At 69.8% G+C, this 226183-nt stretch carries 202 protein-coding genes, 3 tRNA genes, 3 rRNA genes, 2 pseudogenes and 2 riboswitches (2 of these 212 only partly in view); of the genes and pseudogenes, 106 read left to right on the top strand and 104 right to left on the bottom strand.

Annotation, left to right across the window (positions count from 1 at the left end):
• Nucleotides 1-180 (bottom strand): annotated as a pseudogene (locus OHA61_RS20105) (metallophosphoesterase) (its annotated part extends 1350 nt beyond the left edge of the window); the annotation flags it as partial.
• Between the two features lie 74 nt (nucleotides 181-254).
• Between OHA61_RS20105 and OHA61_RS20110 the strand changes: the two are divergent.
• From OHA61_RS20110 to OHA61_RS20150, 9 genes are all read left to right on the top strand, one after another.
• Nucleotides 255-605, top strand: a complete 351-nt coding sequence (locus tag OHA61_RS20110) for a metallopeptidase family protein (RefSeq protein ID WP_406304176.1) — start codon at nucleotides 255-257, stop codon at nucleotides 603-605.
• Nucleotides 602-1138, top strand: a complete 537-nt coding sequence (locus tag OHA61_RS20115) for a fluoride efflux transporter FluC (RefSeq protein WP_406304177.1) — start codon at nucleotides 602-604, stop codon at nucleotides 1136-1138. The genes OHA61_RS20110 and OHA61_RS20115 overlap by 4 nt, the downstream gene beginning before the upstream one ends.
• Before the next feature lie 343 nt (nucleotides 1139-1481).
• Nucleotides 1482-1952 carry a hypothetical protein gene (locus OHA61_RS20120; RefSeq protein ID WP_406304178.1) on the top strand — a complete coding sequence of 157 codons (471 nt, stop codon included), beginning with the start codon at nucleotides 1482-1484 and terminating at the stop codon, nucleotides 1950-1952.
• A 229-nt stretch (nucleotides 1953-2181) separates the two neighbouring features.
• Nucleotides 2182-4410 (top strand): DEAD/DEAH box helicase, encoded by a 2229-nt coding sequence (locus OHA61_RS20125; protein ID WP_406304179.1) that lies wholly within the window; start codon nucleotides 2182-2184, stop codon nucleotides 4408-4410.
• Between the two features lie 240 nt (nucleotides 4411-4650).
• On the top strand, nucleotides 4651-6204 hold the full coding sequence (locus tag OHA61_RS20130; protein WP_406304181.1) for an FG-GAP repeat domain-containing protein: 1554 nt from the start codon (nucleotides 4651-4653) through the stop codon (nucleotides 6202-6204).
• A 71-nt stretch (nucleotides 6205-6275) separates the two neighbouring features.
• Nucleotides 6276-6530, top strand: a complete 255-nt coding sequence (locus tag OHA61_RS20135) for an FG-GAP repeat domain-containing protein (RefSeq protein WP_406304182.1) — start codon at nucleotides 6276-6278, stop codon at nucleotides 6528-6530.
• A 102-nt stretch (nucleotides 6531-6632) separates the two neighbouring features.
• Complete coding sequence (locus tag OHA61_RS20140; protein ID WP_406304183.1) at nucleotides 6633-8750, top strand: FG-GAP repeat domain-containing protein; 2118 nt, start codon at nucleotides 6633-6635, stop codon at nucleotides 8748-8750.
• Between the two features lie 48 nt (nucleotides 8751-8798).
• On the top strand, nucleotides 8799-10361 hold the full coding sequence (locus OHA61_RS20145) for an amino acid permease (RefSeq protein ID WP_406304184.1): 1563 nt from the start codon (nucleotides 8799-8801) through the stop codon (nucleotides 10359-10361).
• 88 nt (nucleotides 10362-10449) lie between these two features.
• Nucleotides 10450-10522 (top strand) — tRNA-Lys (locus OHA61_RS20150).
• 159 nt (nucleotides 10523-10681) lie between these two features.
• Here OHA61_RS20150 and OHA61_RS20155 read toward each other — a convergent pair.
• The 8 genes from OHA61_RS20155 to OHA61_RS20190 all read right to left on the bottom strand — a co-directional run bounded on the left by OHA61_RS20155 (nucleotide 10682) and on the right by OHA61_RS20190 (nucleotide 18620).
• Complete coding sequence (locus OHA61_RS20155) at nucleotides 10682-11521, bottom strand: DUF4394 domain-containing protein (RefSeq protein WP_406304185.1); 840 nt, start codon at nucleotides 11519-11521, stop codon at nucleotides 10682-10684.
• Between the two features lie 231 nt (nucleotides 11522-11752).
• On the bottom strand, nucleotides 11753-12166 hold the full coding sequence (locus OHA61_RS20160) for a hypothetical protein (protein ID WP_406304186.1): 414 nt from the start codon (nucleotides 12164-12166) through the stop codon (nucleotides 11753-11755).
• Between the two features lie 53 nt (nucleotides 12167-12219).
• On the bottom strand, nucleotides 12220-12639 hold the full coding sequence (locus tag OHA61_RS20165; protein WP_406304188.1) for an SHOCT domain-containing protein: 420 nt from the start codon (nucleotides 12637-12639) through the stop codon (nucleotides 12220-12222).
• A gap of 116 nt (nucleotides 12640-12755) precedes the next feature.
• Nucleotides 12756-14198, bottom strand: a complete 1443-nt coding sequence (locus tag OHA61_RS20170) for a DUF2252 domain-containing protein (protein WP_406304189.1) — start codon at nucleotides 14196-14198, stop codon at nucleotides 12756-12758.
• Nucleotides 14199-14229: 31 nt separating this feature from the next.
• Entirely contained in the window at nucleotides 14230-14427 is a 198-nt protein-coding gene (locus OHA61_RS20175; protein ID WP_328675365.1) for a hypothetical protein, read from the bottom strand.
• Nucleotides 14428-14530: 103 nt separating this feature from the next.
• Nucleotides 14531-16102, bottom strand: coding sequence for a LuxR C-terminal-related transcriptional regulator (locus tag OHA61_RS20180; protein ID WP_406304190.1), 1572 nt, complete (start codon nucleotides 16100-16102; stop codon nucleotides 14531-14533).
• A 121-nt stretch (nucleotides 16103-16223) separates the two neighbouring features.
• Complete coding sequence (locus OHA61_RS20185; protein ID WP_406304191.1) at nucleotides 16224-17555, bottom strand: hypothetical protein; 1332 nt, start codon at nucleotides 17553-17555, stop codon at nucleotides 16224-16226.
• Between the two features lie 129 nt (nucleotides 17556-17684).
• The gene (locus tag OHA61_RS20190) at nucleotides 17685-18620 is read right to left on the bottom strand and encodes an N-acetylmuramoyl-L-alanine amidase (RefSeq protein ID WP_406304192.1); all 936 of its coding nucleotides are present in this window, start codon (nucleotides 18618-18620) and stop codon (nucleotides 17685-17687) included.
• A 281-nt stretch (nucleotides 18621-18901) separates the two neighbouring features.
• Between OHA61_RS20190 and OHA61_RS20195 the strand changes: the two genes are divergently transcribed.
• From OHA61_RS20195 to OHA61_RS20225, 7 genes are all read left to right on the top strand, one after another.
• Nucleotides 18902-19360, top strand: a complete 459-nt coding sequence (locus tag OHA61_RS20195) for an endonuclease VII domain-containing protein (RefSeq protein WP_406304193.1) — start codon at nucleotides 18902-18904, stop codon at nucleotides 19358-19360.
• 656 nt (nucleotides 19361-20016) lie between these two features.
• Nucleotides 20017-20430 carry a YciI family protein gene (locus OHA61_RS20200; protein WP_406304194.1) on the top strand — a complete coding sequence of 138 codons (414 nt, stop codon included), beginning with the start codon at nucleotides 20017-20019 and terminating at the stop codon, nucleotides 20428-20430.
• Entirely contained in the window at nucleotides 20427-21665 is a 1239-nt protein-coding gene (locus OHA61_RS20205; RefSeq protein ID WP_406304195.1) for an RNA polymerase sigma factor, read from the top strand. Before OHA61_RS20200 ends, OHA61_RS20205 begins: the two co-directional genes overlap by 4 nt.
• Before the next feature lie 309 nt (nucleotides 21666-21974).
• Entirely contained in the window at nucleotides 21975-23210 is a 1236-nt protein-coding gene (locus OHA61_RS20210; RefSeq protein ID WP_406304196.1) for a hypothetical protein, read from the top strand.
• Between the two features lie 50 nt (nucleotides 23211-23260).
• Nucleotides 23261-23334, top strand: a tRNA-Met gene (locus OHA61_RS20215).
• Nucleotides 23335-23383: 49 nt separating this feature from the next.
• Entirely contained in the window at nucleotides 23384-24640 is a 1257-nt protein-coding gene (locus OHA61_RS20220) for a PP2C family protein-serine/threonine phosphatase (RefSeq protein ID WP_406304197.1), read from the top strand.
• Between the two features lie 304 nt (nucleotides 24641-24944).
• A riboswitch (cyclic di-AMP (ydaO/yuaA leader) is annotated at nucleotides 24945-25101 on the top strand.
• An 11-nt stretch (nucleotides 25102-25112) separates the two neighbouring features.
• Nucleotides 25113-26156 carry a M23 family metallopeptidase gene (locus OHA61_RS20225; RefSeq protein WP_406304198.1) on the top strand — a complete coding sequence of 348 codons (1044 nt, stop codon included), beginning with the start codon at nucleotides 25113-25115 and terminating at the stop codon, nucleotides 26154-26156.
• Nucleotides 26157-26343: 187 nt separating this feature from the next.
• Here OHA61_RS20225 and OHA61_RS20230 read toward each other — a convergent pair whose 3' ends face one another.
• The 4 genes from OHA61_RS20230 to OHA61_RS20245 all read right to left on the bottom strand — a co-directional run bounded on the left by OHA61_RS20230 (nucleotide 26344) and on the right by OHA61_RS20245 (nucleotide 31755).
• Nucleotides 26344-27678, bottom strand: a complete 1335-nt coding sequence (locus OHA61_RS20230) for a PrsW family intramembrane metalloprotease (protein ID WP_406304199.1) — start codon at nucleotides 27676-27678, stop codon at nucleotides 26344-26346.
• Between the two features lie 60 nt (nucleotides 27679-27738).
• Nucleotides 27739-28536 (bottom strand): tRNA (guanosine(46)-N7)-methyltransferase TrmB, encoded by a 798-nt coding sequence (gene trmB / locus OHA61_RS20235; RefSeq protein ID WP_406304200.1) that lies wholly within the window; start codon nucleotides 28534-28536, stop codon nucleotides 27739-27741.
• 296 nt (nucleotides 28537-28832) lie between these two features.
• Nucleotides 28833-30077 carry an L-2-hydroxyglutarate oxidase gene (lhgO, locus tag OHA61_RS20240; protein WP_406304201.1) on the bottom strand — a complete coding sequence of 415 codons (1245 nt, stop codon included), beginning with the start codon at nucleotides 30075-30077 and terminating at the stop codon, nucleotides 28833-28835.
• 259 nt (nucleotides 30078-30336) lie between these two features.
• A complete protein-coding gene (locus OHA61_RS20245; protein WP_406304202.1) occupies nucleotides 30337-31755 on the bottom strand; it encodes an MFS transporter in 1419 nt (472 codons plus the stop codon).
• Between the two features lie 773 nt (nucleotides 31756-32528).
• Here OHA61_RS20245 and OHA61_RS20250 point away from each other — a divergent pair.
• Nucleotides 32529-34634, top strand: a complete 2106-nt coding sequence (locus tag OHA61_RS20250; RefSeq protein WP_406304203.1) for an asparagine synthase-related protein — start codon at nucleotides 32529-32531, stop codon at nucleotides 34632-34634.
• Nucleotides 34635-35189: 555 nt separating this feature from the next.
• On the opposite strand, the gene OHA61_RS20255 is transcribed toward OHA61_RS20250, so the two are convergent.
• Together OHA61_RS20255 and OHA61_RS20260 are read right to left on the bottom strand one after the other, a co-directional pair.
• Complete coding sequence (locus tag OHA61_RS20255; protein ID WP_406304204.1) at nucleotides 35190-37250, bottom strand: sigma-70 family RNA polymerase sigma factor; 2061 nt, start codon at nucleotides 37248-37250, stop codon at nucleotides 35190-35192.
• 203 nt (nucleotides 37251-37453) lie between these two features.
• Complete coding sequence (locus OHA61_RS20260) at nucleotides 37454-38212, bottom strand: TetR/AcrR family transcriptional regulator (protein ID WP_406304205.1); 759 nt, start codon at nucleotides 38210-38212, stop codon at nucleotides 37454-37456.
• Between the two features lie 328 nt (nucleotides 38213-38540).
• Between OHA61_RS20260 and OHA61_RS20265 the strand changes: the two genes are divergently transcribed.
• A complete protein-coding gene (locus tag OHA61_RS20265) occupies nucleotides 38541-40016 on the top strand; it encodes an NAD(P)/FAD-dependent oxidoreductase (RefSeq protein ID WP_406304206.1) in 1476 nt (491 codons plus the stop codon).
• Nucleotides 40017-40123: 107 nt separating this feature from the next.
• The gene (locus tag OHA61_RS20270) at nucleotides 40124-41773 is read left to right on the top strand and encodes a SpoIIE family protein phosphatase (RefSeq protein ID WP_406304207.1); all 1650 of its coding nucleotides are present in this window, start codon (nucleotides 40124-40126) and stop codon (nucleotides 41771-41773) included.
• On the opposite strand, the gene OHA61_RS20275 is transcribed toward OHA61_RS20270, so the two are convergent.
• Nucleotides 41770-43056 carry an MFS transporter gene (locus OHA61_RS20275; RefSeq protein WP_406307404.1) on the bottom strand — a complete coding sequence of 429 codons (1287 nt, stop codon included), beginning with the start codon at nucleotides 43054-43056 and terminating at the stop codon, nucleotides 41770-41772. The genes OHA61_RS20270 and OHA61_RS20275 overlap by 4 nt on opposite strands.
• Nucleotides 43057-43212: 156 nt before the next feature.
• Here OHA61_RS20275 and OHA61_RS20280 point away from each other — a divergent pair, with 156 nt between their 5' ends.
• Nucleotides 43213-43794 carry a MarR family winged helix-turn-helix transcriptional regulator gene (locus OHA61_RS20280; RefSeq protein WP_406304208.1) on the top strand — a complete coding sequence of 194 codons (582 nt, stop codon included), beginning with the start codon at nucleotides 43213-43215 and terminating at the stop codon, nucleotides 43792-43794.
• A gap of 41 nt (nucleotides 43795-43835) precedes the next feature.
• Here OHA61_RS20280 and OHA61_RS20285 read toward each other — a convergent pair whose 3' ends face one another.
• A complete protein-coding gene (locus OHA61_RS20285; protein ID WP_406304209.1) occupies nucleotides 43836-43958 on the bottom strand; it encodes a hypothetical protein in 123 nt (40 codons plus the stop codon).
• Nucleotides 43959-44446: 488 nt separating this feature from the next.
• Here OHA61_RS20285 and OHA61_RS20290 point away from each other — a divergent pair.
• From OHA61_RS20290 to OHA61_RS20305, 4 genes are all read left to right on the top strand, one after another.
• Nucleotides 44447-45972: ribosomal RNA gene (locus tag OHA61_RS20290) — 16S ribosomal RNA — on the top strand.
• Nucleotides 45973-46284: 312 nt separating this feature from the next.
• Nucleotides 46285-49408 (top strand): 23S ribosomal RNA (locus tag OHA61_RS20295).
• A 93-nt stretch (nucleotides 49409-49501) separates the two neighbouring features.
• A 5S ribosomal RNA gene (gene rrf, locus OHA61_RS20300) occupies nucleotides 49502-49618 on the top strand.
• Together the 16S, 23S and 5S rRNA genes form the textbook arrangement of a ribosomal RNA operon.
• A gap of 136 nt (nucleotides 49619-49754) precedes the next feature.
• Complete coding sequence (locus OHA61_RS20305; protein ID WP_406304210.1) at nucleotides 49755-50303, top strand: GNAT family N-acetyltransferase; 549 nt, start codon at nucleotides 49755-49757, stop codon at nucleotides 50301-50303.
• Between the two features lie 17 nt (nucleotides 50304-50320).
• On the opposite strand, the gene OHA61_RS20310 is transcribed toward OHA61_RS20305, so the two are convergent.
• The 9 genes from OHA61_RS20310 to OHA61_RS20350 all read right to left on the bottom strand — a co-directional run bounded on the left by OHA61_RS20310 (nucleotide 50321) and on the right by OHA61_RS20350 (nucleotide 59319).
• On the bottom strand, nucleotides 50321-52099 hold the full coding sequence (locus OHA61_RS20310) for a type VI secretion protein (RefSeq protein WP_406304211.1): 1779 nt from the start codon (nucleotides 52097-52099) through the stop codon (nucleotides 50321-50323).
• 1 nt (nucleotide 52100) lies between these two features.
• Nucleotides 52101-53516: an ATP-binding protein gene (locus tag OHA61_RS20315; RefSeq protein ID WP_266480999.1), complete on the bottom strand. Its 1416-nt coding sequence runs from the start codon at nucleotides 53514-53516 to the stop codon at nucleotides 52101-52103.
• 18 nt (nucleotides 53517-53534) lie between these two features.
• A complete protein-coding gene (locus OHA61_RS20320; protein ID WP_324974115.1) occupies nucleotides 53535-55094 on the bottom strand; it encodes an SCO6880 family protein in 1560 nt (519 codons plus the stop codon).
• Complete coding sequence (locus tag OHA61_RS20325; RefSeq protein ID WP_406304212.1) at nucleotides 55091-56413, bottom strand: hypothetical protein; 1323 nt, start codon at nucleotides 56411-56413, stop codon at nucleotides 55091-55093. Before OHA61_RS20325 ends, OHA61_RS20320 begins: the two co-directional genes overlap by 4 nt.
• Nucleotides 56403-57263, bottom strand: a complete 861-nt coding sequence (locus OHA61_RS20330) for a hypothetical protein (protein ID WP_406304213.1) — start codon at nucleotides 57261-57263, stop codon at nucleotides 56403-56405. Before OHA61_RS20330 ends, OHA61_RS20325 begins: the two co-directional genes overlap by 11 nt.
• A gap of 186 nt (nucleotides 57264-57449) precedes the next feature.
• Nucleotides 57450-57758, bottom strand: a complete 309-nt coding sequence (locus OHA61_RS20335; RefSeq protein ID WP_142217964.1) for a hypothetical protein — start codon at nucleotides 57756-57758, stop codon at nucleotides 57450-57452.
• A 289-nt stretch (nucleotides 57759-58047) separates the two neighbouring features.
• Complete coding sequence (locus tag OHA61_RS20340; RefSeq protein ID WP_406304214.1) at nucleotides 58048-58278, bottom strand: DUF397 domain-containing protein; 231 nt, start codon at nucleotides 58276-58278, stop codon at nucleotides 58048-58050.
• On the bottom strand, nucleotides 58271-58456 hold the full coding sequence (locus OHA61_RS20345; RefSeq protein ID WP_324986855.1) for a DUF397 domain-containing protein: 186 nt from the start codon (nucleotides 58454-58456) through the stop codon (nucleotides 58271-58273). Before OHA61_RS20345 ends, OHA61_RS20340 begins: the two co-directional genes overlap by 8 nt.
• Before the next feature lie 11 nt (nucleotides 58457-58467).
• Complete coding sequence (locus tag OHA61_RS20350) at nucleotides 58468-59319, bottom strand: helix-turn-helix domain-containing protein (RefSeq protein WP_406304215.1); 852 nt, start codon at nucleotides 59317-59319, stop codon at nucleotides 58468-58470.
• Nucleotides 59320-59518: 199 nt separating this feature from the next.
• Here OHA61_RS20350 and OHA61_RS20355 point away from each other — a divergent pair, with 199 nt between their 5' ends.
• From OHA61_RS20355 to OHA61_RS20370, 4 genes are all read left to right on the top strand, one after another.
• Nucleotides 59519-59947, top strand: coding sequence for an ATP-binding protein (locus tag OHA61_RS20355; RefSeq protein ID WP_406304216.1), 429 nt, complete (start codon nucleotides 59519-59521; stop codon nucleotides 59945-59947).
• Between the two features lie 117 nt (nucleotides 59948-60064).
• Entirely contained in the window at nucleotides 60065-60871 is an 807-nt protein-coding gene (locus OHA61_RS20360) for an SAM-dependent methyltransferase (RefSeq protein ID WP_406304218.1), read from the top strand.
• A gap of 55 nt (nucleotides 60872-60926) precedes the next feature.
• Complete coding sequence (locus OHA61_RS20365) at nucleotides 60927-61940, top strand: NlpC/P60 family protein (RefSeq protein ID WP_406304219.1); 1014 nt, start codon at nucleotides 60927-60929, stop codon at nucleotides 61938-61940.
• A 248-nt stretch (nucleotides 61941-62188) separates the two neighbouring features.
• Nucleotides 62189-62935, top strand: a complete 747-nt coding sequence (locus OHA61_RS20370; RefSeq protein ID WP_406304220.1) for a phosphatase PAP2 family protein — start codon at nucleotides 62189-62191, stop codon at nucleotides 62933-62935.
• Between the two features lie 27 nt (nucleotides 62936-62962).
• On the opposite strand, the gene OHA61_RS20375 is transcribed toward OHA61_RS20370, so the two are convergent.
• Both OHA61_RS20375 and OHA61_RS20380 read right to left on the bottom strand, forming a co-directional pair.
• Nucleotides 62963-64531, bottom strand: a complete 1569-nt coding sequence (locus tag OHA61_RS20375; protein ID WP_406304221.1) for an FAD-binding oxidoreductase — start codon at nucleotides 64529-64531, stop codon at nucleotides 62963-62965.
• Nucleotides 64532-64607: 76 nt separating this feature from the next.
• Nucleotides 64608-64796 carry a hypothetical protein gene (locus tag OHA61_RS20380; protein ID WP_361907096.1) on the bottom strand — a complete coding sequence of 63 codons (189 nt, stop codon included), beginning with the start codon at nucleotides 64794-64796 and terminating at the stop codon, nucleotides 64608-64610.
• Between the two features lie 124 nt (nucleotides 64797-64920).
• Between OHA61_RS20380 and OHA61_RS20385 the strand changes: the two genes are divergently transcribed.
• Together OHA61_RS20385 and OHA61_RS20390 are read left to right on the top strand one after the other, a co-directional pair.
• Complete coding sequence (locus OHA61_RS20385) at nucleotides 64921-65751, top strand: hypothetical protein (protein WP_406304222.1); 831 nt, start codon at nucleotides 64921-64923, stop codon at nucleotides 65749-65751.
• Nucleotides 65752-65849: 98 nt separating this feature from the next.
• Nucleotides 65850-66032 carry a hypothetical protein gene (locus tag OHA61_RS20390; protein ID WP_324986893.1) on the top strand — a complete coding sequence of 61 codons (183 nt, stop codon included), beginning with the start codon at nucleotides 65850-65852 and terminating at the stop codon, nucleotides 66030-66032.
• Nucleotides 66033-66154: 122 nt separating this feature from the next.
• Here OHA61_RS20390 and OHA61_RS20395 read toward each other — a convergent pair whose 3' ends face one another.
• Nucleotides 66155-66487, bottom strand: coding sequence for a metal-sensitive transcriptional regulator (locus tag OHA61_RS20395; protein ID WP_324986896.1), 333 nt, complete (start codon nucleotides 66485-66487; stop codon nucleotides 66155-66157).
• A gap of 212 nt (nucleotides 66488-66699) precedes the next feature.
• Here OHA61_RS20395 and OHA61_RS20400 point away from each other — a divergent pair, with 212 nt between their 5' ends.
• Both OHA61_RS20400 and OHA61_RS20405 read left to right on the top strand, forming a co-directional pair.
• Nucleotides 66700-67320 carry a DUF47 domain-containing protein gene (locus OHA61_RS20400; RefSeq protein ID WP_266481017.1) on the top strand — a complete coding sequence of 207 codons (621 nt, stop codon included), beginning with the start codon at nucleotides 66700-66702 and terminating at the stop codon, nucleotides 67318-67320.
• Between the two features lie 5 nt (nucleotides 67321-67325).
• Nucleotides 67326-68324 (top strand): anion permease, encoded by a 999-nt coding sequence (locus OHA61_RS20405; RefSeq protein WP_406304223.1) that lies wholly within the window; start codon nucleotides 67326-67328, stop codon nucleotides 68322-68324.
• Nucleotides 68325-68513: 189 nt separating this feature from the next.
• Here the strand turns inward: OHA61_RS20405 and pstB are convergent, their stop codons facing one another.
• The 8 genes from pstB to mshD all read right to left on the bottom strand — a co-directional run bounded on the left by pstB (nucleotide 68514) and on the right by mshD (nucleotide 78140).
• Nucleotides 68514-69290 carry a phosphate ABC transporter ATP-binding protein PstB gene (pstB, locus tag OHA61_RS20410; RefSeq protein WP_406304224.1) on the bottom strand — a complete coding sequence of 259 codons (777 nt, stop codon included), beginning with the start codon at nucleotides 69288-69290 and terminating at the stop codon, nucleotides 68514-68516.
• Between the two features lie 30 nt (nucleotides 69291-69320).
• The gene (pstA, locus tag OHA61_RS20415) at nucleotides 69321-70400 is read right to left on the bottom strand and encodes a phosphate ABC transporter permease PstA (RefSeq protein WP_406304225.1); all 1080 of its coding nucleotides are present in this window, start codon (nucleotides 70398-70400) and stop codon (nucleotides 69321-69323) included.
• On the bottom strand, nucleotides 70397-71392 hold the full coding sequence (pstC, locus tag OHA61_RS20420; protein WP_406304226.1) for a phosphate ABC transporter permease subunit PstC: 996 nt from the start codon (nucleotides 71390-71392) through the stop codon (nucleotides 70397-70399). Before pstC ends, pstA begins: the two co-directional genes overlap by 4 nt.
• 104 nt (nucleotides 71393-71496) lie before the next feature.
• Nucleotides 71497-72633: a phosphate ABC transporter substrate-binding protein PstS gene (gene pstS / locus OHA61_RS20425; RefSeq protein WP_406304227.1), complete on the bottom strand. Its 1137-nt coding sequence runs from the start codon at nucleotides 72631-72633 to the stop codon at nucleotides 71497-71499.
• Nucleotides 72634-73020: 387 nt separating this feature from the next.
• A complete protein-coding gene (locus OHA61_RS20430) occupies nucleotides 73021-73449 on the bottom strand; it encodes an NUDIX hydrolase (protein WP_406304228.1) in 429 nt (142 codons plus the stop codon).
• A gap of 64 nt (nucleotides 73450-73513) precedes the next feature.
• On the bottom strand, nucleotides 73514-74611 hold the full coding sequence (locus OHA61_RS20435; protein ID WP_406304229.1) for a CHAD domain-containing protein: 1098 nt from the start codon (nucleotides 74609-74611) through the stop codon (nucleotides 73514-73516).
• Nucleotides 74598-76826 carry an RNA degradosome polyphosphate kinase gene (locus OHA61_RS20440; protein ID WP_406304230.1) on the bottom strand — a complete coding sequence of 743 codons (2229 nt, stop codon included), beginning with the start codon at nucleotides 76824-76826 and terminating at the stop codon, nucleotides 74598-74600. Before OHA61_RS20440 ends, OHA61_RS20435 begins: the two co-directional genes overlap by 14 nt.
• A 390-nt stretch (nucleotides 76827-77216) precedes the next feature.
• The gene (mshD, locus tag OHA61_RS20445) at nucleotides 77217-78140 is read right to left on the bottom strand and encodes a mycothiol synthase (RefSeq protein ID WP_406304231.1); all 924 of its coding nucleotides are present in this window, start codon (nucleotides 78138-78140) and stop codon (nucleotides 77217-77219) included.
• 196 nt (nucleotides 78141-78336) lie between these two features.
• Here mshD and OHA61_RS20450 point away from each other — a divergent pair, with 196 nt between their 5' ends.
• Complete coding sequence (locus tag OHA61_RS20450; RefSeq protein WP_406304232.1) at nucleotides 78337-80142, top strand: bifunctional metallophosphatase/5'-nucleotidase; 1806 nt, start codon at nucleotides 78337-78339, stop codon at nucleotides 80140-80142.
• Nucleotides 80143-80337: 195 nt separating this feature from the next.
• Nucleotides 80338-81207 (top strand): phosphatidylinositol-specific phospholipase C domain-containing protein, encoded by an 870-nt coding sequence (locus OHA61_RS20455; RefSeq protein ID WP_406304233.1) that lies wholly within the window; start codon nucleotides 80338-80340, stop codon nucleotides 81205-81207.
• Nucleotides 81208-81210: 3 nt separating this feature from the next.
• On the opposite strand, the gene OHA61_RS20460 is transcribed toward OHA61_RS20455, so the two are convergent.
• The 5 genes from OHA61_RS20460 to OHA61_RS20480 all read right to left on the bottom strand — a co-directional run bounded on the left by OHA61_RS20460 (nucleotide 81211) and on the right by OHA61_RS20480 (nucleotide 86544).
• The gene (locus tag OHA61_RS20460; protein WP_406304234.1) at nucleotides 81211-82644 is read right to left on the bottom strand and encodes a sensor histidine kinase; all 1434 of its coding nucleotides are present in this window, start codon (nucleotides 82642-82644) and stop codon (nucleotides 81211-81213) included.
• Nucleotides 82641-83363: a response regulator transcription factor gene (locus OHA61_RS20465; RefSeq protein WP_406304235.1), complete on the bottom strand. Its 723-nt coding sequence runs from the start codon at nucleotides 83361-83363 to the stop codon at nucleotides 82641-82643. The genes OHA61_RS20460 and OHA61_RS20465 overlap by 4 nt, the downstream gene beginning before the upstream one ends.
• Before the next feature lie 20 nt (nucleotides 83364-83383).
• Complete coding sequence (locus OHA61_RS20470) at nucleotides 83384-84367, bottom strand: S1C family serine protease (protein ID WP_406304236.1); 984 nt, start codon at nucleotides 84365-84367, stop codon at nucleotides 83384-83386.
• Nucleotides 84368-84693: 326 nt separating this feature from the next.
• The gene (locus OHA61_RS20475) at nucleotides 84694-85716 is read right to left on the bottom strand and encodes a LacI family DNA-binding transcriptional regulator (RefSeq protein ID WP_266481037.1); all 1023 of its coding nucleotides are present in this window, start codon (nucleotides 85714-85716) and stop codon (nucleotides 84694-84696) included.
• A gap of 24 nt (nucleotides 85717-85740) precedes the next feature.
• Nucleotides 85741-86544 carry a response regulator transcription factor gene (locus tag OHA61_RS20480; RefSeq protein ID WP_324974807.1) on the bottom strand — a complete coding sequence of 268 codons (804 nt, stop codon included), beginning with the start codon at nucleotides 86542-86544 and terminating at the stop codon, nucleotides 85741-85743.
• 219 nt (nucleotides 86545-86763) lie between these two features.
• Here OHA61_RS20480 and OHA61_RS20485 point away from each other — a divergent pair, with 219 nt between their 5' ends.
• From OHA61_RS20485 to OHA61_RS20520, 8 genes are all read left to right on the top strand, one after another.
• Nucleotides 86764-87570 carry an alpha/beta hydrolase family protein gene (locus tag OHA61_RS20485; protein WP_406304237.1) on the top strand — a complete coding sequence of 269 codons (807 nt, stop codon included), beginning with the start codon at nucleotides 86764-86766 and terminating at the stop codon, nucleotides 87568-87570.
• A 33-nt stretch (nucleotides 87571-87603) separates the two neighbouring features.
• Nucleotides 87604-87858: a MoaD/ThiS family protein gene (locus tag OHA61_RS20490; RefSeq protein WP_324974813.1), complete on the top strand. Its 255-nt coding sequence runs from the start codon at nucleotides 87604-87606 to the stop codon at nucleotides 87856-87858.
• On the top strand, nucleotides 87794-88981 hold the full coding sequence (locus OHA61_RS20495; protein WP_406304238.1) for a hypothetical protein: 1188 nt from the start codon (nucleotides 87794-87796) through the stop codon (nucleotides 88979-88981). The genes OHA61_RS20490 and OHA61_RS20495 overlap by 65 nt, the downstream gene beginning before the upstream one ends.
• A 152-nt stretch (nucleotides 88982-89133) precedes the next feature.
• Entirely contained in the window at nucleotides 89134-89883 is a 750-nt protein-coding gene (locus OHA61_RS20500) for a DUF2993 domain-containing protein (protein WP_406304239.1), read from the top strand.
• A 242-nt stretch (nucleotides 89884-90125) separates the two neighbouring features.
• Nucleotides 90126-90206 (top strand): putative leader peptide, encoded by an 81-nt coding sequence (locus OHA61_RS20505; protein WP_363051509.1) that lies wholly within the window; start codon nucleotides 90126-90128, stop codon nucleotides 90204-90206.
• Between the two features lie 141 nt (nucleotides 90207-90347).
• Nucleotides 90348-91193, top strand: a complete 846-nt coding sequence (locus tag OHA61_RS20510) for a sulfurtransferase (protein ID WP_361907132.1) — start codon at nucleotides 90348-90350, stop codon at nucleotides 91191-91193.
• Nucleotides 91194-91236: 43 nt separating this feature from the next.
• Nucleotides 91237-91524 carry a DUF1416 domain-containing protein gene (locus tag OHA61_RS20515; RefSeq protein WP_142217934.1) on the top strand — a complete coding sequence of 96 codons (288 nt, stop codon included), beginning with the start codon at nucleotides 91237-91239 and terminating at the stop codon, nucleotides 91522-91524.
• A 103-nt stretch (nucleotides 91525-91627) separates the two neighbouring features.
• Complete coding sequence (locus tag OHA61_RS20520; RefSeq protein WP_361907134.1) at nucleotides 91628-91885, top strand: DUF3099 domain-containing protein; 258 nt, start codon at nucleotides 91628-91630, stop codon at nucleotides 91883-91885.
• 38 nt (nucleotides 91886-91923) lie between these two features.
• On the opposite strand, the gene OHA61_RS20525 is transcribed toward OHA61_RS20520, so the two are convergent.
• Nucleotides 91924-92286 carry a DsrE family protein gene (locus tag OHA61_RS20525; protein WP_361907136.1) on the bottom strand — a complete coding sequence of 121 codons (363 nt, stop codon included), beginning with the start codon at nucleotides 92284-92286 and terminating at the stop codon, nucleotides 91924-91926.
• A 176-nt stretch (nucleotides 92287-92462) separates the two neighbouring features.
• Between OHA61_RS20525 and OHA61_RS20530 the strand changes: the two genes are divergently transcribed.
• The 6 genes from OHA61_RS20530 to OHA61_RS20555 all read left to right on the top strand — a co-directional run bounded on the left by OHA61_RS20530 (nucleotide 92463) and on the right by OHA61_RS20555 (nucleotide 97304).
• The gene (locus tag OHA61_RS20530; RefSeq protein ID WP_406304240.1) at nucleotides 92463-93161 is read left to right on the top strand and encodes a hypothetical protein; all 699 of its coding nucleotides are present in this window, start codon (nucleotides 92463-92465) and stop codon (nucleotides 93159-93161) included.
• Complete coding sequence (locus tag OHA61_RS20535) at nucleotides 93158-93964, top strand: hypothetical protein (protein WP_406304241.1); 807 nt, start codon at nucleotides 93158-93160, stop codon at nucleotides 93962-93964. Before OHA61_RS20530 ends, OHA61_RS20535 begins: the two co-directional genes overlap by 4 nt.
• Nucleotides 93961-94968: a hypothetical protein gene (locus OHA61_RS20540; protein ID WP_406304242.1), complete on the top strand. Its 1008-nt coding sequence runs from the start codon at nucleotides 93961-93963 to the stop codon at nucleotides 94966-94968. The genes OHA61_RS20535 and OHA61_RS20540 overlap by 4 nt, the downstream gene beginning before the upstream one ends.
• A gap of 257 nt (nucleotides 94969-95225) precedes the next feature.
• Nucleotides 95226-95798, top strand: a complete 573-nt coding sequence (locus OHA61_RS20545) for an FABP family protein (RefSeq protein ID WP_324989063.1) — start codon at nucleotides 95226-95228, stop codon at nucleotides 95796-95798.
• Nucleotides 95799-95891: 93 nt separating this feature from the next.
• A complete protein-coding gene (locus OHA61_RS20550) occupies nucleotides 95892-96329 on the top strand; it encodes a transcriptional repressor (protein WP_361907146.1) in 438 nt (145 codons plus the stop codon).
• A gap of 9 nt (nucleotides 96330-96338) precedes the next feature.
• The gene (locus tag OHA61_RS20555) at nucleotides 96339-97304 is read left to right on the top strand and encodes a YgfZ/GcvT domain-containing protein (protein ID WP_406304243.1); all 966 of its coding nucleotides are present in this window, start codon (nucleotides 96339-96341) and stop codon (nucleotides 97302-97304) included.
• A gap of 21 nt (nucleotides 97305-97325) precedes the next feature.
• On the opposite strand, the gene dtd is transcribed toward OHA61_RS20555, so the two are convergent.
• Nucleotides 97326-97751, bottom strand: coding sequence for a D-aminoacyl-tRNA deacylase (dtd, locus tag OHA61_RS20560; RefSeq protein ID WP_406304244.1), 426 nt, complete (start codon nucleotides 97749-97751; stop codon nucleotides 97326-97328).
• A gap of 148 nt (nucleotides 97752-97899) precedes the next feature.
• Between dtd and OHA61_RS20565 the strand changes: the two genes are divergently transcribed.
• The gene (locus OHA61_RS20565) at nucleotides 97900-98520 is read left to right on the top strand and encodes a hypothetical protein (protein ID WP_406304245.1); all 621 of its coding nucleotides are present in this window, start codon (nucleotides 97900-97902) and stop codon (nucleotides 98518-98520) included.
• Between the two features lie 171 nt (nucleotides 98521-98691).
• Entirely contained in the window at nucleotides 98692-99936 is a 1245-nt protein-coding gene (locus OHA61_RS20570) for a GNAT family N-acetyltransferase (RefSeq protein WP_406304246.1), read from the top strand.
• A 27-nt stretch (nucleotides 99937-99963) separates the two neighbouring features.
• On the opposite strand, the gene OHA61_RS20575 is transcribed toward OHA61_RS20570, so the two are convergent.
• Entirely contained in the window at nucleotides 99964-100131 is a 168-nt protein-coding gene (locus tag OHA61_RS20575; RefSeq protein ID WP_266481078.1) for a hypothetical protein, read from the bottom strand.
• A 221-nt stretch (nucleotides 100132-100352) separates the two neighbouring features.
• Between OHA61_RS20575 and OHA61_RS20580 the strand changes: the two genes are divergently transcribed.
• The 3 genes from OHA61_RS20580 to OHA61_RS20590 all read left to right on the top strand — a co-directional run bounded on the left by OHA61_RS20580 (nucleotide 100353) and on the right by OHA61_RS20590 (nucleotide 103500).
• A complete protein-coding gene (locus OHA61_RS20580; protein ID WP_406304247.1) occupies nucleotides 100353-101249 on the top strand; it encodes a GntR family transcriptional regulator in 897 nt (298 codons plus the stop codon).
• Nucleotides 101250-101375: 126 nt separating this feature from the next.
• The gene (locus tag OHA61_RS20585; RefSeq protein WP_406304248.1) at nucleotides 101376-102113 is read left to right on the top strand and encodes an HAD family hydrolase; all 738 of its coding nucleotides are present in this window, start codon (nucleotides 101376-101378) and stop codon (nucleotides 102111-102113) included.
• A gap of 268 nt (nucleotides 102114-102381) precedes the next feature.
• Nucleotides 102382-103500, top strand: coding sequence for a phosphotransferase (locus tag OHA61_RS20590; RefSeq protein WP_406304249.1), 1119 nt, complete (start codon nucleotides 102382-102384; stop codon nucleotides 103498-103500).
• Between the two features lie 112 nt (nucleotides 103501-103612).
• Here OHA61_RS20590 and OHA61_RS20595 read toward each other — a convergent pair whose 3' ends face one another.
• Entirely contained in the window at nucleotides 103613-104584 is a 972-nt protein-coding gene (locus tag OHA61_RS20595; RefSeq protein ID WP_406304250.1) for a zinc-binding dehydrogenase, read from the bottom strand.
• A 157-nt stretch (nucleotides 104585-104741) separates the two neighbouring features.
• Nucleotides 104742-105293, bottom strand: a complete 552-nt coding sequence (locus OHA61_RS20600) for a DinB family protein (RefSeq protein ID WP_406304251.1) — start codon at nucleotides 105291-105293, stop codon at nucleotides 104742-104744.
• Nucleotides 105294-105356: 63 nt separating this feature from the next.
• Between OHA61_RS20600 and OHA61_RS20605 the strand changes: the two genes are divergently transcribed.
• On the top strand, nucleotides 105357-106292 hold the full coding sequence (locus tag OHA61_RS20605) for an NAD-dependent epimerase/dehydratase family protein (RefSeq protein WP_406304252.1): 936 nt from the start codon (nucleotides 105357-105359) through the stop codon (nucleotides 106290-106292).
• Between the two features lie 54 nt (nucleotides 106293-106346).
• Here the strand turns inward: OHA61_RS20605 and OHA61_RS20610 are convergent, their stop codons facing one another.
• On the bottom strand, nucleotides 106347-107363 hold the full coding sequence (locus tag OHA61_RS20610; RefSeq protein ID WP_406304253.1) for a helix-turn-helix transcriptional regulator: 1017 nt from the start codon (nucleotides 107361-107363) through the stop codon (nucleotides 106347-106349).
• A 94-nt stretch (nucleotides 107364-107457) separates the two neighbouring features.
• Here OHA61_RS20610 and OHA61_RS20615 point away from each other — a divergent pair, with 94 nt between their 5' ends.
• Nucleotides 107458-108036: a DinB family protein gene (locus tag OHA61_RS20615; RefSeq protein ID WP_406307405.1), complete on the top strand. Its 579-nt coding sequence runs from the start codon at nucleotides 107458-107460 to the stop codon at nucleotides 108034-108036.
• Between the two features lie 41 nt (nucleotides 108037-108077).
• Here the strand turns inward: OHA61_RS20615 and OHA61_RS20620 are convergent, their stop codons facing one another.
• On the bottom strand, nucleotides 108078-110468 hold the full coding sequence (locus tag OHA61_RS20620; protein WP_406304254.1) for an ATP-binding cassette domain-containing protein: 2391 nt from the start codon (nucleotides 110466-110468) through the stop codon (nucleotides 108078-108080).
• A gap of 67 nt (nucleotides 110469-110535) precedes the next feature.
• On the bottom strand, nucleotides 110536-110892 hold the full coding sequence (locus OHA61_RS20625; protein WP_406304255.1) for a VOC family protein: 357 nt from the start codon (nucleotides 110890-110892) through the stop codon (nucleotides 110536-110538).
• A 286-nt stretch (nucleotides 110893-111178) separates the two neighbouring features.
• On the opposite strand from OHA61_RS20625, the gene OHA61_RS20630 reads away from it, so the two are divergent.
• From OHA61_RS20630 to OHA61_RS20640, 3 genes are all read left to right on the top strand, one after another.
• Nucleotides 111179-111586 (top strand): helix-turn-helix transcriptional regulator, encoded by a 408-nt coding sequence (locus OHA61_RS20630; RefSeq protein ID WP_324989027.1) that lies wholly within the window; start codon nucleotides 111179-111181, stop codon nucleotides 111584-111586.
• A 32-nt stretch (nucleotides 111587-111618) separates the two neighbouring features.
• The gene (locus OHA61_RS20635) at nucleotides 111619-112197 is read left to right on the top strand and encodes a hypothetical protein (RefSeq protein WP_389370441.1); all 579 of its coding nucleotides are present in this window, start codon (nucleotides 111619-111621) and stop codon (nucleotides 112195-112197) included.
• A 113-nt stretch (nucleotides 112198-112310) separates the two neighbouring features.
• Nucleotides 112311-112652 (top strand): DUF2516 family protein, encoded by a 342-nt coding sequence (locus OHA61_RS20640; RefSeq protein ID WP_406304256.1) that lies wholly within the window; start codon nucleotides 112311-112313, stop codon nucleotides 112650-112652.
• Between the two features lie 28 nt (nucleotides 112653-112680).
• Here OHA61_RS20640 and OHA61_RS20645 read toward each other — a convergent pair whose 3' ends face one another.
• The 3 genes from OHA61_RS20645 to OHA61_RS20655 form a co-directional block, all read right to left on the bottom strand.
• Entirely contained in the window at nucleotides 112681-113946 is a 1266-nt protein-coding gene (locus OHA61_RS20645) for a PP2C family protein-serine/threonine phosphatase (RefSeq protein ID WP_406304257.1), read from the bottom strand.
• A gap of 212 nt (nucleotides 113947-114158) precedes the next feature.
• On the bottom strand, nucleotides 114159-115220 hold the full coding sequence (locus tag OHA61_RS20650; protein ID WP_406304258.1) for an NlpC/P60 family protein: 1062 nt from the start codon (nucleotides 115218-115220) through the stop codon (nucleotides 114159-114161).
• A 222-nt stretch (nucleotides 115221-115442) separates the two neighbouring features.
• Complete coding sequence (locus OHA61_RS20655; protein WP_361905652.1) at nucleotides 115443-116225, bottom strand: class I SAM-dependent methyltransferase; 783 nt, start codon at nucleotides 116223-116225, stop codon at nucleotides 115443-115445.
• Nucleotides 116226-116386: 161 nt separating this feature from the next.
• On the opposite strand from OHA61_RS20655, the gene mshA reads away from it, so the two are divergent.
• The 3 genes from mshA (at nucleotide 116387) to OHA61_RS20670 (ending at nucleotide 120254) form a co-directional block, all read left to right on the top strand.
• The gene (mshA, locus tag OHA61_RS20660; protein WP_406304259.1) at nucleotides 116387-117727 is read left to right on the top strand and encodes a D-inositol-3-phosphate glycosyltransferase; all 1341 of its coding nucleotides are present in this window, start codon (nucleotides 116387-116389) and stop codon (nucleotides 117725-117727) included.
• The gene (locus OHA61_RS20665; RefSeq protein WP_406304260.1) at nucleotides 117720-118211 is read left to right on the top strand and encodes a YbjN domain-containing protein; all 492 of its coding nucleotides are present in this window, start codon (nucleotides 117720-117722) and stop codon (nucleotides 118209-118211) included. The genes mshA and OHA61_RS20665 overlap by 8 nt, the downstream gene beginning before the upstream one ends.
• Before the next feature lie 348 nt (nucleotides 118212-118559).
• Nucleotides 118560-120254 carry a glycosyl hydrolase family 28-related protein gene (locus OHA61_RS20670; RefSeq protein WP_406304261.1) on the top strand — a complete coding sequence of 565 codons (1695 nt, stop codon included), beginning with the start codon at nucleotides 118560-118562 and terminating at the stop codon, nucleotides 120252-120254.
• Here the strand turns inward: OHA61_RS20670 and OHA61_RS20675 are convergent.
• The gene (locus OHA61_RS20675; RefSeq protein WP_406304262.1) at nucleotides 120244-121512 is read right to left on the bottom strand and encodes an MDR family MFS transporter; all 1269 of its coding nucleotides are present in this window, start codon (nucleotides 121510-121512) and stop codon (nucleotides 120244-120246) included. The genes OHA61_RS20670 and OHA61_RS20675 overlap by 11 nt on opposite strands.
• A 140-nt stretch (nucleotides 121513-121652) precedes the next feature.
• On the opposite strand from OHA61_RS20675, the gene OHA61_RS20680 reads away from it, so the two are divergent.
• Nucleotides 121653-122411 (top strand): phosphoglyceromutase, encoded by a 759-nt coding sequence (locus tag OHA61_RS20680; protein ID WP_266481131.1) that lies wholly within the window; start codon nucleotides 121653-121655, stop codon nucleotides 122409-122411.
• Between the two features lie 169 nt (nucleotides 122412-122580).
• Here the strand turns inward: OHA61_RS20680 and OHA61_RS20685 are convergent, their stop codons facing one another.
• Complete coding sequence (locus OHA61_RS20685; protein WP_406304263.1) at nucleotides 122581-123870, bottom strand: hypothetical protein; 1290 nt, start codon at nucleotides 123868-123870, stop codon at nucleotides 122581-122583.
• A gap of 411 nt (nucleotides 123871-124281) precedes the next feature.
• Nucleotides 124282-124431 (bottom strand): annotated as a pseudogene (locus OHA61_RS20690) (site-specific integrase); the annotation flags it as partial.
• Here OHA61_RS20690 and OHA61_RS20695 point away from each other — a divergent pair.
• The gene (locus OHA61_RS20695; protein WP_406304264.1) at nucleotides 124421-124867 is read left to right on the top strand and encodes a GNAT family N-acetyltransferase; all 447 of its coding nucleotides are present in this window, start codon (nucleotides 124421-124423) and stop codon (nucleotides 124865-124867) included. The pseudogene OHA61_RS20690 and the gene OHA61_RS20695 sit on opposite strands and share 11 nt — an antisense overlap.
• Before the next feature lie 1079 nt (nucleotides 124868-125946).
• Here OHA61_RS20695 and OHA61_RS20700 read toward each other — a convergent pair.
• Both OHA61_RS20700 and phoU read right to left on the bottom strand, forming a co-directional pair.
• Nucleotides 125947-126096, bottom strand: coding sequence for a hypothetical protein (locus OHA61_RS20700; RefSeq protein WP_361905660.1), 150 nt, complete (start codon nucleotides 126094-126096; stop codon nucleotides 125947-125949).
• 105 nt (nucleotides 126097-126201) lie between these two features.
• Complete coding sequence (gene phoU / locus OHA61_RS20705; RefSeq protein WP_324989004.1) at nucleotides 126202-126879, bottom strand: phosphate signaling complex protein PhoU; 678 nt, start codon at nucleotides 126877-126879, stop codon at nucleotides 126202-126204.
• A gap of 210 nt (nucleotides 126880-127089) precedes the next feature.
• Here phoU and OHA61_RS20710 point away from each other — a divergent pair, with 210 nt between their 5' ends.
• Nucleotides 127090-128376 carry a sensor histidine kinase gene (locus OHA61_RS20710; RefSeq protein WP_406304265.1) on the top strand — a complete coding sequence of 429 codons (1287 nt, stop codon included), beginning with the start codon at nucleotides 127090-127092 and terminating at the stop codon, nucleotides 128374-128376.
• Nucleotides 128373-129053, top strand: a complete 681-nt coding sequence (locus OHA61_RS20715) for a response regulator transcription factor (RefSeq protein WP_142217884.1) — start codon at nucleotides 128373-128375, stop codon at nucleotides 129051-129053. The genes OHA61_RS20710 and OHA61_RS20715 overlap by 4 nt, the downstream gene beginning before the upstream one ends.
• Nucleotides 129054-129173: 120 nt before the next feature.
• On the opposite strand, the gene OHA61_RS20720 is transcribed toward OHA61_RS20715, so the two are convergent.
• Nucleotides 129174-129854: a DUF461 domain-containing protein gene (locus OHA61_RS20720; RefSeq protein WP_406304266.1), complete on the bottom strand. Its 681-nt coding sequence runs from the start codon at nucleotides 129852-129854 to the stop codon at nucleotides 129174-129176.
• 613 nt (nucleotides 129855-130467) lie between these two features.
• Between OHA61_RS20720 and OHA61_RS20725 the strand changes: the two genes are divergently transcribed.
• From OHA61_RS20725 to rlmB, 5 genes are all read left to right on the top strand, one after another.
• Nucleotides 130468-130950 (top strand): CarD family transcriptional regulator, encoded by a 483-nt coding sequence (locus tag OHA61_RS20725; RefSeq protein ID WP_003953493.1) that lies wholly within the window; start codon nucleotides 130468-130470, stop codon nucleotides 130948-130950.
• 319 nt (nucleotides 130951-131269) lie between these two features.
• Nucleotides 131270-132007, top strand: coding sequence for a 2-C-methyl-D-erythritol 4-phosphate cytidylyltransferase (gene ispD / locus OHA61_RS20730; protein ID WP_361905667.1), 738 nt, complete (start codon nucleotides 131270-131272; stop codon nucleotides 132005-132007).
• Nucleotides 131997-132485 (top strand): 2-C-methyl-D-erythritol 2,4-cyclodiphosphate synthase, encoded by a 489-nt coding sequence (gene ispF, locus OHA61_RS20735; RefSeq protein ID WP_406304267.1) that lies wholly within the window; start codon nucleotides 131997-131999, stop codon nucleotides 132483-132485. The genes ispD and ispF overlap by 11 nt, the downstream gene beginning before the upstream one ends.
• Nucleotides 132486-132644: 159 nt before the next feature.
• Nucleotides 132645-134045, top strand: coding sequence for a cysteine--tRNA ligase (gene cysS, locus OHA61_RS20740; RefSeq protein WP_406304268.1), 1401 nt, complete (start codon nucleotides 132645-132647; stop codon nucleotides 134043-134045).
• 85 nt (nucleotides 134046-134130) lie between these two features.
• The gene (gene rlmB, locus OHA61_RS20745) at nucleotides 134131-135084 is read left to right on the top strand and encodes a 23S rRNA (guanosine(2251)-2'-O)-methyltransferase RlmB (RefSeq protein ID WP_406304269.1); all 954 of its coding nucleotides are present in this window, start codon (nucleotides 134131-134133) and stop codon (nucleotides 135082-135084) included.
• Between the two features lie 43 nt (nucleotides 135085-135127).
• Here rlmB and OHA61_RS20750 read toward each other — a convergent pair whose 3' ends face one another.
• Nucleotides 135128-135745 (bottom strand): NUDIX hydrolase, encoded by a 618-nt coding sequence (locus tag OHA61_RS20750; protein WP_406304270.1) that lies wholly within the window; start codon nucleotides 135743-135745, stop codon nucleotides 135128-135130.
• Between the two features lie 10 nt (nucleotides 135746-135755).
• Nucleotides 135756-137258: a hypothetical protein gene (locus OHA61_RS20755; RefSeq protein WP_406304271.1), complete on the bottom strand. Its 1503-nt coding sequence runs from the start codon at nucleotides 137256-137258 to the stop codon at nucleotides 135756-135758.
• A gap of 187 nt (nucleotides 137259-137445) precedes the next feature.
• Between OHA61_RS20755 and OHA61_RS20760 the strand changes: the two genes are divergently transcribed.
• On the top strand, nucleotides 137446-139116 hold the full coding sequence (locus OHA61_RS20760) for a DoxX family membrane protein (protein WP_406304272.1): 1671 nt from the start codon (nucleotides 137446-137448) through the stop codon (nucleotides 139114-139116).
• Nucleotides 139117-139180: 64 nt separating this feature from the next.
• Here the strand turns inward: OHA61_RS20760 and OHA61_RS20765 are convergent, their stop codons facing one another.
• From OHA61_RS20765 to OHA61_RS20775, 3 genes are all read right to left on the bottom strand, one after another.
• Nucleotides 139181-139903: an NDP-sugar synthase gene (locus tag OHA61_RS20765; protein WP_406304273.1), complete on the bottom strand. Its 723-nt coding sequence runs from the start codon at nucleotides 139901-139903 to the stop codon at nucleotides 139181-139183.
• Nucleotides 139904-139959: 56 nt separating this feature from the next.
• The gene (locus OHA61_RS20770; protein ID WP_324971418.1) at nucleotides 139960-140382 is read right to left on the bottom strand and encodes a hypothetical protein; all 423 of its coding nucleotides are present in this window, start codon (nucleotides 140380-140382) and stop codon (nucleotides 139960-139962) included.
• Between the two features lie 237 nt (nucleotides 140383-140619).
• A complete protein-coding gene (locus tag OHA61_RS20775; RefSeq protein WP_406307406.1) occupies nucleotides 140620-141756 on the bottom strand; it encodes an ABC transporter ATP-binding protein in 1137 nt (378 codons plus the stop codon).
• 179 nt (nucleotides 141757-141935) lie between these two features.
• On the opposite strand from OHA61_RS20775, the gene OHA61_RS20780 reads away from it, so the two are divergent.
• Together OHA61_RS20780 and OHA61_RS20785 are read left to right on the top strand one after the other, a co-directional pair.
• Nucleotides 141936-142009 (top strand) — tRNA-Thr (locus tag OHA61_RS20780).
• A 66-nt stretch (nucleotides 142010-142075) separates the two neighbouring features.
• The gene (locus OHA61_RS20785; RefSeq protein WP_406304274.1) at nucleotides 142076-142669 is read left to right on the top strand and encodes a hypothetical protein; all 594 of its coding nucleotides are present in this window, start codon (nucleotides 142076-142078) and stop codon (nucleotides 142667-142669) included.
• On the opposite strand, the gene OHA61_RS20790 is transcribed toward OHA61_RS20785, so the two are convergent.
• Nucleotides 142666-144072 carry an NAD(P)/FAD-dependent oxidoreductase gene (locus OHA61_RS20790; RefSeq protein WP_406304275.1) on the bottom strand — a complete coding sequence of 469 codons (1407 nt, stop codon included), beginning with the start codon at nucleotides 144070-144072 and terminating at the stop codon, nucleotides 142666-142668. The two genes, OHA61_RS20785 and OHA61_RS20790, sit on opposite strands and share 4 nt — an antisense overlap.
• 187 nt (nucleotides 144073-144259) lie before the next feature.
• On the opposite strand from OHA61_RS20790, the gene OHA61_RS20795 reads away from it, so the two are divergent.
• The gene (locus OHA61_RS20795) at nucleotides 144260-144730 is read left to right on the top strand and encodes a GNAT family N-acetyltransferase (RefSeq protein WP_406304276.1); all 471 of its coding nucleotides are present in this window, start codon (nucleotides 144260-144262) and stop codon (nucleotides 144728-144730) included.
• 55 nt (nucleotides 144731-144785) lie between these two features.
• Here the strand turns inward: OHA61_RS20795 and OHA61_RS20800 are convergent, their stop codons facing one another.
• From OHA61_RS20800 to OHA61_RS20815, 4 genes are all read right to left on the bottom strand, one after another.
• On the bottom strand, nucleotides 144786-145283 hold the full coding sequence (locus OHA61_RS20800) for a hypothetical protein (RefSeq protein ID WP_389370460.1): 498 nt from the start codon (nucleotides 145281-145283) through the stop codon (nucleotides 144786-144788).
• Between the two features lie 57 nt (nucleotides 145284-145340).
• Nucleotides 145341-146963: a M4 family metallopeptidase gene (locus OHA61_RS20805; protein WP_406307407.1), complete on the bottom strand. Its 1623-nt coding sequence runs from the start codon at nucleotides 146961-146963 to the stop codon at nucleotides 145341-145343.
• A gap of 237 nt (nucleotides 146964-147200) precedes the next feature.
• Complete coding sequence (locus tag OHA61_RS20810) at nucleotides 147201-147824, bottom strand: response regulator (protein WP_406304277.1); 624 nt, start codon at nucleotides 147822-147824, stop codon at nucleotides 147201-147203.
• Nucleotides 147821-149212, bottom strand: coding sequence for a sensor histidine kinase (locus OHA61_RS20815; protein WP_406304278.1), 1392 nt, complete (start codon nucleotides 149210-149212; stop codon nucleotides 147821-147823). Before OHA61_RS20815 ends, OHA61_RS20810 begins: the two co-directional genes overlap by 4 nt.
• A gap of 272 nt (nucleotides 149213-149484) precedes the next feature.
• On the opposite strand from OHA61_RS20815, the gene OHA61_RS20820 reads away from it, so the two are divergent.
• Nucleotides 149485-150042, top strand: coding sequence for a heme-binding protein (locus tag OHA61_RS20820; protein ID WP_406304279.1), 558 nt, complete (start codon nucleotides 149485-149487; stop codon nucleotides 150040-150042).
• Nucleotides 150043-150101: 59 nt separating this feature from the next.
• Nucleotides 150102-151487, top strand: a complete 1386-nt coding sequence (locus OHA61_RS20825; protein ID WP_406307408.1) for a M1 family metallopeptidase — start codon at nucleotides 150102-150104, stop codon at nucleotides 151485-151487.
• A 27-nt stretch (nucleotides 151488-151514) separates the two neighbouring features.
• Here the strand turns inward: OHA61_RS20825 and OHA61_RS20830 are convergent, their stop codons facing one another.
• Nucleotides 151515-152828, bottom strand: a complete 1314-nt coding sequence (locus OHA61_RS20830) for an RICIN domain-containing protein (protein ID WP_406304280.1) — start codon at nucleotides 152826-152828, stop codon at nucleotides 151515-151517.
• 530 nt (nucleotides 152829-153358) lie between these two features.
• Here OHA61_RS20830 and OHA61_RS20835 point away from each other — a divergent pair.
• Complete coding sequence (locus OHA61_RS20835; protein WP_406304281.1) at nucleotides 153359-154603, top strand: RICIN domain-containing protein; 1245 nt, start codon at nucleotides 153359-153361, stop codon at nucleotides 154601-154603.
• 106 nt (nucleotides 154604-154709) lie between these two features.
• Here the strand turns inward: OHA61_RS20835 and OHA61_RS20840 are convergent, their stop codons facing one another.
• Complete coding sequence (locus OHA61_RS20840) at nucleotides 154710-157031, bottom strand: ATP-binding protein (RefSeq protein ID WP_406304282.1); 2322 nt, start codon at nucleotides 157029-157031, stop codon at nucleotides 154710-154712.
• 500 nt (nucleotides 157032-157531) lie between these two features.
• Complete coding sequence (locus OHA61_RS20845; RefSeq protein ID WP_324971389.1) at nucleotides 157532-158107, bottom strand: TerD family protein; 576 nt, start codon at nucleotides 158105-158107, stop codon at nucleotides 157532-157534.
• Nucleotides 158108-158300: 193 nt separating this feature from the next.
• Here OHA61_RS20845 and arfB point away from each other — a divergent pair, with 193 nt between their 5' ends.
• Nucleotides 158301-158726, top strand: coding sequence for an alternative ribosome rescue aminoacyl-tRNA hydrolase ArfB (gene arfB, locus OHA61_RS20850; protein WP_361905711.1), 426 nt, complete (start codon nucleotides 158301-158303; stop codon nucleotides 158724-158726).
• Nucleotides 158727-158753: 27 nt separating this feature from the next.
• On the opposite strand, the gene OHA61_RS20855 is transcribed toward arfB, so the two are convergent.
• Nucleotides 158754-159308 carry a flavin reductase family protein gene (locus OHA61_RS20855; RefSeq protein ID WP_406304283.1) on the bottom strand — a complete coding sequence of 185 codons (555 nt, stop codon included), beginning with the start codon at nucleotides 159306-159308 and terminating at the stop codon, nucleotides 158754-158756.
• A gap of 308 nt (nucleotides 159309-159616) precedes the next feature.
• Here OHA61_RS20855 and cdgB point away from each other — a divergent pair, with 308 nt between their 5' ends.
• Nucleotides 159617-161257 (top strand): diguanylate cyclase CdgB, encoded by a 1641-nt coding sequence (gene cdgB, locus OHA61_RS20860; protein WP_406304284.1) that lies wholly within the window; start codon nucleotides 159617-159619, stop codon nucleotides 161255-161257.
• 88 nt (nucleotides 161258-161345) lie between these two features.
• On the top strand, nucleotides 161346-162302 hold the full coding sequence (locus OHA61_RS20865) for a CBM35 domain-containing protein (RefSeq protein ID WP_406304285.1): 957 nt from the start codon (nucleotides 161346-161348) through the stop codon (nucleotides 162300-162302).
• On the opposite strand, the gene OHA61_RS20870 is transcribed toward OHA61_RS20865, so the two are convergent.
• From OHA61_RS20870 to OHA61_RS20890, 5 genes are all read right to left on the bottom strand, one after another.
• A complete protein-coding gene (locus OHA61_RS20870; protein WP_406304286.1) occupies nucleotides 162303-163157 on the bottom strand; it encodes a ketose-bisphosphate aldolase in 855 nt (284 codons plus the stop codon).
• Nucleotides 163158-163211: 54 nt separating this feature from the next.
• The gene (locus tag OHA61_RS20875; protein ID WP_406304287.1) at nucleotides 163212-164138 is read right to left on the bottom strand and encodes a 1-phosphofructokinase family hexose kinase; all 927 of its coding nucleotides are present in this window, start codon (nucleotides 164136-164138) and stop codon (nucleotides 163212-163214) included.
• A 113-nt stretch (nucleotides 164139-164251) separates the two neighbouring features.
• On the bottom strand, nucleotides 164252-165397 hold the full coding sequence (nagA, locus tag OHA61_RS20880) for an N-acetylglucosamine-6-phosphate deacetylase (RefSeq protein WP_406304288.1): 1146 nt from the start codon (nucleotides 165395-165397) through the stop codon (nucleotides 164252-164254).
• Complete coding sequence (locus OHA61_RS20885) at nucleotides 165397-166332, bottom strand: ROK family protein (protein WP_361905723.1); 936 nt, start codon at nucleotides 166330-166332, stop codon at nucleotides 165397-165399. Before OHA61_RS20885 ends, nagA begins: the two co-directional genes overlap by 1 nt.
• 674 nt (nucleotides 166333-167006) lie before the next feature.
• Nucleotides 167007-167900: an SIS domain-containing protein gene (locus OHA61_RS20890; RefSeq protein WP_406304289.1), complete on the bottom strand. Its 894-nt coding sequence runs from the start codon at nucleotides 167898-167900 to the stop codon at nucleotides 167007-167009.
• A gap of 256 nt (nucleotides 167901-168156) precedes the next feature.
• Between OHA61_RS20890 and OHA61_RS20895 the strand changes: the two genes are divergently transcribed.
• The 3 genes from OHA61_RS20895 to otsB are packed head-to-tail and all read left to right on the top strand — an operon-like array spanning nucleotide 168157 to nucleotide 170565.
• Complete coding sequence (locus tag OHA61_RS20895) at nucleotides 168157-169428, top strand: extracellular solute-binding protein (RefSeq protein WP_406304290.1); 1272 nt, start codon at nucleotides 168157-168159, stop codon at nucleotides 169426-169428.
• 41 nt (nucleotides 169429-169469) lie between these two features.
• Nucleotides 169470-169706, top strand: coding sequence for a DUF3263 domain-containing protein (locus tag OHA61_RS20900; protein ID WP_142217858.1), 237 nt, complete (start codon nucleotides 169470-169472; stop codon nucleotides 169704-169706).
• A gap of 10 nt (nucleotides 169707-169716) precedes the next feature.
• Nucleotides 169717-170565, top strand: a complete 849-nt coding sequence (gene otsB, locus OHA61_RS20905; RefSeq protein WP_406304291.1) for a trehalose-phosphatase — start codon at nucleotides 169717-169719, stop codon at nucleotides 170563-170565.
• Here the strand turns inward: otsB and OHA61_RS20910 are convergent.
• Nucleotides 170539-171939: a trehalose-6-phosphate synthase gene (locus OHA61_RS20910; protein WP_406304292.1), complete on the bottom strand. Its 1401-nt coding sequence runs from the start codon at nucleotides 171937-171939 to the stop codon at nucleotides 170539-170541. The two genes, otsB and OHA61_RS20910, sit on opposite strands and share 27 nt — an antisense overlap.
• A gap of 255 nt (nucleotides 171940-172194) precedes the next feature.
• The gene (locus OHA61_RS20915; protein ID WP_406307409.1) at nucleotides 172195-173133 is read right to left on the bottom strand and encodes a glucosyl-3-phosphoglycerate synthase; all 939 of its coding nucleotides are present in this window, start codon (nucleotides 173131-173133) and stop codon (nucleotides 172195-172197) included.
• A gap of 145 nt (nucleotides 173134-173278) precedes the next feature.
• Nucleotides 173279-173406, top strand: a riboswitch (SAM riboswitch).
• 17 nt (nucleotides 173407-173423) lie between these two features.
• On the opposite strand from OHA61_RS20915, the gene thrC reads away from it, so the two are divergent.
• The 5 genes from thrC to OHA61_RS20940 all read left to right on the top strand — a co-directional run bounded on the left by thrC (nucleotide 173424) and on the right by OHA61_RS20940 (nucleotide 179305).
• The gene (gene thrC, locus OHA61_RS20920; RefSeq protein WP_266481214.1) at nucleotides 173424-174707 is read left to right on the top strand and encodes a threonine synthase; all 1284 of its coding nucleotides are present in this window, start codon (nucleotides 173424-173426) and stop codon (nucleotides 174705-174707) included.
• Between the two features lie 23 nt (nucleotides 174708-174730).
• A complete protein-coding gene (locus OHA61_RS20925; protein WP_142217854.1) occupies nucleotides 174731-175006 on the top strand; it encodes a MoaD/ThiS family protein in 276 nt (91 codons plus the stop codon).
• 413 nt (nucleotides 175007-175419) lie between these two features.
• The gene (locus OHA61_RS20930; protein ID WP_005315736.1) at nucleotides 175420-175623 is read left to right on the top strand and encodes a cold-shock protein; all 204 of its coding nucleotides are present in this window, start codon (nucleotides 175420-175422) and stop codon (nucleotides 175621-175623) included.
• A gap of 361 nt (nucleotides 175624-175984) precedes the next feature.
• Nucleotides 175985-177607, top strand: a complete 1623-nt coding sequence (gene groL, locus OHA61_RS20935; RefSeq protein WP_266481227.1) for a chaperonin GroEL — start codon at nucleotides 175985-175987, stop codon at nucleotides 177605-177607.
• Between the two features lie 192 nt (nucleotides 177608-177799).
• Nucleotides 177800-179305, top strand: a complete 1506-nt coding sequence (locus tag OHA61_RS20940) for a sigma-70 family RNA polymerase sigma factor (RefSeq protein WP_406304293.1) — start codon at nucleotides 177800-177802, stop codon at nucleotides 179303-179305.
• A 42-nt stretch (nucleotides 179306-179347) separates the two neighbouring features.
• On the opposite strand, the gene OHA61_RS20945 is transcribed toward OHA61_RS20940, so the two are convergent.
• The gene (locus OHA61_RS20945; protein ID WP_406304294.1) at nucleotides 179348-180223 is read right to left on the bottom strand and encodes a CAP domain-containing protein; all 876 of its coding nucleotides are present in this window, start codon (nucleotides 180221-180223) and stop codon (nucleotides 179348-179350) included.
• 214 nt (nucleotides 180224-180437) lie between these two features.
• Here OHA61_RS20945 and OHA61_RS20950 point away from each other — a divergent pair, with 214 nt between their 5' ends.
• Together OHA61_RS20950 and OHA61_RS20955 are read left to right on the top strand one after the other, a co-directional pair.
• A complete protein-coding gene (locus OHA61_RS20950; RefSeq protein ID WP_406304295.1) occupies nucleotides 180438-181091 on the top strand; it encodes a DUF4232 domain-containing protein in 654 nt (217 codons plus the stop codon).
• A gap of 258 nt (nucleotides 181092-181349) precedes the next feature.
• A complete protein-coding gene (locus OHA61_RS20955) occupies nucleotides 181350-182516 on the top strand; it encodes a low temperature requirement protein A (protein ID WP_406304296.1) in 1167 nt (388 codons plus the stop codon).
• Nucleotides 182517-182553: 37 nt separating this feature from the next.
• Here the strand turns inward: OHA61_RS20955 and OHA61_RS20960 are convergent, their stop codons facing one another.
• From OHA61_RS20960 to OHA61_RS20970, 3 genes are all read right to left on the bottom strand, one after another.
• Nucleotides 182554-184026: a PTS transporter subunit EIIC gene (locus OHA61_RS20960; protein ID WP_406304297.1), complete on the bottom strand. Its 1473-nt coding sequence runs from the start codon at nucleotides 184024-184026 to the stop codon at nucleotides 182554-182556.
• A gap of 66 nt (nucleotides 184027-184092) precedes the next feature.
• Complete coding sequence (gene murQ, locus OHA61_RS20965; RefSeq protein ID WP_406304298.1) at nucleotides 184093-185088, bottom strand: N-acetylmuramic acid 6-phosphate etherase; 996 nt, start codon at nucleotides 185086-185088, stop codon at nucleotides 184093-184095.
• Nucleotides 185089-185141: 53 nt separating this feature from the next.
• The gene (locus tag OHA61_RS20970; protein WP_389370483.1) at nucleotides 185142-186059 is read right to left on the bottom strand and encodes a MurR/RpiR family transcriptional regulator; all 918 of its coding nucleotides are present in this window, start codon (nucleotides 186057-186059) and stop codon (nucleotides 185142-185144) included.
• Nucleotides 186060-186144: 85 nt separating this feature from the next.
• Here OHA61_RS20970 and OHA61_RS20975 point away from each other — a divergent pair, with 85 nt between their 5' ends.
• Nucleotides 186145-186501, top strand: a complete 357-nt coding sequence (locus OHA61_RS20975) for a hypothetical protein (RefSeq protein WP_324981299.1) — start codon at nucleotides 186145-186147, stop codon at nucleotides 186499-186501.
• Complete coding sequence (locus OHA61_RS20980; RefSeq protein ID WP_324981296.1) at nucleotides 186498-186764, top strand: DUF4031 domain-containing protein; 267 nt, start codon at nucleotides 186498-186500, stop codon at nucleotides 186762-186764. Before OHA61_RS20975 ends, OHA61_RS20980 begins: the two co-directional genes overlap by 4 nt.
• A 47-nt stretch (nucleotides 186765-186811) precedes the next feature.
• On the opposite strand, the gene OHA61_RS20985 is transcribed toward OHA61_RS20980, so the two are convergent.
• Nucleotides 186812-187456, bottom strand: coding sequence for a hypothetical protein (locus tag OHA61_RS20985; protein ID WP_406304299.1), 645 nt, complete (start codon nucleotides 187454-187456; stop codon nucleotides 186812-186814).
• Between the two features lie 192 nt (nucleotides 187457-187648).
• Between OHA61_RS20985 and OHA61_RS20990 the strand changes: the two genes are divergently transcribed.
• Nucleotides 187649-188026 carry a DUF6479 family protein gene (locus tag OHA61_RS20990; protein WP_406304300.1) on the top strand — a complete coding sequence of 126 codons (378 nt, stop codon included), beginning with the start codon at nucleotides 187649-187651 and terminating at the stop codon, nucleotides 188024-188026.
• Between the two features lie 26 nt (nucleotides 188027-188052).
• Here OHA61_RS20990 and OHA61_RS20995 read toward each other — a convergent pair whose 3' ends face one another.
• Complete coding sequence (locus OHA61_RS20995) at nucleotides 188053-190278, bottom strand: heavy metal translocating P-type ATPase (RefSeq protein WP_406304301.1); 2226 nt, start codon at nucleotides 190276-190278, stop codon at nucleotides 188053-188055.
• A 175-nt stretch (nucleotides 190279-190453) separates the two neighbouring features.
• Here OHA61_RS20995 and OHA61_RS21000 point away from each other — a divergent pair, with 175 nt between their 5' ends.
• Nucleotides 190454-191143 carry a copper homeostasis protein CutC gene (locus OHA61_RS21000; RefSeq protein WP_406304302.1) on the top strand — a complete coding sequence of 230 codons (690 nt, stop codon included), beginning with the start codon at nucleotides 190454-190456 and terminating at the stop codon, nucleotides 191141-191143.
• Nucleotides 191144-191384: 241 nt separating this feature from the next.
• Here the strand turns inward: OHA61_RS21000 and OHA61_RS21005 are convergent, their stop codons facing one another.
• Nucleotides 191385-193439, bottom strand: coding sequence for a HelD family protein (locus tag OHA61_RS21005; protein ID WP_406304303.1), 2055 nt, complete (start codon nucleotides 193437-193439; stop codon nucleotides 191385-191387).
• Between the two features lie 361 nt (nucleotides 193440-193800).
• Here OHA61_RS21005 and OHA61_RS21010 point away from each other — a divergent pair, with 361 nt between their 5' ends.
• A complete protein-coding gene (locus tag OHA61_RS21010; protein WP_266481270.1) occupies nucleotides 193801-193995 on the top strand; it encodes a hypothetical protein in 195 nt (64 codons plus the stop codon).
• 252 nt (nucleotides 193996-194247) lie between these two features.
• Here the strand turns inward: OHA61_RS21010 and OHA61_RS21015 are convergent, their stop codons facing one another.
• Nucleotides 194248-195885 carry a DNA repair helicase XPB gene (locus OHA61_RS21015; RefSeq protein WP_361917325.1) on the bottom strand — a complete coding sequence of 546 codons (1638 nt, stop codon included), beginning with the start codon at nucleotides 195883-195885 and terminating at the stop codon, nucleotides 194248-194250.
• 159 nt (nucleotides 195886-196044) lie between these two features.
• Here OHA61_RS21015 and OHA61_RS21020 point away from each other — a divergent pair, with 159 nt between their 5' ends.
• Nucleotides 196045-196425 carry a hypothetical protein gene (locus OHA61_RS21020; RefSeq protein WP_406304304.1) on the top strand — a complete coding sequence of 127 codons (381 nt, stop codon included), beginning with the start codon at nucleotides 196045-196047 and terminating at the stop codon, nucleotides 196423-196425.
• Nucleotides 196426-196449: 24 nt separating this feature from the next.
• On the opposite strand, the gene OHA61_RS21025 is transcribed toward OHA61_RS21020, so the two are convergent.
• Nucleotides 196450-199011, bottom strand: coding sequence for a helicase-associated domain-containing protein (locus OHA61_RS21025; protein ID WP_406304305.1), 2562 nt, complete (start codon nucleotides 199009-199011; stop codon nucleotides 196450-196452).
• A gap of 93 nt (nucleotides 199012-199104) precedes the next feature.
• On the opposite strand from OHA61_RS21025, the gene OHA61_RS21030 reads away from it, so the two are divergent.
• Both OHA61_RS21030 and OHA61_RS21035 read left to right on the top strand, forming a co-directional pair.
• Complete coding sequence (locus tag OHA61_RS21030) at nucleotides 199105-200118, top strand: hypothetical protein (RefSeq protein WP_406304306.1); 1014 nt, start codon at nucleotides 199105-199107, stop codon at nucleotides 200116-200118.
• 61 nt (nucleotides 200119-200179) lie between these two features.
• Nucleotides 200180-200830: an HAD family hydrolase gene (locus OHA61_RS21035; protein WP_406304307.1), complete on the top strand. Its 651-nt coding sequence runs from the start codon at nucleotides 200180-200182 to the stop codon at nucleotides 200828-200830.
• Here the strand turns inward: OHA61_RS21035 and OHA61_RS21040 are convergent.
• Nucleotides 200827-201063, bottom strand: a complete 237-nt coding sequence (locus tag OHA61_RS21040) for a hypothetical protein (protein WP_266481301.1) — start codon at nucleotides 201061-201063, stop codon at nucleotides 200827-200829. The two genes, OHA61_RS21035 and OHA61_RS21040, sit on opposite strands and share 4 nt — an antisense overlap.
• Nucleotides 201064-201254: 191 nt before the next feature.
• Here OHA61_RS21040 and OHA61_RS21045 point away from each other — a divergent pair, with 191 nt between their 5' ends.
• Entirely contained in the window at nucleotides 201255-201638 is a 384-nt protein-coding gene (locus OHA61_RS21045) for a cold-shock protein (RefSeq protein WP_323136066.1), read from the top strand.
• A 4-nt stretch (nucleotides 201639-201642) separates the two neighbouring features.
• Here the strand turns inward: OHA61_RS21045 and OHA61_RS21050 are convergent, their stop codons facing one another.
• The 4 genes from OHA61_RS21050 to OHA61_RS21065 form a co-directional block, all read right to left on the bottom strand.
• Nucleotides 201643-202482 (bottom strand): 1,4-dihydroxy-6-naphthoate synthase, encoded by an 840-nt coding sequence (locus tag OHA61_RS21050; protein ID WP_406304308.1) that lies wholly within the window; start codon nucleotides 202480-202482, stop codon nucleotides 201643-201645.
• Nucleotides 202479-203123 carry a futalosine hydrolase gene (locus OHA61_RS21055; protein WP_406304309.1) on the bottom strand — a complete coding sequence of 215 codons (645 nt, stop codon included), beginning with the start codon at nucleotides 203121-203123 and terminating at the stop codon, nucleotides 202479-202481. Before OHA61_RS21055 ends, OHA61_RS21050 begins: the two co-directional genes overlap by 4 nt.
• 28 nt (nucleotides 203124-203151) lie before the next feature.
• The gene (locus tag OHA61_RS21060) at nucleotides 203152-203631 is read right to left on the bottom strand and encodes a DUF2771 domain-containing protein (protein WP_361917307.1); all 480 of its coding nucleotides are present in this window, start codon (nucleotides 203629-203631) and stop codon (nucleotides 203152-203154) included.
• 78 nt (nucleotides 203632-203709) lie between these two features.
• On the bottom strand, nucleotides 203710-205059 hold the full coding sequence (locus tag OHA61_RS21065) for an MFS transporter (RefSeq protein WP_406304310.1): 1350 nt from the start codon (nucleotides 205057-205059) through the stop codon (nucleotides 203710-203712).
• A gap of 303 nt (nucleotides 205060-205362) precedes the next feature.
• Between OHA61_RS21065 and OHA61_RS21070 the strand changes: the two genes are divergently transcribed.
• The gene (locus tag OHA61_RS21070) at nucleotides 205363-206286 is read left to right on the top strand and encodes a DUF3027 domain-containing protein (protein WP_406304311.1); all 924 of its coding nucleotides are present in this window, start codon (nucleotides 205363-205365) and stop codon (nucleotides 206284-206286) included.
• A 367-nt stretch (nucleotides 206287-206653) separates the two neighbouring features.
• Nucleotides 206654-209788 (top strand): sacsin N-terminal ATP-binding-like domain-containing protein, encoded by a 3135-nt coding sequence (locus OHA61_RS21075; protein ID WP_406304312.1) that lies wholly within the window; start codon nucleotides 206654-206656, stop codon nucleotides 209786-209788.
• 65 nt (nucleotides 209789-209853) lie between these two features.
• Here OHA61_RS21075 and OHA61_RS21080 read toward each other — a convergent pair whose 3' ends face one another.
• From OHA61_RS21080 to OHA61_RS21095, 4 genes are all read right to left on the bottom strand, one after another.
• Nucleotides 209854-212352, bottom strand: coding sequence for a hypothetical protein (locus OHA61_RS21080; RefSeq protein ID WP_406304313.1), 2499 nt, complete (start codon nucleotides 212350-212352; stop codon nucleotides 209854-209856).
• 145 nt (nucleotides 212353-212497) lie between these two features.
• Nucleotides 212498-213199: a hypothetical protein gene (locus tag OHA61_RS21085; protein ID WP_406304314.1), complete on the bottom strand. Its 702-nt coding sequence runs from the start codon at nucleotides 213197-213199 to the stop codon at nucleotides 212498-212500.
• 274 nt (nucleotides 213200-213473) lie between these two features.
• Complete coding sequence (locus tag OHA61_RS21090; protein WP_406304315.1) at nucleotides 213474-213608, bottom strand: DUF397 domain-containing protein; 135 nt, start codon at nucleotides 213606-213608, stop codon at nucleotides 213474-213476.
• Nucleotides 213565-214479 carry a Scr1 family TA system antitoxin-like transcriptional regulator gene (locus OHA61_RS21095; protein WP_406307410.1) on the bottom strand — a complete coding sequence of 305 codons (915 nt, stop codon included), beginning with the start codon at nucleotides 214477-214479 and terminating at the stop codon, nucleotides 213565-213567. The genes OHA61_RS21090 and OHA61_RS21095 overlap by 44 nt, the downstream gene beginning before the upstream one ends.
• Nucleotides 214480-214666: 187 nt before the next feature.
• Between OHA61_RS21095 and OHA61_RS21100 the strand changes: the two genes are divergently transcribed.
• On the top strand, nucleotides 214667-215179 hold the full coding sequence (locus tag OHA61_RS21100) for an ATP-binding protein (RefSeq protein ID WP_406304316.1): 513 nt from the start codon (nucleotides 214667-214669) through the stop codon (nucleotides 215177-215179).
• Between the two features lie 18 nt (nucleotides 215180-215197).
• On the opposite strand, the gene OHA61_RS21105 is transcribed toward OHA61_RS21100, so the two are convergent.
• From OHA61_RS21105 to OHA61_RS21120, 4 genes are all read right to left on the bottom strand, one after another.
• Nucleotides 215198-217033 carry a trypsin-like serine peptidase gene (locus tag OHA61_RS21105; RefSeq protein WP_406304317.1) on the bottom strand — a complete coding sequence of 612 codons (1836 nt, stop codon included), beginning with the start codon at nucleotides 217031-217033 and terminating at the stop codon, nucleotides 215198-215200.
• Between the two features lie 127 nt (nucleotides 217034-217160).
• Nucleotides 217161-217991, bottom strand: a complete 831-nt coding sequence (locus OHA61_RS21110; protein ID WP_406304318.1) for a hypothetical protein — start codon at nucleotides 217989-217991, stop codon at nucleotides 217161-217163.
• Between the two features lie 186 nt (nucleotides 217992-218177).
• Nucleotides 218178-220637: an HAD-IC family P-type ATPase gene (locus tag OHA61_RS21115; protein WP_406304319.1), complete on the bottom strand. Its 2460-nt coding sequence runs from the start codon at nucleotides 220635-220637 to the stop codon at nucleotides 218178-218180.
• A 106-nt stretch (nucleotides 220638-220743) separates the two neighbouring features.
• Nucleotides 220744-221049 (bottom strand): DUF2530 domain-containing protein, encoded by a 306-nt coding sequence (locus OHA61_RS21120; RefSeq protein ID WP_406304320.1) that lies wholly within the window; start codon nucleotides 221047-221049, stop codon nucleotides 220744-220746.
• Between the two features lie 180 nt (nucleotides 221050-221229).
• On the opposite strand from OHA61_RS21120, the gene OHA61_RS21125 reads away from it, so the two are divergent.
• The gene (locus tag OHA61_RS21125) at nucleotides 221230-222684 is read left to right on the top strand and encodes an NCS2 family permease (protein ID WP_406304321.1); all 1455 of its coding nucleotides are present in this window, start codon (nucleotides 221230-221232) and stop codon (nucleotides 222682-222684) included.
• On the opposite strand, the gene OHA61_RS21130 is transcribed toward OHA61_RS21125, so the two are convergent.
• Nucleotides 222677-222859 carry a ribbon-helix-helix protein, CopG family gene (locus tag OHA61_RS21130; protein WP_361913230.1) on the bottom strand — a complete coding sequence of 61 codons (183 nt, stop codon included), beginning with the start codon at nucleotides 222857-222859 and terminating at the stop codon, nucleotides 222677-222679. The genes OHA61_RS21125 and OHA61_RS21130 overlap by 8 nt on opposite strands.
• 134 nt (nucleotides 222860-222993) lie before the next feature.
• Here OHA61_RS21130 and OHA61_RS21135 point away from each other — a divergent pair, with 134 nt between their 5' ends.
• From OHA61_RS21135 to thpR, 3 genes are all read left to right on the top strand, one after another.
• Nucleotides 222994-223437 carry a MarR family winged helix-turn-helix transcriptional regulator gene (locus OHA61_RS21135; RefSeq protein WP_406304322.1) on the top strand — a complete coding sequence of 148 codons (444 nt, stop codon included), beginning with the start codon at nucleotides 222994-222996 and terminating at the stop codon, nucleotides 223435-223437.
• Between the two features lie 27 nt (nucleotides 223438-223464).
• A complete protein-coding gene (locus OHA61_RS21140; protein WP_406304323.1) occupies nucleotides 223465-224781 on the top strand; it encodes an MFS transporter in 1317 nt (438 codons plus the stop codon).
• Nucleotides 224782-225062: 281 nt separating this feature from the next.
• A complete protein-coding gene (gene thpR, locus OHA61_RS21145) occupies nucleotides 225063-225632 on the top strand; it encodes an RNA 2',3'-cyclic phosphodiesterase (RefSeq protein ID WP_406304324.1) in 570 nt (189 codons plus the stop codon).
• Between the two features lie 139 nt (nucleotides 225633-225771).
• Here thpR and OHA61_RS21150 read toward each other — a convergent pair whose 3' ends face one another.
• Nucleotides 225772-226183 carry the final stretch of an aldo/keto reductase gene (locus tag OHA61_RS21150; protein WP_406304325.1) on the bottom strand. It continues 578 nt past the right edge of the window, so only the last 412 of its 990 coding nucleotides appear in the window; the start codon falls outside the window, past its right edge — the gene reads right to left on this strand; it ends in the stop codon at nucleotides 225772-225774.

The raw sequence follows: 226183 nt of genomic DNA on the forward strand, positions 1-226183 counted from the left end.
GAGAAGGACCACGGCGGTGAGGCCGAGGGCGCGCGTCCAGGGGTGCGGGCTGTGGACCAGGGTGCTGGTGGGGCCGGTGTTGCGTGAGCGGTAGAGGCGCTGGAGCCGGGTGTGCGGTGCGCGGATCGAGGTGAGCGCTGCGCGGATCGATCGGAGCGGTTCGGGGGCTTCGCGGGCCATTGGTCCCGTATGCCCAGTCCGGCGGGCGGCCATGCCGGGGCGACCGCCCGGTCGGCGTACGTGACAATGGCCACGTGCTGGAGATGACGCGCGAGGAGTTCGAGGAACTGGTCGCCGAGGCCCTGGACAGGATCCCACCGGAGCTGACGCGGCTGATGGACAACGTCGCGGTGTTCGTCGAGGACGAGCCCGCCCCCGACGACCCCGAGCTGCTCGGGCTCTACGAGGGGACTCCGCTCACCGACCGCGGCGAGTGGTACGCGGGCGTGCTGCCGGACCGGATCACCATCTACCGCGGGCCGACGCTGCGGATCTGCGAGTCCCGCGAGGAGGTGGTCGAGGAGACGGAGATCACCGTCGTGCACGAGATCGCCCATCACTTCGGGATCGACGACGAGCGGCTGCACGCACTGGGCTACGGATGAGCCACCCGGACCACCCGGACCACCCGCACCGCCCGGACCACCTGCACCGCCCGTCCTCCGAGGCCGTCGATCCGGATGTCGATCTCCATGTGCCCGCGCAGCGCGACGGGGCCGCGGGCAGGCGCACATGGCTCGTGCTCGCCGTCATCTCGGCGGGCGGCGTGGCGGGATCGCTGGCGCGGTATGGGGCAACGCTGCTGTGGCCGGCGGCGCCGGGCGCGTTCCCGTGGACCGTCTTCTGGGTGAATGTCGTCGGCTGCGCGCTGATCGGAGTGCTGATGGTCCTGATCGGGCGGGGTGGCCGGGGCGGCAGGCCCGCGCATCCGCTGGTGCGGCCGTTCCTCGGCGTGGGGGTACTCGGCGGCTTCACCACCTTCTCGGCGTACGCGCTGGACTTCTACAAGCTCCTCGAACGCGAGGAGGCGGGCACGGCGTTCGCGTGTGCGGCGGGGACGGTCGTGGGGGCCCTGGGCGCGGTGTGGCTGGGAGCCTCGGCGACGCGGACGGTCGTGACGCGGACGGTCGCCAAGTGAACTGGTGCTCCACATTTTCGTATGAGATTCCGTGGCGGGCCGAGGGAGGCCGGCCCTTTCCAGCGGCCGCGAATACGGGTGCGTCGCTGCTGGTGGGGCCCGGATCGGTGTGCCTGGGCGCGGAGTTGGCGCCCGGGCAGGTGGCCCAGGGGGGCGCCTCGGGGGTGCCGGCCTTGTAGCGCGGGGCGTGTCCCTTGTGGGGCACGGGGAGTTGGGCAGTGGGACCCGTCTCGATTCCCGTGCTCCGGAGGTGCTGCTCGTGCGCCAGTTGTCCGCCCCAGGCCGTTTGGCTGTGTGGATCGCCGCTTCGCTGGCGGTCGCAGCCTCGGCAGGCTGTATGAGCGTGAGCGACGACGAGGGCGGGAAGCCGGCGCCCCGTTCGACCGCGGACCGGAACGGGACGGTCGCCGATTCGGACGGCGGGCACGCCGCGCCGGGCGGGCGGCATGGCGGCGGAGGGCGCGACGGCTCGGACACTCCCGGAGGCAAGGGCGCGGACGGCAAGGGGGCATCGCCGAAGCCGAGCGCCTCGGTGGGGCCCGCGGCGAAGCCGACGCGGGGCGGGCCCGGGCCCAAGCCGCCGGGGCTGCCGCAGCCGACGCGCGGCGGGGTGTCCCCGTCCGAACCGCCGTCGCCCCCGCAGCCGTCGCCGTCCGAGCCGCCACCGGAGAGCCCCACGCCGCCGCCGAGCGAGCCCACCGACCCGCCCTCGGCGTCGTCGGCCCCGGAGGTGCGCGCGGGCGCGATGTGGGCGGCAAAGAGGTGGAGGATGCGGAGCGAACCGACGGCGTCTCCGCAGGTGGGACCCATGTAGGGGGCGTCCGGATGCCTGTGTAACCGGAGTCACTCGGACGTGGTTTGCCATTTGCGGGGGAGGGTGCGTATGGTTATAGATCGTTTGATCCCATTGCCCGGCGCCGACACAGAAGAGCGCCGCGTGGCGCGTACTCTCCCTTGCCGTGGCTGACCGCATTGAGGCGGTCGAATTTGCGATTCACGGAGTTTGGGCGCGTGCCGAGACTCCGGAAGGTTTCGCATTTCGCATGTCCACTTTCAGTACTGATCACGCCGTCATGCCCGAGAACGACCAGGCCGTGGCGGCTTCCGCTGCCGAAGCCGTAGACGCCCCCGACGCCGTAGAGGCTGTCGAGTCCGACGCGGTCGCCGACACCGAGACCGCCGAGCCGACCGTCACCTTCGCCGAGCTGGGCCTGCCCGAGGGCGTCGTCCGCAAGCTCGCGCAGAACGGTGTGACCGTCCCCTTCCCGATCCAGGCCGCGACCATCCCGGACGCCCTGGCCGGCAAGGACATCCTCGGCCGCGGCCGTACCGGCTCCGGCAAGACCCTCTCCTTCGGCCTGCCGACGCTGGCCACGCTGGCCGGCGGCCACACTGAGAAGAAGAAGCCCCGCGCGGTCATCCTCACCCCGACCCGTGAGCTCGCGATGCAGGTCGCGGACGCGCTGCAGCCGTACGGCGATGTACTCGGCCTGAAGATGAAGGTCGTCTGCGGCGGTACGTCCATGGGCAACCAGATCTACGCGCTCGAGCGCGGCGTCGACGTCCTCGTCGCCACCCCGGGCCGACTGCGCGACATCATCAACCGCGGCGCCTGCTCGCTCGAGAACGTCCAGGTCGCCGTCCTCGACGAGGCCGACCAGATGTCCGACCTGGGCTTCCTGCCCGAGGTCACCGAGCTGTTCGACCAGATCCCGGCCGGCGGCCAGCGGATGCTCTTCTCCGCCACCATGGAGAACGAGATCGGCACGCTGGTGCGCCGCTACCTCGTCGACCCGGTCAGCCACGAGGTCGACAGCGCCCAGGGCAACGTCACGACCATGACGCACCACGTGCTCGTCGTGAAGCCGAAGGACAAGGCGCCGGTCACCGCGGCGATCGCCGCCCGCAAGGGCCGCACCATCATCTTTGTCCGCACCCAGCTGGGCGCGGACCGTATCGCCGAGCAGCTGCAGGACTCGGGCGTCAAGGCCGACGCACTGCACGGCGGCATGACGCAGGGCGCCCGTACGCGCGTCCTCGACGACTTCAAGAAGGGCTACGTCAACGCGCTCGTCGCGACCGACGTCGCCGCCCGCGGTATCCACGTCGACGGCATCGACCTGGTCCTGAACGTGGACCCGGCCGGCGACCACAAGGACTACCTGCACCGCTCGGGCCGTACCGCCCGCGCCGGCAAGTCCGGCACGGTCGTGTCGCTGTCCCTGCCGCACCAGCGCCGCCAGATCTTCCGTCTGATGGAGGACGCGGGCGTCGACGCCTCGCGCCACATCGTCGCCGGTGCCGGCGCGTTCGACCCGGAGGTCGCCGAGATCACCGGCGCCCGTTCGCTGACCGAGGTCCAGGCCGACTCCGCGAACAACGCCGCCAAGCAGGCCGAGCGCGAGGTCGTCGACCTGACCAAGCAGCTGGAGCGCGTGCAGCGCCGCGCGGCCGAACTCCGTGAGGAGGCCGACCGCCTGGTGGCGCGCGCGGCGCGCGAGCGGGGCGACGACCCGGAGACCGCGGTCGCCGAGGTGCAGGCCGTCGCCGAGGCGGAGGTCGCTGCCGAGGTTGCGGCTTCGGTGCCGGAGCAGTCGGCGGAGCGCCGCGACGAGCGTCCGGCGTTCGAGCGCCGCGACGACCGGGGCAACTTCGAGCGCCGTGGCGGCGAGCGGGGCGGCGACCGTGGTGGCTTCCGTCGGGACAACGACCGTCCGTCGGGCGGCTTCCGCTCCGGTGGCAACGACCGTCGTGACGACCGTGGTGGCCGTTCCTTCGAGCGTCGCGATGACCGTCCGTCCGGTGGTTTCCGCCGCGACAACGACCGTCCGTCGGGCGGCTTCCGCTCCGGTGGCAACGACCGTCGTGACGACCGTGGTGGCCGTTCCTTCGAGCGTCGTGACGAGCGCCCGTCCGGTGGCTTCCGCCGCGACAACGACCGTCCGTCCGGTGGCTTCCGTTCCGGTGGCAACGACCGTCCCTCGGGCGGCTTCCGCTCCGGCGGCAACGACCGTCGCGACGACCGTGGCGGCTTCAACCGTGACGAGCGTGGCGGCTTCCGCCGCGACGACCGCCCCTCGGGCCACCGGGGCAGCGACCGCCCGTTCAACCGCGACCGCCGCGACGACCGCCCCGCGGGCGGCTTCCGCTCCGGTGGCGGCGACCGGCCGTACGGCCGTCGTGACGACCACCGTGGGGGCACCGGCACCGGCACGAACACCGGTTCCTTCGGGCGGCGCGACGACAAGCCGCGCTGGAAGCGCAACGGCTGACCGGCTGACGGCTCACTGAGCCTGACCTGCTGACAGGGCCCGTACGACACTTCGGTGTTGTGCGGGCCCTGTCGCTTTGAACGGGTTCGAATCCACCTTCCGTTGCCTGTGTGGCTGCTGTTACGATCCGCCTACTTGCGGTGGGGGGCACGGCAAGGGGAGCCCGGCCCAAATTTTTCGACGGCCGTGAGCCGCCGTGTCTTTCCCCTGCCATTTTCAGGCTCCTGGGGAGGGACCTTCTTGAAGCGTCATGCGCTCCTGCGTGCATGCACTGCCGGACGGCTGGGCACCGGCGTACTGACCGGAGCCCTGCTGGCCGGACTCATAGCCCTCACGCCGCCCGCAGCCGCTGCGCCCGGCGCCTCGGCTGCGGCGGCGACCGTACCGACATGGCTCGTGCCGCTGAACTTCCAGGACGGTGAGTCGGACGCCCGTCACTCTTGCACCGGCATCTATCTCTCGCCGACCCGGACCCTCGCCACACCTGACTGCTTCACCGGGATGTCGAAGAACGACGGGGTGTGGGAGTACGACTCGGCCGGGAAGATGACCGGTGGTACGGCAGGGTTCACCCGCTACCGTTCGCACCCGCAGTTCAACGCCACCACCCGCCAGGCCGGGGTCTCGGTCTTCTACGACCAGAATCCGCCATCGGCGGGGCGGGCCGTTCTCGCGGGTCCTTCCGACACGTATCTGTACACCGCGGGGTCAAAGGCGACCTTCTACTCATGGACGGGCACCGACGCGCAGGAGTCCGTCCGGGTGCGTCACAGCGAGCAGGTAGTGGTGCGCGCCGGGTCCGACTGCGCCGCGCTGCTCGGCAGAAGCCTGCCCCAGGGCACCATCTGCACCTCCCCTGCCCCGGATGCCGCGCCGGTCCCGGCGGCGGACCAGTGCTTCGGAGACGCCGGAGGCGCACTGGTCGCGGGCGGCAAACTCATCGCGGTTTCGGCGACCAGCACCAGCGGCTGCGTGCAGAACGGCGTACGGCTCTACACCGCGATCCCCACCTACCGGGCGGTCGTCGAGAGCTGGACCCGTGACGTCGACATCGAGTACCGCGACAGCGGGTCCATCTTCGGGCGGGAGCCGGAGGACATGATCGACACCCTCACTCCCGAATACGCATGGGCCAACAATGTCGACAACAGCGGCTTCATGTATCTGCCGTTCGAGAATTTCGTGACCCTGGGCGGTGACCTCAACCGCAACGGGTACACCGACCTTCTCGTCCGCCACAACAACGGCACGCTGTACCGGATTCCGTACGACGTCTCGCACAATCCCGGTGCCCGCGTGAGCCTTGGCACCGGCTGGAACCGCTACAACAAGCTGCTCGCGGTCCGCGACCTGTCCGGTGACGGCCAGCCCGATGTCGTCGGGCGTGACGCCTATGGCTATCTCTGGATGCACCCCGGCACTGGGACCGGCGGTCTCGGTGTCCGGAAGAAGATCGGTGTCGGCTGGGGGCAGTACAACCTCATCGTCGGCCGCAGCGACCTGTCGGGCGACGGTCGGGCGGATCTGCTCGTTCGCGACGCGGCCGGTGACCTGTGGCTGTACCGGGGCAATGGCGCAGGCGGCTTCCTTCCGCGTACGAAGGCGGGCGCGGGCTGGAAGGCCTTCAACGCCATTGTCGCGTCGGGCGACTCCGACCACGACGGCCGCCAGGACATCATCGGGCGCACGTCCGCGGGCGCGGCCTATCTCTACAACGTCAACAACAAGGGCAGTTTCGTGGCGCCCAAGCTGCTCACCGCCTCCAACTGGAAGAAGTACGTGTCGCTCAGCTGACGCGGGCCCGGACGGTGTCAACTCCCGTCCGCACATGACACGTCGTCCGGAGAGAACTCAGAAGGAACCGAATGAGTCATCGCTCGATCCTCCGGCGCGCCACGGGGACCGGGACGCTCAAGCCCCGCGTGCTGGTCTTCAGGGACTGGGGGGCCGGGCGCAACGCCTTCGTCGGCGTCGGGGACCTCGACGGGGACGGCAGGAATGATCTCGTCTCCCGGGACACGGCGGGTCGGCTGCTGCGCAACAGCGGCGACGGAAAGGGATCGTTCCGGGGCACCGTGCAGATCGGGTCCGGCTGGCAGCGGTACACGGCGATCTACTGATCGCAGCGGACTGAAACCGGCAGTCACTCATATGGGTACAACCAGCGGGCACTTCGGGCAGTCGTACCTTCCAGGACGCTGAGCCGCGCCAGGGGGGTACGCATGACCCGCACCGCCGCACGTACCAGACGCAGCCTCGTGCTCGGGGCCGTCGCCGCCCTCATCGCCGGCGGTCTCGGGCTGGCTCCCGGCGGTGTCGCCGTCGCCGCCGGGCAGAGCGAGCCGCAAGAGGTCGTCATCGATCTGGGGACCTACCGGGGCAGGCCCGCCGTCCCCGAGCGCATCGCGCTGGGCGGCGGGCGGCTCGGAGTCGTGGCCCGGGTCGATCCGGAGGCCGTGCGCAGGCTGTATGCGTACGACCTCGCCGTCACCGGCACCCCGGAGCCCGGGCCGCGGTGGACTGACATTGCCGATGTGTGGGACGGCTACCCGGAGTTCGGCCCGCTGGTCCATGCGCTCGGGGACGGCCGGTTCGCGTACACCAATCCGAGCGGGGCCAATCACAGCGTCTCGGGTGAGGGGACGTCGTACGACACCATCACCGTCGGGCAGCTCGGCACGGAGCAGCGGATGGTGGCCGCGGAGGGGCGGTTCTTCGCGGTCGACGAGCCGAGTACGGGCAGGCAGTACGTCGCCACCTTCGACGACGAACTGCCCACGGTCCTCACCACGCGTCCGGTCAGTGCCGTCGCCATCTGGGGCAGCACCATGTGGACGCCGGGCAGCAACCCCGGGTGGCTGAGGTGGTACGACCTGGCCCGCAGGACCGACGCTCCGTACGACCAGGCCACCGGCCTGAGCTGTACGCCGGACGAGCTGCAGAAGGTCGGCCGCTGGTTCTACTGGCGCTGTGACGGCGCCGCGAAGTCCTGGATCTGGGACTCCGGCGTCAGCTTCCCGCAGATCATCAGCGTGCCGTACTCCAGGTCCGCGAAACTCGGCGACGGATTCGTGGTCCAACAGGACGACGGGACCGGGGCGTTGACCATGACCGACTTCCACGGCGGTGCCCGCGAGCAGCCGGTCACCACGACGCTTGCGGACAGGGCGGCGCCGGGGGCGGGCAGGTGGAGCGTCGACAAGTACGGCGGTCATGTCGCGTACACGGACACCGAGGGCCGTATCCACATCAGGCCGGTGACCGTGCCGCGCGGCGACTTCCACGCCCTCGACGTGTCCGCCCCGGCCACCGCCGACGACCTGCACTGGCCCTGGAGGGCGAAGATGCTGCTGAACCGGCCGCCCGCCACCCGGACCTTCACTGTCAAGGACTGGCGCAGGGGCGTCCTGGTGAACGAGACCAGAACGCAACGGTCCGCCGCGCTCGTAAGTGCCCAGTGGGATGCCCGGGACTGGGATCCGAAGGACAGGATCAGCGGCCCGTACCAGTGGGAGATGACCGTGCGGCCGGCCGACGGCACGGGCGAGTCGTGGACGCCCGGATCCCTGCGGCTCGTCAACGGCGCCTCGGCCTTCCGGGACATGAACGCCGACGGCTACGGCGAGTTCTACTCGATGACGACGACGGGCAAGGCGGCCGTACACCACCCGCGGGGCGGCGCCCGCTCCTGGGCCACCATCGGATGGGACCCGCGCACACGTCTCATCCCGTACGGATCGAACACCGACAACCCGCGCAGCAATGTCCTGATCCGCACCCCCGACGGCACCCTCTACCGTGCGGGCGGCGGCAGCAACCCCATCGACCCGAAAGAGCCGCTCCAGCTGATGGGCAAGGACTGGAACGGATTTGACGCCTTCGCCGCCTCCGACGACTTCAGCGGGGACGGCCGTCCCGATCTGCTCGTACGCCAGGCGGCCACCGGCTATCTCTTCCTCTACCGGGGCAATGCGCGTGCCGGTTTCGAGCCGGCCGTGAAGGTCGGCTCGGGCTGGAAGGGCTGGAAAATCATCGGCGCCGACGACTTCACCGGCGACGGCATCGGCGATCTGCTGGCGCGTGACGCGGGCGGTGAGCTGTGGCGCTACGACGGGACGGGGACGGGCTCGTTCAAGCCGCGGACGCTGGTTTTCAGCAACTGGGGCGCGGGGCGCACGGACATCATCGCGGTCGGTGACATCACGGGCGACGGTGTGGGCGATCTGCTCTCCCGCGACACGAACGGCAAGCTGCTGCGCAACAGGGGCGACGGCAGGGGCTCGTTCGGCTCCACGGAACAGATCGGAAGCGGCTGGCAGTACTACCGGGCGCTGTTTTAGGCCACAGGTGGCGCATGTGGTGCCCCCGGCAAGGGAATTGCTGGGGGCATGACAGATGACGCCACTGCGGGAGGCCCCCCGCCAACAGCACCCGTTCCCGAAGCCGCCCTCACACCACCCTCCGTCGGCTCCGACGAGGAGCGCCTGGCCCAGCTCGGCTACACCCAGGTCCTCGCCCGCCGGATGTCGGCGTTCTCCAACTACGCCGTCTCGTTCACCATCATCTCGGTCCTCTCCGGCTGTCTCACCCTCTACCTCTTCGGCATGAACACCGGCGGCCCGGCCGTGATCACCTGGGGCTGGGTCGCCGTCGGCCTGATGACCCTGTTCGTCGGCCTGGCGATGGCCGAGATCTGCTCGGCGTACCCGACCTCCGCGGGCCTGTACTTCTGGGCCCACCGGCTGGCACCGCCGCGCAGCGCGGCCGCCTGGGCCTGGTTCACGGGCTGGTTCAACGTCCTCGGCCAAGTCGCCGTCACGGCGGGCATCGACTTCGGCGCCGCCTCCTTCCTCGGCGCGTACCTCAATCTCCAGTTCGACTTCGAGGTCACGCCGGGCCGGACGATCCTGCTGTTCGCCGCGATCCTGATGCTGCACGGCCTCCTCAACACCTTCGGCGTACGCATCGTCGCGATCCTCAACAACGTCAGCGTCTGGTGGCATGTGCTGGGCGTCGCGGTGATCGTCGGCGCGCTCACCTTCGCCCCCGACTCGCACCAGTCGGCGTCCTTCGTGTTCACGAAGTTCGTCAACAACACCGGCTGGGGCAGCGGCATCTACGTCGTCCTCATCGGGCTGCTGATGGCCCAGTACACCTTCACCGGCTACGACGCCTCGGCCCATATGACCGAGGAAACCCATGACGCCGCGACCGCAGGACCGCGCGGCATCGTCCAGTCCATCTGGACCTCGTGGATCGCGGGCTTCGTCCTGCTGCTCGGCTTCACCTTCGCCATCCAGTCGTACGAAGGAGCCCTCACCTCTCCGACGGGAGCGCCGCCGGCCCAGATCCTGCTGGACGCTCTCGGTGCGACCGCCGGGAAGCTGCTGCTCCTGGTCGTCATCGGCGCGCAGCTCTTCTGCGGTATGGCGTCCGTCACCGCGAACAGCCGCATGATCTACGCCTTCTCCAGGGACGGTGCCCTGCCGTTCTCGCACGTCTGGCACACAGTCAGCCCCCGGACCCGTACGCCCGTCGCCGCGGTCTGGCTCGCGGCGATCGGGGCGCTGGTCCTCGGTCTGCCGTATCTGATCAATGTCACCGCGTACGCCGCTGTGACCTCGATCGCGGTCATCGGCCTCTACATCGCCTACGTGATTCCCACCCTGCTGCGGCTGCTGCGCGGAGACAGCTTCGAACGCGGCCCCTGGCACCTGGGCCGCTGGTCCCGCCCGATCGGCATCGTGGCGGTGATCTGGGTCGCGGTGATCACGGTGCTCTTTATGCTGCCGCAGGTCTCCCCGGTCACTTGGGAGACGTTCAACTACGCCCCGGTCGCGGTGCTGGCCGTCCTGGGCTTCGCCGCCGCCTGGTGGCTGGCCTCGGCCCGCCACTGGTTCCTCAACCGCAACCACCCTCGGACCATCGCCCGCGAGACGTCCCGTCGGTGACCTGCCGCGGCACCTCGACGGGGCCGGTGATCCGATACCCGATCGGCTCACCGGTCCCGTCCGGCTATGCTCAGGGATGTTGTGCCGAGGGCCGTTAGCTCAATTGGCAGAGCAGCGGACTTTTAATCCGTTGGTTGTGGGTTCGAGTCCCACACGGCCTACAGCTGAGCCCCAGGTCAGAGCCATCTGACCTGGGGCTGATCTCGTTGCGCAGCCCGATTGCGGCGTTTGCCGGCCCGGCTGACTCTGTGCGGGCGGGCGGAACACCGGGTGCGTTGCCGTGCGTGCGGTTGCGCCTCACCCGGTGCCGATGGGGCGGACTACCACTGATTGAGGGGCAGGGCGACGTCGAAGACCTGGCGGTTGGAGGGGAAGGCGCCGGCGTCGGTGGCCGCCCCGGTGAGCGGGTTGACCTCGTAGAAACGGTAGGAGCCGTTGGTGGCGAGGGCGGCGAAGCCTCGGTTGCTGCCCACCTTGGACGAGAAGTAGATGTCGAAGCCCGCGCTGGGCCCGGCGTCCACCCCGAGGCTTCCGGTGGGGGAGAGGGTGCCGGAGTTGGCGGGGGACTGCAGCGAGACCCGGTCGTTGGTGGTGTCGATGTCGAACAGACTGGTGGCTGTGGCCGCGTCGAGGTCGTTGTTGGTGTAGGCGGCCCCGGTCACGCCGAGGGCCGGTCCAAGGGCAGGTGGGTTGGTGAGGTCGGTGTCGGCGACGGTGCCGCCGATGGCGACGTTGACGTTGTGGCGCAGGTTCTGCCCGGTGTCGCTGATGATCCGCAGCCGGTCTGCGGCCGGGTTGAAGTCCACCCCGAAGAAGGCGCCTTGAAGGGCGATGCTCAGCTGGGACACCTGAGTCGCCACGGCGTTCGAGGTGTCGAGGGTGTAGACGCCGCCGGCGTTGCCGACGCCGTAGAGCAGGCCGTTCTGGACGCGGTAGTCGATGCCGACCAGAGCTGTGTCGCCCTGCAGGCCGGTGACAGTTCCGATCGAGGTGACCGAGCCGGGTCTGCTGGTGCGGAACTGCACCAGACGCTGGTCGCTCGTCAGCCCGGTCACCTTCAGACCTTGGCTGCTCTCACCGAGGTCGGCGTCGGCGGCCAGGGCGGGAGCGGCGGTGGACAGGGCAGCGGTGAGCGCCACCGCGAGGACTGCCTTGCGCATGAAATCTCCAACGGAGTCGAGGCGCCCGCTCGGCCGGGGCGCCACCCCTACGACGAAAACAGCCACCCATCCCCTGGGCACATCGAGTACGGCCATACGGCGGCATCGACGGCCGTGCCCCTCGGAGGCGGCCTGCCCTCACACGCGGCGCCCCGACCGGTCTCCACCGGTCGGGGCGCCGCGGCGCTCCCGGCTGTTGTCGCAGGGCGTTGTCCGCTCCCGCTCCCGCCGTCAGCCGGTCATCGTGTCCCGTTTCACGACGCACAGCGCCCAGATGACGAACGCGTACAGGGCGATGCAGATGACCGACCAGACCGGGTAGTACGGCAGCGACAGGAAGTTGATGATGATGAGCATTCCCGCGATCGCGATGCCGATGATCCGTGCCCAGAGCGGGGCCCTGAACAGGCTGATACCCACGAGGATGGCTACGGCTCCGAGGATCAGGTGCCACCAGCCCCAGCCGGTCACGTCGTACTGGAACGTGTAGTTCGGTGTCCGTACGAAGATGTCGTCCTCGGCGATGCCCATGATGCCTCGGAAGAGGTCCATGACACCGGTGATGATCAGCATGACCGCGGCGAACACGACGAGCCCGCTGGCTGCCGCTTGTGCTCCCTCGGAGCGGTGAATTGTCTGTGTCATGACGTTTCCTCTACTCCCGTACTCCTGAGATCGGTCACGTAGTCCGGAGGGGGTCAGTGCAGGATCTTCTCCTTGGCGGCCTGGAACTCGGCCTCGGACAGATCACCCCTGGCCTTGAGCTCGGACAGCTTGGCGAGCTCGTCCGCCTGGCTCTTGGTGCCCCCGGCATCCGCGGCCGTCTCCCGGATGTAGGTGTCCACGGCTGCCTGCTGTTCCTGCGCGTGCTTGATCTCGCGATTGCCCATCTGGCTGCCCCGGGCGATCACGTACACCAGCACGCCGAGGAACGGGACGATCACTACGAAGAGCAGCCACGCCGTCTTGGCCCATCCGCTCATCTCGCTGTCACGGAAGATGTCGATGATGACCCGGAACAGGAGCATCAGCCAGATGATCCAGAGGAAGATCCACATGATGGTCCAGAAGGCGCCCAGCACGGGATAGTCGTACGCCAGGACCAGATCGCCAGCCATAGCTCTCCTCCTGCCTCGCTTTCGGACCCCAGGGGTCCGCTTGCTTCCAGACTCCTCGTTTCCCCCCGCGAGCCCTCACCCGTCACGGGTGAATCCGTAGGACTTGCCGACCCGGATCAGGCGGTCTCCGCGGTGACCCGTCCCGTGCGCACAGCCTCGGTCAGGGCCTGGAAATCGCGCTCGTTCTGGTCGGCGTAGAGCTCGGCGAACTCTGCCAGCGCCCGGTCGAAGGAGTCGTTGCTGCCGAGGTAGGCGGCGATGGCGATCCGGTCGCCGGAGCGGGCGTGGGCGCGGGCCAGCGTGATACCGCAGAGCGTGCCGAAGAACTCCATCTGGTTCGCGTCCATGAGCTCGGGCCGGGCGATGCCCTTCCAGTCGCGCAGCTGGCGGACGTAGAAGTCGCGCTCCAGACCGTCCATGCCCGTGACGTGCTCCCAGCCGAGGAAGATGTCGCCGGCGGCCTGCATGAGCCGCTGCCCGGACACCACACGCTCGCCCTGGTTCTCGTACTGGCCGGCACCGGCGTACGGGGCGAGCACCGACTGGTCGGCCTCCTTGGCCTGCAGCAGCAGCGGGTCCTCGTCGTCCCTGCCGAGCATGAGCAGCACCCAGCAGCGGGTGCCCACGCTGCCGACTCCGACCACCTTGCGGGCGATGTCGACCATCCGGAACTGCTCGAGCAGATGCCGCCGGTCGGACGCGAGGGTGGTGCCGTACCGCTGGATGAGCAGACGTAGCTCCTGCTCCAGCACATGGCGCTCGACGTCGGGGAGCAGATCCTGCAGCGGCACGATCAACGGCGGGTCGGCCGTGATCCGGCGGTTGCCGTCGACGACGCTCGTGAGCTTCCTGAACGCTTGCTGAGCGTCGCGGGTGCGGGCGGTGGTCAGTGCCTCGGACATCCTTTCGCGGGCGTTCTTGCCCAGCGACTCGGGCATGAGCCCGCGGAGCTGCTCGGTGTCGGCCTGGGTGTACCAGACATCGAGGTTGCCAATCCCGGCGAAGCCGCGCATCGCGTCCCGGTACGCCCGCACCGTGCCCCGTACGACGCTGCCGCGATGCTTGGCCGAGAAGCCGTTGGCGCGGCCGGCGATCACGAGACTGGCCGTGAGCCGTTTGACGTCCCACTCCCACGGGCCCGGCAGCGTCTCGTCGAAGTCGTTGATGTCGAAGACCAGATGCCGTTCGGGGGAGGCGAGCAGCCGGAAGTTCAGCAGGTGTGCGTCCCCGCAGAGCTGGGAGTAGATCCCGGTGTGGGGCGCGGCGCCCAGGTCGGAGGCCATGATCGCGGCGGCGCCGCGATAGAAGCGGAACGGTGATTCCGTCATCCGGCCGTAGCGGATGGGCACGAGCTCCGGGACGCGCGTGGCGGACTGGCGCTCGATGATCTCGACGGGTCCGGTCCGGTCCGACGGCGGATCGAACTCGGCATGGCTGGATCGTGGAACCCGGGCGCGGGCAGCCTTGCCGATGGCGGCCCGCTCTTGGGCTGTCAGGTGCTCGCCCGGTGTCGTACGAGGGCCCGGTGTCGTCTGCTCGCCCGGTGTCGTGGCTGTCATCGCGCACTCCTTGCCGCTCTGGGGGAACCGGTCAGTCCGGCAGTCGGCGCATCTCCACCATGTGCAGGCCCAAGTCCTGGAAGCGCATGAGCAGTCCGTACAGATGCGCCTCGTCGGTGACGGGGCCGAAGAGCAGCGTCTGCGGCGCGGCGGCGACTTCCTCCAGCTCGGGGAAGGCCTCTGCGATGGGCCTGGACAGGCGGCCGGTGACGCGGAACTCGTAACGCATGCCCGCACTCCCCATCGGTCCTCGGGGGATCGTCTTTCCTGCATGCTGTCCGAGGTGCGAGGGGCGCGGCATCACCCGGAGGAGGTGAGCGCGCGGTCGCCGCTCAGAGCAGGTGGAACTCCTTTGCCCGGCGGACCGCGTCGCGGCGCCGGGAAACTGACAACTTGCGATAGATGCTCCTGAGATGAGTCTTGACCGTATTGACGGATACGTACAGCTCTGAGGCGATTTCTTCGGTCGACATCATCTGTGCCGCCTGCCGCAGCACATCGCATTCGCGGTCGCTGAGCCTCTCGACGGGAGCCGGGTGCGCGGGGCCGCCGTCCGGGTGCGGCACGCCGTTGACCGGCTCGGGCGGGTGGCCGTCGACGGGCTCGGGCCGGTGTGCGAGCAGCTGCCGGAGCCAGGGGGAGGCTTCCGGGATGTCGGCGGGCATGCCCGCGAAGAGCCGTTCCATTCGGTGGGTGTCCGGGCCGTTGAGCGGGCCGCAGAGGGCGACGTGGTCGAGGACCAGGGAGGCGGCGTGCTCCCAGTCCCCGGCGGCGGCCGCGTGTTCCGCGGCCTCGACGATCAGGCCGGTTTCGGAGAACCAGTGGGCCGCGAGCCGGTGCAGCTTCGGTTCGAGGCCCGGCTGGTGGCTGCGCAGATACGTCTGGAGAACCTCGACGAACAGCGGGTGGAAGCGGCACCAGGGGGTGTTGCCGATCGGCTCCACGAAGGCGTTGGCGTGGGTGAGAGCGGCCAGGATCCCCTCGGCGTCCTCGCGTCCGGTCAGCAGGTTCGCCAGCCGAGGGTGCACCCGGTCCAGGATGCTCGTGCGCACCAGCAGGTCCTGGGTGGCGGCGGGCTGGGCGTCGACGACCTCGGCGAGCAGATAGTCGGCAACGGCACTTTGGGACAGGGCGAACGAGCGGGCGAAGCCGGCCGGATCGTCGGTCTGCTGCATGGCCAGGGCACACAGCCGCAGTCCGGCAGCCCAGCCCTCGGTCCGCCGGGTGAGGGTGTCGGCGGTCTCCGCCGACGGGACGAGGCCGTGCCGCCGCAGCAGTGTCGCGGTCTCGTGGCGGGTGAACGCCAGGTCCGCGCCCCGGATCTCGCAGATGCTGCCCTCGGCGCGATGGCGGTGCAGGGGAAGCAGCGGGTCGACCCGGCTGATCAGCACAAGGCGCAGCTGCGGCCCCGCGTGCCGCAGGACGAAGTCCAGGCCCGAGGCCACCTCGCGGTCGGGTACCCGGTCGAGGCCGTCGAGTACGAGAACCACCGGCTCGGGCAGCCGGGCCAGCGCGGAGGCGAAACGGACCAGCAGAGAATGGTCGACGCTGTCGGCGCGGGCCGGGGAGCCCACGACGGCCGACAGCGTCACCGGGTGATGTCTGAAGGCTTCGAGGACGTAGGTCCAGAACACGCCGGGAGCGCTGTTGTCGTCCTCCAGGGTCAGCCACACGACGGGGTGCGCTGCCGCCGCCCTGGCCGCCCAAGAGGCGGCGAGCACGGTCTTCCCGGCGCCGGCGGGGCCTGTGATCAGGGTGAGCGGTCCCGCCGTTCCCTCGGTGAGACGGTCCAGCAGGCGCTTGCGGCGTACGAACGTCCCGGGAATCACGGGTACGGAGAATTTCGCGGCCAACAGGGGGTCACCGGCCGGAGTCAGCTGTGATCCTGTGGAGCTGGGGGGCATGGCGACCACCATCTGGCTGTCGGCTGCTGTGTCCTGCCAACCGGACGGAGCGTGCCGGTCGGCGCGGGCGGACGTCGTGCCGACGGCACTCGAAGGAACACGTCAATCTTGACCGCGGCGGTTAGTGATCGCCAGGCAGGGGATCACCACCGCCCGCGGGGACGGCCCGGTTCCGGCCCGTCGCGGCCAGCAGGGAGATCACGGCGAGGACCGCGAGCAGGATCAGTACGAGGAGCAGCACGGTCAGCACGGTCGGGTGGTTCCACAGGGCGAAGATCAGGGCCAGCAGGAGAAGCACCCCGAGATTGATCCAGCGGCGGTACTTGTTCGTCCAGGTGCCCACGGGGCCGGTGTTCACTCCGTGGGTGCCGCCCCAGCGGGCCACGGAGTCGGCGGTGCGCTCGGCCGTGCCCCGCACGGCGCGGGGCAGCCGTCCGGGTCCGATCAGATAGGCGCCGAGAGCGATGATCACGCCGAGCACGATCACGGTGCGCAGGGTGACGCGAAGGAAGCGCAGCAGGGTGTCGAAGACCGCCGCGGCGGCGGCATCGGACTGCACCTGGTTGGGCAGGTGGTCGAGGTAGTAGCGACGGGCGATCACCAGGGCGATGGCCACGATCAGGCAGGCCACGGCGGCGCCGAGAGCGGTCTTGGCCAGGGCACGTCTGCGGTGATGGGCGAGCAGCACACCTGCCGCGCCGAGAAGCACGGTGATGATCGGCATCCAGTTGCCGAGCACATCGAGCGCGTGTGCGGCGTCCTGGATTTGGTCGAGCTTGTCGGACTTGAAGAGGACCAGGGTCTTGTTGACGTCGGGAATCTTCGAGGCCGGCTGCAGTCCCGCGTCGACAAGGTCTTTCTTGACGGTCTCCACGACCGTGCCGACGCTGAGCGTGACGGTCCCTTCCTCGACGCCGACGGCCCCTCGCCCCTTGCCGGTGAGCGCGTGGACGACGGCCGAGTGGCCGGCGCGGTTGATGTCGGTCCAGATCGTCTCGAACCTGTCGCTCTCGACGAAGCGGCGGGCGATCTTCTCGACCGCACTGTCCACGGCCGATTCCAGCTGTGGAGCGAAGCCCTTGACGGCTTGCGCGGCGGTGGGAGGCAGTCCCTGCGACTGGAGCCAGTCCGCGACGTTGGTCGTGAACTGCTTGGCGTCGAAGCGGACGTTCACCGCCTGGACCGCGCGGTTCACCGCCGCGTCCTCGATCGCCGGATTGCTCGCCAGGGGAGCGACCGTCTCGACGTACCGGTCGGTGTCGAGTGCGATGTCGTGCACCCAGACGGTAAGTACGGACAGCGGGACGAGGATGCACGCGAGGACGATGAGGACGGCCGAGGACACCTTCCTGGTGATCCGTCCGGCCGTGGAGGCGACCCGTCCACCGCCCTTCGGCGCGCCCTCGCTCGCAGGGCTCGCTGGTTCCTGCGGTGGTTCCGGCGGGCTCGTCATCCGTAGCTCCTGCGTCAGGGCCATGAGCGTCACGTGGCTGACGCCTCTGGTCCATTTCCGCCCATGTCCCCGGGTAGGGCACGTCCGGACCGGCCGAACGGGCGAATCGCGGGAGCCCTGTCCGCTCCCTCAGGCGGCCAAGTAGTCGCCGGTGACGAGACGGTGGGTGAGCAGAGCGGTGCTGCCGTCCGGGGTGGTGAAACACACCTCGAACCGCAGGTGCTTGCCCTCGGGCACGTCGGCGTTGTGGAGGAACTGGTGGCCGCCCGAGCCGCCCGTGATGGTGATGTCGCCGTATCCGGACTTGCCGGAGCCGTCGGCTTCGGTGGCGTAGAACCGGCCGTCCACGCGACTGCCGGCGGGGGCGCCCGTGATGGTGAGCTGTACGTACACCGGGCCGATCAAGGTGCGCGGCCCGGCGTGGATGACGGCGTCCTTGAAGGCGAGAGGGACCCAGATCCCGGACGGCAGCTCGACGTCGATGGCGTTCGCTTCGTACAGCTTCGCGATGGGCATGTCCGGCTCCTGGGGCGGGTCGGTGTCGGTGGCGCGGGCGACGATCCCGGGGAACACGACCTCGCGGAACTGCTTCACGCGGGCGTCGCCGGGGCAGGCGGTGCCGGATACGGCCCACTCGGGGTGGAGGCGGTGGTAGCCGTAGCCGGGGTCGTCATGGGTGCGGCAGATCCTGAGCGGGACGCCGTGGTGCTGGTGCAGCCATACGCCGACGCGGATGAGCTGGGCGACCTGCTCGTCCGTCCACGGGTCGGTCCCGCTGGTGTTGCTGGCGGTCTCGACCGACACGGCACCGGTTCCGTCGGGGCGGCGGTTGGCCTGGTAGTTGGCGTCGGCGCGGGTCTCCGTGCCGATGTACTGGCCGAGGCTGCCGTCGTAGCCTAGGCCGAAGTGACTCTCAAGATTGGTAGACTGCCAGTACTCGTAAATCCGTTGGATCGTCCACGGCGCCGCAACGCTGTGGAGGATGAACTGCGTTGGTCGGATGGCGGGTTGCTGGTCGCTTTCGGGCTGAAGCTCCAGCTTCTGAGCGAATGGGCACCAAGCCATCAGGGTGCCTCCTTTTGATTCGGGCACATCATCTCGGGGGAATCGGCATGGACGAACTCACCTGCACTGTCGAGGACTGCAACCGCCCCATACGCGTGCGCTCTCGAGGGTGGTGCGCCATGCACTACCAGCGGTGGCAACGCCACGGAGATACGGGCCCTGGGGCCCCGCGCCGCGTCCATGCCGGCACGGCCACGGAGACCCGGCGGTGTGAGTTCCCCGGTTGCACGCGGAAGTACATCAGCAAGGGGCTGTGCGCGAGCCACAACTGGCAACGGAACATGGGGCGCGAGCTGACTCCGCTGCCGGACCGGCGGGAGGCCAAGCCGACCGACCGGAACGAGCGGGGGGAGAAGCAGTGCCGCACTTGCCTCGTCTGGCTTCACCTGGACATGTTCCACCGGAACGCCAGCGCCCAGGACGGTCTGCAGGGCCATTGCCGAGGCTGCGCGCGGGACGCGCAGCGCAAGACGCTGTACCGGCTGCCGCGCGGGCGCTACGCGGAGATGCTGGCAAGCCAGGGGGGCGCGTGCGCCATCTGCAAGCAGACGGACGCCACCGGGCTCACCCTGTCCATTGATCATGACCACGCCTGCTGTCCCGACTCCGCCGAGTCTTGTGGCCAATGCGTCCGCGGCCTGCTGTGCACCGCGTGCAACCACGGACTGGGGAAGTTCCGTGACAGCCCGGAGTTCCTGCGTGCCGCAGCGGCGTACCTCGAGCGGCACGCTGCCCGGTAGCCGGATCGCAGGCTGCGAGTCGGACTCGGGCTGGAGCTCGTACTTGGTGGCGCCGGATACCAGGCCATGCGTCCTCCCATCAGGAGTTGCGCCGTGCCGTTCCCTCGCGGGATCCCCCCTTCCGGCGGCCGTTACGCCTGACTGGCGGTTCCACGCCATCTGATTCCACGTCAGTGCGTGTGCGTCACTGGTCCTCCGACGTGGTGAGCTTCCGCGCAGGCAGGCCCCCCGCCCGCCGCTCTGGCGACGGTGGCCCGCGACGCGCTCCTCGGGAAAACGACGTCCGAATTCCGCCAGAAGGGCCCGCTTCCGCACCGGCCGGATCGGACCGCGCGTGCAACCGCCGGGCGGTGCGCCACGTCTTCACCAGTACATCCGAGGTCTCCTCAGGATCCCTGGAGGGGCCGCCGCATCGGCAAACGCTCATTCGGGCATCACGGCCCGACGGTAGCCAGCCCGCGAGTAGACCCGAGCCCGACGGTCCCTCCCACGGCGGGCGGCGGACACAGGTCCCGTGGGCCGCTCCGCCCGTGCGCGTGCTCCCGACGAGTGGTTCGAAGAAATTCTCCGCGTGCTGTCGAAAATCCGGCATCGGCTGCGACGTCCCCTGTGAGAGTTGCCCACGAGGGGCGGCGACGCATCCGAAGGAGCACGTCATGAAGTATCTGGTGATGATCCAGGGCTCGCAGGCCGACTACGAGGCGATGCGCGGTCAGGCATCCGGCAACAGCCCTGCCTGGAGCGAGAAGGAGATCCAGGCGATGTTCGCCTTCATGGGCGAGGTCAACAACGATCTCTCCGAGTCGGGTGAGTTCGTCGACGGGCACGGGCTCGCCGAGCCCGCCCAGACCCGGTTCGTCAGCCTCGGCGACGACGGGCGGCCCGTGGTCAGTGACGGGCCCTACAGCGAGACCAAGGAACTGCTCGCCGGCTACTGGGTGCTCGACTGCGAGAGCCTGGAGCGGGTCACCGAGATCGCCGCGCGGATCGCGACCTGCCCCGGGCCCCTGGGGGCGCCCGTCTACCCGATCGTCATCCGGCCCATCCTGGACGAAGGAGGCGATCTGTGAGTCGTACGTCCGGCATCGAGGACCTGCTGCGCCTGCACGCGCCGCAGGTCCTCGGTGCGCTGGTGCGGCGGTACGGGCACTTCGACCTGGCCGAGGACTCCGTACAGGAGGCGCTGCTCGCGGCCGCGCAGCAGTGGCCCGAATCGGGGCTCCCGGACAATCCGCGCGGCTGGCTGATCAAGGTCGCCTCCCGCCGTCTCACGGAAGCGCTGCGCAGCGAGGAAGCCCGGCGCAGGCGCGAGGAGACCGTCGCCGCGCTCACTCCCAGGGACGGGTTCACCGCGCCCGCTCCGGGGGAGAGCCGTGCGCCCAGCGACGACGACACCCTCACGCTGCTCTTCCTGTGCTGCCACCCCGCACTCACCCCGGCCGCCCAGATCGCGCTCACCCTGCGCGCGGTCGGCGGTCTGACGACGGCCGAGATCGCCCGCGCCCATCTGGTGCCGGAGGCGACGATGGCGCAGCGCATCAGCAGGGCCAAGCAGAAGATCAAGGGTGTGGCGTTTCGACAGCCGGGGCCCGAGGACCGCGATCAGCGGCTCGCCGCCGTGCTGCAGGTGCTCTACCTGATCTTCAACGAGGGCTATACGGCGACCTCCGGCAGGGATCTGCACCGCGCCGACCTCGCAGGTGAGGCGATCCGGCTGAGCCGGGCCGTGCGCAGGCTGCTGCCCAGCGACGGGGCGGTGACCGGGCTGCTCGCGCTGATGCTGCTCACCGACGCCCGCAGCGCCGCGCGCACCGGACCGCACGGCGAGCTCGTCCCGCTCGACGAGCAGGACCGGGGCCTGTGGGACGCGAAGGCGATCGCCGAAGGGACCGCGCTGGTGGAGGAGGCCCTGTCGGAGGGACCGGCGGGGGCGTACCAGCTGCAGGCGGCGATCGCGGCCCTGCACGACGAGGCGGCGCGTGCGCAGGACACCGACTGGCCGCAGATTCTCGCGCTGTACGACCTGCTCGTACGCCGTGCTCCCGAGCCGATGGCCGAGCTGGGCCGTGCCGTGGCCGTCGCCATGGTGCACGGTCCCGAGGCCGGGCTCGCCGAAGTGGCCAAGCTGGAGGACGGGTTGGCGGGGCATCACCGGCTGGACGCCGTACGGGCGCATCTGCTGGAAAAGGCGGGGGATGCCGAAGGAGCCAGGGCCGCCTACCAGTTGGCGGCCCGGCGCACCCTCAGCGTCCCGGAGACGCGCTACCTCCAGATGCGGGCGGCCCGGCTGCTGGCCCCGAAGTAGCTTCCGTGCGCCTGTGGACAACCCGCAGGTCAGACGCGGATTTGCGGCTTCCGCTCGCTGTTGCAGAGTGGTGACAGTACGGGGATTGCCCGGCTGATCATGAGCGGTGAGGATGAGCACATCGCCGTAAGCCGGGACCGAACAGGGCCGGACGGAAGGCGAGTTCTGATTCAGCTCGCCGCGCGAGCTCTCTCATCCCGTACCACCGCCTGCCGCGGCGCGCTCTGCGGCGCTGTTCTCTTGTACGGCCGACTGCCGCCCATCCAGCGGCTGTCAGGCCCCTAGTCGATTCCTTGGGGGGAGTCCACCATGTCCGCTCGCTTCGCCTCCGCCGCCGCGCTCACTGTCGCCGCCGCCGTCGGCACCACGCTTGTCCCGCTCAGCGCCCACGCCGCCCCGGTGGCTCCCCAGAAGCCCCTCACCATCGAGCTGGGCACTCCGGCGCCGACCGGGCCGCTGACCCGGGGCGGGGCGAGCGAGACGTTCACGTTCACCGTGAAGAACTCCGCGGACAAGCCGGTGGACTTCCAGCCGTGGCTGATCGGGAACACGGACGGTGCGAGCCCCATCGCGGCCTCGCACGTCGTCCTCGACGTGCAGCCGGTGAACGCCCCGGCGACGGACGAGTTCGTCAGCCAGGAGGGCATCGGCGCGCAGGGCGTGTTCTACCCGGCCGGCAAGGGCAAGGGCGCCTCCTTCTCGGTGCCCGCCAAGGGCGAGCTGAGCTGGAAGGTCTCCGTCGGCCTGGGCAAGAACTACCCCTCGAACAACGGCAATCTGAGGCTTCTGGCCGACGACCTCGCCGAGAACACCAAGCGCGAGCAGGACGACACCCTCGTCTTCGAGGCCAGCCCGAAGATCAACACAGGGCCCGCCGCCATGACGCTCGAGACCGACGAGAACGCTCCCATCAAGCCCGGCGGGGCGGGCACCGTCGACGTCGTCCACCAGCTCAAGGGCGGGGTGACTTTCGACTCCGACCTGAGGACCATTCTGGAGGTCGCCGAAGAGCCCGGCTCCACGGCGAAGATCCCTGAGCTGTGGATCGAGCAGCTGGGCGAGGACGGCAAGTACACCAAGGTCGAGAAGTTCAAGGGCGAGGAGAAGTGGCAGCTCGCGGACGTCCGCAAGAGCTACATCTACAAGCGCACCAGGCTTCGCGTGAGCGTCATCGACTTCAAGGGCATCCAGAAGCCGGTCAAGATCACGCTGCGCGCGGCGACCGGGCTGACCGAGGGCAACACCCATCCGTTCCTGGGAGCCCAGGGCAAGATCACCGTCGCCCCCGAGCGCGGCACCACCCAGCCGAGCGCGACGCCCTCCGCGACGCCGTCTGCCACGCCCTCCGCGAGCGCTTCCGCCACCCCCTCCGTGACCCCGTCCTCCTCGGCCACGGCGGTGGCCGGCGGTAACACCCCCGTCACCACCACCGGCGCCCTCGCCAACACCGGATCCTCCGGCGCCACCCGGTACGCGGCCTTCGCCGCTGCCGCCCTGATCGCGGCCGGCGGAGCCCTCACCGCACTGCGTCTGCGCCGCCGCTGAACAAAATGGATTTGATCTTGCTCCGGATGGCGTAAGGTGGTGTTCACCGACGCGGGGTGGAGCAGCTCGGTAGCTCGCTGGGCTCATAACCCAGAGGTCGCAGGTTCAAATCCTGTCCCCGCTACTGACAACAGTGGCCCGGCACTCGACAGAGTGCCGGGCCACTGTCGTGTGTGCGCTGCGGACATCGCCCGGTTGGCCGACGGCGACTCGCCGCCCGGCGCGGCTACGGCCAGCCTGGGAAGGGGGCGGTACCGTCCGCAGCCGTGTGGGGACCGGGCAGGAGAGCACCCGTGGCCGAGCCAGAGCAGGGCGGAGCGGACATCTCTCGTGGATTCGTCCGCCTGCTGCCCGCCCTGATGATCGTCGGCGGCGCGATCTTCGACCTCGCGACGCCGCCCCGGTTCACGGCGGTCCCGCTCTTCGCGGCCGCGCCGCTGATCGCGGCCCCCATCTTCACCTGGGTCGGCACCCTGCTGGTCGGTATCGCGGCGATCCTCGGCGTGACCGGGCTGCACCTCTACAACCACACCCTCTCGCAGATCACGGCGTTCACCGAGCTGACCACTGTGATCACCGTCTCGGGCCTCGCTCTGCTGATCAACCGGGTCGTACGGCTCGGCAGTCAGCGCCTCGCGTCGGCCCGGGTGATCGCCGAGACGGCGCAGCGCGCCGTGTTGCCGACTCCCCCGGAGCGGATCGGGGGACTGCACGTCGCCGCGCGGTACGAGGCGGCGCAGAAGGACGCGTTCATCGGCGGCGACCTCTTCGCCGTACAGGACACACCCTTCGGGGTGCGGCTGATCGTCGGGGACGTACGGGGCAAGGGGCTGCAGGCGGTCGAGGCGGTGGCCGTGGTGATCGGGGCGTTCCGGGAGGCCGCCGAGCAGGAGAGCTCGCTGGAAGGGCTCGCCGCGCGGCTGGAGCGGGCGCTGGTGCGGGAGGGCGCGCGGCACAACCTGGACGCGGTCGAGGGGTTCACCACCGCCGTACTGGCCGAGATCCCGCGCGGTGATCGTGTCGTACGGGTCGTGAACCGGGGCCATCCGGAGCCGCTCCTGCTGTACGCGGACGGGAACGTGAACATCCTGGAGCCGACCCAGGCCGCGCTGCCGCTCGGTATGGGCCTCGGGATCTGGCCGGACCGCTCGGACGCGCACCGGCTGCCCCCCGGGGCCACGCTGCTTCTCTATACGGACGGGCTGTCCGAGGCGCGCGACGCGAGCGGCGTTTTCTACGACCCCGGCCGGCGGCTGGCGGGGCGGCTGTTCCCCGGGCCCGAGGAGCTGCTGGACGCCTTGGTGGACGACGTACGACGCCATACGGGTGGCGGCTCGACGGACGACATGGCGCTGCTTGCGGTCAGCCGTCCCGCTCAGGGGCAGCAGGAGCGCCGCACGATCGTGCCCGTGGTCGGCGGGGGCGAGTGAGGGCTCTGGCGGCTCGGCGTCGTTGGCGTCGTGAAGCCGGGCGCCGGACGCCGGACGGACGGATGGGCACGGTACGTAATCGAGAGACACCCCTCCGCATAACATTTGACGAACCGTCAGGTAGCGGGAGGTGTCGGATGGTGCGTCAGGGGCGATCAACTCACCCCACTCCGGGCCCTTGTGTCCGGTTAAGTCCCGGCGAATGTTGTTAATGATCAGTCGGAACAGCTTGGAATCGGGCCCCGGTGTCTATTAACGTTCGATAACGCAGCGCGGTCGTCCCAGTCGTCGCAAGAGGCGGCACCGTGCGCACGCGCCGAATCCCGCAAGGGAACCGGGGAACCACCAATTGGGGTGAATCGGGCACCTTTTGCCGCTCTTGTCCGCGGCGGAAGCGCCCGTAGGAGACCTTCCTGCTCCGAACCCGTCAGCTAACCCGGTAGGCGAGAAGGAAGGAAAGGAGCACGCCTCAGTGGCGTCCAACAAACCTGCCCCGACAGCACCCTTCGAAACTGACTTCTTCGGCGACGAGGTGGCAGAGCGGGCATGGGAGGAATGGAACCCCACCGAGGACTCCGTCCGTCCGGTGCGCGGCCGGCACCGTGTCATGAAGCAGCGCGGCGGACTCGCCCGCAGCTCCACGGTGCTCGGGGTCGGCGTGATCGCCGCGGTCGGCGCGGGCGGCATGGCCACCGCGCAGAGCAAGCCGCCGGTCTCCATATCGCTCCCCGACTCGATCGCGGACAACCTGCCCGACGCCAAGTCCCTTCCAGGCGTCGGCTCGTTCATGTCCGACGACTCCTCGGACGCCGACGCCGGGAACACCGCGCCCCTCACCTCGGCGACGCTCGCCGCTGACACCGGCTCCAAGGCCGAGGCGCAGGGCTCCGCCGGTGAGGCGCTGCGCGCCCGCATCCTCCAGCAGGCCGATCAGCAGCGGGCCGAGGCGGACGCCGAGGCCAAGGCGGCCGCGGAGAAGCTCGCGGCCGAGAAGGCAGCGGCGGAGGCGAAGGCCCAGCAGACCGCGGCGGAGGCCGAGGCCGAGGCGGCGAAGCTCGCCGCCGAGAAGGCAGCGGCGGAGAAGGCCGAGGCCGAGCGCCTCGCCAAGCTCGCCGCGAGCTACTCGCTGCCGACCTCCTCGTACACGATCACCTCCACCTTCGGTGAGGCCGGATCGATGTGGTCCTCGGGCTACCACACCGGCCTGGACTTCGCGGCCCCGACGGGCACGCCCCTGAAGGCCGTGCACAGCGGCACCGTCAAGTCGGCGGGCTGGTCCGGGTCTTACGGCTACCGCACGGTGCTGGAGCTCGAGGACGGCACGGAGATCTGGTACGCCCACCAGTCCTCGATCTCGGTCAGCGTCGGCCAGAAGGTGACGACGGGCGAGACGATCGGGCGCGTGGGTGCGACCGGCAATGTGACCGGCGCGCATCTGCACCTCGAGGTCCACACGGCGAGCGGGACCGGCATCGACCCGATGGCCTGGCTGCGGGACAAGGGCCTGACCGTCTGATTTCTCCGTACGCCCCCTCGCGCCGCCGCTCGGCGCGAGGGGGCGTTTATGCGGATGCCCCCATGTGCGCGGTGCACCGCACTCCCATGAACGCCGGCAGTTCTGGCGCTCACCCCCCGACGCCAGGGCTGCCGGTCCTGTGCCCCGGTCGCGTACGGCATGCGGGCGGAACAAGCGCCCTGCCAGCCTAGGAGCGGTACGGGTTGTAGCCGCCGTAGTCGCGGTGCGGGGGCGGGGTCCATACCCGGCCCGTCGCCCGCGCCGCGTAGCTCAGCGCGGGAGACGCGACTTCCTTGCGCTGCCACAGGTGGTGCAGCAGCTCCTGCTCGCGCTCCATGAAGTCCGGGCCCGCCGTGCCGCGGTGGGCCCGGTGGCGCAGAAAGGCCAGGGTCGTCGCGAACCGTTCGTACTCCGAGACGGCGTGGGCCGCGGCCGGTCCGTGCGTACGGCGGGCGATGTCGCGGGCCATCGTGCGCGCCCGCATCGAGGAGAGCGCGCGCGGCTCGTCGGCCGTCAGCCAGCCGGCCGCCGCGTATGCGGGCAGTTCGGTGGATATCGTGCGCAGTTCGCACTGCCGGGTCCAGATCGTGAGCCAGGTCAGCAGCCCGAAGACCGGGACCATGAACGCCCCGTACACCGCATAGAAGCCGAACGGGCCGAAGAGCGACACCGAGCCGTTCCACAGCGCGTGCATGCCCATCGCGAGGGCGAGGCCCAGCAGTGGCAGCGCGATCCGCCGGAATCGCTGGCGTCGTGCGGCGAGCGCCGCGATCCCGAAGCCGATGCCCGTGAGCACGGTGAAGAGCGGATGCGCGAACGGCGACATGACGACACGTACGAAGAAGGTCGCCGCGGTCACCGATGCCAGGCCCGAGGTGCCTATCTCCTGGTCCTCACCGAAGGCGTTGCCGAGGTAGAGGATGTTCTCGGTGAAGGCGAAACCGGTCGCGGTGAAGCCCGCCACGACGACGCCGTCGACGATCCCGGTGAAGTCCCGTCTGCGGAAGATGAAGATCAGCAAAATCGCTGCGGCCTTGGCGGTCTCCTCGACGACCGGGGCTATGACGGTCGCCCCGAGCGTGTCCGCGCTCGCCGGGTCGGCGGTTGCGGTGGCTATCCAGCGGGTCGCGAAGGAGTTCGCGATGATCGCGACGAGGGCGGCGGCGAAGGCGCCCCAGGCGAACGCGAACAGCAGATTCCGCCAGGGTCCCGGCTCGACCCGGTCCAGCCAGCGGAAGGCCGCGGCGAGAAGCGGGACGGGCAGGGTGGCGAGGCCCAGTCCGACCAGGAAGCCGTGCGTGCCGGTCTGTTCGCGTACGAGAGCGAGGATGACGAGGCCGGAGAGGGCGAGCAGGGTGATGACCACCCCGGCCCGAACCGCCTTGCTGCGCCAGAGCCGGGAGGCCCGCCGCGGTTTGTACCGCCAGCGGGCACGCTCCGGCACGGCATCGAAGAGCGGCTGCTCGTCGAAGGCCGGGACCGCCGGATGCGGTGAGAGGTGCTGCGGGAACGACTCGGACACCTGATGACCCTAACGAGGCACACTGACACCTGGCGATGGTGCACGGCACACTACCGAGGGTTATGCCGACTCCAACACGCGGCGGAACAGCAGGTCGTGCACCTTGTGACCCTTGTCCAGGCCCTGCCCCTCGAACCGGGTGAGCGGCCGGAAGGCGGGGCGCGGGGCGAAGCCGCCGTGCTCCTGGGTGGTCTCGAAGTCCGGGTGCGCCGAGAGCACGTCGAGCATCTGCTCGGCGTACGGCTCCCAGTCCGTCGCGCAGTGCAGGATCGCTCCGGGCTTCATACGGGGCGCGGCGAGACTGAGGAACTCGGGCTGGATCAGCCGGCGCTTGTGGTGGCGCTTCTTGGGCCAGGGGTCGGGGAAGTAGACGCGCAGCCCGTCGAGCGAGCCGGGCGGGAGCATCTCGCGGAGCAGGATGATCGCGTCGCCGTTGGCGACACGGATGTTGGACAGTCCGTTCCGCTCCGCGAGACCGAGGAGATTGCCCTGCCCGGGCGTGTGCACGTCGACGGCGAGAATCCCGGTGCCGGGATCGGCGGCGGCCATCTGCGCGGTGGCCTCGCCCATCCCGAACCCGATCTCCAGGACGACGGGCAGCCCGCCGAACATCTCCTCGAGATCGAGGACGCGCTGCCCGTCGATGTCCATGCCCCACCGTGGCCAGAGCCGCTCCAGGGCATCGCCCTGCCCGACGGTCACCCGACTCCGCCGCGGCTGGAAGCTCCTGATCCGCCGCTCATGATGCGACCCGGCGGGATCGGCAGCGGGGCCCCCGGGGAACCGCGGCTCGCTCTTGGCGCGGAGGGGGGGAGGGGAGGGGGATGGGGCGGGGGTGGGGTTACGAAGCTCAGACACAGTGGGTCGATTCTACGGGCCCGCTCGGGGCGCGGGTCTTGGGCGGTACGGGGCGCCCGGTGCCGGTGCCGCGGGGCGCGGGGCGCGGCTCTGGGCGGTTCGGGGTGCGGGCCCGCCGGTCATTCAGCCGTCCGGCGTTTGAGGACCGGGGTCCGGGGCGGAGCCCCGGTTACGGGAAGGGGCGGGGTGGGGAATAGGCCCCGCGCAGCGGTCCACCCGCACCCCACCGCACCGGGCACCCCGGACCGCACCCGCGGCGGGCCCGCGCAACGGACCGTTCACGCCCGCCCCGCGTGTCACCTCGACGCCCCCGCCACCCGGCCCTCCGTCAGCGCCGACAGGGCCCGCCGTGCCACCTCCCGGCCGATGGGAAGCGACGCCGTCGCCGCAGGGGACGGAGCGTTCAGCACATGCACCGTCCGCGGCGCCTCGCGGATCAGGAAGTCGTCCGCCAGCGTCCCGTCCCGCAGCACCGCCTGCGCCCGTACCCCCGCCGCGGCCGGCCGCAGGTCCGTCTCCGTCACCGCCGGGAGCAGCCTGCGCACCGCCGCCGTGAAGGCACGCTTCGACAGGGACCGGTGCAGTTCCCCGGCCCCGTACCGCCAGTGGCGCCGCGCTATCCGCCAGGATCCCGGCCAGCTCAGCGTCTCGGCCAGTTCCCTCGGGCGGACCGACGACCAGCTGTAGCCCTCGCGGGCCAGCGCCGGGACCGCGTTCGGGCCGACGTGGACTCCGCCGTCGATGCCGCGGGTCAGGTGGACGCCCAGGAAGGGGAAGGCCGGGTCGGGGACCGGATACACCAGGCCCCGCACCAGCGAGGGGTCCGCCAGCTCGTAGTACTCGCCCCGGAAGGGCACGATCCGCATCCTCGGATCGTCGCCCGCCAGCCGCGCCACCCGGTCGCAGTGCAGCCCCGCGCAGTTCACCAGCACCCGCGCCCTGACCACCGCCCCCGAGGTCGTGCGCACCGCGACCCCCCAGCTCCGGCGGTCGATCGCGGCCACCTCCTCGCCGTAGCGGACGTCCGCACCGGACGCGGCCCCCAGCTGCGCCGCCACCGCCCCGAAGTCGCACACCCCGGTCGTCCCGACATGGATCGCCGCGAGCCCGCGCACCTCCGGCTCGTACTCCATGATCTGCGCGGGGCCCAGCTCCCGCACCGGAATGCCGTTCTCCCTGCCGCGCTGGACCAGTGCGTGCAGCCGCGGGAGTTCGTCCTTGCCGGTGGCCACGATCAGCTTCCCGGTGACCTTGTGCGCGATGCCGTACTCCGCGCAGAACTTCACCATCTCGGCCGCGCCCCGCACCGCGAACCGCGCTTTCAGCGACCCCGGCCGGTAGTAGATCCCGCTGTGGATCACTCCGCTGTTCCGCCCGGTCTGGTGCCGGGCCGGGCCCGTCTCCTTCTCCAGGACGATCACCCGGGTGCCGGGAGCCGCGCGCGTGAGGGCATGGGCCGTCGACAGGCCGATGATCCCGCCGCCGATCACCAGCACGTCACAGTCGAAGTCGTGCACCGAGCCCTGCCCGGACGCTGTCACCGCGTCACCTCCCACCCCGATAGTGCACTGGCCCACTGACAAGGCCGTTAAACCAGCTGAGCCAGGGTGTCTGCGCCTATGCCGGAGCCATGTGTCCCTAGGGGGTGTCTTTCGGATCTTGCCGGGCTCGCGTGCCCTGGCACGCACATCTGCTGCGTTGTCGTCAGTCGCCGACGCTCCGCGTCGGCTCCCTCCTCCGCCTTGCATCTGCACGCACCAGACCCCGCTCACTGATCCGGCCTGATCCAAAAGACACCCCCTACGCCGGGGCCACCAGCAGCGGCCGGGCCCGCTCCCGCAGCTCCACCACCCGTGGTTCGTCGCCGTACGGCTCCAGGCGGTGCAGCAGATCCCGCACGTATTCCGTGGTCCGCGCCGAGGAGATCCGCCCCGCGACCTCCACCGCTCGCGTGCCCGCCGCGCACGCCGCGTCCAGGTTCCCCGACTCCAGTTCGGCGACGGCCGACACCACGAGCCGCAGCCCGTGCGAGCGCACGAATTCCTCCGTCGGACGCGACAGCGCCTGCTCCGTGAAGCGCCGTACCTGCCGCGGCGCCTTCAGATCGCGGTAGCACTCGGCCGCGTCGGCCGCGAACCGGTCGTAGGAGTAGAAGCCCAGCCAGGACGGGTCGGCGTCGCCCTCCCGTGAGCGCTCGAGCCAGCCCTCGGCCGCCTTCAGCGCCGCCCCCGCCGCCGGCGCGTCGGTCGCCTTGGCGTGCGCCCGCGCCTCCACCAGCCGGAAGAAGCTCATCGTGCGGGCCGTCGCCAGCCCGCGGTTGCGCTCAAGGGCCGCCTGGGCGAGGTCGACGCCCTCGTCCGCGAAGCCGCGGTAGGTCGCCTGCAGCGACATCGAAGCCAGTACGTACCCGCCCAGCGGCACGTCAGCCGCCGCCCGGGCCAGCCGCAGCGCCTGGATGTAGTACCGCTGCGCCGCCTCCTGCTGACCGGTGTCGAAGGCCATCCAGCCGGCCAGCCGGGTCAGCTCCGCGGTCGCGCCGAACAGCGCGCGGCCCACTTCGTCCGAATACGACCCGAGCAGCAGCGGAGCCGCATCCACCCGCAGACACTCCGGCACCATGGATGAACGCCAGTCCCCGCCCCCGTACTTGGAGTCCCAGCGCCGCGCGTCCTCCGCGGCCTCCCGCAGCTTCGCGACGTCGCTGTGGCCCACGCGGGCGGGAGTGTCATCCGTCGCGTCCAGGGATCGCTCCACAGACGAGTCGGCGGGGGTTATCAGCCAGCGGGACGCGGGCGTGGCGTAAGCGCTCACTGCGAAAGAACCGGCCAGGGACTGCCAGATGCCCCCGCTGCCCGCCCGGCGGCCCGCAAGATCCAGACGGTAGAGCTCGGTGGCCGATTTCACCGCCTCGCCCACATCGCGCGGGAAGGCGAGCCCGACCTCGGGGGCAGGGTCGGCGTCCGCGAGGCCGATCTCGTGCAGCGGCACCGGACGCCCGAGCTTGGCGCCGATCGCCGCGGCGATGAGATGGGGCGCGGCGCCCTGCGGCACCATGCCCTTCGACACCCATCTCGCCACGGACGTCTTGTCGTAACGAAGTGTCAGCCCGCGCTGCGCTCCGAGGTCGTTGACCCGCCGGGCGAGGCCGGCGTTGCTGATTCCCGCGAGGGCGAGAACGGTGCCGAGCTTTTCGTTCGGCCCGCGTTGCTCCCTGGACATGCGCCACCCCTCGACACACAGACGGCCGCCGCGTCGCTGTTGGCGCACGGCATTCGTGCTGCGTTCTCCCCGGTGAACAGCTCCTTGGTCCCGGCTGCAAAAGCGTCTGGCCGAGCCCCTGGGAATATGCGCCCCTGAGGAGAACAACAGTAAACACAGCGTAGTTCGCCGCATCCCGACCGTTAAGAGGCGGTGTTCCGTATGGCGAGATTGTTGTGCGTTGGAGCAGACCGTCGATGAAGGGCGGGGTCGTGGCGTGCTCCTGGGCGTGCTCCCGGTGTGTGGCCGTGCGCCCGTCCGTGCGCTCTGGTCCCGCTGATGGGGGAGCGCTTCCATGAGTCCTGCGTGGGTCGGCCCACTGCGTACTGGAACCAGTGGGCTGGGGGAATCCGCTGCCTTCAATCCCCGCGGGTGGCGGACCGGTCCGGGAGGCGTGTGCCGCCTCCCGGACTGTGTTCTGCGGGGGTTACGAACGGATGTACGCCCCGCAAATTGGCTGAATGCCGACTGTCCCCTGTATCCCTTTTGTGCCTTTATGGGCGTTGGTCGCTCGCTCCACCGCATCCTGGACCGTCGTCAAATCGCCAATGCCAGGGGCGCGTTCCCTTTTTGCGCACGCGACCCGGAGACCCCCTTGTGCGCCGCCTTCGTGGCAGCATGTTCCCGAACGGCGGCATGTTCCCGTGCGGCTGCATGCTGCTGAGGTGCTCCTGAGGTGCTCCCGAGCGGCTTCGGTCCCGGGTCTGAGTTCGTCCACAGGCTGTGGAGGCGCGATGCGGTGGTTGGTGGGCTGGAGCAGTATCGCCGCAAACTTCGGTACGGCCGGGGTCGTCGGGGCGTCCGACGAGGGCCGCACCGTTCACCCTGTCGGCTCCCAACTCCTGTGGGGAGATCCGGATCCGCTCTGGGCGGTTGGCGACTGGCGCCCCGACGAGGTGCGTGTCGTCACCGTGGACGCCTTCACCAAACTGGCCGTCCTGGGCTGCTGCGCGGCCAGTGACGAGGAGCTGAAGGTCGGTCTGTTCGCGGCGCGCGGCGGCGCGTTGCGGCATCTGACCGCGTGGGCGGGCAGTTATACGGCCGTCGCGCAGGTCGGCCGCCGGATAACGATCGCGGGCGACCTCGCCGGGGCGAGACCCGTCTTCTACACGCCCTGGGCGAATGGCACCGCGTACGCGACCGCCGCGCTGCCGCTCGCCGACCTGATCGAAGCGCAGCTGGACATCGGGCACTTGGCGGCACTGCTGGCCTGCCCGGAGACGCCGGAGGCGCTGCGCGACTCGACTCCGTACGTCGGTGTGAAGCGCATCCCCGCAGGGCACGCGCTGATCCTGCGCGAGGGCTCGCGCGAGATCACCGGATACGAGCCGGTGGCCTCCCTGGCCGTCGCGGGACCGCAGATCGAGGCGGAACGTGCGGTGGAGGGGGTACGGGACGCGCTCGTCGACGCCGTACGGGCCAGGCTCACCGCGCCCCGGCACGCGCCCGAGACCCTGCCACAGGACCCCGGGCCCGTCCCCGGAATGGGCCCGGCGGCCCGGCGCGCCGCCCGCGGGGGTCCGGCACCCGGCATCGGAGCCGATCTCTCAGGCGGTAGCGCGTCCGGCACACTCGCGCTGCTGGCGGCGGGGCTGCCGGGGGTGCCGGGAACGGTGCTCGGCCATGGCACGGGCGCGGGAGAACGGCTGCTCGCGGTCACCTTCAACGACCTGGCGACGGGCGGTCGCGAGGTGGAACACGCGGCCGAACTGGAGCGGGCCCGGGCGATCGCCGCGAATCCGCGGCTGCACCATGTGGTGGTCGCGGCGGGTGATGAGTCTCTGCCGTACGCGGATCTCGACGGGCCGCTGACCGACGAGCCCGCGCCGTCCCTCGTCGTGGCGGAACGTCACCGCAACCGGCTGGCGGCGGGCAGCGCGGACCACTTCACCGGGGCGGGGGCGCGCCAGGTCCTGGACGCGCATCCGGCACGGCTCGCGGACCTGCTGCTCGACCGGCGCCGCCGCCATCTGATGCGACCCGTCGCGGCGCTGACGCGGGCCGAAGGGCCCTCGCCCCAGTCCCTGTTCATCCCGCTGACGGTGTACCGGGCGGCGCGGCGGCTGGCGCGTACGCCCTACCGCACCGGCCTGGAGCTGGCGGCGGACCACTTGCTGGCCGCGAACCGTCCGTCCGGCCGTGCCCACGACGGCCCCCTGGGCGCGTCGCTGGCCGCCCTGACCTGGTCCCGGCCGGGCCCTGCGGCGCGCTGGCTCACCGGCGAGGCGCTCGCTGAAGTATCGGTTCGCCTGACGGAGGCGGCGACGCGGCCGGTGTCGGTGCAACGGCCCGGCGAAGCCCGCGCACGGGCGGCACTGACCCGCCACGCGTCGGACCAGCGGATCCTCGAACAGGCCGCGGAAATCCGCAGCCAGCGCCTGCACGCCCCCTTTCTGGACAACCAGGTCGTACGGGCCTGCCGCGACCTCCCCGAATCCCTCAGGGTCCGGCCGGGCGCCCGCGCGGAAATCCTCCGCCGGGTCCTGGCGGGCGCGGGCATCCACGACCTGCCCCCGGGCTGGGGCGCGACGACCCACACGACCTCGACGACGGCGGCCCGCACCGGCCTGCGGGCCTCGCTCCCGCACCTGATCGCCCTGTTCGACGCGCCACTGCTGGCGGACGCGGGCCTGGTGGAGGCCCGCGTGGTCCGCAAGGCGCTACGGGCGGCCTCGGAGGGCGAACCGGTCCCGCTGGACGGCCTGGCGGACCTGATCTCGACGGAGCTGTGGCTACGGAGGCTGCTCTCACGGCGGGGCACGTGCTGGACGGGCACGGCGGCGCCGAGACAGCGCGCGGTGGCAGGAGTCGTCCCACCGAGGCGGACGCTGCAGGCGTAGGGGGCGGCGGGTCGCGGGCTTGCTCGGTGCGGTGTCGGCGACCGTCTGGCGCGCCTGGGGTTGCCCGGTGCCGCGGGGTGGGCGCCTGGGTCCGCTCCGGAGTAGAGCCGGGACTGCATGATTTACGGCGCGTCTCAGCCGTACCGAGGGGTGCGGGCGTCCCCGCGCCCCAATCACGCTCTACGTCCCAACTCCACCCGCTCCGCGGCCCCCTTACCCGGCGCTTGGGGTCTGAGGCTTCAGCCCCCCACCGATCGAGGGCCAAGGGGCCCGTCCCCAGTTTCGGGAAGGGGCGGGGTGGGGAACACCCCCGGCGCCCCGAAGCCGCCGCAGGGGTGGGGCGTCAGCCGCCACCCTCCCCGCGACCGGGCGACGCCTGCGCCGCGAAGCGGGCGCCCTTGGGGTGTGGGGGCGCAAACCCCCAAATTTCCCTCCCCCGTGGGGGCTTGGGGCCTGCCCCAGCTTCGGAAAGGGGCGGGGTGGGGGAAGGAACCCCGGACCGCAATGCCCGTGCCGTTGCGCACGACGCGGCCCGGGACGACCACGCCGGGTCCGTCAGCCGCAGCTGATCCGTGCCTGGGCCCAGTCGCCGAGCGCCGCCGAGTCGAGCGCCGAATGCGGCTCCACGACCAGCCGGATGGTCTTCAGCCCAGCGAGCGACACATGCACCGGCACCGCCGCCTGCCCGCCGCGGATCACCGGCGAGCGCCACAGCCGCCCCCCGTCGCCGTACACGGAGAAGCGCACCGCGCCCATGCCCAGCGTCAGATCGTCGACGCCGACGAACGCGTCGTAGGCGGTGCACCGGCGGTTGAGGTCGATCGTCACTGACGACCTGGCGTGCACGGTCACCCCGTGGCCGTACCGCTTGCCGTCGATCGACAAGCCCGAGCGCTGCCAGAGCCAACTGCTCGCACCGAGGCGCACCTCGGGCCGGGTGTGGTCGCCGAACACGTCGTACTTGAGCCGGTTGACCTGGTAGATCTTCGGGGCCGGCGCGGGCGGCGGTGTTGTCGGTGTTGTCGGTGTCGGATTCGGCTTCGTCGGACCGGGGGCGGGCGGGGCAGACGGGTCCGGCGGGAGGGGCGGGACGGGCCTGGGCGGTGTGTCCATCGGCGTCGTCCCGGGCCCGGGCGGCGGCGTGGGCGGCGGAGTTGGCTGCTGCGCGGGACTGCCCGGCGGCGGAGCGGGCTGCGCCGCGGGTGGCGCCGGAGGCTCGGGCTTCGGTGACGGCTCGGGCTTCTGCGGTACGACGGGCACCGAGACGCCCGGCTCGGCCCCGGCCTTAGGCGCGAGCCTGGGGTCGTCGCCCGACATTCCCCACACCAGTCCGGCGGCCGCCGCGACGGCCAGCGCCGCAGCGATCCCGGCCTTCGCCGGGGCACCCAGTCCCTCCGACACCGCGGCACCACCGACCGTGCCCCCGGAAGTACCCGACGTACTGCCTGTGGCCGCGGCGACCGCACTCGCACCCGCCCCTGCCGCGCCCGCGGCTCCGCCGGCCACGATCCCGACGGCCTTGAGGGAGTACCCGGCGGCGAACCAGCCGATGACCGCGACCGGCAGCAGCGCCGGAATCCCGGCGTTGACATGCGCCAGCTCACCCGCGGCGAGTCGGCACTTGGCGCACTCCTCCAGGTGTCCCCGCAGACCGAGTTCGGCCCGCATCCGCAGGCCCCCGCGGGCATACGCGCCCAGCCGGTCGGCGTACCGCGCGCAATCACCGCCGGAGGTGAGCGCGGTGCTCACATGGGCTTGCAAGTAGGCCTGCCTGAGGCCCTCGCGGGCCCGGCTTGCCAGTACTGCCGTGGCGTTGGCGGTCAGCCCGAACAGCGGCGCGACCTCGCTCGGCGATTCCTCCTCGACGGTGGTGTGCCAGAGCACGGCCTGCCAGCGCTCGGGCAGGGAGCGGAAGGCCCGCATGGCCAGTGACTGCTCCGCCTCGTGCATCGCCCGGACGTCGGCGCCCGGATCGAGGGTGCCGACGTTCGCGGCGCCCGTGCTGCGGACGGCCTCCGCGGCGAACACCGCGAAGTCCTCGACCAGTTGTTCCCGCTTCGCTGTCTTCGTCCAGGCGGCGGCGACCCGCCTCACCGTGGTGAGCAGATAGGCACGTACAGCCTGCTCGGGTCCCGCGCCTCCCCGCACCGCCTGCAGCGTCCGCGCGAACACCTCGGCGGTCAGGTCGTCGGCGGTGTGCGCGTCCCGGCAGCAGGTGCGGGCATAGCGGCGCACCGAGTCCGAGTGGCGACGGAACAGCTCCTCGTACGCGCTGTCGTCGCCGTTGCGCATGCGCCGGATCAACGCGGCGTCGGACGTGGGCAGCTCACGCGGCGACGGAGGGGATTCGCGACCGGAGGCCTCGCGCTGTGGCGGCACGGCATGCTCGTCCGCACCACCCGAAGCGTTGCCCCCCGAACCACTCGCACCGGTCCCGGACGGGCCGACGGGACCGGACACCCCGGCGGGACCCGACACACCGGCGGAATCCGAAGGTCCGGTCGCACCGGACGACCCACCGGGCCCGCCCTGGCTCGGTACCTGTCGCGAGGGCAGTCCGTCTGCCTCCGCGCCGCCCGCGCCGCCGAGCGACTTGTCCCGACCCTCACCGCTCATCGCGGACGCCCCCGTAAGCACCAGCAGACCCGAATACCGGGCAAGGGTGCCACAGAGCGGCCGCTCATCCAGCCCTTGTGCACGGCAACCACTCGTCCGGGGCGACTTCCCGAAACCGAGCCCTATTCGTCACTCGTTCGGGGAAGACTGAAACGGCCCTGCCCAGAAGTCAGTTGGTGCCGCGAATTCAGGCCGAAGCGCGCTCAGGCGGAGCGGGGCCGCAGACCCTCCAGCAGGATGTCGAGGAGACGGGCCGAAGCCGCCGCCTGCTGTGCCGCATCCGGCAGAGAGGGCGCGGGGGTGGCTATCACGAGCAGCACGTCCGCGACGGTCACATCGTCGCGCAGCTCGCCCGCTCCGCGCGCCCGGTCGACCAGTTGCCCCACGACCTCCAGCAGTTCCTCCGCGCCCGCGTCGTCCTGCTCCTCCACCGGCACGGGACGCGGTCCGACCACCCGCAGTTCGGGCTGTGCGCCGACCCGCTGCTGTGGCACCCGCGCCTCGTCCTGTACGACAGCCGGCGAATCCTCCGACTCCACGCCCACCCGCAGCACCTGCGGCGGCAGCAGCCGTCCCGCGCCCGAAGCCACCGACGTACGCAGGAAACGGGAGAGCGCCGACCAGGGCTCCTCCTCCTGCCCCAGCGCCGTGCGCGCCTGCTCGGTCAGCCGGGAGGTCTCCTCCTCGGCGATCCGGCGCACCAGCACGTCCTTGCTCGGGAAGCGGCGGTACACCGTCCCGACGCCGACCCTGGCGCGACGGGCCACGTCCTCCATCGGCGCGCCGTACCCCAGCTCGCCGAACACCTCGCGCGCGGCGCGCAGTACATGCTCGAGATTGCGCTGCGCGTCCACGCGCAGCGGCGCGGAGCGGCCGGCCCCGCCCGATCCCGCCCGTCCGTTCCCGTCAACCGCCGAACCCGGCGCGACAGCGGCCTGCCAATGCGAATCCTGAATGGTCATACATGTTCCCCCGGTCATGATGTCTCCCCCCGGAGACCTCCCCGCCCTGTCTGCCGGGCACGTGCCTAGTCCGGGCACCCCGACGAGGTACGAACATAGTTGAGCCAGGGTCAATTCAGAAGGGGGTAGTTCCGCACGGAGCGCCCCCCGATCGGAGCAAGGACCGGAACATTCCCTATTACGCCCCCTCGCGCCACCCCCCTCGTATGCCCTGACCTGCGCACCTTCCCCGCCATACGGCTCCGCTCCCGCGCGCAGTGGCGCAAAGCCTCCGGTCACACAATTTGCCGGGGCTGTGGACAAACGCCTGAGGCCGTTGCGTCATGGGATGGTGAAGGCCTCTAACTCCCGGGGGACGACCCCCGGCCCCCCGCCGGGAACGCGCATTCTCGTCATCGGCGGCGGCTACGTCGGGATGTACACGGCACTGCGGCTCCAGCAGAAGCTGAAACAGGAGCTCGCGCGGGGCGAGGTGGAGATCACCGTGATCACGCCTGATCCGTACATGACGTACCAGCCCTTTCTCCCGGAAGCGGCGGCCGGTGCCATCTCCCCCCGGCATGTCGTCGTCCCCCTGCGGCGGGTGCTCGACAAGTGCAAGATCCTCATCGGTGAGGCCAGGGCCGTCGACCACGCCAAGCGCACGGCGACGGTCACCACCCTCGCGACCGCCGAAGAGCGCACCGGTGCCGTGGAGATCACGTACGACGAACTCGTCATCGCGCCCGGATCGATCTCCCGGGCCCTGCCCATCCCCGGTCTCGCCGAGTACGGCATCGGCTTCAAGACCGTCGAGGAAGCGATCGGCCTGCGCAACCACGTCATCGAGCAGATGGACATCGCCTCCTCCACCCGCGATCCCGCGATCCGCGACGCCGCACTCACCTTCGTCTTCGTCGGCGGGGGCTTCGCGGGCGTCGAGGCACTCGGCGAGCTGGAGGACATGGCCCGCTACACCGCGCGGTACTACCACAACGTCAAGGCCGACGACCTGAGGTGGATCCTCGTCGAGGCCAGCGACCGCATCCTCCCCGAGGTCGGTGAGGAGATGGGCAAGTACGCCATCCGCGAGCTGCGTTCGCGCAATATCGACGTACGTCTCGAAACACGCCTGGACTCCTGCGAGGACCGCGTAGTGGTCCTCAGCGACGGCAGCCGCTTCCCCACCCGCACCGTCGTGTGGACCGCGGGCGTCAAGCCGGCGCCGCTCCTCGCCGCGACCGATCTGCCCCTCAACGAACGCGGCCGCCTCAAGTGCACCGCCCAGCTCACCGTCGTCGGCGTCGAGCACGCCTGGGCGGCCGGCGACGCGGCGGCCGTCCCCGACGTCACCTCCGACGAACCCGGCAAGGAGACCGCGCCCAACGCGCAGCACGCCGTGCGCCAGTCCAAGGTCCTCGCCGAGAACATGGTGGCGTCGCTGCGCGGCGAACCCCTCAAGGAGTACGCCCACAAGTACGTCGGATCCGTCGCATCGCTCGGCCTCCACCGGGGCGTCGCGCACATCTACGGCCGTAAGCTCAAGGGCTATCCGGCCTGGCTGATGCACCGTACCTACCACCTCAGCCGTGTGCCCACCTTCAACCGCAAGGCCCGTGTGCTCGCCGAGTGGACCCTCGCCGGGCTCTTCAAGCGAGAGATCGTCTCCCTCGGCTCGCTGGAGCACCCGCGCGCGGAATTCGAACTCGCCGCGGGCGGCAGACGCCCGGGGCACGGCCCTGACACCCCGTCGAAACACGCGCCGCACAGCGGTCCCGACAGCGGACCGCACAAGCGACCGGGCGAAGGCCCCGGCGGGAAGTAGACAACGAGGACTGTCAGTCCGGTCGGTCACACTGGACGTGTGACCATAGGTGGGCTCACACCTGCACAGAGTGACCCTTGGCGACAACCATTGAGGCTAGAAAGTCAGTGAACTTCACGCGTTGGAGCGCAAGGCTCCCCGGTACGCAGCGTCGCGTCGCAGCGCGGAGGACCGACCACGGGATCTCCCCCGCCCACCGAGGGGAAGGCTCCGTGCCCGCGGCCCGCGGCGAGTTTGAACAGCAGCCGGAGACCCTGCCCGACGTCCCCGCGCTCGACGACTTCTCCGTACGGGAGATCCTCGGCCCTCTCCCCGCCCTGGTCGTCCTCGTTCACGGCCCCGAGCACCGCGTCGCGTATGTCAACGACGCCTATGCCGCAGCCTTCGGCCCCCGCCGTACGGGTGCCGCGGCGGCCGACGCCTGCCCCGAACTCGACGAACTCGGCCTGCTGCCGCTGATGGACCAGGTGCTGCGCAGCGGCAAGCCGCGCACGGTCAAGTCCCGCAAGGTGCGCGGAGGCGGCTCGTACACCGTCACCTGCCTGCCCGCCGAGAGCCCCAAGGACGGCGGCGGCGTCCTCGTCTTCGCCGCCGACGTGACCGACCACGCGGAGGCCGCCGAGCGGCTGCGCGCCAGCGAGCGCCGCCACCGCGAGACGGCCGTCACCCTCCAGCGCTCCCTGCTCCCGCAGGAGTTGGAGCAGCCCGACGATCTGCGTATCGCCGCCACATACCAACCGGGCGGCACGGACGCCGCGGTCGGCGGCGACTGGTACGACGTCATCACGCTCGGCGCCGGACGCACCGCGCTCGTCATCGGCGATGTCATGGGCCGCGGTGTGCGCGCGGCCGCCGTCATGGGCCAGCTCCGCACCGCCGTTCGGGCCTATGCCCGCCTCGACCTTCCGCCGCACGAGGTGCTCCAGCTGCTCGACGGCCTGGCCTCCGAGATCGACGCCAGCCAGATCGCCACCTGCGTCTACGCCGTCCACGACCCGAACGAAGGCCGGCTCGTCTACGCATCGGCCGGCCACCTCCCGATCCTCGTGCGGGACGAGGACGGCACGGTCCGCCGCGCCGAGGACCCGACCGGCCCCCCGCTCGGCACAGGCGGCTGGCTCCACACCTCGGGCACCATCGCCCTGCCGCCCGGCTCCAGCGCGGTTCTCTACACGGACGGTCTGATCGAGCGGCGCGGCGAGGACATCGACGAGGGCGTGGCCGCGCTGGAGCGCGCGCTGTCCGGGGCGACCGGCGCCCCCCAGGTGGTCTGCGACCGGCTGATCCGTTCCCTGGGAGTGACCGCGGAACACGACGACGACGTGGCCGTACTGGTCGTCCAGCACCCCACGCGTACGGGCGCGTCGGCCGAGCTGTTCCACAACGCCGCCCTCGAACTGCTCGGCGGCGTAGAAGCGGCCCCACGCGCGCGTGCCTTCGCTTCCGGAGTCCTGGCTTCCTGGCGTTTCTCGCCCGAGCTGCACGACCTGGGCGTGCTGGCCGCCAGCGAACTGGTCGCCAACTCCCTCCAGCACGGCACCCCGCCAATGCGCCTCAGACTCCGCCGCACCGACCGCCGCCTGATCATCGAGGTGACGGACGGCGACGATCACCTCCCGCGCCGCCGCCGCGCGGAAACGGAGGACGAGGCGGGCCGCGGGATTTCCATCGTCGCGACGATCGCCTCGTCATGGGGGAGCCGCCGCACTCCGGGCGGCGGCAAAGCGGTGTGGTGCGAGTTCGCCCTGCCTGCTTAGGCGGCGGCTTCGAGCTGCGCGGAAGGCTTGTGCTGGGCCACGACCAGCGACCTCGACACAAGAGACGGCTTGTCCTGTACGGGGGTCAGCTGCCTGCCCAGCCGCAGCGCCAGCACGCTGATACCGAGCGAGAACAGCACGAAGGTCACGATGTACGGACCGTGCAGCGCGGCTCCCATCGGCCCGCCGACGGCCGGACCGACCGCCAGTGCGAGCTGCTTGACCAGGGCGAATGCGGAGTTGTACTGCCCGACCATCGCCTCCGGCGCCAGGTCGGCGACCAGCGGCGCGACGGTCGGCGACAGCATCGCCTCACCGAGCCCGAACATGCCGTACGCCGAGATGAACGCGGCCGTCGCCATCGCCTGGCTGCCGTGCCCGAGGCCCGCGTACCCCGCGGTGACCCATGCGACGGCCCAGATCAGCCCGACGGCCGCGATCACCCGGGTACGGCTGCGGCGCTCGACGAACTTCAGCACCACGAACTGCGCGACCACGATCACCGCGGTATTGGCGGCAAGTGCCGTCCCCAGGGTCGCGGGCTGAATCCCGGCTGCCTCGGTGCCGTACGCGGCAAGACCCGACTCGAACTGTCCGTAGCAGGCGAAGAAGAGGACGAACCCGAGCACGCACAGCTGCACCATGGCCCGGTGCCCGAAGACCGCACGCATCCCGCCCCTGGCCTTGGCCTCGGTGTTCGCCGGCCGCGCCTCCTGGAGCGCGAGCGAGCGCGGCAGCCGCACGGTGAGCACGATCCCCGCCAGCACCAGGAACATCACGGCCTCGATGCCGAACAGCAGGGTGAAGCTGCCCGGACGGCTCTCGTCGACGATGTGCCCGCCGATCAGCCCGCCGATGCCGAGCCCCAGGTTCTGCAGAAAGAACTGCATGGCGAAGGCACGCGTACGGGTGGAGCTGTCCGAGCACCAGACGATCATCGTGGCGAGGGCGGGCTGCATCACGGCGGTACCGGCGCCGAGCAGCGCGGCTGACAGGACGACGGTCGGCACGTTCGCCGACAGCCCCATGGACGCCGCACCCACGGAGGCGAGCACCGCGGCCCCGATCAGCACGGGCAGTGGCCCGCGCCGGTCGATGACACGCCCGGTGAAGGGCAGGGCGACGAGCGCGGCCATCGCAAAGACCGCGAGGACGACCCCCGCCGTCGTCGCGCCCAGATCCCGCACCTGCGCCACATAGACGTAGAGATACGGAACGGTGAAGCCGAGTCCGAACGCGCTCAGCGCGTTCCCCGTCTGAATCCGGCGCATCGCAGCGCCCATCGCCCTGGTCACACTCACCTGCCTCGAGGTCTTGATCCTGCTGGTCATCTTGGAGCTGAAGGGCTGAAGCCTGAAGACTTCAACACTAAAGTTAGAACCTCAACAATACACATCGAAGGACTTCAAGGCCAACTCGATCGTGCGATACTTCAGCCCATGCCAACCGAGACCCCAGAGGGCCCCGGCCCCGAGGCGCCCGGCCCCGCCCTCCAGGAGCCGAGCCTCGACGAACAGATCGCGGCCTATCAGCGCGAGTTCGGTGACCTGGACCCGCAGGTCGAGAAGGTCGTCTCGGCCCTGGGCCGCCTCAACCGCCGGATGAACGTCGCGTACGGCCGTCAGGTCGCCGACCTCGGCATCAGCAGCGCCGAGTGGGAAGTCCTCAAGACCCTGGTGCTCGCGGGCTCCCCCTACCGGATGGGCCCGGGCGAGCTCGCCAAGCGGCTCGGCCTCACGCCGGCCGCGATGACCCACCGCATCGACCGCATGGCGGCCGAGGGCCTGGTCACGCGCGACCGCGACGAGAACAACCGGGTGCGTGTCATCGTGGAGCTGACGGACGAGGGCCGTACGAAGTGGCAGCAGGCGATGCGCATGGCCACCGACTTCGAGGAGGACCTGCTCCGGGACCTCTCCGCGGAGGAGCGGGGCGTGCTGGGCGAACTCCTGATCCGCGTCCTGCGCCGGGTGGAACACGCCCAGCCGGATGCCGGCGGCAGACTCACCGACCTGGACTAGAACGCCGGTCGGCGCCCTGAGGGCTGGAGTTGACACACCCTTCACCAGTCCGTAAAGTTCTTCGAGTTGTCACGGGGCCGGAACGGCTCTGCGACAGCCACTCCCGCCGCGAACGCGGCAACCCAACTCAGCACGATCTCCCAGCCGGGAATGAATTTCGGCATGCCGAAATTCATTTCGAAGACTCGATTATGAGTCGCCTGAGGAATCCGCTAGAGTTTGGACGTCGGAACGGCTCAACGGCCGGAATGACAACCCGAGTTCGACCGGGAATCAGGCCCGAAAGGATCTGATAGAGTCGGAATCGCCGGAAAGCCGAAAGGCCGGAAAGCGAGCCCCGCTCCGACGGGGAATCGGACACGAAAGCGTCTGATAGAGTCGGAAACGCAAGACCGAAGGGAAGCGCCCGGAGGAAAGCCCGTGAGGGTGAGTACGAAGGAAGCGTCCGTTCCTTGAGAACTCAACAGCGTGCCAAAAGTCAACGCCAGATTGACAACCCCGGCCCATTTCGGTGGGTTGAGGTTCCTTTGAAAGTCCTGTCGGCCCTTTTGTGGCGGGCAGGCAATGACACAGCGAGGACGCTGTGGATGACCGGTCTTATTCCGACCGGTTGTCCCGCTCTTGTGGTGTTCGACCCGATTACGGGTAAACATTCATGGAGAGTTTGATCCTGGCTCAGGACGAACGCTGGCGGCGTGCTTAACACATGCAAGTCGAACGATGAAGCCCTTCGGGGTGGATTAGTGGCGAACGGGTGAGTAACACGTGGGCAATCTGCCCTTCACTCTGGGACAAGCCCTGGAAACGGGGTCTAATACCGGATACCACCTCCCGAGGCATCTTGGGGGGTTGAAAGCTCCGGCGGTGAAGGATGAGCCCGCGGCCTATCAGCTTGTTGGTGGGGTGATGGCCTACCAAGGCGACGACGGGTAGCCGGCCTGAGAGGGCGACCGGCCACACTGGGACTGAGACACGGCCCAGACTCCTACGGGAGGCAGCAGTGGGGAATATTGCACAATGGGCGAAAGCCTGATGCAGCGACGCCGCGTGAGGGATGACGGCCTTCGGGTTGTAAACCTCTTTCAGCAGGGAAGAAGCGCAAGTGACGGTACCTGCAGAAGAAGCGCCGGCTAACTACGTGCCAGCAGCCGCGGTAATACGTAGGGCGCAAGCGTTGTCCGGAATTATTGGGCGTAAAGAGCTCGTAGGCGGCTTGTCACGTCGGATGTGAAAGCCCGGGGCTTAACCCCGGGTCTGCATTCGATACGGGCTAGCTAGAGTGTGGTAGGGGAGATCGGAATTCCTGGTGTAGCGGTGAAATGCGCAGATATCAGGAGGAACACCGGTGGCGAAGGCGGATCTCTGGGCCATTACTGACGCTGAGGAGCGAAAGCGTGGGGAGCGAACAGGATTAGATACCCTGGTAGTCCACGCCGTAAACGTTGGGAACTAGGTGTTGGCGACATTCCACGTCGTCGGTGCCGCAGCTAACGCATTAAGTTCCCCGCCTGGGGAGTACGGCCGCAAGGCTAAAACTCAAAGGAATTGACGGGGGCCCGCACAAGCAGCGGAGCATGTGGCTTAATTCGACGCAACGCGAAGAACCTTACCAAGGCTTGACATATACCGGAAAGCATCAGAGATGGTGCCCCCCTTGTGGTCGGTATACAGGTGGTGCATGGCTGTCGTCAGCTCGTGTCGTGAGATGTTGGGTTAAGTCCCGCAACGAGCGCAACCCTTGTTCTGTGTTGCCAGCATGCCCTTCGGGGTGATGGGGACTCACAGGAGACTGCCGGGGTCAACTCGGAGGAAGGTGGGGACGACGTCAAGTCATCATGCCCCTTATGTCTTGGGCTGCACACGTGCTACAATGGCCGGTACAAAGAGCTGCGATGCCGCGAGGCGGAGCGAATCTCAAAAAGCCGGTCTCAGTTCGGATTGGGGTCTGCAACTCGACCCCATGAAGTCGGAGTTGCTAGTAATCGCAGATCAGCATTGCTGCGGTGAATACGTTCCCGGGCCTTGTACACACCGCCCGTCACGTCACGAAAGTCGGTAACACCCGAAGCCGGTGGCCCAACCCCTTGTGGGAGGGAGCTGTCGAAGGTGGGACTGGCGATTGGGACGAAGTCGTAACAAGGTAGCCGTACCGGAAGGTGCGGCTGGATCACCTCCTTTCTAAGGAGCATCTAGACCCTGTCGCAGGGGTCCAGAGCCACTACGTCGGCAAATGTCCGACGGTGGTCAGCTCATGGGTGGAACGTTGACTATTCGGCAGGTCTGACCAACTCGGTCTTCCAGTACTGCTCTTCGGAGCGTGGAACGGAGCCCGGGGCGGGAGACCTGCCGGGCGCGCTGTTGGGTGTCTGAGGGTACGGACTGAAACGTCTGGACCTTCGCGATGCCGGCCCCGGTGAACTCGCCCTGTTGGGTGGGGTGGTGGGTGGCTGGTCGTTGCTTGAGAACTGCACAGTGGACGCGAGCATCTGTGGCCAAGTTTTTAAGGGCGCACGGTGGATGCCTTGGCACCAGGAACCGATGAAGGACGTGGGAGGCCACGATAGTCCCCGGGGAGCCGTCAACCAGGCTTTGATCCGGGGGTTTCCGAATGGGGAAACCCGGCAGTCGTCATGGGCTGTCACCCGCTGCTGAACACATAGGCAGTGTGGAGGGAACGAGGGGAAGTGAAACATCTCAGTACCCTCAGGAAGAGAAAACAACCGTGATTCCGGGAGTAGTGGCGAGCGAAACCGGATGAGGCCAAACCGTATGCGTGTGATACCCGGCAGGGGTTGCGCATGCGGGGTTGTGGGATCTCTTTGTCATCGTCTGCCGGCGATGAGACGAGTCAGAAACCGTTGATGTAGGCGAAGGACATGCGAAAGGTCCGGCGTAGAGGGTAAGACCCCCGTAGCTGAAACATCAGCGGCTCGTTTAAGAGACACCCAAGTAGCACGGGGCCCGAGAAATCCCGTGTGAATCTGGCGGGACCACCCGTTAAGCCTAAATATTCCCTGGTGACCGATAGCGGATAGTACCGTGAGGGAATGGTGAAAAGTACCGCGGGAGCGGAGTGAAATAGTACCTGAAACCGTGTGCCTACAAGCCGTGGGAGCGTCGCGCGCAGAGTTTACTCTGTGCGTCGTGACTGCGTGCCTTTTGAAGAATGAGCCTGCGAGTTTGCGGTGTGTTGCGAGGTTAACCCGTGTGGGGAAGCCGTAGCGAAAGCGAGTCCGAACAGGGCGGTTTAGTAGCGCGCTCAAGACCCGAAGCGGAGTGATCTAGCCATGGGCAGGTTGAAGCGGAGGTAAGACTTCGTGGAGGACCGAACCCACCAGGGTTGAAAACCTGGGGGATGACCTGTGGTTAGGGGTGAAAGGCCAATCAAACTCCGTGATAGCTGGTTCTCCCCGAAATGCATTTAGGTGCAGCGTCGTGTGTTTCTTGCCGGAGGTAGAGCACTGGATAGGCGATGGGCCCTACCGGGTTACTGACCTTAGCCAAACTCCGAATGCCGGTAAGTGAGAGCGCGGCAGTGAGACTGTGGGGGATAAGCTCCATGGTCGAGAGGGAAACAGCCCAGAGCATCGACTAAGGCCCCTAAGCGTACGCTAAGTGGGAAAGGATGTGGAGTCGCAGAGACAACCAGGAGGTTGGCTTAGAAGCAGCCACCCTTGAAAGAGTGCGTAATAGCTCACTGGTCAAGTGATTCCGCGCCGACAATGTAGCGGGGCTCAAGCGTACCGCCGAAGTCGTGTCATTCCAGCATGAGGGCCAACGCCCGCTGGGATGGGTAGGGGAGCGTCGTGTGCCGGGTGAAGCCGCCGCGTAAGCGAGTGGTGGACGGTACACGAGTGAGAATGCAGGCATGAGTAGCGATACACACGTGAGAAACGTGTGCGCCGATTGACTAAGGGTTCCTGGGTCAAGCTGATCTGCCCAGGGTAAGTCGGGACCTAAGGCGAGGCCGACAGGCGTAGTCGATGGACAACCGGTTGATATTCCGGTACCCGCTTTGAAACGCCCAGTATCGAGCCCATTAATGCTAAGGCCGTGAAGCCGTCCTGGAGCCTTCGGGCGAAGGGGAGTGGTGGAGCCGCCGGCCCAAGGTGGTAGTAGGTAAGCGATGGGGTGACGCAGGAAGGTAGTCCAGCCCGGGCGGTGGTTGTCCCGGGGTAAGGGTGTAGGCCGTGTGATAGGCAAATCCGTCACACATTAAGGCTGAGACCTGATGCCGAGCCGATTGTGGTGAAGTGGATGATCCTATGCTGTCGAGAAAAGCCTCTAGCGAGTTTCATGGCGGCCCGTACCCTAAACCGACTCAGGTGGTCAGGTAGAGAATACCGAGGCGTTCGGGTGAACTATGGTTAAGGAACTCGGCAAAATGCCCCCGTAACTTCGGGAGAAGGGGGGCCATCACTGGTGAGAGGACTTGCTCCTTGAGCTGGGGGTGGCCGCAGAGACCAGCGAGAAGCGACTGTTTACTAAAAACACAGGTCCGTGCGAAGCCGTAAGGCGATGTATACGGACTGACGCCTGCCCGGTGCTGGAACGTTAAGGGGACCGGTTAGTCACATTTCGGTGTGGCGAAGCTGAGAACTTAAGCGCCAGTAAACGGCGGTGGTAACTATAACCATCCTAAGGTAGCGAAATTCCTTGTCGGGTAAGTTCCGACCTGCACGAATGGCGTAACGACTTCTCGACTGTCTCAACCATAGGCCCGGTGAAATTGCACTACGAGTAAAGATGCTCGTTTCGCGCAGCAGGACGGAAAGACCCCGGGACCTTTACTACAGTTTGATATTGGTGTTCGGTTCGGCTTGTGTAGGATAGGTGGGAGACTTTGAAGCAGCCACGCCAGTGGTTGTGGAGTCGCCGTTGAAATACCACTCTGGTCGTGCTGGATGTCTAACCTGGGTCCGTGATCCGGATCAGGGACAGTGTCTGATGGGTAGTTTAACTGGGGCGGTTGCCTCCCAAAGGGTAACGGAGGCGCCCAAAGGTTCCCTCAGCCTGGTTGGCAATCAGGTGTTGAGTGTAAGTGCACAAGGGAGCTTGACTGTGAGACCGACGGGTCGAGCAGGGACGAAAGTCGGGACTAGTGATCCGGCGGTGGCTTGTGGAAGCGCCGTCGCTCAACGGATAAAAGGTACCCCGGGGATAACAGGCTGATCTTCCCCAAGAGTCCATATCGACGGGATGGTTTGGCACCTCGATGTCGGCTCGTCGCATCCTGGGGCTGGAGTCGGTCCCAAGGGTTGGGCTGTTCGCCCATTAAAGCGGTACGCGAGCTGGGTTTAGAACGTCGTGAGACAGTTCGGTCCCTATCCGCTGTGCGCGTAGGAGTCTTGAGAAGGGCTGTCCCTAGTACGAGAGGACCGGGACGGACGAACCTCTGGTGTGCCAGTTGTCCTGCCAAGGGCATGGCTGGTTGGCTACGTTCGGAAAGGATAACCGCTGAAAGCATCTAAGCGGGAAGCCTGCTTCGAGATGAGGACTCCCACCCCCTTTGAGGGGTTAAGGCTCCCAGTAGACGACTGGGTTGATAGGCCAGATGTGGAAGCCCCGCAAGGGGTGGAGCTGACTGGTACTAATAGGCCGAGGGCTTGTCCTCAGTTGCTCGCGTCCACTGTGTCAGTTCTGAAGTAACGAACTGTCGAGTCCCCCCTTTGGCCGGGGGATTCCGGAATCGATATCTTCATAGTGTTTCGGTGGTCATTGCGTTAGGGAAACGCCCGGTTACATTCCGAACCCGGAAGCTAAGCCTTTCAGCGCCGATGGTACTGCAGGGGGGACCCTGTGGGAGAGTAGGACGCCGCCGAACAATTATTGTGGGAGAGCCCCGCACCTTCTGGTGCGGGGCTTTTCTGCGTTCAGGGCCCGATTGCCCCCCCTGTGCCCATGTCTCTCGCGGCGATATCGCGTTGCTCAGCGGCGGGCGGCGCCGTCAGTATCGGGGGATGGACTATGTGATTCGACCCGTACGCGCCGAGGAGTGGGCCAAGGCCCGGGAGCTGCGGCTCTCCGCCCTGCAGGACCCCGCCGCGCCCATCGCCTTTCTGGAGACGTACGAGCAGGCCGTCGAGCGGCCCGACGGGTTCTGGCAGGACCGAACGGCGACCGCGGCGGAAGGTGTCGTGGCGCAGCAGTTCATCGCCGAGGCGCCGGACGGGCGGTGGGACGGGACACTCACCGCGCTCGTCGAACGGCCCGCCGGCGAGGTGCGGTTCGGGGAGGCCGCGAAGACCGACCAGACGCATCTGGTCGGTGTGTTCGTACGGCCCGAGGCGCGAGGGGCGGGGGTGGCGGATGCGCTGTTCCGGGCGGCTCTGGACTGGTCGTGGGAACTTGCCGGGCCGCCGGTGAAGCGGGTGCGGCTGTATGTGCACGAACACAATGAGCGTGCCGCGGCCTTCTATCGGCGGTTCGGGTTTGTGGCGAGCGGGGACTCCGTGCTCGTGCCCGGCGACGACACGGCACGGGAGCTGGAGCTGGAGATCCTGCGGTAGGAGGCCGCGGACGGCGGCTACTGCGGGAGCGGCTCCGGCCAGCGGGCGCGGGCCTGTTCGGCGGAGCGGAGCAGGACCAGGGTCGGAAGTCCCTGGTCCTGACCGGTTGCCAGAAGTTCCGGCAGCCGGGGAAGCGGAGCCACCGCTGCGACGTCGTCGAGGACGAGCGTCATTGGTGGGTCGAGCCGACCGTCGGATGACCGTGCGGCCATGCGGCGGCCGTGCTCGACCACGTCTGAAGCCAGTGCGGTGAGCAGTGGCATCGCGCCTGGGTGGGTTCTGGGGTCCTCGATGGACTCACCCACCAGATAAAGCGTGCCCCCTTCGTTTACGAATGATTCCAAGGTGAGCGAATCCGTTCGATTCGGGGTGCACGCCTCGCGGATGTGGATCGAGGAGAGGGACGAGAGGGCGCGTACGACCAACTGCTGGGCGATTTCCCGGCGTTCGGGGTGGGCGGTGAGCGCGGACTCCAGGAGGCCTGCGAGACCGGAGGTCGCCTTGGGGTGCGTACGGAGGATCCGTACCGCGTCATGGGCGCTGCCGCCTTGGGCCCAGCGGTGGAGCTGCTTGAAGGGGCGTCCGTCCACGGCCGCGGCGTGGAGCCAGCAGCGCAGGAGCGTTTCGGCAGTGTCGGCCATGGCGGCGTCGAGAAGGGCGCGGGGACGCACGGGGGCGAGGAGGGCGGTGGCGCGTTCCTGTGCGACGGCGGGGTCCTCGCACTGCGCGGTGGGGGACCAGTGGAGGCGGGCCGGGGTGTCGCACAGGTGCCCGGGGTCGTAGACGAGGACGGGGCCGAGCTTGGCCCGGGCGCCCTTGGTCTCGGCCCACACGGTGGGGTCGGAGGTGACGACGAGGGCGGGGCCTTGGGCGTCGAAGACGGCCTGGACGGTTGAGGGGCGGCGGGTGGCGGGGTCGCCGTAGAGGACCCGGGCGGGGCGGGTAGTGCGGGGGGCGGGGACGTTTGCTCCTGCGGCCGCCCCGGCGCCGGTGCCGTGGGGCTCCTGCCCGCCTGCCCGGTCGGGACCTACGGCCCCGTGGGGCGGGATCGCGGCTGTGCCGCCGCCCGCACCGGCAGGCCACCCGGTGTCGCCGGGCGCCCCTGAGCCGGGCTCCTGGGTGTTGCCGACGTACGCCTCCGCACCTGCTTCGCGGACGCTCGACTGGACGTGCCCGCCCAGCTGTTGGGGGTTGACTGTGTCCGGGCCCGCGGCTGCGGTGGGGGCGCCGGGCTCCTGAGCCTTACCCGCATACGCGTCCCTCGCCGCGGGCCGGCCGGGGGTCGGGGTCGCGTACGCCCCGCTGCGCCCTGTCTCCTGTTCCCACCCCGCCCCGCCGCGTCCGCGCTCCCCGTGTCTCGACTCCGCCCGGGGAGCGGGCTGTTGGGCGGCGTAATTCCCGTACACGCGCCCCGGCTGGTCGCTGCCCGCCGCTTTCGACCGTCGGACCGCGCGCCAGCGTGCCAGCGTGCCCAGGGTGAAGATTGTGAGGACCACCAGGATCATCAGCTCGCCTATGGCCAGGCCCCAGAACAGCCCGTAGCCCGAGAGTTCCGCCGACGGGGTCTGTGGCCACGCCGCAGCGAGGTCGTGCGGCTTGGACGCCAGCGCGCGCATCGCGAGCGGCGTGTTCGAGAAGGTGACGCCCGTCGGCCACGCGCCGTGGGACAGAACGCCCGCCAGGCCCGTGGCCGTCCAGACCAGCAGTGTCAGGCCGAGCAGGAAGGCGAGCAGGCCGACCAACAGGCCGTCCGGGATGCCTCGTTCCTCTTCGTGCCGGTACCGACGGTCGCGCATGTCATGCCACCGTCGACTCGGAGGACTCGTCCAGCTGCTGCTGCCGCTCGATCAGGGCCGCGCGCTGCTCCGCCTCCCATTCCGCGGCCGCCACGTCCTCGGGCAACGCAGGCCCCGACGACTCCGTCATCGCCCGGTCGGTGAAGACGAGTGGTCGCTCCGCCTCCGTCACCAGGTGTTTGACCACCTGGACGTTGCCGTTGACGTCCCAGACCGCGATGCCCGGGGTCAGGGTCGGGATGATTTCCACGGCCCAGCGGGGAAGCCCCAGGACGCGGCCCGTCGCTCTCGCCTCGTCCGCCTTCTGGGCGTAGATCGTCCTTGTGGATGCCATCTTGAGGATGGCCGCCGCTTCCCTCGCAGCCGCGCCGTCCACCACGTCCGAGAGGTGGTGGACCACCGCCACGAACGAGAGACCCAGGCGGCGGCCGAACTTCAGCAGCCGCTGGAAGAGCTGGGCCACGAACGGCGAGTTGATGATGTGCCACGCCTCCTCGACCAGGAAGATCCGCTTCTTGCGGTCCGGACGGATCCAGGTGTGTTCGAGCCACACCCCCACGATCGCCATCAGGATCGGCATCGCGATGGAGTTCCGGTCGATGTGGGAGAGGTCGAAGACGATCAGCGGCGCGTCCAGGTCGATGCCGACCGTGGTCGGGCCGTCGAACATGCCCCGCAGGTCACCGTCGACCAGCCGGTCCAGTACGAGCGCGACATCCAGGCCCCAGGCCCGTACGTCGTCTATGTCGACGTTCATCGCCTCCGCCGACTCCGGCTCCGGGTGGCGCAGCTGGTCCACGATGTCGGTCAGCACCGGTTGACGTTCGACGATCGTCTCGTTGACGTACGCGTGCGCCACCTTCAGCGCGAAGCCGGAGCGCTCGTCCAGACCGTGCCCCATCGCGACCTCGATGATCGTCCTCAGGAGCGCCAGCTGGCCGGTCGTCGTGATCGCCGGGTCCAGCGGGTTGAGGCGGATTCCGCCGTCCAGCGCTGTCATCGGGTCGAGCCGGATGGGAGTTATCCCCAGCTCCTGGGCGATGAGATTCCACTCGCCCACTCCGTCCTCGCCCTGCGCGTCCAGCACGACCACCTGACGGTCGCGGAAGCGCAACTGCCGCAGGACATACGTCTTCTCGAGCGCCGACTTGCCGTTTCCGGACTCGCCGAGGACCAGCCAGTGGGGGGCCGGCAACTGCTGGCCGTACAGCTGGAAGGGGTCGTAGATATAGCCCTTTCCGCTGTACACCTCACGGCCGATGATCACGCCCGAGTCGCCGAGGCCCGGAGCCGCGGTGGGCAGGTACACGGCCTGTGCCTGGCCCGTCGACGTACGCACCGGCAGGCGGGTCGACTCCACCTTCCCGAACAGGAAGGAGGTGAAGGCATCCGTGAAGACGGACAGCGGATCTCGCATGGCGGACTGCCCTCTCGTTCAGCGTCGGATGCCGGTCGCGAACGGCAAGGTGTTCACAAAGGCACGGTGGTGCTCGCGGTCGCACCACTCCAGCTTGAGATACGACTTGCCGGCCGATGCCCTGATCGTCCGCTTGTCCCGTGCCAGCGCCTCCGGCGACCGCGAAGACACTGTGATGTACCCGACAAGATTGACACCTGCCGCACCGCTGGCGAGATCTTCACCCCTCTGGTCGAGCCGACCGTGCGCGGCGATGTCGCGCGGGTCGACGGTCCGGTTCATCTTGGCGGCGCGGCTCGCGTCCGCCTCGTCGTTCGTCTTCTCGGTGAGCATCCGCTCGATGGCGACCTCGGTGGGCTCCAGGTCCATGCAGACCGCGACCGTACGGATCACATCGGGGGTGTGAACGAGCAGGGGCGCCAGGAAGTTCACGCCGACCGGAGTCATCGGCCACTCCTTCACCCAGGCGGTGGAGTGGCACCAGGGCGCGCGCGTGGAGGACTCGCGGGTCTTCGCCTGGAGGTAGGTGGGCTGCATGGCGTCGAGCTCGGCGGGCCAGGCGTTCCGCTTCGTCATCGCCTGGATGTGGTCGATGGGGTGGTCCGGGTCGTACATCGAGTGGACCAGCGAGGCGAGCCGGCCCTGGCCGAGCGGCTGGCGGACCCGGATGTCGGCCTCCGCGAGGCGGGCGCAGATGTCGGTGAGCTCGCGGGCCATGACGACGGCGAGACCGGCGTCCTTGTCCAGCTTGCGCGCCCCCGAAGCGGTGGAGTGCCGGGCGGCCCGGGCCATGGCATGGGCCTCGGCGGCCAGTTCGCGGGAGTAGTGCATGCAGGCGACGAGATACGCGCGGTGCTGCTCGCTCGACGTCGACACCATGGACTGGAGCTGGTCGTACGAATCACGCAGCCAGCCGGGCGACTGCTGGTCGCCGCGCTGGGCGACGTCCTTGGCGTGCGCGTCGGGGTCGGCGGGCAGCGTGCGGGCCAGCATCTGAAGACGGGTCACGAAGCCGTCACCGTTGGCCACATGCTTGAGCAGCGTGCCGAAACGGTCGACCAGGGCCTCCTGGTCCTCGCTGTCGCGCAGTCCGACTCCCGGGCCCTCGATCTCGATGGCGGCGGTGACGGTACGGCGGTCGGCGTGCAGCAGCACGGCGATCTCGTCGGGGCCGAAGGGGGCGGCGAGCCAGTTGATCCGGCCGATGCCCGGGGGCGGGCCGATCTCGATCTCACGGCCGTCGAGGCGGATGCCCGCCTCTGCGGCGGAGGAACGGTAGAGCGTGCCCCGGCGCAGGGTGCGCTTGTAGCTGCGGTTGATCTCGAACCACTTGTAGAAGGTGCGGTGCTTGTACGGCACGTACACGGCGGCGAGAGCGAGGAGCGGGAAGCCCATCAGCAGCACGATCCGCAGGGACAGGACGGGGACCAGCAGCCCGCTCATCATGCCGAGGAACGCGCCGGCGATGATCAGGGCGATCTCGCCGGTCTCGCGGTTCTTGCCGACGATCGCGTTCGGCCGGGCACGGCCGATCAGATACGTACGGCGGGGCGTGATCGGTTGGGACTGGGTCGTCAACGCCCTCCACCTCCTGTGCTCTTGCGGTTGCTGTGCGGGGTGTTGGTGCCGGGACTGCTGCTACGGGGCGGGGGCGCGGCGGAGGGGGCGGATCCGCCCCCTCCCCCTGAGGAGGGCCGGCTGCTGTGGGCGGCCACGCCGCCGCTGATGGGGTTGGCGGGGCGCGGGGCGCTGTTGCCGCCTCCGTCGCCGCCGCGCTGGTTGCCGCGGCTGCTGTGGGTCTTGATGCCCTGGGAGACAAGGGCGGCGGGGGAACTTATGACGGCGGCCGCTGCGTTCTCGGCGCCGCTCTGGAAGCGGTTGTTGCGGGAGGCGACGATCTCGTCACCGAAGCCGGGCACGAAGCGGTAGATCATCGCCGAGGCGAAGATGGCGAGCAGGATGATCGCCAGCCCGGAGACGACGGCCGAGAAGGAATTGGGGCCCTTGTCGGCGGAGAGCGCGCCCGCGAGTCCGAGGACGATCGCGATGACGGGCTTGACCAGAATGATCGCGATCATGATCCCGGCCCAGCGGCGGACGTGGCCCCACATGTTCTTGTCGACGAGCCCGGCGTAGACGACGACTCCGAGGAGCGCGCCGATGTAGAGCAGGACGGCACGGATGAACAGCTCGAGGTAGAGAACACCCGCGGCGAGGATCGTGACGAGCGAGACGACGATCAGCATGATCGGCCCGCCGCCGATGTCGGTGCCCTTCTTCAGGGCGGCGGAGAAGTTCCCGAAGAACATGTCCGTCTGACCGCTGGTACCGCCGGCGATGACCTCGGTGACGCCGTCGGTGGCGGAGACGAGGGTGTAGAGGATCAGCGGGGTGAAGGCGGAGGCGAGGACGGTGAGCCAGAGGAAGCCGATGGCTTCGGAGATGGCGGTGGTCAGGGGGACGCCGCGGATGGCGCGCTTGGCGACGGCGAGGAGCCACAGGACGAGGGTGAGGATCGTGGCGGCGGCGAAGACGATGGCGTACTGGGAGAGGAAGGCGGTGTTGGTGAAGTCGACGCTGGCGGTGGACTTCACGGCCTTGGAGAGGGTGTCGACGGTCCACACGGCGGCGTCGGCGCAGCCGCGGGCGAGGGAGGCGAGGGGGTCGAGGGCATCGGCGGGGTCGGCGGGGCCGGAGCGGCGGGCTCCGCCGGGTTCGCCGTTGTCGCAGTAGTCCCGCGCGGGGCCGCGGATGAGGTCGCAGGGGTCGTTGCTCTTGCCAGGCGTTGGCGTTGGCGTGGGCGCCGCGAAGGCGCGGGTCGCGAGGAGGACGGCGGCGGTCTGGAGGCCTGTCACTGCGGCTGTGACTGCGAGGGCTCGACGTCGACTACCGGGCATACGTGAACCCTCCGAACTGCTGCACGGCGTCGGCCATCTCCTTGGCGCCGGACGCGGCCTGGTCACGGCCCACGGGTACGGGTCCGTCCTTCTGCGTGAAGTCGGTGATCTTCCAGTCCCCGTTGACCCACTTCAGCTCAAAGGTGTTGGTGTACCAACTCTCCGAGACCGGGTTCGTGGAGCCCTCGCCGGCGAGACCGAAGAGGGCGGAGTACCAGACGGAGACAGTCGCCTTGTCGGCGCTGAAGTTCTCCACCTTTGAGCCGACCGGGTTGAAGCGCGTGATGAAGGTCATCCCGGCCGGGGCCGTGCCATCTGGCTTCAGCCCGATGCTGGTGAGGAACTTCGTACCGGAGTAGACCTTGTCCAGGTCACCGCGGCGGGCGGCGGCGACCTCGGGCGAGTAGACGGCGTTCACGATCTCGTCGCGGCGGGCCTTGTTGAACATACCGTCAGAGCCCAGCGCCACCGCGTAATTCGCCGCCGCGCTCTGCGCCCCCTGCTCATCCTTCGCATACCCCGACGGAATCCCCCCGGCCTTCCCCTTCACCGGCTTCACCCCCGTCGCCGCCGTCGGCTCCGCCCCCGCCGCCGCCTCTGTGCCGCCGCCCGACGTCGTGTCATCGCCTCCGCCCCGGTTGGCGAACGCGATCGCCGCGATCAGCAGCACCACCACACCCACGACTGTGATCAGGGAGCGTGAGTTCCGCACAGGCCTCCGCGCGCCGCCGTAGACGTCCGCGTCGCCGCCGCCGGGGAGTCTGGTGCGGGTCTGGCCCGATCCGCCGAAGCTCTCGTCCGGGCGGCCTCCCGGCTCGCCGCCGTGGCCGTGCTCGTCGCCGAGGCTCATCTGGCGTACGCCCCCTCAACCGTTTGCAGTTCCGCGAAGTACGACGTGCGGTACGACGCGTGGTCCGACACGTAGTACGACGGTAGTCGTGCTGCTTCCCGCCTGGGCGTGGTGTGGTGACTCGACATCAGGGAAACGCAACCTCAAAGGATGGGCCCGGGCACGCCCGGAGAGGACGGCGGGCGGCTAGACAGCCATCCCGTACACGATGGTGAACAAGGTCCCCAGTGACCCGATGATGAAGACGCCGGTCAGTCCGGCGACGATCAGCCCCTTGCCCTGCTCCGCGCTGAACGTGTCGCGCAGCGCCGTCGCTCCGATGCGCTGTTTGGCCGCGCCCCAGATCGCGATGCCGAGGCAGAGAAGGATGGCCACAGCCATCACGACCTCGATCATCACTCGAGCTTCGTTCCCCAGGCTCCCGAAAGGCCCCCAGTTCGGGGCGATTCCGCCGATGATGGTGGTGATGTCGCCCTTTTCGGCTGCCAGGATCATGTAACTCACCGCCCCTGTTGGGTTGTTCATTGCCCTTGCCCCTCGGCACGGGTCGTCGTTCTATCTTCGCTGATGAAATCGCCCGCGTAAGCCGACTTGGCCGGTCTCTTTACCCGATCTCCGAACGGATGACCGATCCTGCCGTCTTGACCTGTGACGGGCACGGACCGGTCCGCTGCGAGGGAGTGCATATGGTCACTCTGTGTATCACGGGGGGTGACTCCGGGCAATGACTGTCGTTGTTGCACCTTTGGGGCGTTGGGTCGTGGCCGAGCACAAGGGAGCGCACTCAGGGGGTTGCGGGGTCCTGCCGGTCCAGCTCCGCGAAGTGGTCGAACTCGCCCGCTCGGACGCCGAGTACGAAGGCGTCCCACTTCTGCCTGGTCGTTGTGACGACGTTCTCGGGATCGCTGGTCTCGCGGAGGCGGACCAGGTCGTCGGGCCCGAACGCGACTTCGATCCAGGGGCCGGGGCCGTCGGCGCCCTCGGGGGCGGCGCGGGTCCAGTCGAGGTCAGCCACGGTTCGCCTTGAGGACGCGGGTCAGGGCCGCGAAGGCGGCGGGGGTGGTGCTGAGTATCGCCCCGTCGGGGTCGCTGCTCTCGGTGAGTTTGACCGTACGGTCGCCAACTGCGGCAACGTGCAGGCACGCGTCACCTTCCCCGCAGTGCGACGACTTCTGCCATTCGGGTGTGGGCACGGCGGGTCCCTTCACAGCTCTTGGGCGATGTTGTGGATGAAGTCCCGCGACTTCTCTGGGCCGAGAGCCACGGCTTCCATGCGGTCAAGCAAGGTGCGGTACTTCCCAAGTTGGGCTTCGGCGTCGAGCAGGACGGAGCCGTGGGACTGGTCGAGGTGCACTGTGTCGAGCTCAGGAACGGGACCGAGCCCGTACGCCAGGGACTGCCCGGATCCAGGGAACGCTCCGGCGTCGAAGGGGATCACGAGGACCGTGATGTGGTCACGTTCGCTCATCGCCAGCAAGTGCTCCAGCTGGCGACGGGCGGTGGTCGGTCCGCCGAACCTCATGCGCAGTGCGGCCTCGTGCACGATCGCGGAGTACGGGACCGGGTCCACGCGGTAGATGACGTCCTGCCGCTTGATGCGGTGGGAAACGCGGTGCTCGATCTCGGGTGGGGACAGCTGGGGCACAACTTGACGGAAGATCTCGCGGGCGTGATCGGCGGTCTGGAGCAGGCCGGGGATGTGAGCCGTGTATGCGGTGCGCAGCGATGTGGCGTGGTGCTCGAACTCGGCAAGGTTCAGAAGGCCGACGGGGAGGATGTCCCTGTACTGCTCCCACCAGCCGCGCGTCCGGTCACCGGCCATGGCAACCAGGGCGTCGACGTATGCCTGATTCAGGCAGGAGTAGGTGCTGGCCATGGCGCGGATGCGGTCGCTGCTCACGCCGAATCTCGCGGTTTCGACGTTGCTCAGCTGGCCGGAGCTGGTGCCCAGCTGCTGAGCCGCCTCGGTCGCGGTCAGCCCGGCGCGCTCGCGCAGTCTGCGCAGCTCGGTGGCGAGCCGGATACGACGGGCCGTGGGGGCCGGCCTGGCGGTCATACAACTCCTCCTTGAACACGGCCGGTTGGGCTGTCACCCACACGAGGGATTCGGAATGGAGTTTCTCGAAATCTCGCAAAGATTCTTTGCGTGCGGCCTAGTGTGTGACGCAGGCCACTCGTCTGGAAGTGCACCGCTCGACGGAGCGGCAGGGCCACCAGGCACACACCCCAACGTCCGCTCCCCGAAGGAGACTTCCATGGCCACCGTATCCCCGCCCTGGGTCTACACCCTCCAACTCCCCCACGATCCCCGCGCCCCCGGTATCGCCCGCTCCACCCTCCGGGCCGTCCTTCGCGCCCACCGCATGACCCAACTCACCGAGACCGCCGAGCTGCTCGCGAGCGAGCTCGTGACCAACGCCCAGCTGTACTCCCAGGGGCCCTGCGGCCTCCGTCTCCGCGCCCCCGAGCCGCACCGGCTGCGGCTCGGCGTCTGGGATGCCAATCCGGAGATCCCGCCGCCCTTCAAGGGCGCGCTCAGCCCGCCCGGCGCGGAAGCCGAGCGTGGGCGGGGGCTGCACCTCGTGGAGCTGTGCGCGGACAGCTGGGGCGCCTGTCCGCTCCAGCAGGGCGGAAAGCTTCTGTGGGTGGAATGCGTGCGGGGAGAGGATTGTCAGTGGAGCTGAGTTCCGGTCCGCCGCATACCGGCCCCGTACGTCTGCGGACAGTCCGCCCGGCCCGGGTGGCGAAAGCGGGGGCCCCAACACGAGCCGCCCTGCGGCAAGTTGGATATCTTTGACCCTGTGACCGACAACGCGCACTTACTCGCCGGGATCGACACCAGCCGCCCGCACACCGCCCGTATCTGGAACTACTGGACCGGCGGCAAGGACCACTACGAGGTCGACCGCGAAGCCGGTGACCAGATCCGCAGGCTTCATCCCGGCATCGGTGACTACGCCCTCGCGGACCGGCTGTTTCTCGGGCGGGCCGTGCGTCATCTGGCCGCGGAAGTGGGGATCCGGCAGTTTCTCGACATCGGGACCGGGCTGCCCAGCGCCGACAACACCCACGAGGTGGCCCAGCGCGTCGATCCGGCGGCGCGGATCGTGTACGTGGACAACGATCCCCTCGTCCTCGCGCACGCCCGAGCCCTGCTCACCAGTACGCCCGAGGGCCGCACCGACTACCTCGACGCCGATCTGCGCGACGTCGGCACGATCATCGAGCGCGCCGCCGGGACACTCGACCTCTCGCAGCCCGTCGCGCTGCTGCTCCTCGGCGTGGTGATCTTCATCGAGGACGACGAGGAGTCGTACGGCATCGTCCGCCGTCTCATGGACGCGCTGCCCGCCGGTAGTCATCTCGTCCTCTCACACACCATCACCAGCCCGGCGATGCCCGATGTGGACGCCGCCGTCGCGTTCTGGAACGAGCACGGCACGCCCAGGCTCACCCAGCGCACCCCGCAGCAGCTCGCCCAGTACTTCGACGGGCTCGACATGCTGGAGCCCGGTCTGGTGTCGTGTTCGCGCTGGCGGCCGGAGACCGCCGGGGGCGAAGAGCCCGGCGAGGTGGCCATGTTCGGCGGCGTGGGGCGCAAACCGTAGGCGCGCGGGCGGAATAGGGGCAGTAACACGGTGCGGATGGGGGAGGGTTGAGGGCGTGCGGAAAGTCTGGGTGGCCAGTGGGGTCGGGATCGGGCTGTGCCTGAGCTTTGTCGCGCTGCTCGTCGTCGGGACCTATTCCGCGGCCGCCGGGCTCATGGGCGGTGCCGGCGGCGGGCGGGCGGTGGGGCTGGCCAAGGGTGCCGTGCCCGCGCTCTATCAGCCGCTCGTGCAGAAGTGGGGCAACCTATGCCCCGCCATCAACCCCGCTCTGCTTGCCGCCCAGCTCTACCAGGAGAGCGGCTGGAACCCGAAGGCGCAGAGCCCGGCAGCGGCCCAGGGCATCGCGCAGTTCATCCCGGGCACCTGGGCGGCGCACGGTGTCGACGGGGACAAGGACGGGGACCGCGACGTATGGGATCCGGCCGACGCGATTCCGTCTGCTGCCTCGTACGACTGCGAACTGGCTGGATATGTCAAAAAGGCGCCAGGTGACCAGACCGACAACATGCTCGCCGCGTACAACGCGGGCGCGTACGCCGTCATCAAGTACGGCGGTGTCCCGCCCTACCGCGAGACGCAGAACTATGTGAAGGTCATCCGCACCCTGGAGAAGAGCTTCGCCCGGCCCCTCGGACGTGTCGAGCCGTCGCGGCAGGCCGCCGGGGCGATCTACTTCGCTCAGCAGAGGCTCGGCACGAAGTATCTGTGGGGCGGCAACGGCACACCTGAGCAGGGCGGACGTTTCGACTGCTCCGGGCTGACGCAGGCCGCGTACCGGACGGTGGACATCGAGCTGCCGCGCGTCGCGAACGACCAGTACAACGCGGGACCGCATCCGTCGCGCGACGAGCTGCTGCCGGGCGATCTCGTCTTCTTCTCCGACGACCTCACCAACTCGCGGGCGATCCGGCATGTCGGGCTCTATGTGGGTGGCGGGTACATGATCAACGCTCCGTACACCGGAGCCGTGATCCGCTTCGACAAGATCGACACCCCGGACTACTTCGGTGCGACGAGGGTTACCAAGGATGGCGCGAAAGCGCTGCCGACGGCCCTCCCGGAAGCCTGACGAGGCATCGGACGTGGCCGGAACTCTCTGCTACGCCAAAGCCCTGAACTGCGACGACGTGTCACTCTTCGATAACGTCATGGTGATCGTTCGGTGGAGAGTGGAACGTAGCTGAGGAGCGGGCCGTTCCCTGGACGGAGACAGCCGCACTGACCATGCAGCAGACACCGCACTGATCACGGGGGTTGGTAGAGGCGGCGCACCCGGAAGGTGCGTCACACCAGGCACAAGGCAAGGGGCCGCAGCAGATGGCTGGACTCGCATTGGGGCTCCCCCTGACGCAGTCAAGGGGCGGGTCTGACCCCGACCTCAGCCTGCTCTACGACATCAACGGCCTGGCCAAGGACGCCCCGTCGTGGCTCGACCGCACCATGGTGTTCGTCGGCCAGTACGGAATCATGCTCGCGATGGTCCTTCTCGTCCTGTGGTGCTGGTGGAGCGTGCGCCGGCGCGGCACCACGGAGGACTCGGTCGGCGGGGTCGCCGCGCTGGTCTGGGCGCCGCTCGCCGCCGGTATCGCGCTGCTGATCAACATCCCCATCCGGGGGTTCGTCGGCAGACCGCGGCCCTTCCGCGACCACCAGGGCATCGAGGTCCTGGTGTCCCAGACGGGCGACTACTCCTTCGTCAGCGACCACGCCACATTGGCGATGGCGATCGCGGCCGGGCTCTTCGTCGCGCACCGCAGGTTCGGTCTTGCCGCGATCGGTCTCGCGCTCGCCGAGGGCTTCTGCCGGGTCTACATGGGCGTGCACTATCCGACCGATGTCGTCGGCGGATTCGCGCTCGGCACGGCGGTGGCGCTGCTGCTCGCGCCGCTCGCGCTCGCGCTGCTGACACCGGTGGTGTCGGCGGTCGCCACGTCGGAGCGGACCGGACGTCTCGTACGGTCGAAGCGCGCGATGGCGTCCCGGGCCGGGCGGCCCGAGACGCTCGGCATCCCGGAGCCCAGGACCGGGGGTCCGGGCACCGGCGAGAACGGCCTCGCGGCCTGAGCCGCCCGACCTGCCTCGCCGCCCGAACTACAGCGCCTGCGGGAAGGTGAAGACCCGGTCCGGGTCGTACTGCTTCTTCAGCCGGGTGAGCCGGTCGGCCGCGGGTCCGTAGTACGCCTTGCGCCAGTCGGTCAGCGTCGGGTCGATGTAGTTCTGGTAGGCGGCGCCCGACGCGTAACGGCGCATCGAGGCATGAGCGCTTTTCAGCCACGCCTGCTGGGCGGAGCCCGCCGTGCCGGCCCGCCAGGCGCCGATGTACTGGGCCAGCACCCTGGAGCGCCGGTGAACGAACGACGTCGCCAGCGGATCCACCCGGTTGACCGCCCCGCCGAGCGCCGTCAGCGCGATCGAGCCGCCGCCCCCGCCCTGGGAGGGCGAGATCCGAGTGAACGCCTCGGTCGCCGAGATCAGCGCGCGCAGCCCGGCCGGGGAGAGCTCGCGGTCGAAGAAGTCGGAAGCCGCGGCGTATGTCTCTCGCTGCAGCGCGCCCTGCTTGCTACGTCCCGGAGTGGTGCCGGGCAGATGGCACTGCTCCTGGCTCAGCGTCGAGCAGTTCGCATAGCCGAGCATCGCGTCCAGATAGCCGCGGCGGCGCACCGAGACATGGCGCGCGGGCGAGCCCGCCCGGTCGGCGAGGCGGTCGAGCGCGTTGCGCAGATCGCTCTCGCTGCCGAGGGAGAACGCGGCGACCGAGAGCGTGGGCGTGCCGCCGGGACCGGCGGCCAGATGCGCGGACGACCAGATCTCGTCGGGCTGTTCGGGACCCCACTTCTGCCAGGCGGCCAGCACCGCCGCGGCCTTCGACCAGGGCCAGGTCAGATAGGCGGTGACGGTCGGGGGCGTGGGATGCGTACGGAAACGGAGCCGGGTGACGACGCCGAAGTTCCCGTTGCCCGCGCCCCGCAGCGCCCAGAAGAGGTCCTTGTTCTGGGTGGCGCTCGCGGTCAGCACCTTGCCGTCGGCCGTGACGATGGTGGCGGAGGTGAGACTGTCGCAGGTCAGACCGTACGCACGCGAGGTGACGCCGTGCCCGCCGCCGAGGGTGAGCCCGGAAACCCCGACAGAGGGGCAGGAGCCCGCGGGGATCGTGCGGCCGCTCTTGCCGAGGGCGCTGTACACGTCGATCAGCTTGGCGCCGGCGCCTATGGTGCCGTCCGAGGCGACCCGGTTCAGCGAGGACACGTCGATGACGAGCCGGCCGTTGCCCGAGGACCAACCGGCGTAGGAGTGACCGCCGTTGCGTATGGAGACGGGGGTGCGGTGTGCCTTGGCGTAGGCGAGGCACTCCTTGACATCGTCCTCGCCCGCGACATACGCGACGGCCGCGGGCTTCAGCGAGTCGAAGCGTGTGTTGTAGAGCTGCCGGGCGCTCGCGTACGCGGCGTCCCCGGGGCGTATGAGCTTCCCGTCGAGCCCGCGCGCGAGCGCGTTCCAGTCGGGTGCGGCGGCAGCCGACGTGGTCGTCGCCGATCCGCTCCGCGAGGGGCTTTTGGCGGATGTGGTGGTGGTTGCCGCGTTCGCTCCGTTGCCGTCCTTGCCTGTGCAGGCGGCAGCGGTGAGAACTACAGCGGTGGTGAGCAGCGCGCGCCGGTCCATGGAACCTCCTGGAGGACCAGACGGCTGCGAGGTGTGAGGGGTTCCGGGGCGGGTGATTTTCCTGCCCCGACAGGGGCTACTGCTCGGTCCCGGCCGGCGAGGTCTGGGGCTCGGCATGCAGTGCGGCATCCGTACGCGCCCGTTCTCTCGAACGACGGGCGGGGCCGGTCCAGCCGCAGGTGCAGCGGGCGAGTGCGAAGGAGCCGCGTTCACCGGTGCTGATGTGGTGGGCCGAGGGGTCTTCGATGGCGTCCAGCTGATGCACCTCTCCACGGTACGTGGTTGGCGCCCGCCGCGGGAGCACGCGTGACGAGGGGCCCAGGCCGTCGTTATGCGGAGCGGGCGGGATCTCGTAGAAGCAGCGGTCCGGTATCGGGGGTTGGCAGGCGATGGTGGTGCAGCAGCACAGGCGCAGGGGCGGGACTCTCGCTGCCCTGGCCGCCGTACTGGGGGTCGTGGCGACCAGCGGCTGCTCCGGGGGCGGGGGCGCCGTCGCCGACGACGGGCGCGGCGGCGGGCACACCGACGAGGTGCTCAGGGCCGCTGATGTGCTCGTCGGTGCCGGCAGCTCCAAGGCTCGTACGTCCATGGAGATGGCCACCGGCGGGACCCGGGTGACCATCCGGGGCGAAGGGGGCTATGACTTCCAGCGGCGGATGGGGCAGCTCACCGTCGTCCTGCCCAAGGATCCCGCGGGCGCGGAGCAGCACCGTCCGATCACCGAGCTGCTGACGCCGGGCGCTCTGTATATGAAGAACCGGGGTGCGGGCGTGCCCGCCGACAAGTGGGTACGGGTCGACACGACCACCCTGGAGGACGGGAACCTGGTCACGGGCGGGGCCACCGATCCGCTCGCCGCCGCCGAACTGCTGCGCAGCGCGCGGGGCGTGAGTTACATCGGCGAGGAGATGCTCGCGGGCCGGAGGGTCCGCCACTACCGCGGCATCACCGACATCGCCCGGGCCGCGCAGGTCGCCGAACCGCATGCGCGGGCCTCGCTGGCCGCGGCGGCGAAAGGGTTCGCTACGGACACGGTGCCCTTCGACGCGTATCTCGACGACGAGGGCCGGCTGCGCAAGGTGCGCCACCGCTTCAGTTTCACCAACGGGGGCGGCACGGTCGCCGTCACCTCGACCACGCTGCTGTACGACTTCGGGACGCCGGTGTCCGTGCGTCTCCCGGAGGAACGGGACATTTACGCCGGGAGGATCAGGGCTTAGGGCCCTCCAAATGGTCCGGCTAAATGGTCCGGACGTGCCATGCGCGGTCCGTGCATCACTCCCTACGCTAGGAAGTCGACACCGGCAGGAAGAGGTGAATGCGCGTGGCTCCGCCCAGTACTGCGACCGTCCAGGACCACGTGGCCCTCGCCGAGATCGAGCTGTGCGGCGAGTTGATCATCGCGGCGTCCGCCGCGGACGGGGAGAGGCTGAGCCCGGACCGTATCGACGAGGTGCTGAAGGTGGCGGCCGAGCGATCCGCTCCGACCGGGCAGCTATGAGGCATTGACCAGGGGCGCGGCCGGTACGCCGTCGCCGCGCCCTGTCTTCGGTGCGAATCGGCCACAATGCGTGTCAGCCGCTCGCCGGCAGGTCGGGTAGGGGGGCGCGGGCGCCCGGCCGGTCAGGTACGGAGCAGGCGGGCGATGGCCTTCGTCGCCTCCTCGACCTTCGCGTCGATTTCCTCGCCGCCCTTCACCGCGGCGTCCGCGACGCAGTGCCGCAGATGCTCCTCGAGCAGTTGGAGCGCGAAGGACTGCAAGGCCTTGGTGGACGCCGAGACCTGGGTGAGTATGTCGATGCAGTAGACGTCCTCGTCGACCATCCGCTGCAGTCCCCGGATCTGGCCCTCGATCCGGCGCAGGCGCTTGAGGTGTTCGTCCTTCTGCTTGTGGTAGCCGTGCACGCCGTGGTCGTGGTCCGTGACCGGCGGGCCGTCCGCCTCGGTGGTCGTCATCGCGTCCTCCCGTTGTCCCGCTGTACTTGTCCGAAAAACATGGGCTGCATACCCCTCGTGGGTATATGGTAACGAATCGTGCCGGATGGGGGGCGGGGGTCCGTGCTGATCACGCTGGTCGATGGGCGACACTGAGGAACGCCGGTTAGCCGTGGCCGGATGATGCGCCTAGCATCAGCCTGACCGAATCCAGAGCATCCCGAGGACCCCACGTGCGATTTCGTCTGACCCCCAGGGAGACGAGCTTCTATGACATGTTTGCCGCATCCGCGGACAACATCGTCACGGGCTCCAAGCTCCTGATGGAACTGCTCGGAGCGGATGCATCCGCCCGGGCCGAGATCGCGGAACGGATGCGGGCGGCGGAGCATGCTGGTGACGACGCCACCCACGCCATCTTCCACCAGCTGAACTCCTCGTTCATCACGCCGTTCGACCGCGAGGACATCTACAAACTCGCTTCGTCGCTCGACGACATCATGGACTTCATGGAGGAAGCCGTCGACCTGGTCGTGCTCTACCAGGTCGAGGAGCTCCCCAAGGGTGTCGAGCAGCAGATCGAGGTGCTGGCACGGGCGGCCGACCTGACCGCGGAGGCCATGCCGCACCTGCGGACCATGGACAACCTCACCGAGTACTGGATCGAGGTCAACCGCCTGGAGAACCAGGCCGACCAGATTCACCGCAAGCTCCTTGCGACGCTCTTCAACGGTAAGTACGACGCCATCGAGGTGCTCAAGCTCAAGCAGATCGTGGATGTGCTCGAAGAAGCAGCCGACGCTTTCGAGCATGTGGCGAACACCGTGGAGACCATCGCGGTCAAGGAGTCCTGAACTACGTGGACACCTTTGCGCTGATCGTGACCATTGGTGTCGCGCTCGGATTCACCTACACCAACGGCTTCCACGACTCGGCGAACGCGATCGCGACCTCGGTCTCCACGCGCGCGCTGACACCCCGCGCTGCTCTGGTGATGGCCGCGGTCATGAATCTCGCCGGTGCCTTCCTCGGTCAGGGCGTCGCCAAGACCGTCAGCGAAGGGATCATCGAGACGCCCACGGGCCGGCAGGGGATGGGGATCCTCTTCGCGGCGCTGGTCGGCGCGATCGTATGGAACCTGGTCACCTGGTACTTCGGTCTGCCGTCGTCCTCCTCCCACGCGCTGTTCGGCGGCATGGTGGGCGCGGCGCTCGCGGGCGGGACCGGGGTGATCTGGTCAGGCGTGCTCGACAAGATCGTCATCCCTATGTTCGTCTCGCCGGTCGTCGGTCTGCTCGTCGGCTATCTGGTCATGGTCGCGATCATGTGGATGTTCCGTAAGTCCAACCCGTCCAAGGCCAAGCGCGGTTTCCGCATAGCCCAGACCGTCTCGGCGGCCGGCATGGCGCTCGGTCACGGTCTACAAGACGCGCAGAAGACGATGGGCATCGTGGTGATGGCGCTGGTCATCGCCGATGTGGAGGACCAGGGCGACTCGATTCCGGTCTGGGTCAAGATCGCCTGCGCGATGATGCTCTCGCTCGGTACGTACGCGGGCGGCTGGCGCATCATGCGGACGCTGGGCCGCAAGATCATCGAGCTGGACCCGCCGCAGGGGTTCGCGGCGGAGACGACGGGGGCGTCGATCATGTTCGGCTCGGCGTTTCTGTTCCAGGCGCCGATCTCGACGACTCATGTGATCACCTCGGCGATCATGGGTGCCGGGGCGACGAAGCGGGTGAACGCGGTGCGGTGGGGTGTCGCGAAGAACATCGTCATGGGGTGGTTCATCACGATGCCGGCGGCGGCGTGTGTCGCTGCGTTGAGCTATGGCGTGGTCTACCTGGTCTTCGGCTAGACCCGAGCGGATATATATGTGGGCCCGCCCCTCTGGGAGAGAGGGGCGGGCCCTTCGCCTTGCGGTGGCACCGCCATGCAGCACCGCGAGACGGTCTAGGGGGCCGTGGGGTCGGGGGGGGGCTTCGCCCGCGAAACCCGCCGGCAGAAACCATCAACGCCCGCCCACGGCCACCACGGACCGGGGTGACTATCCGAAGCGGCCCGAGATGTAGTCCTCGGTGGCCTGGACCGACGGATTGGCGAAGATCCGCTCGGTCTCGTCTATCTCGATCAGCTTGCCGGGCTGCCCGACCGCCGACAGGTTGAAGAAGGCCGTACGGTCCGAGACACGCGCCGCCTGCTGCATGTTGTGCGTCACGATGACGATCGTGAAGCGCTCCTTCAGCTCACCGATCAGGTCCTCGATCGCGAGCGTCGAGATCGGGTCCAGCGCCGAGCACGGCTCGTCCATCAGCAACACAGCCGGCTCGACCGCGATCGCGCGGGCGATGCACAGGCGCTGCTGCTGGCCGCCGGAGAGACCGGAACCGGGCTTGTTCAGCCGGTCCTTGACCTCGTTCCAGAGGTTCGCGCTCTTGAGGGACTTCTCGACGACGTCCGCCAGCTGGTTCTTCTTGTACGAGCGGTTCAGCCGCAGCCCCGCCGCGACATTGTCGAAGATCGACATCGTCGGGAAGGGGTTCGGGCGCTGGAAGACCATGCCGACCGTGCGGCGCACGGCGACCGGGTCGACGTTCGAGGCGTAGAGGTTCTCGTCGTCCAGCAGCACCTTGCCCTCGACGCGGCCACCGGGGGTGACCTCGTGCATGCGGTTCAGGGTGCGCAGGAAGGTGGACTTGCCGCAGCCGGACGGGCCGATGAAGGCCGTCACGGAGCGGGGCTCCACGGTCATCGAGATGTCCTCGATCGCCTTGTGGGAGCCGTAGAAGGCGGTCAGACCGCTGACGTCGATGCGCTTGGCCATGTGAATCACTTCGCTTTCAGAAGGCCGCGGTCAGCGACCGGTCTTCGGGGCCTTCCAGCGGGCGATGCCGCGGGCCACCAGATTGAGGATCATGACGAAGGCGATCAGGACCAGGGCTGCGGCCCAGGCGCGGTCGACCGCTGCGTCGGTGCCGACGGCGTACTGCTCGTACACATACAGCGGCAGCGAGGACTGGGCGCCTTCGAAGGGGTTGTTGTTGATCAGCTTCGTACCGAAGACGAGCAGCAGCACGGGGGCCGTTTCGCCGGCGATACGGGCCACCGCGAGCATGACGCCCGTGGTGATGCCGCCGATCGCGGTGGGCAGGACCACCTTGAGGATCGTGCGCCACTTGGGGATGCCCAGGGCGAGGGAGGCCTCGCGCAGCTCGTTGGGGACGAGCTTGAGCATTTCCTCGGTGGAGCGGACGACCACCGGCATCATCAGGATGGCGAGCGCCATCGCGCCGGCGAACCCGGAAGGCCCGAAGCCCAGCATCAGGTTCCATGTGGCGAGGATGAACAGGGCCGCGACGATCGACGGAATGCCGGTCATGACGTCGACGAAGAAGGTGACGGCCTTCGCGAGCCTGCCGCGGCCGTACTCGACGAGGTAGATCGCGGTCAGCAGGCCGATGGGGGCGGCGATGACGGTCGCGATGAGGACCTGCTCGATGGTGCCGAGCAGCGCGTGGTAGATACCGCCGCCGGGGTCGGCGTCGAGGACGCCGCTCATGGAGTGACTCAGGAAGTACCCGTCGAGGACCTTGACGCCCTTGCTGATCGTGACCCAGGCCAGCGAGAGCAGCGGGATGACGGCGAGGATGAAGCACACCCAGACGATGCTGGTGGCGAGGCGGTCCTTGGCCTGGCGCCTGTTCTCGACGATCGAGGTCGCGATGTACGAGATGACGACGAACAGGAGGGCCGAGATGAGGCCCCACTGCACGCGGCTCTCCCAGCCGGCCGCGATGCTGACGCCGACGCCGAGGGCGACGGAGAGGATCGCGAACCCGAGCGGGGCCAAGCGGGGGAGGGACCGGCCGCTGAGGCCGCCCTGGGGAGGAACGGGGGCCGGAGTGGGCCTGTCCTTTATGGCTGACTGGCTCATGCGTTGGCCCCCGAGTACTCCTTGCGGCGCGCGATGATCCACCGTGCCGCGCCGTTGACCAGCAGCGTGATGAGGAAGAGCACCAGACCGGAAGCGATCAGCGCGTCCCGGCCGAACTCATTGGCCTCGTTGAACTTCGCCGCGATGTTCTGGGCGAAGGTGCCGCCACCCGGGTCGAGCAGGTGGCCGGAGATGATGAAGCTCGGGGAGAGCACCACGGCCACGGCCATCGTCTCGCCGAGCGCGCGGCCGAGGCCGAGCATCGAGGCGCTGATGATGCCGGAGCGGGCGAAGGGCAGCACCGACATCCGGATGGTCTCCCAGCGTGTGGCGCCGAGGGCGAGAGCGGCCTCTTCGTGCATCTTCGGCACCTGGAGGAAGACCTCACGGGTGACGTTGGTGATGATCGGCAGGATCATGATCGCCAGGAGGATGCCCACCGTGAAGATGCTGCGGGCGGGGCCGTCACTGGCCTTGTCGAAGATGTAGGTCCAGGCGAAGTACTCGTTCAGCCAGAGGTTGAGGCCGGCGAGATACGGGACCAGGAAGATGGCGCCCCACAGGCCGTAGATGATGCTCGGTACGGCGGCCAGCAGGTCGACGACGTACGAGATCGGGGCGGCCAGCTTGCGCGGCGCGTAGTGCGAGATGAACAGCGCGATGCCGATCGCGATCGGCACGGCGATCAGCATCGCGATGATCGAGCTGACGACAGTCCCGAAGGCCAGGACGGCGATACCGAAGATCGGCGGGGTGCCGGCCGGGTTCCACTCGGACGTGGTGAGGAAGTTCGCCTCGTCCTTGGAGATGGCGATGACGGCCCGGTAGGTGAGGAAGACCGCGATGGCGGCCATGATCACCAGGAGGGTGATTCCGGATCCACGGGACAGGCCCAGGAAGATCCGGTCGCCGAGGCGTGTGCTGCCCCTGGACGCGCGTATGTCGCCGCGCCCTGCGGGCGGCGGCGTTTCGGTAGGTGTGGTGGTAACCATCTGGACTCTCCGGTCTGCGGAGCCGGTGGGCTCCTGGCGGCGGTGCACCGGATGCCGAGGCCGGTCCGGCCCGTGCTGCGGCACGGACCGGCCTCGGCCGGGAATCAGGACAGGGTCGGGACGATCGCGCGGACCTTGGCCGCGATCTCGGCCGGGAGCGGGGCGTAGCCGGCGTCGGGGAGGACCTTCTGGCCCTCCTCGCTGGCCGTGTAGGTGAGGAACGCCTTCAGGGTCGCCAGCGTGTCCGCCTTGTTGCCCTTGTCGCAGGCGATCTCGTACGTGACCAGGACGATCGGGTACGCGCCCTCGGCCTTGGTCTTGTAGTCGAGACCGAGTGCGAGGTCATTGCCGGTGCCCTTGATCTTGGCGGCGGCGATGGCCTTGGAGGCGTTCTCGGTGGTCGCGTCGACCGGGGCGGAGGCGCCGGTGTTCAGCTTGACGGTGCTGATCTTGCTGGCGGTCGCGTAGGACAGCTCGAAGTAGCCGATCGCGCCTTCGGCGTCCTTGACGGCGGTGGCGACGCCGGAGGAGCCGTTGGCAGCCTGGCCACCCTCGGCCGGCCAGGACTTCGTCTTCGGGTCGTACTTCCAGTCGGCCGGGGCGGCCTCGCTGAGGTACTTGCCGAGGTTCTGGGTGGTGCCGGACTCGTCCGAGCGGTGGAAGGCCTGGATCGTGCTGCTCGGGAGCTTGGCGCCCGGGTTCAGCTTCTTGATCGCCTCGTCGTCCCACTTCTTGATCTTCGAGTCGAAGATCTTGGCGAGCGTCGGGGCGTCCAGAACCAGGTTGTCCACGCCGGTCAGCTTGTAACCGATCGCGATCGGACCGCCGACCATGGGCAGGTTGATGCCCTGGCCGCCCTTGCAGACGGTCTTCGAGGCGGTGACCTCTTCGGGCTTGAGCGCGGAGTCCGAGCCGGCGAAGGCGACCTGGCCCTGGGTGAACTTGGTGATGCCGCCGCCGGAGCCGATCGGCTGGTAGTTGACCTCGACGCCGGAGCAGGCAGCCTGGAAGTTCTTGACCCACAGGTCCATGGCGTTCTTCTGGGCGCTCGAGCCCGCCGCGAGGAGCTGGCCCTTTGCGCCCTCGCACTTGATGTTGGACGCGGCGCTGGTCTTCTCGCCGCTGCCGCCGGTGCCGCCGGCGTTGTCGTCCGAACCACACGCCGTGAGGACCAGGGCGCCGGTCACGGCGAGGGCACCGAGCGCGGTGGCGCGAAGGCCGTTCTTGCGCTGAAGCTTCACTTCGGGTGTTCCTTCCAAGGGCCGCCGGACGCTGACTGTCGTCTGACACGTATATGGCGGCGTGTGTCGGGGTGGGGGGACCGGCACTGCGCCGGTCACCGTGTAGGGCCGAAATTAGGCAGAAGAGGTGAAGCCGCCGACGGGGGAGGGTGAACGGAAGGTGAACCGTGTCGGGCAGCTGAGTGCCGGGAGTTGACGGGGGTCCGGCATGCTTCCGCCGAGTGAAGAGCGCTATGGGGAGCGTCCATGTCTGGGCGATCTTTCGCAATGCGCGCGGAGGGCAGCCGGTCAACGAGAAGCGCGATGCCTGCCTGCGCTGGAACTGTTATGAGGATATGGCAAATATCGTGACATGCCCGGATACGGTGCGCCCGGCGTACTGGTCGGTCAGATCCCGTCCTTGGTCACATGAAGGGTGTCGAGGAGCGCGGAGACGAGCTGCCTGTCCCGGTCCTGCGTCAGGCGGCCGCGTGCATCGGCGGGTGGCAGCCACACCATTCGATCCACTTCCCGGTTCGGCTCGAACAATCCGCCGGTGGCCTCGGCCGCCCAGTAGCGGACCTCCTTGGGGCGGCCCTCGACCTGGTACCAGGCGGTGGGCAGCTCGGGTCCCAGGTCGCACGTCATGCCGGTTTCCTCCAGCACTTCGCGCACCGCTCCCGCACGGGCGTCCTCGCCGCGCTTCAGCTTGCCTTTCGGGTGGGACCAGTCATCCCATTTCGGTCGATGGACGAGGGCGATCTCGATCCCGTCGCCGAAGGACGAGCGGCGCCACAGCACACAGCCCGCCGCAAGAATCACCGAGTCGTTGTTCATACGGCTGCTCCTCGTAGAAACCGTCCCTGACGGGCGGCTTTACTGATCGGTTGCCGTGTGTCTCTCACGGGGCCGTCACGGGCGTCGGCTCCGTCGCCCGCTGCCAAACCTGCTGGAAGGCGAACCGGGCGGCTTCCACCTCGTGCCGCTGGTCGGCGTGCAGCACACCCAGGGCGTACGCGGTGGCCGGGGCGATGCGAGGTGTACGGGCCGCGGCCGCGGCGGCCGCTGCGGCCTCGGCGGCGTCGCGGTGGCGGTCCAGGACCAGGCCCGCGTGGCAGAGCACCGGGTCCGCCTGTGGGTAGAGCACCTCCTGGGCGTAGCGGTGCAGTCGCAGCAGCAGCCGCACCTGGTGCCAGGGCGAGTCCTGGGCCTCTTCGGCCGATGCGGTGGCCAGGCCGTGGACCAGGGCCTCGGCGTTGTACGGGTGCGAGGCCCGGCCCAGCGGCAGACCGGCCACGGCTTCGAGCAGCCGCCGCTCGGCGTTCTCGGCGGGCAGCGCCAGGGCCTCGGTGGCCGGGGCGGTGGCCATCGGGCCGAGCGGCAGCTCGGATGCGAGTAAGGCGACGGAGTCGGCGACCGCGTGGAACCGGGAGGAGCCGAGCGCCTGGAGCGCGGCGGAGTGGGCGCGGGTGCGGGCCAGTGTCAGCTGCCGCTCCAGCAGCGCGCCTGCCCGGGCGGCGCCCACGGTCAGGCTGCCCGTGGGGCGCGCGGCGGCCGTGGTTTCCGGGGCGGCGGTCGCCGCATCGGCGCCGGGCGGGCGCAGTTCCCCCCTGGCCGTCGGCAGCGGGCTCGCCCCCGACAGCCGCGACAGCGCCTCCAGCAGCCGCGCGAGCCTGGAGGTGCAGGCGTGCTCCTGGGCCAACGTCGCCGACAGCCAGGCCAGTTCGGTGCGCAGATCGTCCGCCCAGGAGGGGTCGAGCAGCGGCCGGAAGGTGTGCAGCGTCCCGCTGATCCGGCGGGACGCCTGGCGCAGCGCGGCCGCGGCCTGTGCCACGCCCGCGGTGTCCGCGCCGCTCTCGGTGTGCATCCGCAGACTGCGCAGGAAGTCGCCCGCCTGCGTATGGAGGTACCCGGCCAGCGCGTCCCCCGCTGTGACGGGGGCGGGGGCGGCGGCCGGGACGACGTCCACGTCGTGCCGGGAGATATCAGGGCTGTGCACGCCGGCGCCTCCGGGCGTCTATGAGCATCTCCTGTACGTTCCGCAGCGGCTGGCCTTCCCCGTCCGTCGAATGCCGGTTCCAGGTGCCCTCCGGGCCGAGGTGCCAGGAGGACGTGGTGTCGGACATGCCGGTCTCGAGGAGACGGGTGAGGGCCGCGCGGTGGGCCGGGTCGGTGACCCGTACCAGTGCCTCGATACGGCGGTCGAGGTTGCGGTGCATCATGTCGGCGCTGCCGAACCACACTTCGGGCTCGCCGCCGTTGCCGAAGGCGAAGATCCGGGAGTGCTCGAGGAAGCGCCCGAGTATCGAGCGCACCCGGATGTTCTCCGAGAGGCCCGCGACTCCGGGGCGTATCGCGCAGATGCCGCGGACCCAGATGGCGACCGGCACACCCGCCATGGACGCCCGGTAGCAGGCGTCGATGATCGCCTCGTCCACCATCGAGTTGACCTTGAAGCGTACGTAGGCGGGGCGCCCGGCGCGGTGGTGCGCCACTTCCTTGTTGATCCGGGCGATGAGGCCGTCGCGCAGGGACTTGGGGGCGACGAGCAGTCGGCGGTAGGTCTCGCGGCGGGAGTAGCCCGACAGCCGGTTGAACAGGTCGGAGAGGTCCGCGCCGACCTGCGGGTCCGCGGTCAGCAGCCCCAGGTCCTCGTACAGCCTCGCGGTCTTGGGGTGGTAGTTGCCGGTGCCGACGTGTGAGTAGCGGCGCAGCGTCTCGCCCTCCTGGCGGACCACGAGCGAGAGCTTGCAGTGGGTCTTCAGCCCGACGAGCCCGTAGACGACGTGGCAGCCGGCCTCTTCCAGCTTGCGTGCCCACTTGATGTTGGCCTGCTCGTCGAAGCGGGCCTTGATCTCGACGAGCACCAGGACCTGCTTGCCGGAGTCGGCGGCGTCGATGAGGGCGTCGACGATCGGGGACTCGCCGGAGGTGCGGTACAGCGTCTGCTTGATGGTCAGCACGTCGGGGTCGGCCGCGGCCTGCTCCAGGAAGGCCTGGACGGACGTCGAGAACGAGTCGTACGGGTGGTGCAGCAGTACGTCGCGTTCGCGCAGCGCCATGAATATGTCGGGCGCGGACGCGGACTCGACCTCGGCGAGGTCCCGGTGGGTGCCCGCGATGAACTTCGGGTACTTCAGCTCCGGCCGGTCGAGCGACGCGATGCCGAAGAGGCTGGTCAGATCGAGCGGTCCGGGCAGCGGGTAGACCTCGGAGTCGGAGATCTTCAGCTCACGGACGAGCAGGTCCAGGACGTACGGGTCGATGGACTCCTCGACCTCGAGCCGCACCGGCGGGCCGAAGCGGCGCCGCATGAGCTCCTTCTCCAGGGCCTGGAGCAGATTCTCGGCGTCGTCCTCCTCGACCTCCAGGTCCTCGTTCCTGGTCACCCGGAACATGTGGTGGTCGAGCACCTCCATGCCGGGGAACAGCTCCTCCAGGTGCGCGGCAATGACGTCCTCCAGGGGGACGTACCGCTGCGGGGAGGCCTCCAGGAAGCGCGACAGCAGGGGCGGGACCTTGACCCGGGCGAAGTGGCGGTGGCCGCTCACGGGATTGCGTACGACGACCGCGAGGTTCAGCGAGAGACCCGAGATGTACGGGAAGGGGTGCGCGGGGTCGACGGCCAGTGGGGTGAGGACCGGGAAGATCTGCTGCCGGAACAGCGTGAACAGGCGCGCCTGCTCCTTCTCGGTGAGATCGGGCCAGCGGATTAGGTGGATCGACTCGTCGGCGAGCGCCGGGGCGATGTCCTGCTGGTAGCAGGCGGCGTGCCGGGCCATGAGCTCGCGGGAGCGGGTCCAGATCAGGTCGAGGACCTCGCGGGGCTGCAGGCCGGACGCGGAACGGGTGGCGACACCCGTCGCGATGCGGCGCTTCAGGCCCGCCACCCGGACCATGAAGAACTCGTCCAGGTTGGAGGCGAAGATCGCGAGGAAGTTGGCCCGCTCCAGCAGGGGCGTCGCGGGGTCCTCGGCGAGTTCGAGGACGCGCTCGTTGAAGGCGAGCCAGCTGCGCTCGCGGTCGAGGAACCGCCCCTGGGGCAGTTCGGCGCCCTCGCCGTCGTGATCTTCCTCGTACGCATCGAGGTCGGCGTCGATGTCGGGTTCGAGCTCGGACACCGTGGCCGCGACGGTGTGCGGCCGGTGTGCGGCTATGGAACCGACGGACGGCTGGGGGTGCTGGGCCGGTACCTCGGCGGGCTGCTGACTCATGGACCCATTCTTCCGCGTGGACGACAGGAAGGGCGCGTCGGAGAGGGCCGGAGTGGGGGGAATTTTCCCATTTGGGGATGCGGGCACAGCGGGCTGCATTGAGTGAGGGTCGCAAGGTCGTCTGAATGGCCGGTAACGACGACATGACGTGAGGGGAAGCGTGGCGGGTCTCGCGGGGGCGATTCCCCGTGCCCGGCGGGCCCCCGTTACGGGGTGCGGCGGCCGTGACGCCTGCGCAGCAGCCAGGATGCTGGCGCCGGGCGGCCGTGGCAAGCCCGCCCGGCGATTGAGAACGAGGCACGGCGGGCCGTCCGGCGACCGGGAACACGGCACGGCGTGCCGCGTTCGCGATCGCCGTAGCCCGGTCGCGCCGCTGTGCGGTGCCGGTCCTCAGGACTCCGTGCGGTACATGAGATCCACTTCGTGCGTCGTGAAGCCGAGGCGTTCGTACACGCTCAGCGCCGCCGCATTGTCCGCGTCGACGTAGAGCATCGCGGTCGGCAGCCCCTGCGCGGCGAGATGCCGCAGCCCGATCGCGGTGAGGGCCTTGCCGAGGCCGCCGCCCTGGGCGTCGGGCCGGATGCCGACGACGTACACCTCGCCGAGGTGCTCCTCGGTGTGCACCTTCGTCCAGTGGAAGCCGATGAGCTCCCCGGCGCGCTCGGCCAGGAAGAAGCCCTTCGGGTCGAACCAGGGTTCGGCCTTGCGGTCGTCGAGGTCCCGCTGGGTGAGCGAGCCCTGCTCGGGGTGATGAGCGAAGGCCGCGGCGTTGAGGGCGAGCCAGGCGGCGTCGTCCTGCCCGGGCACGAAGGTGCGTACGGTCACGCCGGCCGGGAACACCGGCTCGGGAATGTCCAGCGGGCCCAACGGCCGCCGCAGCTGGCGCAGTTCGCGGAAGAGGGTCAGCCCGAGCACCTGCGCGAGATGCCGCGCGGCGGACTTCCCGCCGTGCGCCCACACCCGCAGCCGCTTGCCGGAGGCACCCAGCAACGCGCTGCCCAGCGCCCGCCCGTGGCCGCGTCCCCGGTGCCCGGGGTGCACGACCAGTTCGGCGGCCGGGGCCTCGACGGGGTCGGTGTCCTCCAGCTGTGCGTATCCGACCAGCTCGCCCCCGACGGTGAGCAGCAGATGCCGCACGCCCTCCCGCTTGCCGCCGCGCAGCTGCAGCCGGCCCTGCTCGGAGACGGCCTGCATCCCATCGGCGCGGGCGGCTTCGGCGAGCATGCCGAGCACGGCTTCGGCCTGCTCGGGGCTGAGCTCGTCCACGGTCTGGATCTGCCGACCGGGCTCCGGAAACACTGCGTCAGTGGTCATGTGTCGAGCGTACGGCGGGAGGTGGCGGGCGCGGGATCTGCGGGGTTCGGCATTTTGACCCGTGGTGCGAAGATCCGCCCAATCTGGCGCGAAAGCAATCTGGTCGTAACCCGGATACCCCTGTCGCGCTACGCGCGTTGACTCTAGGCTTCCGCTCGCATTCCCTTACGCCATGCTGAAACTGATTAGGGGACAGATGTCAGCGACACCGCACAAGACCCGCCGCCGCATACTCGCCGCACTCGCCGGGCTGACCACCGTCGGCGCGCTGGTCGCCGCGATGCCCGCAGGCGCCCAGGAGAGCGGCCACGGCCACGGACACGGCCATGGATACGGCCGCACCGTGGACGTACAGCTGCTGTCCTTCAACGACTTGCACGGAAACCTGGAGCCGCCCGCCGGCTCGGCCGGGCGTGTCACCCACACCAACGCGGACGGCACGACCAAGACCATCGACGCGGGCGGTGTCGAGTACCTCGCCACGCATCTGCGCGAGGCCCGCAAGGACAACCGGTACTCGATCACCGCCGCCGCGGGCGACATGATCGGCGCCTCGCCGCTGCTCTCCGGGCTCTTCCACGACGAGCCGACCATCGAGGCGCTGAACAAGCTGAACCTCGACGTCACCTCCGTCGGCAACCACGAGTTCGACGAGGGCGCCCGCGAGCTCGCCCGGATGCAGAACGGCGGTTGTCACAAGACCGACGGCTGCTACGAGTCGGGCACGACGTTCGGGGGCGCGGACTTCCCGTATCTCGCCGCCAACGTGACGAAGGAGAAGACCGGCAAGCCGCTGCTCGACCCCTACTTCATCTGGAAGAAGAACGGGGTCAAGATCGGCTTCATCGGGGTGACCCTGGAGGGCACGCCGAACGTCGTCACCGCCGAGGGTGTCAAGGGCCTGAAGTTCGGCGACGAGGTCGAGACGATCAACAAGTACACCAAGGTGCTTGAGCGCAAGGGCGTCAAGTCGATCGTCGCCCTGATCCACGAGGGCGGCCTGCCCGCGTCCACCTCGTACAACTACAACTGCGACAGCCCCGGCCCCGGCGACGGTGTCTCGGGCCCGATCGTCGACATCGCCAAGAAGATCAGCCCGCAGGTCGACGCCCTGGTGACGGGCCACACCCACCAGGCGTACGCGTGCACCATCCCGGACCCGTCCGGCAAGCCGCGCACGGTCACCTCGGCCGCCTCGTTCGGCAAGCTCTACACCGACACGACGCTCACCTACGACCGCCGTACAGGCGACATCGTCCGTACGGCCGTGGCCTCCGCGAACCATGTCGTCACCCGTGACGTGGCCAAGGCCGAGGACATGACGGCGCTGATCCAGCGGTGGAACAATCTGGCCGCGCCGATCGCGAGCCGCCCCGTCGGCTACATCTCCGCCGACATCGAGAACCCCTTCGAGGCGGTCGAGAAGCCGCTGGGCAACCTGATCACGGACGCGCAGCAGGAGGGTCTCGCCGCGGCGGACAAGGGGGGCGCGCAGATCGCCTTCATGAACCCGGGCGGCATCCGGGCGGGCCTGGTCCACAAGGCGTCCGGCAGTGAGGGCGACGGTGTGGTGACGTACGGCGAGGCATTCACCGTGCAGCCGTTCACCAACATGATGAATGTCGTCGACCTGACCGGAGCGCAGCTGATCACCGCGCTCAAGCAGCAGGTCAGTGGCGCGAATCAGGCGGCCCCGAAGATCCTCCAGGTGTCGAAGGGCTTCACCTACACCCTGGATCTGACGAAGACCGGCGCCGACCGGATCGTCGACTCCTCGGTCAAGCTGAACGGCGAGGCGATCGACCCGGCGAAGACCTACCGGGTCGCGATGAACGAGTTCCTGGCGGGCGGCGGTGACGGCTTCCCGGTGTTCAAGGAGCACAAGAACAAGCTCGTCGGAGCCTCAGACCTGGAGATCCTCATCGCCTACCTGGCCGCGCACTCCAGCGCGAGCGCGCCGCTGGCGCCGCCGGCGACGGGCCGGATCACCGTTGTGAAGTAGCGGTTCCCGGCGGGACGGTGGGGCGGCGGGCCACGGGGCTGCCGCCCCACCGGCATGCGGGGACACGGCCTGACGGCGAGGCCGGACTACGGATGACGAGGCCGGATTACGGATGATGAGGCCGGATTCAGCCGTTGGTTACTGGCCAGTCCTGAGTCTGTGCTTCTTGACGTGACCCCGCCATAATCCCGGACCATGGACCGACGGAGCTTTCTCGTGGGCGCGGCAGCTGTCTCCGCCACCGCACTCATCGGCGCACCCCCCGCCTTCGCCGCACCCCGCCGCACCCTGTCCGCGCAGGACTGGATGTCGGGCAGCGCGGACAGCACCGCCCTCGCGCGGCTGACGATCCCCGGCACCCACGACTCGGGCGCGCGCTTCGGCGGGCTCTGGGCCGAGTGCCAGAACACCACCATCGCCGACCAGTTGAACAGCGGCATCCGCTTTCTGGACGTACGGTGCCGGGTCACCGGTGACTCGTTCGCCATCCACCACGGCGCGGCCTACCAGAACCTGATGTTCGGCGATGTGCTCATCGCCTGCCGGGACTTCCTGAGCTCCCACCCCTCCGAGACGGTCCTCATGCGCGTCAAGCAGGAGTACTCGCAGGAGAGCGACGCGACCTTCCGCCGCGTCTTCGACACCTACCTCGACACCAAGGGCTGGCGCCCGCTGTTCCGCATCGGCGACGGGCTGCCGTCGCTGGGTGAGGCGCGCGGCAAGGTCGTTCTCATCGCCGACAACGGGGGACTGCCCGGCGTCAAGTGGTGGGACAGCGCGGTCTTCGACATCCAGGACGACTGGAACGCCGCGCCGAACGCCAAGTACCCCAAGATCGAGGCGCACTTCCGCAAGGCGGCCCAGCAGCCCGGAAAGCTGTTCATCAACTTCGTCAGCACCTCCGCGTATCTGCCGCCGCGCTGGAACTCCGACAACCTCAACCCGAGGGTTCACACCTTCATCAACGGCTCGGAGGCGAGCGGCTGGAAGGGGCTCGGCATCGTGCCGATGGACTTCCCCAACACCCGCTCGGGCCTGGTCGATTCACTCATCCGGCACAACTAGGTCCTAGGCCGGGGGTGGCGTCGCCGCCCCCGGCAGCCGGATCACCGCGCGCGTACCGCCGCCCGCCGCCGGGCCCAGTGAGATCTCACCGCCCGACTGCTGCACCGTGCGGGCCACGATCGAGAGCCCGAGCCCCGAGCCGGGCAGCGCGCGGGCCGACTGCGAGCGCCAGAACCGCTCGAAGACATGCGGGAGTTCATCGTCGGGGATGCCCGGACCGTGGTCCCGCACGGTCAGCTCGCCCTGGCGCAGGCCCACCTCGACCGTCCCGCCCGGCGGCGAGAACTTCACCGCGTTGTCCAGCACATTGACCAGCGCCCGCTCCAGCGCGGCCGGCTCCGCCCGTACGTACCAGGGCTCCAGCTCGGCCTCGAAGCTCAGCTCCGGACCCCGCAGCCGCGCCCGCTCCAGCGCGGCCTGGGCGATCTCGTGCAGGGCGACCACCTTCAGCGGCCCCCGGTCCACGGCATCGGGCCGCGAGAGCTCCTGCAAGTCGCCGATGAGCGCGGCCAGTTCCGTCATCTGCGCCTTGACCGAGGCCATCAGCGCGGCCCGGTCGGCGGGCGGGATCGCCCGGCCCGTCGCGTCGCTGCGCGCCAGCAGCTCGATATTCGTACGCAGCGAGGTCAGCGGCGTACGCAACTCGTGCCCGGCGTCCGCGATCAGCTGCGCCTGCCGGTCGCGGGAACTGGCGAGCGCGGCGGTCATCGAGTTGAAGGAGCGGGACAGCCGGGCGATCTCGTCCTCTCCCTCGACCGGGATGCGCACGGTCAGATCCTCGGTACGGGCGACATGCTCGACGGCCCCGGTGAGCCGGTCGACGGGCTTGAGCCCGGTACGGGCGACCCAGAGACCGGCGAGGCCCGCGCCGACGACGCCGATGCCGGAGGCGATGAGGAGCAGGAGGGCGAGGTCGTTGAGGGTGCCTTCGGTCGGCTTGAGCGGGTGTCCGATCAGCAGCGCGGTGTCCGAGACGACGCCGCCGCCAGGGCCCTGGGCGATGACCGCGACGGTGAGCACGCGGACATCATTGCCTTCGGTGTCCGTGCCGTTGCGGAAGGTCCAGATGGTCGGGTCCGCTCTGCGCGCCACGTCCTGGTCGCTGCTGTCGACCTTGACGGTGCCCGCGGAGATGCCGAAGACGCACGGCTTGTCGTCGGCTGTGCGGACGAGCTCGTAGTAGTAGACGGGCTTCCCCATGTCGGTGCGGGGGGCCGGGCTGTGGGGGCAGCTGCGCAGTCCGGCGGCGATCTCGGCGGTCCCCAACTGGATGCCGGAGATCTCGGCGCGCAGCTTGGAGTCGATCTCGTCGTACAGCTTGCCGCGTACGACGAACCAGCACGCGGTGGAGACGGCGGCGACCGCCACCGCAACGGCGACGGCCACGAGCAGTGCCAGCCGCGACCGCAGCGGCAGCCGGCGGAACCTACCGATCACTCCGGGCCGCCCGACCGCAACGCGTACCCCACGCCGCGCACCGTGTGGACCAGGCGCGGCTCCCCGGCCGCCTCCGTCTTGCGCCGCAGATACATCACATACACATCCAGCGAATTCGAACTGGGCTCGAAGTCGAAGCCCCACACAGCCTTGAGAATCTGCTCACGGGTCAGCACCTGACGCGGATGCGCCAGGAACATCTCGAGCAGCGTGAATTCGGTACGGGTCAGCTCCACCAGGCGCGTGCCGCGGTGGACCTCGCGGGTCGCCAGGTCCATCCGCAGATCGGCGAAGGCCAGCACGTCGTCGTCGTCCGCCGCGCCCGCCGTCGTCGCGTACGAGCTGCGCCGCAGCAGCGCGCGGATCCGGGCGAACAACTCGTCCAGCTCGAACGGCTTGACCAGATAGTCGTCGGCACCCGCGTCGAGCCCCGTCACCCGGTCGCCGACGGTGTCCCGCGCGGTCAGCATCAGGATCGGCGTCTTCGACCCCGCGGCGCGCAGCCGGCGAGCCGCGGTCAGGCCGTCCATCCGGGGCATCTGGATGTCGAGGACGATCAGGTCCGGTGCGTACGTCTCCGCCCGCGTGAGGGCCTCGACGCCGTCGACGGCGACCTCGGTCCCGTACCCCTCGAAGGCGAGCGAGCGCTGGAGCGCCTCACGGACGGCGGGCTCGTCGTCGACGATGAGGATGCGTTCGCCTTCGCGGGGGGTCGTCATGGCTTCAGCCTCGCACGCGCTCAGCTGTTGCCGCCGGAGCGCAGGTCGTCCAGGTCGGCCTTGACGGTGTTGACGGGGATGGCGAAGCCGAGCCCGACGCTGCCCGCGGTGGAGCCGGTGGCCGAACTGGGCGAGTACATGGCGGAGTTGATGCCGATGATCTCGCCGTTCATGTTGATCAGGGCGCCGCCGGAATTGCCGGGGTTGAGGGAGGCGTCGGTCTGGATCGCCTTGTACGTCGTCTTCGACGAGCCCGTGTCGCCGTTGAACTGCTGCCCGCCGAACTCGAAGGGCCAGCCCTGACGGGGGTTCTGCTGCTGACCGGGGTCCTGCTCCTTCGCGACGGTCACGTCGCGGTTCAGGGCGGAGACGATTCCGCTGGTGACGGTGCCGGTCAGGCCCTCGGGCGAGCCGATCGCCACGACCTCGTCGCCGACGGCGACCTTGCTGGAGTCGCCGAGTGCGGCGGCCTTGAGCCCGCTCGCGCCCTCCAGCTTGATCAGGGCCAGATCCTTGCCGGGGTCGGTGCCGACGACCTTGGCGGTGTACGTCCTGCCGGTGCTGAGCCGCGCCTTCACGGAGTCGGCCCCGGCGATGACGTGGTTGTTGGTGATGATCTCGCCGTCGGCGGTGATGATCACGCCGGATCCGGTGGACTGCCCGGCGCTGGAGGTCGCGTTGATCTCCACGATGCTCGGAGAGACGGCCTGGGCGACTGAGGCGACGGTGCCCTTGTTGCTCTGGGCGACGGTGGTGCCGGGCACGGCGGAGCCGCTGCTGCCGGTGTTGCTGTCGGTGAGCTGCTGCACGAGCGCGGAGGCGCCGCCGCCGATGACCGCGGCGGCGATGGCGACGGCGGCGATGAGCGCGACGGGCCGCTTGGCCTTGGCCCGCGGGGGCGGGGGCGCGGGCTGATGGGACGGGGGCGGGGGGTAGACGCCCGCGTCGTACGGCTGGTGCTGCGGCGGCTGGGGCTGCTGCGGGTAGCTGTAGTTGTCCGTCATGGCGCTACTGTCGGTCCCGTAGATGAGAGCAGCCTGAGGGTGCGCTGAGAAGCCCGACAGATCTGTGTATGCCCGACGCAAAGGTTCGGCACCGGCACACCCGGGACCTCTCAAGCCCGCGCCCCGGGGCTCGTGGTTGCTGCCCAGTGGGTGGCATCGCGGGGGCGAACCGTTCCGCGGCGCGAAGCTGCCGCGTCGGGGGTGTGGGGGCGTCAGCCCCCACATGGACCTCCCCCCCCGCAGGGGGGCTGGGGGCAGGCCCCCAGTTCAGGGAAGGGGCGGGGTGGGGGACAGAATCGCCCGCACCCCGAACCCCCGCGCGAGCCCTACACGCACCCGCACGACCGCCGGATCACCAATCCCGACGGGAACTGCTTCACCCTCTCCCGGCGCGACCCCACCACCCGAAGGCCGTCGTCCAGCACCAGGTCCACCGCCGCCCGTGCCATCGCCGGGCGGTCCGAGGAGACCGTCGTCAGCGGCGGGTCCGTGAGCGCCGCCTCCTTGACGTCGTCGAAGCCCGCGACCGCCAGCTCGCCCGGGACGTCTATCCGCAGCTCCCGCGCCGCCCGCAGTACACCGATCGCCTGGTCGTCCGTCGAGCAGAAGATCGCCGGCGGCCTGTCCGGCCCGGCGAGCAGCTTGAGGGCGACGAGATACGCGTCGTAGCGGTTGTAGGGGGCCTGAAACAACCGGCCCTCGACGGGCCGGCCGGACTCCAGCATCGCCCGCCGCCAGCCCTCGACGTGGTCCGCGACCGGGTCGCCGACCGCCGGGGTGTTCTCGATGCCGCCGAGGCAGGCGACGTACTCGTGCCCGTGCTCCAGCAGATGCCGGGTCGCGAGCTGCGCGCCGCCGATGTCGTCGGTCACAACAGCGACGTCGTCGATCGCCTCGGGCCGCTCGTGCAGAAGCACGACCCGCGCGTCCCAGGCCTCGATCTCGGCCGCTGCCCGTTCGCTGGGGCCCTGGCTGACCAGGATCAGCCCGGAGACCCGCATCCCGAGGAAGGCCCGCAGATAGTGGACCTCGCGCTCGTCGCGGTAGTCGGAGTTCCCGACGAGGACCATTTTTCCGCGCTCGGCCGCGGCCTGTTCCACCGCATGCGCCATCTCGGCGAAGAACGGCTGCCGCGCGTCCGGAACGATCATGCCTATGAGGTCGGTCCGCCGCGATGCCATCGCCTGGGCGACCCGGTCGGGCCGGTAGCCCAGCTCTTTGATCGCGGCGAGTACCCGCTCGCGCGTGGCCGGGGCGACCGGCCGGGGTCCGTTGTTGATGACGTAGCTGACGACCGCGGTCGAAGTCCCCGCCAGTCGCGCCACATCGTCCCGCGTCACCTTGGCCACGCGCGGCAGTCTACGCGGGGTGACCTACCTCTGGGCAGGGCGTACGGCTGCTTCATGCTCCTCGACCGGTTCGTCCGTACGGACTACGGGTTCCGCCGCCGTACGGGCGAGCGCGGCCGCAGCCTTCGCCTTGGCCTCCTCCGACGCGCGTTCGACCTTCTCGGGCGTGACGAAGCGGTAGCCCACGTTGCGGACGGTTCCGATCAGCGACTCGTGCTCCGGGCCGAGCTTCGCGCGCAGCCGACGTACGTGCACGTCCACCGTGCGCGTACCGCCGAAGTAGTCGTAGCCCCAGACCTCCTGGAGGAGCTGCGCGCGGGTGAAGACGCGCCCCGGGTGCTGCGCGAGGTACTTCAGGAGCTCGAACTCCTTGAAGGTCAGATCCAGGACCCGGCCCTTCAGCTTCGCGCTGTAGGTCGCCTCGTCCACCGACAGATCGCCGTTGCGGATCTCCATGGGGGAGTCGTCCGAGGTGATCTGCTGTCGGCCCATCGCCAGCCGCAGCCGCGCCTCGACCTCGGCGGGACCCGCTGTGTCGAGAAGCACATCGTCGATGCCCCAGTCCGCGGTGACGGCCGCGAGACCGCCCTCGGTCACGACGAGGATCAGCGGACAGCCGGGTCCGGTGGACCGCAGCAGCTGGCACAGCGACCGCACCTGCGGCAGATCGCGGCGGCCGTCGACCAGGATCACATCGGCACCGGGGGTGTCGACGAGAGCCGGTCCTTCGGCCGGGGCCACCCGGACGTTGTGCAAGAGCAGTCCGAGGGCGGGAAGCACCTCCGTCGACGGCTGGAGGGCATTGGTCAGGAGCAGCAGAGAGCTCATCGCGCCCCACCTGCCCGGGTCGTCCTGCGGTTGTGCACGGTTCGCTCGCCCATAACGTCGGTTCCTCCTCGGTCCCTGCGAGGACGTTGCGGCACTGCTTCGTACGATGGCTCCCGCGCCCTGAGAGCCTCTGTTCACCTGCCTGTAACAACGGCCGGGAAACACAAAAGGACCCGGGGGCTTCGTTGCCCGGATCCTCTGCCCAGCAGAATAACCCACATGAGTCCCCTGTCAGAGGGTCCATTTCACAGTTCGGACGCTTCCTCGACCACTGACGGTCCTCGACGCGCAATCCTGCGGACCGCAGACGGCGTCCGTATCGAGGCTGTGTACGAGCCGTGCAGCACGGGTGTCAGCGCGACCGCGATCGTCATCGCGCACGGTTTCACGGGGTCCGTGGACCGGCCGTCCGTACGCCGTGCCGCGCGTGTGTTCGCCCAGCGTGCCGCCGTGGTCACCTTCTCGTTCCGGGGCCACGGAGGCTCCGGCGGACGCTCCACGGTCGGCGACCGTGAGGTGCTCGATCTCGCTGCCGCGGTCGAGTGGGCGCGTGGACTCGGTCACACCCGGGTGGTGACGGCCGGTTTCTCGATGGGCGGCTCCGTAGTGCTGCGGCACGCGGCGATGCACGAGGGGCGCAAGGAGGCGCGCACGGACGCGGTCGCCGCCGTCAGTGCTCCCGCTCGTTGGTATTACCGCGGTACGGCCCCTATGCGACGGCTGCACTGGGTGGTTACGCGTCCGCTCGGCCGGCTCGTCGGCCGCTACGGCCTTGCCACCCGAATCCATCCCGAGGTCTGGGACCCGGTCCCGCTCTCCCCGGTGGAGTCCGTGCCGCTCATCGCCCCGACGCCGCTGCTGATCGTCCACGGCGACCGCGGCCCGTATTTCCCGGTCGACCACCCCCGGATGCTGGCCGCGGCGGGTGACGCCGAACTGTGGCTGGAGCCGGGCATGGGACATGCCGAGAACGCGGCCGACGAGGAGCTGCTGGCCCGCCTCGCCGACTGGCTGATCCGCGCGTAGCCCATCATGGAAGCCGACGAAAGGAGTGCCGTCATGGCAGCGGGAACGATCCGCTACTGGGCCGCGGCCAAGTCAGCGGCCGGAGTCGCGGAGGAGCCGTACGCGGCCCGAACGCTCGCCGAGGCACTCGATGCCGTGCGCGAACGACACCCCGGAGAACTGACGCGCGTACTGCAACGGTGTTCCTTCCTCGTCGACGGTGACCCCGTCGGAACCCGCGGCCATGAGACCGTACGGCTTGCCGAGGGCGGCACGGTCGAGGTGCTCCCGCCGTTCGCAGGAGGGTGAAGCGCGCAACATGAGCAGCGATCAGCAGTATCCCTACGGGCAGCAACAGCCGTACCCGGAACAGCAGCCGTACCCGGAGCAACAGCCGTATCCGCATCAGCAGTACCAGGACCCCTACCAGCAGCCGGTCTACGACTCGGGCGCCACGCAGACCTGGGAGGCCGAGACCTGGGACACGCAGTACCAGCCGGTCGTGCACCCCGCGCAGCCCGTGCACCCCGCCGCCCCGGAGGCCGCGTATCTGCCGCCGCAGGCCGCCTACCCGCTGCCGCCGGAGGCCCCGGCCCCGGAGCCCGAACCCGCGGCTGCGTACGCGCCGCCCGCCGCCGACGGATACAGCGCCCCCACCACCCTCGGCAACGCCCGGATCACCGACGCCCAGCGCGCCCGCGCCGAGGGACGCTCGCCGATCATCCCGCCGGGTATGCAGCCCGCAGGGCTGACCGCCGCCCTCGGAATGCTGTTCGCGGTGTGCGCGGCCGTCGGCCCGTACGCCCTGCTCGTGCCGCTCGTCCTGCTCCAGGCGCTCACCGCCGCAGGCTGGTTCCGGCTGAACGGCATGTGGCCCGCCCGGCAGGGCATCGCGCTCGCCTTCGCCGGCGGCCTCGCCGCCGACGCCGTACTGCTGTCCGTCGGCCGCGAGCACGCGCCCGCCGCGATCATCGGCACGCTCGGCGTCTGGGTGCTGCTCACGCTCGTACTGCAGCTGCGCAGCCACGCTGGCGCCGACGAGCGGATGTACGGCCTGATGGCGACCGTCGCATCGGCCGCGCTCGCCATCCTTGCCACCGGGCATCTCGCCGCCGCTGAGGACGCCGTGGTCATCGGCGGGATCGCGGTCGCCGTCACCGTCCTGGCCCGCGCGCTGCCCCTGCCGGGTGTCGCATCCGTCCTGCTCACGCTGCTGGCCTCGGCAGGCGCCGGCATCGCGGGCGGAGGTCTGACCGGTATCGGCGCCGAGGGCGCGCTGCTCGGCCTCGTCGCGGGTGTCTGCGCGCTGGTCGGACTGCGGGTCGCGAGCTACGACTACCCCTCCCGCTTCGTCCACCTGACGGCGGGTGTGGCCCTGCCCCTGACCGCCGCGGCCCCCGCCGTCTACCTGATCGGCCGCGCGCTGGTGTGAGCAGCGCCCGGGTGTGACCTGTGTGGTGCCCCCGGCCAGGAACCAATGCCCCTGCGCCAATCGTCGATCATTCGACAGAAGGCGTCGTCCGCACTGGTCTAGGCTCGCGGCGTCACGGGGGGCCGGACGGACAGGGTGGGGGACACCGAGCAATGCGCGCACTGCGAATACTGCTGATCGTCGTCGTGATCCTCGGCGGCATCTTCGTCGCCGCGGACCGGATCGCGGTGAACATGGCCGAGTCCGAGGCGGCCGACAAGATCAAGAGCAGTCAGGGGCTGAGCTCGACTCCCGAGATCTCGATCAAGGGCTTCCCCTTCCTCACCCAGGTCGTGGGCAAGGAACTCGACGAGGTCGACGTCAGCCTCGCCGGCATCACGGCCAGCGCGGGCGGCCGCTCGGTCAACGTCACCGAGGTCAGGGCCGAGCTGCGCAGCGTGAAGATCGACAGCAGCTTCTCCTCCGCCGTCGCGGACCGGGCCGACGGCTCCGCCCGGATCTCCTACGCCGATCTGACGAAGGCCGCGCCCCAGGGCGCCACCGTCAGCTACGCGGGACCCGAGCGGGCCGCGAAGGGCCAGGTCAAGGTCACCGGGCCGCTCACCGACCTGCTGGAGGGCGCGGGCATCAACGTGCCCGGCGCGTTCAAGGGCCTGCTCAAGGGCCGCACGGTCACCGCGTACAGCACCGTCGGGCTCACGGGCGGCAGCACGGTCCAGCTGAAGGCCGAGTCGCTGCCGAGGCTGCCGCTGCCGGGCTTCGACAAGAAGCTGCGGCAGGTCATCGACTACGACCTGAAGATCGCCGGGATGCCGTCCAGCATCAAGCTGGACAAGGTCCAGGCGACGGACGCGGGCCTGCACTTCTCGGGCAGGGGCACGAACGTCTCCCTGGCGGGCTGAATTCCAGCCTGTCCAGCGTTGTGAGGACACGACCGAAGGCCGGAAATACCGGCGGACCGCGTACACCCCGGCCGCATGGTGAGACACCCCTGTCCGCTGAGCAGAAAGAACGCGGACGGATTCCGCCGCCGGGGCGGGCCGGAGCCGTCCGGGGCGCGGATCGTTCCGCATAGTGGACGATCGCGTCTCAACATCCGACACGCCGGTGACATGGCGGCCGAACCGTCCCTACGATCGGACGCATGAAGCGACAGGCGGAACTCACGAAGCGGCGGGCAGTAGACCTGTGCCGCGTCGCCGCCATGCTCTGTCGCACCTTCTGAGCGGGAGCCCGACTCCCGTATCCCCCGAGCCCTTCGACGTGTTGTCAGGGCCGCCCCTCGTGCCGGTAAGCCGCGCGCTGCGCCTACCTGCACACCCTCTCTTCGCATCACCCGCCGCACCTGCCCCGGAGGAGAAAGAGCATGAGCCGCAGCGACGTCCTGGTAGACGCCGACTGGGTCGAGGCCCACATCGAGGACCCGAAGGTCGTCATCGTCGAGGTCGACGAGGACACCTCCGCGTACGACAAGAACCACATCAAGAACGCCGTCCGGATCGACTGGAAGAGCGACCTCCAGGATCCGGTCCGCCGTGACTTCGTCGACCAGGAGGGCTTTGAGAAGCTCCTCTCGGCGAAGGGCATCGCCAACGACGACACCGTCGTCCTCTACGGCGGCAACAACAACTGGTTCGCCTCGTACGCCTACTGGTACTTCAAGCTCTACGGCCACGACAGCGTCAAGCTCCTCGACGGTGGCCGCAAGAAGTGGGAGCTCGACTCCCGCGACCTGGTCGACGGCTCCGAGGTTCCCGGCCGCCCGGCCACCGAGTACAAGGCCAAGGCCCAGGACACCTCCATCCGCGCCTTCCGCGACGACGCCGTCGCCGCGATCGGCAGTCTGAACCTGGTCGACGTGCGCTCGCCCGACGAGTTCAGCGGCAAGCTGCTCGCCCCGGCGCACCTCCCGCAGGAGCAGTCGCAGCGTCCGGGCCACATCCCGTCCGCGCGCAACATCCCGTGGTCCAAGAACGCCAACGACGACGGCACCTTCAAGTCGGACGACGAGCTCAAGGCGCTCTACGCCGAGGAGCAGGTCGACCTGGCGAAGGACACCATCGCGTACTGCCGCATCGGTGAGCGCTCCGCGCTGACCTGGTTCGTCCTGCACGAGCTGCTCGGCGTCCAGAACGTCAAGAACTACGACGGCTCCTGGACCGAGTACGGCTCCCTCGTCGGTGTGCCGATCGAGCTCGGCGCCAACAAGTAATCCCTCTCTCCCCTCCCTCCCCCGCTCACGAAGGACAGCCTCTATGTGTGGAGCAAAGGCCGGCGGCCCCGACGCTTCGACGATCAAGCCCGGCGAGACGACCATCCAGGGCAGTGTGACCCGCGACGGCGAGCCCGTCACCGGCTACGTGCGCCTGCTGGACTCGACCGGTGAGTTCACCGCCGAGGTCCCGACCTCGGCGACCGGACAGTTCCGCTTCTACGCGGCCGAGGGCACGTGGACGGTGCGCGCGCTCGTCCCGGGCGCCACGGCGGACCGTACGGTCGTCGCGCAGACCGGTGGCCTGGCTGAGGTGGCCATCGCCGTCTGAGTCATCTCGTACTGGCCGAAGGGCCGCACCCCAGGGGGTTGGACGCTTACCTGGAACGGGTGCGGCCCTTCGGTCGTTCCGTTTCCGGCCGTACGCTGAAGGTATGTACGCGCGGCGCCGTCACGCCTACTTCCTGCTGATGGGCGGATGCCTGGTCCTGTTCGTGTCCGCCTGGGCCTTCGTGCGGCTGTGGTCGATCCCCGCCGCCGTCGGCATGTGCGTCGTCGCCATGGTCATCCCGCCGGTCGCCGCGATGGTCGCCAATGCGCGCGGGCCCGAGGATCGCTGGTGGGACGACCCGTCCGGGGATCCGAAGTCCGACGAGTGGTGGGACGAGCTCGACGGCAAGAAGCGTCACTAGAGGCTGTCCGGCGCTCGTTCAGCAGCCGTCACCAGCCCTCAGTAGACGAGCGCCTGGACGCCGTCCGGCATGATCTCGCTGACGAAGACCTGCGCGCCCGCGATCCGTACGCCGTCGAGCACATCCTTCTCCGTGATGTCCCGCCGGGCCGCGCACTGTGTGCAGAGCGTGATCTGTCCCGCCGCCAGGATCGACTCGATCAGATCGGGCAGCGGCGCCGCATGCGGCAGCTCGAACTCCGCCGCCCTGCCCGGCAGCGCGAACCATGAGGACTCGCCGGTCAGCCAGAGCGACACCTCCACGCCGCTGGCGACGGCGACGGCCGCCACCGTGAAGGCCTGCGAGCAGCGTTCGGGCGCGTCGGCGCCGGCGGTCACCTTGATCACGAGCTTTTTCGACATGCCCGAACTGTAATCCCGGCCGGCACAACCCCGTCCGTACCTCGGTGGTCTGTGCTGTGCACAGGTAACGGGATCTGTGTCTCATGTCCCGTGGGGGGACCCTTTTGGAAACGCCAGAAATTTGTCCTGAGCGGCAGAAACCGCCGCGCCCGCCGCGCAGGCGGGGCCGTACGACCTTGCTGATCGCGGGCGCGGCGGTGCTCGGTGTGGTCGCCGGTGTGGTCACCGGTTACGCCGTGCAGTTCGACCGTGAACCGACCCCGCCGCCGCCGCTGTCGCAGCCTGACCTGCGTGATGCGAAGACCGTTCCGGCGGGCCCGGGCACCACCGCGCAGTCGGTCAATGTGCACCGCCGGGTCAAGACCGACGGTGATCTGCGCAAGCTGCTGCTGAAGAAGCCGAAAGGCGCCAAGGCCGACAAGTCGCTGTCCGAGGGCTGGACGAGCCTCGTGGAGTTCGCGCAGGGCTACAAAAAGCCGGACCGTATGTTCGCGGACATGGTGAGCGACGATCCCCGCCGGATCGCGACGACCTCCTGGGAGGAGCGTGGCGAGGTCTTCGTCACCGTCAACCTGATCCAGTTCCGCGACGACGACATCCTCGCCGCCCGCGACTGGGGCATCGGCCAGCAGGCCTACATGTCCTTGGACGACTACGCCGGAAACACCGGCGAGCCCATCCCCGGCAGCGGCAACGGACGGGTCTACGTCTACGACAAGCCGTTCCGCCAGGCGGGATACGAGCCGCTCTACGAGGCCAGGGTCATCGCCCAGCGCGGTGATGTCGTCATGGAGATCAGATACTTGAACAACACCCGCAAGGTCTCCGCGAAGGCCGTGATGTCCCTCGCCAAGCAGCAGCTGGAGCGCCTGTGACCGAGCAGCCGGCCACCCCTGGGACGTCGGAGGCCGGGGAATCGGCCCCGGAAATCCTCGCCACCCCCAAGGAGCCCCGCCGCATCAACCGCAGGCTGGTCGTGGGCGGTTGTGCGGTGCTCGCCCTCGCGGTCGTCGCGGGCGGCAGCGTCCTGGCACTGGACAGGCTCGGCGAAGCCGACCGCACAGCGCCCACCGTCGTGTGGGCGGATCCGAAGGGCGGGGCAGCAGCGGGTAACGCGAAGGCCGCGCAGCCCGAGGGACTCGCCGCCAGTCTGCTGCCGGTGCCGCACGGCTACGAACTGGGCCCGGACATCGGCGAGTACGGGAATGACGTCGTCCTCAACAAGAGGCAGGCCATCGCCGTGTTCAAGGAGGGCGCGCGCGATCTGCCCTCCGCCCAGCGCAACAAGAGCAACAAGGCTGTCGACAAGCTGAAGCTGCAGGGTGTCGCGATGCGCAGCTACCGGATCGGGGACGGCTCTCTCGTCATCGAGACGCGGCTCGCGCAGATCCAGAACGCCGGGAAGGGCCGCGAACTGGCCAACTTCCAGACCGAGTTCGCGAGCGCTCTCGGCATCTTCCGCAAGGGCCCGGCGATCCAGGGCTACAAGAACGCCCGATGCTTCCTGATGCCCAAGAACTCCAAGGAAAAGCTCGACGCCATGTTCTGCAGCGCCTACCAGGGCGATGTCCTGGTGAGCGCGACCGCGTACGGCGTCAAGCCGCTCAACACCATTGAGGCAGCGACGATGCTCTCCAAGCAGCTCGACCTACTGAAGTCTCCCGGGGAGTCCGTGTGACCGGCCAGATGCCTGAGACGCCGCAGATGCCCCCGCTGCCGGAGGCACCCGAGCCCGAGCCCGAGGCGGTGCCCGAGCCCGAGCCCGAGGCGGTGTCCGCGACTGAACCCGAGGCGGTGCCCGGGCCCGCGCCCGAGGCGGTGCCCGGGCCCGCGCCCGAGGCGGTGCCCGGGCCCGCGCCCGAGGCGGTCCCGGCGGCTGCGACCGCTACCGCAGCCTCGCCGGAGCCCGCGCCCAAGAGCGAGCGCCGGGGGCTGCGTGCCGCGCTCCGCTGGACCGCCGCCGTGCTCGTCTTCGGCTCCCTCGGTGCCGGTGTCGCGTACGGCATCACCGAGCAGACCCGTACCGACGTCCCCGGCCTCAGCACCAAGAACGACGGCCGCTGGGTCTATCCGAAGCTGACGATGCCGGTGCTTCCGGCAGGTGCCGAGCTGCCGTTCGACAAGGGCAACACCGGCCGGATCCACTACGCGAGCCTGAGCGCGCTGCTGCTTCCGGCGCCCGAGGGCGCGAAGGCCGTCCCGGCGGCGGGCGGCGGCAAGAACCTGGTGTCGGCGGACCGTTTCCTCGCGGAGTACCCCGAGGAGGACCGGGCCGACATGAAGCAGGACCTTACCGACGACGGTCTGCTCGACATCGCGGCCCGCGGCTGGACCATGCCGGACTCCACGTCGACCCGGATCTACCTGGTGCGCTTCCGGTCGTCCGCCTTCGCCGACTCGTTCTTCGTCAATCACCTCGGAGGGGACCTGGATGCCACCCGTCCGGTCATCGGGGTGGAGGAGAACGCGCCGTTCGACGAGGCGTACCCGTCCGTAGTGATGGTCCCCTCGACGGAGCACGTTGTGTACGACGAGGCGGCACCCCGTGGCCCCCTTCACGTCCGGCACGCGTACATCACGGCGGGCGACACGATCGCGCTGATCGTCCAGTCGAGGAAGGGCACGGCCGCCGCCGTCCCCTTCCACCAGACCGTCGTCCTGCAGAACCAGCTCCTCGGTTAGAGCGGCAGCGCGCCGGCGTGCTGGACCGCTGGCCGCACCTCAGGCAGAGGGCCGGGCGCCCACCCATTAGGCTGGGCTCCGGCCCTTTACTGCCCACCCGCTCATCCGAGGAGCACCCCGTGCTTGAGGCATTCTTCGAAGCCCTGCTGGTCCTGGTCTGCGTCGGCGTCCTCGCCTTCACCGGTCTGGCCGTGAAGAAGCTGTACCAGGGTCAGCGCTAGTCACACCCGTATATCTACAGATCGCCAGAGCTGCTCATGATCGAGATTCCGTCCGACCTGAACCCGGACCTCGTCCCCCTCGCCTTCCTCCTCGGTACCTGGGAGGGTGTGGGCGTTTCCGATTTCCCGGGGGCCGAGAAGTGCAACTTCGGCCAGTCCGTCACCTTCAGCCACGACGGCCGGGACTTCGTCGAGTACGTCTCCCACTCCTGGGTCCTCGACGCCGAGGGCAACAAGGTCAAGCCCCTGGAGTCCGAGTCCGGCTTCTGGCGCATCGACTCCGACCGCAAGGTAGAGATCGTCATGGTCCGTGACCAGGGCGTCGTCGAGGTCTGGTACGGCGAGCTCGCCGACCAGAAGCCGCAGATCGACCTGGTGACGGACGCGGTGGCGCGCACCCAGGCGTCCGGCCCGTACAGCGGTGGCAAGCGGCTCTACGGCTATGTGAAGGGCGACCTGATGTGGGTGGGCGAGAAGTCCACGCCGGAGGTCCCGCTGCGGCCGTACATGTCGGCGCATCTGAAGAAGGTCGTCTCCCCGGAGCAGGTCGCGGCGTGGGCCAAGGACCTCGGCGACCTCCCCGACGACGGCATCGCGTTCTTCAAGTAACCCGAAGTCTCTTCCCGGTGGCCCTGGCCCGCGGCCAGGGCTGCCTCTGTGGACGCAGCCCGTCCGCGGCGGTGCCCCGCCTACACTGGACCCGTGGTGAGCACCGACTGGAAGAGCGACCTGCGGCAGCGCGGCTACCGGCTGACCCCGCAGCGCCAGCTTGTCCTCGAAGCTGTCGACAAGCTTGAGCACGCGACGCCCGACGACATCCTCTCCGAGGTGCGCAGGACCGCGTCCGGCGTGAACATCTCCACCGTCTACCGCACGCTGGAGCTCCTCGAAGAGCTCGACCTGGTCTCCCACGCCCACCTCGGCCACGGCGCCCCCACCTACCACCTCGCCGACCGCCACCATCACATCCACCTGGTCTGCCGGGACTGTACGAATGTGATCGAGGCGGATGTCGAGGTCGCGGCGGACTTCACCGCGAAGCTGCGCGACACCTTCGGCTTCGAGACGGACATGAAGCATTTCGCGATCTTCGGCCGCTGTGAGACGTGCACCGCCGAGGCGCCGGCTACCGAGTCGTAGGCTTACCGCATGAAAAGCCCTCTGCTGTCCCTCCCGGGTGCTGTCGCCGCCGAAGGACATGACGAAGGAGTCGCCGCGCACTACGGCGATCTGTTCCGCGAACAGCGTGCCCTCGCGGACGGCACCGGCCTCGTCGATCTCTCGCACCGCGGTGTCGTCACCGTCACCGGCGACGACCGCCTGAGCTGGCTGCATCTGCTGCTCACCCAGCATGTGAGCGAGCTCCCGCCGGGGCAGGCCACCGAGGCGTTGATCCTCTCCGCGCACGGCCACATCGAGCACGCGCTGTATCTCGTCGACGACGGTGAGACGGTCTGGGCGCACGTGGAGCCCGGCACGCAGGAGGCGCTGATCGGCTATCTGGAGTCGATGAAGTTCTTCTACCGGGTCGAAGTGGCGGACCGCACCGAGGAGTTCGCCGTGGTGCATCTGCCCGCCGGCTCCATCGCCAAGGCGCCCGAGGGCGTGGTCGTACGGGAGACCGCGCACGGCCGCGATCTGTTCCTGCCGCGCGTCGGCCTGGAGTCGTACGCGGCACAGAACGGCCCGGCCGCCGGGATCCTGGCGTACGAGGCACTGCGCATCGAGACCCACCGCCCCCGCCTCGGCTTCGAGACCGACCACCGCACCATCCCGCACGAGCTGGGCTGGATCGGCAGCGCGGTCCACCTCCAGAAGGGCTGCTACCGCGGTCAGGAGACCGTCGCGCGTGTCCACAACCTGGGGAAGCCGCCGCGTCGCCTGGTCTTTCTCCACCTGGACGGCAGCGACGTGCACCTGCCGCCCCACGGCACCCCGCTCCGGCTCGCGTCGGAAGGCGCGGAGGGCCGCCAGCTGGGCTTTGTGACCACGTCCGCCCGCCACCACGAACTCGGCCCGATCGCGCTGGCGCTGGTCAAGCGCAATGTGCCGATGGACGCGCAACTGCTGGCCGGAGACACGGCGGCGGCGCAGGAACTCGTCGTCGAGCCGTAGCCCCGGTCTGAATCAGTACGCCTAGACCTCGATGATCACCGTGAACGGGCCGTGGTTCGTGAGCGAGACGAGCATGTCCGCCCCGAACCGGCCCGTCCGCACGGTCGCGCCCAGTGCCCGCAGCTGCGCCACCACATCGTCGACCAGCGGCTCGGCCACATCGCCGGGCGCGGCCGCGTTCCAGGTGGGGCGTCGGCCCTTACGGGCGTCCCCGTAGAGAGTGAACTGCGAAATCACCAGCAAGGGCGCGTTCACGTCCGAGCAGGACTTCTCGCCCTCCAGGATCCGCACCGACCAGAGCTTGCGGGCCAGCTGCGCCGCCTTCTCCCGGGTGTCCTCGTGGGTGACTCCCACCAGCACACACAGTCCTTCGCCGACGATCTCGCCGACCGTCTCGCCCGCCACGACGACGCTCGCGCCGTCCACCCTCTGCACCACCGCACGCATACAGACCAACCTATCTGGGGCTGAACGGGTGCAGAGCACCTGCGTCAGATGCGCAGGGAGTGGCACGATGCACCAAGACGGTGCTTCCCCCAGGCCCTCCGGGCCCGGGGAGACCACATGCACCGGTCGAGGGGACGGACACACGCATATGAGCACATCTGGCGCCGGGCAGCCGCTGCCCGGTCCCGTATCCACACCTGCATCTCCGGTCGGAACGACGTGTGCGGTGCGGCCGCCCGTGCAGCGCATCTCCGGCGCCCTGCCGGAGCCTCAGGAGTACGACCTTCCCGCCCTTCGGCTGCCCGAGCTGCGCACCCTGCGCCGTGACTCGCATCGCGACGAGGCGGATCTGAGCTACGTACGACGGCTGCTGCAGGGACGGATCGACATCCTGCGGGCCGAGCTGGCCCGGCGCAGAGATCCGGTGACGCCGGTCCTCCCTGAGTCCCCGGTCGTCGACCGGCTGTCGGAGATCCTGGCCGACGCGCCGTCGCGGCATCGCTCCTCCGCGCGCCATGTCACGCTCTCGACGCCGCACAACGAGGAGTACCGGCGCCTGGCCGCCGACATGCTCGCTGATGTCGAGCTTTCGGACCTCGACGCCCGCACGGACGAGGAGCTGCACGCCGCGATGGGACGGCTGATCCGCTACGAACAGCAGGTCTCCCGCCGCCGCCAGCTGCTGCAGCGGACCGCGGACGACTGCAGCGCCGAGATCGCCCGCAGGTACCGTGAGGGCGAAGCGCAAGTGGACGACCTACTCACCTGAAGCGACTGATCGCACCGAGTCTTCCGGGAGCCGGCCCGCGCCCCGGAAGGCCGGCCATGAGCTCCACCCCGAGTACGTGGCGGTCGGCGCGATCCGCGCGGTCTTCTCGTCATACCGGGGCTGTGGAAACTCGGATGCGGGCCGGTCGGCGTTCGGCCTAGCGTGGTTCGCATGAGCGTCGAAACCCGCGTCATCACCGAGACCGAGTACCCCGACTGGCTGCGGGCACTGAACACCGGCTTTCTGCGGCCGCCGGTGATCTCGGACGAGGAGGTCGCATCGCGCCGGCCGCACACCGACCTCGCGCGGGTGCGCGGCGCGTTCGACGAAGGCCGCTGTGTGGCGACGTTCCGCTCCGTCGCGCAGCAGCTCACGACCGTGGGCGGCGCCGCGCTCCCGGCGAGCGCCGTCTCGAACGTCACGGTCTCACCCACCCACCGCCGCCGTGGCCTGCTCAGCCGCATGATGGCCGCGGACCTCGCCGAGGCGAAGGACCGCGGCGACGTCGTGTCCACGCTGATCGCCGCGGAGTATCCGATATACGGACGCTATGGCTTCGGCCCCGCCGCCTGGATAACCGAATGGGCGGTCGACGTACCGCGCACGGGCCTCGACCCCCGCTGGTCGGGCCCGTCCGACGGTGGCCGCATCGACCTCGTGGACGCCGCCGACGTACGCAAACTCGGCCCGGAACTGCATGCGCGGCTGGCGGCCGTGCAGCCGGGCGCGGTGAGCCGCAACGAGTGGTGGTGGCAGTTGAACACGGGCCAGGTGCAGCTGCCCGGCCAGCCCTGGACGGAGCCGTACTACGCGGTCTACCGCTCCGTGTCCGGGGAGATCGAGGGCCTGCTGGTCTACGAGGCGGACGACATGTGGGGTGACGCCAAGCAGCCGCTGAACACCGCGACGGTGCGCGAGCTGCTGGCGTTGACGCCTGCGGCGGAGCGTGCGCTGTGGCACTACGTCTGCTCGGTCGACTGGATAGCCACGGTCAAGTCGGGCTTTCGCGCTCCGGACGACCTGCTCCCGCTGCTGCTCCCGGACCCGCGCGCGGCACGGATCCTGACGCACGCGGACTTCCTGTGGGTGCGGATCCTGGATGTCGTACGGGCCCTGGAGGCGCGCACATACGCCGCCGCCGCGACCCTTGTCTTGGACGTCCAGGACTCCGCGGGCCTGGCGGGCGGCACCTTCCGGCTGGACGCCTCACCCGAGGGGGCGGTGTGCGCCCCGTCGGTCGAGTCGCCCGATCTGACCCTGGATGTACGGGAGTTGGGTGCGCTGTACCTGGGTGACGAGTCGGCGGTCAGGCTGTCGGCACTGGGTCTGGCGGCCGAGGGGACGCCGGGCGCGGCGGCCGTGGCGGACGGGTTGTTCCGTACGTCGCGGCGGCCCTGGTGCCCGGACGTGTTCTGACGTCCGGGCGGGTGGTCAGGGCGCGGGTCAGGGTCCGGCGCTCACGGCGGGCGCCACCAGCAGGAGGCCGCCGATTCCTGCGCAGGTGGCGTTCTCTGTCTTCAGTCCGGCGGCCAGCAGGGCGAGTCCCAGCGCAGCCATGGCGCCGAAGCGCCACTGCACATACTGCTCGATGACAAGAGTGATCAAGGGCACGGCGATCCCTCCTCAAGGTGGGGAGTGGAGCGGCACAAGGGATGCGGACGGATCCGCGCGCGACACCCGTACGACGGTGGACGGGCGAGCAGGGAAGTGCGGTGGCGCTTCGCCAGGTTGGACGAGTTGGCGACCAACTTCAATGAAGTTGTCCCCTCTTGGTTGCAGTTCATAAACAACTTCCGGGGAACTCCCGCTAGTTAGCCAGAAGTTGTAGCGTTTTGTTTGTGACCCATGAGCACGCTGCAGTGAACGGCGTCAGGAAGCGCCCCTCGCCCGCCGAGGTGGCAGAGATCCTGACCGAACGCATCCGCTCCCGGCGGCTGAAGAGCGGTGAGCGGATGCCGACCCAGGAGAGCCTGGCCGAAGAGTTCGGCGTGGAGCGACGCGCTGTGCGCCAGGCGCTTGATCTGTTGCGCGAGGCCGGCCTGCTCACCGCTGCCGTCAAGGGCGCTCCCGCCCGGATCGCACTCCCGCCCGAGGCGGACCCCGCTGTGGAGGAGCCCCAGCAGACGGCCGCCGGACTCGGGCCCCGCCTCATCGAGGCGTTCGAGAAACCCCACGTCCGTATCGACGCGGTCTCGCTGACCGCGGAGTCCCTCAACATGGCACTCGCCGAGCCGCTGCAGCTCATCCGCTCGGGCCGGATCACGCCCGAGACCGTGAAGGTCCGGGTGATGGTGCCCTCGCGCGACCTGGACCTCGCCTTTCCCCGCCCGGCGGAGGAGGAGTCCGGAGACGGCCAACTGGTCCACGATCACTGGCTGTCGCTGCGCAACAACCACGGCGCCGTCCTGCGCCACAGCCTGCGCGCCCTGCGCAGCACCCGCGGCATCGACGTCGAGGTGACGCTCAGGGCGCTGCCGTTCACCCCGCCCGTGAAGCTCTATCTGCTGAACGGCTCCGAGGCGCTGTTCGCGTTCTACACCGTCACCAAGCGGGAGGAGCAGATCGACGACACACCCCTGGAGATCTTCGACGTGCTCGGAAGCAACTCGATGCTCTTCCCGTTCGGGCTGGGAGGAGGGGCACGGGACGAGGCCTTCGTGACGCAGGCGCAGGCGTGGTTCGACGGGCTGTGGGGCACGCTCGCCAAGGGAATCACCCTGGGCAGCTGATCGGCGCCACTGCTGTGGGCCTTCCGCTCGCTCCCCGCCAACTGCCCGACCGCTGAGGGCGGTTGCGGGCAGTATGGGGAGTGGTGGCATCGGCACGCCGCCCTCTGCCGCGACGGACGGAGCGACGTGACTGAATCGGACGTGACCGACCTGACCGGGGACCTGGTCGGCCTCTTCGGCGCCGCCAAGTGCGTTCTCTTCGACTTCGACGGGCCGGTCTGCCATCTCTTCGACGGGCATCCGGCCTCCGGTATCGCTGCCGAGCTCCGGATCTGGGCGGCGCGGAACGTCCCGGGTGACGTGGTGGTGGAAGCGGGTTCCGTCGATGATCCGCTCGCGCTGCTGAGCGCCGCAGCGCTCATGTACCCGGACAGCGACCTGGTGAAGGAAATGGAGCAGCAGCTGACCTCGCAGGAGTTGCGGGCGACACTGACGGCGGAGCCGACGGAAGACGCCGACCTGCTGATACGCCGGCTCGGTGCGGCCGGATTCCGGCTCGCCGTCACGACGAACAACTCCGAGCGCGCGGTGCGGAGCTATCTCGAGCGCACCGGCCTTTCGGATCTCTTCGGCGAGCACATTCACGGTCGCAAGCCGGATCCGACACTCATGAAACCGGACCCCGACTGCCTCAGGCGGGCACTGGACACGACCGGTTCCACCGCTGCCGAGTCCCTGATGATCGGGGATTCGGCAGCTGACTGTCGGGCCGCCTCCACACTCGGCGTCCCCTTCCTCGGATACGCGCGCGACGAGTCGAAGCGTGGGCCGCTTCGCAGGGCGGGGGCCAAGGACAAGGCGATCGTTGCCACCATGTCGGAGCTGCTGCCGGTTCTCGACGCCCTGGCCCACGGGAGGGACTGACCGCCAAGTGCCTGGAGCCCATCGAAAGTTGGCCAATGCTGCCGACCAACTGACGAGAGTTGGACGGCTGCAGTAGTTTCACTGTGGGGACGGCCCGGTCAAGGCGTCTTCGAGCAGTCCTGGCTACATTTCGAAACGTGCCGGTCACCCAGGGCGGATCAGTTGGTTGTGGGCGAGTGACATCGCCGTAAACATCCCCCGGAAACACCGGCCGGAAGGGTACGTTCCTCGAATCACTTCCTGATCCGGAACACCAAGGGCATCAGCCATGGCAGGCCATACGGCGTCAGAGATTCACCGGCAAGCCGCCGGGCTGAGCGGTGGCGCCCGGGGAATCGTGGGGCCGCTCAAGGGCTATCACCACGAGACGTATGCCTTGCCGCTGCCCGAGGAGAACGTCCTGAGTGCCCGCTACGCACGCGGCAAATTCCGTGCGCCGCGTCCCGGGGTGCTCTGGTTCGACCGGCGGTGTTTCACTTCCGAAGACCGTCTGCTGGTGGCGCTCCAGGACCGGATCCACCGTATTCCGGAGATCGTGGAGGTCGGGGAGAACGTCTATCTGCAGGGATTCATCGAGGGCAGGACCCTCGGCCGCTGGCAGCTGCCGGGCCGCTCTCTCTCCGCCGGCCACGTCCTTCAACTGCGCCGGCTCTTCCGGGAACTGGTCACCATCAAGGTCGACGAGCTCAAGGACGTGCCGCGTACGTGCGACACCGACGGACAGCGGCCCGCGTGCGACGACGACTCGGCCGCGTTCCTGAGCCGGCTGATCGACTTCACCGGGCAAAGGGTCTACGACGACAACGCCGAGCGGTACGGCACGCTCTTCGAGGAACTCGGCGTACGCAGAGGGGCGCTGGCGGGCCTCGGAGAATCGGCCAGGCTGCTCACGAGCCGCCCCTTCACCCTGATTCACGGCGATCTGCACCGCCACAACTTCATCGTCGACACGGCGGGCGACCTGTGGACCATCGACTGGGAGCTCGCCATGATCGGCGATCCGCTCTACGACCTGGCCACCCATCTCCATCTCATGCGCTACTCGCCGCGCGAGGAGACTCGTATCGCCGAGCTGTGGGCGCAGGAGGTGGAGGCCGCGCGCCCGGGTAGCTCGGCAGCGTGGCAGCAGGACCTGCCACGCCTGCTCGCCTATAAGCGGACCCAGTCCGTCTTCACCGACGTCATCCGCACGGCGGAAGCCTTGGGTCCGCGCACGGATCCGAACTGGCGGGCACTGCCGCGCGCGGCGTGGAAGATCCGCCGGGCTCTGGCGGCGGCGAGGGACCCGCTGGAGCTGACGAGCGTGCCGACGCTCCGGCAGGTGGTGTCCGCGTACACGAGCTGGTTCCGGTTGCCGGCGGATCGGTCCGCGTCTCCACGAGCTTAGGAATCTGCCGGCGCGAACGGCTGCGGGGCAGGCAAGTTGGCCGCAACACGTTCACGCCGTACGGACTCTGAACGGCACCGGCGATCGCGTGAGCGCCACCGGTGCCGTCCCCTCACGTCGTCAGCAGCACCTTGCCCCGCAGCCCCCGCCCCTCGATCGCCTCATGCGCCTGAGCCGCCCGCGTCAGCGGGAACGTGCCGCCGATCACCGGTCGCAGGCGCCCCGACGCGGCCTCCCCGAGCGCCTTTGCCGCCAGCCGTACGTACGCCTCGTCCGTCAGCTGTACGTCGCCGATGCCGAGCAGTTTGATGCCCCGGCGCTCCGCCTCCGCCGCGTCCACCGGGGCGAAGCCGCCCGTGGGCGCGCCGTGCGCCGAGAAGCGGCCGCCATCCGCCGTCAGGGGGAAGGCCGCCAGGCCGAGGGCGCCGCCGACGCCGTCGAGGACCACATCCGCGCCCGCCGGACCCAGCGCCGTGCGGGCCTGTGCGAGCCACTCGGGGTCCGTCGCGTCGACGACCGCGTCCGCGCCCAACTCCCGTACCAGGGACGTCTTCCGCTCGCCCCGGGCCACGCCGACGACCATCGCCCCGGCGGCCTTCGCCAGCTGGACCAGCAGTGTGCCCATGCCGCCCGACGCTCCCAGGATCAGCACCCGGTCGCCGGCGCCGAGGCCGGTCGACTCCATGAGTGCGGCCGCGGTGACGCCGTCATGAACCAGGGCGGCCGCCTCCTGCAGCCCGAGGCCGTCGGGGACGGCGACGAGCTTGGCCGCGGAGGCCGCCGCCTGCTCGGCGTAACCGCCGCTGAAGCCGAGCGACGTGATCACCCGACGGCCGAGCCACGCACCGTCCACCCGCTCGCCGACCGCGCGCACCGTCCCGGCGATGCCGCCGCCGGGCACGTACGGCGGCTGGACCGGGAAGTGCTCGCCGAAGCTGCCGGACCGGACCTGTGTCTCCACGAAGATCGTGTCCACGGCAGAAACCACCACGACCACCTCGCCCGGACCCGCCACCGGATCGGGTACCTCTGCGGTGACCAGTACCTCCGGGCCGCCGAATTCCTTGACCAGTGCCACGCGCATGAATTTCGCTCCCCAAGTCGACAACTGCTGGAAGTCTGAAACCTCATGTGCGATTGAGGTCAAGCCCAGCCCGGTGGCTGCGTACGCTCGGTCGGTGTCGCGGCTCGACGTCCTGCACAGTCGCCCGCTGCCGGCCGAACTGGGCCGGTAACGGCGATCAGGCCCCGACGGTCCCGTCGATGCCTTCCCGCAGGAAGTCGGCGTGGCCGTTGTGGCGGGCGTATTCGTGGATCAGATGCAGCATCACCAGCCGCAGCGACACGTGCTCACTCCATCTGGCCTGGTAGCCGGTCACCTCCAGCGACTCGGCCCGCGCCTCGATCCGGCGCGCGTGCTCGACCTCCGACTGCCAGGCGTCGAACGCCTCCGAGCGGGTGGACGCGCTCGCGTCGTACGCCACCTGGTAGTCGTCCTTGTCCGACCAGACGAGCGGTATGTCCTCGCCGTTGATCACCCGGCGGAACCACGCGCGCTCCACCTCGGCCATGTGCCGAACCAGCCCGAGCAGCGAGAGCGTCGACGGCGGCATCGACTGCTTGCGCAGTTCCTCGTCGGTGAGGCCCTCGCACTTCATGGCGAGTGTCGCGCGGTGGAAGTCCAGAAAGGCCCGGAGCGTCTCGCGCTCGCCTCCGGTGAGGGGCGGGCCGATTCGTTCGACGGTCACTGCGGATTCCCTTCGACGGCGCGGGGGCGCTTCGTTGCCTCGCATGTCACAAGACGGCGGGGCTGTCTCGTCCCAGTCTCAGAGACATTCTCCGAAATCAGGAAGGTGATGGTCATGCGGGTGTTCGTGGCAGGCGGGACCGGGGTCATGGGGCGGCGGCTGGTGCCGCAGCTCGTGGCCCGGGGCTACCAGGTGACGGCTACGACGACGAGCGCGGCCAAGCTGGGCTTGCTGGAGGAGATGGGCGCGGATGGCGTCGTGATGGACGGGCTGGATGCGGCGTCGGTCGCCGAAGCCGTGGCGGCTGCCCGGCCGGACACGATCGTGAACCAGATGACCGCCATTTCCGCGGCGCACGCCGGAAAGCCAGATATGAGGCACTTCGACCGGTTCTTCGCCACCACCAATCGGCTGCGCTCCGAGGGGACGGACCACCTGCTGGCCGCGGCCGAGGCCACCGGCGTCCCCCATGTCGTCGCGCAGAGCGCCGGCATCTGGAACGGCATCCGCGAGGGTGGATGGGTGAAGACCGAGGAGGACCCGCTGCCCCAGGAGACGGGCAAGTTCCGCACGGCGGCGGAAGCGATCGTCCACCTCGAGGACGCGGTCGTCAGGGCCGGTGGCGCGGCCCTGCGTTACGGCGGGTTCTACGGGCCGGGCGCCACCGACGACATGGTCACGTTCGTGCGCAAGCGGCAGTTCCCGCTCGTCGGGGGCGGTACCGGCTACACCTCGTGGGTGCATCTCGACGACGCGGCGAGCGCCACCGTGCTGGCCGTTGAGCAGAAGGCGAAGGGTGTGTTCTGCATTGCCGACGACGAACCGGCCCCGGCCGGCGAGTGGCTGCCTTATCTGGCCGAGTGCGCGGGGGCGAAGCGGCCGATGCGGGTCCCCAAGTGGCTGGCCCGGCTGGTGGCCGGGGAATTGGTCGTCACGATGATGACCGAGGGGCGCGGCTTCTCCAACGCCAAGGCCAAGCGGGAGCTCGGCTGGGAGCTGCGCTATCCGTCGTGGCGGCAGGGCTTCCGCGAGAGCCTCGGGTGACCCTGCCCGAGGGGTTCCAGGAGCTGAAGCCGCTGCCGTTCGGGATCGCCAGGCTCATGGGATCCGGGTCGGCGCGGGTGCGTCCCTTGCCGCGTCGGCGTAGCGGCGGGCCAGGTGCGCGAAGGCGTCCCTGAGCTCGGCCGGGCCGACGACCTCGATGGCGGTGTCGAACCTGCCGATGGCGGCGGCCAGGCCGGGCCATGACCACGAGCCCAGTACGAGCCGGCAGCGGTCCGGGCCGAGTTCCTCTACCACTCCGTCCTGGGTGTAGCGGGACACGACCGCGGCGGGCAGGTCGAGGATCACCTCGCCGCGGCAGGGCCAGTCGCCCGAGCCGTCGGAGCCCTGGAACCTGCCCGCGACGAAGGCGGCCACCTCACCTCCGGGCAGTTCGTGCGGGGTGAAGCGGGGGCCCGTAGGCGTGCGCGGGGTGATCCGGTCCGCGCGGAAGGTGCGCCAGTCCTCGCGGTCGAGGTCCCAGGCGACGAGATACCAGCGCCCGCCCCAGGTGACGAGGTGGTGGGGCTGCACCCGGCGCGGAGGGGAATCCGGCCGATCGTCGTCGGCGGCTCCCGGCGACGATGCGGGGGCGTAGTCGAAGCGCAGCACCTCGCAGGCGTGGACGGTGGCGCTGAGCGTCATGAGCACGCTGCTGTCGACCTGCGGCTTCGGCTGGATCGCGGGCCGCTCGACGGCGGTGACCTGGAGGGTGTCGATGCGGCGGCGCAGCCGGGCGGGCATGACCTGCCGGACGGTGTTCAGCGCGCGTGCCGCGGCTTCCCCGATGCCGGCGCCGGTGGTGGTCGCGATCTGGAGGGCGACGGCGAGGGCGACGGCCTGCTCGTCGTCGAACAGCAACGGGGGCAGTTCCGTACCGGCGTCGAGCCTGTACCCGCCGTCGGGGCCCTTGAACGCCACGATGGGATAGCCGAGTTCGCGCAGGCGGTCGACATCGCGGCGCACGGTGCGCGGGCTGATGTCCAGCCGCTCGGCCAGCAGTGCGCCGGGCCAGTCCCTGCGCGCCTGGAGCAGCGAGAGCATCGAGAGCAGTCGCGCTGAGGTCTTCGGCATGACTCCATGGTGCCCCGAGAAGCGGCCACAACCTGGCCGCTTCCCCTGCGAAGGTCGTCCGGTGCCAGACAACGAGAACGACCGGAAGGGCCCGATCACCGTGACCGCCACGCCACTTTCAACTGCCGATGCCGAACGGGCCGACCTGCTCGCCCAGCTCGCGACCGCGCGAACCGCTCTGACCACCACCGTCCGCGGGCTCGGCGACGATCAGGCCGGCGAGCATCCGACGGTCAGCGCGCTGTGCCTGGGCGGGCTGATCAAGCATGTCGCGTCCGTCGAGGAGGGCTGGATGCGCTTCGTGGTCGATGGCCCGTCGGCCATGCGTTACGACCTGCCCGACGGTGTCACCTGGGCCGACCTCACGGCCGGTACGGCACGCGAGTTCCCGCAGTGGGCGATCGACCACCAGAACAACTTCCGGATCCTGCCCGGCGAGACGCTTCCCGGGATCGTCGCGCGTTACGAGCAGGTCGCCGCCCGGAGCGAGGAGATCATCGCCTCCCTGCCCGACCTGTCGGCGACGCACCCGCTGCCGGAGGCGCCCTGGAACGAGCCCGGAGCGGTACGCAGCGTGCGCCGGGTGCTGATGCACGTCATCGCCGAGACCGCCCAGCACGCCGGGCACGCGGACATCCTGCGCGAGACGCTCGACGGCCAGAAGTCGACCTGAGCGGTGCCGGGGCCTCTCGGGTGTCCCTGAGAGGCTCCCGGTCAGGTGCCGACGTAGGCCGCGAGGTGCTCGCCGGTGAGGGTGGAGCGGGCGGCGACGAGATCGGCGGGTGTGCCCTCGAAGACGATCCGGCCGCCGTCGTGACCGGCGCCGGGGCCGAGGTCGACGATCCAGTCGGCGTGCGCCATGACCGCCTGGTGGTGCTCGATGACGACGACCGACTTGCCGGAGTCCACGAGCCGGTCGAGCAGGCCGAGCAGCTGCTCGACGTCGGCGAGATGCAGGCCGGCGGTCGGCTCGTCGAGGACGTAGACGCCGCCCTTCTCGGCCATGTGCGTGGCCAGCTTGAGCCGCTGCCGCTCGCCGCCGGACAGCGTGGTGAGCGGCTGGCCGATGTTGAGGTAGCCGAGCCCGACGTCGGCGAGCCGGCCGAGGATGCGGTGTGCGGCCGGCGTGCGCGCCTCACCGTCGCCGAAGAACTCCTCGGCCTCCGTGACCGACATCGCGAGCACCTCGCTGATGTCGCGGCCGCCGAGGTGGTAGTCCAGCACCGCTGCCTGGAACCGCTTCCCCTCGCACTCCTCGCAGGTGGTGGCGACGCCGGCCATCATCGCCAGGTCGGTGTAGATGACGCCGGCGCCGTTGCAGGTGGGGCAGGCGCCCTCCGAGTTGGCGCTGAACAGCGCCGGCTTCACGCCGTTGGCCTTGGCGAACGCCTTGCGGATCGGGTCGAGCAGTCCGGTGTACGTCGCCGGGTTGCTCCGTCGCGAGCCGCGGATGGGTACCTGGTCGACCGACACCACGCCCGCCGAGGCGGGAACGGAGCCATGGATCAGAGAGCTCTTGCCGGAGCCGGCGACGCCGGTGACGACGCACAGCACCCCGAGCGGGATGTCGACATCCACGTCCTGCAGGTTGTGGGAGGTCGCGCCGCGGATCTCCAGCGTGCCCGTGGGCTTTCGCACCGCCTCCTTGAGGGCGGCCCGGTCGTCGAAATGGCGGCCGGTGACGGTGCCGCTGGCCCGCAGTCCCTCAACGGTCCCCTCGAAGCAGACGGTCCCGCCCGCCGAACCGGCGCCGGGGCCCAGGTCGACGATGTGGTCGGCGATCGCGATGGCCTCGGGCTTGTGCTCGACGACCAGCACCGTGTTGCCCTTGTCCCGCAGCCGCAGCAGCAGGCCGTTCATCCGCTGGATGTCGTGCGGGTGCAGCCCGATGGTCGGCTCGTCGAAGACGTAGGTGACGTCGGTGAGCGAGGAACCGAGGTGGCGGATCATCTTGACGCGCTGCGCCTCGCCGCCCGACAGCGTGCCCGAGGACCGGTCGAGCGAGAGATAGCCGAGACCGATCTCCACGAACGAGTCGAGCGTCTGCTGCAGCGCCGTCAGGAGCGGCGCCACCGACGGGTCGTCCAGGCCCCGCACCCACTCGGCGAGGTCGCTGATCTGCATCGCGCAGGCGTCGGCGATGCTGATCCCGTCGATCTTCGACGATCGAGCGCCCTCGCTGAGCCGGGTGCCGCCGCAATCGGGGCAGGCGGAGAACGTCATCGCCCGCTCCACGAACGCCCGGATGTGCGGCTGCAGCGCGTCGATGTCCTTGGACAGCATCGACTTCTGGATCTTCGGGATCAGACCCTCGTACGTCAGGTTGATGTTGTCGACCTTGATCTTGGTCGGCTCCTTGTAGAGGAGGTCGTGCAGCTCTCGCTTGGTGAACTTGCGGATCGGCTTGTCCGGGTCGAAGAAACCGCAGCCGCTGAAGATGCGGCCGTACCAGCCGTCGACGCTGTAGCCGGGGATCGTGAGCGCACCCTCGTTGAGCGACTTGCTGTCGTCGTACAACTGGGACAGGTCGAAGTCGGTGACCGACCCCCGGCCCTCGCAGCGCGGGCACATGCCGCCGGTGATGCTGAACGCGCGACGCTCCTTCACGGTCCGTCCGGCGCGCTCCACGGTGACCGCACCCGCTCCACTGATCGAGGCGACGTTGAAGGAGAAGGCCTTGGCCGAGCCGATGTGCGGCTTCCCGAGCCGGCTGAAGAGGATGCGCAGCATCGCGTTGGCGTCGGTGGCGGTGCCGACCGTGGAGCGGGCGTCGGCGCCCATCCGCTGCTGGTCGACGATGATCGCGGTGGTCAGCCCTTCGAGTACGTCGACCTCGGGCCGCGCCAGCGTCGGCATGAAACCCTGCACGAAGGTGCTGTAGGTCTCGTTGATCATCCGCTGCGACTCGGCGGCTATCGTGGCGAACACCAGCGAGCTCTTGCCCGAGCCGGAGACGCCGGTGCACACCGTCAGCCGGCGCTTCGGGATCTCGATGCTGATGTCCTTGAGGTTGTTCACGCGCGCGCCGTGCACGCGGATCAGATCGTGGCTGTCGGCAGCGTGCAGCGCAGGCGACTGCGTGTCCGTCCTCGTGGCCATGCTCATCGTGTCTCCATCTGTGGTGCGCGGAGCCGCGTTCGGGGTCTCCGCCATGGTCGCCTGTCTCGATCTTTCATCGGTCCTGAAGCAGCCCGAGGACGTTGCCGTCGGGGTCGGTGACGGTGGCCACCAGGCGGCCGCCACCGACGTCGTGCGCGGGCTCCTTCACGGTGGCACCCGCGGCGGTGACCTCGGCCAGCTTCGCCTCGATGTCCGGCACGTGCCAGTAGGTCACCGGTGCGGTCATGCCCTGCTGTCCACCGCCCGGCACCAGCCCGATGTGCTGGCCCCCGGCCTCGAAGCCGACGTAGTAGGACTCGTCGGTCTGCGGCGGTACGCCGAGCAGGGCGGCGTACACCTCCTTGGCCGTCGCCAGGTCGGACACGGGATGCAGCACGGTCTTGATTCCCTGGGTGGAAGAGCCGGTCATGGTCGCTCCTGACGTCGCGGGTCCGGTCGGGATTGTCTGGCTTGCAGACAAAGACATAGGGGAGTCCGGAAAATCGAGGGGCCGATCGCCCCGGACGGCGGGTTCACCGCCCGCCGTTCGTCCTGGCGGCCACGCTAGCCGCGGCTCGGGTCCGGCGCTTCTCGATTCCTGATCAGTCTGGTCCGGTCATCTGCCGGACAGCCCGTGAGACGCAGAGGCGTGTTGCCTGGAACACTTTTGCAAGCAGGTGCTTGCAAAAGTTAGCAATGGCGGGCACCCTCGAGGTATGGCATCACTCAACGTCGGCAACCTCGGCGAGTATCTGCGCGAGCAGCGGCGCACCGCGCAGCTCTCCCTGCGGCAGCTCGCCGACGCCGCCGGGGTGTCCAATCCGTATCTGAGTCAGATCGAGCGCGGTCTGCGTAAGCCGAGCGCTGAAGTCCTGCAGCAGGTCGCCAAGGCCCTGCGGATCTCCGCGGAGACGCTCTACGTCCGGGCCGGGATTCTCGACGAGCGGGAGCGGGACGAGCTGGAGACGCGTGCCGTCATCCTCGCCGACCCCTCGATAAACGAGCGGCAGAAGCAAGTGCTGCTGCAGATCTACGAGTCCTTCCGCAAGGAAAACGGAGAGGACACCGCCGCTGACGGCCCCCGCACGGCCGACGGTAGTGATGCCGCGAAACCCTCAGTCTGAACACCGAACTGCGCTCCGGGAGGACCACAGTCATGGCCATCACCGATGACCTGCGTAAGACCCTCACCGACCCGACCCCCCTCTACTTCGCGGCCGGCACGGCCGACCTCGCCGTTCAGCAGGCGAAGAAGGTTCCCGCGTTGATCGAGCAGCTCAAGGCCGAGGCCCCGAGCCGTATCGAGGCCGTGCGCAACACCGACCCCAAGACCGTCCAGGAGAAGGTGACCACCCAGGCCAAGGAGGCCCAGGCCACCGTCCAGGCCAAGGTCACCGAGGTGATCGGGAATCTCGACACCGACCTGAAGAAGCTGGGCGAGAGTGCTCAGGACCTGGCGCTGCGCAGTGTCGGCGTGGCAGCCGAGTACGCCGTCAAGGCCCGTGAGACGTACGAGAAGGTCGCCGAGCACGGCGAGCAGGCCGTGAAGGCCTGGCGCGGCGAGGCCGCCGAGGAGATCGCCGAGATCGCCGTGGCCGTCGAGCCCGAGCCGGAGACGGCGCAGCCCGCGGCCGAGAGCGAGCCGAAGGCCGAGGCGAAGAAGTCCGCTCCGGCGGCCCGCAAGGCCACGGCGCGCAAGCCCGTTGCGAAGAAGACCACCCCGTCGGCCAAGTAAGGCCCGGGACGGGGTACGTGCAGAACGGCCGGGCACCTTTGGGGTGCCCGGCACGTTCTCCCGGTACCTTGGCCGCGGAGGCGCTACCAACCACTCACTAGGCGGTGCTCAGCATGTTGCGCGCGGGATTCGACTTCACACTCTGGCTGGTGCTGGATCTGGTCTTCCTGGTCACCGCAGTAACTGCGCTGGTCATGGCCGCGTTCGCCCGCGACGACGCCTACCGCGCGGCCGGCAAGCAGACCAAGTCCTTCTGGCTGATCATCCTGGGCATCACGGTCGCGGTGAACATGTTCGTCTCCGTGCTGTTCCTGTCGATCGCCGGGCTGATCGCCACCATCGTCTTCTTCGTGGACGTACGGCCCGCCCTCAAGCAGGTCTCGGGCGGCGGCGGCCGCCGCGGCAAAGGCTCCAGCAGCGACGGTCCCTACGGGCCGTACAACGGCGGCCGGTAGCCAAAGGGTCTACCGGTAACCACAGGACCTAGCGGCAAGAGCCGTTTCTGCTGAGCAGCAGCACGGCCACATCGTCCGTCAGCTCCCCGCCGTTCAGCTCGCGCACCTCCGCGACCGCCGATTCCAGCAGCGCCTCGCCCTCGAGCCCCGCGGCCAGCTGCCGGTTGATCATCTCCAGCATTCCGTCCTGGCCCAGCCGCTGCTTCTCGCCCGGTCCCTGGCGTCCCTCGATCAGCCCGTCGGTGTACATCATCAGGCTCCACGCGGCCCCCAGCTCCACCTGGCGGCGCGGCCAGCGTGCGCGCGGCAGCAGACCCAGCGCCGGGCCGCCGTCGTCGTACGGAAGCAGCTGTGCCGCCCGGCCGTTCCGGGTGACGAGCGGTGTCGGGTGGCCCGCCAGGCACAGGCCCGCCCGCCGGCCGTCCGGTGCGATGTCGACCGTGCAGAGCGTCGCGAAGATCTCCTCGCTCTCCCGCTCGTGCTCCAGAACCTGCTGGAGCGTGGAGAGCAGCTCGTCCCCGCACAGGCCCGCGAAGGTCAGGGCGCGCCAGGCGATGCGCAGCTCCACGCCGAGCGCCGCCTCGTCGGGGCCGTGCCCGCAGACGTCGCCGATCATCGCGTGAACCGTGCCGTCCGGGGTGCGGACCGTGTCGTAGAAGTCGCCGCCGAGCAGCGCGCGCGAGCGGCCGGGCCGGTAGCGCGCGGCGAAGCGCAGGTCCGAGCCCTCGAGCAGGGGGGTGGGCAGCAGGCCGCGCTCCAGACGGGCGTTCTCCTGGGCACGCAGCCGGGACTCGGCGAGTTTCACCTGGACCGTGTCCGCGCGTTTTCGCTCCACCGCGTAGCGGATGGCGCGACTCAGCAGCCGCCCGTCGAGCTCGTCGCGGAAGAGATGGTCCTGCGCCCCCACCCGCACCGCTTCGGCGGCACGCTCGGCGTCGCCCGATGTCGTCAGGGCGAGGACCGCATGGCGCGGCGCGAGGCGCAGTACGTGGTTGAGCGGGCCGAGCTCGTCGCCGCCGGGGCCGGGCAGCGCGAGGTCGACGAGGATGCAGTGGACGTCGTCCGTGAGCAGCCGCTCGGCCTCGGTGAGATTGCGGGCGCTGCGGATACGGACCCGGGTCCCGGCCGCGTCGAGCAGTTCGGGGACGGAGAGGGTGCCCGCCGGGTCGTCCTCGATCACCAGTAGCGTGAGGTCGCCGCTGGAGCCCGCGCCTGAGCTCATGCTCGGGCCGGAGCTCCCATGGGCGGTTTCCACGGCAGGGACAGGTCTCTGTCGCGGTACGGGTACGGGCATCGGTTCCGGTTTCCTTCCCTCCCCCCGAGGGCGGCAGGGCGACGATCGACGCCCCGCCAGACCGGGACCATAGCGGTACCTGGCGCCGGAGCGGAATGCTCTGGAGCACACGGCCGATGGCATATGCCGCGCATGGGGAGGTACTTGCTCAGTACTTGCTCAGCGAGCCATGACGAACGTCACGTACCCGCTACCTCTGCGTCGCCGATGCGTCACTTGTCCGGACGTACGACTCCGAGAATCGCCATTGAGCCCGCACCCGCGATCGTCACATTCCGCCCGGGCCGCGGTGCGTGCACGATCGCACCGTCGCCGATGTACATACCCACATGGCTGGCGTCCGCGTGATAGATGATCAAGTCGCCGGGCCGCATGTCCCTGATGTCGATCCTGGGCAGCAGCCGCCACTGCTCCTGCGAGGTGCGCGGGATGCCCCGGCCGGCCGCCGCCCACGCCTGGGACGTCAGCCCCGAGCAGTCGTACGAACCCGGGCCCTCGGCGCCCCACACATACGGCTTGCCGACCTGGGCCGTGGCGAAGTGGACCGCCTTCTTGCCCTGTTCGCTCGACTTGCCGTTGATCTCCTTGAGCACGCCCGAACTCAGCCAGGCCGTCTGCGCCTTGTACTGAGCCTGCTGCTCCAGCTCGAGGAGCCGCGCCCGCTCCTCCTTCTCCAGTTTGTCCTCTATCGACTTGGCCGCGGCGATCTGGGTGTTGATCTCCTTTTTCGCCTTGGCCTGCTTGAGGCGGTTGGCCTCAAGCTTCTGCCACTGGGCGCTCGCGTCCTTGCTGTAGGACGCCAAGTCGGCCTGTGTCCTGGTCAGTTCGCCGATGAGGTCCTTGGTGGCCTTCTGGCCCTGCGCGATCCGGCCCGCGCTGTCCAGGAAGAGCTGCGGGTCGTCGGTGAGCATCAGCTGCGCCTCGGTCGGCAGGCCGCCGCCGCGGTACTGGGCGCGGGCGGCGGCGCCCGCGCGGTTTCTCAGCTCCTCGATCCGAGCCTGGCCCTTCACGATCTCCTGGGCCAGCCTGACGATCTCGGCGGACTGCCTTTCGGTCTGCTCCTCGGCGAGGTTGTACGCGTCGGTCGCGGACGCGGCCTTGCGGTACAGGGCGTCGAGTTCCAGGCGCACGTCTTCCAGCGACTTCTGGTGCACGCGCGTGCCCGGCGTTGCAGGCGGCGGCTCGGGGGCCGCGAAGGCCTGGCCCGGCGACGCCAGCACGGTCAGAGCGCAGACCAGAGTGATCGCGGCAGTGGCACAGCGGCGTCGGTTCACGACTCCCCCTCCTGGCTCCGGGTGGACGCCGGAACACCTGACTTGTGATTTACCGTCAGTAACTTACGAGTGACGTCGCGATGGTGCCACGACACCCACGAAACCGACAGGGCCAACCGGCCGCGTTCTGCCGACTGGTGGATCAACCCCACCCGTCAGGGACGAACAACGCGCCCTGGCCGTTCCCGTGTTCGAGAATGTTCATCCGGCGAGGGCCACGAGTCATCTGGAATTGGGTGCGAGGGCGCCCCAGTTCACCGTGACTTCACCTTGCCTCCAGCGCCCCCGCGCGTCCGCGAGCGGCCAGTCGGCCGCCAGATCCCGTACGGCCCTGATCCAGCGCTGCCGGGCGCCCAGCGAGGCGTACGGAGCGGCCGCCGCCCACGCCCGGTCGAAGTCCCGCAGGAACGCGTGCACCGGCTCGCCCGGCACATTGCGGTGGATCAGCGCCTTGGGGAGGCGCTCGGCCAGGTCGGACGGGCGCTCCAGGGAGCCGAGGCGGGTCGCGAAGGTGACCGTGCGCGGGCCCTCCGGGCCCAGCGCCACCCACACGTGCCGCCGCCCGATCTCGTCGCAGGTCCCCTCGACGAGCAGCCCGCCCGGGGCGAGGCGGGCGCACAGGCGCGCCCAGACGGCGGCGACCTCGCCCTCGTCGTACTGGCGCAGCACATTGGCCGCCCGGATCAGCGCCGGCCGCGCTGTGAGGGGCACCTCGAAGCCGCCGTGGAGGAAGCTGAGCCCCTCGCGCTCGTACGGCTTCGCCGCCGCGACCCGCGCCGGGTCGATCTCGATGCCGACGACCTCGCAGCGGGGGTCGGCGGTGCGCAGCCGCTGGAGCAGTTCCAGGGCGGTCCAGGGGGCGGCGCCGTAACCGAGGTCGACGGCCACGGGTGCGTCGCCCCGGCGCAGCGCCGGGCCGTGGGTGGCCGCGATCCAGCGGTCCATGCGGCGCAGGCGGTTGGGGTTGGTCGTCCCGCGGGTCGCGGCTCCGACGGGGCGGGTCATAGAAGCGAGGGTATGCGCTCACGACACGGCCTCCGGACGGTAATGATTTGGCAAAAGGGGGCGGCGATGGAAATGGAAGAGGGATCTCCGCTGTTGAAGAGGCTCTGAAGGGCTGCTGAGGCCCGCAGTACGCCCTGCCCGGAGCGAGGAGGACCTTCGACGTGAGCCAGTACGTCTCGCGCCTCGGCAGTGGTCTGGTGGCTCCACGCATCAGGTTCCCCGGCGGTCATCGCAAGCCGCGCCGGATCGCCATGCTCAGCGTCCACACCTCCCCGCTGCACCAGCCGGGAACCGGCGACGCGGGCGGCATGAACGTCTACATCGTCGAACTCGCCAAGCGGCTCGCGGCGATCAACATCGAGGTCGAGATCTTCACGCGGGCGACCGCGGGCGAGCTGGCGCCGGTCGTCGAACTCGCGCCCGGCGTGCTCGTACGCCATGTCGACGCCGGACCATACGAGGGACTGGCCAAGGAAGACCTCCCGGCGCAGCTGTGCGCCTTCACGCACGGTGTGATGCAGACCTGGGCCGGACACCGCCCCGGCCACTACGACCTCGTCCACTCCCACTACTGGCTCTCCGGCCATGTCGGCTGGCTCGCCGCCGAACGGTGGGGCGTCCCGCTCGTACACGCCATGCACACCATGGCCAAGGTCAAGAACGCCGCGCTCGCCGAGTCCGACACGCCCGAGCCCTCCTCCCGCGTCATCGGCGAGACCCAGGTCGTCGCCGCCGCGGACCGGCTCATCGCCAACACCGCGGAGGAGGCCGACGAACTCGTCCGCTTCTACGACGCCGACCCCGCGAAGGTGGCCGTCGTCCATCCCGGCGTGAACCTGGACCGCTTCCGGCCCGCCGACGGCCGCGCCGCCGCCAGGGCCCGCCTCGGGGTGCCCCAGGATGCCTTCGTCCCGCTCTTCGCGGGCCGTATCCAGCCGCTGAAGGCCCCCGACATCCTGCTTCGCGCGGTCGCGCTCCTTCTGGAGCGGGACCCCTCGCTGCGCTCCCGGCTCTTCGTGCCGATCGTCGGCGGCCCGAGCGGGACGGGCCTGGCAAAGCCCGAGAGCCTGCAGAAACTGGCCGCCCGCCTCGGCATCGCGGACCTCGTCCACTTCCAGCCGCCGGTCGGCCAGGACCTGCTCGCGGACTGGTTCCGGGCCGCGTCCACGCTCGTCATGCCCTCGTACAGCGAATCCTTCGGCCTGGTGGCGATCGAGGCCCAGGCGGCAGGCACTCCGGTGGTTGCCGCGGCCGTCGGTGGCCTGCCGGTGGCGGTACGGGGCGAGCAGACCGGCTTCCTCGTCCAGGGCCACAACCCGGCCCACTACTCCGACGCGTTGCACCGCTTCATCGCCGACCCGTCCCTGATCACCCGCATGGGCACCGCGGCCGCCCGGCACGCCGAGTCCTTCGGCTGGGACACGGCGGCATCGGCGACGGCGGACGTCTACACGGCGGCGATGTACGAACACCGCCGCCGGGTACGCTCGCACCATGGCTGACGTACAGCAGACGGTGCAGGTCATCGAGCAGACGCTGAAGGACGCAGAACTCGAGTGGGAGAGCCCGGAAACCGGCTCGTACGTAGTCAAACTCCCCGGTACCCGCAAGCTGTCGACGACCTGCTCCCTGCGTGTCGGCAAGCACTCCCTGTCGGTCAACGCCTTCGTCATCCGCCACCCCGACGAGAACGACGCGGCGGTGCACCGCTGGCTCCTTGAGCGCAATCTGCGTCTGTACGGGGTGAGTTACGCGATCGACCGCCTCGGCGACATCTACCTGGCTGGCCGCCTCCCGCTCTCCGTGATCACCCCGGAGGAGCTGGACCGCGTCCTGGGCACGGTGCTGGAGGCGGCGGACGGGGCGTTCAACAGGCTGCTGGAGATGGGTTTCGCGAGCGCGATCCGCAAGGAGTATGCGTGGCGGGTGTCGCGGGGGGAGTCGACGCGGAACCTGGATGCGTTCACGCATCTGACTCAGGGCTGAGGGGGTTCCCCCACCCCGCCCCTTCCCGTAACTGGGGGCAGGCCCCCAGGCCCCCGGCGGGGCTTCGCCCCGGACCCCGTATGCGACCTTCGGCCGCATGTCCTCAAACGCCGGACGGGCTGAAGAATTCAGCCCCGCCGGCGTTTGAGGCGCGGGGGTTCGGGGGCGGAGCCCCCGCAAGGGGTCCGGGGCGGAGCCCCGGTTACGGGAAGGGGCGGGGTGGGGAACAAGCCCGCCGCAGGCGCCCCGCCCGCCGCCACGAACCCCCGCGCAAACACTTCCCGCGCCCCGCAACCCATGGCATGCTCACCGCCAACACACACGCACACCTGAACATAGTTCACATCCATGAAAGGCGGGCTCATGGAGACCGGTCACCGCGCCATCAGCAGACGCACCCTGCTCACCAGCGCCACAGCCGTCGCCGCAGCCGGCATCGTCGGCCCAGGCACCGGCACCGGCACCCGCCCCGCCGTCGCCGCCGAAACGTCCCCCCTCTGGGCCGAGTTCCGCCGCACCCCGTACACCCACCCCCAGATCCCCTACGTCGGACGAGCGGGCAGCCGCCGCGGTGCCGAACACTTCCCCCGGCGCCCCGTGCGGGCCAACGTCCTTGACTACGGGGCCGAGCGGGACGGCTCCGCCGACGCCGCTCCCGCCATCAACCGTGCCGTCACCGCTGTGGGCGAACGCGGCGGCGGCACGGTTCACCTCCCCGCCGGCACCTACCGCATCGACGACCTCATCCGCATCGGGCACAGCAATGTCGTCCTGCGCGGCGCCGGCAGCGGCCGCACCACGCTGTTCGCGACGAAGAACCTCACCGCGCTCGTCGGCCCCTACGGCAGCCGCTACGGCGGTGACAAGTCCTCCTGGTCCTGGGCCGGAGGACTCATCTGGCTCTGCCCGAAGGACCGTTGGGACAGCCTCACCACCGCCATCAAAGGCAGGGTCTGGCCCTTCGAGGGCTGGACCGGCAACAGGCGCGACGAGTGGCGCACTCTCGCCACCGTCCGGCCCGCCCGGCGCGGCGACTGGTCCGTCACCGTGGACGACACAACGGCACTGCGCCGCGGACAGCTAGTCCTGCTCCGCCTCGCCGACGACGCGGGCCACACTCTCCTGGAACACATGGCGGGCGGCGGCGCGGGCCCCGAGGCGTATGTCTGGGACGACAAGACCAAGTTGACCAGCTACGTCCCCTACGAATGGCCCGTACGCATCACGGCGGTCAAGCCGAACAGGGTCACCTTCGAGCGCCCCCTGCCGCTCGACATACGCCCCGAATGGGACCCCCGCATCGTCACCCTCGTCACTGCGCTCACCGGCTCCGGTGTCGAGGGCCTGACGCTGGAGGCGACCGAGACCCCGCAGTCCCAGCACCTCCTCGACAAGGGCTACAACGGCGTCACCTTCCAGTGCGCGTACGACTGCTGGGCCGATGACATCACCGTCCGCCATGTCGACAACGGCTTCGGCCTCGTCGCCGCCTCCGCATGCACCCTGCGCCGCACCCGCGTCGAGGGCCGCGGCTCCCACCATCCGTACTTCTGCCGCGAGGGTTCGCACGACAACCTCGTCGAGGACTTCACCATCGCCCGGCGCACCGTCCCGGCCCCGGCGGGCACCCAGCTCCACGGCATCAATGTGGAGGGCCTGTCCAGCCACAACGTCTGGTCGCGCGGGCGGATGGAGATGGGCACCTTCGACACCCACCGCGGCATGCCGTTCGCGAACGTCCGTACCGACATCACGGTCGACAACAACGGCCGCCACGGCGGCGACGCATCCGCGGGACCCCTCTATGGCGCCCGGTTCACGCACTGGAACGTCACCGTCACCAACGAACGCGCGGGCCTGGTCAAGATCGACGAGATCGCCCCGTACAGCGCGACCGTCGCCATCAGTACGGTCCGCGAGTTCGACCAGACCGACGTCCCGGACTTCGGCGGTGCGCTGAACTCCCGCCTGGAGGCGTACGGCAGCCCCGGGGCCGTGCATCCCCGCAATCTGTACGAGGCGCAGCGGGCCCTCAGGCGCTGACCGCCGCCGCCTTCTCGGTGTCTTCCGGGGACGCGGCATCCCCGGGGGCGTCCTCCTGCGGCAAGCCGCGCATCAGCAGCCAGTACCCGAGCCCCGCCACCGTGCCGAGGGCCGCGCACATGCCCCACAGCCACTCGGCCCCGAACCGGTCGATGACGAAACCGGCGAGCAGCGGGGCGACCAGCGCGGCCACCGACCAGGACAGGGTGTACATGCCCTGGTAGCGGCCGCGGCCGTGCAGGGGCGAGAGCCGCACCACGAGCCCTGTCTGGGTGGGCGCGTTGACGATCTCGGCCAGTGTCCAGACGCACACGGTCAGCGCGTAGACGGCGATCGACGCGGCGAAGACGGTGAGCCCGAAGCCGTATCCCGCGAGCAGCGAGGAGATGATCAGCAGCCGGCGCGGGTCGCGGTGTTCGATGTAGCGGGTGACCGGGATCTGCAGGGCCACGATCAGCACACCGTTGACCGCGATCGCCATACCGAAGTCCGAGCTGGAGAAACCGTCCGCCCCCATCGCCAGCGGCAGCCCGACGTGCCCCTGCATGAAGATCAGCGCGATCAGGAACGACAGTGTGACGACGCTCATGAACCGCCCGTCGCGCAGGACGGTCAGCATGCTGATCTGCGGCTCCACCGGCGCGCCCTTCGTCTCCACACGCTCGGGCCGCGACTCGGGCAGCTTGAAGAAGATGAGGATCGCGCAGATCAGCGTCATGGCCGCCTCACCCAGGAAACCGGCGAGATAGCTGTGCTCGGCGACGAATCCGGCGGCCACCGCGGAGATTGCGAAGCCCAGGTTGATCGCCCAGTAGTTGAGCGAGAAGGCCCGCACCCGGTCCTCAGGACGGACGATGTCGGCCATCATCGCCTGCACGGCGGGCCGGGAGGCGTTGGAGGCCATGCCCACGACAAAGGCGACCGCCGCGATCGCCACGGGGTGCTGGACAAAGCCGAGCACCGCGACGGAGACGGCCGTGGAGGTCTCCCCGATCAGCAGTGTGGGCCGCCGCCCGAGCCGGTCGGTCATCACACCGCCGCCGAGCGAGGAGACGACACCGCCGAGTCCGTGCAGCGCGGCCACGAGTCCGGCGTACGAGGCCGAGTAGCCCTGGTCAACGGTCAGATACAGCGCCATGAACGTCGCGACGAAGGCTCCGAGCCGGTTGACGAGGGTGCTCGTCCACAGCCACCAGAACTCACGGGGCAGCCCCGAGACGCTGTCTCTCGCGGCACGTCGCAGAGAGCCTATGGACATGTGGATTCCCCCGGGGAACAGGCGCTGTAAGTGGCTTGGCAGGCCTCCGCAAGTTACAGATGCCGGGGGCCCGGCCGCCAGTCAATTGACGGGGGACGTCAACCGACACGCCGACATCGGCGTCCATTAGTCTCGTACGCATGGCCGACGCACCGTACAAGCTGATCCTCCTCCGCCACGGCGAGAGCGACTGGAACGCGAAGAACCTGTTCACCGGCTGGGTGGACGTCAACCTCACGGAGAAGGGCGAGAAGGAGGCAGTCCGCGGCGGTGAGCTGCTCAAGGACGCCGGCCTGCTCCCCGACGTACTGCACACCTCGCTCCAGAAGCGCGCCATCCGCACGGCGCAGCTGGCGCTGGAGTCCGCGGACCGCCACTGGATCCCGGTCCACCGCTCCTGGCGGTTGAACGAACGTCACTACGGCGCGCTGCAGGGTAAGGACAAGGCGCAGACCCTGGCCGAGTTCGGCGAGGAGCAGTTCATGCTCTGGCGCCGTTCGTACGACACCCCGCCGCCGGTCCTCGAGGACGGCACGGAGTTCTCGCAGAGCGACGACCCGCGCTACGCCTCGATCCCGAGCGAGCTGCGTCCGCGCACCGAGTGCCTCAAGGACGTCGTCGAGCGCATGCTGCCGTACTGGTACGACGGCATCGTCCCGGACCTCCTGGCGGGCCGCACCGTCCTGGTCGCCGCGCACGGCAACTCCCTGCGCGGCCTGGTCAAGCACCTCGACGGCATCTCCGACGCGGACATCACGGGCCTGAACATCCCGACCGGCATCCCGCTCTACTACGAGCTGGACGCCGACTTCCAGCCGCTCACCAAGGGCGGAAAGTACCTGGACCCGGACGCGGCCGCGGCGGCGATCGAGGCGGTCAAGAATCAGGGCAAGAAGTAGTAGTCCTTGTGATCATGCCCCTCACCTGCGCGTTTGGCGCAGATGAGGGGCTGTTGCCTTTCTGGGGCCGTCTGTGGGCCGTCAGTGCGGGTGATCTTCGGGCCTGAGGGCCCTGCCGCGAGCGTTCCTTGCGCGGTCCTGGCTGCTACGTATCAGTGCGCGTACACCTTCAGCGTGAGCCCCCGGATCGGAATGCCCCAGGTTGCTCCGCTCCGTCCGCAGCGGCAAGGACGCCCAGGATCACGAGGACAACCACGACGAGCAGGAGCAGAAGGGCCACGGAGGAGGGCGTGGGGTAGTTCCACAGGAAGAGGGTGAGGCCCCCGGCGCCGATGACGGCGCCTGTGGTCAGGGGCCGGTTCGTGCGCAGCCACTGTCCGACGGCACCTGTCGTCAACCCGGTCCGGGCGAGCGCGTGCCCGGCGGTTTCGGTACTTCGGGCCGCGGCTGAGCGCACGGCAACGGCACCGCGGCCTTGTCCGTACAGATACCCCGCGATCACAGTGAGCACGGCCGTGAGGAGCACTGTGAGGATGGCCTGCCGGAGGAACCTCACCAGGGTGTCGTAGACGGCTGCCGCGGCGTCCTGCGACTGGGCTACCGGAAGCACCGCATCCAGATAGATCTGGCGCATGACGGCGACTCCTACCAGCAGCCCGCACATCATGATGCTGATGCCGATGCCGACGGCCATCAGCGCGACCCGGCGTGAAGGTGCCGCCCAGATGCCCAGCCCGGCGAGCACAACCACCGCCAAGGGCAACCACGGGCCGACGACGCCGAGCCAGCGGGCAGCATCACGGGCCTCACTCAGATTGTCGTTCTGCACCAGCACGATCGACTTGTCGGCCCCGGGAATGTCTTCTGCCCCGACAAGCGTCACGCCGAGCAGTTGCTTCTGCACTTCCTCGATCACAGTTCCGACGTTCAGTGTGATGGTGTCGCCCTTGACCTCGAGCGCTCCGCCTCCCTCCCCGGTGAGCACATTCATCGCGGCGGTGTGCGCGCCACGGTGGATGCTGTCCCACGCCTTGGCAAAGGCGTCGCTCGTCACCACCCTCTCGACCGTGTAGCGCACGCCGGTCGTCAGTCCGCCCTTGAGCTCTTCATCCAGTGACCTGGCCGCGTCGACAAGCCAGCGGGGTGCATCATGGTCGGCCAGAGTGTCGGCGAGCGCGTCGGAGATCTTGCGAACGTCAATGTTTTCGACCAGACCGTCAGTGACACGATCAACCATCAGATCCTGGACGGCGGGGTCCCTGGCGAGAGGTGAGACGGTCTGCACATACCGATCAACATCGGTGACCTCGGAATTTATCCACGTGGCGACGACGCTGATGGGTGCGAGCAGAACAGCCAGCGTGAGAAGCAGGGAAGCTCCCCAGAGTCGCAGACGACGGTGTCGCGTGCCGAGAGTGCGCCGGAGTCGCTCGTACTCCGCTCGTTCGGCATCGTCCAACGGGCCGCTCGGCCTACCTCGGCCATGCTCCTCCGGGCCGGAGGCGGCGCGTGGGTCCACGGCGAACTCCCTCCGCCGCGGTCCTCGGCGCGCTACGGCGGTATGCGCCCTGCGGGGCGGAAGCTACAGAACCGGGCAGCTCCCTGTCTCTTCATCGTCGTTCATCCGCAACCGGCACGCAGCTTGCCCAGGCACTCGAGTTGCCCGGCCACCGGGGGCCGTCCGAGGACGACCGACAACGACCAACGACGACCGGCAGCGACCGCACAGCCGCAGGTCAGATGGGATGCGCGGCCCGCTGACCAGGGGCTAAGAACGGGCAAGAAGTAGTAACTTTGGTGATCATGCCCCTCACCTGCGCGTTCGGCGCAGATGAGGGGCTGTTGCCTTTCTGGGGCCGTCTGTGGGCCGTCAGTGCGGGTGATCTTGGGGCCTGAGCGCCCTACCGAGAGCCTTCCTTGCACGGTCCCGGCTGCTCGGCATCAGATGGGCGTACACCTTCAGGGTGAGCCCCGGATCGGAGTGCCCCAGGTACTCGCTGACGGCCTTGATGCAGCGTCCCTATCCGGCTGACCGGCTACTCGCCACGATTGAGGCGGGTTCCGTATTCATGGTCATGGACGGCGACGTAACAGCAGCCACCATCACACTCACGCCGGATGTAGAAGAGGGCCTGTGGACGGAACAGGAGTTGGGGGAGCCATCCCGTTTCGTCACCAAGCTGACCGTGGCCCGGACCCATGCCGGGCAGAACCTTGGCGGCCGGCTTCTCGACTGGGCAGGCGACAGGGCGTATCGAGATGCTGCGAAATGGCTGCGCCTTGACGCGTGGACGACGAACGAGGCGCTACAGCGGTACTACCTCCGGCAGGGGTTCACGCACGTGCGCACTGTCCGAGAGGGTGGTGCGGTGAACGGGGGGCCGCGCGTGTCCGGGTGGCTCGCGCAGCGCCCCGCTGCGCCGGCTGACCGCGGCTTCGAGGACGAAACCACCTGACATCAGTCCCTGACACCGGTGCGACGGCAAGGCTCGACGACATGTCGACCTCAACGATCCGGCTATGACCATGCCTCGGCAGACAGCTCGTACACGAAGCCTTGTAGGTCACTGAAATGCCCCTGCCGATTTTCGGTAGGGGCTTCTGCCATGCCCAGAGGCTGTGAGGAGTTACAGCCAGCCCAAGAGGGGCTACCGCAGAGCTTCCTCAAAACGGGAGCCACCGGACGGACGGATGAGCACACTTGACCCACGGTATCCGGCACGGCGTAGGGGGTTGGTCATGGCTGACTGGTGGGCCCGAGGCATCGCCATCGGCGGGGCCGCTGTTGCGGGGCTCAACATGTCGGTCTCCTACATGACCTACCGACGGATGCGACCCAGGGTTGAGGTAGTGCTGGAACACGCCGGTTTGGCGCTGGACGCTTCCGACCCGGACAACGATGACGTGGTCTTCAGCCTGCGTCTGCTGAACCGAAGCGCAACCAACGTCCAGGTTGAAGCGGTAGAGATGTGGGTCCAGCTGCCTTCCTTGGAGATCCCAGACTCTCGGACCCTTGTTGCGGCGGGACTGGGATGGGCCTCTGTCCATTGGCCCCCTTGCGGGGATCCCGCATGAGTTGCGCTGTAGCCGCCTGGGGCTGTGGGGAGTGAAGACGGCGCAGATCGTCGCCACCCTGGATACGGGCCGCAAGGTCCGCAGCAAGAGACTCACGCCGGGGCAGCTCCACCCGCCTGGCGGTCGGAGAAGCGGACGTTCTCAGTTCTGAGCAGGGCCGTCTGGGGGCCGTCCGAGGACGACCAGCAACGACCAACGACGACCACCAACGACCATTCAGCCGCAGGTCAGTCGGGGTGTACGGCTCTCTGACCAGGGACGAAAAATAGGCCGGTCAGACCCAGGGCAAGAAGTAGCGCCCAGGCACATATGAGCCCCCTGCCCGCGAGTTCCGCGGGCAGGGGGCTTGTCGCTGCCGTCCCCTTGAGCCGCAGGTGAAAGGGCCCCGTCCGCAAGGGAATTCGGAGCCCTTTCAACTGTACGTGCACGTACGTAACTCCACGCGCACGTAACAAATCACCTAGCCGCAGCAGCCGCCGCACTGGCACGGTCCGCCCGACTGGCAGCCGCAACCGCAGCCCGAGCCGCAGCCGCAGGCGCCGAGCACGGGCAGGAACACCACCTCGTCAGGGGTTTCCTGCTGAGGGTCGCTCGTGGGGGATGGGGTCATGGTCCCTCCTCATAGGCGTACGAGATGTGCCGCCACTGCCCATTGCATGCCCGCTCGCGCGGGCGCATCAACAGCGCGTGGAGGCATATCGCACCCCGCGGGGAACTACGCGCCCTCGACCTGCGTCGGCGGCTGGAGCTCGTCCGCGTGCTCGCCCGTCACCAGGTAGACGACCCGCTTGGCGACCGACACCGCGTGGTCCGCGAAGCGCTCGTAGTAGCGGCCGAGCAGCGTCACGTCCACGGCGGTCTCGATGCCGTGCTTCCAGCGGTCGTCCATCAGGTGCTGGAAGAGCGTGCGGTGCAGCAGGTCCATCTCGTCGTCGTCCGTCTCCAGCTGGAGCGCCAGGTCGACGTCCTTGGTGATGATGACCTCCGCCGCCTTGGCCATCAGCCGCTGCGCCAGCTGCCCCATCTCCAGGATGGTCGCGTGCAGGTCGTGCGGCACCGCGGAGTCGGGGAAGCGCAGCCGGGCCAGCTTGGCCACGTGCTGGGCCAGGTCGCCCGAGCGCTCCAGGTCCGCGCTCATCCGCAGCGAGGTCACCACGATCCGCAGATCCGTCGCGACCGGCTGCTGCCGCGCCAGCAGGGCGATCGCCCGTGCCTCCAGGTCGTGCTGCAGGTCGTCGACCTTCTGGTCGGCGGCGATCACGCTCTCGGCGAGCTTGAGATCGGCGTCGAGCATGGCCGTGGTGGCGCGCCCGATCGCCGACCCGACCAGCCGGGCCATCTCGACCAGGCCCTCGCCGATCGAGTCCAGTTCCTCGTGGTACGCGTCCCGCATGGGATGTCCCTCTCTTGATGCGACCGGGGTCCGGGTAGGTCAGGGGGTGTGTTTCGGACCCCCACGCTCCCACGGTCTGTCCGTTACGCGTCCGGAGCCTCCCCCGGAAGTGAATCAGCCCTATCCCCTTGGTGAACTCTGAGCGACGACTGTTCGAGGTGCCACCCGTTTGGCTGGGAGCATCTCCCCGGCCACGCATAACCTGGGTGCATGGACGTGAACGCGGCGGTCGCCGCAGCGGCAGCGATCGCCGGGTTGTGCACCGGTGTCATCGCCATGCTGGCGTTCCGCTGGAGCGAACGCGACCAGGCGCGACCCACCCGCACCTCCCTGCACACCGACGCCGTGCTGCCGCCCGGCGTCGACACGGTCCTGTCCGTGCTCCGCTCCTCCGCGGTCGTCCTCGACGAGAGCGACTCCGTCGTCAAGGCCAGCTCCGCGGCGTACGCCCTCGGTCTGGTGCGCGGCGGGAAACTCGCCGTCGAGCCGATGCTGCACATGGCCCGCGACACCCGCCGGGACGGCGAGATACGGCAGGTCGAACTGGATCTGCCCCGGCGCGGCACCGGCCGCGGCGAGGCCCTCGCCGTCTCCGCCCGGGTGGCCCCCCTCGGCTCCCGGCTCGTGCTGCTGCTCGTCGAGGACCTCACCGAGGCCCGCCGGATAGAAGCGGTGCGGCGCGACTTCGTCGCCAACGTCAGCCATGAGCTCAAGACCCCGGTCGGCGCGCTCTCCCTGCTCTCCGAGGCGGTCATGGGCGCCTCGGACGACCCCGAAGCGGTGGAACGCTTCGCCGGCCGCATGCAGATCGAGGCGACCCGGCTCACCAATCTCGTACAGGAGCTCATCGACCTCTCCAGGGTGCAGAACGACGACCCGCTGGAGGACGCCGAACCTGTACGTGTGGACGAACTGATCGCCGAAGCCATCGACCGCTCCCGGCATCCCGCGTCCACCAAGCAGATCACCATGGCCGTCGGGGGTACCTCCCAGGCCGAAGGCTCTGGGGGAGGTACCGCCGCCCTGCACATCTGGGGCAATCGCGGCCAGCTCGCCGCGGCACTCGGCAACCTCGTCGAGAACGCCGTCAACTACTCCCCGGCCCGCACCCGGGTCGGGATTTCCGCACGTCGCGTGTCCGCGCCCGGCGGCGATCTCATCGAGATCGCCGTCACCGACCAGGGCATCGGCATCTCCGAGAAGGACCGTGAGCGGGTCTTCGAGCGGTTCTACCGCGTCGACCCCGCCCGGTCCCGGGCCACCGGGGGCACCGGCCTGGGACTGGCTATCGTCAAACACGTGGCCGCCTCGCACGGCGGGGAGGTCACGGTGTGGAGCTCCGAGGGACAGGGCTCCACTTTCACCCTGCGGCTTCCCGAAGCGGGGGCCGTGCGGGACCGTTCATCCACCGGACCGGATCGCGTCGACGAGGACGACGACCGGCCTTACGACACCGATCCGAACAGCGAAATTCCTGCCCCGGAGGTCCTTCCGTGACCCGAGTGCTCGTCGTCGAGGATGAGGAATCATTCAGCGACGCCCTGTCCTACATGCTCCGCAAGGAGGGCTTCGAGGTCGCCATCGCGACCACGGGGCCCGAGGGTCTCGACGAGTTCGAGCGCAATGGCGCCGACCTCGTCCTCCTCGACCTGATGCTGCCCGGGCTGCCGGGCACCGAGGTGTGCCGCCAGCTGCGCGGCCGCTCGAATGTCCCGGTGATCATGGTGACCGCCAAGGACAGTGAGATCGACAAGGTCGTCGGGCTGGAAATAGGAGCCGACGACTACGTCACCAAGCCCTTCTCCTCGCGGGAGCTGGTCGCCCGCATCCGCGCGGTCCTGCGCCGCCGCGGCGAGCCGGAGGAGGTCACCCCCGCGGCCCTGGAGGCGGGCCCGGTCCGGATGGACGTGGACCGTCACGTCGTCACGGTCTCGGGCGGAAAGGTCGACCTCCCGCTGAAGGAGTTCGACCTGCTGGAGATGCTGCTGCGCAACGCGGGCCGGGTGCTGACCCGTATGCAGCTGATCGACCGGGTCTGGGGTGCGGACTACGTGGGCGACACCAAGACGCTGGACGTTCACGTCAAGCGCCTGCGCGCCAAGATCGAGCCCGACCCGGGTGCGCCGAGGTACCTGGTGACGGTGCGGGGCCTGGGCTACAAGTTCGAGCCGTAAACCGGCCCGCCGCCAGAAGGACCGGGTCCGGCGCCGCGCATGAGCCGTGGACAGGCGACTTCCGGCGACAACACGAGGGCGCCCCGCCAGAGAAGTTCTGGCGGGGCGCCCTCGTGTGTGTCAGTGGCCCGCGCTCTGGGATGCCGAGGCGGAGTCCGACGCGGTGTCCGGTTCGCCGGACTGGCCGTTGCCCGGCTCGCCCGCCTGGCCCGTGGCCGAACCCGACGGGGTGCCGGACGGCGTGCCGGTGGGCTCCGTCGAGGGCTTCTCCGACGGCTTCGGCAGCGTGCTCGGCCCGTACCCCTCGAAGTAGCTCTTCGCGGGGAGGACCAGCGCCTGCACGTTCACGTCGCCGGTCTCGCTGAAGCGGAAGACGACGTTCTGCACGCCTCCCGCGTTCTTCGACGCCTCCTCGCCCTTCTCGATCACAGCGGCCGCGTTACCCGCGCCGCCGACGATGATCGAGCCCTGCGCCGGAATCGTGATCGATCCCGAGCCCTTCGCGGCGGACAGCTTCACCGGAGCGCTCAGCCCCGGCAGCGTGATCGCGTCGAGCGTCTGCGGCTGAGAGCCGGTGTTGAAGAGCGTCGCGGAGACGACCGCCGGACCCTCCGCCTCCGCCTGCGGCTGGATGAGCACCGTCGCGTTCTGGATCTTGATGCTGTCGACCGTCGTCTCGGCATTGTCCGGCCGGACTTCAAGGGTCTGCGCGTTCATGCCGGCTCCGCAGGCGGAGAGCGCGGCGATCGAGAACACGATGGCGGTAGCGGCGAGGGCGCCGCGTCGAAGGCTGCGGCTCACGGCGGCGGCATCTCCTTGGACGTACGGACTGGCTACGGACAGGCTGTTGAACTGGCGTGGAAACCGGCATGCAGATCGCTAAGCCCGTGTCAGTTCGCGCTTAGGTTACCGAGCGCCCGCGCCCGCCCCGCACCCGACCCGCCCCTTCGCCGGCCGCCTCCGCCCGCCGCTCGGGACTCGCCGAGCACCGCAGTGCGATCCTGCCGATTCGTACGCCGCTCTTCGTACGCCGTTCACATAACCATGTTGATCAATTCCACGGCGGCCTCACATTCCTTACCGAATACGTTCCGGTGATCAATTCCGGATTCGGCGGCGCATCCGTCCGTACGGGTGACCGACCGCCGAACGGAGTACGGGAAGTTCACCGCTTGGAATCCGGCAAATCGGGACGTTCGGCCTCTCTGGAGGGGCTTGCGCCGGGTGTAACGTGCGCGTTTCGGTCCGCCCGCGCAGCCGCTCCGACCTGCGAATACCCCCTTCCGGAAGCCGCCCGCAGCACGTTCGTGTTGCTGTTGTCAAGCCCCGAGATATGCCCTGACCTGCGAAAACGCCATTCAGAAGAAGCCGTTTCCGTGTTACCCTGGATAGCCACGGAAGGGGTACCTGTCACATGACGTTCAAGGTTGGCGACACCGTGGTCTATCCCCATCACGGGGCCGCGCTGATCGAGGCCATCGAAACTCGCCAGATCAAAGGCGTGGACAAGACCTACTTGGTGCTGAAGGTCGCTCAGGGCGACCTGACGGTTCGCGTGCCGGCGGACAATGCGGAGTTCGTGGGCGTTCGCGATGTGGTCGGTCAGGACGGGCTCGACCGGGTCTTCGAGGTGCTGCGCGCACCGTATGCAGAAGAGCCGACGAACTGGTCCCGCCGCTACAAGGCAAATCTCGAGAAGCTCGCCTCCGGCGATGTCATCAAGGTCGCCGAAGTAGTGCGTGACCTGTGGCGTCGCGAGCGGGAGCGTGGGCTTTCCGCTGGTGAGAAGCGCATGCTCGCCAAGGCGCGCCAGATCCTGGTGAGCGAGCTCGCCCTCGCGGAGAACACCAACGAAGACAAGGCCGAGGCTCTGCTCGACGAGGTCCTCGCGTCCTGACGCACCGGCGTTGGAATCAATAAAGTGCCGCGGTGCCCGCTGACATGCTGTGATGACAGTCCTGTCGCCGGGCGCTGCGGCATGTTCGTCTGCGCCGGTGAATCGCCGCTCGTGAATCGCTCGTGTCGTGTATCGCTTCGTGTATCGCTCGTGAATCCCCACTCGCCGCACGCGCGGCACCCTGCCCCACTTGGTGTGCCGGGCCCGGGCGGCTGGCGCAGACCAGTTGTCACGGAAGGGTCCGGTCAAGGCGTCGCGCCCGGCACGCTGTGGCCATACCCATGTCGGCCAAGGAAACAAACCTGCCGGAGTGCAACCGATGTCTGACCAATCGCCCCCGTTCCGCACCGCAGCGGTGATCCCGGCGGCCGGCCGGGGCGTACGGCTCGGCCCGGGCGCCCCCAAAGCGCTCCGTACGCTGAACGGCACGCCCATGCTCATCCACGCCGTACGAGCCATGGCCGCATCCCGCGCCGTCTCGCTCGTCGTCGTGGTGGCCCCGCCCGACGGTGCCGCGGAAGTGAAGTCCCTCCTCGCCGACCATGCACTTCCGGACAGGACCGACTTCCTGGTCGTCCCCGGCGGTGACACCCGCCAGGAGTCCGTGAAGCTCGGCCTGGACGCCCTGCCGCCCGGCATCGACGCCGTGCTGGTCCACGACGCGGCCCGGCCGCTGGTGCCCGTCGACACGGTCGACGCGGTGATCGAGGCCGTACGCGACGGAGCTGTGGCCGTCGTGCCCGCGCTGCCCCTCGCCGACACCGTGAAGGAAGTCGAGCCCCGCACGGACGGCTCGCCCGAGCCGGTCCTCGCGACGCCCGAGCGGGCCAGGCTGCGTGCCGTGCAGACCCCGCAGGGCTTCGAGCGGGAGACCCTCGTGCGCGCCCACGAGACGGTGACCGACAACGTCACCGACGACGCGAGCATGGTCGAGCAGCTCGGCGAGCCCGTCGTGGTCGTACCCGGCCACGAGGAGGCGTTCAAGGTGACCCGCCCCCTCGATCTCGTACTCGCCGAGGCGGTTCTCGCCCGCAGGAGGGCCAACGATGGCTTCTAGTCCTGTCCCCCGGATCGGCGTCGGCACGGACGTGCACGCCTTCGAGGCGGGCCGCGAGCTGTGGTGCGCCGGACTGCTGTGGGAGGGCGAGGACGGCCTCGCCGGACACTCCGACGGCGACGTCGCCGCCCACGCCGCCTGCGACGCGCTCTTCTCGGCGGCCGGTGTCGGCGACCTCGGCGCCCACTTCGGCACCTCCCGGCCCGAGTGGTCCGGCGCCTCCGGCGTCACGCTGCTCGGCGAGGCGGCCCGGATCGTACGGGCCGAAGGCTTCGAGATCGGCAATGTCGCCATCCAGGTCATCGGCGTACGCCCGAAGATCGGCAAGCGGCGCGACGAAGCGCAGAAGACGCTCGGGGCGGCGGTCGGTGCGCCCGTTTCGGTATCGGGCACCACGACGGACGGGCTCGGTCTGACGGGACGGGCAGAAGGTCTTGCCGCGATCGCCACGGCACTGGTGTTCCGCGCGGACGGGTGAAATACCCGGCACGGACGGCGAGTTGTCGTCAGGAATCCCCGCCTCCGGCCCGCCTTCAGCCCGCCTCCGGCTCGTATCGGGCTCGGACAAAGTCACAAACATGTCCCCGCGTCCCACAAGGGGCGCGGGGCACTGGTACGGGGCCACTACCCTAGATGCGTGACCATTCGCCTGCACGACACCAGCGCCCGGCAGATCCGTGACTTCACCCCGCTCACGCCGGGCTGCGTCTCGATCTACCTGTGTGGCGCGACCGTGCAGGCCCCCCCGCACATCGGGCACGTCCGGTCGTATCTCAACTTCGACATCATGCGCCGCTGGTTCATGCACCGCGGCTACGAGGTCACGTTCGTGCGAAACGTGACCGACATCGACGACAAGATCATCTGGAAGTCGGCGGAACAGAACCGCCCCTGGTGGTCGATCGGATACGAGAACGAGCGCGCGTTCAACGACGGCTACGACGCCCTCGGCTGCCTGCCGCCCACCTACGAACCGCGCGCCACCGGCCACATCACCGAGATGGTCGAGATGATGCGTGGCCTCATCGAGCGCGGACACGCCTACGAGGCCGACGGCAACGTCTACTTCGACGTGCACTCCTTCCCCGGCTACCTTCAGCTGTCCAACCAGGACCTCGACGAGCTGCGCCAGCCGTCCGGCGAGGGCGAGACCGGCAAGCGCGACCAGCGCGACTTCGCCATGTGGAAGGCGGCCAAGCCCGGCGAGCCGAGCTGGGAGACCCCCTGGGGCCGCGGCCGGCCCGGCTGGCACCTGGAGTGCTCGGCGATGGCGCACAAGTACCTCGGCGAGGCCTTCGACATCCACGGCGGCGGGATCGACCTGATCTTCCCGCACCACGAGAACGAGATCGCCCAGGCCAAGGGCTTCGGCGACGAATTCGCCAGGTACTGGGTGCACAACGCCTGGGTGACGATCGCCGGCGAGAAGATGGCCAAGTCGCTCGGCAACTCGGTGCTCGTCTCCGAGATGGTCAAGCAGTGGCGTCCCATCGTGCTGCGCTACTACCTCGGTACGCCGCACTACCGCTCGATGATCGAGTACAGCGAGGAGGCCCTGCGCGAGGCCGAGTCAGCCTTCGCGCGGATCGAGGGCTTCATCCAGCGCGTGGCCGAGAAGGCGGGGGGAGTCGTCGAGCCCGCGCCCGAGGTGCCGCTCGCCTTCGCCGAGGCGATGGACGACGACCTGGGCGTCCCGCAGGCGCTCGCCATCGTCCACACCACGGTCCGCCAGGGCAACTCCGCACTGGCCGCCGACGACAAGGAAGCCGCCGTCGCCCGCCTCGCCGAGGTACGGGCCATGCTCGGCGTCCTCGGCCTGGACCCGCTCGACCCGCACTGGGCGGGCGAGGCCGACCGCGGCGAAGACCTCCACGGCGTCGTCGACACCCTGGTCCGGCTGGTGCTCCAGCAGCGCGAGGCGGCCCGGGGCCGCAAGGACTGGGCGACGGCCGACGCGATCCGCGACCAGCTGCAGCAGTCCGGGCTCGTCGTCGAGGACGGTCCTGACGGGCCGCGCTGGACGCTCGGACCGCGCTGACCGGCCACAATGTGCCGCCCGGGCTCCCGGGCGGCACACTTTCTTACGTACGTACGCATTCGAAAGCTTCAGGAAACAGGTAGTCATGGCCGGGAACAGCCAGCGCAGGAACCGCCGCACGTCCAACAAGAAGGGCGCTCAGGTCGGCAGCGGTGGCCAGCGACGCCGCGGACTCGAGGGAAAGGGCCCGACCCCGCCCGCGTCCGCCCGCAAGGGCCACAAGAAGAACCGCGTCGCCAACGCCCAGGCCAAGAAGACCGCCGCCCGCCGCCCCGTCGCCCGCCGTGGCGGCAAGGGCACCTCCGAGATGGTCGTCGGCCGTAACCCGGTCTTCGAGGCGCTGCGCGACGGCGTGCCCGCGACGACGCTGTACGTCCAGCAGTTCATCGACAACGACGAGCGGGTGCGCGAGGCGCTCCAGCTCGCCGGGCAGCGCGGCAACATCAACCTGATGGAAGCGCCGCGCCCCGAGCTCGACCGGATGACCAACGGCCTCAACCACCAGGGCCTCGTCCTTCAGGTCCCGCCGTACGAGTACGCGCACCCCGAGGACCTCGCGGCCGCCGCCTTCGACGAGGGCGAGGACCCGCTGATCGTCGCGCTCGACGGCGTGACCGACCCGCGCAACCTGGGCGCCGTCGTCCGCTCCGTCTCCGCGTTCGGCGGCCACGGCGTGGTCGTGCCCGAGCGCCGGGCCGCGGGCATGACGGCCGGCGCCTGGAAGACCTCCGCGGGCACGGCAGCCCGCACCCCGGTCGCGCGCGCGACCAACCTGACCCGCGCCCTGGAGTCGTACCAGAAGGCGGGCCTCACCGTTGTCGGCCTGGCTGCGGACGGCGACCACGAGGTCGGCGACCTCGAAGCGCTCGGCGGCCCGCTCGTCATCGTCGTCGGCAGCGAGGGCAAGGGCCTGTCCCGCCTGGTCGGCGAGACCTGCGACTACCTGGTCCGTATCCCGATGCCGGGCGGCGCGGAGTCGCTGAACGCGGGCGTCGCGGCGGGTGTGGTGCTGTACGAGGCGTCCAAGCGCCGAGTCTGATCCGGACGGACCCGGGGGCCCGGCAAGCCCCCGGGCGGAGCCTTCAGCCCGTCACGCCCGCCAGCCTTGCGCGGCTGAGGACCACGATGGTGAACGCGTCCGTGATCCGGCCGTCGCCCACCATCTCCTCCGCCTGTGCGCAGGACACGGTGAGCGTGCTCCGTATGCCCTCTCCCAGGGCAAGCGCGCCGATCGCGTCGATCCGGGCCGCGTAGAGCAGCACACGGTCGCCCACCGCGCCCGAGTCCGGGTGGACCGCACCCAGCGGGATCAGCTCACGGACATCCGCGCCGATCTCCTCGCGCAGCTCCTTCGCGGCGTTCTGCTCACCGGTCAGCCCCGGCGTCCCGAAACCGCGTGGCACCTCCCACAGCCACGAGCGCGTGGCGTGCCGGAAGTGCTCGACCAGCACCACCTCGCCGTCGAGCAGCGGAAGCACCACACAGCCCGGCTCCTCGGTGGTGCCGATCGAGCGGATGTACGTACCGGTCCTGCCGTCCGGGAATCTGACCGGATCACGGAGGACCATCACATACGGGTCCTCGTACACCACCCCTCCCGCCGCCGCGACCGCCTCCGGATCGCTCAGGATCTCGATGCCGCCGGGCAGATTGACGAAGAGCTCGGGGCGCTCGGTGCGCAGCCGGTCGTACGTGTTCATGCGGGTCCTTCTACGGGGCGTCGGGGATCTGCTGGTCGGCCTGGTTCCTGCGCGGCAGGGCGTCGATCTCCGTGATCCGCTCGCCGTACGCGCCGAGCAGCGCTTCCCAGTCCCGCTTCACACTGCCCAGCCTGAGCGTGGGAAATGTCACGCTGTGCCCGAGCCCGCTGCGCAGAGCGCTGCCCCCGTCCGTGAACACCAGCCGGACGACCAGGGCGCCGAGGCCCGCGCTCGCCAGCTGGACCGAGCCCGAAAGCAACGACACTCCGTCACCCGCGAGCTGGAGCGAGAGGCCGGCCGACTCGAGTACGAGGGCCATCCCGATCTCGCGCTGGAAACCCTTCCCCGAGCGGCCGATCTTCCGCGCCTTGCGCAGCATCTTCGCGTGCAGCTCGGCGATTTCGGTGGTCGCGCCCGTGAACGCGTCGGAATCGGGGACACGTCCGTGGGCGAAGCCACCCCGCACGAAACCGTTGAGCGCGTCGATGTAGGCGCGCCACTCCTCCTCGCGGCGCAGCATGGTGATGTCGGAAAGGCCGAGATCCGCATAGGAGTTGGGCCCGTCCACGGCCCGGTGCAGGACGTCGGCGAAGACGTCGCGCAGCAGTCTGCCGAGCGCCTCCGGGTCGGCCACGGGCGACCGCTCGGCCTCACCGAGCTCCTGCAGGGCGCTGCGCGCCGGCGAATCGGGCGGGGTCAGCGCGATCAGACCGCTGGCCTTGGGCACACCCACGCTGTACAGCAGGTCGATCAGTTGCTTCGCGGGGAGTACGTCCTCCCCCTCCCGGTACAGCTGCTCGTACGGCTCGGACCCTGGACGGCAGAGGAACTGCTGGTAGACGGCATTGCGGGTGATGTCCTTGTCCGGGTCCTGCTCGCCCGCCCAGTCGTAGATGTCCTTGAGGATTCCCTCGCGCAGCGCCCTGGCGCGCTCCTGCGAGATGCCTAAGTCCTTGGCGAGCTGCGGGATCTTCAGGCGGCGCAGCGTGGACAGGCTCGTGGAGAAGTAGTTGCTGACCTTGCCGGTCTCTTCCCTGTTGGTGTCGTCGTCCCAGTCGAAGCGGACGCAGGCGGGCTCCGCCTCGTCGGCGAGCAGGCGGCGCCACGACTGCTGTACGTGCTTGTCCTTGCTCCAGGCGGACTCCTCGCCCGGATCCCGTTCCCGGTAGAGGTAGGGCACCAGGGCGCGGTCGTTGAGCAGCCGGACGAAGGCCTCGCGCTCGGCGGGTTCGATGCCGGGGCGGTAGTTGCGGTAGAGGGCTTCGTTGTTGAGGAGATACGCGCGATTGATCACGAGCGTCCCGCTGTTGACGAGCGAGCGGCGCAGTTCGGCGGAGGCGGCGGCAACGGCCTTGGGAGTGCTGCCCTTTGTGGCGTGGGGGCGCTGCTGAGCAGCGGCGAGATCCGGTGGCAGCCACTGGTTGTCCAGGGCTTGCGCCATCACGGGATAGTCGGTGAGGTCCCCGAAGGTCAGTTGATTGCTTGGCCGTGCGGACTCGGCGCGGTCGGTCACTGATGATCTCCCTCTGAGGCGACGGACTCACATTCTTGTGCCAACTGCGGTGATCGTCATACGAATTGGCGCATGGGCCACGAACGGGCCACGCCGACTGTAATGATCTTGACGGAGTGGACCTTGACGGGTCTCGGACAGATAGGGCCCTTCGGGGCAGTGTCCTAAAGACAGGTCACTCGGTTAGATGAGTGTGGACACCAGAACGCCCCGGCCCGGGTTCGATGATCAGCCTGCGCTGAGCATGGTCAAGGTGGACTGCGATCCCGCGCAGGTCATCGTGAACCACGCCAGCTTCAGGGTGCGGCTCGCCCAGAGCCCGCGCCCCGCACGGATCCCCGTCGCCGGCGCCGCGGTGCGGCGGCGGGCGCCCGTCGTGTGGAGCGGCAGGTCGGCGCCGGGGGACGTCGGCGCGACCGGTCTGCTCCAAGCCGTGCGCAACTCCACCGCGGAGCGCGACGCCTTCGGCGCCGACGCCTTCGACAGGGGCGCGCTCGACTCCGGAGGCTACGACTCCGGCGGCTTCGACGGCGGAGCGTACGACACCGGCGCGACGCAGGTCATCCCGCGGCTCGACCTCGCCGCCGGCCGAGCAACTGAGAGCGCGCACACGCCCGTCGTGGGCGGACCCGGGTCCGGAGGCTCCGGCAGGCCGCTGCTGCCCCCGATGCGGAAGGCCGTCGGCGCCTACGACTCGTACGACTCCTACCACCCCTACGGCCAGGAGCCGTACGAGGACGAGGAGTTCGAGACCGGCAGGGGCGGCGAGAACTCCGTACAACGGCACGGCGCAGACGCCGTGCGGCACGCGTACTACCCCGGGCGGCGCATGAACCTCGGCGTGGTGCTGCTGCCCATGCGGGTGTTCCTCGGCTTCATCTCCATCTACGCCGGAATGGGCAAGCTCTGCGACCCCGTCTACTTCGACGGCGGCGAACGCGGCTCGATGGTGAAGTGGCTCCACTCCCTCAACCCGTGGGGACTCGCCGAACCGCTGCGTGACTTCGCCCTGTCCCACCCCGTCGGGGCGGGTCTCACCGTCGCCTTCCTCCAGGTCGTCGTCGGCGTCCTGACCGTGCTGGGACTCTGGCAGAGGGTCGCGGCGGTCTTCGGCGCGCTGCTGTCGGCTGCGCTGATCCTCACCGTGAGCTGGAAGACCGTTCCGGCGTACGACGCGCCCGACATCATCTACCTCGCCGCCTGGTCCCCGCTGATCATCGCGGGCGCCCCGGTCTACTCCGTCGACGGACGGCTCGCCGGAGAGGCCTGGCGCAAGCTGGGGCCGCGCTCCGAACTGTGGGAACTGCGCCGGCGCGTCCTGCGACGCGGCACCGTCGTCGCCTCCGTCGTGGTCGGCCTCACCCTGCTGATCGGCTCCGTGCTCGGCGGGGCGGTGCGCTCCTCCGACATGGTGACCGTGCCGGGGCCGGGCCAGGACCCGACCAACCACCTTCCCGGATCCCCGCTGCCGCAGGAACCCACCGGCGAGCGCAGCTCCTCCGGCACCCGCGGCGACGACGGCACGCCGTCACCGTCCGAGAGCAGCACCCCCAGGGCCGAGAAGGCGACCCCCTCCAAGGAGGCGGTCCGCGAGACCGGCACGATCGGCGACCGGCCGAGCCAGACGCAGGGCACGGGACAGCAGCCGCCCGGACAGTCCGAGCCCGTGGAGCCGCCGTCCAGCAGCTCCGGGCCCTCGTCCAGCGGCGGCACCGGCACCGGCAGCGGAGGAGGCTCCGGCGGCGGGGACGGCTCCGGTGGGAGCAGTGGCAGCGGCGGCACCTCCGGAGGCTCCGGCACTTCCGGCACCTCGGGCGGCTCGGGCGGCGGCCGGGTGATCGGCGGACTGCTCGGTTGAGTCCGCGTACGACGAAAGGGGCGGCCACCGTGACCACGGTGGCCGCCCCTTCGGTGTGGATCCCTCAACGCGACTGCGCGGCAAGCTCCTTGGCGGCCTCGGTCAGGTCCTTGGCGGTGTCGATCGCCCGCCAGTACGCGCCCTGAGGCAGCGGGAAACCCGCCAGACGGCGATCACGCGCGAGACGGGGGAAGGTGGTGCGCTCATGGTCGCCCTTGTCGGGCAGCAGCTCTGTGAAGGCCGCGGAGAAGACGTACACGCCCGCGTTGATGAGATACGGCGACGGCGGGGACTCGACGAAGTCCGTGATGTGCCCGAAGGTGTCCGTCTCGACCGCTCCCCAGGGAATCCGGGGGCGGGCGAGTGCGAGCGTGGCGATCGCGTCCCGCTCGCCGTGGAAGGCGGCCATCTCGCGCAGCGAGAAGCGGGTCCAGATGTCGCCGTTGGTGGCGTACCAGGGCTGGTCCGGATGCGGGAGACGGGCGGCGGCGTACTTGAGGCCACCGCCCCGGCCCAGCGGCTCCGTCTCGACGACCGTGGTCACCCGCAGCGGCAGATCGGCGCTCTCCAGCCACTTCTGGAGAACCTCGGCGAGATGACCGCAGGAGACGACGGCGTCGGTGACGCCCTCGGCGGCGAGCCAGGCAAGCTGATGGCCGATGATCGGGGTCCCGGTCCCCGGGATCTCGACCATCGGCTTGGGGCGGTCATCGGTGTACGGGCGCAGCCGCGAGCCCTGGCCGCCCGCCAGGACCACGGCCTGCGTCGGATACGTAGGCGTATGCATGCCGTGAACGATATGCGGCGAGGAGCGAGGAGGTGTCACACCCCTCGCCCCCGCGCTCACCTCCCCTGGGTCTGCTGGGAGACGCCGCTCGCGAAGGAGGTGTCGCACACGGGGCGGGAGAAGGTCTGCGCGCGCGTGGGGCCGTACTTCTCGACGGCGGCGCGGCCGAGCGCGCGGGCGAGCGACATGCAGTGCCGGGCGAGCGAGGGGCGCTCCTCGACCGTGCGCTGCAGGCGGGTGAGGGCGGAGTTCGCGCCCTTCTCCTGAAGCTCGGTGAGGAGGCGGTCGCGCAGAATGTCCTGCGGAGCGCGCGGCTTGGCGCGTACGGAGACGTTCTCCGAGGACGCGGTGAGCATCTGCGACTCGGTGTTGTGCCCTGCCCACGGGACGCTGGTGACCGCGAGGGTTCCGGAAAGCACCAGGACGACGGGCAGAACGAGAGCGAGAGTGCGGCCGATTCGGCGGGCTGTGTGGGTCACGCGAGCGAGCGTAGCGGTCAGTAATGATTTGGCGACATTTAGTCACTCGGGCGGGGGATGGTTCGAAGCTGCTTTTCGAATCCGGCGTTGACGTACGGGCTCGAAAAGGTCCTGGAATCGCCGATGTGTCAGGGTGTGCTGGTGTGTGCCGGGGTATTTGTCGACATACGCAGAATGGCCCCGCACCGAAATGCGGGGCCGTTCTGCCGAGTTGGGCTCTGCCGAGGCGGCAGGGGATCAGTCGCTGAGACGCTCACCCGTCGAGGTCGAGAACACGTGGATCTCACCCGGGCGCGGCACGACATGCAGCTCGGCACCCTTGTCCGGCACGGAACGCCCGCCGACCCGCACGACGAGGTCCTTGTGCTCGCCGCCGACCTGGGCGGAGCCGTAGACATAACCGTCGGCGCCGAGTTCCTCGACGACGTTCACGGACACGGCGAGACCGGCCGGGGCGTCCTCGGTGTCCTTCGAAAGGGACTTGGCCGCCGAGCCGCCCAGCTCGACCACGTCGAAGTGCTCGGGACGGACGCCGACCGTGACCGTACGGTCGCCCTTGTCCGCGGCGGCGGACAGCGCCTCACGCGAGACCGGGACGACGCTGTTGCCGAACTTCACACCGCCGTCGGTGATCGGGACCTCGACGAGGTTCATGGCCGGGGAGCCGATGAAGCCGGCGACGAAGAGGTTGGCCGGGCGGTCGTACATGCTGCGCGGCGAGTCGACCTGCTGCAGCAGACCGTCCTTGAGGACCGCGACACGGTCACCCATGGTCATGGCCTCGACCTGGTCGTGCGTGACGTACACCGTGGTGATGCCCAGGCGGCGCTGCAGGCTGGCGATCTGCGTACGCGTCGAGACACGCAGCTTGGCGTCGAGGTTCGACAGCGGCTCGTCCATGAGGAAGACCTGCGGCTCACGCACGATGGCCCGCCCCATGGCGACACGCTGCCGCTGACCACCGGAGAGCGCCTTGGGCTTGCGGTCGAGGTAGTCGGAGAGGTCGAGGATCTTCGCGGCCTCTTCGACCTTCTTGCGGATGTCGCTCTTGTTGACGCCGGCGATCTTGAGGGCGAAGCCCATGTTGTCGGCGACGGACATGTGCGGGTAGAGCGCGTAGTTCTGGAACACCATGGCGATGTCCCGGTCCTTGGGCGGCAGGTGCGTGACGTCGCGGTCGCCGATGCGGATGGATCCGGCGTTGACGTCCTCGAGACCGGCGAGCATGCGCAGGGAGGTCGACTTCCCGCAGCCGGAGGGACCGACCAGGACGAGGAATTCGCCGTCCTGCGTCTCGATCTCGAGCTGATCGACGGCGGGCTTCTCGGTGCCCGGATAGATCCGGGTCGCCTTGTCGAACGTGACTGTGGCCATGGTGATGTTCTCCTTCACCGGCAGGAACGTGCCGGACGATCCGAGTAAGGGAGTGGTGTAGTCCACCTGTGGTGAACCTTCCGTGACGCTACCTGGCGTTGTCCGATCTGTCAGTAGCGGGACGGTGAGGAAATTTTCGACCGGGAGCGGTGACCGGTCCGGTTAGACTGCTCGAACGCGCCTCCTTAGCTCAGCTGGCCAGAGCAACGCACTTGTAATGCGTAGGTCGTCGGTTCGAATCCGACAGGGGGCTCTCCTGTGCACGCCGGCCCGGACCCGTCAGGTCCGGGCCACTCGTCCTTCCCGCAAGCGGCGCATCATGGGCCCGCTCGGGCTGCGTGACACCCGCAACAGTTTCACGCCCGACATACAGCCGCCCGTACTGCACGCCTTCACCGCCGAACGCGGCCTGTACGAGGAGTCCACCTTCTGGAACCCCTCGTGGACCACGGCCCCCGGCGCGGTCGTGACCACCCATATCTGCGACCTGGCCCGCTCTGCCCAGGCCATCGGCTCCGGTGAGCTGCTGTCCCGGAGCGCCTTCCGGGAGCAGCTGGATCCGGGCACGGTCGGCCTGGGCGGACCCACGGCCACCTGTCCTGCGACCGTCTGCCTCGTGAACACCGAGGCCACGCACTACGGACTCGCCGTTCTGGTCCTGAACGGCTGGATCGTGCAGACCCCGTCGTTCTCCGGATACGCCGCCGTCCAGGCTTATCTCCCCGCCGAGCGGCTGGCCATCGCGGTCGCGACGACCAAGGGCGAAAGCACCCCGAACGGCAACACCGCCGAGACGATCACGAACGGGATCGCCGCGGAGCTCGCGCCCGGCCACTCGGTGCCGTTCAGCGAGGTACCCCTCGCACGGTCCAGCCGCCCTGAAAGCCGGGGCAAGGCTCAGGGGACCTCTTAGTGGCGGCCCGCGACGCGGTCCGCCAGCTGGGCGATGCGGTCCGTCTGTGCCGAGTGGGCCGTTGATTCGCGGCGGTCCGCGGTGCGGTAGGCCGCGTACATCGTCTGGACGCCCAGCCAGCGCAGGGGTTCCGGTTCCCATTTGCGGACCTTGTGGTTGACCCAGGGCAGCGTGGTGAGGTCGGTGCCGCCCGACTGGCCCGAGTCCTGTTGGATCAGGTCGCGCAGGGTACGGGCCGCGAGGTTGGTGGTGGCCACGCCCGAGCCGACGTAGCCGCCTGCCCAGCCGAGGCCGGTGGAGCGGTCCAGGGTGACGGTGGCGCACCAGTCGCGGGGGACGCCGAGGACGCCGGACCAGGCGTGGTCGATGCGGACGCCCGCGGTGGTGGGGAAGAAGCGGACCAGGATGTCGCGGAGGGCTTCGACGGTGGCGGGCTGGGTGCGGCCGTCGTTGTCGGTGCGGGAGCCGTAGCGGTAGGGGACGCCGCGGCCGCCGAGGGCGATGCGGTTGTCGGCGGTGCGCTGGGCGTACATGTAGGCGTGGGCCATGTCGCCGAGGGTTTCGCGGCCGTCCCAGCCGATGGTGTCCCAGACGGACTGGGGGAGCGGCTCGGTGGCGATCATGGAGGAGTTCATGGGGAGCCAGGAGCGCTTGTGGCCCTTGAGGTTGGCGGTGAAGCCCTCGGTGCAGCGCAGGATGTAGGGGGCGCGGACCGTGCCGTAGGGGGTCACCGCGTGCTTGGGCTTGATTTCGGTGACGGGCGTCGATTCGTGGATCGTGACGCCCAGGGCTTCGACGGCCTCCGCGAGGCCCTTGACCAGCTTGACCGGGTGCAGGCGGGCGCCGTGCGGGGTCCAGGTGGAGGCCACGGCGCCGGTGACGCGGATGCGGTCGGCTGTTTCGCGGGCGCCGAGCAGGACGCGGTCCTTCTCGCCGAAGGCGATCTCGACGGCGTGGAAGTTCTTGAGGCGGGCCAACTGGGCAGGGGTGTGGGCGACTTCGAGTACCCCGCCCTTGTGGATGTCGGCGTCGATGTTCTCTTCGGCCGCGACGCGGATGACTTCGTCGACGGTGTCGTTCATGGCCTGCTGGAGGCGGACGGCGGCGTCGTGGCCGTGGAGTCTGGCGTACCGGTCGCGGCCGGCGATGCCGTTGTAGAGCCAGCCGCCGTTGCGGCCGGAGGCGCCGTAGCCGCAGAACTTGGCTTCGAGGACGGTGATGTTCAGGAAGGGGACGGCTTTTTTGAGGTAGTAGGCCGTCCACAGGCCGGTGTAGCCGCCGCCGACGATGCAGACGTCTGCTGTGGCGTCGCCGGGGAGGGGCTCCCGGGGGACGGGGGTGCCTTCCTGTGCGTACCAGAACGATATGCCGCCGTTGACGGTATTCGTACTGCTCGTGCTCATGATGCCCCTGCTGCTCAGCGTGAGTGCGTGTGGCGGGAGGGTACTCGCCCGCCATTTCATCGTCGTACGCGGGACCGGTCGCCGCACGGGCAGGGGTTCCGCCCGCGCGCGGGGAGCAGGCGCCGGGAGCGGGTCCATTGCCCAGAACGGCTGGCACGGTGGAGGGGCGGGCGGGCAGGCTGGCTTCATGATTCGTATCGCCGAACCGGCCGACATCCCTGAGATTCACCGTATGGTCCGCGAACTCGCCGAGTACGACAAAGCCTTGGATGCGGCCCGCGCAAGCGAGGAGCAGCTGGCCGAGGCGCTGTTCGGGGAACGGCCCGCCGCTTTCGCGCACATCGCGGAGACGGACGAGGGGGAGGTGGCGGGCTTCGCGCTGTGGTTCCTCAGCTTCTCGACGTGGACCGGCGTGAGCGGTGTCTATCTGGAGGATCTGTACGTGCGTCCGGCGCTGCGCGGTGCCGGCCACGGCAAGGCGCTGCTGACGGAGCTGGCACGGATCTGTGTGGAGCGCGGGTATCAGCGCCTGGAGTGGGCCGTACTGAACTGGAACACCCCGTCGATCAACTTCTACCGCTCCCTGGGCGCGAAGCCGCAGGACGAGTGGACGGTGTACCGGCTGACCGACGAGGCGCTGCCCTCGTTGGGCTCGTAGGCGATCGCGAGGCTCGGGACCAGGGACCCCGTCGTGCCCCCCTGCCTCCCGAGTGTCAGACGCGGGGGAAACGGGCCTGGATGTCCCACACCACGGGGTTGTCGGCGAGGCCCTCGTGCATGTCGGACAGGTCCGCGATCAGGTCGTGCAGAAAGTCGCGGGCTTCGCGGCGCAGCTCGCCGTGGTTGAAGGTGAGCGGCGGCTCGTCGCCGGGCATCCAGTCTGCCTCCACGTCCACCCAGCCGAAGCGCCGCTCGAAGAGCATGCGGTCGGCCGACTCGGTGAAGTCGAGCTCGGCGTGCTGCGGTGTGGCGGCGCGGCTGCCGCGGGGGTCGCGGTCGAGCTGCTCGACGATGTCGCACAGGGCCCAGGCGAAGTCGAGGACCGGCACCCATCCCCAGGCTGTGGAGACCTCGCGGTCCTCCTTGGTGTCGGCGAGGTAGACGTCGCCGCAGAAGAGGTCGTGCCGCAGGGCCTGGACGTCCGCGCGGCGGTAGTCCGTCTGCGGGGGGTCGGGGAAGCGGCGGGAGAGGGAGTAGCCGATGTCGAGCACGGGTCGATGGTGTCACGGGCCGCGCGGGGTCACTGCCGCGCGGCCCGTGAGCGGCGTCTACTTCACGTTGACCGCTGCCCAGGCGGCCGCGACCGCCGTGTACTCCGCGCTGCCCGCGCCGTACAGGTCGCTCGTCGCCTGCAGGGTCGCGGCGCGCGCGCCCGCGTAGTTGGTCGAGGAGGTCATGTACGTGGAGAGCGCCTTGTACCAGATCTTGTACGCCTTGACCCGGCCGATCCCGGTGACGGTGGAGCCGTCGTAGGTCGGGGAGTCGTAGCTGACGCCGTTGATCGTCTTGGCGCCGCTGCCCTCGGAGAGCAGGTAGAAGAAGTGGTTCGCGGGGCCGGAGGAGTAGTGCACGTCGAGCCGGCCGACGGTCCGTGACCAGTAGTCGGCGGAGTTGCCGTCGCGGCTCGGCTTGTCCATGTAGCGCAGCGGGGTGCCGTTGCCGCGAATGTCGATCTTCTCGCCGATGAGGTAGTCGCCGGCGTCCGTGGCGTTGGCCGCGTAGAACTCGACCGAGGTGCCGAAGATGTCGGAGGTGGCCTCGTTGAGGCCGCCGGACTCCTTGTTGTAGCGCAGGCCCGCGGTGGAGGCGGTCAGGCCGTGGCTCATCTCGTGGCCGGCCACGTCGAGCGAGGTGAGCGGCTTGAGATTGGCGGCGCCGTCGCCGTACGTCATGCAGAAGCACTGGTCGGACCAGAAGGCGTTGACGTAGGCGTTGCCGTAGTGGACGCGGGAGTAGGCGGCGACGCCGTCGCCCCTGATGCCGTTGCGGGACAGCTCGTTCTTGTAGAAGTCCCAGGTCACAGCGGCGCCGTAGTGGGCGTCGACGGCCGCGGTCTGGCGGTTGGCGGCGGCCCCGTCGCCCCAGGTGTCGTCGGGGTCGCTGAAGAGGGTGCCGGTGCCGTTGGTGGCGCCGTTCAGGTCGTACGTCTTGTGGCCGCCGCGGCCGGTGTCGGTCAGCGTGTACGAGGGCGCGGTGCCGAGGGTGACGGTGCCGCTGTACTGGCTGTGGCCGGTGCCGGTCTCGATGGCCTCGTACGCGTACAGCTCCTTGCCGGTCGCAGCGTCCGTGAGGACGTGGCGCTCGCTCGGGGTGCCGTCCTGCTGGACGCCGGTGACGACGGTCTCCCAGGCGAGGGCGGGCCTGCCGGTGGCGGCCCAGATCACCTTGCGGGCGGACGAGGCGGTCTCGGACTTCGCGTCGGAGGAGGCGAGGGCGGACTTCTTGGCGCCCGCCACGGATATGGCGGGGGCCGTACTGGCCACGGCTATCTTGGCGTTGGTGGCCTTGGTGGCGGTACGGGCGCCGGACTTCTTCTCATGGACGACGAGGTCGCCGCCGACGACGGGGAGAGAGTCGTAGGTGCGCTCGTAGCGTGTGTGCACGGTGCCGTCGGTGTCCCTGACGACGTCGCGGACGACGAGTTTCTCCTTGCTCCCGAGCCCGATGGCTCTGGCGGTGGTGGCCGCGTCTGCCTGGGCGTCCTTGAGCGCGGCGGTGCGCTGTGCGGCGGACAGTACGAGAGCGGTCGCGCCCTCTTCGCGGTCGGCCTCGGCGCTGGCCGAGCCGCTGGTGAGCGCGACGGCGACCATGGCGGCCGAGGCGATCAGCGCGGCGGTGCGTGCGGTTCGCGCACGCGTGCGGGAGGGGGCGGTGTGGTGCGAGGACTGCATGCGGGTCACGCGGGCTCCTTCGCCGGGTGGTGGGGGGCAGCGGCAGAGAGAGTGCCAGCGAAAGAGCGTTGTTGACAGATCTGCAACACGAATTTGACCGCGAGTTGTTCGCCAGGCGTTCAAGTGTGTCCGCTATGCGGCGTGTTGATGCGGAGAGTGGCTTACGTGGAAATGGGGGGCGGGCCGTGTGCGGGCCGCCGCTACGGAAGCCGCGGCGGCGCTTCGCGCCCGGCGCGGCTACGGCAGCAGCCGTTGTTCCTTCGCCACCGAGACCGCGCCCGCCCTCGTGTCCACGCCCAACTTTGCGTAGATCCGCCCCAGATGCGTCTTTACCGTCGCCTCACTGATGAACAGCGCCCGCGCGATCTCCCGGTTGCCGAGGCCCCGTGCCAGCTGGCCGAGGATGTCCCGTTCCCGATCCGTCAGGGACGGGCGGCCCGTGCCGCGCATGTGGTGCAGTACGCGGCTCGCGACCGGGGCCGAGAGCGCCGCGCGGCCCTGCGCCGCCGCGCGGATCGCCGCGAACAACTCCTCGGGGCGTTCCGCCTTCAGCAGATAGCCCGTCGCGCCCGCCTCGATCGCGCGCGTGATGTCCGCGTCCGTGTCGTACGTCGTCAGCACCAGCACATGCACCTGGGGCGTCGCGATGCGTCGGGTCGCCCCGACTCCGTCGATGCCGGTCCCCAGTTGGAGGTCCATCAGCACCACGTCAGGGCTCAGTTTCGCCGCCATCGCGACCGCTTCCTCGCCGCTGCCCGCCTCCCCGACGACCTCGATGTCCGGCTCGCTGCCGAGGAGAGCCAGGAGCCCGGCGCGTACGACGGCGTGGTCGTCGCAGAGCAGGATCCGTACCGCGGTCATGCGCGCTCCAGGGGAATCGCGGCGGACAGGACCGTGCCCTCGCCCGGCGCCGACTCGACGGTCAGCGTGCCGCCCAGCTGCCGTACGCGGGCGCGCATCGCGGGCAGCCCGTGGCCCCGGTCACCGGCACGGGCGCCGGCACGGGGGTCGGACGGCTCGAAGCCGCGGCCGTCGTCGGCGATGTCCAGTACCACCTGGTCGTCCAGGTGGCTGAGGGTGAGCGCGGCGGTGGTGGCCCCCGCGTGCTCCCGTACGTTCGCCAGCGCGCCCTGCGCGATCCGCAGCAACGCCGACTGGACCCGGTCGGGCAGTGGCACGGGCGTGCCGTCCCGGTGGAAGCGGACCTGGAGGGAACCGGTGGACTCGCGCACGGCGAGCGTACGCAGGGCCTCGTCCAGGCCGCCGCCCTCCGCCAGGTCCGCAGGTGCCAGATCGTGCACGAAGCGGCGCGCCTCGGCGAGGCTGCGCTCGGCGATCGACTCGGCCGTACGGACATGGCCCCGGGCGGCCGCCGGGTCACTGTCCCAGGTGCGTTCCGCGGCCTGGAGCAGCATCTGCTGGCTGGACAGGCTCTGGGCGAGGGTGTCGTGGATCTCCATGGAGATCCGCTGGCGTTCGGCGAGGGTGCCCTCGCGCCGCTCGGTGGCGGCCAGCCGGTCGGCCTGGCGCCGCATGTAGGTGAAGACGGTGGTGGCGAGGACGGCGACCGTGGGCGGCAGCAGGAAGAGATGGGGGTCCACGCTGTCCGCGAGGCGCCATTCGGCGATCATCACCAGCGCGCAGAGCACGGCGACGAGCGCGACGGCGGCGCGGGTGGGCAGCGATCGCAGCCCGGTGTAGATGAGCGGTACGGCGCACCAGGCGAAGCTGGGCGCCAGGAGCACGATCACGACCCAGCAGGCCACGACGGAGCCGAGCAGCACCAGCTGGAGGCGGCCCGGCCGCTGCTCGCCTGGGGCGTGTTTTAGAAGTCTCGCCTGCCCCGCGACGCCTGGCACGCGCACTCGCGGTGTTGTCGGAGTCGCCCAAGTACGTCCAGTACGAGGGCGATCCTCCGCCTTGCGATTGCACGCGCCAGACGCCGCGGGGCCCGCCCTGCGGGCGGACGGCGCTACTTCAAAAACGCGCCCCAGCCGCGGCCGGTCGGCCCGGCGCCCGCCGAGCCAGTGGCCCCCGAGCTGGAGCGCGGCGAGGGTGATGCTCAGGCCGACGACCCACGGCAGCCGCGGGCTCTGCGGATGCTTGAGGAGATAGCGCAGCAGGGATCCGGCGAGCAGAGCGAGGAAGGCGGTGTTCATCACCGTCACCAGCCAGCGGGCGTCGGGATCCCGGGTCTGCGGATCCAGGCTCGCGCCATCACCGCCGGTGGCGGACGGTGCGTGGGACATCGGGCTCTCCTGCGGGCGGCGCTGCGTGTGCTCTGTGACCTGGGGCTTGTTCTGCATCGTGACCCGGCGGGACCACCGCCGCATCAGCCGATCGGCTGACCCGGCCGTCGTCCATCATGCCTGCGGCCGGCAGCCGGTACGCCGACGGCGGTGCCCCGGACCGCACCCGAGGATCGATGCAGGCCCAGGCCCGCAGCCCAGGCCACAGCCCAGGCCACGTAAGGCCCAGCCCCGATGAGGAACCAGCCCCGAGCCCGAGGAGCCCCACGACCATGAAGACGATGTCCCTGCGCGCCCGTGTCCTGACCGGAGCCGTCGCCGCGGCCGCCCTGGGCGCGGGCACCTTCGGCGCCGTGTCCGCGAACGCGTCCGCTCCCGCCGCCGAGTCGCTCGCCGCGGTCCGGGCCGATGCCGCCGACCGCAACCTTCAGCAGTCCACCCACCTGACGGTCGCGGCCGCGACCAAGGCCGCCCAGGCCGCGCTGGAGGCTGCCGAGAAGGACAACCAGCGCGTCTCCGTCGCCGTCGTCGACCGCAACGGCACCACCGTCGTCACCCTGCGTGGCGACGGCGCGGGCCCGCAGTCGTACGAGTCGGCACAGCGCAAGGCCTTCACCGCCGTCTCCTGGAACGCCCCCACCTCCGAACTCGTCAAGCGCCTGGAGCAGGCCCCGAACCTGAAGGACATCCCCGGAACGCTCTTCCTCGCGGGCGGCGCACCGGTGCGGTCCCAGGGCGCCCCGATCGCGGGCATCGGCGTGGCGGGCGCGCCCAGCGGCGCCTTGGACGAGCAGTACGCCGCGGCGGGTGTCGCGGCGCTCAACAAGTAGGCCGTACCTGCTGATTCGCGCCGCGAGCGCATACCCCGCATAGGATCAACTGCGTGGATATGCGAACTCTCGTACGCACCCTGACGCCCGCCGTCGCGCTGCTCCTGCTCACGGGCTGCACCGACGGCGGCGCGGGTGTGCACGGCAAGCCGGGCTCCGCGGGCGTGCGCGATCCGCTCTTCCGCGGGCTCGGCAACGGCGGGTACGACGTCCAGCACTACGCCCTTACCCTCGCCTACGACCCGGACACGAACCACCTCAAGGGCACCGCCGAGATCACCGCCCGTGCCACCCAGGGCCTGAGCGCCTTCAACCTCGACCTCCACGGGCTGACGGTCGACGGCGCCACGGTCGACGGCAAGGAGGCGGCGGCCAACCGGGCGGGCGACGAGCTGACGCTGCGCCCGCACCGCGACATCGACAAGGGCAAGACGTTCCGTACGGTCGTCCGCTACTCCGGTGAACCGGAGACCATCGTCGACGACGACGAGGACAAGTCCAAGGAAGGCTGGCTGCAGACCGAGAGCGGCGCGCTCGCGGTCGGCGAGCCCAGCGGCTCGATGGCCTGGTTCCCGAGCAACAACCACCCGAGCGACAAGGCCACGTACGACATCACGGTCACCGTGCCGAAGGAGCTGCAGGCGATCTCCAACGGTGAGTTGGTGAAGACGGTCCCGACGGACGGGCGCACCACGTACGCCTGGAAGTCCAAGCAACCGATGGCCAGTTACCTCGCCACGCTGGCCATCGGCGACTACAAGACGACGCCGTCCCGCACCTCCAGCGGCGTGCCGGTCCTCACCGTCGTCGACCCGGCCGTGGGGAAGAAATATGCACAGCTGATTGCCCAGGTCCCCGAGATCGTGGAGTGGGGCGAGGAGTACTTCGGTCGGTACCCCTTCTCGTCCGCCGGAGTCATCGTCGTGCCAAAGGGCGACCTCGGCTACGCCCTGGAGACCCAGACCAAGCCCGTGATCCCGGTGGATGACCTCCCGGACTCGCTCGTGCACGAGATCGCCCACCAGTGGTTTGGCAATTCCGTGACGCCCAAGTCCTGGAAGGACATGTGGCTCAACGAAGGCTTCGCCGTCTACGCGGAGTGGATCTGGCACGAGGAATTCGACGCCACCCCGGCCCAGAAGAGCTTCGACGCCGCCTTCGCCCGCAACGAGAACTGGGCGTTCCCGCCCGCCGATCCGCCGTCCGGGGCGAAAGTCTCCGACGATCCGGTGTACTACCGCGGCGCGATGGTCCTGCACAAGATCCGTCAGGCGGTCGGCGAGGACGCCTTCTTCGAGATCGTGGAGGGCTGGGCGACGGAGCACCGCCACTCCAACGCCTCCACCGCCGACTTCACCGCATATGTCGAGAAGAAGTCCGGCAAGGACCTGACCGAGCTCTGGGACACCTGGCTTTACGGCAAGGACAAGCCCGACACCCCGTAGTGTCGCGGTTCCTGACGTGACGTTGCTTCAAATACCGTCGTCCATAGCGAATATGAAGCTGCTGGAGTTGTAATAGTTCGGCAGTTGTGCAAGGTAGGACCCCGCCCTGGGCGGGTCGGCCTCGGGCCATTCCTCCGGACCGAGCAGGTGCGAAGAATAGTCGCTGGAGCTCACCTGCGGGACAAAGAACAATCGATATCCGGGCGCTGTCCCGTCCGACACGAATGTCCACAGCTGTACTGAACGGTCATCTGAGACGTGGCAGTCCCATTGGACGACCCTGACCACGTTTCCGCCATTGTGAGTGCCGTCGAGGCACTTCCCGGTGCCCGTGTTCCTCAATTGGTAGGTGTCCTGGCCGGCTGCGATGCGTTCCCAGCGTTGGGTCGCTTCGCTGCTGACGCACTCCTGGAGCTGCATCATGGCGCCCTGGGTGTCGGCGGCGCCCTGGATCCCCACGCACAGGCCCGTGGCTTGGTTGACCAGCTGGAAGCCCTTCGGTTTTGCGCTGGGTGCCGGAGGTGCGGCAACTTCGGGTGAAGCAGAACCGGTTGCGTGGTTGTCGCGAGACCTCGCCACGGCGGAGGTGTGGGTCGTCGGCGTCGCGGTGGCCGATACCGTCACAGTTGCGGTCACAGCCACGGCCGCCGCGTCGGAGCTGGTGGCGGAAGCAGAGGCGGCCAGGGGTGGTCGGGTGGCGGTGGCCGGACCGTTCGACATGACGACAGTGACGGATGCGGCAATCGCTGCGGCCGTGGCCACCACCGCGGCGACGGCGAAGGCTGGGTTGGCCGGGACAACGCGGCGCCAGGATGTCTCACGCGAAATGCCGCGTGGAGAGGGGACTTCGGTGGGCACGAGCGTCGCCGGAGCCGGGATCGCCAGGGCCGCAGAGCGCCTGTCGCCTGGTGACGAGGCCGGCCGCTCCGCCGTACTCGGCAGCAACGCCTTGGACAGGGTGGTGTGCCGGCCTGTGTGGATCGCGACGATGTCTGTACGTGCCCGGGCGCAGCTTGCGCAGGTGGCAGCGTGCTGGTCGAAGTCCTTGGAGCGTGGGGAGTCCTCCCCGTGGCGGACGGTGTCGTCCAGCACGGCGGCGAAATGGCGGCACGCTCGGCCGGGGGTCTGCGCGGCATAGGTGCGGAGGTAGGCCTCGTACAGGCCCTTGAGGGCGCGGGCGGCCTCGGAGTCTGCTGTGTCGGGGCTCAGCTCCGCCAAGGGGGTCGTGTGCCCGGCGTGTTCGTCGAGGCTTTGCAGCAGCGCCGTCTGCCACGATTCGGGCAGGATGCGAAAGGCCTGCAGCATCAGTGAGTTGGCCTCAGCGGCCACTGGCTCGGACACGGGTCTCCTCGTGCATGTGTGTCGCGTAGTGGTCTTGGTGATCTGAAGGCGGAGTCAGCCTGCTGGAGATGCAGTGGGCTGATCAGGACCTCGCGATTTTGGAGACGATGCGCTAACGGGTTGGACGGCTGGTGGCAGGGGTGCAGCCGTTGGACCCCTGGGTAGTGGATAGATGCCGTGGCCCGCGTGCGTCAAGATCTGAGGCGAGCGGGTTGATCACGCTGCCGGCGTCCACACCGAACTCAACAGTCGCCCCTCCTGCGAGGTTTGCCCGGCCACCGGCATGCCGAGTCGGGCCGCCGGCCCACCATGGACGCAGGTACTGAACAGGTAATTCGGCGCTGCCGTCCAGAGGCCTCGGACCCCATGCTGGAACTCAAGATCGCCCTGCCTCAAGGCAGTTTTTCAACCTTGAAGAGTGCGGCACGGCAGGAGTTCCACGACAGGGGAGGAAGTAGTAGATGCGCCATACAGACGCCGCTCAGGCACACAGGTCCCGAAGACGGCGTTTCCGATCACCGGTGTGCCTCATGGTTCTGGTGTCGATGGTCTTCGCGTTGGTGGCCGTCGATCTCAGTGTGGGCGCCCAGTCGGCACAGGCGAGAGCCTGGTGGGCCGGCGGAACGTCCCACCAGTGTCGTCCGACCGATGAGGGAGCCGTCGACTGCGTATTCACGGTGGCGAAAGACCGCAACGATTCGTCTCCCCGGGTGATCGACGTGCCCAACGGTACGTCCAGTACTGGGTCGTGGCTGGTGGCATACGCCCGCAATGACGGTGCCAACCAGGTGTTCTCACTGCGTCCGCAGGGCGATGGCAGTTTCCAGATCAAGTCCGGTTCCGGGCTGTGCCTGCAGCCGGGAGGATGGGACTCCACATGGCGGATTCGCCCCGTACAGCAGGAGCGTTGCAGCGGCTCCGCGAAGGAGCAGTACTGGTATTTCCAGCCGGGTCCGGTCAAGGACGGCGGAACATCCTTCATGATCCGCAACGCAGCCGATGACCAGTGCATCGACGTGGCCAAGAGCTGGCTCGCCGGCCACTCGGACTACCTGAACATGTGGCCCTGCCACGGCGATGACAACCAGTTGTGGGGCACCCGCCTGGACGACAGCGGGTTCGACTTCACCACGGAATGGGCGGCCAAGTATGCGCTGACCAAGTGCGATGCCAGCGTCGCCGACCATTCGGCCTACCCGTACTGCAATTACAGTCAGACGCAGGTCGCGGTAACCGGCAATGATGAAGGGGTCGCTCAGTGCCTGGTGGCCCAGCACACCGAGGTGGCGATCCCGTCGACAACCGTCGACTACAAGTCGACCACCAGCACGTCGACCATCACAACGGATTCCATCGCCAACGGTACGAAGGAGACCGTCACCGTCAAGCTCGGCAGCTCCACGGACTTCTGGCACGTCGACTTCGCTGCCGAGGCGTCCCAGTTGATCACCCACTCGGTTCAAACGGGGACTACTTCGACCGAGGAGAAGACCTACCGCGCTGTGGTCCCGGCCGCCCCCGCGCATTCCACAACCTGGGTCAAGGCCTTCCCGGTCAGCAAGACCTACACCGGCAGGTTCGTCTTCGCCAAGGGCAGCTGGGACGAGTGGACATACAACACGGAAGCCAAGATCACCGTCACGTACCCCGCCGGGTCGGGAAACACCATGATGTACGACTCCGGTGTCGCTGAAGACAAGCTCGACGCCAATGGGCGATGGGTGCGGCAGCCGGCCTGCGTCAGTGGCGGACCGACCGAGACCATGACCAACTAGAGGTCCCACTGGGTTCAGCCCACCCGACACACCGCTCAGGGGGTGCCGCGGCTCCGGCCGGGGCGCCCCCACTGCGCTGACCACAGAGCGGAGTGCCTCCGCAAACTCAGAGGCGAGGGGTACGTTCCTGCGCCCACGTGGCGATTTGGGTGCGGGTGGTGAACCCGAGCTTGGCCAGGATGCGCTGGACGTGCCCTTGCGCGGTGCGCGGTGAGATGACGAGCTGGGCTGCGATCTGGTTGTTGGTCAGTCCCTGAGTGACCAGGAGGGCGACCTGGCGCTCCCGAGGAGTGAGCACGGTCACTGGATCATGCTCCGGTGGGCCGGCTTGCGCGGGGGGCTTGTTCAGTGCGCGGGCGATGGCCTGCTCCATGGTCAAAGCGGCGCCCGACTGCACGTGGGCAGTGAAGCACTCCTCGCTCAGGACATCTCGGAGCAGGGCCTCGCACTCGGTGCGATGGTGCAGCAGACGCCCGACACCGGGCAGCATGGTGCCGACCTTCTCCCAGGCGCTCTGTGCCGCGCCGAGGAGTTCCGCAGCCTGTGTGCTGTCCCCGTCGCTCGCTCGCGCCCACGCCAGCACTTCCAGGCACTGGGCCACGGCCAGCCCATTGTGCGCGGGCCAACCGGTGCTCAGGCTCTCCTGGAGGTTTCTGACGGTCTGCCGGGTGTCTCCGTTGACCCAGTTCTGGAGCCCGAGCAGCCACAGCGTGAACGAGCGGGACCATTGAGCGCCGTGGGCGTCGCACAGCGCCAGGCACTCCTCGCCGAGGGCGACCGCGCGCGGGTCGGCGGAAAGGCAGCAGGCCAAGCTGAGCAGGTAGAGGGTGGCCCATGTGTCGCCGATTTCTCCGTGAGTGCGGAACAGGGCGAGGGCTCGGTCGAGCAAAGGGATCGCGCGCGCGAAGTCGTCCTGGAACAAGGCGGTCAGCCCGTCGAACTGCTCGGCGTACGCCTGTGCCAGCGGGTCGTCGAGAGACTGTGCCAACGCGCGGCAGTCCGCCATCCGAACCTGTCCCGAGGGGGTGTCTCCGCGCAGGAGAGCCAGCCATCCGTCGGCCCACAGGGCCTTCAGTCGTACGGGGCTGGGCGTGGCGTCCGATGCCAGCGCCTTGTCCAGCCAGTGGCGCTCTTCCTCCAGGCTGCCCGCGCCAAGACGGTGGCACCAGAGCGATCCGGCTATCTCCAGACCGACTTGGGCCTCGCCCGGTTCGGTCAGGCAGTAGTCGAGTGCGGTGCGCAGATTGGGCCGCTCCTGGTGCAGGCGTGCGAACCAGGCCGTCTGCTCGCCGGTGAACCACTGGGTCTCGGCACGCAGTACCAGCGCTCGGTAGTAGTCGCGATGGCGGCGGCGCAGCGTCCGGTCTTCCCCGTCGCGCAGCCGTAGGTGGCCGTACTGGCGGAGGGTTTCCAGCATGCGGTATCGCGCGTGCTGCTCCTCGCGGACCAGCACGGACTTGTCCACCAGGCCCGCCACGACGCCGAACACATCCTGGGCGGTGAGGCCAGAACCTGTGCAGACCGACTCGATCGCCTCCAGATCGAAGGCGCCGGGGAAGACGGACAGTCTGGCCCAGAGCAGTTGCTCCCCGGGCGCGCACAGATCGAAGCTCCAGTCGAGTGCTGCGCGCATGGTCTGCTGGCGGGGCAGGGCGGCTCTGCTTCCCCCGGCCAGCAGCTCGAACCGGTCGCCCAGCCGTTCCAGGATCTGCTCGCAGGTCAGCACCCGAAGCCGGGCCGCGGCCAGCTCGATGGCCAACGGAATGCCATCCAGGCGACGGCAGATCAGGGCAGCCGTCCTGCCGTGCTCTGAGGGTGCGCACTCCCCCAGCGCGGCAGCCGCCCGGTCGGTGAACAGGTCCAGCGCATCGCTGCGTCCGGCCTGCCTGTCTCGCTCGGACTGCCCGGACTGCCACTTCGGCCTGGGATCGTCCGGATCGGGCGCCGACAGCGGGGGCACCGTCAGCAGGCACTCTCCGGTGACGCCCAGGGCCTGCCGACTGGTGGCGAGGATATGCAGGTCGGGGACGGCTGCCAGCAGCGCGTCGGCCAGGACCGCACAGGGGTGCAGCAGATGTTCGCAGTTGTCGAGCACCAGCAGGACCCGCTTGTCACGCAGGTGATCGGTCAGCACGGCCATCGGCGGCCGGCCCATGTCGTGATTCGGTTCGAACGCCGCCAGCACGCCATGCTCGATCAGTTCTTCCTTCTCGACCACGGCAAGATCTGCAAGCCAGACGCCGTCGGGGAAGGAGCGTCGCACCTGCGCCGCCAGCCTCAACGCGAGCCGGCTCTTGCCCATCCCGCCCGGACCCGTCAGAGTCAACAGCCTTGTCCGCGCGAGCAGTTGCCGCGCCCGCGACATCTCGGCGCGCCGACCGACGAAGCTCGTCGTGTCCGCAGGGAGATTTCCGGACTCGCTGCGCATCCCAGCCACCCGTGGGCCTCATCTCTCGTGCGCACCCGTCACCCGCTGGACAGTCACGGTGACCAGGCTGGAGTTGCGACCGGCCGGCGGTCGCCGTAGGGGGTCAGGCCGAACCGCAGCCCGCCGGACCGATGAAGATCCAGATGTCTCGTGTCAGCCGCGAGTCGAACGGCGGTCCTCGTGGGCCCAGCCACTCGACGCTCAGAGCCTCAGCATCCCCGGGGTAACGGAGCGATGCACGGCGGGCTCACGCCGCATCACGGAAGCCAGTAAACCACCCTTTAGCACCCCAAGAGCACTGAACTCCCTTCGTTCCGCGGCTTGTTCTCTATCTGCCAGGGCGGATTCCCAGTCCGTAACCGTGAGTTGGCATGGGTTCCATGGCCCGCTGCCTCTCGTACGGTCAGGCAGCGGGCCTCTGCCGTCGAGGCCGCGCGGACGAGGGGCCAGCAGAAAGGCCCCGGCTTGTGAGCCGGGGCCTTTTTGTCGCGGTACCTGCGTCAGAGGTTGACGCCGAAGTCGCGGGCGATGCCCTCCAGGCCCGAGGCGTACCCCTGGCCCACGGCGCGGAACTTCCACTCCGCGCCATTGCGGTAGAGCTCGCCGAAGACCATCGCGGTCTCGGTGGCGGCGTCCTCGCTCAGGTCGTAGCGCGCGATCTCGGCGCCGCCGGCCTGGTTGACGATGCGGATGTAGGCGTTGCGCACCTGGCCGAAGTTCTGGCTGCGGTTGACGGCGTCGTAGATGGAGACCGGGAAGACGATCTTGTCGACGTCGGCCGGCAGACCCGCCAGGTTGACGTTGATCTGCTCGTCGTCCCCGCCGCCCTCGCCGGTGCGGTTGTCGCCGGTGTGGACGATGGTCTGGTCGGGCGTCGCCTTGTTGTTGAAGAAGACGAAGTGGGCGTCGGACGCGACCTTGCCGCCGGGGTTCACGCCGATCGCGGAGGCATCGAGGTCGAAGTCGGTGCCGGTGGTCGTACGGACGTCCCAGCCGAGGCCGACCGTGACGGCGGTCAGGCCCGGTGCCTCCTTGGTGAGCGAGACGTTGCCGCCCTTGGACAGGCTTACTGCCATTGGGAAGTCCCCTTCGTGTCGACTGTGCGGGCTTCGAGCCCTCCCGAAGCTACCGTCACCCGTCATAACGCAGTCAGGGGACTGCCAGGTTCCATCCGTCTGTGCTTCCTTTGGCACCTCGCGGGGAGACTCGGGAGCGCGGACGCCCGAAAAGCGGGTGACGCGGACGGCGCGGGCACGCGACCATGGACGCATGTCCGGTCCCTACATCATCCGCGGTTCGGTCTCCCTGCCGGAGGCCGAGCTCATGTGGCGTTTCTCGCGGTCGTCGGGACCGGGTGGCCAGCACGTCAACACCAGTGACTCGCAGGTGGAGCTCCGCTTCGACCTCGCGAGGACCGAGGCGCTGCCGCAGGTCTGGAAGGACCGCGCGCTGGAGCGTCTGGCCGGCCGGACGGTGGGCGGTGTGATCGCGGTCCGCGCGTCGGAACACCGCTCGCAGTGGCGCAACCGCGAGACCGCGGCGGTGCGGCTGGCCTCCCTGCTGGCCGAGGCGACGGCGCCGCCGCCGCGGCCGCGCCGGGCGACGAGGATTCCGCGGGGCATCAACGAGCGCCGACTGCGGGAGAAGAAGCAGCGCGCGCAGACGAAGCGCGGCCGCAGCGGCCGCGACTGGTAGTACTCCGCCCCGGTTGGCGGCGGGACCTCAGTCCAACTGGCGGTAGCGGCCCCGGAAGTACGTCAGCGGACCGCCGTCCGCGCTCGGCAGGCCCACCGCCAGCACTCGCGCGATCACCAGCGTGTGGTCCCCGGCCACCACCCTCTGTTCCGTACGGCACTCCAGCGTCGCCAGCGCGCCCCTCACCAGCAGCGCGCCGCTCACCTCGCCCCTCGTGTACGGAATGTCCTCGAACAGGAGCCGGTCGCTGACCCGGCCCTTCATCGCGAAGCGGCCCGCGATGTGCCGCTGGCTCTCCGAGAGCACCGAGACGGCCCACAGCGGCTGTTCGGCGAGCAGGTCGTCCATGCGGGAGTCGTTGCGCAGGCTCACCAGGACCAGCGGGGGGTCCAGTGACACCGACATGAAGGCGGTCGCCGTCATGCCGACGTCCTCGCCGCGCGGGCCGTCGTCCGGATCGTGCGCGGTCACCAGCACCACACCCGCGGCCAGCCGGGACATGGCGGCGCGGAACTCCTCGTTGCTCACCCCCTCAGCATGGGGGATGGCAACAGGAGCGGTGGCGGGGGTCGTCTGCAACACACGAGGAACGCTAGTCTCGGCCGACCCGCGCCCGCATCGGGCCGGGGGACCAGCCAGGTCCTAGGACCGACGACAGGCGGCCCTGGGACCGGCGGCGCACCCATATTTGCGTTCAGGAAAGCGAGGGTCATTGCAGCGCGCGTAGGCAACGCATCATCATCCACTGTGACTTGAGTCACAGAGTGCAGTAATTGTTGACCCTGTGTACCGAGTGGGCAGCTCGCTGTGATTCAGTGACCGTGATACCGCAACAAGAACGTCGATGAGAACCCTGGAGTTTGCTGTCGAGGTCTCGGGGAGAGCGAACAATGGAGACCGAGTCGGAGCCCTACGTCCGTCTTGCGACCCTGCGGCAGCTGCACCAGGTGGTCGCGGACCTCAACACGGCCCGGAGCTTGGCCGACACCCTGCAGACCGTCGCTGACGGAATCGTCGCGGGACTCGGCTACGAGCTGGCCTGCGTCAATCTCGTACGCCCCGACGGAGATCTCGTCGTCGCCGCATTCGCCGGCAGCGCCGCCGCGGAAGCCCTGATCACGGGCCGCGTCGGCTCCCGCCCGTCATGGGAACGCCGTCTGTCGATGGGCGAGGCCTGGGGCGAGCTGCGCTTCATCCCGCACACCGAGGGCTGGGTGCTCATAGAGGACGACGTCCCGCAGTGGCACACCGAGGGCCCCGACCCGCGCTTCGAGGACGAGTGGCACCCGCAGGACCGTCTCTACGCCCCCATGTACGCATCGGGGGGCGGCCGCGAGCTTCTCGGCGTCATCTCCGTCGACCGGCCGCGCAACGGACGGCGGCCGGGACCCTGGGGCCAGGAAGCGCTCCAGATGTACGCGTCCCAGGCGGCGATTGCGATCAGCAACGCCCGCCTGCGAGCAAACATGCAGCGCGCCCTGGTCCGTCTGGAGCGTGAGCAGCAGGCCCTGCGCGCGAGTGAGGAGTCGTTCCGGCAGGCGTTCGAGTACGCGCCGAGCGGTATGGCCATCGCCGAGATGGGCGGCGACCAGCACGGCCGGCTGCTGCGCACCAATGACGCCCTGTGCCGGCTGCTCGGCAGACCCGCCTCCGCGATGCGCCGCTACTCGTTCGCCGATCTCGTGCATCCCGAGGACGTCGGCACCCTGCTGCGTACGTCGGCCGAGGGCGGGCGTGCCGAGTTGCGGCTGGGCCGCCGGGACGGGACGTATGTCTGGGTGTCGCTGCGCAACTCCGTCGTCGCGGACACCGCGGACGGCCCCCGTTTCCTGCTCACCCACGTCGAGGACATAGAGGACCGCAAGCGGCACGAGCTCCAGCTCGCGCACCGGGCCAGCCATGACGCGCTCACCGGGCTGCCCAACAGCGCCGAGCTGCGCGCCCGGCTCAGCGCCCGGCTGTGCGAGCGGCCGCAGACCGCGCGGGAGAGCGCCATCGAGGCCCTGGACGCCGCGTACGGGGCGGACAGCGACGGAATCTTCGGCAGCGACGGGTTCGACTTCGAGACCACCGGCGTGCCCTACGACCACCATGTGCACACCATCGCGCCCGACAGCGAACTCGACGACGGCACGAAAGGGCTCGCGGTCCTCTTCTGCGATCTGGACGGCTTCAAGTCGATCAACGACCGGTTCGGGCACCAGACGGGCGACGCCGTGCTCGTCGAGGTCGCGCGCCGGCTCACCACCGGCGTGCGCGACAACGACACGGTCGCCCGGCTCGGCGGTGACGAGTTCGTGGTGCTCGCCGACGGCCTGGGCGCGGCGGACGCCGCCGACCTGGCCGTACGCCTGCGGAACGCGATCATCCTGCCGATCAGGGTCGGCGGCAGGGGCGTGCGCGTCGGGGCGAGCTTCGGGATCGGCTGGGCGAGCTGCGGAATGTCGGTCGAGGAGGTCCTGCAGAGTGCCGACCAGCGGATGTACATCGAGAAGCGGTCCCGGGCGAAAGTGCACCGGCGGGCCGGCTGAGGCCAACGACACCCTGTGGGATACCCCGAACCGGGTAGGCTCGCCCACGTCGGCGATGTGCTGACGACATGGTGAGGAGTGAATGGGGATGACGGCCGCGAACAACGGCGCGAGCACGCCCGAGGACGACGATCCGTTCGGCTACCTGTACGAGGACGGACGGGCAGCGGGCGCGACACCGCCCGGCCAGAGCCGCGGCTACGGCTATCCGGGTCCGGCCGCACAGCCCGGCGTCCCCAGAACCTCGTACAACCAGGTCCGGACGGTCGGCGAGCGCCAGTACGGCCAGCAGGTCCCGCAGCAGCAGCAGTCGTACGCCCAGCAGGGCCAGCCGACCGCGCAGTACGCGGCACCCGAGACCTACCCCGGCGGCGCCCCCACCCATCCGGTCCCGCCACAGACCGGCGGCCACGGCGGCGGTCGCAGCGGCGGACCCAACACCAAGGGCCTGCTGATCGGGGCGATCGCGGTGGTCGCGGTGGTCGTGATCGGCATCGCGGCGGCACTGATCACGAGCGGCGGCGAGGACGACAAGGCGGGCGGCCAGTCCGGCGGCGACGGCGGCACGAGCGCGGGCCAGTCGGTCAAGCCGAGCGACGGGCCCTCCACCTCCAAGGACCCGCAGGAGCCCCTGCCGAAGCAGGACGCGGCGACGCTGCAGCTGGGTGCGCCGGCCGCGCTGGCGAAGGACATCAAGGGCGCGGAGGGTGCGGGAGGCGCGTTTGTGACCGGCTTCAACGCGGTCGGCGCCTCGGTCACCTGGAAGGCCAAGATCGCGGAGGCGGGCGCGTACCGGCTGTACGTGCGCTACGCCATCCCCGCGCAGGACGCCAACGCCACACTGACGGTCAACGGCAAGGCGAACACCAACCCGCTGGGCCTGAAGAACTTCATCCACTCCACGGACCCGGCCTGGGAGAAGAACTGGCAGACCACCTGGGCGCCGGTCAACCTGAACAAGGGCGAGAACGAGCTCAAGATCTCCTGCGAGGCGGGCAATCAGTGCAACGTCATCCTCGACTGGCTCGAGGTCAAGGAAGGCTGATCAGCCACTGACCAGCGTCAGGAACCCCGCCACCGTCCCGGCCATCGCAGCGCGAGCCGGGGCGAGGTATTTCCGGGGGTCCACCGTCGACGGGTCGGCCGTTTCCAGGAAGGCCCGGACCGCGCCCGTGAAGGCCCTGTTCAGGGCCGTGCCGACGTTGATCTTGACCATGCCGGAGGCGACCGCGCGGCGGATCTCCTCGTCCGGGACGCCCGAGGAGCCGTGCAGCACCAGCGGGAGGGGGATCGCCTCGCGCAGGCGGGCGATGAGGGTGTGGTCCAGGGCGGCCGTACGCTGCGTCATCGCGTGGGAGGAGCCGACCGCGACCGCCAGGGCGTCCACACCGGTGGCCGCGACGTAGGCGGCAGCCTCGGCCGGGTCGGTGCGGACGCCCGGTGCGTGGGCGTCGAGCGGGGCCTCGCCCTCCTTGCCGCCGACCTTGCCCAGTTCGGCCTCGATCCAGATGCCGCGCTCGTGGCCCCAGCGCACCGCGTCCGCCGTGGCCCTCACGTTCTCCTCGTACGGCAGCTTCGAGGCGTCGAACATCACCGAGCTGAAGCCCTCGTCGTCCGCCGAGCGCAACAGGTCCAGGGAGACGACATGGTCGAGGTGGAGGGCGAGCTGCGCGGTCGACGCGTGGGCCACGGCGGCCGCCGCGGCCGCGATCGCGGCGAGCTGTCCGCCGTGGAACTTCACGGCGTTCTCGGAGATCTGCAGGATCGCGGGCGCACCCGCCTGCTCGGCGCCGGTGGCGATCGCCTCGGCGTGCTCCAGGGTGATGACGTTGAAGGCGGCGATGCCGCGCCCGTCGGCCGCTGCGGCCGAGACGAGTTCACCGGTGCTGACGAGTGGCATGGTGCACCCCAATTCCCGGGCGGCTGGGCCCGATTGTGCGCTGTGTGCGGGCTTTCACGCCGCGGCCGCGAGCTCGGTCACCGCGATGAGTGGCAGCAGATCCTCGTAGGCCGCGGCGTCGAACTCGCCCGCCGCCGGGGCCAGTACGGTCGCCGCCGACAGTGCCACCGCGCGGGCGAGCAGGTCCGGCCACGGGAGTTGTTCCACGAGGCCGGAGAGCAGCCCGGCCACCGCCGAGTCGCCCGCGCCCGTCGGGTTGCCCTTCACCGGCGCCGGCGGGGTCGCCTGCCAGACGCCGTCCGCGGTGGCCGCGAGAAGGCCGTCGGGGCCGAGCGAGGCGACGACGGTGTGCGCGCCCCGTCGGCGGGCGTCGCGGGTGGCGCGCAGCGGTTCGCGGGAGCCCGTCAGTTGCGCGAGCTCGTCGGCGTTGGGCTTGACGAGGTCGGGGCGGGCGGCGATGCCGCGGCGCAGCGGTTCGCCGCTGGTGTCCAGGAGTACGGGGACGCCGGCGCCGCGTGCCCTGCGGATCAGTTCGGCGTACGCGCCCACATGGATGCCGGGCGGCAGGCTGCCGCACAGGGCGACGGCGCCGGCGCCGCGCAGCAGGGAGTCGTACGAGGTGAGGAACGTCGCCCATTCCTCGGGGGTGACGATGGGTCCCGGCTCGTTCAGCTGGGTCGTGTCGCCGCTCGCGTCGTCGACGACGGCGATCGTGCGGCGGGTGGTCCCCGCGACGGTGACGAGCGCGTCGCGCGGTGCGAGCGGGGCCAGCAGTTCGCGCAGTACGGCTCCGGTGGGCCCGCCCGCGAAACCGGTGACCACGCTCTCGTGGCCCAGCGCGGACAGGACGCGGGCGACGTTGAGGCCCTTGCCGCCCGGGCGTTCGCGGACCTCGCTGACGCGGTGGCTCGCGTGCGGGGTCAGCGTGGGGACCCGGTAGGTGATGTCCAGGGCGGTGTTGAGCGTGACCGTCAGGATCACCAGTACACACCCCACAGAACGCGCTTGCCGTGCTCGTACGGGCCCTGATCATGCCAAACGGAAGGCGGTTGGCCCAGACCCCCTGGCCAACCGCCGAGTGACTTGCGTAGAAATCACCCTACTTGCGGTTCAATCACCCATTCGCCCTTGCGCATCACGCCTTTCAGCGTGAACTCGGCGTCGAGGACGACCAGGTCGGCGTCCTTGCCCGGCTCCAGCGAGCCGACCGTGTCGTACACGCCGAGCAGCTTGGCGGGATTGGCCGAAATGGCCTGGACGACGTCCTCCACCGGTAGCCGGTCGATGGTGACCGCGCGCCTGAACGCCGTGTCCAGCGTGAGCGTCGAGCCCGCGATGGACCCGCCCTCCACCAGCCGGGCGACGCCTTCCCTGACCTCGACCTCGAGCGGACCGAGCTGGTAGCGGCCGTCGCCGAAGCCCGCCGCGTCCATCGCGTCGGTGATGAAGGCGACGCGGGCCGCACCCGCGCGGTGGAAGGCGAGTTCGAGGGCGGCGGGGTGCAGATGCGTGCCGTCGTTGATCAGCTCGACCGTGATCCGCTCGTCCTCCAGGAGCGCGGCGATCGGTCCCGGCGCGCGGTGACCGAGGCCGGGCATCGCGTTGTACAGATGAGTCGCCACACTCGCGCCCGCGTCGATCGCCTCGACGGTCTGCTCGTACGTCGCGTCCGTGTGACCGATCGCGGCGATCACGCCGTGCTCGGCGAGGAGGCGTACGGAGTCGATGCCGCCGGGGAGTTCGGTGGCGAGCGTGACCATCTTCGCCGTACCGCGGGCCGCGTCGATGAGCTTGCGCACCTCCGCCGGGTCGGGATCGCGCAGCAGCTCCTCGCTGTGAGCGCCCTTGCGGCAGGGGGAGATGAAGGGGCCCTCGAAGTGGATGCCCGCGAGGTCGCCCTGCTCGACCAGCTCGGACAGGAAGCCCGCGCGGTGGGCGAGGAAGTCCATCTCGCCGGTGACGGTGGAGGCGACGAGGGTCGTCGTGCCGTGCTCGCGGTGGGTCCGTACGCCCGTCAGAACGTCCTCGGCGCTGCCGGAGGTGAAGGAGGCGCCGCCGCCGCCGTGGTTGTGGATGTCGACGAAGCCGGGCACGACCCAGTGACCGGTGAGGTCGAGGGCGGGCGCGTCGGCGCCCGCGGCGCCGGTGATCCTCGCGCCCTCGACGATCACCCGTCCGTTCTCGACGATCCCGGTCGGCAGCACCACCCGGGCGCCCGTCAGAACCATGCGGTCGGCCATTAGGCGGTTACCTCCGAGTCGGTGGCGAGCAGATCCCAGGCGAGCAGCCCCGCGCCGAGGCATCCGGCGGTGTCCCCGAGGGCTGCCGGGACGATGGCGGGCAGCTTCTGGAACGTGACGCGCTCCTCGACCGCGGCCCGCAGCGGTGTGAACAAGGTTTCCCCCGCCTCGGCGAGACCGCCACCGATGATCAGCGTGCGGGGGTCCAGCAGGGTGAGCGCGGTGACGAGCCCGGCGGCGAGCGCGTCGACGGCGTCGAGCCAGACCTCCCGGGCGCGGGCGTCTCCGGACTCGACGGCTTTCGCGCAGTCGGCGGCGTCGGCGTCCGGGTCGCCGCTTGCCGTCGCCCACGCGCGGGTGACCGCGGCGGCGGAGGCGAGGGTCTCCAGACAGCCGCGCTGGCCGCAGCCGCAGGCGGGGCCGTCGGGGCGGACGACGATGTGCCCGATCTCGCCGGCGTATCCGTGGGCCCCGGCCTCGATCCGGCCCGCGATGCCGATGGCTCCGGCGATCCCGGTGCCCAGCGGCACGAACAGGAACCGGTCGGCGCCCTTGCCGGCGCCGATCCGGCCCTCGGCGAGGCCGCCGGTACGGACGTCGTGGCCGAGGGCGACGGGGGCGCCGAGTCGCTCGCGCAGGAGGTCGCGCAGCGGTACGTCGCGCCACCCGAGGTTGGCGGCGTACACGGCGATCCCGTTCTCGGCGTCGACGATGCCGGGGACGGCGACGCCGGCGGCGAGGGCGCTGTGGCCGAGGTGCTCCTGGCCGTACGCGCGTAGCTCGCCGGCGAAGCCGAGGATGGACTCGACGACGGCGCCGGGCCCGCGCTGGCGCGCGGTGGCGCGACGGGCCTCGTACAGCAGGGTGCCGTCGGGGGCGACGAGGGCGGCCTTCATGCCGGTGCCGCCCACATCGAGGGCGATGACGTGTCTCACGTGGACAGTCTGGCGGGTGAACGCGGGAAAGGTCTAGTCCACTACGCCGGATTGTTGCGCGCCCATACAAACGGCGGAACGGTTTTGTCCCCCACCCCGCCCTTTCCCGAACCTGGGGGCTGCGCCCCCAGACCCCTTGGGGGATGGTCAGTGGGGGCTGACGCCCCCACGCCCCGGAGCTCCGGCGGCTTCGCCGCGGATCGGACGCTGCGGGCCCGCGCCCGCCCTCTCGCGGCAGCTTCGCGCCGCGCCGCCGCCGGCTTCGGTGCCCGCGAGGGTGGGTCCGCCGGGGTTCGCTCGCGGGACGTTCCATGTGTTCCGCAGCGAAGCCGCTGGACCCTGCGTCCGTGGTGAGCGTGGGCCAGGGAGCGTTGGTGGTTGCTGCTCGGCGGTGGGTCTCGCGGGCGAACCGCCGCGCACCGCAGCCCGTCCGGTGGGGAGGGGCGGTGCAGGGTCGTCCCCGCAGGCGATTGGCGGCCAACACCGGGTGATCAATGCGGACGCCTCATTGCCGCCGACGCCGAGGAGTCGAGCCCGGAGGCGACCCGGATCCCGCGCCCCACGGCACCGGCGCACCCCGGACCGCCAAACCCGTGCCACGCGGTCGGCCCTCGCAACGGACCCCCAAGACCCGCGCCCCACGGCACCGGCGTACCCCGAACCCCCAAACCCCCTCAGCTCAGAATCACGCTCCGCGTCAGATTCCTCGGCCTGTCCGGGTCGAAGCCCTTCGACTCCGCCAGCGTCACCGCCAGCCGCTGCGCGCGGATCAAGTCGGCCAGAGGGTCCGTCTCCTGACGGGCCACCAGCGTGCCGCCCACGCGGGACACGTCGAGCGACAGGCCCTCCGGGAGCGGGCCGAAGACCCAGGTCACGCGGCCGGGGCCGGTGATGGAGATCGGGCCGTGGCGGTATTCCATCGCGGGGTACGACTCCGTCCACGCACCCGCCGCCTCGCGCATCTTCAGGCCCGCCTCCAGCGCCAGCCCGTACGTCCAGCCGCGGCCCAGGAACGTCCACTGCTCCGCGCCCACCACCGCCTCCGGCAGCGGCTCCGTGATCGCCAGCTCTGCGTCGACCGCCGCCTCGGTGACCGACTTCACGCCGGGGACGTCACCCAGACCCGCCCGCAGGAAGGCGAGCGCCGTTGTGGCGAAACGGGTCTGGACGACCGACTCCTCGTCCGCCCAGTCCAGCACCGCCACCTCGTCCGCCGCGTCCATGACCGGGGTCTTGGGGTCCGCGGTCAGGGCCAGCGTCGGGACCTTGCCGCGCAGCGCGGTCAGCAGGTCCAGGACCTCCGTCGTCGTGCCCGAGCGGGTGATCGCGACGACACGGTCGTAGGACCTCCCCGCCGGGAACTCCGAGGAGGCGAACGCGTCGGTCTCGCCCTGCCCCGCCGCCTCCCGCAGCGCCGCGTACGCGATCGCCATGAACCAGGACGTACCGCACCCGGTGACGGCGACCCGCTCGCCCGGCTGTGGCAGTCCCGGGAAGGCGGCCGCGGCCTTCGCCGCTCGGCGCCAGCAGGCGGGCTGGGTGGCAATCTCTTCTGCGGTACGGGACATGCGACTGGGCTCCTCGCGACGTACGCGTAAGTCGGGACCGGCATCGACCACTTCGTGCCAAGGGACGTGCTTAGCAGCCCGCGGCGTACCCGGGCAATGCCCGCACCCCTTGGGACAGACGTTGCGGAAGCGATACCGATTGGAGTAGACCTCATACCTCCGGTTGGCGGAAAATCGCGCCCAACTCACAGGACGTCGCGGGGGACCGACTGGGACAAGACGGGCAACCAATCAGCAGAGGGTGGGGCGAAGAGCTGTGCATCAGCGCTTCTTGGGTCTGACCGCGGCACTCGCCGCACTGGGCATGACGGTGGCCCTCTCGGGCTGTGGCACCTCCAGCGGTTCCGGCGACGTCACCCTCAAGCTGGTTGCGGCGGACTACGACGTCTCCGGCGGCCAGAGCAGCAAGAAGTACTGGGCTGATCTCGCCGCCGAGTTCGAGAGGACGAACCCCGACATCAAGATCGACGTCCAGATCGAGTCCTGGAACGACATCGACCGCAAGGTCGGCGAGATGGTCAAGGCCGGCAAGGCCCCCGACATCGCCCAGATCGGCGCGTACGCCGACTACGCCGCGGCCGACAAGCTGTACTCCGCCGACCAGTTGCTCTCCATACCCGTGCAGTCCAACTTCCTCCAGCCGCTCACCGACGCCGGCGAGATGAAGCGCGTGCAGTACGGACTGCCGTTCGTCGCCTCGACCCGGCTGCTCTTCTACAACAAGAAGCTCTTCAAAGAGGCCGGGATCAAGAACGACCCCAAGACCTGGGACGACCTCGTCGAGGACGCGGAGAAGCTGAAGGACAACACCGACGCGAAGTACCCCTTCGCGCTGCCGCTGGGGCCGGAGGAGGCCCAGGCCGAGACCATGATGTGGCTGCTCAGCGGCGGTGACGGGTACACCGACACCAGCGGCAACTACGGCATCGACTCCGAGCAGAACATCGCCACCTTCACCTGGCTGAAGACGAACCTGGTCGACAAGAAGCTCACCGGACCTGTCGCCCCCGGCAAGCTGAACCGCAAGGACGCCTTCGCAGCCTTCACGCGCGGCGAGGTCGGCATGCTCAACGGCCACCCGTCCCTGATGCAGGCGGCCGAGGCGGCCAACATCGACGTCGGCAAGGTGGCTCTGCCCGGCACCAGCGGCAAGCCGAAGGCGGCGATGGGCGTCGCCGACTGGATCATGGGCTTCAAGCAGAACGGCCACCGCGCCGAGATCGGCACGTTCCTGGACTTCGTCTTCAGCGACAAGAACGTCCTCGACTTCGCGGGCCAGAACGACCTGCTGCCGGTGACGGTCTCCGCGTCCGAGGCGATGGCCGCCGACCCCGAGCACAAGGCCCTCAGGGCGTTCCTGGTGGAGCTGCCCACCTCGGTGCTTCCGCCGGTCGGCAAGACCTCGTGGGCGGCTGTGAGCGAGAACATCAAGAAGAACATCGGCAAGGCCGTGGAGCCCGACGCCAGCCCGGCGGCAGTCCTCGGCCGGATCGGCCGCGCCGCCTCCGCCGCCGAGAACGCCGAGTAGTTCGCAGACCGCATCGACCGCCCGCCGATATGTTGGATCGTATGACCGACGACCAGACGCTCTCCGAGCGCGACCGCGCCGTTCTGGCCATGGAGCACCGCTCCTGGCCGGGACCCGGCGCCAAGGAGCGCGCCATCAGGGAGCAGCTCGGCATCTCCCCGGTCCGCTACTACCAGCTGCTCAACGCCCTCATCGACGATGAGCGCGCCCTCGCCCACGACCCCGTCACGGTCAACCGGCTCCGCCGAGTCAGGGACGACAGACGAAGTCGCCGATAGGGTCGGGGGCATGGGCAGCTCCCCGTACGCGCATTCCCTGCCGACGCCGTCCACTCCCGCCGGCCGTGACGGTCTCGCCGCGATTCTGGACCGGCCGCACAGAACCGTCGTCGGCCTCGACTTCGACGGCACTCTCGCCGAGATCGTGCCCGACCCCGAACAGGCCCGCGCCCACCCCGGCACCGTCCCCGCGCTCGCCGCACTCGCGCCACGGGTGGCGTCGGTCGCCGTGATCACCGGACGCCCGGCGGGCGTTGCCGTACGGTACGGCGGCTTCGCCGGAGTGCCGGGCCTGGATCACCTCGTGGTCCTCGGCCACTACGGCGCCGAGCGCTGGGACGCCGTGTCCGGCACGGTCAAAACCCCGGCCGCCCACCCCGGCGTCGCGGCCGCCCGCGCCGAACTGCCCGGATTCCTCGACGACATCGGAGCCTGGCACGGCGCCTGGATCGAGGAGAAGGGCCAGGCCGTCGCGGTCCACACGCGCCGCGCCGCCGACCCGCAGGCCGCCTTCGACGCCCTGCGCGATCCGCTCGGCGAGCTCGCCGCCCGGCACGGACTGATCGTCGAGCCGGGCCGCATGGTCCTGGAGCTGCGCCCGCCGGGCATGGACAAGGGCGTGGCCCTTGCCGAGTACGTACGCGAAGTGGAGGCCGAAGCGGTCCTGTACGCCGGGGACGACCTCGGCGACCTGCCCGCCTTCGCCGCCGTGGAGAAGCTCCGCTCGGACGGCATCCCCGGCCTGCTGGTGTGCAGCGGCAGCGCGGAGGTGCCGGAGGTCGCGGACCGCGCGGACCTGCTGCTGCCGGGTCCGGCGGCCGTCGTCGAATTCCTAGGAACCCTCGCGCAGCGCCTGTAGCTGGTCGAGGAACCACTGCTGCGGCGGCAGCGCGGTCGCCGCGGCCGCCAGCCGCTTGGTGCGCCGGGCCCGTTCGTCGTGGGGCATCGTCAGCGCCGCGTGCAGCGCGTCGGCGGTGCCCGTCACGTCGTACGGATTGACCGTGACCGCGTCCTCACCCAGCTCCTCGTGCGCCCCCGCCTCGCGCGACAGCACCAGCGCGCAGCCGTCGTCCGAGACGACCGGGATCTCCTTGGCGACCAGGTTCATACCGTCCCGGATCGGGTTGACCAGGGCGACGTCCGCGAGACGGTACGCGGCCAGGGAGCGGGCGAAGTCGTCCTTCACATGGAGGACGACCGGGCTCCAAGTCGCCGTTCCGTAGGTGGAGTTGATCTCGTCGGCGACGCGCTGGACCTCCGCCGTGTAATCCCGGTAGACGGCCAGGTCCTGCCGCGAGGGGTACGCGAAGGCGACATGGACGACCCGCTCGCGCCACTCGGGCCTGGTGTCCAGGAGGTGCCGGTAGGCGAGCAGCCCGCGCACGATGTTCTTGGACAGCTCGGTGCGGTCCACGCGCACGATCGTCTTTCTCCCCGGGCCCACCTGTTCGCGAAGCGCGGCCAGCCGCTCCTCCACGTCGGGCCGGTGCGCGCGCTCCCGCAGGAAGTCCGCGTCCGCGCCGAGGCCGTGCACTCCGATCCGGGTGCCCGAGGGGATGCCGGGGCCCAGCACGGTGTGGCAGCAGTCGGTGAAGGCCTCGGCCCAGCGGTGGGTGAGGAAGGCGGCCCGGTCGGCGCCGAGGATGCCGCCGAGCAGTTGGGCCGCGATGTCGTCGGGCAGCATCCGGAAGTAGTCGACGGGGGCCCACGGCGTGTGCGAGAAGTGGCCGATGCGCAGGTCCGGGCGGTGGGCGCGGAGCATCCGGGGCACCAGCGCCAGGTGGTAGTCCTGCACCAGAACGGCCGCGCCCGGCGCGGCCGCCTCGGCCAGCGCATCGGCGAAGGCGTGGTTGTACGCCTCGTAGGAGGCCCACTGGCGGCGGAACTCCGCGTCGAAGACCGGCTCCAGCGGCGTCTGGTAGAGCATGTGGTGGACGAACCACAGCACCGAGTTCGCGATCCCGTTGTACGCGTCGGCGAACACCCCGGCGTCGATGTCGAGCATCCGCACCCCGGGCTCGGCCACCCCGCGCCGTACGGCCTCGCGATCGCCGTCGCCGAGAGCGGCGCAGACCCACACCGAGTCCGATTCGGAGTCGATCGCGGAGAGGCCGGAGACCACGCCGCCTCCGCCCCGGCGGGCGTCCAGCGAACCGTCCTGCTGACGTGTGTATGTGACCGGGCCGCGGTTCGAGGCGACTAGGACCTGGGCGGCAGGCTGCTCGGAGACCATGTGCCGAAACCTAGCCCTTCCGGTAAACCCTCAAACGTGCGTACGGCCGGACTGCGCCACTAGGCCCTGTCCGGCCGATCTTGCCGGGCTCGCGTGCCCTGGCACGGCACCTCGCTGCGTTGTCGTCAGTCGCCGACGCTCCGCGTCGGCTCCTTCCTCCGCCTTGCGATGCACCACGCCAGACCCCGCTCACTGATCCGGCCTGATCGACCGGACAGGACCTAGGTGCGCCACCCGGCGTGTCACTGTGCGTGCTCACGCCGCTCGCCTCGCCGCGTACTCGCCGATCTCGCGCATCGGAGGCCGCTCCTGCGTGTCCACCGCATGTGTCCGGGGTACGAAGCCCCCCTCGGCCCGCTCGAACTGCGTGAGCGCAGGCCGCACCAAATGACCCCTGGACAGGCGCAGTTGGGCGGTCCGGTAGATCGCCGCGGCCATCCGTCCCAGCGCCTGACCGTCCTGGTGGCGGTGCTTGCGCGAGCCGACGTCCACCTGCGCCAGCGCGTCCAGACCGACCGTGTGCAGTGCGTCGACGAGCAGGCCCAGCTCCACTCCGTAACCCACGGGGAAGGGCAGCCGCTCAAGGAGCGAGCGCCGCACCGCGTACTCCCCGCCCAGCGGCTGGACGAACCCGGCGAGCTGCGGCCAGTGCAGATTCAGCAGCGGCCGCGCCACCAGCTCCGTCACGCGCCCGCCCTGACCTGCCCTCTCGCCCAGCGGCCGGTCGTACATCGCCTTGACGAACTGCACATCCGGGTCGGTCAGCAGCGGCCCCACGATCCCGGAGACGAAATCGGCCGAGAACTCGCGCAGATCCGCGTCGACGAAGCAGACGATGTCGCCGCTGGTGACCATCAGCGAGCGCCACAGCACCTCGCCCTTGCCCTGGACCGCGGGAATCCGGGGCAGGATCGCGTCCCGGTGCACCACGCGCGCCCCAGCCGCCGCGGCCACCTCGCCCGTGCGGTCGCTCGACCCCGAGTCCACGACGACCAGCTCGTCGACGAGCGGCACGGTCTCCATCAGCTCACGCCGGATCACGGAAACGATCTCGCCGACCGTCTCCTCCTCGTCGAGCGCGGGCAGGACGACGCTGATGGTGCTGCCGCGCTTGGCGGCCATCAGCCGGCCGAGCGGGCGGTCGGCCAGGGACCAGGAACGCCTGCTCAGCCAGCGTTCCACCTCTTCCAGCACGTGCGGGTCTCCCTCTGACATCGAGATCCTGTGATCCGTCTCGCGGTTCGGACGACTATCTCAACCATCCAGGCCTTCGGTTACAGTCTTGAACAACGCAGATGACCGTCGCATGCCGGGGGTCATCACGCTGACAATCGAATACCGCTCATCCAGAGGGGCAGAGGGAACGGCCCGTTGAAGCCCCGGCAACCCTCCCGCCGACCGCGAGGTCACGGTGGGGAAGGTGCCAATTCCGTCTCGTGGCGAAATGCGCCGCGAGGAAGATGAGGAGAAAGGGCCTCGCCACCATGGCTGTGCAGACTGTCGCAAGCACCACCCCCGTGAACCTCGGTCCCGCCGCGGCGCTCTCGTGCCGCGAGTGCGGAGAGCGTTTCGACCTCGGCCCGATCTTCGCCTGTGCCTCCTGTTTCGGGCCGCTGGAAGTCGCCTACGACCTGCCGGCGGACGACCCCGAGGCGCTGAGGAAGCGGATCGAAGCGGGTCCGAACAACATCTGGCGCTACGCCCCGCTGCTGCCCGTCCCCGCCGACGTGGCCGAGAAGCCGAACATCAACCCCGGCTTCACCAAGCTCGTCAAGGCCGACAATCTCGCCCGTGAGCTGGGCGTCACCGGCGGCCTGTACATCAAGGACGACTCCGGCAACCCGACGCACTCCTTCAAGGACCGTGTCGTCGCGATCGCCGTCGAGGCCGCCCGCGCCTTCGGCTTCACGACTCTCTCCTGCTCCTCCACCGGCAACCTCGCCGGCGCGGTGGGCGCGGCCGCCGCCCGGGCGGGCTTCCGGTCCTGCGTGTTCATCCCGCACGACCTGGAGCAGGGCAAGGTCGTCATGGCCGCGGTGTACGGCGGCGAGCTGGTCGGCATCGAGGGCAACTACGACGACGTCAACCGCTTCTGCTCCGAGCTCATCGGCGACCCGCTGGGCGAGGGCTGGGGCTTCGTCAACGTCAACCTCCGCCCGTACTACGGCGAGGGTTCCAAGACGCTGGCGTACGAGATCTGCGAGCAGCTCGGCTGGCGGCTGCCCGACCAGATCGTCGTCCCGATCGCCTCCGGCTCGCAGCTCACGAAGATCGACAAGGGACTGCAGGAGCTGATCAAGCTCGGCCTGGTCGAGGACAAGCCGTACAAGATCTTCGGCGCCCAGGCCGAGGGCTGCTCTCCGGTGTCGACGGCCTTCAAGGCCGGGCACGATGTCGTACGGCCGCAGAAGCCGAACACCATCGCCAAGTCGCTGGCCATCGGCAACCCCGCCGACGGCCCCTATGTACTGGACATCGCGCGCCGCACGGGCGGCGCGGTCGAGGACGTCAATGACGAGCAGGTCGTCGACGCGATCAAGCTGCTCGCGCGGACCGAGGGAATCTTCGCGGAGACCGCGGGTGGCGTGACCGTGGGCGTGGCGAAGAAACTGATCGAGCAGGGCCTGCTCGACCCGGCGCTCACCACGGTCGTGCTCAACACCGGCGACGGTCTCAAGACCCTCGACGCCGTTGCCCCGACGACCGGCCCCACGGCGACCATCCGCCCGAGCCTCGAGGCGTTCCGCGACGCCGGCCTGGCCCGCTGACTACCTACGGAAGGCAGAACACCATGAGCGTGAACGTCCGCATCCCCACCATTCTCCGTACGTACACGGGCGGTCAGGCCGAGGTCCCGGCGGAGGGCGCGACGCTCTCCGAGGTGATCGCGGACTTGGAGAAGAACCACACGGGCATCGCCGCGCGCGTCCTGGACGACCAGGGCAAGCTGCGCCGTTTCGTGAACGTGTACGTGAACGACGACGACGTCCGTTTCGAGCAGGGTCTCGAGACGGCGACCCCGGACGGTGCGGGCGTTTCGATCATTCCCGCCGTCGCCGGCGGCTGAGTCACCCAGCGTCAGTAGAATTGCCCCCTCCGCAAGAGAAGCGGAGGGGGCAATTCTCTATGGTTGAGCGCGGTACAGTTGGGGAAGCCCCCTCCGCTGCCTGTGCCGACCGCATATGAGAATGCGCCCTGGCCCATCAAGAAGCAGCCAATGTGTTCGATCGAAATGCACTCGTAAGTGCCATTTGCCGGGCCCGACTTGCCCCGGAATTTCTTGAATTCTGTTCAATCATCCGATCGCGCGTGCCCAGATTTCTCGTCTGATTGACCTGTTGCAGAGGGCAGTTGGGCAGATACATTCAGCCGCGGTCGACGCGTTCCGGCGCACACTCTCCTTCCTGTCGGGAGGGTGAGGTCTGACCCGGGTCCGCGAAGTGCGGTCCTGTGCAAGGGCCAGTAATAGGGGAGTTAGGCATGGCTCAGGGCACCGTCAAGTGGTTCAACGCGGAGAAGGGGTACGGCTTCATCGCGGTCGACGGTGGTGCGGATGTTTTCGTCCACTACAGCGCGATCCAGATGGACGGATACCGCACCCTTGAAGAGGGTCAGCGGGTCGAGTTCGAGATCTCGCAGGGCCAGAAGGGGCCGCAGGCGGACATGGTCAAGCTCGCCGTCTGATCTCGGCGCGATCGGCCACCGACGCACTCACGCGACACACTCACGGCGAAGGGCCCGCATCCTAGGGGGATGCGGGCCCTTCGTGCGTCCCCGGCCGTGTCCACGATGTGTCGGAGCCGCTTGCGCCCGCCCGTCGCCCGACCACCACCCCTCATCGAGGCTCTTCGAGCCGCTTGCACTCTCCTGGGTCGAGTGCTAATCATTGGCGTTAGCACTCTGCAGGTGAGAGTGACAGCTTAAGGACCGGGTCGGTGAGGCCCGAAGGGTCGGCGGGGCAAGGAACCGCACGGCTCTCAGGCCGTCCGTCGCGGGCGCCAGCGCGGTCCGGAGAATCCACCCCAGTCCGGGAGGACCACTTCACATGGCCAAGATCATCGCGTTCGACGAGGAGGCACGGCGCGGTCTCGAGCGCGGGATGAACCAGCTCGCCGACGCCGTCAAGGTCACCCTTGGCCCCAAGGGCCGCAACGTCGTCCTCGAGAAGAAGTGGGGCGCCCCCACGATCACCAACGATGGTGTTTCCATCGCCAAGGAGATCGAGCTCGAGGACCCGTACGAGAAGATCGGCGCCGAGCTGGTCAAGGAAGTCGCCAAGAAGACGGACGACGTCGCCGGTGACGGTACGACCACCGCGACCGTTCTCGCCCAGGCGCTCGTCCGCGAGGGCCTGCGCAACGTGGCGGCCGGCGCCAACCCGATGGCCCTCAAGCGCGGCATCGAGAAGGCCGTCGAGGCCGTCTCCGGCGCCCTGCTGGAGCAGGCCAAGGACGTGGAGACCAAGGAGCAGATCGCTTCGACGGCCTCCATCTCCGCCGCCGACACCCAGATCGGCGAGCTCATCGCCGAGGCGATGGACAAGGTCGGCAAGGAAGGCGTCATCACCGTCGAGGAGTCCCAGACCTTCGGTCTGGAGCTGGAGCTCACCGAGGGTATGCGCTTCGACAAGGGCTACATCTCGGCGTACTTCGCCACCGACATGGAGCGTATGGAGGCGTCGCTCGACGACCCGTACATCCTGATCGTCAACTCCAAGGTCAGCAACGTGAAGGACCTCCTTCCGCTGCTGGAGAAGGTCATGCAGTCCGGCAAGCCGCTGCTGATCATCGCCGAGGACGTCGAGGGCGAGGCTCTGTCCACGCTCGTCGTGAACAAGATCCGTGGCACCTTCAAGTCCGTCGCCGTCAAGGCCCCGGGCTTCGGCGACCGCCGCAAGGCGATGCTGAACGACATCGCCATCCTCACGGGCGGCACGGTCATCTCCGAGGAGGTCGGTCTCAAGCTCGAGAACGCCGGCCTGGACCTGCTGGGCCGCGCCCGCAAGGTCGTCATCACCAAGGACGAGACCACGATCGTCGACGGCTCCGGTGAGAGCGACCAGGTCGCCGGCCGCGTCAACCAGATCCGTGCCGAGATCGAGAACTCCGACTCGGACTACGACCGTGAGAAGCTCCAGGAGCGCCTCGCGAAGCTGGCCGGCGGCGTGGCCGTCATCAAGGCCGGTGCCGCGACCGAGGTGGAGCTCAAGGAGCGCAAGCACCGCATCGAGGACGCCGTTCGCAACGCGAAGGCGGCCGTCGAGGAGGGCATCGTCGCCGGTGGTGGCGTGGCTCTGCTCCAGGCTTCCTCGGTCTTCGAGAAGCTCGACCTCGAGGGCGACGAGGCGACCGGCGCCAACGCCGTGAAGCTCGCGCTGGAGGCCCCGCTCAAGCAGATCGCCGTCAACGGTGGTCTCGAGGGCGGCGTCGTGGTCGAGAAGGTGCGCAACCTGGCTGTCGGCCACGGTCTGAACGCCGCGACCGGCGAGTACGTCGACATGATCGCCGAGGGCATCATCGACCCCGCGAAGGTGACCCGCTCTGCCCTGCAGAACGCGGCCTCCATCGCGGCGCTGTTCCTGACCACCGAGGCCGTCATCGCCGACAAGCCGGAGAAGGCGGGCGCCGCCGCTCCGGGCGGCATGCCGGGCGGTGACATGGACTTCTGAGCCTGACGGCTCGGACCCGGTCCTGACCGAGGGCGGTACCCCCACTCCCAGGGGGGTACCGCCCTCGGGCGTTTCAGGTTCCGGGCCCGGCGAGGGCTGGGGCGTGTTTGTGTTATCCGATCGGCGCCGACGGGTCTCCTTGGGGCAGGACCCTGAGCGACGGGGTCGAACAGGCAATGGGCGAGGGCACGTATGCGCAGGGACGACAAGTACCGTCCGGAACTGGTGACGGATGCGAGGGCGGGGGACCAGCAGGCCCGGGAGCGGTTGGTCGCCGACTACCTTCCCCTTGTCTACAACATCGTCGGCCGGGCACTGGACGGCCACGCGGACGTCGACGACGTGGTGCAGGAGACCATGTTCAGCGCACTCGACGGACTCGGCGGGCTGCGCGATCCCTCCCGTTTCCGCTCCTGGCTGGTCGCGATCGCGATGAACCAGATACGCCGGCGCTGGACGCTCCAGCAGCAGACGGCGACAGCCCCGCTGGACCGCGTGGCGGAGACCGCCGACCCGACCGGTGACTTCGTGGATCTCACCATCCTGCGTCTGGGGCTGTCCGGACAGCGCCGAGAGGTCGCCGAGGCCACCCGCTGGCTGGACGAGAGCGATCGTGAACTGCTGGCCCTGTGGTGGCAGGAGGCCGCGGGACAACTGAACCGTGCCGAACTGGCCGGGGCGATGGGCGTCACTCCGCAGCACGCCGCGGTCCGCATCCAGCGGATGAAGACCCAACTGGAACTGGGCCGCGTCGTCGCCCGTGCGCTGGCCACCGAGCCGTGCTGCTCCGAACTGGCCGACGTCACCGCGGCCTGGGACGGGCAGCCCTCGCCTGTGTGGCGCAAGCGAATCGCCAGACATGTCCGCGGGTGCGCCGGCTGCTCGGGGCACTGGTCGAATCTCGTACCCGCAGAGGGACTGCTGGCCGGCATGGCGATGGTGGTCCCGCTCGACGGCTACCCTCCCGTTCCGCTCGGCCAGTTCGGCGCGGCCGGCCACGGGGACTTCGCCGGGACGGGGCAGCCCGGGGACCCGGCCGGCGGGGCAGGCGGAGGGCTGGGAGCAACGGGCGGAGGGCTGAAAGCCGTGACGGCGGCGGTGGTCGGCGGGGTCGTGGTCGCCGGACTCCTCCTCGCCCTGGTGTGGCCCACGGCGAAGGCTCCGGCCGACCGGGCCCCGGTGGCGGCTCCACCCGCGGCGACGGCCCCGAAACCCACCCGCAGCCCCAGTCCGGCACCCACACCGAGTCCCACCGCCTCAGCCGTACCGAAGCCCCCGAAGTCCCCGAAGCCGCTCAAGCCCTCCCCGTCCGCGGCGAGCCTCGAGGAACGCCTCACCGCGCTGGTCAACTCCCGGCGTGCCGAGGCCGGCTGCGCGCCGCTGCGGATCGATCCGCGACTCAGCGCCGCGGCCCGCAAGCACGCCAAGGACATGGTGGCGCGTGGCTACTTCGACCATGCCGACCCGGAGGGACGGCACGCCGACGCGCGGATCTCGGCAGCCGGATACGAAGTGGGCCCGTGGGCCGAGAATCTGGACCAGGGTCCCGGCGAACCCAAGACAGTGGTCGGTGACTGGATGGACGGCTCGATCCATCAGGAGAACATGCTCGACTGCCAGTACCGGGACACCGGCGTGGCGGCCGTACCCGGTCCCGACGGGACGGTGTGGGTCCAGAACCTCGCCGCGCCGGCCTGAGCCCGCACCGTCCGTCAGGGTGCTTCGACGCTCGGCCGCCGGTCAGCCGCCGAAGTTCTGAACCCACCAGGGGCCGTTCGCGCTGAAGTTCACGCCGACGCCGAGATCCTTGAACCCGCAGTCCAGTATGTTGTCGCGGTGCCCGGGGCTGTTCATCCAGTCACGCATCGCGGATACCGGGTCCTTGGGTCCTTTGTGTATGTTCTCCCCCCACTTGCCGGCGGGATAGCCGGCGGCTTTCATCCGGTCGTCGGCATGCCGCCCCTCCGGGCTGACGTGCTCGTAGTAGTTGCGGGCTGCCATGTCGTCGGCGTGCGCCTGGGCGGCGGCCTGAACCCGGCCGTCGACGCGCATGGGCGAGCATCCGGCCTTGGCGCGTTCGGCGTTGACCAGGGCGGCGATCCGCTGGACGTAGTCGGCGGCCTTACCGGTTGCAGGGGTTCCCGCGGCGGGGGCGCTCGCGCCCGCACCGGCCGGGGCTGACTGCTGCCTGCGCTTCGTGGGGGCAGTCCCGGGCCCGGCCGTGCGGCGGGCCGCGGCGCTGGGCTTGGCGATAGGGCTCTTTGTTTTACGGGCAGTTGCGGAAGGAACGGCGGAAGGCGGGGCGGATGCCGTGGGAGTGGGAGAAACCTTCGAGGCGCCGCCTGTGGAGGCATCCACAGGCGCCTGCTGCACGGAAGCTGCTGCCCGGGTACTGGCGGAGTTTTCGTCGCTGCCGCTCAGGGCGAAGACTCCGCCCGCGACGACCGCGACCGCGACGGTGCCGGCCGCGATTGCGGCCATCGGCAGACCGCCTGCCCGGCCCCGACGCCCGTGGCGCCCCGCGCCCGCTCTCCGTCGTCCGCCCCGGCCCTCACGCGCGCTGTCGCGGCCGGTCGCCGGGTCCAGGAACCGGGTGTCCTCGTCTCGGTGGTGCATGGAGTCTCCGCTCTCATCCGTACTCGGCCGGTCGGTCCGGCATGTGGGAGAGCGGCTGAGGACGACGCCATAACGGTTTCTGAGAAACGCCTCTCGGCCGGCGCGCGCTTTCGTGGTGGTTTCGGCAAGACGCCGTCACCAATCCGTGAAGGTCGTACGGGAAGCTCGTGCTCTGTCAGCGCACACTCGCGCTTCTCACTCGGGGGGACATCAGATGAGGACCAACGTTCGCAGGGCCGTCGCGCTCGCCGCCGTATCGGCACTGGCCCTGACGGCCTGTGAGCCCGCAGCCGATGGTTCGGGAGGGAAGCCGAGCGGAGCCGACAAGGCGACCGCCGGCCCGTCGAAGCCCGTGACCCCGTCGAAGCCGGCAACCCCGCCCAAGTCCCCGTCCAAGTCCCCGGGCAAGGGCTCGTCCGGCGGCGATGACGGTTCGTCGGCCGACCCCGACTACGCCGTCTTTCCGTGCAGCACGTACGACGTGACGTTCACCGCGAACCTGGCGGAGCCCACGACCGGCAGCTACCTGCTGAAGATCACCAACAAGAGCGGCAAGCCGTGCAAGGTGCTGGGCCACCCGATCGTCACCTTCGGCGACCTGGACGGCGCGGCGACGGAGCGCGGAAAGGCCCCAGGGATCGAGGACGCGCTCAGGCTCAAGCCCGGCGAGTCGGCCTACGCCGGCCTCATGGGCGGCGCCGACGACGGCAAGGGCAAGACCGTCAACTCGATCGCCATGACCATGAACACCGAGTCCGACCTGGAGCAGAAGCCGCTCAAGGCCTCGACTCCCGGCCTGTACGTGTCGCCCGACAAGAACTCCGTGACTGCCTGGATGAGCAACGCGGAGGACGCGCTCAGCCTGTAGGCGGGCGGGACTCCCGGGGTGGCTCAGCGGGCGTAGTCCTTGAGCTTCTCGGTGTCGAGGGTGATGCCGACGGGGTCCGGGAGCGGGACGGCGTCGGTCCGGTTTCTGCGGACCGCCGCGGGGTGAGCGACCTTTCAGGGCCAGGGAAGGCGGCGGTCCGGGGGACAGCCGCTCTCTCGGGGCGGTGGGCTTCCGTGATCTGATGCTCTCCAGCCCCGCGCGGGCGGCCGGAATGCGTCAGTCCTTGGGAGGGCCCCGATGGCCGTGACCACCACCCCCACGACCGGAAGTCACGACAGCCGACATGCCGCGTGGCTGGAACTCTTCTTCGACCTCGTCTTCGTCGCGCTCGCCGCGCAGTTCTCCCACTCCCTCCACGGGGACCCGGGGCTCCGGGACTTCGCCGTGTTCCTCGCGCTGTACTTCCCGCCGTGGTGGCTGTGGATCAACCTGACCGTGTCCGCGAATCTCTTCGAGGACGACAGCGCGCGGCGACGGCTGCTCATGCTCACCGCGATGCTCTGTATCGCCGTCATGGCGGCCGCCGTTCCCGAGGCCGGTGGTGACCGGGGGCCCGCCTATGCCCTCGGCTATGCGGGGACGCGGCTCGTACTGCTCGGGCTGTGGTGGCCCGCCACGCGCTTTCCGGAGCCCGAACGGGTCCCGCGCTGGCGGCCGCTGAGCTACTGCCTGGGCTCCGGAGTGCTCTGGGGCATCTCCGCGCTCGTTCCCTCGCCGTGGCGGTACGTCATGTGGGCGGCCCTCCTCGTCGCGGAGATGATCCTGCTGCTCTCCGCCCGGGGCCAGGGCGTTCCCCGGCAGCTGCACACCGGGCATCTCGTCGAGCGGGTCGGACTCTTCGTGATCATCGTTCTCGGTGAGTCCGTGCTCGCCCTGATCACCTCCACGGACGAGGCGTGGACGGCCACGGCCGGTGTCGTGGCGCTGATCGGCTTTGTGCTGCTCGCGGCCCTGTGGTGGTCGTACTTCGAGTTCGGGGCCGCGTCCGCCGAGATGGTGCTCAGTGCCGCGCGGGGGCGTGAGGCGTATCTGCTGGCGCGTGACGTGGCCGGATTCCTGCACTTCTTCGTCACGGGGGCGGTGATCTGCATGGCCGCCGGGCTGGCCACCGCCGTCGAGGAAGCCGGGCACGACCATCTGCCCATGGGCGCCGTCATCGCCCTAGCCGGCGGGCTCGCCCTCTATCACGCGTCCCATGCGGGCATCGCGCTGCGCTACGGGCGACCGGTGCGCAGCGTCGCGGTCTGGGCCGTGCCCGGGGTCGGCGTACCCGTCCTTGTCGTCCTCTTCGGGGAGCATCTGGCCCCCTGGCTGGTCGTTCTGCTGGTGGCGGGCGAGGCCGTGGCGCATCTGCTGTACGCACGGGTGCTGGCGCGACGCAGGAGGTCCGCGGGGACGCTGTGAAGGCCCCCCGACGGGGGCGGCGGGGCCGCACATCGATTCAGCCCCTGCCCGCCCCTTCCTCAATGGGGGCTCCGCCCCCGACCCCGCTCCTCGAACGCCGGAGGGGCTGATCCTTCGCGTTCAGCTCGGCCAGCATCGGCCCCGTGAAGCCGAACCAGTACGTCGCCAGGAAGCCCACCACGTAACCCACCACCAGCCCGCCCGCGTACACCGCCACCGTCTCGCCCAACCCCCTGTTGCCGTCGAGCAACGGGAACAGGGCCCAGCCCGAGGGGCCGATCGCCGTGGAGCCGACCGTGTCGCCGAGCATGTTGAACAGGCCGACGAAGCCGCCGCCGAACGCCCCGCCCACGCAGGCCGTGACGAACGGGCGGCCCAGTGGCAGCGAGACGCCGTAGATCAGCGGCTCGCCGACGCCCAGGAAACCGGCCGGGAGTGCGGACTTGATGGTGGTGCGGATCGAGGTGTTGTGCGGGAGGCGGACGTAGACCGCGGCCGCCGCGCCGACCTGGCCCGCGCCCGCCATCGCGAGGATCGGCAGCAGGACGGTGAAGCCCTGCTGCTCGATCAGCGTCGTGTGGATCGGGATCAGCGCCTGGTGCAGGCCGAGCATGACGAGCGGGAGGAACAGGCCGCCGAGGACGAAGCCCGCGCCGGCGCCGCCGCCGGCCAGCAGCCAGTTGGCGAAGTCGCCGATCGCGGTGGAGACCTCACCGGCCACGAACATCAGGCCGAAGACGGTGACCAGTCCGGAGACCAGGACGGTGAGGGTCGGTGTGACCAGCACGTCCAGGGCCTCGGGGACCCAGCGCCTGCACCATTTCTCGACGTACACCGCGAGGGCCGCCGCGCCCAGTGCGCCCAGCACTCCGCCCTGGCCGGGGGAGAGCTTCTGGCCGAAGGCCTCGATGTTCGCGATGCCGGGGAAGACGATGATCGCGGCGACCGCGCCCCCGAGCACCGGCGTGCCGCCGAACTCCTTCGCCGTGTTGTAGCCGACGAAGACCGCGATCAGCGACATGAAGCCGGCGGCCATGGCGGTGAGGGCGGGGACGACGGCGGGCAGCCATCCCATGTTGATCACGACGCCGTTCAGCCCGGCGATGATGCCGCAGCCGATGAGTGCCGGGATCAGCGGCACGAAGATGTTGGCGATACGGCGCAGGAAGAGCTTGAACGGGGTGGAGTTCCTGGCCGACCTGGCGGCCTTGATGGCCGCGCCCCGGTCGGCCAGATCTTCCGTGGTCCCCGGCGCGGAAGCCACCAGCGCCTCGAACTCCGGGGTGACGCGGGCGACCGTGCCCGGGCCCAGCACGATCTGGTACGTGTCGTCCTCGACCACGCCCAGTACGGCCGGGAGGGCCTTCAGCTCCTCTTCCCGTACGAGGGAGGGGTCGCGCAGACCGAGGCGGAGCCGGGTCATGCAGTGGGCGACGGAGGTGACATTCCGGGCGCCGCCGACCAGGGGGAGGATGGCGGCGGCGATGGCGCTGTTCTTCTCGTCGGGCATGTGCGTGGGCCCTTGCTGTGGGGGGGTGCGGGGGTGCGGGGGTGCCCGGGGCGTGCCGGGGGACGTTCAGTGCGTACGGGCCGACTGCAGGGCTGCGCGAAGATGGCCCTGGCTCTCGGTCAGGAGGCGCGCCGCGGCGGGGCCGTCGACCCCGCCGAGGATGGTGAGGATCGCGTTTTTCACCTCTCCGTCCGTCGCGGCGAGTGCGGCCTCTATCTCCTCGTCGGACGCCCCGGTGGCCAGTGCGACGATCCGCCGCGAGCGGGCGCGCAGCTTCTCGTTGGAGGCGCGGACGTCCACCATCAGGTTTCCGTAGGTCTTGCCGAGCCGGATCATGGTGATCGTCGAGATCATGTTGAGGACCAGCTTCTGCGCCGTACCGGCCTTCAACCGGGTTGATCCGGTGAGCAGTTCGGGGCCGACGACGACCTCGATGCCATGGTCGGCGGCCCCGCCGAGCGCGCTGCCCGCGTTGCAGGAGAGACCGATGGTGAGCGCGCCGCGGGTGCGGGCGTGCTCCACCGCGCCCACGGCGTACGGCGTACGGCCCGATGCGGAGATCCCGACCACCGTGTCGTCGGCGGTCAGCCGCAACGCGTCCAGGTCGGCGGCGGCCAGCTCCTTGCTGTCCTCGGCGCCCTCGACCGCCGTGACCATGGCGTCGGGTCCGCCCGCTATCAGGCCCATGACCTCGGCCGGGTCGGTGTTGAAGGTCGGCGGGCACTCGCTCGCGTCCAGGACGCCGAGGCGTCCCGCCGTGCCCGCGCCGGCGTAGACGAGCCGGCCGCCGCGGGACATCCGCTCGGCGGTGGCGTCGATGGCGGCGGCGATCCGCGGAAGCTGTGCGGCGACGGCGGCGGGGACGGTCTCGTCCTCGCCGTTCATGATCCGGGCGATGTCGAGCGTGGGGAGCCGGTCGATGTCGGCGAGTTCGGGCCGGAACGCCTCGGTGGTGAGGGCGTCCAGCTCGGCGCGGAGCTCGCCGTAGGAGGCGGAGTCCCGGGACGGGGAGGACGACCCGGACGACGACCCGGACGACGAGGCGGAGGACGTGGAGGTCATGGAGAGCGGCTCTGCTTTCTCGGTCTGCGTGGGGGGTCGGTGCGCTCGCCGTCTCAGCGGTTGCGCGGGCTGTGGCGGTGGGCCAGGGCCTCGTACGAGGCGGCGAGGGCAGGGGCCGCCGTCTCGTACGTACGTTGTGCGATGCCTATGAACAGGCAGTCGACGACGAGCAGTTGACTCGTACGGGACGACATGGCGGCCGGGCGCAGCTCGCTCTCGCGGGCGGTGGAGGTGGTCAGCACATGGTCGGCGTACTGCGAGACGGGCCCGTTCGGGCGGCCGGTGATCGCGACGGTCGTGGCTCCGCGGTCGAAGGCGACGCGCAGCGGCTCGATGACGTCGCCGGTGGATCCGGAGTGGGTGATCGCGATGGCCACGTCGCCGGAACGCAGCTGCACGGCGTTGGTGACGGCGAGGTGGGGGTCGCAGTGGGCGTGCGCGACGAGGCCGATACGCAGCAGCTTCTGCGCCAGGTCCATGCCGACGAGGGAGGACGCGCCGACGCCGTAGATGTCGATGCGGCGGGCGGTCGCCGCGGCGGCGACGGCCGCGCCCAGCTGTACGGTGTCGAGCCCGGCGGCCGTGTCGGCGAGGGTCTGCTGCTCGTCGTACGCGAGCTTGGCGACGACGTCCGCGATGGGGTCGTCGACGGCGATGTCCGCGGTGACGGCGGGGGCGCGGCCGGACTGCTGGTGGGCGGCGAGTCCGGCGAGCGCGAGGCGCAGATCGCGGTATCCGGGGTAGCCGAGGAGGCGCGCGGTGCGGACCACTGTGGCCTCGCTCGTGCCGGTGAGCTCGGCGAGACCGGTGACCGTGAGGGCCGCGCAGCCTGCCGGATCGTCGGCGACGGCTTCGGCCACCCGCTGCATGGAGCGGGTCATGGACGGCGCGAGGGTCCGCACCTTGGCCGCGAGGGCGGCGGGGGCGGGCGGGGCGTCGCCGCTGAAAATTTCCTTCACTGGATTGGTCACACATGAAAGATATTTTCGGAATTCCGTCGTCGTCAACCCATCGGGCCCCCGGGACCCGGCCGGGGAGCTGGGGGACAATGACCGTATGGACGACCCGAACCCCCTGGAGCAGGCCCTGCACGCCGCCCGCGCGCTGGTCCTCGCCGACCTGGCCGCCCGCGATGTGGCCGACGCCGGGGTGGTCTCGCTGGTCGAGGACGCGGTGACACACCGCCGCTGGTGGGTGGAGCAGTGGCCGGACGGCGTCGAGTACCTCCCGGGCCTGGTCGCCCAGGACGTCCAGGACGCCCTCCTGGAGCGGCACGGCCGCTGGCCGCTGTGTCCGGTCTGCAACGCGGGCGACCCGCACGCGCTGGACGTCGAACCGGAACTGGGACCTGATCCGCACTGGGTCTGCGCGAAGGCGGGCGTCGTCGTCGCACCGGTCGGCGGCCTTCGGTGACCCTCTACATCGACCCCCCGACCTGGCCGGGCCACGGCCGGATGTGGTCGCACCTGGTCAGCGACGTCTCGCACGAGGAACTGCACGCGTTCGCCGCGTCGATCGGCTGCCCGGCACGGGCGTTCGAACGGGACCACTACGACGTCCCGTCACACCGGTACGGGGACGCGGTGGCGGCGGGTGCGGTGGAGGTGTCGAGCCGTGAGGTGGTCGAACTGCTGACGAAGGCGGGGCTGCGCAGGCGGAAGGGGCGGCCCGCGTAAGGGGCCGGAGGTCAGCATCCCTACGAACGTGTGATCACCGCACAGAGTCAGACCAGCGACGCCAGCTCCGCCGTCAGGTTCTCGCGGGCCGCGGCCTCCCAGTGCGTCTGCCCGTACGGCGTGTGGAACAGCCGCGGCAGGTCAAGAAGCTGCCGCAGCACCGCCGCACGGCCCGCGCGGAAGGCGTCGGCCGGGACGAAGACGTACTCCTCGCGGACCGCGGCGGTGTACGCGGCGTACGGCTCCGGGGCCGAGGCCAGGATCGCCAGGTCCGCGTCGCACAGGACCTGGCCGTTGGTGTCGTCCGGCGCGGGGGCGTGGGTGATCGTCAGGCGGACCAGGCGGGCGACCTCGGCCGTGCTCTCAGGGGGGAGGCCCGCCTCGGCCAGGGCGCGTTCGGCGAGACGGGCCGAGCGTTCCTCGTTCTCCGAGCGTTCGGGGAGGTAGACCGCGTCGTGGAACCAGGTCGCGAGGCGGACCAGGTCCGCGTCGGCGGCGTACTCCTCCAGCGCGTCGATGTGGTGCAGCATCGCCGTCAGGTGATCGACCGTGTGGTAGTGGCGCTGCGGCTCCGCCCAGCGGGCGAGCAGATTCTCGGCGTACGGCGCCGGGTCCGGCGCGCTCGCGCCGCCGCGGGCGGCGATGAGGGTCTTCGTCCAGCGGTCGCGGAGGTCCACGGATGCGGCGGTCATACGGCGAGCCTAAAGCGGCGGGCATACAGCTGTCCGCGGCCGCCTCCATGCGGTCGCTGACCGGGACGCGCTAAGAGCTCACGGGGGCCGGCGAGAAGGACCTCGTCTACTTCGGCTGAAGTGGCGGTAACGGGCGATAATGGCAGCAAAGGGCATGTGTGCCGTGCCGTTCCCTGTGCGGAGGCAGCCGACATGAACGCTGTGATGATCGCCCAGAGCAGCTCGGGTACCGAGCTGGCGGAGGGTGCGCACCTGGCCGGAGCCGGTCTGGTCCTCATCGGAATCGTCATCGTGGCCCTCCTCGGAGGTGCCATGTGGCGGGAGGCGAGGCGGCGGGAGCAGTTGGTTCCGCCCCGCCCCGAGGAGCAGCCGACCACCCCCGACCATCGTGAGCACATCGAGGAGGTCCGGGACGAGGACGAGGACGACTTCCCCCACGAGGGGCGGCTCCTCCCGTACAACCTGAAGACCCACAGCACTCACGACTCCGGCAAGGGCCCCGAAGAGCGGCCGAAGCACGGGAAGAACGCGGGCGGCGGGGCGTTCGGGAGCGGCGGCCTGGGCGGCTGACGCCGCCCCGCACACCGCCTGTGTGCCTACGCCGCCCGGAAGCGGCGCAGGCGCAGTGAGTTGCCCACGACGAAGACCGACGAGAAGGCCATCGCCGCGCCCGCGATCATCGGGTTGAGCAGGCCCGCGGCGGCGAGCGGCAGGGCCGCCACGTTGTACGCGAAGGCCCAGAAGAGGTTCGAGCGGATCGTGCCGAGCGTCCTGCGCGAGAGCCGGATCGCGTCGGCGGCCGCCCGCAGATCGCCCCGTACGAGCGTGAGGTCTCCCGCCTCGATGGCCGCGTCCGTGCCCGTGCCCATGGCGAGGCCCAGGTCCGCCTGCGCGAGGGCGGCGGCGTCGTTGACGCCGTCGCCGACCATCGCCACGGATCGTCCCTCGGCCTGCAGGCGCTTGACGACGGCGACCTTGTCCTCGGGCAGCACCTCGGCGACGACCTCACCGATGCCCACCTCGGCGGCGACGGACTCGGCGACCGCCCTGTTGTCGCCGGTCAGCAGGATCGGAGTGAGGCCGAGTCCCCGCAGGCGGCCGACGGCTTCGGCACTGGTGGGCCTGACGGCGTCCGCGATCTCCAGGACGGCGCGGGCCTCGCCGTCCCAGGCGACGGCGACGGCGGTACGGCCCGCGGCCTCCGCGTCCGCCTTCGCCCGCTGCAGGGCGGCGGGGAGGCGGATCTCCCGGTCGTCGAGGAGTCGGGTACGGCCGACCAGCACGGCACGGCCCTCGACCCTGCCCTGAACACCGAGGCCGGGGATGTTCACGAAGTCCTCGGGCGCGGGGAGCGTGCCGGTCTTGCGCAGAGCCGCGTCGGCGACGGCACGCGCGATCGGGTGCTCGGACGCATGCTCCAACGCCCCTGCCAGGCGCAGCACTTCGGCCTCGTCGTGGCCGGTGTGAACCGCGAGCAGGGTCATCCGTCCGGTGGTGACCGTGCCCGTCTTGTCCAGCACGATCGTGTCGACGCGGCGCGTGCTCTCCAGGACCTCGGGTCCCTTGATGAGGATGCCGAGCTGGGCGCCGCGGCCCGTACCGACCATCAGCGCGGTCGGCGTGGCCAGGCCGAGCGCGCACGGGCAGGCGATGATCAGTACGGCGACGGCGGCGGTGAACGCGGCGGCCGGCCCGGCGCCGGTGCCGAGCCAGAAGCCGAGGGTGGCCATGGCGAGCGCGATCACGACGGGCACGAACACCGCGGAGATCCTGTCGGCGAGGCGCTGGGCCGCGGCCTTGCCGTTCTGCGCGTCCTCGACGAGCCGGGCCATCCTGGCAAGCTGAGTGTCGGCGCCGACACGGGTGGCCTCGACGACGAGGCGGCCGCCCGCGTTCAGAGTGGCGCCGGTGACGTTGTCGCCGGTGCAGACCTCCACCGGTACGGACTCGCCGGTGAGCATGGAGGCGTCCACCGCGGATGCGCCTTCCACGACGGTGCCGTCGGTGGCGATCTTCTCTCCGGGGCGTACGAGGAAGAGGTCCCCGACCTTCAACTCGGCGGTGGGAAGCGTGACTTCACGTCCTTCGCGCAGGACGGTGACTTCCTTGGCGCCGAGTTCGAGCAGAGCCTTCAGGGCGGCTCCGGCCTTGCGCTTGGAGCGGGCCTCGAAGTACCGCCCGGCCAGGATGAAGGCCGTGACGCCGGCCGCGGCCTCCAGATAGATGTTCCCGGCGCCGTCGCTGCGGGAGATCGTCAGCTCGAAGGGGTGGACCATGCCGGGCATCCCGGCGGTCCCGAAGAACAGCGCCCATACCGACCACAGGAACGCGGCCGAAGTGCCCAGGGATATCAGCGTGTCCATGGTCGCGGCGCCGTGCCGGGCGTTGGTGAAGGCGGCACGGTGGAAGGGCCAGGCGGCATAGGTGACGACGGGGGCGGCAAGGGTGAGGGAGAGCCACTGCCAGTACTCGATCTGGAAGGCGGGCACCATCGCCATGGCGATCACCGGTACGGCGAGGACGGCGGCGGTGATGAGGCGCTCGCGCAGGCCGCGCAGCTCGTCGTCCTCGTGCGCGGCCTCCGGGGGCGTGGGCGCCGGTTCGGCGGCGGTGTAGCCGGTCGCCTCGACCGTGGCGATCAGGTCGTCCACGGAGACGTCCGGGGCGTGGACGCTGACCTTCGCCTTCTCCGTGGCGTAATTCACGGTCGCCTCGACGCCGTCCATGCGGTTCAGCTTCTTCTCGATACGGGCCGCGCAGGAGGCGCAGGTCATCCCGCCGATGGCGAGTTCGACGTGGGTGGGGGTGGCGATGGGTGGCACGGTTCCTCCCGTATTCGACTATACCCCCAGGGGGTAATTCCGACCCCATGTATACCCCCCGGGCGTATGTGACGGCAAGGGGCGATTCCGATGCGGGAGGTTCGTACGGCTGCTTGCGCGGTACATGCGCATTAGGCTTGGCATTGGACTAGACCTGTATGAGGAATGGGGTTCCATGAGCAACCGTGCAGTCCTGGAGGTGATCGCTCTCGACGCGGAGGACGCGGTCGCGGCCCAGTCCGGAGGGGCGGACCGGCTGGAGCTGGTCAGCGACATGGCGGCGGACGGGCTGACACCGTCCAGGGAGACGTTCGCGAGCATCCGCGCGGCCGTGGACATCCCACTGCGCGTGATGCTGCGCCTCGCGGACGGCTTCGAGGCGGGCGACGCCGACGCGCTCGTACGTGCCGCGCGGGGGCTGCGCGCGGAGGGCGCCGACGAATTCGTCCTCGGCTTCCTGGGCGAGGACGCCATGCCCGACCTGGTGACGGTCGAACGGCTCCTCGCCGAACTCGACGGCTGCCGCTGGACGTTCCACCGCGCGATCGACCGCGCGGCGGACCGCGACGCGCTCCGCAAGCAGCTCGCGGACCTGCCGGGCCTGGACACCTACCTCACGGCGGGCTCGGCGTCGGGCGTCGACGACGGCCTGCCGACGCTGCTCGCGGAGGCGGCGAGGCGGGGCGAGCCGGGCTACGAGCCGCAGATCCTGGTGGGCGGCGGGCTGCGCCTGCACCACGTGCCGGTGCTGCGGGCGGCGGGGGTGGACGCGTTCCACATCGGGGGGGCGGCGAGGCCGGGGGGTTGGGGGGCGGGGGTGTCACCGGGGGCGGTGGGGGGGTGGCGCGACGCGCTGGACGCGTAGCGCGGCGGGGGTGCGCGGGTGCGCCTGCGGCGGGCCTGTTCCCCACCCCGCCCCTTCCCGAACTGGGGCTCCGCCCCAGACCCCGCGCCTCAAACGCCGGCGGGGCTGAACTATTCAGCCCGTCCGGCGTTTGAGGACATGCGGCCGAAGGTCGCATACGGGTCTGGGGGCTCGCCCCCAGTTCGGGAAGGGGCGGGTCGGGGAACAAGCCCCGCGCAGCGGACCCCCGCACCCACCCCGCCTACCCCAGCTCCCCCGGCAACCCCACCGCATGCACCACCGTCAGCCCCGACACCGCCCTCGTCAGTGCCACGTACAGCCGGCGCAGCCCCGTGCGTTCGTCCGGTTCGCCGTCGACGACCGCCGACGGCTCGTCGAGGACCACGTAGTCGTACTCCAGGCCCTTCGCCAGCGACGCCGGAACCAGCGTCAGCCGGGACTCCGCCGTCGTCTCCTCGCCCGGCGCGAGATACGCATGGCCCGCGGACGTCAGGGCCGCGGCCAGCGACGGGACCCGCGCGTCCGCCGCGATCAGGCCGATGGAGCCCTCGTGCCGCAGGGACTCCTCGCACGCCGCCACCACCGCCGCGTCCAGGTCCGCCACCTCCACCTCGCGGACCGACAGCGAGCCCGGCGACTCACGGACGGATGTGACCTCCGCCAGGCCGGGGGACATGTGCGAGAGCAGCCGGGACGCGTACGCGATGACCTCGCGCGGTACGCGGAAGCCCGCCGTCAGTTCCTCCACCGCCGCGTCCGGCTTGCCGAGGTGGGTCAGGGCCTCCTGCCAACTCCCCGTCGCCCACGGGGTCGTGCCCTGAGCCAGGTCACCGAGGACCGTCGCCGAGCCCGTCGTGCAGCGGCGGCCCACCGCGCGGTACTGCATCGGGGACAGGTCCTGCGCCTCGTCGAGTACGACATGGCCGAGCGAGTGCGTGCGCTGCACCAGGTCCGTCGCCTCGTCGATGAGGACCGCGTCCGCCAGGGACCACTGCGCGGCCCGGACGCTGCGGGCGGGCCTGGTCCACAGGATCGTCTTCTGCTCGTCCGCGGTCAGCACACCGTCCGCGTGCGCCGCGAGGAACTCCGGGTCGGACAGCATCCGCAGCACGAGTTTCGCCGGGTCCACCGGCGGCCACACTGCCTTCACCGCCGCCTTGACCGCGGTGTTGCGCGCCACCGCGTCCTGCACCCGGTCGTCCGGGGCCTCGCCCGACTGTTCCATGCGGACGAGCACCGCGTGCGCGATGCGCTGCGGAAGGGCATCGCGGGCCGCGCCGTAGCGGATGTCGCGGTCCAGCAACTCCCGCACGATCTGCTCGAGTTCGTACGCCGGGATGCGCCACCGGCGCGAGCCGCGTACGACCATCAGCGGCTCCGTCGGCAGCGTGACATGGGAGCGGACGGCCCGCCGCAGCACTTCCGCCATCCGCGCGTCACCCTTGACGACCGCCGCGACCGCCGGGTCCGTGCCCCGCACCTCCACATGGGCCACCAGGTCGTCGACCGTGGCCTGCTTGACCTCCAACTCGCCGAGCGCCGGGAGGACTTGCTCGATGTAGTGCAGGAAGGAACGGTTCGGCCCGATGACCAGCGTCCCCGTCTTCGCCAGCCGCTCCCGGTGCGCGTACAGCAGATACGCGACCCGGTGCAGCCCCACCGCCGTCTTCCCGGTGCCGGGGCCGCCCTGCACACACACCGTGCCGCCGAGCCCGGACCGTACGATCTCGTCCTGCTCCGGCTGGATCGTGGCGACGATGTCCCGCATCGGGCCCACACGCGGCCGTTCGATCTCCGCCTGGAGCAGTCTGCTGGTGCGCTGCTGTTCCGCCGGATCGGTCAGATGCTCGTCCTCGTACGCCGTGAGGTCGCCGCCCGTGTACCCGAAGCGCCGGCGCAGACCGACGTCCTGAGGGTCCTTCCTGGACGCCCGGTAGAACGGCTGCGACACCGGCGCGCGCCAGTCGATGACCATGGGGTCGCCGTCCGCGTCGTGGACGTGGCGGCGGCCGATGTAGAAGCGCTCGCCCTCCGCCCCCTCGGCCAGCGCCGCGCCGACCATGTGCAGATAGTCGAGGCGGCCGAAGAAGAGCGGGGTGTGGGAGAGGTCGGCGAGCGCCTTGATGCGGTCCTCGATCTGGCGCTCGAGGACGGCGGCGTTGACCCAGTTCGCGGTGACGTCGCGGATGTCGAGGGCCTGGACGTCCTCGCGCATCGCGCGCAACGCGGCGCGGGACGCGGTGAGATGGGCTCTCTCGCGGGCGAGGGGGTCGGTGTCGGGTACGTGCGCGGGCACGGGTCTGCCTCCGGACGGATGCTGCGTGGATCACGACATGGTTGATCGCGAGGTGGTTGATCACGGCATGGTGGATCACGACAGGGTTGATCACGGCGTGGTGGATCACGACATGGCGGACCGGCCGGTTTCCGTCCGGGCGGCGGCGCTCCTGCGAGGGAGGCGGGGAAGACGGGGAGTTTAGTCAGGGCGCGGACCGGGCGCGAATGATTTTCCCGCTGCCCGGTCAGGACCCCATCCGGGTGGAGGCCACGCATCCTCCCCGTAGGGGACGGCCTATGCCTGGAGTCGTACACCGGCGACCGCTGGGTTCAGACCGCAGATCGATGCCATTCGCCGGCCGGAAATCCATCATGGAGGTATGAGCACAGCAACCTTCACCCCAGGCGCCCACATCCCCCATCCCAGCCACGGCGCGACCGCCACCGGCTCCACCCACCATTCCCCGCACCGCCTCGGCAACGCGCTGCGCGTCGTCAAGGTCTACGCCCAGGCCGTCTTCAGCGTCGCCGTCCTCGGCGAGTACGCGGAGGAGGCAGGCGTCCGCCGCCGCTGACCCTGCCGTCGCCGATCCCCTAGTAGGGTCGCGCCCGTGAAGTTCCGGAACGTGACCCCGTGTTTACTCTCCGCAGCCACTCTCGCGCTCTTCCGGTTCGCCAGACGCTCCGCGCGGCCGCCGCTGGTGCTCATCTCCCTCGCCGCCGGCCTCTGGCTCGAACCGGCACTCCACACGTATCTGCTCGTCCCCTGCCTGCTGATCACCGTCCGGGCACGGGCACCGCTGCGGACGGTGCGCCCGGCAGCCCGGCTAGCCCAGCAGTTCGTCCGCGTCCACGATCCGGTACGCGTACCCCTGTTCCGCCAGGAAGCGCTGGCGGTGCGCCGCGAAGTCCTGGTCGATCGTGTCGCGCGCGACCACCGAGTAGAAGTGGGCCTGGTGCCCGTCCGCCTTGGGGCGGAGCACCCGGCCGAGCCGCTGGGCCTCCTCCTGGCGGGAGCCGAAGGTGCCGGACACCTGGATGGCGACGGTCGCCTCCGGCAGGTCGATCGAGAAGTTCGCGACCTTGGAGACGACCAGCACCGAGATCTCGCCCTGCCGGAACGCCTCGAAGAGCTTCTCGCGCTGCGCGTTGGACGTCTCGCCCTTGATGACCGGCGCGTTCAGATGCTCGCCCAGCTCGTCGAGCTGGTCGATGTACTGGCCGATGACGAGGATCTGCTGGCCCGCGAACCGCTGGACCAGCGCCTCCGTCACCTTCCGCTTGGTCGCGGTGGTGGCGCAGAAGCGGTACTTCTCCTCCGTCTCGGCCGTGGCGTACGCGAGCCGCTCGGAGTCGGTGAGATTGACCCGGACCTCCACACAGTCCGCGGGCGCGATGTAGCCCTGCGCCTCGATCTCCTTCCAGGGCGCGTCGAAACGCTTCGGCCCGATCAGCGAGAAGACGTCCGACTCGCGCCCGTCCTCCCGTACGAGCGTGGCGGTCAGACCGAGCCGCCGCCGGGCCTGGAGGTCCGCCGTGAACTTGAACACCGGGGCGGGCAGCAGATGCACCTCGTCGTAGAGGATCAGCCCCCAGTCGCGGGAGTCGAAGAGCTCCAGGTGGGGATAGATCCCCTTCCGCTTCGTCGTCAGCACCTGATAGGTCGCGATGGTGACGGGGCGGATCTCCTTCCTCGTACCGCTGTACTCACCGATCTCGTCCTCGGTCAGTGACGTCCGCTTCACCAGCTCGTGCTTCCACTGCCGGGCGGAGACGGTGTTGGTGACCAGGATCAGGGTGGTCGCCTTGGCCTGCGCCATCGCACCCGCGCCGACAAGCGTCTTGCCCGCGCCGCAGGGCAGCACGACCACGCCCGAACCGCCGTGCCAGAAGCCTTCGACGGCCTGCTTCTGGTACGGGCGCAGCGCCCAGCCGGTCTCGTCCAGCTCGATGGCGTGCGCCTCGCCGTCGACGTAACCGGCGAGGTCCTCGGCGGGCCAGCCGAGCTTCAGCAGCGTCTGCTTGATCTGCCCGCGCTCGGAGGGGTGCACGACCACGGTGTCCGGGTCGATCCGGCTCCCGACCAGCGGCTGGACCTTCCTGGAGCGGAGGATCTCCTCCAGGACGGGCCGGTCGGTGGTGGTCAGCACGAGTCCGTGGGTGGGGTGCTTGGAGAGGGTGAGCCGGCCGTAGCGGGCCATCGTCTCGGCGACATCCACGAGGAGGGCATGCGGGACGGGGTAGCGGGAGTACGCCACGAGCGCGTCGACGACCTGCTCGGCGTCGTGCCCGGCGGCCCGGGCGTTCCACAGGCCGAGCGGGGTGACCCGGTAGGTGTGGATGTGCTCGGGGGCGCGCTCCAGCTCCGCGAAGGGCGCGATGGCCCGACGGCAGTCGTCCGCCAGCTCGTGGTCGACTTCGAGGAGGAGGGTCTTGTCGCTCTGGACGATGAGGGGTCCGTTCACACCTGCGCCCTTTCGGTGAGGCCAAACCTCCAGTGTGCCGTACGCGGCCGCGGGCGTGCCTCAGGTCCTTGTCCGGCCGATCCGGCCTGAGTACCGGGACGGGAGGGATGAGTAGGCGCACGCTGCCGGGGACGTGGGGCGAGGCGGTTGGGTGAGGGCATGGGAATCGAGCCGAATCCGTACGTACCCCCGGTCGCCGGGGGTTTTGTCCCCCACCCGTCGTCCTCGACGGCGGTCGTCCGCGACGCGTACTGGTGGGTGGCACCGGCGCTGTGCACGCCGCTCGTGCTGCTGATGGCGTACGCCGACATCCTGTCGTCCGGCATGCCGCTCGACCACGGCCTGACGCTCGGGTACCTCGTGCCGCTCGCCATGGTGGCGGCGAGCTTGCTGCCGGAGCCCACCATGAGGCGGCGTCCGACGCGGGTCACGCTCGGGCTGCTGGCCTGCTGCCTCGCGTTCTTCTACTCGAAGCTCGTGATGCTGGTGGCGATCGTCGTGTTCCTCGTGCTGCTGCTCACCGGCAATGTGCAGGTCTGAGCGGGCGGGCTCCGCAGGATCCAGTCAGGCGGAGTCGTCCGCGAGTTCGGCGACTCCCGTGATGCGGTGCAGGGGGTACGTGCGGACTTCGTCCGCCGTGTGGTCGTACGCCGTGACGAAGCCGCCCTCCACCCGCACCGGCGCGATGACGCGCTGGCTGGCCGCGCCGTCCGCGTTGACGTAGCCGATCCAGACCGCGGCGCCGGTCATCGCCGCCGCCTGGACTGTGGCCAGGGTCTCGGCGGAGGTGGTGCGTGGCAGCTCGCCGTTCTTCGCGGGTTCCGGGGCGGGTTTGCGCTCCACCGTGGCCGCGAGGTCGCCCGCGCGGATGGCCTTCACCGCCGCGCCGAGCAGCGTGGCGTCCGGCAGGGGCGGGCCGTCCGGGACGGGGGCGGGCGGGGTGCGCGGCGGGGTGCGGCGGGCGTGGGCGCGGGTGATCAGGACGTCGCCCTCGGCGGACTCGGCGGCGGGCGCGTACCCCATGGTCCGCAGGCCGTCGAGCAGTGTCGCGGGGTCGGCCTGGGCGGCCAGGACGGTGGGGGCGAGGCGGCGCAGCCGCAGGCCCTGGGACCGCTTGTCGGCGAGGATTTCGCCGAGCAGAGCGTCGTCGTCGCAGCGTACGTAGGCGGATGCGGCGCCGATCCGCAGATGGCCGTGGCGGCGGGCGACGTCGTCGATGAGGTAGCTGAGCGGCTGCGGCACGGGCGTACGCGAGTGTGTGGCCAGGAAGGTGTGCAGGTCGGACGCGGACCGCCCGGCGTCCAGCGCGCGGCGCACGGAGCCCGGGGTGAAGCGGTAGACGGTCGCCCCGCCCTTGGACTCGACGTCGGCGAGTACGGAGAGGGTCTCGGCGAGCGGTCGCTGAAGGGGGCCGGGTGCGACGGCGGTGAGGTCGGCCTGGAGGAGTACGTGGTCGAGCGGCTCGGGCAGGAGCGGCGCGAGTGCGGCGGTGGCGTCGGCGGCGAGTTCTTCGGCGCGGGCGTGCCTCGCGGCCCCCGTCCCTTCTGTTCCGTCGGCCGGGGCGGTGTCGTGGCCGAGCAGGGCCCGGCCGTGTGCCGACAGTGCGCCGCGGCCCGTGATGCCCAGGACTTCCGCTTCCCTCAGCGTCCAGGCCGCGATGCGCGAGCGCAGATCGGTGGGGCCCACGGCCGCCGCGTTGCGTGCCGCGTTCGCCTCCGGGTCCGCCGTGCCGCTGCCGCGCAGCGGGCGTTCCCAGCGCAGGCGGGCGAGGACGGACTCCGGGTCGGGTGCGGTGCCCGCCGGGAGGGTGGCGAGCAGGTCGAGGACCCGGCGGCGGACCTCGGTCGCGGCGGAGCGGTCGAGGTCGGGGCCGAGGGCGGAGAGGGTGCGGCCTTTGGTGTCCTGGCCGCCGATCAGGCCCGCCGTGCGGGTCGCGGTCAGCCAGGCCGCGGCGAGCCGTGCCCAGCGTTCGGCCGCGGGGAGGGTGAGCCAGTCGTCGTACGCGGGCGTCGGCGCGTATCGTTCGTCCGCCGCGCCGTCCGATGCCAACAGCCCTGCCGCATAGGTGAGTTCCAGCCAGAACCCGGCCATCTGCTCGTTCGTGTCCAGCGCTGCGGCGGTGCGCTTGAGGTCACGTACGGACAGGCCGCCCGACCGCAGTACCGCGGGCCCGCCCTCGTGCCAGTCCTTCAGCAGGTCCTCGACGGTGGAGAGCGCGGTGAACGCCTGACCCGCCGCCGTACTGTCCACAACCTGTGGACGGCCCTGGATGATCGACGTCGTGGCGGCGGGGCTGACCTCGGGCGGCAGCGGCTCGACCGTTCGGTGCGCGCGGCCGGCCCGCAGATGCAGTGCGGCCTCGCGCGGCAGCACGACCGTGCGCGGCGACGCGGGCAGCAGCAGTCCACGGTCGCGCAGCCACCGCACGGGCGGGGTCGGGCTGGCCGTCACCTCCCCGTACGGGGGACCCCAGACCAGCCGGTCCAGGACCGTCAGCGCCTCGGGCGGTGCGGTGTCGAGGAGCGCGGCCATCCGTGTCCGGTCGGTGAACAGCGTGACGAGCGCGGCGACCGCGGAGACCGGGTCGTGCGTGGTCGGCAGCCCGGCGACGGCGAGGATTTCCTGGAGCCGCGTCGGCGACATCCCGGCGGTGGCCTCGGCGACGGTCGGGCCGAGGCCGGTCGGCGACGGCCGGGTGGGGGAGGGGGCGAGGAGTTCGCGCGCGGTGCGCACCAGCCGCAGCCGGTCCGCACCGCCCCAGATGATCGCCTGCCTGCGCAGCACATCCACCGCGTGCGGCAGGGCCGCTTCGATGACCGGATCGCCCTCGTCGCCGGTGAGCAGGCCGCGCAGGGTCTCGTACGGTGCGGGGTCGGGGGCAACGGCCAGTGCCTCGGCGGTCTGCAGCGTGAAGCGGTCGAGCCGCTCCAGTGCCCGGACGACGGAGGCGCGTGTGCCGGCCCGTGTCGCGAGCTGTGTCAGGTCGCCCGGCACGGGGGTCAGCAGATCGGGGCGGGCGCGCAGCAGCGCGGCCAGCTCCTCGTCACCGCGGGTGCGCAGAGCCTCGGCCAGCGTGCGCGGACCGCCGCGGCCGGCCGTACTGCTTCCTTCGGGCATGGTCCCCATCCGCACCACGTTAGTCCCTGGAGCGCTACCGTCGGGGACAGGGCGGGCCCGGGACGGCAGGGCGGCCGGGCAGGGAACGTCAGGGGAACGCCGGTGGGGATCGAGAGCGATCAGCTCGTCTACGACTATCTGAGCCGTGTCGGGGACCTGGCTCAGCAACAGCAACTGCCGTCCGGCACCCGCATGCGGCTGGTGTCGACGCTGCGCGACGAGATCGACCGGCGGCGGGCGAAGTTCGGTTCCGACACCCCCGCGTCGGTACGCCGCATTCTGGGGCGGCTCGGTACGCCGGACGAGGTTGTGGCGGCGGCGTTCGAGGAGAGCGGCGCCGACGCGGGGCGGCCCCCGGCCGCAGCCGCGTCCCCGGCCGCCGTGCCCGAGCAGCGCGCACGGCGCCGTATCCCGCGGCCGCGCAGAGCGGCTCCGGAACAGCCCGATGCTCCCCGGATGTCCGCCGGCGCCGCGCCGCCGCACCTGGCGGGGATGGACGAGCTCGGCCCCTCGGGCAGTGAGCCCGACTGGTGGCGGGTCGAGCCGGGGCCGTTCGGCGCGGGCGAGAGCGTCGCGGGCTTCGTCGGCGGTGTGGAGATCCCCGAAATACTGAAACCCCCGCCGTCCAAGGAGGACTTGGAGGCGCAGGAGGCCGCCGAGGACGCGGCGGAGCCCGAGGAGGAGTACGAGGACGACGACGCGGCGGAGGCCGGGACCGGGCGCCGCCGGTGGCTCCCGCGGCTTCGCCGCCGTACGGAAGGGGCCGGACAACCGCCCGCGTTCGCCAACCCGTTCCTCCTGATCGCCGCCGCTCTGCTGCTCGGGGGCGCCCTCTTCGGCTCCTTCCTCGCCCTCGGTCTCGGCTGGCTTTTCGCCTATGCCTCGCGCCGGCTGTCCCGCGCGGAGGCGAAGTGGGCGGTCGTCGGCCTGCCCGGGGCGGTCGTAGCCGGCGGCCTCGTCTGGCTGTGGGGCCGGGTCAACGGGCGCTGGGGCGAGCCGATCCCGCAGGACGGGATGCGCGACGCGCTGGCCGGGACCTGGCCCTGGGTGGTGAAGGGGGCGGCGGTCGCCTCCGCGCTCTACCTGGTGTGGCGGGCGCGGCGCAACACCGGCTGAGGGCGTCCCGGCGCCCACCCCCTGAGCACCGCGGCGGGGCCGCCGCGGCCCGCTGGGCACAATGGTCCCCATGGCTTCGCACTCGGCTTCGAATTCCGCAACGCACCGGCTCACCGTCGGCTTCGACCTCGACATGACCCTCATCGACTCCCGCCCCGGTATCCGCGCCGCCTATCTAGCGCTGTCCGCCGAGACCGGGGTGTGGATCGACGCCGACCTGGCCGTGACGAGGCTGGGGCCGCCGCTGGAGGAGGAGATGGCGCACTGGTTCCCGGGCGAGGACATCCAGCGGATGTGCGACCGCTACCGCGAGATCTATCCCACGTACGCGATCACGCCGACCCGCGCCCTGCCCGGCGCCCGCGAGGCCGTCGCCGCCGTCCAGGAGCTCGGCGGCCGCGCCATAGTCGTGACCGCCAAGCACGAGCCGAACGCCAAGCTGCACCTCGCCCATCTCGGGATCGCCCCGGACGAGGTCATCGGCTGGCTGTGGGCAGAGGCGAAGGCCGAGGCGCTGCGCGAGCACGGCGCGAGTGTGTACGTCGGCGACCACACCGGGGACGTACGGGGTGCGCGGGCGGCTCAGGCGCTGTCGGTCGCGGTGCCGACGGGGCCGTGCGACGCGGCGGAGCTGCGTGCCGCCGGCGCGGACGTGATCATCGACGATCTGACGGCGTTCCCGGCGTGGCTGCGCGCCTACAGCCAGAACTAGAGTGCGGATTTGGCCTGTCGTCGCTGCGCGGCGATCGAGCGCAGCACACCCGCCGCGGCGATCAGGAAGCCGGCGCCCATCAGCATGCACACCGCGTACGCGATCGGCGGAAACGGTTCGGTCCCCAGAAACAGTGGGGCCACGGTGACCAGTGTGGCAACGGCGCCGACGATGAAGACGATCGCGCCGACGCGCACCAGCCCGTCACCGGGGGCGGGAGGAGTAGCAGTCATCCGGCCAGGGTAGTTCCTTGCGCGTAGGAACCATTCGGCAACGTCTTGTCACCAGCCCCTGGACCATTAGCCTTGGGGGTGGCGGGTCAGGCGACCCGCTGTAGTGCTATCCAGACCGTTTTTCGGTGCCCAGGTTGGTGCCCGATTTCCGGTGCCCCAGTGCCCCAACGAGTACGAGGACGAGGACAGACGTGCCTACCGGCAAGGTCAAGTGGTTCAACAGCGAGAAGGGCTTCGGCTTTCTCTCCCGCGACGACGGCGGCGACGTCTTCGTGCACTCGTCAGTGCTCCCCGCCGGGGTCGAGTCGCTCAAGCCCGGCCAGCGCGTCGAATTCGGCGTGGTGGCAGGCCAGCGCGGTGACCAGGCGCTTTCGGTGACGGTTCTCGACCCGGCCCCGTCCGTGGCGGCGGCGCAGCGGCGCAAGCCCGACGAGCTGGCGTCCATCGTGCAGGACCTGACGACCCTGCTGGAGAACATCACGCCGATGCTGGAGCGCGGCCGGTACCCCGACAAGGTCCACGGCGCGAAGATCGCGGGCCTGCTGCGGGCGGTGGCGGACCAGCTGGACGTGTAGCCGCCTATACGGAAACGAGCGCATCGCGGCCGAGGGGAGGTACGAGCCCCTCGGCCGCGGCGCGTGTCAGCAGGCCGCGCACCGCCGCGTACCCCTCGTCGCCCAGGTCCGCCGTGAACTCATTGACGTAGAGCCCGATGTGCTGGTCGGCCACGGTGGGGTCCATCTCCTGGGCGTGCTCCAGTACGTAGGGCCGGGAGACCTCCGGCTCGTCCCAGGCCATACGCACCGAGATGCGGATCGAATCGGCCAGCAGCTTCAGCGTCGCCCCGCCCAGCGAGCGCTTGGCGATGATCGCGCCGAGCGGGATGGGCAGGCCGGTGCTCGACTCCCAGTGCTCGCCCATGTCGGCCAGGCAGTGCAGGGAAAAGTTCTGATAGGTGAACCGCGCTTCGTGGATGACCAGTCCGGCGTCGACCTTGCCGTCCCGTACGGCGGGCATGATCTCGTGGAACGGCATCACGACCACCTCGCCGACCCCACCGGGCACGACGTCCGCGGCCCACAGCCGGAAAAGCAGATAGGCGGTCGAGCGCTCGCTCGGCACGGCGACGGTCTTTCCCGTCAGATCCGTGCCGGGTTCCTTGGTGAGCACCAGCGGACCGCAGCCCCGGCCGAGCGCGCCGCCGCAGGGCAGCAGCGCGTACTCGTCGAGGACCCAGGGCAGTACGGCGTACGACACCTTCAGCACGTCGAACTCACCGCGCTCGGCCATCGCGTTGGTGATGTCGATGTCCGCGAAACTCACATCGACGGCGGGCGCGCCGGGGACCCGGCCGTGCGCGAGGGCGTCGAATACGAAGGTGTCGTTCGGGCACGGCGAGTACGCGATCTGCAAGGTCACGGCGTTTCCTCCAGGACGGGGGCGAGCAGCTGGAAGGCGTACCGCAGCGAGTCCAGCGCCTGGCCGATGCGCCAGGCCGCACGGTCGCGCGGCCCGACGGGATTGGAGATCGCACGGATCTCCAGGACCGGTACGCGGTGGGCGGCGGCGGCCTCCGCCACCCCGAAGCCCTCCATCGCCTCCGCGGCGGCCCGCGGGTGACGGACGCTCAGCTCGGCGGCGCGGGCGGCGGTGCCGGTGACCGTGGAGACGGTGAGGACGGGCGCATACACGGCGTCGAGAGCCTTGGCGACACGCGCGGACAGTTCGGGCGGCGGAAGGTGGACGCTGCGCCCGAAACCGAGTTCGTCGACGGGCAGAAAGCCGTCGGGGGTGTCGGCGCCGAGATCGGCGGCGACGATCGCGTCGGCGACGACGAGGGAGCCGACAGGGGCGTGTGGCTGGAAACCGCCGCCGATTCCTGCGGAGACGACGAGGTCGTACGAGCCGAGGGCGAGCGCGGTCGCCGCGGTCGCGGCGGCGGCCGCGGGGCCGACCCCGGCGGCCAGCACCTCCACGACGGGCGTCGCGCCGATGCCGGTGAGCCCCGCGGCGACGGAGTCGGCCTCCGCCGCCACCGCGGTCACCACCAGTACGCGCACAGCCCTGCCCTCCGGACTGGGGTCCTTGTCAGGACTCCTTCTCGAACTGGAAGTTCCAGATGCCGATGACCTTCTTGCCGCTGGTCTCCATGATGCCGACGGGGGTCTTGCTGGTCGGCTCGCCGGTCTGCGAGGAGAAGAAGGCGTTGCCGGGGATGGTCCGGTAGCCCTTCTTGTACGGCTCCTGCTCGACGGGCTGGCCGGCGAAGAGCAGCGTCCAGCCGTGGTCGGCGATCTCCGGGTCGACGCCCATGCGGACCTTGTCGTCCAGGGCGACCTTGATGGTCTTGCCGGGCTTCGCGGTGAGGCAGCCCTGCAGCAGCGATTCCTTGATCGGCTTGCCGTCGTTGTAGCAGGCCGCCTCGGAGTGGACCGAGTCCGTCCCGACTGTCACGGTCGCGAGCGGGGTCGGCTTGTCGCAGGCGGAAAGGACGAGGAGCCCGGCGGAGACGGCACCGAGAGCGGCAGCGGCCCGGCGGCGCTTGCCCGAGAAGAACGCAACGGTCATGTCCCGAGGCTATCGGGCCCACCGGGCCCCGCCACGCGGGGGTCCACCGCGCGTCGCGCCCCGCGCAGCGGCAGCCCGCTACGCCACCGTCGCCCGCGGCCTGTCCCCCCGCCGCGCCGCCCCCACCAGTCCCCGCGCCGACAGCACCAGCCCCAGCCCGACGATCCCCGCCGCCACCCACATCCCCACCGTCCCGATCAGCGGCAGCGCGATGCCGATCGCGCCCCCCGCCACCCAGGCCATCTGCAGCAGCGTCTCGGAGCGGGCGAACGCCGAGGTGCGGACCTGTTCCGGGACGTCCCGCTGGATCAGCGCGTCGAGGGACAGCTTGGAGAGCGCCTGGCACAGACCCGCCGTCGCGCCGAGCACGGCCACCATGCCCGCGCCGAAGAACAGCGCCGCGCTGATCGCGGCCAGCAGCACCACACACTGCACCGTCGCGATGATCATCTCCGGCCCGCGGGCCTTCAGCCACGCTCCGACCGTCGTGCCCAGCGCGTTGCCGACGCCCGCCGCGACGCCCACTATCCCCAGTGAGACGGCAGGGCTCTGCCCGTTGAGCGGATGCTCCCGCAGCAGGAAGGCGAGGAAGAAGATCAGGAAGCCGGACAGTGCCCGGAGGGACGCATTGGCCTGCAGCCCGTGCAGTACGGAGGGCCCGACCGTGCGCAGACTCGGCTTCGTCTCGCCGTGCGTCAGCATGTGCGCCTTGCGCTCGCCCTTCGCCGAGTCGACCTTGTGCGGCATGGTGAACGCCCAGTACGCACCCAGCAGGAACAGCGCGCACGCCCCGTACAGCGGCCACTGGGGCGCGATCTTCTGCAGCCCGATACCGATCGGCGCCGCGATCCCCGTCGCCAGCAGCCCGGCCAGCGTCACCCGGGAGTTCGCCTTCACCAGCGAGAACGTCGGCGGCAGCAGCCGCGGCACGACCGCGCTGCGCACCACTCCGTACGCCTTCGAGGCGACCAGCACACCCAGCGCGGCCGGATACAGCTGCAGGCCGCCCGTCTCCACCGCCCCGGACATCGCGAGCGCGAGCACCGCACGGGCGAGCATCGAGGCCGCCATCGCCGCCCGGCGGCCGTGCGGGATGCGGTCCAGAAGCGGTCCGATGACGGGGGCCAGCAGGGTGAAGGGCAGCATCGTGACGGCGAGGTAGAGCGCGACGCGGCCGCGTGCCTCGTCCGTCGGTACGGAGAAGAAAACCGTCGACGCGAGCGCGACGGTGATCATGACATCTCCCGCGCCGTTCACGGCGTGGAGTTCGATCAGTTTCCCGAGGCCGGACTCGCCCGCGCCGTGCGCGTGCGTCGCCCTGCGGATGCCGCGCGCCGTGCCCGTGAAAGGGAGATGCAGGGCACGCCCAACCGCCCGGCCTGCTCTTCTGAGCTGCCCGGCGCCTTCGGACGACCGTACGGCTGCCACTCCGTCATAGTGCCCCAAGCGCCGCCCACGCGAACGGTGATGCCGTGTTGTTAGCCCCTTGTTGGGGCGGGCAGGTGGGCGGCGGGCGGCGGAGGGGGTAGCGTGCGTAGCGCGCCACCGGCGGTTGTTCTCGGCCGCGCGCCTCTTCGGCATCCCGCAGAATGGATGACGGTAGGTGTGCCCGAGACACGGTTGGTCTGGGCGCGGACGTCGATGCGGCCCCTTGGTCCGCTCCGCCTGCGGCCCGTACCTCGCGAATCGGCCGGCGCACCCGTGATACGGCGTAGGAGAGAAGCGAGACCTGTGAGTGCTGCGACGACGCGAAGCCGTACCCCTGACCGTCTGTGCGCCGAGGCGGTAGACCTAGCCCGGGCGGCGGCCGAGGAGGCCGCGGCCCCGGGGGTGGTCGGCGAGCATGTGTCCCTCGTCTCGGAGGGAGACCGCGTCGTCACGCACTTCTTCGAGTGCAAGGAGATCGGCTACCGGGGCTGGCGCTGGGCGGTGACCGTCGCCCGGGCCTCGCGCGCCAAGGTCGTCACCCTCGACGAAACCGTCCTGCTGCCCGGCCCCGACGCACTGCTGGCGCCCGAGTGGGTGCCGTGGAGCGAGCGGCTGCGGCCCGGCGACATGGGCCCCGGCGATCTGCTGCCCACCGAGGCGGACGATCTGCGGCTGGAGCCCGGCTTCTCCGGCGAGGACTCGCCGCCGCCGAACTCCGCGGTGTCGGAGGAGATGGCCGAACTGGTCGAGGCGGAGGACGCGGAGGTCACCTCGGGCCCGCCGGCCTCGCTGCCGCTGGCTCCCTCCCGCGGCTCGATCTCTGCGGTCGCCGAGGAGCTCGGCATGCGCCGGGCCAGAGTGCTGTCCCGGTACGGGCTGCATATCGCCGCGGACCGCTGGGACGAGTCCTTCGGCGCGAAGACCCCGATGGCACAGGCGGCCCCCGCGGCGTGCGTGACATGCGGCTTCCTGGTCCCGATCGCGGGCTCGCTGCGGCAGGCCTTCGGCGTGTGCGCGAACGAGTTCTCGCCGGCGGACGGGCGGATCGTCTCCCTGGCGTACGGCTGCGGAGGTCACTCGGAGGCGGCCGTGATGCCGAAGCCGCCGGTGCCGCCGCCGCCGGTGCTGGACACGATGGGCGCGGACGAGTTCCCGCTGCGCCCGGCGCGGGACGGCGGCTCGGTCTCCGAGCCGGACGGCGCGTCGGAGGACCTGGGCCACTCCTGACGTCACCGGGTCCGTGGCGCGGGCCTTGTTTGTTCCCCAGCCCGCCCTCCCCCTACGGCCTGGCGGCCGTGGGAGGTACCCCCATCCCGAACTGGGGGCAGGCCCCCAGACCCCCGTACGCGCTTCGCGCGTGTCCTCAAACGCCGGACGGGCTGAATGTGCGGCTCGGCCGCACATTTCAGCCCCTCCGGCGTTTGAGGAGCGGGGTCCGGGGCGGAGCCCCGGTTAAGGGAACGGGCGGGGTGGGGAACAGCCCCGCGCAGCGGCACCCGCACCGCACCGCACCACAACCCCCCGCCCCGAGGTACCTTCGGCCGCACAGGCATGCGCGGCAAACGCCCGCACCCGGAGAGAGCGGAGTCACAGCGTGAGCGTCAGGACGACCGAGTGGGCCGACCCGTTCGGGACGGCGCGGCTGCGGCGCGGGGTGCTCGACGCGTGGGGGGCCTCGCCCGCCCGCTTCCGGGAGGACGCCAACGCCGAGGAGGACCTCGCGCTCGGCGGCTACCGGGACCGCCTCGTCGTCGAGCTCGCCCAGAACGCCGCCGACGCGGCCGCCCGCGCCAAGGTGCCGGGCCGCCTGCGGCTGACGCTGCGGCCGGGCACCGGCGACCAGCCCGCCGTCCTCGCCGCCGCGAACACCGGCGCGCCCCTGGACGCCACCGGCGTCGAGTCCCTGAGCACCCTGCGCGCCAGCGCCAAGCGCGAGGGCCACGAGTCCGCCGTCGGCCGGTTCGGCGTCGGCTTCGCGGCCGTCCTCGCGGTGAGCGACGAGCCCGCGGTCGTCGGACGCCACGGCGGCGTGCGCTGGTCCCTCGCGGAGGCCAGGGGACTGGCCGAGGAGGCGGCCCAGGCGAGCCCCGGCCTCGGTGACGAGCTGCGCCGCCGGGACGGGCACGTACCGCTGCTGCGGCTGCCGCTGCCCGCCGAGGGCACGGCCCCCGAGGGCTACGACACCGTGGTCGTCCTGCCGCTGCGGGACGGCGCCGCGGTCGACCTGGTGGAGCGGCTGCTCGCCGGGATCGACGACGCGCTGCTGCTCACGCTGACCGGACTCTCCGAGATCGTCGTCGAAACTCCGCGCGGCGTACGGGAGTTGAGGCGCTCCGTGCACGGGGCGTACGTACATGTCGAGGACAGCGTGCAGGGCGACCGGCGCTGGCGCGTCGTCAGCCACGGCGGCGGCATCGAGCCCGCGCTGCTCGCGGACCGGCCGGTCGAGGAGCGGCTGCGGCCGTTCTGGACGGTCACCTGGGCCGTGCCCGTGGACGATGCGGGCGCTCCGGCCCGGCCGCGTACAGCCCCCGTGGTGCACGCGCCCACGCCCACCGACGAACCCCTCGGCGTGCCCGCGCTGCTGATCGCGTCCCTCCCGCTGGACACCACCCGCCGCCACCCGGCGCCCGGGCCGCTCACCGAATTCCTGGTGCGCAAGGCCGCGGACGCGTACGCCGAACTGCTCGGCAGCTGGCAGCCGGTGACCGTCGGCACGATCGACCTGGTGCCGGGCCCGCTCGGCAAGGGTGAGCTGGACGGCAAGCTGCGGGCGGAGATCCTGGAGCGTCTTCCGCGTACGGCGTTCCTGGAGGCGGCCGCACCGCGGGACGTGTCCGGCGAGGACACCGGTCTGCCGGACCGCGAGATCTCCGCCGGGCTGCGCCCGATCGAGGCGGAGGTCCTGGAGGGCGCGGGCACGGAGACGGTCCAGGTGCTGGCCGAGGTGCTGCCGAGCCTGCTGCCCGCGGGTCTTGAGCGCCGCGTCGAGCTGCGGACGCTCGGTGTCGCGCGGGTGCCGCTGACCGAGGCGGTCGACCGGCTCGCGGGTCTTGAGCGCGAGCCCGGCTGGTGGCAGCGCCTGTACGACAGCCTCGCCGGGGTCGACCCCGACCGGCTGTCCGGGCTTCCCGTGCCCCTCGCCGACGGCCGTACGACGATCGGGCCACGCCAGACGCTGCTGCCACTGGCCGAGACGCCACCGCAGCTGGCCCGGCTCGGCCTGAAGGTCGTCCATCCCGATGCCGCGCACCCCCTTCTGGAGAAGCTGGGTGCCCTGCCCGCGACACCGCGCGCCGTACTGACGACGCCGCAGGTCCGCGCGGCGGTCGCGGGCTCGCTGGACGCGGGCGAGGTCTGGGACGAGGACGCGCTGGACGCGGACGAGCTCGCGGAGACGGTGCTCGCACTCGTACGGGACGCGGGCCTCGAACCCGGGGACGAACCGTGGCTGGGGGCGCTGGCCCTGTCCGACGAGGACGGGGAACTCGCGCCCGCGGGTGAACTGGTGCTGCCCGGCAGCCCGTTCGCGTCGATCATGCGGGAGGACGAACTCGCGCTCTGCGACGCCGAGTTGGCCGAGCGCTGGGGAGAGCAGCCGCTCGCCGCGTGCGGTGTGCTGGCGAATTTCGCGCTCGTACGGGCCACGGACGTGGTCCTTGACCCCGATGAACTGGAGCCCCGCGAGGGGGACTTCGCCGAGCCCGACGACGCGGGGCTGCTCGACGCGGTCGACGTGTGGTGCGAGGACGTCCTCGACCGGCTGCCGGACACACCCGTGCCGCCGGTCGCCACGGAGGTCGTCGCCGTCCGTGACCTGGACCTGGTCGACGACGACTGCTGGCCGCAGGCACTGGCGCTGCTGGCGCAGCCGCCGCTGCGGGACGCGCTCACCCAGTCCGTACGGATCCTGCTGCCGGACGGCACGACGGAGACGGTCCGTCCGTACACGGCATGGTGGCTGCGGGACCATCCGGTCCTGGACGGCCGCCGTCCGGCGGGCCTGCGGGCGGCGGGCGCGGACCCGCTGCTGGCGGGCCTGTACGAGTCCGCCGACACCACGGGCTTCGAGGACGCCCAGGTCCTGCAGGCCCTCGGCGTCCGCACCTCGGTCGCCGCACTGCTCGACGAGCCCGGCGGCGCGGCCGAACTCCTCGGCCGCCTGGCCGACCCTTCGCGCCCGGTGCGGGCGGCCCAACTCCACGCCCTGTACACGGCGCTGGCGGATCTCGACCCGGAGCAGGTCACGCTCCCGGACGACCTGCGCGCGGTCGTGGACGGCGAGGTCCGCGTCGTCGACGCGGCGGACGCGGTGGTCGCGGACGCGCCGGATCTGCTCCCCCTGGCGGCGGGCCTGCCGCTGCTCCCGGTGACGCCGTCGCGCGCCGCGGAACTGGCGGAACTGTTCCAGGTCCGCCGGCTGAGCGAGACGGTAGCGGCGGAGGTGACGACGCAGGGCGAGGAACACGAGGTCCCCGAGTCGGTCCACGTCCTGCTCGGCCCGTCCACGCCGGCGACGTACATCGAGCACGACGAACTGATCGCAGGCGGCACCGAACTGGAATGGCGCCGCACCCCGGACGGCGTGATCCACGCCTCCACGGTGGAGGGCGTGGCGGCGGGCCTGGCCTGGTCGGCGGGCCAGTGGCCCCGGCGCTTCGAGGTGGCGGCGCTGCTGGAAGACCCGTCCCGCACGGAGGAACTGGCCCGGGACCGCTGGTTCGACTGACCCGAGCACGCGGGAAGGGGGCGCCTCTAGGCGCCCCCTTCTTCGTACCGTGCGTCAGACAGGTCCTAGCGGACGTCAACGAAGACGACTGGCGAGGCGGCCGCCCCCACACCGGCCGTGCGGGGCAGCAGCCAGCGCCAGTTGGCGTCGTACGCGGCCTTGGGCGCCGATGTGACCGTGCCCGTCGCGTCGGCGGTCACCTTGGCGGCGATGGTGTACGCCGAGGTGCCCGGCTTGCGGAACTCCAGCTGCACCGTCTTCCCCGGCAGCGCATTCCAGCGGCCGGTCGACCAGTCGGCGATCCCGGCGATGCCGGAGACGGTGAACGCCGTGCCCTTGGTCACCGGAACGGTCGGGGCGTTGATCGTCACGCGCGTCTCGCGCAGGATCTGGGCCGTGCCGAGATCGCTCTGATCGGTGAAACTCCGTCCGTCGAGGGAGCGTGCCCAGATGGCGGCTTTCCACTCACCGGCGAGATCGTTTCGGCCGAGCATGCTGCGTGCGTTGAGTTGGAAAGGCGCCTCGCACGCGGACGTGGTGGCGTCCACTGTGGTGCAGACGGGGGCCCATGTGCGGATCACGGCATCCGGCCCTCCGGGGTCACTCCGGTGGAGGAGCACGCCTGTATCCGCCAGTCCTGCCGGGTCGGTGACCGTGTACCGCACTGTGTACGGAGTCTTGTTCGGATCGTCGTACATGACCGGCGCGATCACCCTGCCGTTGTTGACGACGACGTTCGTGATCCTGGTGGAGCCCACGGTCTCGTCGGACGTGGGCGCCGGGCCGGCGAACGCCCGGACCACTGTCCTGCGTACGCTCGACCCCTCGGAATCCTTGCCGCTCACGCGCAGAGAGATGTACCGCGCGCCCTGCGGGACGGACAGCTCGGCCGAGGCCCGCCCGCCCGAGTCCGCGACGGGCAGAGCGGTCCACGTCGCGCCGTCGTCGGCGGAGTAGTCCAGGCCGGTCACGGTCGGCGTCGCCCCCGCCGTACGAGAGGTGGCGACCGCCTCGATCGTGATGGGCGCAGCGCCCGCCGCATTGCGGATGTCGAGGCCGTCGACGCGAACGTCGACGTCCGCGAGCGGCAGTTTGCCCTCGTAGGCGGAGTAACCGTCGGAGCTGAACGCCCACTCGGTCGTCTGCCGGGTGGAGAACCGGGTGGGCCGTCCCTTGTGCCGCACCGTGTGGGTCAGCTCGTAAGGAGTCCGCGTCTGCGGGACGGTGGCGGTCCACGTCATGGGGATCTCCAGGTCCTTCACCTCGGCGATCTTCGTGCCGCGCGAGGTGAGCAGGAAGTCCTGGACGGCCTCGAAGTCGGTTCCCTCGTGGCCGAGCGTGTCGCTGAAGGCCCATGGCTCGTACACCGACAGCTTGGAGCCTCGCTGGACCGCGCCGGAGGGTGAGAAGGGGCGAGCGGCGAAGGGCGCGACACCGAACGTCTCGTCCGGACCGGTGCCCTTGGGGAGGGTGCGTGGCTTCGCGTCGAGCGTGGGGCCCCCGTCGTACGAGACACTGCGGCCGAAGGCCTGACCCGGCGTCGTGTACTCCGTGACTGTGGAGGGGAAGCGGACCGGGGACGGGAGGTTGACGCCGGGCGAGTCGCTGACGTCGGCCCATGACGAGAACCAGCCTGTGGTGTCGTCGCCCGCCGAACGCAGGGTGGTGACCGTTCGCGCCAGGTCGGCCGTGCGTACCTGGACCTTGGGCGAGGCGGGCACGCCGCCGGGGAAGGCGTGGAAGAGGTTGTATCGGTACGGGCTCGGGTTGTTGCCCGTGGTCCCCGCCTTCACCAGCACTTCGTGGACGCGCAGCGAGGCGCCGGGCAATGAGAGGGGCGTCACGTAGACCTTGTTGCCCCAGCCGCCCAGGAATCCGACGATGTCCCCGTTCGGCATGCGCATCCACACCGCGGCGGCGTAGCGGCGCGCGGACGAGTCGTCCGCGGTGATCCCCGTCTCCTTGGCGATGCTCGCGTCGAGAGTCACGGTCACGCCGCGGTCCCTCACGGTGAACGTCTTGGTGAGGAGATGGTCGGGCTGCTGCCAGTTGCTGAACATCCCGACGGTGATGTAGTCGCCGGGCGGCAGCGAGACCTTGCCGGAGCTGCCGAACTGCTCCTCGTCGACCTCGTAGTGGGTCCAGGTCTTGCGGTCCCACACCTGAATGATGGGTCCGAAGTGGTCGGCGTTGGCGAGCTGGATCTTCACCGCGTACGCGGCGAGCGCGGCACGCGGAGCGGTAGCGGACCTTGTCGGTGCCCCGATGCCGACTGTGGTGGCCTTCGCGGGCTTCTTCAGCCCCACGGGCTGCACCTGCAGCCTGCCCCCCGCGGTGCTGAACGCGTACTGGCCGATCTGCTCGCCCTGCCGCTTCGGCACGATACGGAAGCCGGGATGCGACTTCCCCCGGGCCGGGACGACTTCCAGCCGCTCACCGGTGGCGAGCCTCGCCCCTGCGGCCGGAACCGGAGCCGCTGCGGACGGGGCCGACGGCGCCCCGGCTGCCTGCCCCCATCCCGGCGCGAGCACGACGGCGCTCGCCGCCAGCGTCCCCACCAGCACGCCGTACACGGTTCTTCGAAGTTTTGCGGTACGCCGCAGTATCAATGCGGATCTCCCCACCCCTTGTCACCCGGGCGTCTCCCACGCCTCGGATGTCACAGCGATCACTGTGGTGGGGCGTAGCGTAATCGCACTGGTCACGGGTTCAGTGTCCGCCCTTGGGTTCCATGCAGCCGCCCTCCATGTGGTGGCCGTGGGCCTCGACCTTCACGGGCGAGGTCAGCATGCCGGTGATGCACGGGCCCGCCTCCGGGACGCTGAACGTGAAGCCCAGGGAGCCTCCCGTCTTGTACACCTCGACGATGGACTCGGGGTAGCCGAGAGCGGTCAGCTTGGACCGCAGGTCCGCCTCGCTGTGGACGGCCTCCAGCGCGGCCGTGATCCGCTTCGCGTGTGCCTGCCCGCGGCACAGCGCGGTGCCCTCGGGCTTCCGCGGAGACGGTCCGGACCTGCGCGGACGCGGTGGCGATGGCGGCACCGGAGGCTCGGGCTCCTCGCCACGCGGCACGTCGTAGAAGAACGTCCGGGTACGCAGCACGCCGCCCAGGCCGCGCTCGCGCCGTCGCTCCAGATAGCCGTCCGCCTCCAGTTCCCGCAGGGCCCGGGAGATGAGGATCTCGCCCTCGGTGAAGTGCTCGCACAGTGCGTCGATGCGTACGGGTGCGCCGTCCGGCAGCGAGAGGATGTAGGCCGCAACGCCGACCGTGACCGCGCTTCCGCGGCGCTGCACAAGGGCGTTGGCGATCACCGTGAAGTCGGCGGCGAGCCGGGTACGGACGTGGATCACGCCGGAGGTCGGTGCTCCGGCGGGGGCGCGCAGGGGCGCGTTAGACTGCGATTCAGCCATCGGGAAGGTGTTGCTTCCTGATCGGTGAGGCCCTCGATCAGGATTGCCGTCCTGGCCGGGGGCCGTCATATGTCTGGGGTTGTTGCGGCGAACGTAACCGCCAACTTCCCGCCCCCGCAAGCCAGTCACTCGTCCGGGTGACGAGAGGGAGGGGAGGGAGGGCAGGTGGTTCTTGACCCCAGGTTCTTTGGGGGAGTTCGTGGCCCGCCGGACCCTGGCGCGCGAGGTTCCGGCAGCCCCAGGAGGCCGCAGCGGGAGCCGGTTCCCGGTCGGCTCAGTCCCGGTCGGCGGACTTCAACCGGTCTATGAACGAGGCCCAGCAGGCCGCCGAGAGGACCAGCGCCGGACCGTGCGGGGCCTTGCTGTCACGGACGGGCACGACGCCGGGGAATCCGTCCGCCACCTCCACGCAGTCGCCCCCCTCCTGATTGCTGTAGCTGCTGCTGCGCCACGCGGCGCCGTTCAGATCGGGACGGGACCTTCGCTGCACGATAGTTGCCCTCCATCACGGACCGGATCATGTCGAGCGACATGAGCGGGGGCAGCGCAGCCGCCCGCAACCGATCGTAGGTCAGGGCGAGGTCATTGACCTCGGGCGGATCCTCGACAAGCTGGCCGTAATGCGCGCCCTCCGTGTAGGCCACCCTGGTGCCGTCGGGCAGGGACAGCACGGTCAGAGAGCCGCCGAGCGCGTCATGCGCGCCTTGGTCGAACGGCAGCACCTGCACGGTGATGTGACGCTCCTCGGCCGCCTCCAGCAGCCGCGCCAACTGCCTGCGCATCACCTCCGGTCCGCCCACGGGACGATGGATCACAGACTCGTCGAGCACCACCCAGAGCTCCGGGCGATCGGGAGCGTGCAGCCGTTCCTGCCGGGCGAGCCGCGCGGAAACGCGTTCCTCCAACTGCTGCTCGCCGGTGAGCGAGCGGCCGACGCTGAGCAGGGCGCGTGCGTACTCCTCCGTCTGCAAGAGGCCAGGCACCACATGTGCCGCGTACTGCCCGATGGACACCGCTCGCGCCGAGTGCGCCATGAACGCCCGTGACCAGTCGGGGAATGCCTCCCGGTAGACGTACGGCCACAGGTCGACCAGCAGGTTGTCCGCCCCGAGGGCCGCGTCGAGCGCCCGAGCCAGCTCCAGTGTCGGTTTCGCGCCGGACGAGCGCTCGATCTGGGTGATCCGGGTGCTCACCACATGCGTTCTGGCGCCCAGTTCGGCCTGGGTCAGCCCGGCGGCCGTACGGAGTCTGCGGACACGTGAACCGAAGAGCGCGGCCATCGACTCCTCGGGCTGAATTCCTTTGGCCATGGGCTCACTTCCGTTCCTTACCGCTTGCGATGTAAGGCGTCGTCACCTTCCGAGCGTAGGCGCGGCGGACGATTCTTGAGCACGGAATGTTACGACCCGTACACACAGTGGGCACTGTGGGTCGTGTCAGGGATCGACGGACTGGGATGGACGGCACGTGCTGAAGACCATGGCCATGTCGGGCGACGGCCCGGAGCGCGAGACGGAATCGACCGTAGGGGTGCTCGGAGGGGAGGCCCACGATGCCGGAGTGGAAGACCGCACGTTCGCCGCGCAGTTCAACTCGTCGGCCCGGGGAGCGCAGCTCGCCCGACGGCTGGCAGTGCGGCGCCTTGAGGAGTGGGGGCATCCGCCGACGTCGGACCTCTCGTGCACTGTGGCCCTGCTGATCGCCGAACTCGCCGCCAACGCGGTACGGCACGGCCGCGTCCCCGGGCGCGAGTTCCACCTCCGCCTCAGCTTCGAGGTACGGCCGTGCCTGATCCGTATCGAGGTCTCGGACGCCTCCCCGGACCGGCCCCCGACCAGCCCGCCCGAGCCTGCGCCCGACGACGAGTCGGGCCGCGGCCTGCTCCTCGTGGACGTGCTGGCCAGTCGCTGGGGTGCGACGCCCCGCGTGCCCATCGGCAAGACCGTATGGGCGGAGGTGGCGCTGGCCTTCGAGCCCTGAGGGCTGATACCCGGTGCGCTATCGCACCAGCTTTGTCTCCTTGTGCAAGCCCGCCTTGTCGACGTCCGGATACAGGGTGACGCTCCCGTCCCGCCAGCGGACCAGGACGTCGTTGCGCGTGGTGTCGGGGCCGAAGGCGCCCGCGGTCACGACGTCTGCGCGGGACCAGGGGGACTTCGACGGACGGATCTTGATCTCGCCGTGCAGGCCGGCGAAGTCCGCACCCGGGTGGATGGTGGTTTCGCCGTCCGCCCAGCGGACCAGCAGGTCGTCGGAGTTCCTGCCGGTGAACTGACCGGAGCTGATCTGTGTGGCGTACGGCCAGGTCTTGTTCGGCTTCGCCAGGAAGGTGCCCTTGCTCACCGCTTTGGTGTCGACGTCCGCGTACATGCCGACGGAGCCGTTCGCCCAGACGACGACCAGGTCGTCCCGCAGCGCACCGGGGGTGTGCCGGCCGACGCTGATCAGCCGGGCGTTCTGCCAGTTCTTGTGCTTGGCCAGGGTCTTCTCGTCGTGGAAGCCCGTCTTGTCGACATGCCGGTACTCGCTCAGCTCACCGTCGCTCCAGCGCACGACGAGCCCGTCGGTGCCGCTGCCGGTGAACTTTCCCCCGGCGATGGCGCGCGCGTTCTTCCACACGCTTCCGGGGGCGGCGAGCCGTACGGTGGCGGAGAACGGACGCTGCGGATCGCCGGTGCCGCTGCCCCGGTAGAGATCCACCGAGCCGTCCGCCCAGACCGCGATCAGGTCGCCGCTTCCCTCGCCGGTGAACTCTCCCGTGGCCAGTAGCCTGGCGTTCTGCCACTGCTCCCAGCCGCCCATCGCGAAGGGCAGCGTCGGCTGGCGGTAGGGGCCGAAGTCGTTGTGGCGGCCGTTGTCCGCATCGTCGTACAGCTGGAAGAAGCGGTCGGTGTACACGGGGCTGTAGGAGATGCGGTTGTACGCGGGGTGGGAGGTGGGCACGCCCGGTCCGCCGCCGTTCCAGCCGCCCACGTTGCCGATGATCTCGCCGGTGCCCCTGGCACGGTCGAGGGTGGAGAAGAACGGTCCGCCGGACACGCCGTCCCACATGCCGGCGCAGTCGACCCGCATCTGGTTGTAGCCCGGCAGGGCCTGGGTCCGGCTGGTGCACTGGACGGGCCGGTCCTGCGGGTTACGCCCGACGTTCGGGTATCCGACGGAGGTGACGGCGTTCTCCGGTGTGGCGGGGCGGGCGAGGGTGCTGCCGCCGACGGAGTCCTGGAGGTTGGTGGTGCCGTTGGGCTTGACCCGGGCGAAGGCGTAGTCGAGGTCGGACTCCGGGCCCCGGCTGTTCTTCACGTACCGCTTGTCGGCGAACCACTCCTCAACGGGCCAGATGCCGTACGGCTGCTGCTTGAGCGTCCTGGACGAGTCGTACTGCGGCACGAAGACCGCTTTGGCGTTGAGGCAGTGGCCTGCCGTCAGGATCAGGTTGCGTCCCTGGCTCTGCACCGTACTGGCGGAGCAGTAGTGCGCCCGCATGTCGGAGCCGACGGTGAAGAGGATGCCGACGGAGCGGACGCCCGCGAACTGCTGCCCCACGTCCGCTCTGGCGCGTGGCGACGACGCACTGCGCCCCGGCAGGGCGGGGCCGGGCCGGCCGGAAGGATCGGTGGCGGACGCGATGCGCTCCGGCGTCCAGAACCGCAGCGCCTCATCCACCGACCAGGCGCCGCCGCTCGGCTGCACCGGCGCGCCCGCCCGGTCCTGAGACGGGCTCGGGGGTACGGGTGACGGCTGGTCGGCCGCCAGCGAGACGGTGCTCGTGGCAACGGTGGCCAGGGCGTAGCACGCCAGGGAGACGGTGAGGCGGGCCACGAGAGCTTTACGCAACAGGGAACTCCGTTGGAGGGGATGAGTGGGTGCAGTGTTTCGGGGTGCCGCAGGTGGCATCGGCCGCACCGGCGGCACCCCGAGATTTGAGGAGCGTTGCTGCCTCAGGTGTTGCCTGTGTTTCGCCTCAGGACTCGGCTCCGCCGAGCGCGCCCCTGTCGATGCCGGGTGCCGTCGTGGTGAAGCGGGTCTTGGCAGCCGGAGCAGCCGGGGCAGGCAGGGTCCAGTTGACCGCGAGCTGCTTGAGACCAGGTGTCTCGAGCGACGTGAACTTGCCCCCGCCGTCCGCCGTGGTGTAGCCGCCGTTGGGCGAGCACATCAAGGGCCGGAACTTCTTCGGGGTCAGCGGGCACTCGAAATCGGCCGTCTTGCCGTCATGGTTGAGGTCTTTGTTCGGGTGGTCCAGGCCGACCATGTGGCCGATCTCGTGGTTGATGGCGTTCTTGAGAATGGCCGCGTTGGTGGTCTTGTTGCCGCTGAACCAGTCGGGCCTCGACCAGTACTCCGTGTCGATCCACGACCATCCGCCCCACACGCTGTGGTCCCCGGTGTTGTAGCAGTGCCACGCGCGGGACATGCCCCGCTTGCCGTCGAACGGGCGGTACTTGGTGCCCAGCGTCAGGACGTGGCGTGGCTGGGCCGCGCACCCCTCGGGGGAGGCTTTGAGGGTCGTCGAGACGGTGAATTTGATGCCGGTCACCGAGGTGAGCTGGGCCGCGGCCTGTTTGGCGGTGGGGCCGAGCTTGGTCCGGGCATCGGCGGTGGCGAACTGGATCGTGTATCCGGTGCCGTCCCCCGACAGGGAATGGATGCCGGACAGTGCCTTCCAGCCGTTGCCCGAATAGACCTGGGTGGCGGCGGTGTTGGCGGCGTCGGCAGCCGTGGCGGGAAGGAGCAGGGCGAACGCTGCGCCGGCGGCTATGGCGCTGAGCTTGCGCCCCAAGCCGATGTATTTCATGAATGGTCCCCCATGGACTTCGTTGTGTCCGATGTGCGCGACTGATGGGGGCACTCTCAGGCTCGGCTCAACGCACCCGGCCCCCCACCGAGTTGCTCCGGAAGACCCTACAGGCCAGAGCTTTACACACTGTCAGGGGCTGTACAGATGAAGGCACGTTGGCGGGCTCGCAGCCTGAGCGGTCGGCTACGCCCCGTACCTCCGGGCCACCGCCCGCCAGGCCACCTCCAGCAGCACCGCCCCCGCCGCCGCGATCCCGACCGCGGCCCACGGCAGGACCGCTCCCACCAGCTTCAGCGCGAAGAAGTCCTGGAGCCACGGCACGATCAGCACGATCAGGAAGCACGCACCCATCGCCGCCACCAGGCACACCCGCCACCAGGTGTACGGCCGGGCGATGATCGCCAGGACCCACATCGAGACCAGGAACAGCGTCAGCGTCGCCGCGCTCGTTTCCGCGTCGAGGGAGCCGGGGCCGCTGTAGTAGGAGCGCGCGAGCAGGTACGTCGCGAATGTCGTCGCCGCCGCGATCACCCCCGCCGGGATCGCGTACCGCATCACCCTGCGTACGAACTCCGGCTTCGCGCGCTCTTTGTTCGGGGCCAGCGCCAGGAAGAAGGCCGGTACGCCGATCGTCAGCGTGGACAGCAGCGTCAAGTGCCGTGGCAGGAAGGGGTATTCGACCTGCCAGCAGACCACCAGGATGGCCAGCAGCACGGAGTAGACCGTCTTGGTGAGGAACAGCGTGGCGACCCGTGTGATGTTGCCGATCACCCGGCGGCCCTCCGCCACCACCGACGGCAGCGTCGCGAAGCTGTTGTTGAGGAGCACGATCTGGGCCACCGCCTTGGTCGCCTCCGAGCCCGAGCCCATCGAGACGCCGATGTCCGCGTCCTTCAGGGCGAGCACATCGTTCACCCCGTCGCCCGTCATCGCGACCGTGTGGCCGCGCGACTGCAGTGCGCCGACCATGTCGCGCTTCTGCTGCGGGGTGACCCGGCCGAAGACCGAGTGGGCGTCCAGGGACTCGGCCATCGGGGCCTGTTCGGCGGGCAGTCGGCGCGCGTCGACCGTGTTCTGGGCGCCGGGCAGACCGAGTTTCCCGGCCACCGCGCCCACGGACACCGCGTTGTCGCCGGAGATGACCTTGGCGTGGACCTTCTGCTCGTCGAAGTAGCGCAGCGTGTCGGCCGCGTCCGGTCGCAGCCGTTGTTCCAGGACGACCAGCGCGGTCGGCCGCGCCCCGGCGGCGACGGAGGCGGCGTACAGTTCGCCCGCGGCCCTTGTGAGCAGCAGCACCCGCAGGCCCTGTTCGTTGAGCTGCTCGATCTCCGCGAGGGCCGCGTCGTCCTGCGGCAGCAGCACATCGGGCGCGCCGAGCAGCCAGGTGGAGCTCTCGCCGTTGCCTTCGCTGAAGCTGGCACCGCTGTATTTGCGTGCGGACGAGAACGGCAGTGACTCCGTGCACCGCCAGTCCTCGCTGTCCGGATACGTGTTGATGATCGCCTTCAGGGAGGCATTGGGCCGCGGGTCGGACTCGCCGAGGGCGCCGAGCACCTTGCGTACGTACGACTCGTCCGCACCGCCCAGCGGCCGCAGCTCCGTGACGTCCATGCCGCCTTCGGTCAGCGTGCCGGTCTTGTCGAGGCAGACGACGTCGACCCGCGCAAGCCCCTCGATCGCGGGGAGTTCCTGCACCAGGCACTGTTTGCGGCCGAGCCGGATGACCCCGATCGCGAATGCGACGGACGTCAGCAGCACCAGCCCCTCGGGGATCATCGGCACGATGCCGCCGACGGTCCTGGCCACCGAGTCCTTGAAGTTGTTGTCCTTGACGACCAGCTGGCTGATGACGAGCCCGATCGCGGTCGGGATCATCATCCAGGTCACGTACTTGAGGATCGTGCTGATACCGCTGCGCAGTTCGGAGTGGACGAGCGTGAACCGGGACGCCTCCTCCGCGAGTTGTGCCGCGTACGCCTCCCGCCCCACCTTCGTCGCCGTGAACGCGCCGCCGCCCGCGACCACGAAGGATCCCGACATCACCGGATCCCCGGGGTGCTTGATCACCGGGTCGGCCTCACCCGTCAGCAGCGACTCGTCGATCTCCAGGTTGTCCGCCTCCGCCATGTCGCCGTCCACGACGACCTTGTCGCCGGGGCCGAGTTCGACGAGATCGCCGAGGACGATCTCGGACGTGGAGATCTCCGCGGCGGTGCCGTCCCGCCGTACCTTCGGCCTGGCCTCGCCGATGAGCGCCAGGGAGTCCAGGGTCTTCTTGGCGCGCAGCTCCTGGATGATGCCGATTCCGGTGTTGGCGATGATCACGTAGCCGAAGAGGCTGTCCTGGAACGGCGCGACGAAGAGCATGATCACCCACAGCACGCCGATGATGGCGTTGAAGCGGGTGAAGACGTTCGCGCGGACGATGTCGACGGTGGAGCGCGAGGAGCGGACGGGTATGTCGTTGACCTCGCCGCGCGCCACCCGCTCGGCGACCTCCGCCGTCGTCAGCCCCTCGGCCCGTGGCGTGAGCGCGGACTTCGGCGGCTTTCGGGGATGTACGGGATCCAGCTCGGCTCCCGCGTCGATGGCGGGGCCGCCCGGCTCGGGGCCGTCTGTGTCGATCCTCGCCCGCTGCGTCATGGTTTCGACGGTACGGCGGGAGGGGCCGGTTCACCCGCCGAGTGCGCGGCAGATCAGACCGGGGTAGGAGGTGAATCGTCCTTCGGCAGTAGGGGTGCCGTAGGGGTCACTTGCTTTCGTCGCGCGCGGCGGCGGCGTTCTGCTCGTCCGGGGAGGTCTCCGCGGACTCCGCCTTCGCCCGCTTGAGCGCCGCGTCCCGGCGGCGCACGTACCAGATGCCGATCAGGCCGAGACCGCCGCCGGCCAGGCAGGTCCACACCCACCACATCAGGTCACGCTCGGCGAACCAGTTGTAGAAGGGGATCTGGACGAGGAAGAGGACGAACCAGAGGATCGTGCCGCCGGTGATGGTGGCGACGACGGGCCCCTCCAGGGGCTCGGGTGCCTCGTGCTTGGGGGTCCACTTCGCCATGCGGCCAGTCTAGGTTGCCCCGTACCGGCCCCTCACACCCCCGTGACCCCTCTGACCTCGGGGGTCTACGCGCGGAGATACCACAATCCGCCTTATACGTTCATACTGAAGCGGTTTGCGTCCGACTGGTTTTAGTCGTAGGAACGTCTAAAACCGGCCAAATGATCGACGAGGTCTCGCATGCCCCCCACGGCCACCGCCAAGGTCGACTCCGCGCTCCCGGCCCCGGTTCCCCCCGGGCCCCGCGGCGGCCTGGACCGCTTCTTCAAGATCTCCGAGCGCGGCTCCACGGTCCCCCGCGAGATCCGCGGCGGATTCGCCACGTTCTTCGCGATGGCCTACATCATCGTGCTGAACCCGATCATCCTCGGCAGCGCGAAGGACATGTACGGGCACCAGCTCGACGGCGGCCAGCTCGTCACCGCCACCGTGCTGACCGCGGCCTTCTCCACGCTCCTCATGGGCGTCATCGGCAATGTCCCGATCGCGCTCGCGGCCGGACTCGGCGTGAACACCGTCGTCGCCCTCCAGCTCGCGCCCCGGATGTCCTGGGCGGACGCGATGGGCATGGTCGTCCTCGCAGGTTTCGTCGTGATGCTGCTGGTGGCCACCGGTCTGCGCGAGCGCGTGATGAACGCCGTGCCGCGCAGTCTGCGCAAGGGCATCGCGATCGGCATCGGCCTGTTCATCATGCTGATCGGCCTGGTCGACTCGGGCTTCGTCTCCCGTATCCCGGACGTCGCCAAGACCACCGTCCCGCTCCAGCTGGGCACCGGCGGTCATCTGGACGGCTGGCCGGTCCTGGTCTTCGCCGTCGGCGCGCTGCTCACGCTCGCGCTGATCATCCGCAAGGTGCCGGGCGCGATCCTGATCTCCATCGTCGTGATGACGGTGGTCGCGATGGTCGTCAACGCGGTCGCCACGGTCCCGTCCTGGGGTCTGACCACGCCCACCTGGCCCGGAAATCCGGTCGCGTCCCCCGACTTCGGGCTCGTCGGCCGGGTCAGCCTCTTCGGCGGCTTCGAGAAGGTCGGCTTTCTGACGGGCGCGCTGTTCGTCTTCACCGTGCTGCTGTCCTGCTTCTTCGACGCGATGGGCACCATCCTCGGCGTCGGCGACGAAGCCAAGCTGATGGACAAGGACGGCAGCTTCCCCGGCATCAACCGGGTCCTGATCGTGGACGGCATCGCGGTGGCGGCCGGTGGTGCGACCTCGTCGTCCGCCAACACCTGCTTCGTGGAGTCCACGGCGGGCGTCGGCGAGGGAGCCCGTACCGGACTCGCCTCCGTCGTCACGGGTGCGCTCTTCGCGGTGGCGCTGTTCCTCACGCCGCTCGCCACGATGGTCCCCTCCCAGGCGGCGACGCCCGCGCTGCTGGCGGTCGGCTTCCTGATCCTGGCGGGCTCGGTCCGCGACATCGACTGGAACGACTTCACCGTCGCTGTCCCGGCCTTCCTGGCGATGGTGATGATGCCGTTCACGTACTCCATCACCAATGGCATCGGCATCGGCTTCATCGCCTTCAGCGTGCTGAGGCTCGCCGTCGGGCGGGGGCGCGAGGTGCCCGTCGCGATGTATGTGGTGTCGGCGGTGTTCGTCTTCTACTACGCGATGCCGGCGCTGGGTCTTACGTAAGCCCGTAGAACTTCTCTGTCTCGTCGACGGCCGCCTTGAAGCGTTCGTCGAAGTCATCGCGCATGAGCGTCCGGACCACATAGTCCTGGACGCTCATTCCGCGTCGGGCGGCATGGTGCCTGAGCCGGTCGAGGAGCTCATCGTCTATGCGGAGGCTGAGCACAGTCGATTCCATGGCAGTCAGAGTCGCCGGACCGCCGCCGCAGCCGCGTCACTTTCCGGATCCGTCTCACTCATATGAGTGAGGAAGTCGGCGCGGCAGTAACCTCCACTGGTCTTTAGGCTGGGTAATGAGTTACGCTAAAGAACATGCCTGACCTGTCCCATGGTGATGACATCGACATCGCCGCCGTGAACTCCCTGCGCTCGGCCGTCATGCGGCTGGGCAGGCGCCTGAAGCATCAGCGCGTCGACGAATCGCTGAGCCCGACCGAGATGTCGGTGCTCGGCACCCTCGCCCGTTGCGGCCACGCCACCCCCGGTGAGCTGGCCCGCAAGGAGCATGTCCAGCCACCGTCCATGACCCGGATCGTGGCGCTGCTCGAGGCCAAGGGACTCGTCCGGCTCGAGCCGCACCCCGATGACCGCCGGCAGAAGGTCGTCAGCCAGACCGAGCAGGCCGAGGCCATGCTCGAAGAGAGCCGCCGCAAGCGGAACGCCTGGCTGGCCTCGCTCGCCGAGGGTCTGGACGAGGACGACTGGGCGAAGCTGCGCGCAGCCGCCCCCGTACTGGAGAAGCTCGCGCACCTCTGATCCGCACAACCAAGGAGGCGAACACTTTTGAGTCCGGGACCCGGAGCACACTCCGCACCCGCACCCTCCCCTACAACCATGTTCAGCTCGCTGAAGATCCGTAACTACCGGCTCTTCGCCACCGGGCAAGTCGTCTCCAACACCGGCACCTGGATGCAGCGCATCGCCCAGGACTGGCTGGTGCTCAGCCTCACCGGATCCGCGTCCGCCGTCGGCATCACCGTCGCGCTGCAGTTCCTGCCCATGCTCCTGTTCGGGTTGTACGGCGGGGTGCTCGCCGACCGGCTGCCGAAGCGGCAGCTGCTCGTCGCGACCCAGTCGGCGATGGCCCTGACCGGCCTGGCGCTCGCCGCGCTCACGCTCAGCGGCCATGTCCAGGTCTGGCACGTCTACCTCACGGCCTTCCTTCTCGGCCTTGTCACGGTCGTCGACAATCCGGCGCGCCAGTCCTTCGTCGCCGAGATGGTCGGCCCGGAGCAGCTGTCCAACGCGGTCAGCCTCAACTCCGCCAACTTCCAGTCCGCGCGGCTGGTCGGCCCGGCCGTCGCCGGTGTACTGATCACGGCCGTCGGGAGTGGTTACGCCTTCCTGCTGAACGGCCTGTCCTTCATCGCGCCGCTCGCCGGCCTGCTGCTGATGCGCACCGGTGAGCTCCACAAGATCGAGCGCGCGCCGCGCGGCAAGGGGCAGCTGCGGGAGGGACTGAAGTACGTCGCGGGGCGGCCCGAGCTGATCTGGCCGATCGTCCTCGTCGGCTTCATCGGCACCTTCGGCTTCAACTTCCCCATCTGGCTCTCGGCCTTCGTCAACAACGTCTACCACTCCGGTGCCAGTACGTACGGCCTGCTCAACACCCTGATGGCAGCCGGCTCCCTGGCGGGAGCCCTGCTCGCGGCCCGGCGCGGGACCTCGCGACTGCGGGTGCTGGTGGCCGCGGGGATGCTCTTCGGTGTCCTGGAGATCGTGACCGCGTTCGCGCCGCAGTTCTGGATCTTCGCGGTGCTGCTGGTGCCGATCGGGATGTTCGGCCTGACGGTCAATGTCACGGCCAACTCCAGCATCCAGATGGTGACGGAACCGGCCATGCGGGGCCGGGTGATGAGCCTGTTCATGATGGTCTTCGTGGGCGGTACGCCGCTGGGCGCGCCCCTCGTCGGCTGGATCACCGACACGTACGGACCGCGAATCGGCTTCGCGGCGGGCGGTGCGGTGGCGCTGGTTGCGGCGATAGGAGTCGGCGTGATGCTCGCCCGCGTGGGCGGGCTGCGCCTGAAAATAGATCTGCGGCGGGGGCGGAGGCATGTGGAGTTCGTGCCGAGGGAGGAGTTGGCGACGGCGGCGTGAGGCGTCGCCGGGTGCGGGATGAGGTGTGCCGGGGTGCCGCTGCGCGGGGCTGTTCCCCCACCCGCCCCTTCCCGAACTGGGGGCAGGCCCCCAGACCCCCGTATGCGACCTTCGGCCGCATGTCCTCAATCGCCGGACGGGCTGACATGTGCGGCTGGGCCGCACATCTCAGCCCCGCCGGCGTTTGAGGCGCGGGGTCTGGGGCGGAGCCCCAGTTCGGGAAGGGGCGGGGTGGGGAACAAGCCCGCCGCAGGCGACCCCGTCTGCGTCAGACTCGGATCATGAGACTCTTCGCCGCCGTACTCCCACCGCCCCCCGCCGTCGACGAACTCGCCCTGGAAGTCGACCGGTTGCGAACCCTCCCCGGCGCGGACGCCCTGCGCTGGACCGGTCGGCCCGGCTGGCACTTCACGCTGGCCTTCATGGGGGAGGTCGACGACGCCCTGCTGCCCGAGCTGCACGAGCGGCTCGGGCGGGCCGCGCATCGGACCGCTGCCTTCCCCTTGCGGCTGTACCACGGTGGGCGCTTCGGGCACCGGGCGCTGTGGGCGGGTGCGGCGGGCGGCCTGGAGGAGATGCGGCTGCTCGCCGAGCGCGCGGACGCTGCCGCACGGCGGGCCGGGATCGGCATGGACGAGCACCGCCGCTACCAGGCCCATCTCACGATTGCCCGCAGCCGTGACGACGCGGATCTGCGCCCGTTCGTCGAGGAACTGGAGGCCTTCGAGGGCGCGCCGTGGGAGGTCGGCGAGCTCGCGCTCGTACGCAGCAATCTGCCGGTGAGCGGGGTGCGCGGCGAGCAGCCGCGGTACGAGACGGTCGGTGCCTGGCCGCTCGGGCGGGCCGGTTAGTCTCGAAGGGTGAACCCCAAGACCAGAAACCAGATCATGGCCGGCGTACTCGTGCTGATGTTCGCGATCATCGCCGTGGCGGCCGTGGTCGGCCAGTAGCCTGACCGCCCCACGGCCGCGTCACTGCTGCCACACCCACCTACCAGGCGAAGGCCTCCGGAGACGGCCCCGGACCGGGGAAGATCTCGTTCAGCCCGGACAGCACCTCGTCGCTCAGCTCCAGCTCCACGGCGCGCAGCGCTGAGGCCAGCTGGTCCGCGGTGCGCGGGCCGACGATGGGACCGGTGATACCCGGCCGGGTGAGCAGCCAGGCCAGCGCGGCCTCGCCGGGCTCCAGTCCGTGTTTGTCGAGCAGGTCCTCGTACGCCTGGACCTGTGCCCGCACCTCGGTGTTCGTGAGCGCGTCGGCCGAGCGGCCCGAGGCCCGGCGCCTGCCCTCGTTCTCCTTCTTGATCACGCCGCCGAGCAGCCCGCCGTGCAGCGGCGACCAGGGGATGACCCCCAGTCCGTACTCCTGCGCGGCCGGAATGACCTCCATCTCGGCGCGGCGT

This window comes from Streptomyces sp. NBC_00885 (genome assembly GCF_045207475.1).
In the GTDB taxonomy this organism is placed as follows: Bacteria; Actinomycetota; Actinomycetes; order Streptomycetales; family Streptomycetaceae; genus Streptomyces.

Excerpts from the sequence above, each read along its gene's own strand:
- OHA61_RS20890 (WP_406304289.1), bottom strand. The coding sequence starts at position 167,900 with ATGTCCCGTACCGCAGAAGAGATTGCCACCCAGCCCGCCTGCTGGCGC.
- OHA61_RS20260 (WP_406304205.1), bottom strand. The coding sequence starts at position 38,212 with ATGACCATTCAGGATTCGCATTGGCAGGCCGCTGTCGCGCCGGGTTCG.
- OHA61_RS21010 (WP_266481270.1), top strand. The coding sequence starts at position 193,801 with ATGAGCACAGCAACCTTCACCCCAGGCGCCCACATCCCCCATCCCAGC.
- OHA61_RS20350 (WP_406304215.1), bottom strand. The coding sequence starts at position 59,319 with ATGACCGCCAGGCCGGCCCCCACGGCCCGTCGTATCCGGCTCGCCACC.
- OHA61_RS20430 (WP_406304228.1), bottom strand. The coding sequence starts at position 73,449 with ATGAACAACGACTCGGTGATTCTTGCGGCGGGCTGTGTGCTGTGGCGC.
- OHA61_RS20790 (WP_406304275.1), bottom strand. The coding sequence starts at position 144,072 with ATGAGCACGAGCAGTACGAATACCGTCAACGGCGGCATATCGTTCTGG.
- OHA61_RS20910 (WP_406304292.1), bottom strand. The coding sequence starts at position 171,939 with ATGGTCTCCGAGCAGCCTGCCGCCCAGGTCCTAGTCGCCTCGAACCGC.
- OHA61_RS20620 (WP_406304254.1), bottom strand. The coding sequence starts at position 110,468 with ATGAGCATGGCCACGAGGACGGACACGCAGTCGCCTGCGCTGCACGCT.
- rlmB (WP_406304269.1), top strand. The coding sequence starts at position 134,131 with ATGGCCGGGAACAGCCAGCGCAGGAACCGCCGCACGTCCAACAAGAAG.
- OHA61_RS20515 (WP_142217934.1), top strand. The coding sequence starts at position 91,237 with ATGTGTGGAGCAAAGGCCGGCGGCCCCGACGCTTCGACGATCAAGCCC.
- OHA61_RS20815 (WP_406304278.1), bottom strand. The coding sequence starts at position 149,212 with ATGTCCCACGCACCGTCCGCCACCGGCGGTGATGGCGCGAGCCTGGAT.
- OHA61_RS20680 (WP_266481131.1), top strand. The coding sequence starts at position 121,653 with ATGGCCGACGCACCGTACAAGCTGATCCTCCTCCGCCACGGCGAGAGC.
- OHA61_RS20795 (WP_406304276.1), top strand. The coding sequence starts at position 144,260 with ATGATTCGTATCGCCGAACCGGCCGACATCCCTGAGATTCACCGTATG.
- OHA61_RS20145 (WP_406304184.1), top strand. The coding sequence starts at position 8,799 with ATGACAGATGACGCCACTGCGGGAGGCCCCCCGCCAACAGCACCCGTT.
- OHA61_RS20565 (WP_406304245.1), top strand. The coding sequence starts at position 97,900 with ATGAGCACATCTGGCGCCGGGCAGCCGCTGCCCGGTCCCGTATCCACA.
- OHA61_RS20820 (WP_406304279.1), top strand. The coding sequence starts at position 149,485 with ATGAAGACGATGTCCCTGCGCGCCCGTGTCCTGACCGGAGCCGTCGCC.
- OHA61_RS20600 (WP_406304251.1), bottom strand. The coding sequence starts at position 105,293 with ATGCGAGGCAACGAAGCGCCCCCGCGCCGTCGAAGGGAATCCGCAGTG.
- thrC (WP_266481214.1), top strand. The coding sequence starts at position 173,424 with ATGGCTGTGCAGACTGTCGCAAGCACCACCCCCGTGAACCTCGGTCCC.
- OHA61_RS20940 (WP_406304293.1), top strand. The coding sequence starts at position 177,800 with ATGCGCAGGGACGACAAGTACCGTCCGGAACTGGTGACGGATGCGAGG.
- phoU (WP_324989004.1), bottom strand. The coding sequence starts at position 126,879 with ATGCGGGACGCGTACCACGAGGAACTGGACTCGATCGGCGAGGGCCTG.
- OHA61_RS20500 (WP_406304239.1), top strand. The coding sequence starts at position 89,134 with ATGCGCGCACTGCGAATACTGCTGATCGTCGTCGTGATCCTCGGCGGC.
- OHA61_RS20335 (WP_142217964.1), bottom strand. The coding sequence starts at position 57,758 with ATGATCCTGGCAGCCGAAAAGGGCGACATCACCACCATCATCGGCGGA.
- OHA61_RS20845 (WP_324971389.1), bottom strand. The coding sequence starts at position 158,107 with ATGGCAGTAAGCCTGTCCAAGGGCGGCAACGTCTCGCTCACCAAGGAG.
- OHA61_RS20985 (WP_406304299.1), bottom strand. The coding sequence starts at position 187,456 with ATGACCGCCGCATCCGTGGACCTCCGCGACCGCTGGACGAAGACCCTC.
- OHA61_RS20595 (WP_406304250.1), bottom strand. The coding sequence starts at position 104,584 with ATGCGCGTGGCACTGGTCAAGGAATTCGGCGGCCCGGAGGTACTGGTC.
- OHA61_RS20625 (WP_406304255.1), bottom strand. The coding sequence starts at position 110,892 with ATGACCGGCTCTTCCACCCAGGGAATCAAGACCGTGCTGCATCCCGTG.
- OHA61_RS20480 (WP_324974807.1), bottom strand. The coding sequence starts at position 86,544 with ATGAGCTCTCTGCTGCTCCTGACCAATGCCCTCCAGCCGTCGACGGAG.
- cdgB (WP_406304284.1), top strand. The coding sequence starts at position 159,617 with ATGGAGACCGAGTCGGAGCCCTACGTCCGTCTTGCGACCCTGCGGCAG.
- OHA61_RS20470 (WP_406304236.1), bottom strand. The coding sequence starts at position 84,367 with ATGACGGACAACTACAGCTACCCGCAGCAGCCCCAGCCGCCGCAGCAC.
- OHA61_RS20635 (WP_389370441.1), top strand. The coding sequence starts at position 111,619 with ATGGCCATCACCGATGACCTGCGTAAGACCCTCACCGACCCGACCCCC.
- OHA61_RS20810 (WP_406304277.1), bottom strand. The coding sequence starts at position 147,824 with ATGACCGCGGTACGGATCCTGCTCTGCGACGACCACGCCGTCGTACGC.
- OHA61_RS20960 (WP_406304297.1), bottom strand. The coding sequence starts at position 184,026 with ATGCCCGACGAGAAGAACAGCGCCATCGCCGCCGCCATCCTCCCCCTG.
- ispF (WP_406304267.1), top strand. The coding sequence starts at position 131,997 with ATGGCTTCTAGTCCTGTCCCCCGGATCGGCGTCGGCACGGACGTGCAC.
- OHA61_RS20330 (WP_406304213.1), bottom strand. The coding sequence starts at position 57,263 with ATGAGCCTCGGCGACGAGCACGGCCACGGCGGCGAGCCGGGAGGCCGC.
- OHA61_RS20950 (WP_406304295.1), top strand. The coding sequence starts at position 180,438 with ATGAGGACCAACGTTCGCAGGGCCGTCGCGCTCGCCGCCGTATCGGCA.
- OHA61_RS20265 (WP_406304206.1), top strand. The coding sequence starts at position 38,541 with ATGGTGAAGGCCTCTAACTCCCGGGGGACGACCCCCGGCCCCCCGCCG.
- OHA61_RS21120 (WP_406304320.1), bottom strand. The coding sequence starts at position 221,049 with ATGGCGAAGTGGACCCCCAAGCACGAGGCACCCGAGCCCCTGGAGGGG.
- OHA61_RS20975 (WP_324981299.1), top strand. The coding sequence starts at position 186,145 with ATGGACGACCCGAACCCCCTGGAGCAGGCCCTGCACGCCGCCCGCGCG.
- OHA61_RS20775 (WP_406307406.1), bottom strand. The coding sequence starts at position 141,756 with ATGGCCACAGTCACGTTCGACAAGGCGACCCGGATCTATCCGGGCACC.
- OHA61_RS20285 (WP_406304209.1), bottom strand. The coding sequence starts at position 43,958 with ATGCCGAAATTCATTCCCGGCTGGGAGATCGTGCTGAGTTGGGTTGCC.
- OHA61_RS20175 (WP_328675365.1), bottom strand. The coding sequence starts at position 14,427 with ATGCGTTACGAGTTCCGCGTCACCGGCCGCCTGTCCAGGCCCATCGCA.
- OHA61_RS20545 (WP_324989063.1), top strand. The coding sequence starts at position 95,226 with ATGATCGAGATTCCGTCCGACCTGAACCCGGACCTCGTCCCCCTCGCC.
- OHA61_RS20505 (WP_363051509.1), top strand. The coding sequence starts at position 90,126 with ATGAAGCGACAGGCGGAACTCACGAAGCGGCGGGCAGTAGACCTGTGC.
- OHA61_RS20200 (WP_406304194.1), top strand. The coding sequence starts at position 20,017 with ATGAAGTATCTGGTGATGATCCAGGGCTCGCAGGCCGACTACGAGGCG.
- pstC (WP_406304226.1), bottom strand. The coding sequence starts at position 71,392 with ATGGTTACCACCACACCTACCGAAACGCCGCCGCCCGCAGGGCGCGGC.
- OHA61_RS20695 (WP_406304264.1), top strand. The coding sequence starts at position 124,421 with ATGCAGCGTCCCTATCCGGCTGACCGGCTACTCGCCACGATTGAGGCG.
- OHA61_RS21040 (WP_266481301.1), bottom strand. The coding sequence starts at position 201,063 with ATGACTGCTACTCCTCCCGCCCCCGGTGACGGGCTGGTGCGCGTCGGC.
- OHA61_RS20180 (WP_406304190.1), bottom strand. The coding sequence starts at position 16,102 with ATGCCCCCCAGCTCCACAGGATCACAGCTGACTCCGGCCGGTGACCCC.
- OHA61_RS20645 (WP_406304257.1), bottom strand. The coding sequence starts at position 113,946 with ATGCCCGTACCCGTACCGCGACAGAGACCTGTCCCTGCCGTGGAAACC.
- OHA61_RS20375 (WP_406304221.1), bottom strand. The coding sequence starts at position 64,531 with ATGGACCGGCGCGCGCTGCTCACCACCGCTGTAGTTCTCACCGCTGCC.
- OHA61_RS20310 (WP_406304211.1), bottom strand. The coding sequence starts at position 52,099 with ATGCGCGACCGTCGGTACCGGCACGAAGAGGAACGAGGCATCCCGGAC.
- OHA61_RS20725 (WP_003953493.1), top strand. The coding sequence starts at position 130,468 with ATGACGTTCAAGGTTGGCGACACCGTGGTCTATCCCCATCACGGGGCC.
- OHA61_RS20495 (WP_406304238.1), top strand. The coding sequence starts at position 87,794 with ATGAGACCGTACGGCTTGCCGAGGGCGGCACGGTCGAGGTGCTCCCGC.
- OHA61_RS20945 (WP_406304294.1), bottom strand. The coding sequence starts at position 180,223 with ATGCACCACCGAGACGAGGACACCCGGTTCCTGGACCCGGCGACCGGC.
- OHA61_RS20190 (WP_406304192.1), bottom strand. The coding sequence starts at position 18,620 with ATGGCTTGGTGCCCATTCGCTCAGAAGCTGGAGCTTCAGCCCGAAAGC.
- OHA61_RS21115 (WP_406304319.1), bottom strand. The coding sequence starts at position 220,637 with ATGACGCAGCGGGCGAGGATCGACACAGACGGCCCCGAGCCGGGCGGC.
- OHA61_RS20275 (WP_406307404.1), bottom strand. The coding sequence starts at position 43,056 with ATGGGCGCTGCGATGCGCCGGATTCAGACGGGGAACGCGCTGAGCGCG.
- OHA61_RS20990 (WP_406304300.1), top strand. The coding sequence starts at position 187,649 with ATGAACGCTGTGATGATCGCCCAGAGCAGCTCGGGTACCGAGCTGGCG.
- OHA61_RS20115 (WP_406304177.1), top strand. The coding sequence starts at position 602 with ATGAGCCACCCGGACCACCCGGACCACCCGCACCGCCCGGACCACCTG.
- OHA61_RS20280 (WP_406304208.1), top strand. The coding sequence starts at position 43,213 with ATGCCAACCGAGACCCCAGAGGGCCCCGGCCCCGAGGCGCCCGGCCCC.
- OHA61_RS21060 (WP_361917307.1), bottom strand. The coding sequence starts at position 203,631 with ATGACCGTTGCGTTCTTCTCGGGCAAGCGCCGCCGGGCCGCTGCCGCT.
- OHA61_RS20450 (WP_406304232.1), top strand. The coding sequence starts at position 78,337 with ATGTCAGCGACACCGCACAAGACCCGCCGCCGCATACTCGCCGCACTC.
- OHA61_RS20165 (WP_406304188.1), bottom strand. The coding sequence starts at position 12,639 with ATGGCTGGCGATCTGGTCCTGGCGTACGACTATCCCGTGCTGGGCGCC.
- OHA61_RS20170 (WP_406304189.1), bottom strand. The coding sequence starts at position 14,198 with ATGACAGCCACGACACCGGGCGAGCAGACGACACCGGGCCCTCGTACG.
- OHA61_RS20250 (WP_406304203.1), top strand. The coding sequence starts at position 32,529 with ATGCGGTGGTTGGTGGGCTGGAGCAGTATCGCCGCAAACTTCGGTACG.
- OHA61_RS20835 (WP_406304281.1), top strand. The coding sequence starts at position 153,359 with ATGGTTCTGGTGTCGATGGTCTTCGCGTTGGTGGCCGTCGATCTCAGT.
- OHA61_RS20140 (WP_406304183.1), top strand. The coding sequence starts at position 6,633 with ATGACCCGCACCGCCGCACGTACCAGACGCAGCCTCGTGCTCGGGGCC.
- pstB (WP_406304224.1), bottom strand. The coding sequence starts at position 69,290 with ATGGCCAAGCGCATCGACGTCAGCGGTCTGACCGCCTTCTACGGCTCC.
- OHA61_RS20520 (WP_361907134.1), top strand. The coding sequence starts at position 91,628 with ATGTACGCGCGGCGCCGTCACGCCTACTTCCTGCTGATGGGCGGATGC.
- OHA61_RS20955 (WP_406304296.1), top strand. The coding sequence starts at position 181,350 with ATGGCCGTGACCACCACCCCCACGACCGGAAGTCACGACAGCCGACAT.
- OHA61_RS20485 (WP_406304237.1), top strand. The coding sequence starts at position 86,764 with ATGAGTCCCCTGTCAGAGGGTCCATTTCACAGTTCGGACGCTTCCTCG.
- OHA61_RS20185 (WP_406304191.1), bottom strand. The coding sequence starts at position 17,555 with ATGACGAGCCCGCCGGAACCACCGCAGGAACCAGCGAGCCCTGCGAGC.
- OHA61_RS20930 (WP_005315736.1), top strand. The coding sequence starts at position 175,420 with ATGGCTCAGGGCACCGTCAAGTGGTTCAACGCGGAGAAGGGGTACGGC.
- murQ (WP_406304298.1), bottom strand. The coding sequence starts at position 185,088 with ATGACCTCCACGTCCTCCGCCTCGTCGTCCGGGTCGTCGTCCGGGTCG.
- OHA61_RS20255 (WP_406304204.1), bottom strand. The coding sequence starts at position 37,250 with ATGAGCGGTGAGGGTCGGGACAAGTCGCTCGGCGGCGCGGGCGGCGCG.
- OHA61_RS21110 (WP_406304318.1), bottom strand. The coding sequence starts at position 217,991 with ATGAAATACATCGGCTTGGGGCGCAAGCTCAGCGCCATAGCCGCCGGC.
- OHA61_RS20210 (WP_406304196.1), top strand. The coding sequence starts at position 21,975 with ATGTCCGCTCGCTTCGCCTCCGCCGCCGCGCTCACTGTCGCCGCCGCC.
- OHA61_RS20825 (WP_406307408.1), top strand. The coding sequence starts at position 150,102 with ATGCGAACTCTCGTACGCACCCTGACGCCCGCCGTCGCGCTGCTCCTG.
- OHA61_RS21125 (WP_406304321.1), top strand. The coding sequence starts at position 221,230 with ATGCCCCCCACGGCCACCGCCAAGGTCGACTCCGCGCTCCCGGCCCCG.
- otsB (WP_406304291.1), top strand. The coding sequence starts at position 169,717 with ATGGGCAGCTCCCCGTACGCGCATTCCCTGCCGACGCCGTCCACTCCC.
- mshD (WP_406304231.1), bottom strand. The coding sequence starts at position 78,140 with ATGACCACTGACGCAGTGTTTCCGGAGCCCGGTCGGCAGATCCAGACC.
- OHA61_RS20640 (WP_406304256.1), top strand. The coding sequence starts at position 112,311 with ATGTTGCGCGCGGGATTCGACTTCACACTCTGGCTGGTGCTGGATCTG.
- OHA61_RS20305 (WP_406304210.1), top strand. The coding sequence starts at position 49,755 with ATGGACTATGTGATTCGACCCGTACGCGCCGAGGAGTGGGCCAAGGCC.
- OHA61_RS21020 (WP_406304304.1), top strand. The coding sequence starts at position 196,045 with ATGGGAATCGAGCCGAATCCGTACGTACCCCCGGTCGCCGGGGGTTTT.
- OHA61_RS20570 (WP_406304246.1), top strand. The coding sequence starts at position 98,692 with ATGAGCGTCGAAACCCGCGTCATCACCGAGACCGAGTACCCCGACTGG.
- OHA61_RS20135 (WP_406304182.1), top strand. The coding sequence starts at position 6,276 with ATGAGTCATCGCTCGATCCTCCGGCGCGCCACGGGGACCGGGACGCTC.
- OHA61_RS20750 (WP_406304270.1), bottom strand. The coding sequence starts at position 135,745 with ATGAACACGTACGACCGGCTGCGCACCGAGCGCCCCGAGCTCTTCGTC.
- OHA61_RS20355 (WP_406304216.1), top strand. The coding sequence starts at position 59,519 with ATGGCCACCGTATCCCCGCCCTGGGTCTACACCCTCCAACTCCCCCAC.
- OHA61_RS20555 (WP_406304243.1), top strand. The coding sequence starts at position 96,339 with ATGAAAAGCCCTCTGCTGTCCCTCCCGGGTGCTGTCGCCGCCGAAGGA.
- ispD (WP_361905667.1), top strand. The coding sequence starts at position 131,270 with ATGTCTGACCAATCGCCCCCGTTCCGCACCGCAGCGGTGATCCCGGCG.
- OHA61_RS20670 (WP_406304261.1), top strand. The coding sequence starts at position 118,560 with ATGAAAGGCGGGCTCATGGAGACCGGTCACCGCGCCATCAGCAGACGC.
- pstA (WP_406304225.1), bottom strand. The coding sequence starts at position 70,400 with ATGAGCCAGTCAGCCATAAAGGACAGGCCCACTCCGGCCCCCGTTCCT.
- OHA61_RS20925 (WP_142217854.1), top strand. The coding sequence starts at position 174,731 with ATGAGCGTGAACGTCCGCATCCCCACCATTCTCCGTACGTACACGGGC.
- OHA61_RS20865 (WP_406304285.1), top strand. The coding sequence starts at position 161,346 with ATGACGGCCGCGAACAACGGCGCGAGCACGCCCGAGGACGACGATCCG.
- OHA61_RS20610 (WP_406304253.1), bottom strand. The coding sequence starts at position 107,363 with ATGCCGAAGACCTCAGCGCGACTGCTCTCGATGCTCTCGCTGCTCCAG.
- OHA61_RS20395 (WP_324986896.1), bottom strand. The coding sequence starts at position 66,487 with ATGACGACCACCGAGGCGGACGGCCCGCCGGTCACGGACCACGACCAC.
- thpR (WP_406304324.1), top strand. The coding sequence starts at position 225,063 with ATGAGACTCTTCGCCGCCGTACTCCCACCGCCCCCCGCCGTCGACGAA.
- OHA61_RS20900 (WP_142217858.1), top strand. The coding sequence starts at position 169,470 with ATGACCGACGACCAGACGCTCTCCGAGCGCGACCGCGCCGTTCTGGCC.
- OHA61_RS20245 (WP_406304202.1), bottom strand. The coding sequence starts at position 31,755 with ATGTCCAGGGAGCAACGCGGGCCGAACGAAAAGCTCGGCACCGTTCTC.
- OHA61_RS20710 (WP_406304265.1), top strand. The coding sequence starts at position 127,090 with ATGGACGTGAACGCGGCGGTCGCCGCAGCGGCAGCGATCGCCGGGTTG.
- OHA61_RS20195 (WP_406304193.1), top strand. The coding sequence starts at position 18,902 with ATGGGGCGCGAGCTGACTCCGCTGCCGGACCGGCGGGAGGCCAAGCCG.
- OHA61_RS20465 (WP_406304235.1), bottom strand. The coding sequence starts at position 83,363 with ATGACGACCCCCCGCGAAGGCGAACGCATCCTCATCGTCGACGACGAG.
- OHA61_RS20315 (WP_266480999.1), bottom strand. The coding sequence starts at position 53,516 with ATGCGAGATCCGCTGTCCGTCTTCACGGATGCCTTCACCTCCTTCCTG.
- OHA61_RS20805 (WP_406307407.1), bottom strand. The coding sequence starts at position 146,963 with ATGCAGTCCTCGCACCACACCGCCCCCTCCCGCACGCGTGCGCGAACC.
- OHA61_RS21085 (WP_406304314.1), bottom strand. The coding sequence starts at position 213,199 with ATGGCTGAATCGCAGTCTAACGCGCCCCTGCGCGCCCCCGCCGGAGCA.
- OHA61_RS21095 (WP_406307410.1), bottom strand. The coding sequence starts at position 214,479 with ATGGCCGCGCTCTTCGGTTCACGTGTCCGCAGACTCCGTACGGCCGCC.
- OHA61_RS20870 (WP_406304286.1), bottom strand. The coding sequence starts at position 163,157 with ATGCCACTCGTCAGCACCGGTGAACTCGTCTCGGCCGCAGCGGCCGAC.
- groL (WP_266481227.1), top strand. The coding sequence starts at position 175,985 with ATGGCCAAGATCATCGCGTTCGACGAGGAGGCACGGCGCGGTCTCGAG.
- OHA61_RS21000 (WP_406304302.1), top strand. The coding sequence starts at position 190,454 with ATGAGCAACCGTGCAGTCCTGGAGGTGATCGCTCTCGACGCGGAGGAC.
- OHA61_RS21025 (WP_406304305.1), bottom strand. The coding sequence starts at position 199,011 with ATGGGGACCATGCCCGAAGGAAGCAGTACGGCCGGCCGCGGCGGTCCG.
- OHA61_RS20675 (WP_406304262.1), bottom strand. The coding sequence starts at position 121,512 with ATGTCCATAGGCTCTCTGCGACGTGCCGCGAGAGACAGCGTCTCGGGG.
- OHA61_RS20370 (WP_406304220.1), top strand. The coding sequence starts at position 62,189 with ATGGCTGGACTCGCATTGGGGCTCCCCCTGACGCAGTCAAGGGGCGGG.
- OHA61_RS20390 (WP_324986893.1), top strand. The coding sequence starts at position 65,850 with ATGCGCGTGGCTCCGCCCAGTACTGCGACCGTCCAGGACCACGTGGCC.
- OHA61_RS20655 (WP_361905652.1), bottom strand. The coding sequence starts at position 116,225 with ATGACCCGCCCCGTCGGAGCCGCGACCCGCGGGACGACCAACCCCAAC.
- OHA61_RS20605 (WP_406304252.1), top strand. The coding sequence starts at position 105,357 with ATGGTCATGCGGGTGTTCGTGGCAGGCGGGACCGGGGTCATGGGGCGG.
- arfB (WP_361905711.1), top strand. The coding sequence starts at position 158,301 with ATGTCCGGTCCCTACATCATCCGCGGTTCGGTCTCCCTGCCGGAGGCC.
- OHA61_RS20490 (WP_324974813.1), top strand. The coding sequence starts at position 87,604 with ATGGCAGCGGGAACGATCCGCTACTGGGCCGCGGCCAAGTCAGCGGCC.
- OHA61_RS20760 (WP_406304272.1), top strand. The coding sequence starts at position 137,446 with ATGAGTGTGGACACCAGAACGCCCCGGCCCGGGTTCGATGATCAGCCT.
- OHA61_RS20525 (WP_361907136.1), bottom strand. The coding sequence starts at position 92,286 with ATGTCGAAAAAGCTCGTGATCAAGGTGACCGCCGGCGCCGACGCGCCC.
- OHA61_RS20765 (WP_406304273.1), bottom strand. The coding sequence starts at position 139,903 with ATGCATACGCCTACGTATCCGACGCAGGCCGTGGTCCTGGCGGGCGGC.
- OHA61_RS20385 (WP_406304222.1), top strand. The coding sequence starts at position 64,921 with ATGGTGGTGCAGCAGCACAGGCGCAGGGGCGGGACTCTCGCTGCCCTG.
- OHA61_RS20160 (WP_406304186.1), bottom strand. The coding sequence starts at position 12,166 with ATGACACAGACAATTCACCGCTCCGAGGGAGCACAAGCGGCAGCCAGC.
- OHA61_RS21130 (WP_361913230.1), bottom strand. The coding sequence starts at position 222,859 with ATGGAATCGACTGTGCTCAGCCTCCGCATAGACGATGAGCTCCTCGAC.
- OHA61_RS20785 (WP_406304274.1), top strand. The coding sequence starts at position 142,076 with ATGGGCCCGCTCGGGCTGCGTGACACCCGCAACAGTTTCACGCCCGAC.
- OHA61_RS20630 (WP_324989027.1), top strand. The coding sequence starts at position 111,179 with ATGGCATCACTCAACGTCGGCAACCTCGGCGAGTATCTGCGCGAGCAG.
- dtd (WP_406304244.1), bottom strand. The coding sequence starts at position 97,751 with ATGCGTGCGGTGGTGCAGAGGGTGGACGGCGCGAGCGTCGTCGTGGCG.
- OHA61_RS20700 (WP_361905660.1), bottom strand. The coding sequence starts at position 126,096 with ATGACCCCATCCCCCACGAGCGACCCTCAGCAGGAAACCCCTGACGAG.
- OHA61_RS20590 (WP_406304249.1), top strand. The coding sequence starts at position 102,382 with ATGGCAGGCCATACGGCGTCAGAGATTCACCGGCAAGCCGCCGGGCTG.
- OHA61_RS20325 (WP_406304212.1), bottom strand. The coding sequence starts at position 56,413 with ATGCCCGGTAGTCGACGTCGAGCCCTCGCAGTCACAGCCGCAGTGACA.
- OHA61_RS20455 (WP_406304233.1), top strand. The coding sequence starts at position 80,338 with ATGGACCGACGGAGCTTTCTCGTGGGCGCGGCAGCTGTCTCCGCCACC.
- nagA (WP_406304288.1), bottom strand. The coding sequence starts at position 165,397 with ATGGCCGACCGCATGGTTCTGACGGGCGCCCGGGTGGTGCTGCCGACC.
- OHA61_RS20840 (WP_406304282.1), bottom strand. The coding sequence starts at position 157,031 with ATGCGCAGCGAGTCCGGAAATCTCCCTGCGGACACGACGAGCTTCGTC.
- OHA61_RS20510 (WP_361907132.1), top strand. The coding sequence starts at position 90,348 with ATGAGCCGCAGCGACGTCCTGGTAGACGCCGACTGGGTCGAGGCCCAC.
- OHA61_RS20665 (WP_406304260.1), top strand. The coding sequence starts at position 117,720 with ATGGCTGACGTACAGCAGACGGTGCAGGTCATCGAGCAGACGCTGAAG.
- OHA61_RS20440 (WP_406304230.1), bottom strand. The coding sequence starts at position 76,826 with ATGAGTCAGCAGCCCGCCGAGGTACCGGCCCAGCACCCCCAGCCGTCC.
- OHA61_RS21035 (WP_406304307.1), top strand. The coding sequence starts at position 200,180 with ATGGTCCCCATGGCTTCGCACTCGGCTTCGAATTCCGCAACGCACCGG.
- OHA61_RS20155 (WP_406304185.1), bottom strand. The coding sequence starts at position 11,521 with ATGCGCAAGGCAGTCCTCGCGGTGGCGCTCACCGCTGCCCTGTCCACC.
- OHA61_RS21135 (WP_406304322.1), top strand. The coding sequence starts at position 222,994 with ATGCCTGACCTGTCCCATGGTGATGACATCGACATCGCCGCCGTGAAC.
- OHA61_RS20125 (WP_406304179.1), top strand. The coding sequence starts at position 2,182 with ATGTCCACTTTCAGTACTGATCACGCCGTCATGCCCGAGAACGACCAG.